Source organism: Rhizobium sp. S163, from assembly GCF_030380805.1.
GTDB lineage: Bacteria > Pseudomonadota > Alphaproteobacteria > Rhizobiales > Rhizobiaceae > Rhizobium.
The window spans coordinates 57,672-285,265 of the sequence record NZ_JAUDSA010000037.1; the positions used below are offsets into that span (position 1 = coordinate 57,672).

The 227,594-nt window shown below is 57.4% G+C and carries 215 protein-coding genes and 16 pseudogenes (1 of these 231 only partly in view); 118 read left to right on the forward strand and 113 right to left on the reverse strand.

Going from position 1 to position 227,594, the window contains the following annotated elements:
* Positions 1-58: 58 nt before the first annotated feature.
* From QTL96_RS27205 to QTL96_RS27220, 4 genes are all read right to left on the reverse strand, one after another.
* Complete coding sequence (locus QTL96_RS27205; protein WP_289729908.1) at positions 59-472, reverse strand: BLUF domain-containing protein; 414 nt, start codon at positions 470-472, stop codon at positions 59-61.
* Complete coding sequence (locus tag QTL96_RS27210; RefSeq protein ID WP_289729909.1) at positions 462-1,751, reverse strand: bifunctional diguanylate cyclase/phosphodiesterase; 1,290 nt, start codon at positions 1,749-1,751, stop codon at positions 462-464. Before QTL96_RS27210 ends, QTL96_RS27205 begins: the two co-directional genes overlap by 11 nt.
* A 295-nt stretch (positions 1,752-2,046) precedes the next feature.
* Positions 2,047-3,555: a mechanosensitive ion channel family protein gene (locus QTL96_RS27215; protein ID WP_289730162.1), complete on the reverse strand. Its 1,509-nt coding sequence runs from the start codon at positions 3,553-3,555 to the stop codon at positions 2,047-2,049.
* Positions 3,556-3,837: 282 nt separating this feature from the next.
* Positions 3,838-4,713, reverse strand: coding sequence for an alpha/beta hydrolase (locus tag QTL96_RS27220; RefSeq protein WP_289729910.1), 876 nt, complete (start codon positions 4,711-4,713; stop codon positions 3,838-3,840).
* Between the two features lie 466 nt (positions 4,714-5,179).
* Between QTL96_RS27220 and QTL96_RS27225 the strand changes: the two genes are divergently transcribed.
* Positions 5,180-5,653 (forward strand): NUDIX hydrolase, encoded by a 474-nt coding sequence (locus QTL96_RS27225; RefSeq protein WP_113199485.1) that lies wholly within the window; start codon positions 5,180-5,182, stop codon positions 5,651-5,653.
* Positions 5,654-5,855: 202 nt separating this feature from the next.
* Here QTL96_RS27225 and QTL96_RS27230 read toward each other — a convergent pair whose 3' ends face one another.
* The 4 genes from QTL96_RS27230 to QTL96_RS27245 all read right to left on the reverse strand — a co-directional run bounded on the left by QTL96_RS27230 (position 5,856) and on the right by QTL96_RS27245 (position 12,242).
* Positions 5,856-7,373 (reverse strand): HWE histidine kinase domain-containing protein, encoded by a 1,518-nt coding sequence (locus QTL96_RS27230; RefSeq protein WP_289729911.1) that lies wholly within the window; start codon positions 7,371-7,373, stop codon positions 5,856-5,858.
* Between the two features lie 114 nt (positions 7,374-7,487).
* Entirely contained in the window at positions 7,488-7,850 is a 363-nt protein-coding gene (locus QTL96_RS27235) for a response regulator (protein ID WP_289729912.1), read from the reverse strand.
* On the reverse strand, positions 7,851-9,209 hold the full coding sequence (locus QTL96_RS27240; protein ID WP_289729913.1) for a PAS domain-containing protein: 1,359 nt from the start codon (positions 9,207-9,209) through the stop codon (positions 7,851-7,853).
* A 1,560-nt stretch (positions 9,210-10,769) separates the two neighbouring features.
* Positions 10,770-12,242: a histidine kinase dimerization/phosphoacceptor domain -containing protein gene (locus QTL96_RS27245; protein WP_289729914.1), complete on the reverse strand. Its 1,473-nt coding sequence runs from the start codon at positions 12,240-12,242 to the stop codon at positions 10,770-10,772.
* 688 nt (positions 12,243-12,930) lie between these two features.
* Here QTL96_RS27245 and QTL96_RS27250 point away from each other — a divergent pair.
* Positions 12,931-13,215, forward strand: a complete 285-nt coding sequence (locus QTL96_RS27250) for a hypothetical protein (RefSeq protein ID WP_289729915.1) — start codon at positions 12,931-12,933, stop codon at positions 13,213-13,215.
* Between the two features lie 756 nt (positions 13,216-13,971).
* Here the strand turns inward: QTL96_RS27250 and QTL96_RS27255 are convergent.
* Both QTL96_RS27255 and QTL96_RS27260 read right to left on the reverse strand, forming a co-directional pair.
* On the reverse strand, positions 13,972-16,266 hold the full coding sequence (locus tag QTL96_RS27255; RefSeq protein WP_289729916.1) for an FdhF/YdeP family oxidoreductase: 2,295 nt from the start codon (positions 16,264-16,266) through the stop codon (positions 13,972-13,974).
* A gap of 81 nt (positions 16,267-16,347) precedes the next feature.
* A complete protein-coding gene (locus QTL96_RS27260) occupies positions 16,348-17,424 on the reverse strand; it encodes a catalase family protein (protein ID WP_289729917.1) in 1,077 nt (358 codons plus the stop codon).
* Positions 17,425-18,055: 631 nt separating this feature from the next.
* Here QTL96_RS27260 and QTL96_RS27265 point away from each other — a divergent pair.
* A pseudogene (locus QTL96_RS27265) lies at positions 18,056-20,578 on the forward strand (ATP-binding protein); the annotation flags it as partial.
* Positions 20,579-20,626: 48 nt separating this feature from the next.
* The gene (locus QTL96_RS27270; protein ID WP_289730163.1) at positions 20,627-23,341 is read left to right on the forward strand and encodes a GAF domain-containing protein; all 2,715 of its coding nucleotides are present in this window, start codon (positions 20,627-20,629) and stop codon (positions 23,339-23,341) included.
* A 439-nt stretch (positions 23,342-23,780) separates the two neighbouring features.
* On the opposite strand, the gene QTL96_RS27275 is transcribed toward QTL96_RS27270, so the two are convergent.
* Both QTL96_RS27275 and QTL96_RS27280 read right to left on the reverse strand, forming a co-directional pair.
* Complete coding sequence (locus QTL96_RS27275; RefSeq protein ID WP_289729918.1) at positions 23,781-24,197, reverse strand: hypothetical protein; 417 nt, start codon at positions 24,195-24,197, stop codon at positions 23,781-23,783.
* A gap of 598 nt (positions 24,198-24,795) precedes the next feature.
* On the reverse strand, positions 24,796-25,605 hold the full coding sequence (locus QTL96_RS27280; RefSeq protein WP_289729919.1) for an SDR family oxidoreductase: 810 nt from the start codon (positions 25,603-25,605) through the stop codon (positions 24,796-24,798).
* Between the two features lie 47 nt (positions 25,606-25,652).
* Between QTL96_RS27280 and QTL96_RS27285 the strand changes: the two genes are divergently transcribed.
* A complete protein-coding gene (locus QTL96_RS27285; RefSeq protein ID WP_289729920.1) occupies positions 25,653-26,036 on the forward strand; it encodes a helix-turn-helix domain-containing protein in 384 nt (127 codons plus the stop codon).
* A gap of 276 nt (positions 26,037-26,312) precedes the next feature.
* Here QTL96_RS27285 and QTL96_RS27290 read toward each other — a convergent pair whose 3' ends face one another.
* Positions 26,313-26,747, reverse strand: coding sequence for a hypothetical protein (locus QTL96_RS27290; RefSeq protein ID WP_289729921.1), 435 nt, complete (start codon positions 26,745-26,747; stop codon positions 26,313-26,315).
* 369 nt (positions 26,748-27,116) lie between these two features.
* On the opposite strand from QTL96_RS27290, the gene QTL96_RS27295 reads away from it, so the two are divergent.
* From QTL96_RS27295 to QTL96_RS27305, 3 genes are read left to right on the forward strand one after another with little or no spacing between them, the layout of a single operon-like run.
* Positions 27,117-27,413: a hypothetical protein gene (locus QTL96_RS27295; RefSeq protein WP_289729922.1), complete on the forward strand. Its 297-nt coding sequence runs from the start codon at positions 27,117-27,119 to the stop codon at positions 27,411-27,413.
* 32 nt (positions 27,414-27,445) lie between these two features.
* A complete protein-coding gene (locus QTL96_RS27300) occupies positions 27,446-27,919 on the forward strand; it encodes a DUF4112 domain-containing protein (protein ID WP_289729923.1) in 474 nt (157 codons plus the stop codon).
* Positions 27,920-27,923: 4 nt separating this feature from the next.
* The gene (locus QTL96_RS27305; RefSeq protein WP_289729924.1) at positions 27,924-28,535 is read left to right on the forward strand and encodes a flavodoxin family protein; all 612 of its coding nucleotides are present in this window, start codon (positions 27,924-27,926) and stop codon (positions 28,533-28,535) included.
* Positions 28,536-28,915: 380 nt separating this feature from the next.
* Here the strand turns inward: QTL96_RS27305 and QTL96_RS27310 are convergent, their stop codons facing one another.
* Positions 28,916-29,275 (reverse strand): VOC family protein, encoded by a 360-nt coding sequence (locus QTL96_RS27310; RefSeq protein ID WP_289729925.1) that lies wholly within the window; start codon positions 29,273-29,275, stop codon positions 28,916-28,918.
* A 123-nt stretch (positions 29,276-29,398) separates the two neighbouring features.
* On the opposite strand from QTL96_RS27310, the gene QTL96_RS27315 reads away from it, so the two are divergent.
* From QTL96_RS27315 to QTL96_RS27325, 3 genes are all read left to right on the forward strand, one after another.
* On the forward strand, positions 29,399-29,641 hold the full coding sequence (locus tag QTL96_RS27315) for a hypothetical protein (protein ID WP_289729926.1): 243 nt from the start codon (positions 29,399-29,401) through the stop codon (positions 29,639-29,641).
* A 158-nt stretch (positions 29,642-29,799) separates the two neighbouring features.
* Complete coding sequence (locus tag QTL96_RS27320; RefSeq protein WP_289730164.1) at positions 29,800-30,822, forward strand: YihY/virulence factor BrkB family protein; 1,023 nt, start codon at positions 29,800-29,802, stop codon at positions 30,820-30,822.
* 310 nt (positions 30,823-31,132) lie between these two features.
* Positions 31,133-31,522, forward strand: a complete 390-nt coding sequence (locus QTL96_RS27325) for a hypothetical protein (protein ID WP_289729927.1) — start codon at positions 31,133-31,135, stop codon at positions 31,520-31,522.
* A 63-nt stretch (positions 31,523-31,585) separates the two neighbouring features.
* Here QTL96_RS27325 and QTL96_RS27330 read toward each other — a convergent pair whose 3' ends face one another.
* From QTL96_RS27330 to QTL96_RS27335, 3 genes are read right to left on the reverse strand one after another with little or no spacing between them, the layout of a single operon-like run.
* Positions 31,586-32,014, reverse strand: coding sequence for a hypothetical protein (locus tag QTL96_RS27330; RefSeq protein WP_289729928.1), 429 nt, complete (start codon positions 32,012-32,014; stop codon positions 31,586-31,588).
* A 5-nt stretch (positions 32,015-32,019) separates the two neighbouring features.
* Positions 32,020-32,427, reverse strand: coding sequence for a helix-turn-helix transcriptional regulator (locus QTL96_RS31315; RefSeq protein ID WP_354669149.1), 408 nt, complete (start codon positions 32,425-32,427; stop codon positions 32,020-32,022).
* Positions 32,411-32,893, reverse strand: a complete 483-nt coding sequence (locus QTL96_RS27335) for a hypothetical protein (RefSeq protein WP_112945055.1) — start codon at positions 32,891-32,893, stop codon at positions 32,411-32,413. Before QTL96_RS27335 ends, QTL96_RS31315 begins: the two co-directional genes overlap by 17 nt.
* A gap of 309 nt (positions 32,894-33,202) precedes the next feature.
* Between QTL96_RS27335 and QTL96_RS27340 the strand changes: the two genes are divergently transcribed.
* The 7 genes from QTL96_RS27340 (at position 33,203) to QTL96_RS27370 (ending at position 40,603) form a co-directional block, all read left to right on the forward strand.
* Positions 33,203-34,696 carry a curlin gene (locus QTL96_RS27340; RefSeq protein ID WP_289729929.1) on the forward strand — a complete coding sequence of 498 codons (1,494 nt, stop codon included), beginning with the start codon at positions 33,203-33,205 and terminating at the stop codon, positions 34,694-34,696.
* A 336-nt stretch (positions 34,697-35,032) separates the two neighbouring features.
* Positions 35,033-35,545, forward strand: coding sequence for a hypothetical protein (locus tag QTL96_RS27345; RefSeq protein ID WP_289729930.1), 513 nt, complete (start codon positions 35,033-35,035; stop codon positions 35,543-35,545).
* Between the two features lie 32 nt (positions 35,546-35,577).
* Complete coding sequence (locus QTL96_RS27350; RefSeq protein ID WP_112945048.1) at positions 35,578-35,877, forward strand: curli assembly protein CsgF; 300 nt, start codon at positions 35,578-35,580, stop codon at positions 35,875-35,877.
* Positions 35,878-35,946: 69 nt separating this feature from the next.
* The gene (locus QTL96_RS27355; RefSeq protein ID WP_132669686.1) at positions 35,947-36,891 is read left to right on the forward strand and encodes a CsgG/HfaB family protein; all 945 of its coding nucleotides are present in this window, start codon (positions 35,947-35,949) and stop codon (positions 36,889-36,891) included.
* Positions 36,892-37,724: 833 nt separating this feature from the next.
* On the forward strand, positions 37,725-38,300 hold the full coding sequence (locus tag QTL96_RS27360; RefSeq protein ID WP_289729931.1) for an invasion associated locus B family protein: 576 nt from the start codon (positions 37,725-37,727) through the stop codon (positions 38,298-38,300).
* 356 nt (positions 38,301-38,656) lie between these two features.
* Entirely contained in the window at positions 38,657-39,118 is a 462-nt protein-coding gene (locus QTL96_RS27365) for a hypothetical protein (protein WP_113199511.1), read from the forward strand.
* 549 nt (positions 39,119-39,667) lie between these two features.
* A complete protein-coding gene (locus QTL96_RS27370; protein WP_289729932.1) occupies positions 39,668-40,603 on the forward strand; it encodes a zincin-like metallopeptidase domain-containing protein in 936 nt (311 codons plus the stop codon).
* 242 nt (positions 40,604-40,845) lie between these two features.
* Here the strand turns inward: QTL96_RS27370 and ugpC are convergent, their stop codons facing one another.
* From ugpC to QTL96_RS27415, 9 genes are all read right to left on the reverse strand, one after another.
* A complete protein-coding gene (gene ugpC / locus QTL96_RS27375; RefSeq protein WP_112822811.1) occupies positions 40,846-41,913 on the reverse strand; it encodes a sn-glycerol-3-phosphate ABC transporter ATP-binding protein UgpC in 1,068 nt (355 codons plus the stop codon).
* A gap of 65 nt (positions 41,914-41,978) precedes the next feature.
* Positions 41,979-43,274 carry a D-tagatose-bisphosphate aldolase, class II, non-catalytic subunit gene (locus QTL96_RS27380; RefSeq protein WP_289729933.1) on the reverse strand — a complete coding sequence of 432 codons (1,296 nt, stop codon included), beginning with the start codon at positions 43,272-43,274 and terminating at the stop codon, positions 41,979-41,981.
* The gene (locus QTL96_RS27385; RefSeq protein WP_289729934.1) at positions 43,271-44,224 is read right to left on the reverse strand and encodes an SIS domain-containing protein; all 954 of its coding nucleotides are present in this window, start codon (positions 44,222-44,224) and stop codon (positions 43,271-43,273) included. Before QTL96_RS27385 ends, QTL96_RS27380 begins: the two co-directional genes overlap by 4 nt.
* 11 nt (positions 44,225-44,235) lie before the next feature.
* A complete protein-coding gene (locus QTL96_RS27390; RefSeq protein ID WP_112822818.1) occupies positions 44,236-45,093 on the reverse strand; it encodes a carbohydrate ABC transporter permease in 858 nt (285 codons plus the stop codon).
* The gene (locus QTL96_RS27395) at positions 45,093-46,010 is read right to left on the reverse strand and encodes a sugar ABC transporter permease (protein WP_289729935.1); all 918 of its coding nucleotides are present in this window, start codon (positions 46,008-46,010) and stop codon (positions 45,093-45,095) included. Before QTL96_RS27395 ends, QTL96_RS27390 begins: the two co-directional genes overlap by 1 nt.
* Positions 46,007-47,260, reverse strand: a complete 1,254-nt coding sequence (locus QTL96_RS27400) for a sugar ABC transporter substrate-binding protein (protein WP_289729936.1) — start codon at positions 47,258-47,260, stop codon at positions 46,007-46,009. Before QTL96_RS27400 ends, QTL96_RS27395 begins: the two co-directional genes overlap by 4 nt.
* 38 nt (positions 47,261-47,298) lie before the next feature.
* On the reverse strand, positions 47,299-48,249 hold the full coding sequence (locus QTL96_RS27405) for a BadF/BadG/BcrA/BcrD ATPase family protein (RefSeq protein ID WP_289729937.1): 951 nt from the start codon (positions 48,247-48,249) through the stop codon (positions 47,299-47,301).
* A complete protein-coding gene (locus tag QTL96_RS27410; RefSeq protein ID WP_289730165.1) occupies positions 48,246-49,040 on the reverse strand; it encodes a DeoR/GlpR family DNA-binding transcription regulator in 795 nt (264 codons plus the stop codon). The genes QTL96_RS27405 and QTL96_RS27410 overlap by 4 nt, the downstream gene beginning before the upstream one ends.
* Before the next feature lie 151 nt (positions 49,041-49,191).
* Positions 49,192-50,508 (reverse strand): alpha-glucosidase/alpha-galactosidase, encoded by a 1,317-nt coding sequence (locus tag QTL96_RS27415; protein WP_289729938.1) that lies wholly within the window; start codon positions 50,506-50,508, stop codon positions 49,192-49,194.
* A gap of 98 nt (positions 50,509-50,606) precedes the next feature.
* On the opposite strand from QTL96_RS27415, the gene QTL96_RS27420 reads away from it, so the two are divergent.
* The 3 genes and pseudogenes from QTL96_RS27420 to QTL96_RS27430 all read left to right on the forward strand — a co-directional run.
* Positions 50,607-51,461 (forward strand): helix-turn-helix domain-containing protein, encoded by an 855-nt coding sequence (locus QTL96_RS27420; RefSeq protein ID WP_113199527.1) that lies wholly within the window; start codon positions 50,607-50,609, stop codon positions 51,459-51,461.
* 135 nt (positions 51,462-51,596) lie between these two features.
* On the forward strand, positions 51,597-51,875 hold the full coding sequence (locus tag QTL96_RS27425) for a BON domain-containing protein (protein ID WP_112943754.1): 279 nt from the start codon (positions 51,597-51,599) through the stop codon (positions 51,873-51,875).
* A 331-nt stretch (positions 51,876-52,206) separates the two neighbouring features.
* Positions 52,207-52,464 (forward strand): annotated as a pseudogene (locus QTL96_RS27430) (hypothetical protein); the annotation flags it as partial.
* 802 nt (positions 52,465-53,266) lie between these two features.
* Here the strand turns inward: QTL96_RS27430 and QTL96_RS31320 are convergent.
* The 3 genes from QTL96_RS31320 to QTL96_RS27440 form a co-directional block, all read right to left on the reverse strand.
* Complete coding sequence (locus QTL96_RS31320; RefSeq protein WP_354669150.1) at positions 53,267-53,593, reverse strand: DUF982 domain-containing protein; 327 nt, start codon at positions 53,591-53,593, stop codon at positions 53,267-53,269.
* Between the two features lie 150 nt (positions 53,594-53,743).
* Entirely contained in the window at positions 53,744-53,983 is a 240-nt protein-coding gene (locus QTL96_RS27435; protein WP_112822836.1) for a hypothetical protein, read from the reverse strand.
* A gap of 332 nt (positions 53,984-54,315) precedes the next feature.
* Positions 54,316-54,690, reverse strand: a complete 375-nt coding sequence (locus QTL96_RS27440) for a hypothetical protein (RefSeq protein ID WP_113199520.1) — start codon at positions 54,688-54,690, stop codon at positions 54,316-54,318.
* A gap of 259 nt (positions 54,691-54,949) precedes the next feature.
* Between QTL96_RS27440 and QTL96_RS27445 the strand changes: the two genes are divergently transcribed.
* The 4 genes from QTL96_RS27445 to QTL96_RS27460 all read left to right on the forward strand — a co-directional run bounded on the left by QTL96_RS27445 (position 54,950) and on the right by QTL96_RS27460 (position 57,926).
* Entirely contained in the window at positions 54,950-55,192 is a 243-nt protein-coding gene (locus tag QTL96_RS27445; RefSeq protein WP_113199528.1) for a helix-turn-helix transcriptional regulator, read from the forward strand.
* On the forward strand, positions 55,189-56,475 hold the full coding sequence (locus QTL96_RS27450; RefSeq protein WP_113199521.1) for a type II toxin-antitoxin system HipA family toxin: 1,287 nt from the start codon (positions 55,189-55,191) through the stop codon (positions 56,473-56,475). The genes QTL96_RS27445 and QTL96_RS27450 overlap by 4 nt, the downstream gene beginning before the upstream one ends.
* Before the next feature lie 301 nt (positions 56,476-56,776).
* The gene (locus QTL96_RS27455; protein WP_112943749.1) at positions 56,777-57,205 is read left to right on the forward strand and encodes a hypothetical protein; all 429 of its coding nucleotides are present in this window, start codon (positions 56,777-56,779) and stop codon (positions 57,203-57,205) included.
* 124 nt (positions 57,206-57,329) lie between these two features.
* Positions 57,330-57,926: a hypothetical protein gene (locus tag QTL96_RS27460; protein ID WP_162735168.1), complete on the forward strand. Its 597-nt coding sequence runs from the start codon at positions 57,330-57,332 to the stop codon at positions 57,924-57,926.
* A 394-nt stretch (positions 57,927-58,320) separates the two neighbouring features.
* On the opposite strand, the gene QTL96_RS27465 is transcribed toward QTL96_RS27460, so the two are convergent.
* Positions 58,321-59,694, reverse strand: coding sequence for an ISNCY family transposase (locus tag QTL96_RS27465; protein WP_289729939.1), 1,374 nt, complete (start codon positions 59,692-59,694; stop codon positions 58,321-58,323).
* Positions 59,695-59,925: 231 nt separating this feature from the next.
* On the opposite strand from QTL96_RS27465, the gene QTL96_RS27470 reads away from it, so the two are divergent.
* Together QTL96_RS27470 and QTL96_RS27475 are read left to right on the forward strand one after the other, a co-directional pair.
* Positions 59,926-60,321, forward strand: coding sequence for a hypothetical protein (locus QTL96_RS27470; RefSeq protein WP_289729940.1), 396 nt, complete (start codon positions 59,926-59,928; stop codon positions 60,319-60,321).
* A 466-nt stretch (positions 60,322-60,787) separates the two neighbouring features.
* Complete coding sequence (locus QTL96_RS27475) at positions 60,788-61,870, forward strand: 3-deoxy-7-phosphoheptulonate synthase (RefSeq protein ID WP_289729941.1); 1,083 nt, start codon at positions 60,788-60,790, stop codon at positions 61,868-61,870.
* A gap of 151 nt (positions 61,871-62,021) precedes the next feature.
* On the opposite strand, the gene serA is transcribed toward QTL96_RS27475, so the two are convergent.
* Positions 62,022-63,260 carry a phosphoglycerate dehydrogenase gene (serA, locus tag QTL96_RS27480; protein WP_289729942.1) on the reverse strand — a complete coding sequence of 413 codons (1,239 nt, stop codon included), beginning with the start codon at positions 63,258-63,260 and terminating at the stop codon, positions 62,022-62,024.
* A 686-nt stretch (positions 63,261-63,946) separates the two neighbouring features.
* Between serA and QTL96_RS27485 the strand changes: the two genes are divergently transcribed.
* From QTL96_RS27485 to fhuB, 5 genes are read left to right on the forward strand one after another with little or no spacing between them, the layout of a single operon-like run.
* On the forward strand, positions 63,947-65,977 hold the full coding sequence (locus QTL96_RS27485) for a TonB-dependent siderophore receptor (protein ID WP_289729943.1): 2,031 nt from the start codon (positions 63,947-63,949) through the stop codon (positions 65,975-65,977).
* A gap of 43 nt (positions 65,978-66,020) precedes the next feature.
* Entirely contained in the window at positions 66,021-66,917 is an 897-nt protein-coding gene (locus QTL96_RS27490; protein WP_289729944.1) for an alpha/beta hydrolase-fold protein, read from the forward strand.
* Positions 66,918-66,920: 3 nt separating this feature from the next.
* A complete protein-coding gene (locus QTL96_RS27495; protein WP_289729945.1) occupies positions 66,921-67,751 on the forward strand; it encodes an ATP-binding cassette domain-containing protein in 831 nt (276 codons plus the stop codon).
* A gap of 13 nt (positions 67,752-67,764) precedes the next feature.
* Positions 67,765-68,646, forward strand: a complete 882-nt coding sequence (locus QTL96_RS27500; protein WP_289729946.1) for an ABC transporter substrate-binding protein — start codon at positions 67,765-67,767, stop codon at positions 68,644-68,646.
* On the forward strand, positions 68,643-70,610 hold the full coding sequence (fhuB, locus tag QTL96_RS27505; protein WP_289729947.1) for a Fe(3+)-hydroxamate ABC transporter permease FhuB: 1,968 nt from the start codon (positions 68,643-68,645) through the stop codon (positions 70,608-70,610). The genes QTL96_RS27500 and fhuB overlap by 4 nt, the downstream gene beginning before the upstream one ends.
* A 92-nt stretch (positions 70,611-70,702) precedes the next feature.
* Here fhuB and QTL96_RS27510 read toward each other — a convergent pair whose 3' ends face one another.
* From QTL96_RS27510 to QTL96_RS27520, 3 genes are all read right to left on the reverse strand, one after another.
* Positions 70,703-71,767, reverse strand: a complete 1,065-nt coding sequence (locus tag QTL96_RS27510) for a GlxA family transcriptional regulator (RefSeq protein ID WP_289729948.1) — start codon at positions 71,765-71,767, stop codon at positions 70,703-70,705.
* A gap of 262 nt (positions 71,768-72,029) precedes the next feature.
* The gene (locus tag QTL96_RS27515; RefSeq protein WP_289729949.1) at positions 72,030-72,461 is read right to left on the reverse strand and encodes a hypothetical protein; all 432 of its coding nucleotides are present in this window, start codon (positions 72,459-72,461) and stop codon (positions 72,030-72,032) included.
* A gap of 458 nt (positions 72,462-72,919) precedes the next feature.
* The gene (locus QTL96_RS27520; RefSeq protein WP_289729950.1) at positions 72,920-73,312 is read right to left on the reverse strand and encodes a hypothetical protein; all 393 of its coding nucleotides are present in this window, start codon (positions 73,310-73,312) and stop codon (positions 72,920-72,922) included.
* A 463-nt stretch (positions 73,313-73,775) separates the two neighbouring features.
* Between QTL96_RS27520 and QTL96_RS27525 the strand changes: the two genes are divergently transcribed.
* Positions 73,776-73,997 carry a WGR domain-containing protein gene (locus QTL96_RS27525; RefSeq protein WP_354669159.1) on the forward strand — a complete coding sequence of 74 codons (222 nt, stop codon included), beginning with the start codon at positions 73,776-73,778 and terminating at the stop codon, positions 73,995-73,997.
* Between the two features lie 67 nt (positions 73,998-74,064).
* On the opposite strand, the gene QTL96_RS27530 is transcribed toward QTL96_RS27525, so the two are convergent.
* Positions 74,065-74,373: a DUF736 domain-containing protein gene (locus QTL96_RS27530; RefSeq protein ID WP_112821437.1), complete on the reverse strand. Its 309-nt coding sequence runs from the start codon at positions 74,371-74,373 to the stop codon at positions 74,065-74,067.
* 1,433 nt (positions 74,374-75,806) lie between these two features.
* Between QTL96_RS27530 and QTL96_RS27535 the strand changes: the two genes are divergently transcribed.
* From QTL96_RS27535 to QTL96_RS27585, 11 genes are all read left to right on the forward strand, one after another.
* Entirely contained in the window at positions 75,807-76,850 is a 1,044-nt protein-coding gene (locus QTL96_RS27535) for an ABC transporter substrate-binding protein (RefSeq protein WP_289729951.1), read from the forward strand.
* Between the two features lie 100 nt (positions 76,851-76,950).
* Positions 76,951-77,754: an ABC transporter permease gene (locus QTL96_RS27540; RefSeq protein ID WP_289730166.1), complete on the forward strand. Its 804-nt coding sequence runs from the start codon at positions 76,951-76,953 to the stop codon at positions 77,752-77,754.
* Position 77,755: 1 nt separating this feature from the next.
* Complete coding sequence (locus QTL96_RS27545; RefSeq protein ID WP_289729952.1) at positions 77,756-78,556, forward strand: ABC transporter permease; 801 nt, start codon at positions 77,756-77,758, stop codon at positions 78,554-78,556.
* Complete coding sequence (locus QTL96_RS27550) at positions 78,553-79,641, forward strand: ABC transporter ATP-binding protein (RefSeq protein ID WP_289729953.1); 1,089 nt, start codon at positions 78,553-78,555, stop codon at positions 79,639-79,641. The genes QTL96_RS27545 and QTL96_RS27550 overlap by 4 nt, the downstream gene beginning before the upstream one ends.
* 118 nt (positions 79,642-79,759) lie before the next feature.
* The gene (locus tag QTL96_RS27555; RefSeq protein WP_112944693.1) at positions 79,760-80,626 is read left to right on the forward strand and encodes a TauD/TfdA family dioxygenase; all 867 of its coding nucleotides are present in this window, start codon (positions 79,760-79,762) and stop codon (positions 80,624-80,626) included.
* Between the two features lie 25 nt (positions 80,627-80,651).
* Complete coding sequence (locus tag QTL96_RS27560) at positions 80,652-81,335, forward strand: RraA family protein (protein ID WP_289729954.1); 684 nt, start codon at positions 80,652-80,654, stop codon at positions 81,333-81,335.
* Entirely contained in the window at positions 81,298-82,152 is an 855-nt protein-coding gene (locus QTL96_RS27565) for a carbon-nitrogen hydrolase family protein (protein WP_113198274.1), read from the forward strand. The genes QTL96_RS27560 and QTL96_RS27565 overlap by 38 nt, the downstream gene beginning before the upstream one ends.
* A 93-nt stretch (positions 82,153-82,245) precedes the next feature.
* Positions 82,246-83,313: an ornithine cyclodeaminase gene (locus QTL96_RS27570; protein WP_289729955.1), complete on the forward strand. Its 1,068-nt coding sequence runs from the start codon at positions 82,246-82,248 to the stop codon at positions 83,311-83,313.
* Between the two features lie 6 nt (positions 83,314-83,319).
* Positions 83,320-84,678, forward strand: coding sequence for an MmgE/PrpD family protein (locus tag QTL96_RS27575; protein ID WP_113198272.1), 1,359 nt, complete (start codon positions 83,320-83,322; stop codon positions 84,676-84,678).
* Between the two features lie 461 nt (positions 84,679-85,139).
* Entirely contained in the window at positions 85,140-85,679 is a 540-nt protein-coding gene (locus tag QTL96_RS27580) for a hypothetical protein (protein WP_289729956.1), read from the forward strand.
* Positions 85,680-85,796: 117 nt separating this feature from the next.
* A complete protein-coding gene (locus QTL96_RS27585; protein WP_289730167.1) occupies positions 85,797-87,041 on the forward strand; it encodes an adenylate/guanylate cyclase domain-containing protein in 1,245 nt (414 codons plus the stop codon).
* Positions 87,042-87,247: 206 nt separating this feature from the next.
* On the opposite strand, the gene QTL96_RS27590 is transcribed toward QTL96_RS27585, so the two are convergent.
* The 6 genes from QTL96_RS27590 to QTL96_RS27615 are packed head-to-tail and all read right to left on the reverse strand — an operon-like array spanning position 87,248 to position 92,777.
* Positions 87,248-87,940: an amino acid ABC transporter permease gene (locus QTL96_RS27590; RefSeq protein WP_113198270.1), complete on the reverse strand. Its 693-nt coding sequence runs from the start codon at positions 87,938-87,940 to the stop codon at positions 87,248-87,250.
* A gap of 18 nt (positions 87,941-87,958) precedes the next feature.
* On the reverse strand, positions 87,959-88,666 hold the full coding sequence (locus tag QTL96_RS27595; protein WP_113198269.1) for an amino acid ABC transporter permease: 708 nt from the start codon (positions 88,664-88,666) through the stop codon (positions 87,959-87,961).
* Positions 88,667-88,723: 57 nt separating this feature from the next.
* Positions 88,724-89,542 carry a transporter substrate-binding domain-containing protein gene (locus tag QTL96_RS27600; RefSeq protein ID WP_112944685.1) on the reverse strand — a complete coding sequence of 273 codons (819 nt, stop codon included), beginning with the start codon at positions 89,540-89,542 and terminating at the stop codon, positions 88,724-88,726.
* A gap of 16 nt (positions 89,543-89,558) precedes the next feature.
* Positions 89,559-90,299 carry an amino acid ABC transporter ATP-binding protein gene (locus QTL96_RS27605; RefSeq protein WP_289729957.1) on the reverse strand — a complete coding sequence of 247 codons (741 nt, stop codon included), beginning with the start codon at positions 90,297-90,299 and terminating at the stop codon, positions 89,559-89,561.
* Positions 90,300-90,307: 8 nt separating this feature from the next.
* The gene (locus tag QTL96_RS27610) at positions 90,308-91,783 is read right to left on the reverse strand and encodes an NAD(P)/FAD-dependent oxidoreductase (RefSeq protein ID WP_289729958.1); all 1,476 of its coding nucleotides are present in this window, start codon (positions 91,781-91,783) and stop codon (positions 90,308-90,310) included.
* A 1-nt stretch (position 91,784) separates the two neighbouring features.
* On the reverse strand, positions 91,785-92,777 hold the full coding sequence (locus QTL96_RS27615; protein ID WP_289730168.1) for a LysR family transcriptional regulator: 993 nt from the start codon (positions 92,775-92,777) through the stop codon (positions 91,785-91,787).
* A gap of 156 nt (positions 92,778-92,933) precedes the next feature.
* Here QTL96_RS27615 and QTL96_RS27620 point away from each other — a divergent pair, with 156 nt between their 5' ends.
* Both QTL96_RS27620 and QTL96_RS27625 read left to right on the forward strand, forming a co-directional pair.
* Positions 92,934-93,416, forward strand: a complete 483-nt coding sequence (locus QTL96_RS27620) for a hypothetical protein (protein ID WP_289729959.1) — start codon at positions 92,934-92,936, stop codon at positions 93,414-93,416.
* On the forward strand, positions 93,413-93,988 hold the full coding sequence (locus tag QTL96_RS27625) for a peroxidase-related enzyme (RefSeq protein ID WP_289729960.1): 576 nt from the start codon (positions 93,413-93,415) through the stop codon (positions 93,986-93,988). Before QTL96_RS27620 ends, QTL96_RS27625 begins: the two co-directional genes overlap by 4 nt.
* Positions 93,989-94,266: 278 nt before the next feature.
* On the opposite strand, the gene QTL96_RS27630 is transcribed toward QTL96_RS27625, so the two are convergent.
* Together QTL96_RS27630 and QTL96_RS27635 are read right to left on the reverse strand one after the other, a co-directional pair.
* Positions 94,267-94,569, reverse strand: a complete 303-nt coding sequence (locus QTL96_RS27630) for an antibiotic biosynthesis monooxygenase (protein ID WP_289729961.1) — start codon at positions 94,567-94,569, stop codon at positions 94,267-94,269.
* A gap of 70 nt (positions 94,570-94,639) precedes the next feature.
* Positions 94,640-95,656: an NADP-dependent oxidoreductase gene (locus QTL96_RS27635; RefSeq protein ID WP_289729962.1), complete on the reverse strand. Its 1,017-nt coding sequence runs from the start codon at positions 95,654-95,656 to the stop codon at positions 94,640-94,642.
* A 90-nt stretch (positions 95,657-95,746) separates the two neighbouring features.
* Between QTL96_RS27635 and QTL96_RS27640 the strand changes: the two genes are divergently transcribed.
* The 4 genes from QTL96_RS27640 (at position 95,747) to QTL96_RS27655 (ending at position 98,758) form a co-directional block, all read left to right on the forward strand.
* Positions 95,747-96,649 carry a LysR family transcriptional regulator gene (locus QTL96_RS27640; protein WP_289730169.1) on the forward strand — a complete coding sequence of 301 codons (903 nt, stop codon included), beginning with the start codon at positions 95,747-95,749 and terminating at the stop codon, positions 96,647-96,649.
* A gap of 378 nt (positions 96,650-97,027) precedes the next feature.
* Complete coding sequence (locus QTL96_RS27645) at positions 97,028-97,540, forward strand: Rrf2 family transcriptional regulator (RefSeq protein ID WP_113198261.1); 513 nt, start codon at positions 97,028-97,030, stop codon at positions 97,538-97,540.
* Positions 97,541-97,550: 10 nt separating this feature from the next.
* A complete protein-coding gene (locus QTL96_RS27650; RefSeq protein WP_289729963.1) occupies positions 97,551-98,303 on the forward strand; it encodes an SDR family oxidoreductase in 753 nt (250 codons plus the stop codon).
* Between the two features lie 17 nt (positions 98,304-98,320).
* Positions 98,321-98,758, forward strand: coding sequence for a cupin domain-containing protein (locus QTL96_RS27655; RefSeq protein ID WP_113198259.1), 438 nt, complete (start codon positions 98,321-98,323; stop codon positions 98,756-98,758).
* A 264-nt stretch (positions 98,759-99,022) separates the two neighbouring features.
* Here QTL96_RS27655 and QTL96_RS27660 read toward each other — a convergent pair whose 3' ends face one another.
* Entirely contained in the window at positions 99,023-99,949 is a 927-nt protein-coding gene (locus tag QTL96_RS27660; protein ID WP_289729964.1) for an SDR family NAD(P)-dependent oxidoreductase, read from the reverse strand.
* Positions 99,950-100,011: 62 nt separating this feature from the next.
* Here QTL96_RS27660 and QTL96_RS27665 point away from each other — a divergent pair, with 62 nt between their 5' ends.
* Positions 100,012-100,962: a LysR family transcriptional regulator gene (locus tag QTL96_RS27665; RefSeq protein ID WP_289729965.1), complete on the forward strand. Its 951-nt coding sequence runs from the start codon at positions 100,012-100,014 to the stop codon at positions 100,960-100,962.
* A gap of 267 nt (positions 100,963-101,229) precedes the next feature.
* On the opposite strand, the pseudogene QTL96_RS27670 reads toward QTL96_RS27665, so the two are convergent.
* A pseudogene (locus QTL96_RS27670) lies at positions 101,230-101,424 on the reverse strand (alcohol dehydrogenase catalytic domain-containing protein); the annotation flags it as partial.
* Positions 101,425-102,114: 690 nt separating this feature from the next.
* Here QTL96_RS27670 and QTL96_RS27675 point away from each other — a divergent pair.
* The gene (locus QTL96_RS27675; protein ID WP_289729966.1) at positions 102,115-103,092 is read left to right on the forward strand and encodes a L,D-transpeptidase; all 978 of its coding nucleotides are present in this window, start codon (positions 102,115-102,117) and stop codon (positions 103,090-103,092) included.
* 65 nt (positions 103,093-103,157) lie between these two features.
* Here the strand turns inward: QTL96_RS27675 and QTL96_RS27680 are convergent, their stop codons facing one another.
* The 4 genes from QTL96_RS27680 to QTL96_RS31325 all read right to left on the reverse strand — a co-directional run bounded on the left by QTL96_RS27680 (position 103,158) and on the right by QTL96_RS31325 (position 105,370).
* Complete coding sequence (locus tag QTL96_RS27680) at positions 103,158-103,397, reverse strand: DUF2934 domain-containing protein (RefSeq protein WP_289729967.1); 240 nt, start codon at positions 103,395-103,397, stop codon at positions 103,158-103,160.
* 104 nt (positions 103,398-103,501) lie between these two features.
* Complete coding sequence (locus tag QTL96_RS27685) at positions 103,502-103,699, reverse strand: hypothetical protein (RefSeq protein WP_289729968.1); 198 nt, start codon at positions 103,697-103,699, stop codon at positions 103,502-103,504.
* A gap of 73 nt (positions 103,700-103,772) precedes the next feature.
* Positions 103,773-105,164: an amidohydrolase family protein gene (locus QTL96_RS27690; RefSeq protein WP_289729969.1), complete on the reverse strand. Its 1,392-nt coding sequence runs from the start codon at positions 105,162-105,164 to the stop codon at positions 103,773-103,775.
* Complete coding sequence (locus QTL96_RS31325) at positions 105,164-105,370, reverse strand: winged helix-turn-helix domain-containing protein (protein ID WP_354669160.1); 207 nt, start codon at positions 105,368-105,370, stop codon at positions 105,164-105,166. The genes QTL96_RS27690 and QTL96_RS31325 overlap by 1 nt, the downstream gene beginning before the upstream one ends.
* On the opposite strand from QTL96_RS31325, the gene QTL96_RS27695 reads away from it, so the two are divergent.
* The 3 genes from QTL96_RS27695 to QTL96_RS27705 all read left to right on the forward strand — a co-directional run bounded on the left by QTL96_RS27695 (position 105,275) and on the right by QTL96_RS27705 (position 108,441).
* Entirely contained in the window at positions 105,275-105,628 is a 354-nt protein-coding gene (locus QTL96_RS27695) for a hypothetical protein (protein ID WP_289729970.1), read from the forward strand. The genes QTL96_RS31325 and QTL96_RS27695 overlap by 96 nt on opposite strands.
* Positions 105,629-106,779: 1,151 nt before the next feature.
* Positions 106,780-107,517: a response regulator transcription factor gene (locus QTL96_RS27700; RefSeq protein WP_289729971.1), complete on the forward strand. Its 738-nt coding sequence runs from the start codon at positions 106,780-106,782 to the stop codon at positions 107,515-107,517.
* A gap of 207 nt (positions 107,518-107,724) precedes the next feature.
* Entirely contained in the window at positions 107,725-108,441 is a 717-nt protein-coding gene (locus tag QTL96_RS27705) for an autoinducer binding domain-containing protein (RefSeq protein ID WP_132669709.1), read from the forward strand.
* 66 nt (positions 108,442-108,507) lie between these two features.
* Here QTL96_RS27705 and QTL96_RS27710 read toward each other — a convergent pair whose 3' ends face one another.
* Together QTL96_RS27710 and QTL96_RS27715 are read right to left on the reverse strand one after the other, a co-directional pair.
* Complete coding sequence (locus tag QTL96_RS27710) at positions 108,508-109,131, reverse strand: acyl-homoserine-lactone synthase (protein ID WP_289729972.1); 624 nt, start codon at positions 109,129-109,131, stop codon at positions 108,508-108,510.
* Positions 109,132-109,504: 373 nt separating this feature from the next.
* Positions 109,505-109,891, reverse strand: coding sequence for a DUF1236 domain-containing protein (locus tag QTL96_RS27715; RefSeq protein WP_132669640.1), 387 nt, complete (start codon positions 109,889-109,891; stop codon positions 109,505-109,507).
* Positions 109,892-110,712: 821 nt separating this feature from the next.
* Here QTL96_RS27715 and QTL96_RS27720 point away from each other — a divergent pair.
* From QTL96_RS27720 to QTL96_RS27745, 6 genes and pseudogenes are all read left to right on the forward strand, one after another.
* Positions 110,713-110,985, forward strand: a complete 273-nt coding sequence (locus QTL96_RS27720; protein ID WP_037183757.1) for a BON domain-containing protein — start codon at positions 110,713-110,715, stop codon at positions 110,983-110,985.
* Positions 110,986-111,163: 178 nt separating this feature from the next.
* Positions 111,164-111,403 (forward strand): annotated as a pseudogene (locus tag QTL96_RS27725) (DUF1236 domain-containing protein); the annotation flags it as partial.
* Between the two features lie 127 nt (positions 111,404-111,530).
* Complete coding sequence (locus QTL96_RS27730) at positions 111,531-112,391, forward strand: DUF1236 domain-containing protein (protein WP_289729974.1); 861 nt, start codon at positions 111,531-111,533, stop codon at positions 112,389-112,391.
* A 700-nt stretch (positions 112,392-113,091) separates the two neighbouring features.
* Positions 113,092-114,144 (forward strand): FecR domain-containing protein, encoded by a 1,053-nt coding sequence (locus tag QTL96_RS27735; RefSeq protein WP_289729975.1) that lies wholly within the window; start codon positions 113,092-113,094, stop codon positions 114,142-114,144.
* An 80-nt stretch (positions 114,145-114,224) separates the two neighbouring features.
* Complete coding sequence (locus tag QTL96_RS27740; RefSeq protein ID WP_289729976.1) at positions 114,225-116,909, forward strand: EAL domain-containing protein; 2,685 nt, start codon at positions 114,225-114,227, stop codon at positions 116,907-116,909.
* Between the two features lie 517 nt (positions 116,910-117,426).
* Entirely contained in the window at positions 117,427-117,648 is a 222-nt protein-coding gene (locus tag QTL96_RS27745) for a hypothetical protein (protein WP_112821366.1), read from the forward strand.
* A gap of 129 nt (positions 117,649-117,777) precedes the next feature.
* Here the strand turns inward: QTL96_RS27745 and QTL96_RS27750 are convergent, their stop codons facing one another.
* From QTL96_RS27750 to trbB, 13 genes are all read right to left on the reverse strand, one after another.
* Entirely contained in the window at positions 117,778-120,009 is a 2,232-nt protein-coding gene (locus tag QTL96_RS27750) for a methyl-accepting chemotaxis protein (protein WP_289729977.1), read from the reverse strand.
* A gap of 67 nt (positions 120,010-120,076) precedes the next feature.
* Positions 120,077-120,262: a hypothetical protein gene (locus QTL96_RS27755; protein WP_289729978.1), complete on the reverse strand. Its 186-nt coding sequence runs from the start codon at positions 120,260-120,262 to the stop codon at positions 120,077-120,079.
* Positions 120,263-120,592: 330 nt separating this feature from the next.
* Complete coding sequence (locus QTL96_RS27760) at positions 120,593-120,763, reverse strand: hypothetical protein (protein ID WP_289729979.1); 171 nt, start codon at positions 120,761-120,763, stop codon at positions 120,593-120,595.
* A 273-nt stretch (positions 120,764-121,036) separates the two neighbouring features.
* Positions 121,037-122,335, reverse strand: a complete 1,299-nt coding sequence (gene trbI, locus QTL96_RS27765) for an IncP-type conjugal transfer protein TrbI (RefSeq protein WP_289729980.1) — start codon at positions 122,333-122,335, stop codon at positions 121,037-121,039.
* 15 nt (positions 122,336-122,350) lie between these two features.
* Entirely contained in the window at positions 122,351-122,797 is a 447-nt protein-coding gene (gene trbH, locus QTL96_RS27770) for a conjugal transfer protein TrbH (protein WP_132671331.1), read from the reverse strand.
* A gap of 3 nt (positions 122,798-122,800) precedes the next feature.
* Positions 122,801-123,631: a P-type conjugative transfer protein TrbG gene (gene trbG / locus QTL96_RS27775; RefSeq protein ID WP_289729981.1), complete on the reverse strand. Its 831-nt coding sequence runs from the start codon at positions 123,629-123,631 to the stop codon at positions 122,801-122,803.
* 14 nt (positions 123,632-123,645) lie between these two features.
* Entirely contained in the window at positions 123,646-124,308 is a 663-nt protein-coding gene (locus tag QTL96_RS27780; protein WP_289729982.1) for a conjugal transfer protein TrbF, read from the reverse strand.
* Positions 124,309-124,329: 21 nt separating this feature from the next.
* Positions 124,330-125,511 (reverse strand): P-type conjugative transfer protein TrbL, encoded by a 1,182-nt coding sequence (gene trbL, locus QTL96_RS27785; RefSeq protein ID WP_289729983.1) that lies wholly within the window; start codon positions 125,509-125,511, stop codon positions 124,330-124,332.
* Between the two features lie 182 nt (positions 125,512-125,693).
* Positions 125,694-126,503, reverse strand: a complete 810-nt coding sequence (gene trbJ / locus QTL96_RS27790; protein ID WP_112821344.1) for a P-type conjugative transfer protein TrbJ — start codon at positions 126,501-126,503, stop codon at positions 125,694-125,696.
* A complete protein-coding gene (locus QTL96_RS27795; RefSeq protein ID WP_289729984.1) occupies positions 126,496-128,931 on the reverse strand; it encodes a conjugal transfer protein TrbE in 2,436 nt (811 codons plus the stop codon). The genes trbJ and QTL96_RS27795 overlap by 8 nt, the downstream gene beginning before the upstream one ends.
* A gap of 10 nt (positions 128,932-128,941) precedes the next feature.
* Positions 128,942-129,241, reverse strand: a complete 300-nt coding sequence (locus QTL96_RS27800; protein ID WP_289729985.1) for a conjugal transfer protein TrbD — start codon at positions 129,239-129,241, stop codon at positions 128,942-128,944.
* Positions 129,234-129,614 (reverse strand): TrbC/VirB2 family protein, encoded by a 381-nt coding sequence (locus tag QTL96_RS27805; protein ID WP_289729986.1) that lies wholly within the window; start codon positions 129,612-129,614, stop codon positions 129,234-129,236. Before QTL96_RS27805 ends, QTL96_RS27800 begins: the two co-directional genes overlap by 8 nt.
* Positions 129,604-130,575 (reverse strand): P-type conjugative transfer ATPase TrbB, encoded by a 972-nt coding sequence (gene trbB / locus QTL96_RS27810; protein WP_289729987.1) that lies wholly within the window; start codon positions 130,573-130,575, stop codon positions 129,604-129,606. Before trbB ends, QTL96_RS27805 begins: the two co-directional genes overlap by 11 nt.
* Positions 130,576-131,315: 740 nt before the next feature.
* On the opposite strand from trbB, the gene repA reads away from it, so the two are divergent.
* The 4 genes from repA to QTL96_RS27830 all read left to right on the forward strand — a co-directional run bounded on the left by repA (position 131,316) and on the right by QTL96_RS27830 (position 136,078).
* Entirely contained in the window at positions 131,316-132,551 is a 1,236-nt protein-coding gene (repA, locus tag QTL96_RS27815) for a plasmid partitioning protein RepA (protein WP_289729988.1), read from the forward strand.
* On the forward strand, positions 132,548-133,537 hold the full coding sequence (repB, locus tag QTL96_RS27820; RefSeq protein ID WP_289729989.1) for a plasmid partitioning protein RepB: 990 nt from the start codon (positions 132,548-132,550) through the stop codon (positions 133,535-133,537). The genes repA and repB overlap by 4 nt, the downstream gene beginning before the upstream one ends.
* 154 nt (positions 133,538-133,691) lie before the next feature.
* Complete coding sequence (gene repC, locus QTL96_RS27825; RefSeq protein WP_289729990.1) at positions 133,692-134,915, forward strand: plasmid replication protein RepC; 1,224 nt, start codon at positions 133,692-133,694, stop codon at positions 134,913-134,915.
* Positions 134,916-135,907: 992 nt separating this feature from the next.
* Positions 135,908-136,078 (forward strand): hypothetical protein, encoded by a 171-nt coding sequence (locus QTL96_RS27830; RefSeq protein ID WP_165937023.1) that lies wholly within the window; start codon positions 135,908-135,910, stop codon positions 136,076-136,078.
* Positions 136,079-136,481: 403 nt separating this feature from the next.
* On the opposite strand, the gene QTL96_RS27835 is transcribed toward QTL96_RS27830, so the two are convergent.
* From QTL96_RS27835 to QTL96_RS27850, 4 genes are all read right to left on the reverse strand, one after another.
* Entirely contained in the window at positions 136,482-136,637 is a 156-nt protein-coding gene (locus QTL96_RS27835) for a hypothetical protein (RefSeq protein ID WP_289730181.1), read from the reverse strand.
* Positions 136,638-136,975: 338 nt separating this feature from the next.
* Positions 136,976-137,455, reverse strand: a complete 480-nt coding sequence (locus tag QTL96_RS27840) for a hypothetical protein (protein ID WP_289729991.1) — start codon at positions 137,453-137,455, stop codon at positions 136,976-136,978.
* A 2,432-nt stretch (positions 137,456-139,887) separates the two neighbouring features.
* The gene (locus tag QTL96_RS27845) at positions 139,888-140,802 is read right to left on the reverse strand and encodes a recombinase family protein (protein WP_289730170.1); all 915 of its coding nucleotides are present in this window, start codon (positions 140,800-140,802) and stop codon (positions 139,888-139,890) included.
* 329 nt (positions 140,803-141,131) lie between these two features.
* Entirely contained in the window at positions 141,132-141,401 is a 270-nt protein-coding gene (locus QTL96_RS27850; protein ID WP_289729992.1) for a helix-turn-helix transcriptional regulator, read from the reverse strand.
* Between the two features lie 97 nt (positions 141,402-141,498).
* Here QTL96_RS27850 and QTL96_RS27855 point away from each other — a divergent pair, with 97 nt between their 5' ends.
* The 3 genes from QTL96_RS27855 to QTL96_RS27865 all read left to right on the forward strand — a co-directional run bounded on the left by QTL96_RS27855 (position 141,499) and on the right by QTL96_RS27865 (position 144,903).
* Positions 141,499-142,386: a LysR family transcriptional regulator gene (locus QTL96_RS27855; RefSeq protein WP_289729993.1), complete on the forward strand. Its 888-nt coding sequence runs from the start codon at positions 141,499-141,501 to the stop codon at positions 142,384-142,386.
* Positions 142,387-142,629: 243 nt separating this feature from the next.
* On the forward strand, positions 142,630-143,787 hold the full coding sequence (locus tag QTL96_RS27860; RefSeq protein ID WP_289729994.1) for an RHE_PE00001 family protein: 1,158 nt from the start codon (positions 142,630-142,632) through the stop codon (positions 143,785-143,787).
* A gap of 57 nt (positions 143,788-143,844) precedes the next feature.
* Positions 143,845-144,903, forward strand: coding sequence for a hypothetical protein (locus QTL96_RS27865; protein WP_289729995.1), 1,059 nt, complete (start codon positions 143,845-143,847; stop codon positions 144,901-144,903).
* 110 nt (positions 144,904-145,013) lie between these two features.
* Here the strand turns inward: QTL96_RS27865 and QTL96_RS27870 are convergent, their stop codons facing one another.
* On the reverse strand, positions 145,014-145,937 hold the full coding sequence (locus QTL96_RS27870; RefSeq protein ID WP_289729996.1) for a DUF4238 domain-containing protein: 924 nt from the start codon (positions 145,935-145,937) through the stop codon (positions 145,014-145,016).
* Between the two features lie 82 nt (positions 145,938-146,019).
* Here QTL96_RS27870 and QTL96_RS27875 point away from each other — a divergent pair, with 82 nt between their 5' ends.
* From QTL96_RS27875 to QTL96_RS27885, 3 genes are all read left to right on the forward strand, one after another.
* Positions 146,020-147,600, forward strand: a complete 1,581-nt coding sequence (locus QTL96_RS27875) for an endonuclease NucS domain-containing protein (protein ID WP_289729997.1) — start codon at positions 146,020-146,022, stop codon at positions 147,598-147,600.
* A gap of 172 nt (positions 147,601-147,772) precedes the next feature.
* A complete protein-coding gene (locus QTL96_RS27880; protein ID WP_289729998.1) occupies positions 147,773-149,110 on the forward strand; it encodes a toll/interleukin-1 receptor domain-containing protein in 1,338 nt (445 codons plus the stop codon).
* A 140-nt stretch (positions 149,111-149,250) separates the two neighbouring features.
* Positions 149,251-152,847, forward strand: a complete 3,597-nt coding sequence (locus QTL96_RS27885; RefSeq protein WP_289729999.1) for an SIR2 family protein — start codon at positions 149,251-149,253, stop codon at positions 152,845-152,847.
* 158 nt (positions 152,848-153,005) lie between these two features.
* On the opposite strand, the gene QTL96_RS27890 is transcribed toward QTL96_RS27885, so the two are convergent.
* Genes QTL96_RS27890 through QTL96_RS27900 form a run of 3 tightly spaced genes read right to left on the reverse strand, consistent with a single transcriptional unit; the run spans position 153,006 to position 156,513 of the window.
* Entirely contained in the window at positions 153,006-154,838 is a 1,833-nt protein-coding gene (locus QTL96_RS27890; RefSeq protein WP_289730000.1) for a hypothetical protein, read from the reverse strand.
* A 2-nt stretch (positions 154,839-154,840) separates the two neighbouring features.
* Entirely contained in the window at positions 154,841-155,344 is a 504-nt protein-coding gene (locus QTL96_RS27895; RefSeq protein ID WP_289730001.1) for an ABC-three component system middle component 2, read from the reverse strand.
* Positions 155,341-156,513 (reverse strand): ABC-three component system protein, encoded by a 1,173-nt coding sequence (locus tag QTL96_RS27900; protein ID WP_289730002.1) that lies wholly within the window; start codon positions 156,511-156,513, stop codon positions 155,341-155,343. The genes QTL96_RS27895 and QTL96_RS27900 overlap by 4 nt, the downstream gene beginning before the upstream one ends.
* 388 nt (positions 156,514-156,901) lie before the next feature.
* Here QTL96_RS27900 and QTL96_RS27905 point away from each other — a divergent pair, with 388 nt between their 5' ends.
* Both QTL96_RS27905 and QTL96_RS27910 read left to right on the forward strand, forming a co-directional pair.
* Positions 156,902-157,849: a hypothetical protein gene (locus QTL96_RS27905; protein WP_289730003.1), complete on the forward strand. Its 948-nt coding sequence runs from the start codon at positions 156,902-156,904 to the stop codon at positions 157,847-157,849.
* A gap of 317 nt (positions 157,850-158,166) precedes the next feature.
* The gene (locus tag QTL96_RS27910; protein ID WP_289730004.1) at positions 158,167-158,685 is read left to right on the forward strand and encodes a DUF309 domain-containing protein; all 519 of its coding nucleotides are present in this window, start codon (positions 158,167-158,169) and stop codon (positions 158,683-158,685) included.
* A gap of 337 nt (positions 158,686-159,022) precedes the next feature.
* On the opposite strand, the gene QTL96_RS31330 is transcribed toward QTL96_RS27910, so the two are convergent.
* Positions 159,023-159,184, reverse strand: coding sequence for an NAD(P)-binding domain-containing protein (locus QTL96_RS31330; protein ID WP_354669151.1), 162 nt, complete (start codon positions 159,182-159,184; stop codon positions 159,023-159,025).
* Between the two features lie 70 nt (positions 159,185-159,254).
* A complete protein-coding gene (locus tag QTL96_RS27920; RefSeq protein WP_289730006.1) occupies positions 159,255-160,202 on the reverse strand; it encodes an NmrA/HSCARG family protein in 948 nt (315 codons plus the stop codon).
* A 129-nt stretch (positions 160,203-160,331) separates the two neighbouring features.
* Here QTL96_RS27920 and QTL96_RS27925 point away from each other — a divergent pair, with 129 nt between their 5' ends.
* The 6 genes from QTL96_RS27925 (at position 160,332) to QTL96_RS27950 (ending at position 165,644) form a co-directional block, all read left to right on the forward strand.
* Positions 160,332-160,958 carry a TetR/AcrR family transcriptional regulator gene (locus tag QTL96_RS27925; protein ID WP_289730007.1) on the forward strand — a complete coding sequence of 209 codons (627 nt, stop codon included), beginning with the start codon at positions 160,332-160,334 and terminating at the stop codon, positions 160,956-160,958.
* 417 nt (positions 160,959-161,375) lie between these two features.
* Positions 161,376-161,732, forward strand: a complete 357-nt coding sequence (locus QTL96_RS27930; RefSeq protein WP_289730171.1) for a MarR family transcriptional regulator — start codon at positions 161,376-161,378, stop codon at positions 161,730-161,732.
* A 15-nt stretch (positions 161,733-161,747) separates the two neighbouring features.
* On the forward strand, positions 161,748-162,482 hold the full coding sequence (locus tag QTL96_RS27935; protein ID WP_289730008.1) for an NAD(P)-binding domain-containing protein: 735 nt from the start codon (positions 161,748-161,750) through the stop codon (positions 162,480-162,482).
* A 66-nt stretch (positions 162,483-162,548) separates the two neighbouring features.
* Positions 162,549-164,030 (forward strand): DHA2 family efflux MFS transporter permease subunit, encoded by a 1,482-nt coding sequence (locus QTL96_RS27940; protein WP_289730009.1) that lies wholly within the window; start codon positions 162,549-162,551, stop codon positions 164,028-164,030.
* Positions 164,031-164,297: 267 nt separating this feature from the next.
* The gene (locus QTL96_RS27945) at positions 164,298-164,843 is read left to right on the forward strand and encodes a TetR/AcrR family transcriptional regulator (RefSeq protein ID WP_289730010.1); all 546 of its coding nucleotides are present in this window, start codon (positions 164,298-164,300) and stop codon (positions 164,841-164,843) included.
* Between the two features lie 69 nt (positions 164,844-164,912).
* Positions 164,913-165,644, forward strand: coding sequence for an SDR family oxidoreductase (locus tag QTL96_RS27950; RefSeq protein ID WP_289730011.1), 732 nt, complete (start codon positions 164,913-164,915; stop codon positions 165,642-165,644).
* Between the two features lie 378 nt (positions 165,645-166,022).
* Here QTL96_RS27950 and QTL96_RS27955 read toward each other — a convergent pair whose 3' ends face one another.
* The gene (locus QTL96_RS27955) at positions 166,023-166,259 is read right to left on the reverse strand and encodes a hypothetical protein (protein ID WP_289730012.1); all 237 of its coding nucleotides are present in this window, start codon (positions 166,257-166,259) and stop codon (positions 166,023-166,025) included.
* A gap of 317 nt (positions 166,260-166,576) precedes the next feature.
* Between QTL96_RS27955 and QTL96_RS31335 the strand changes: the two genes are divergently transcribed.
* The 5 genes from QTL96_RS31335 (at position 166,577) to QTL96_RS27975 (ending at position 170,070) form a co-directional block, all read left to right on the forward strand.
* Positions 166,577-167,602 carry a PAS domain S-box protein gene (locus QTL96_RS31335; RefSeq protein WP_354669152.1) on the forward strand — a complete coding sequence of 342 codons (1,026 nt, stop codon included), beginning with the start codon at positions 166,577-166,579 and terminating at the stop codon, positions 167,600-167,602.
* Between the two features lie 24 nt (positions 167,603-167,626).
* Positions 167,627-168,199 carry a sensor histidine kinase gene (locus tag QTL96_RS31340; protein WP_354669153.1) on the forward strand — a complete coding sequence of 191 codons (573 nt, stop codon included), beginning with the start codon at positions 167,627-167,629 and terminating at the stop codon, positions 168,197-168,199.
* A 62-nt stretch (positions 168,200-168,261) separates the two neighbouring features.
* Entirely contained in the window at positions 168,262-169,389 is a 1,128-nt protein-coding gene (locus QTL96_RS27965; protein WP_289730013.1) for a PAS domain-containing protein, read from the forward strand.
* Positions 169,386-169,811: a response regulator gene (locus tag QTL96_RS27970; RefSeq protein WP_289730014.1), complete on the forward strand. Its 426-nt coding sequence runs from the start codon at positions 169,386-169,388 to the stop codon at positions 169,809-169,811. The genes QTL96_RS27965 and QTL96_RS27970 overlap by 4 nt, the downstream gene beginning before the upstream one ends.
* Positions 169,812-169,860: 49 nt before the next feature.
* The gene (locus QTL96_RS27975; protein ID WP_148201164.1) at positions 169,861-170,070 is read left to right on the forward strand and encodes a hypothetical protein; all 210 of its coding nucleotides are present in this window, start codon (positions 169,861-169,863) and stop codon (positions 170,068-170,070) included.
* A gap of 121 nt (positions 170,071-170,191) precedes the next feature.
* Here QTL96_RS27975 and QTL96_RS27980 read toward each other — a convergent pair whose 3' ends face one another.
* From QTL96_RS27980 to QTL96_RS28005, 6 genes and pseudogenes are all read right to left on the reverse strand, one after another.
* Complete coding sequence (locus QTL96_RS27980; protein ID WP_289730015.1) at positions 170,192-170,554, reverse strand: response regulator; 363 nt, start codon at positions 170,552-170,554, stop codon at positions 170,192-170,194.
* A gap of 135 nt (positions 170,555-170,689) precedes the next feature.
* Positions 170,690-171,739, reverse strand: coding sequence for a sensor histidine kinase (locus tag QTL96_RS27985; RefSeq protein ID WP_289730016.1), 1,050 nt, complete (start codon positions 171,737-171,739; stop codon positions 170,690-170,692).
* Positions 171,736-173,179: pseudogene (locus QTL96_RS27990) on the reverse strand (ATPase domain-containing protein). Before QTL96_RS27990 ends, QTL96_RS27985 begins: the two are co-directional and overlap by 4 nt.
* A gap of 148 nt (positions 173,180-173,327) precedes the next feature.
* The gene (locus QTL96_RS27995) at positions 173,328-173,558 is read right to left on the reverse strand and encodes a hypothetical protein (RefSeq protein WP_289730017.1); all 231 of its coding nucleotides are present in this window, start codon (positions 173,556-173,558) and stop codon (positions 173,328-173,330) included.
* A gap of 54 nt (positions 173,559-173,612) precedes the next feature.
* Complete coding sequence (gene groL / locus QTL96_RS28000; protein WP_289730018.1) at positions 173,613-175,241, reverse strand: chaperonin GroEL; 1,629 nt, start codon at positions 175,239-175,241, stop codon at positions 173,613-173,615.
* A 52-nt stretch (positions 175,242-175,293) separates the two neighbouring features.
* Positions 175,294-175,608, reverse strand: a complete 315-nt coding sequence (locus QTL96_RS28005; protein ID WP_289730019.1) for a co-chaperone GroES — start codon at positions 175,606-175,608, stop codon at positions 175,294-175,296.
* A 276-nt stretch (positions 175,609-175,884) separates the two neighbouring features.
* Between QTL96_RS28005 and QTL96_RS28010 the strand changes: the two genes are divergently transcribed.
* The gene (locus QTL96_RS28010; RefSeq protein ID WP_289730020.1) at positions 175,885-176,154 is read left to right on the forward strand and encodes an usg protein; all 270 of its coding nucleotides are present in this window, start codon (positions 175,885-175,887) and stop codon (positions 176,152-176,154) included.
* Between the two features lie 148 nt (positions 176,155-176,302).
* Positions 176,303-176,539 (forward strand): hypothetical protein, encoded by a 237-nt coding sequence (locus tag QTL96_RS28015; protein ID WP_289730172.1) that lies wholly within the window; start codon positions 176,303-176,305, stop codon positions 176,537-176,539.
* A gap of 29 nt (positions 176,540-176,568) precedes the next feature.
* Here QTL96_RS28015 and QTL96_RS28020 read toward each other — a convergent pair whose 3' ends face one another.
* The gene (locus QTL96_RS28020) at positions 176,569-176,763 is read right to left on the reverse strand and encodes a hypothetical protein (protein ID WP_289730021.1); all 195 of its coding nucleotides are present in this window, start codon (positions 176,761-176,763) and stop codon (positions 176,569-176,571) included.
* A gap of 23 nt (positions 176,764-176,786) precedes the next feature.
* Here QTL96_RS28020 and QTL96_RS28025 point away from each other — a divergent pair, with 23 nt between their 5' ends.
* From QTL96_RS28025 to QTL96_RS28055, 7 genes are all read left to right on the forward strand, one after another.
* On the forward strand, positions 176,787-177,260 hold the full coding sequence (locus QTL96_RS28025) for an Hsp20 family protein (RefSeq protein WP_132669483.1): 474 nt from the start codon (positions 176,787-176,789) through the stop codon (positions 177,258-177,260).
* 78 nt (positions 177,261-177,338) lie between these two features.
* Positions 177,339-177,638 (forward strand): DUF982 domain-containing protein, encoded by a 300-nt coding sequence (locus QTL96_RS28030; protein WP_132669482.1) that lies wholly within the window; start codon positions 177,339-177,341, stop codon positions 177,636-177,638.
* 9 nt (positions 177,639-177,647) lie between these two features.
* Positions 177,648-177,926, forward strand: coding sequence for a hypothetical protein (locus QTL96_RS28035; protein ID WP_132669481.1), 279 nt, complete (start codon positions 177,648-177,650; stop codon positions 177,924-177,926).
* A gap of 356 nt (positions 177,927-178,282) precedes the next feature.
* The gene (locus QTL96_RS28040) at positions 178,283-178,492 is read left to right on the forward strand and encodes a cold-shock protein (RefSeq protein ID WP_003567907.1); all 210 of its coding nucleotides are present in this window, start codon (positions 178,283-178,285) and stop codon (positions 178,490-178,492) included.
* Between the two features lie 124 nt (positions 178,493-178,616).
* A complete protein-coding gene (locus QTL96_RS28045; RefSeq protein ID WP_289730022.1) occupies positions 178,617-178,841 on the forward strand; it encodes a hypothetical protein in 225 nt (74 codons plus the stop codon).
* 31 nt (positions 178,842-178,872) lie between these two features.
* Positions 178,873-179,253, forward strand: a complete 381-nt coding sequence (locus QTL96_RS28050) for a DUF6481 family protein (protein WP_289730023.1) — start codon at positions 178,873-178,875, stop codon at positions 179,251-179,253.
* Positions 179,254-179,348: 95 nt separating this feature from the next.
* Positions 179,349-179,624, forward strand: coding sequence for a hypothetical protein (locus QTL96_RS28055; RefSeq protein ID WP_112821140.1), 276 nt, complete (start codon positions 179,349-179,351; stop codon positions 179,622-179,624).
* On the opposite strand, the pseudogene QTL96_RS28060 reads toward QTL96_RS28055, so the two are convergent.
* Both QTL96_RS28060 and QTL96_RS28065 read right to left on the reverse strand, forming a co-directional pair.
* Positions 179,625-180,100 (reverse strand): annotated as a pseudogene (locus tag QTL96_RS28060) (transporter); the annotation flags it as partial.
* 322 nt (positions 180,101-180,422) lie between these two features.
* Positions 180,423-180,599, reverse strand: a complete 177-nt coding sequence (locus QTL96_RS28065; RefSeq protein ID WP_289730024.1) for a PAS domain-containing protein — start codon at positions 180,597-180,599, stop codon at positions 180,423-180,425.
* A 214-nt stretch (positions 180,600-180,813) separates the two neighbouring features.
* Between QTL96_RS28065 and QTL96_RS28070 the strand changes: the two genes are divergently transcribed.
* Positions 180,814-181,218 carry a response regulator gene (locus QTL96_RS28070; protein ID WP_289730173.1) on the forward strand — a complete coding sequence of 135 codons (405 nt, stop codon included), beginning with the start codon at positions 180,814-180,816 and terminating at the stop codon, positions 181,216-181,218.
* A gap of 88 nt (positions 181,219-181,306) precedes the next feature.
* A complete protein-coding gene (locus QTL96_RS28075; RefSeq protein ID WP_289730025.1) occupies positions 181,307-181,498 on the forward strand; it encodes a CsbD family protein in 192 nt (63 codons plus the stop codon).
* A gap of 331 nt (positions 181,499-181,829) precedes the next feature.
* On the opposite strand, the gene QTL96_RS28080 is transcribed toward QTL96_RS28075, so the two are convergent.
* Positions 181,830-182,951 (reverse strand): ATP-binding protein, encoded by a 1,122-nt coding sequence (locus QTL96_RS28080; RefSeq protein WP_289730026.1) that lies wholly within the window; start codon positions 182,949-182,951, stop codon positions 181,830-181,832.
* On the opposite strand from QTL96_RS28080, the pseudogene QTL96_RS28085 reads away from it, so the two are divergent.
* A pseudogene (locus QTL96_RS28085) lies at positions 182,886-183,152 on the forward strand (cytochrome b/b6 domain-containing protein); the annotation flags it as partial. The gene QTL96_RS28080 and the pseudogene QTL96_RS28085 overlap by 66 nt on opposite strands.
* An 83-nt stretch (positions 183,153-183,235) precedes the next feature.
* Here QTL96_RS28085 and QTL96_RS31345 read toward each other — a convergent pair.
* A pseudogene (locus QTL96_RS31345) lies at positions 183,236-183,489 on the reverse strand (leucine zipper domain-containing protein); the annotation flags it as partial.
* Positions 183,490-183,592: 103 nt separating this feature from the next.
* On the reverse strand, positions 183,593-184,498 hold the full coding sequence (locus QTL96_RS28090) for a LysR substrate-binding domain-containing protein (RefSeq protein WP_289730027.1): 906 nt from the start codon (positions 184,496-184,498) through the stop codon (positions 183,593-183,595).
* 146 nt (positions 184,499-184,644) lie between these two features.
* On the opposite strand from QTL96_RS28090, the gene QTL96_RS28095 reads away from it, so the two are divergent.
* Both QTL96_RS28095 and QTL96_RS28100 read left to right on the forward strand, forming a co-directional pair.
* Complete coding sequence (locus tag QTL96_RS28095; RefSeq protein WP_289730028.1) at positions 184,645-185,343, forward strand: type 1 glutamine amidotransferase domain-containing protein; 699 nt, start codon at positions 184,645-184,647, stop codon at positions 185,341-185,343.
* Positions 185,344-185,441: 98 nt separating this feature from the next.
* Positions 185,442-185,609, forward strand: a pseudogene (locus QTL96_RS28100) (gfo/Idh/MocA family oxidoreductase); the annotation flags it as partial.
* A gap of 706 nt (positions 185,610-186,315) precedes the next feature.
* Here QTL96_RS28100 and QTL96_RS28105 read toward each other — a convergent pair.
* Positions 186,316-186,501 (reverse strand): hypothetical protein, encoded by a 186-nt coding sequence (locus QTL96_RS28105; protein ID WP_289730029.1) that lies wholly within the window; start codon positions 186,499-186,501, stop codon positions 186,316-186,318.
* 938 nt (positions 186,502-187,439) lie between these two features.
* On the reverse strand, positions 187,440-187,616 hold the full coding sequence (locus QTL96_RS28115; protein WP_162704958.1) for a hypothetical protein: 177 nt from the start codon (positions 187,614-187,616) through the stop codon (positions 187,440-187,442).
* A gap of 258 nt (positions 187,617-187,874) precedes the next feature.
* Between QTL96_RS28115 and QTL96_RS28120 the strand changes: the two genes are divergently transcribed.
* Positions 187,875-188,162 (forward strand): hypothetical protein, encoded by a 288-nt coding sequence (locus tag QTL96_RS28120; protein ID WP_162735127.1) that lies wholly within the window; start codon positions 187,875-187,877, stop codon positions 188,160-188,162.
* A gap of 115 nt (positions 188,163-188,277) precedes the next feature.
* Positions 188,278-188,514, forward strand: a complete 237-nt coding sequence (locus QTL96_RS28125; RefSeq protein WP_289730030.1) for a hypothetical protein — start codon at positions 188,278-188,280, stop codon at positions 188,512-188,514.
* 208 nt (positions 188,515-188,722) lie between these two features.
* On the opposite strand, the gene QTL96_RS28130 is transcribed toward QTL96_RS28125, so the two are convergent.
* The 6 genes and pseudogenes from QTL96_RS28130 to QTL96_RS28155 all read right to left on the reverse strand — a co-directional run.
* Positions 188,723-190,309 (reverse strand): IS66 family transposase, encoded by a 1,587-nt coding sequence (locus tag QTL96_RS28130; RefSeq protein WP_289730031.1) that lies wholly within the window; start codon positions 190,307-190,309, stop codon positions 188,723-188,725.
* Between the two features lie 51 nt (positions 190,310-190,360).
* Positions 190,361-190,714, reverse strand: a pseudogene (gene tnpB / locus QTL96_RS28135) (IS66 family insertion sequence element accessory protein TnpB).
* Positions 190,715-190,914: 200 nt separating this feature from the next.
* A pseudogene (locus QTL96_RS28140) lies at positions 190,915-191,015 on the reverse strand (transposase); the annotation flags it as partial.
* A gap of 558 nt (positions 191,016-191,573) precedes the next feature.
* Positions 191,574-191,822, reverse strand: a complete 249-nt coding sequence (locus QTL96_RS28145) for a DUF1488 domain-containing protein (protein ID WP_289730032.1) — start codon at positions 191,820-191,822, stop codon at positions 191,574-191,576.
* Between the two features lie 170 nt (positions 191,823-191,992).
* Positions 191,993-192,286 carry a hypothetical protein gene (locus tag QTL96_RS28150; RefSeq protein WP_289730033.1) on the reverse strand — a complete coding sequence of 98 codons (294 nt, stop codon included), beginning with the start codon at positions 192,284-192,286 and terminating at the stop codon, positions 191,993-191,995.
* 1,783 nt (positions 192,287-194,069) lie between these two features.
* Positions 194,070-194,365: pseudogene (locus QTL96_RS28155) on the reverse strand (transposase); the annotation flags it as partial.
* A 451-nt stretch (positions 194,366-194,816) separates the two neighbouring features.
* Between QTL96_RS28155 and QTL96_RS28160 the strand changes: the two are divergent.
* A pseudogene (locus QTL96_RS28160) lies at positions 194,817-195,194 on the forward strand (OB-fold nucleic acid binding domain-containing protein); the annotation flags it as partial.
* Positions 195,195-195,234: 40 nt separating this feature from the next.
* On the opposite strand, the gene QTL96_RS28165 reads toward QTL96_RS28160, so the two are convergent.
* From QTL96_RS28165 to QTL96_RS28190, 6 genes are all read right to left on the reverse strand, one after another.
* Positions 195,235-196,176 (reverse strand): transglutaminase family protein, encoded by a 942-nt coding sequence (locus tag QTL96_RS28165; protein ID WP_289730034.1) that lies wholly within the window; start codon positions 196,174-196,176, stop codon positions 195,235-195,237.
* A 504-nt stretch (positions 196,177-196,680) separates the two neighbouring features.
* Positions 196,681-197,160, reverse strand: a complete 480-nt coding sequence (locus tag QTL96_RS28170) for a hypothetical protein (protein WP_289730035.1) — start codon at positions 197,158-197,160, stop codon at positions 196,681-196,683.
* A gap of 619 nt (positions 197,161-197,779) precedes the next feature.
* Complete coding sequence (locus QTL96_RS28175; protein WP_289730036.1) at positions 197,780-197,917, reverse strand: hypothetical protein; 138 nt, start codon at positions 197,915-197,917, stop codon at positions 197,780-197,782.
* A gap of 85 nt (positions 197,918-198,002) precedes the next feature.
* Positions 198,003-198,215 carry a hypothetical protein gene (locus tag QTL96_RS28180; protein ID WP_289730037.1) on the reverse strand — a complete coding sequence of 71 codons (213 nt, stop codon included), beginning with the start codon at positions 198,213-198,215 and terminating at the stop codon, positions 198,003-198,005.
* A 298-nt stretch (positions 198,216-198,513) separates the two neighbouring features.
* Positions 198,514-198,723, reverse strand: coding sequence for a cold-shock protein (locus tag QTL96_RS28185; RefSeq protein ID WP_289730038.1), 210 nt, complete (start codon positions 198,721-198,723; stop codon positions 198,514-198,516).
* A gap of 830 nt (positions 198,724-199,553) precedes the next feature.
* Complete coding sequence (locus tag QTL96_RS28190) at positions 199,554-200,465, reverse strand: fatty acid desaturase (RefSeq protein WP_289730039.1); 912 nt, start codon at positions 200,463-200,465, stop codon at positions 199,554-199,556.
* Between the two features lie 417 nt (positions 200,466-200,882).
* On the opposite strand from QTL96_RS28190, the pseudogene QTL96_RS28195 reads away from it, so the two are divergent.
* Positions 200,883-201,049: pseudogene (locus QTL96_RS28195) on the forward strand (Fic family protein); the annotation flags it as partial.
* Between the two features lie 11 nt (positions 201,050-201,060).
* Here the strand turns inward: QTL96_RS28195 and QTL96_RS28200 are convergent.
* Positions 201,061-201,495 carry a MarR family transcriptional regulator gene (locus tag QTL96_RS28200; RefSeq protein WP_289730040.1) on the reverse strand — a complete coding sequence of 145 codons (435 nt, stop codon included), beginning with the start codon at positions 201,493-201,495 and terminating at the stop codon, positions 201,061-201,063.
* 492 nt (positions 201,496-201,987) lie between these two features.
* On the reverse strand, positions 201,988-203,337 hold the full coding sequence (locus tag QTL96_RS28205; protein WP_289730041.1) for a chloride channel protein: 1,350 nt from the start codon (positions 203,335-203,337) through the stop codon (positions 201,988-201,990).
* An 834-nt stretch (positions 203,338-204,171) separates the two neighbouring features.
* Here QTL96_RS28205 and QTL96_RS28210 point away from each other — a divergent pair.
* The 3 genes and pseudogenes from QTL96_RS28210 to vapC form a co-directional block, all read left to right on the forward strand.
* Positions 204,172-204,425 (forward strand): annotated as a pseudogene (locus QTL96_RS28210) (Na+/H+ antiporter NhaA); the annotation flags it as partial.
* 283 nt (positions 204,426-204,708) lie between these two features.
* Positions 204,709-204,939, forward strand: coding sequence for a type II toxin-antitoxin system VapB family antitoxin (gene vapB, locus QTL96_RS28215; protein ID WP_289730042.1), 231 nt, complete (start codon positions 204,709-204,711; stop codon positions 204,937-204,939).
* Positions 204,939-205,340 (forward strand): tRNA(fMet)-specific endonuclease VapC, encoded by a 402-nt coding sequence (vapC, locus tag QTL96_RS28220; protein ID WP_289730043.1) that lies wholly within the window; start codon positions 204,939-204,941, stop codon positions 205,338-205,340. Before vapB ends, vapC begins: the two co-directional genes overlap by 1 nt.
* Positions 205,341-205,488: 148 nt before the next feature.
* Here the strand turns inward: vapC and QTL96_RS28225 are convergent, their stop codons facing one another.
* From QTL96_RS28225 to QTL96_RS28235, 3 genes and pseudogenes are all read right to left on the reverse strand, one after another.
* The gene (locus QTL96_RS28225; RefSeq protein ID WP_289730044.1) at positions 205,489-205,911 is read right to left on the reverse strand and encodes a hypothetical protein; all 423 of its coding nucleotides are present in this window, start codon (positions 205,909-205,911) and stop codon (positions 205,489-205,491) included.
* Positions 205,901-206,161, reverse strand: coding sequence for a type II toxin-antitoxin system prevent-host-death family antitoxin (locus tag QTL96_RS28230; RefSeq protein ID WP_289730045.1), 261 nt, complete (start codon positions 206,159-206,161; stop codon positions 205,901-205,903). The genes QTL96_RS28225 and QTL96_RS28230 overlap by 11 nt, the downstream gene beginning before the upstream one ends.
* 424 nt (positions 206,162-206,585) lie before the next feature.
* Positions 206,586-207,047, reverse strand: a pseudogene (locus QTL96_RS28235) (Fic family protein); the annotation flags it as partial.
* 930 nt (positions 207,048-207,977) lie between these two features.
* Between QTL96_RS28235 and QTL96_RS28240 the strand changes: the two are divergent.
* Positions 207,978-208,154 carry a hypothetical protein gene (locus QTL96_RS28240; protein WP_289730046.1) on the forward strand — a complete coding sequence of 59 codons (177 nt, stop codon included), beginning with the start codon at positions 207,978-207,980 and terminating at the stop codon, positions 208,152-208,154.
* 57 nt (positions 208,155-208,211) lie between these two features.
* Here QTL96_RS28240 and QTL96_RS28245 read toward each other — a convergent pair whose 3' ends face one another.
* From QTL96_RS28245 to QTL96_RS28255, 3 genes are all read right to left on the reverse strand, one after another.
* Entirely contained in the window at positions 208,212-209,003 is a 792-nt protein-coding gene (locus tag QTL96_RS28245) for an SDR family oxidoreductase (protein ID WP_289730047.1), read from the reverse strand.
* 833 nt (positions 209,004-209,836) lie between these two features.
* Positions 209,837-210,958 (reverse strand): MFS transporter, encoded by a 1,122-nt coding sequence (locus tag QTL96_RS28250; protein WP_289730048.1) that lies wholly within the window; start codon positions 210,956-210,958, stop codon positions 209,837-209,839.
* A gap of 125 nt (positions 210,959-211,083) precedes the next feature.
* Positions 211,084-211,740 (reverse strand): O-methyltransferase, encoded by a 657-nt coding sequence (locus QTL96_RS28255; RefSeq protein ID WP_289730049.1) that lies wholly within the window; start codon positions 211,738-211,740, stop codon positions 211,084-211,086.
* Positions 211,741-211,831: 91 nt separating this feature from the next.
* On the opposite strand from QTL96_RS28255, the gene QTL96_RS28260 reads away from it, so the two are divergent.
* From QTL96_RS28260 to QTL96_RS28275, 4 genes are all read left to right on the forward strand, one after another.
* On the forward strand, positions 211,832-212,467 hold the full coding sequence (locus tag QTL96_RS28260) for a TetR family transcriptional regulator (RefSeq protein ID WP_289730050.1): 636 nt from the start codon (positions 211,832-211,834) through the stop codon (positions 212,465-212,467).
* A gap of 491 nt (positions 212,468-212,958) precedes the next feature.
* Complete coding sequence (locus tag QTL96_RS28265) at positions 212,959-213,636, forward strand: GntR family transcriptional regulator (RefSeq protein WP_289730174.1); 678 nt, start codon at positions 212,959-212,961, stop codon at positions 213,634-213,636.
* A 314-nt stretch (positions 213,637-213,950) separates the two neighbouring features.
* Complete coding sequence (locus QTL96_RS28270) at positions 213,951-214,205, forward strand: type II toxin-antitoxin system ParD family antitoxin (RefSeq protein ID WP_289730051.1); 255 nt, start codon at positions 213,951-213,953, stop codon at positions 214,203-214,205.
* Positions 214,205-214,498: a type II toxin-antitoxin system RelE/ParE family toxin gene (locus QTL96_RS28275; RefSeq protein ID WP_289730052.1), complete on the forward strand. Its 294-nt coding sequence runs from the start codon at positions 214,205-214,207 to the stop codon at positions 214,496-214,498. The genes QTL96_RS28270 and QTL96_RS28275 overlap by 1 nt, the downstream gene beginning before the upstream one ends.
* 204 nt (positions 214,499-214,702) lie before the next feature.
* On the opposite strand, the gene QTL96_RS28280 is transcribed toward QTL96_RS28275, so the two are convergent.
* Positions 214,703-215,797, reverse strand: a complete 1,095-nt coding sequence (locus QTL96_RS28280; protein WP_289730053.1) for a GSU2403 family nucleotidyltransferase fold protein — start codon at positions 215,795-215,797, stop codon at positions 214,703-214,705.
* Positions 215,798-216,211: 414 nt separating this feature from the next.
* Here QTL96_RS28280 and QTL96_RS28285 point away from each other — a divergent pair, with 414 nt between their 5' ends.
* The 8 genes from QTL96_RS28285 to QTL96_RS28320 all read left to right on the forward strand — a co-directional run bounded on the left by QTL96_RS28285 (position 216,212) and on the right by QTL96_RS28320 (position 224,713).
* The gene (locus tag QTL96_RS28285) at positions 216,212-216,409 is read left to right on the forward strand and encodes a hypothetical protein (RefSeq protein ID WP_132669429.1); all 198 of its coding nucleotides are present in this window, start codon (positions 216,212-216,214) and stop codon (positions 216,407-216,409) included.
* A 490-nt stretch (positions 216,410-216,899) separates the two neighbouring features.
* Positions 216,900-218,033 carry a transporter substrate-binding protein gene (locus QTL96_RS28290; RefSeq protein ID WP_289730054.1) on the forward strand — a complete coding sequence of 378 codons (1,134 nt, stop codon included), beginning with the start codon at positions 216,900-216,902 and terminating at the stop codon, positions 218,031-218,033.
* Positions 218,030-218,623: an ANTAR domain-containing protein gene (locus QTL96_RS28295; RefSeq protein ID WP_289730055.1), complete on the forward strand. Its 594-nt coding sequence runs from the start codon at positions 218,030-218,032 to the stop codon at positions 218,621-218,623. The genes QTL96_RS28290 and QTL96_RS28295 overlap by 4 nt, the downstream gene beginning before the upstream one ends.
* Entirely contained in the window at positions 218,623-219,471 is an 849-nt protein-coding gene (locus QTL96_RS28300) for an ABC transporter permease (protein WP_289730056.1), read from the forward strand. The genes QTL96_RS28295 and QTL96_RS28300 overlap by 1 nt, the downstream gene beginning before the upstream one ends.
* A complete protein-coding gene (locus QTL96_RS28305; protein WP_113196946.1) occupies positions 219,471-220,391 on the forward strand; it encodes an ABC transporter permease in 921 nt (306 codons plus the stop codon). Before QTL96_RS28300 ends, QTL96_RS28305 begins: the two co-directional genes overlap by 1 nt.
* A 25-nt stretch (positions 220,392-220,416) precedes the next feature.
* Positions 220,417-222,018 (forward strand): ABC transporter substrate-binding protein, encoded by a 1,602-nt coding sequence (locus tag QTL96_RS28310; RefSeq protein ID WP_113196947.1) that lies wholly within the window; start codon positions 220,417-220,419, stop codon positions 222,016-222,018.
* Positions 222,019-222,080: 62 nt separating this feature from the next.
* On the forward strand, positions 222,081-223,025 hold the full coding sequence (locus QTL96_RS28315; protein WP_289730057.1) for an acetamidase/formamidase family protein: 945 nt from the start codon (positions 222,081-222,083) through the stop codon (positions 223,023-223,025).
* A complete protein-coding gene (locus QTL96_RS28320; RefSeq protein ID WP_289730058.1) occupies positions 223,022-224,713 on the forward strand; it encodes an ABC transporter ATP-binding protein in 1,692 nt (563 codons plus the stop codon). Before QTL96_RS28315 ends, QTL96_RS28320 begins: the two co-directional genes overlap by 4 nt.
* Before the next feature lie 66 nt (positions 224,714-224,779).
* Here QTL96_RS28320 and QTL96_RS28325 read toward each other — a convergent pair whose 3' ends face one another.
* The 3 genes from QTL96_RS28325 to QTL96_RS28335 form a co-directional block, all read right to left on the reverse strand.
* Positions 224,780-225,634, reverse strand: coding sequence for an aromatic ring-hydroxylating dioxygenase subunit alpha (locus QTL96_RS28325; RefSeq protein WP_289730059.1), 855 nt, complete (start codon positions 225,632-225,634; stop codon positions 224,780-224,782).
* Positions 225,635-225,728: 94 nt separating this feature from the next.
* Positions 225,729-226,664, reverse strand: coding sequence for an ABC transporter permease (locus QTL96_RS28330; RefSeq protein ID WP_289730060.1), 936 nt, complete (start codon positions 226,662-226,664; stop codon positions 225,729-225,731).
* A gap of 10 nt (positions 226,665-226,674) precedes the next feature.
* Positions 226,675-227,594, reverse strand: the 3' portion of a protein-coding gene (locus tag QTL96_RS28335) for an ABC transporter permease (RefSeq protein ID WP_289730061.1). 124 nt of this gene lie beyond the right edge of the window; the window shows 920 of its 1,044 coding nt (coding positions 125-1,044); its start codon lies off the right edge, out of view; the stop codon is at positions 226,675-226,677.

Consider the following 227,594-nt stretch of genomic DNA (forward strand, 5'->3'; position numbering starts at 1 on the left):
TGAGGTTACGCCGTGGCCGCACCGGTTTCGCGTTTCTTTTGCGCTTACACGGATATGGCTAGTCGCTGCGGCCGCCAAAAACTAAACTTGCAACTTTTTGGAAGAGTTCCTGACCGGAAAATGACCGCGGATTGAAACTGCTCGCGTCGACCACCGCGCTCGTCGACCTGGTGACATTGGACCCTACATAGGTCATTGCCCAACGAGCAAATGTCCTATTTAGCACTGGCGCGAAGTCGACAATCTGAACATCGCAATGTCTTGGATCCATCTGAATCCTCTCAAAAGTTTCTTCGACGGCAGCCTGCGAGCCCTCAAGCACCTGTGCAAAAAATCCTTCATCGAACATCAAGGCGCCCGTAACCCCAGCCTCCTCGTTGTTGCGCTGGCTGATGCGCAAAATGGCGTCGATCTCATTGTGACCGAGTTCGGATTCTGGATTCCGACTATAATAAACGAGTCTATAAATCATCTTCGGCCTCGCTGCTGTTTGCGATCCGTGTAGCATCCTCGGCAGCCATCGGACGTCCTGTTAGATATCCTTGAACTAGGGAGCAGCCGGCTTCGCGGACAAGCGCTAGCTGTTGCTCAGTCTCTACACCTTCGGCGATCGTTTCCATATCCAATGCTTGCGCGATACCAATCGCCGCCTTTAGGATGGCTTGGTTTGCTTTTGACGGCGCCGATCTCACGAATGCCTGATCGATCTTGAGTTTGTCAAACGAGAAACGCTGTAAATATGCCAGTGAGGAATAGCCCGTTCCGAAATCGTCCAGTGCGAGACGGACCCCAACTCGGCGTAGGCGATCGATCAGAGATATTACGGTGCTGTCATTCGGCAGGAGGACACCCTCCGTCACTTCGAGCTCCAGTCTTTCTGGTTTGATCTGCGCGGCCTCTAAAGCGCTTTTTACCACACCTTCAAAGTCGCCATCCTCGAGTTGTGCAGGAGACACGTTGACTGAGACGGACATACCTGAGGGCCATCCACTCGCAACAAGACAGGCTTGTCGAAGGACCCATGAGCCAATGCTTTGGATCAAGCCGAGATCCTCTGCGAGGGGAATGAACACCGCGGGCGACACTGGTCCACGCCTCTCGTGCACCCAACGAACCAATGCTTCGAAGCCAACCAGACGCCCGTTCGAAATATTGAATTGCGGCTGGAACACCACTTCAAATCCGTTCAAAGAAACTGCTCGACGCAGATCCACTTCCAGATCACGACGGGCCTCTACAACCTCGAGCATCGCGGAACTGAAGGTAGACACGCCGCCTCTCGATCCCTTGCCTGCTGCCATCAGGGCGATCCTTGCGTGTTGGATTGTGGTTTCGCCAGAAGTATCCACGTCAATAGAGGCAATCCCGACTGAGCTGCGCACATGAACTGCTTGTCCGCCAAGGAGCATTGGACGGTTGACGACCTCTACCAGGTGTTCAGCGGTTGATACTGCTGAGGCGTCGTCAGGTTCGTTCAGAAGAATGAGGAAGGTGTTTCGGGAACCGCGGTAAATCGCCTGACGATCAACGATACGGCGCAGCCTGGCCAGGATGGTAGACTCGACACGATCAACCATGTCGTCACTCAGCATATCCCACGACATGCCCTGGTCGAACGCGACCATCAGCACGTGACTGCCTGCGCTTCGTGTTTTGATTCTATCGAGCAAATCTGTCCTGGATGGCACCGCTTCACCATTCGCTGGCGATGCACGCATGGCCACGTGTCGGGTTAGCAAATCATCTGTCAAGGCGGTCTCCTTCACTGCGAACCCGGACAATGGCCCAGAGCAAGTTAACGAATGATGCGATCCGTTGGACTTGGTAAATTCGGCTGTCGCTGCACTGAGTGGTTAAAGGCGGCTTGCCCGGCAGTAATGACCTCAGCTTCGGCCCTCGATGAGGTGGCGGAAGAAGCGCGGAGATCGAGCGGGGCGAGCACACCATGTTCGAGGATCGAGGACCGGAAGCCTCCCATCAATGCGAGCGCTGCTCATGGGAGGGCAAATCGCATTATCCTGCGTGCCGTCCTGGGGCTTGCAGGGGTCAGTGGGCAGGCACGCTGAACAAGTGCCGTATCCGTGCCGCCAGAGAAACTGGGCGTGCCCCAGAAACGATTTGACTGTCGGCTCGCAGATGCTCTTCTGTCTCAACCCGTTTCGCCAAAAGCTGGCTGAGTTCCTCGACCAAGGCCGGGCGGTCATGCATCACGCTCGCCAAATGATCTTTGGATATCTCGTATACGACGACTAGAGTAAGCGCCCGCATCGCCGCCGGCTCTGGAGCTCCCATTAGGACGCCGCGTTCTCCGAAAAGATCCCCCGGTGCCAATCTGGTCAATTCCTTCCTTCCCGCACCGTCGTCCTTTTCGATGGCCACAACCCCACTTCGGATAATCATCAAAGACGTCATCGATGCGTCCTGAGGAGCGATCACGACACCCTCTTTGAAAGTCAGTCGTTTCATACTGTTGGCGACAGTTTCCATTTCGTCCTCTGTCAGTGCCGAAAACAGGGCAATTGAGGTAAGCAGCCGCCAGGGAGTTCCAGGATGCTTGCTTGTTGCGTCAGAAAAATATGGTTCCGCCAACGCGTTTGCAGGTGCTGAAAGCTGTATGCCAGCCGCCTTTGTGTGCCTGTAAACCAGATCGAAGATCTCGTTTTTCGCAGCTCCAGTCTGTCCGAGACTTGCGACCTTGAACGACAGTTCAATCTCGACCGAGGATCCGTCAAGGCCGGTGATCGATACAGATGGTGGAGGCGTCTTCAAAATGGAGTTCGCGCTCAATAGCACCGTCCGCATGGTCTCCTCTATAACGGCTGGCGACCGCGTCGGCATCGCTCGAATGACGATCTTGGATCCATGAACGGAGTCGGCACCTGTGAGGTTCGTCAACGTCGCCTTGGCGAGGGCGCTATTCGGTACGACGACGAGATCATTTGTGTCGCTGAGCAAGTGGGTCGACCGCCAATTCGTCTCTACAACCTGGCCGCGGACGCCACCCTCCACCTCAATCCAGTCTCCAACTGCGTACGGCCTGCCCAGGTTAAGCGCGATACCGGAGAAGACATCGTTGAGCGTGCTTTGAAGGGCCAGACCCAAAACGATCGCGAACACGCCGGATGTAGCGATCAACGTTCGCACCGGTAGATCAAACACGAAAGCCACGATCGAGAGCACGGCACCGAGATAGATCACCGCTACCAAAAGGTCCTGAAGCAGGCGGCCTTCGCGGGGCTTTCGCTCGAAAATGAGGTATACACGAACAGAACTCGCGAGCACCATCGCGCCCCCGGCCCACCATGTCGCCTTTGCAACGCCGATGAACATCCGATGCGTGAGGTCCTCATCGACGATGCCCGTCGTCCATGGGGCTACGTCGTGACCGACTAGCAGCACAGTGAGGACAGCAAAGAAGGCTATGTGAACCAGAAAGCGGTGCGTAGGTCTTCCGCGGACAAGAAATCTCGCGATAACAAGCAGGAAGACGATCATTGCGAACTGAGCGATCGGGTCCGCGATGAGATGGAAGATTAAACTTTGCTCTGAGCCCATTTGTCTGTCTTCAATGTTGTCGTCGCCGACAATTGACAGCGTGTGGGGCCGCTTCGTCAAGAACCCAGTCCCGCAGCGCTTGCAAATGCGTGGAGAGGCCGATTGATGACGGGTACCGCGTCGATACCGGGCTTTCGGTCAACCGTTGTATCAAAGGTGTCACGGCGATCCCACCCATCTATCACGACAGTAAGGCTGCCGACGACGTCGGTGGCCCATGCTGGCTCGCTATCATGCCCGCGGCAGTCGAACTGAGTTCTTACGTGAGGCGCGTGAGAACGGCTATCGGCCCAAGAACAGGGCAAGTTCCCTTGCCACCGTTTCAGGGTCCTCCCGCTGCGGAAAGTGCCCGACGTTCTGGAGGACGATCCTATCGAAGGGCCCGTCGAATTTCTTATACAAATCTTCGGACAGACCAGGTGGATTAACGCCGTCCTCCATGCCCTGGAAGTAGATCGTCGGCAAAGACAGCGACCGCGTGTCCCGGATGCGGTCTTCAAGCCAGACGCTTATGGGATCCGGTTCGGCCTCGCCCCACCGCACCTTGTAGCTGTGAAGCGTGACGGCAACCCAGTCCGGGTTGTCGAAGGAGTTCGAGACAGCGTCGAAGGTTGCTTCATCGAACCATCCGTCTGGCCCCCAGTTTTCCCACTGGATCCTAGCAAATCCCCGCGGATCCTTAGCGATCGCTTCGGCTCCACGCTTCGTCGCCATAAACCAGTGATACCAATAGCGCTGTGCTTGCTTAAACGACGGCGTCTTTAGGCCGCCCATACGCGGCAGCGAAGACAGGAGCGCCATACGCTCGACACGGGCCGGCCAGCCCATTGCCAACGCTTCTGCGATGTTCGAACCCCAGTCGTGACCGACGACGGAGAACCGCTCGATACCAAGACCATCCATGAGCGCTATCGCATCCAATGCCAGAATGGCCCCGTTGGCGGTGCGAAGTGCCTCCTTGTTCCGGAAAACGGACGCGCCAAAGCCGCGGAGACATGGTGCAATCAGACGCAGGCGCTGCCCTTGCAGTTTGGACGCGACGGCCTTCCACGTCGACGCGTCATCTGGCCATCCATGTAAAAGCAAAACCGGATGGCCGTGCTGCGATCCGCCTTCGTCGAAAGCGATGCGAATGTCCGGGGTGTCGAGGTGAGGCATGCGCGTCTCCGTCATCCAAGCTCATCGCGAATGGACCGCCGTTTGGAGGACCCAGAAGCTGCGATCATCGTTGGTGATCTAGCCGACAAAAGCGCAATCTCAAGTGGCTCACCACGACGCCCGCATCCATAAGCCTGACAAATGGTGTCCAGCGACACTTATTCAGTCGCTCTGGCGTTCGAGTGTGGCCGCTTTTTGCCTACCCCCGTGGAATTCGAGTTTGGCTCCATGACAGGAAATACGACCAATTGCGAGAGCTTCAGACAGGCATTCTCCGGTTCGACGGAACATCCTCGCTAAGCGAGTTCGTTTTTCGTTAACAAATCGGTAACCATCACCCCCGCATATTAGCGCCGTCGCAACTATCATGTCTTCGCGACGTTACGGCAGGCAGTGCATGTTTCTCCGGAACCCGCACAACACCCCAGCTCGTGCGGGTTCCACTACATCCACTATTGGAGATGGGATGTCCGGTCTTGCTCGACTGCTAAGTCAATCGTTGCCCTCACGTCCAAAACGCCGGTTAAAACAGGTTGGCGGACTATGCTACCGTATCAGTGACAAAGGCGAACCAGACGTTCTTCTTATCACCACCCGTGAGACAAAAAGGTGGACTATCCCTAAAGGCTGGCCGATGAATGGCCTTAGCAGCCATAAAGCGGCCAAACAGGAGGCCTGGGAAGAGGCGGGTGTGAAGGGTAGGGTTCGGATGAAACCTTTCGGCAACTTCGCGTACAGCAAGGTGCTTGCGAACGGCAATGCCGTCCCTGCTGATGTCCAGGTCCATCTCATCAAGGTACGGGAGACAAGATCGTTTTTCCCTGAGCGTGGTCAGAGAGAGCTGGCTTGGGTTAGCGCCTCAGAAGCGTCACATCGCGTGGACGAACCCGGATTGAAGAAGCTCTTCATAAAGCTCGCACGGCGGTATTCAGTTGGTTGATTATTCGGTCTCCACCACTCTTGCTGTCGCGATGGCCCCAGCCAAAGTTGATTGAATCAGTAGCCGGGCAACCAATAAAAATTGTAAGTATCTTTGCTTTCCTTGTCTTCTCGATCACGTGAAAAGACTCGGACCGCTTGTGTCGATCGCTCGGTTAAAAGAAACGGGTGTCCGTCGTTGTTCGCCCAGCTTTTCAAGCTGCTCAGACACCAGGCATCCCAACGGTGCCACGTAACGTGAAGCGGACGCCATCTGGATGGTATTCCAACGCAGCATTCCCGGCGAAATACGGCGCCACCATCTTGGTGATCAGCTGTGATCCAAACCCGGTTTTGACCGGTGTCTCAACGTGAGGCCCTCCGATCTCGGTCCAGACAATCTGGAAAGCTCCATCGCCGCCGATCGTCCAATTAACTTCAACCTTGCCATCGTCGGCCGACAGAGCTCCATACTTTGCGGCGTTGGTGGCGAGCTCATGCAAGGCAAGCGAAAGACCCAATGCCTGACGAGCTTCCAAGCGACTGGCCGGACCGCTGACAGAAAAGCGGTTGGTACCCGCATCGTGCGGCGCGAGCGCACTTGCGACAACATCGAATATGTCTGCAACCACGCCGTCCCCGGCCGTCAGGACATCTTGTGCCTTTGCCAATGCCGAGACCCGTTCCGAGATGACGACTTTAGCGTCTTCCAGAGTTGTCGCTCTCTTCAGCGATTGGGAAACGATGGCTTGAACGATCGAGAGAGTGTTCTTTATGCGGTGCGCTGCCTCGGCCATCATGCCGTCTCGGCGAGCGTCTTCCGCTTTAAGCTCGGTGAGGTCTTTGGTAACGACGCCATAGCCGATCAGTTCGCCCTCGTCATCGCGCATGGGAAACATTGTGTAAAGTGCCGGTACTACTTCCCCCGTTTCGAAGTGGCGTAGCCGGATTTCCTGTTCGTAACTCTGTCCGGACTTCACCGCTGGAACGACCTGCTCTTTGAATAACTGGTGATCCGCCTCGATAATGTAGTCCATCACGTCAGGGGGCAAAGGCTCGTCCTCCTGTAGTCCGACCAGATGACGCGCAGCGTCATTTAAAAAAAGCACCTTGCCCTGCGGATCGGCAATCCCGATGAAGTCGGAAGCCTGACGCACGACTCTTTCGAAGTTCGCGCGGTGGCGTTCAGCCGCTCTCGCCCGCAACAGCAATTTCTGCTGTGCCGCGACTGTTCGACGCAGTTCAAGCTGTGTCATCGCCTGACGCGCAAGAAACTTCAGCATCTCGATTTGGTCGTCGGAGAATTCTCGCACCCTGTAATCGAGAACGCAAACGGTACCAATCGGCTGCCCATCGGCCGTCTTCAAAAGCGCGCCGGCATAGGACCTGATATGCGGTTCACCGGTGACCAGCGGATTGCTGTTCAGACGGTGATCAATTGTCGCGTCCGGGATGACAAGGGTGTCCTGCTCGAGAAGCGCGTGGCGGCAGAATGCCGTTTCCAAAGGCGTCGATCGAGTACCCAGGCCTACCTCGGCTTTGAAGAACTGACGCTTGGTGTCGACGAGATTGACAACCGCGATTGGTGAACCGCAGATATGCGAAGCGATTTTTGCGATGTCGTCGAAGTCACGCTCGCGAGGCGTATCAAGAACATTAAAGGAGTGAAGCGCCGCTGAGCGGGCTTCCTCGTCCCACCCGGAAGGTTTCAGTTCGAAGTCGGTGCATTCATTTTCGAGCATCGCCCGTCTATCCCTCTTAGGCTCAATTACGCAGTCAAACTGCGTACAAAAAACGTTGCGACGCCGCGTTCCTCGATCTCGTTCTATACCTCGAAGCGGTCGCTGTCGCGAAGACTAGCCAAGGAGACCAAGAGTTTGCAGCGCTTTCGAAAGCGCGAGCTCGGACACCGGCTTAGACACAAAAAGGGCCGTGTCGGGCATTTTACCTTGCGTGGGATTATAGCGCCCCGAAATCACGGCGACTTTGCAATCGGGCCACCGGGCGGCGGCCTGGTGCGCAAGTTCGAGGCCGTTCATCGAACCGGGCATGTCAATGTCGGTCAACAGGGCGTTTATGTCAGGTTCTGCACCGAGAATCGTCATTGCCTCATCCGCGTTGGCCGCGTCGAGCACCAAAAAGTTCATGTCCTCAAGCATGTCGACTAGGTCCATCCTGATGAGACCGTCGTCTTCGACGACAAGGATGCGGTAGGCCATTCAATGCTCTTTCTGAAAGCTCTGGAGGTCGGCGGCAATACGACAGATAATCCCGCTCGTCGGATAGTCGATGGAGACGGTACTGTCGGACGTGCCGTTGAGCCCTGCTGAAATCAAACGCATGCCTGACCCCGTGGTCCCGGGTTTGACCGCAGCTGGACCTCCACTTTCAGTCCATGTCATCTCGAAACGGTCCCGCTGCTCGCCAGCCACCGCCCACCGCAGATCAACGCGGCCACCGTGAACGGAGAGGGCACCAAACTTCGCAGCGTTGGTGGCCAACTCATGGAGTATCAGGGAGAGGGATAATGACGGACGAGAGCCGATTTTCAGCGCCGGACCGTTAGTTGCAATTCTTGGACTTCCCAGATCGTCGTGGAGTGCCGCCATCTGGCCGACGATCTGCATTACCGTCGAGGCACCGCGACCTCCTTCAAGTATCGTGTCGTGCGCGTCACTGAGCACTCCTATGCGATCAGAGAGACGCTTTCTAGCGGTCGGTAGGTCAGGTGAGCTACGAAGTGTTTGCGATGCTATAGCTTGCACCATGGCAAGCTGGTTTTTGAGACGGTGGCCGAGTTCGTGGTAGAGCAGAGCCTGACGCTCTTCGTCAGCTCGCACTTGGGTTACGTCAAGTGCTTGCACCAAAATGCCGGTGACAGCTCCTCCTTCGTGACGCATCGGTTGATAGACCAAGTCGATTGCGCGCGTCTGCATTTCCCCAGATGGGCCTCGATTCAAATCGATCGAGAGGCCTTTCGCAACGAAAGGTTCGCCAGTTCGATAGACCTCATCGAGGATGGTGATGTACCCCTGTCGGACGACCTCGTTTACAGCTTCCGCCACGGTCTTGCCAATGATTTCGCGACCAGCGCCGATCATGGAACGATAAGCTTCATTAGCATAATCAAAGACGTGATCCGGACCAACGAGCATTGCGATGCCGCCCTGGCTCAACTCAAATACCTGGCGGAAGCGTTCGCGCTGCGTTCGCTCTTCTCGACTCAGCGCCACTCGGGCCGTGATTTCGGTGCAAGCACAAAACATGCCGAGCACTGTTCCCCAAGGATCGCGCACCGGCGTATAAGAGAACGCAAAATGGGTTTCCTCGGGGTAGCCGTTGCGGTGCATGGTGAACTCGATGTCGTCCATCGCAGTCCCTTCGCCGTTGTAAGCGGCGGTGATGATTGGTTCGACCTGATCCCAAATATCAAACCAGAGTTCATAAAACGGCTTGCCGAACGCTTCCGGGTGGCGCGCGCCACACATCTCTGCATAGCCGTCATTGTACAAGGTGATCTGTTCGGGCCCCCAAACGATCAACATGGGTTGGAGGGAGCCAAGCATGACATTGGTCAAGGTCTTGAGCTCGACGCTCCATTTGTCTCTTGGGCCAAGCTGAGTGCTTGCCCAGTCGCGGCTGCGAAATAGTCGTCCGCAGTCGGGGTTTGGTGAGGACATTCGGCGATACCTAAGGGATATTGGCGGGGTAATTAGAACTAGGAAAGGAATTTTCCAGTTCCGTCAAAAGAATAGCGGTTCTGGCTTGAGAAAGTCTAGCCTCCGTTGCGACAGGGCTGACGGAGCTACAGAGGTTCTGTGATGATCTTTCCTCTCGTGCCTTTCGACGTGTCTGCTTCGCGCCCCATAAGTTCCGTCCATAGCGGCGACCGGTGATCTTCACACAAGTGAAAATATCGTCGAGCCGGGCCGCAGAATTACTTGATGTTTCGTGGAGGCGTTTTCCGGATTAATGGACCGGGAGACATACGTCGTGGAAGCTTCCAAGACCAGAAAGCTCCTTAGGGAGTGGTTGGCCGGGGTGGAGACGCCCGTCAAGAAAGTCAAAATAGGCAGCGGCTCGCGAAAGCGGTACGAAAGGCACCAAGAACGGCTTGGGGGGCTCAGGCCTCAATGCTCTGTCGACATGTCGCTTGGGAGATTGGTTCCACATCGATCATTGAGGGGAACAACGACCAGCTGGCGTAGTTGAGCACTGTAGTCACTCAAAATGGAGCCAATCATGGTCTACAAACTGATCGCTGTATCTGTTCTTTCGCTCGGTCTCGCAACCTCGGCATTCGCCCAGTCGTCCGGCGGTTCTGGCGGCGGTACAGGAGGCTCTGCCGGAGGCTCATCTGCTGGGTCTGGCGCGAACGGCGGCACGAGCTCTGGTACCGGGACAGGAACAACCGGTGCTGGCTCTAGTACAGGGAGCGACAGCGGATCAAACGGAACGAATTCGACCACAGGCGACGGGCAGTCAAACGGTGGGAGCACGAACAACACAGACTGCAGCGCTGGAGCAGTGAACCGCGGGCCTGGCACCGCAGGCAGCTCATCGACTGCCACCGATGGCGCGGGGACTTCTACTTCGGGCAGCCAAGTGCCGACCAATTGCCCTTGAGGTCATCTTACATGGAGCCCCGTTAGTCTGGGCTCCATCACCTTCTTTCATCCATAGGTCAGCTATTGCTTATAACCTGCGCAAGCGAGACCGACGCAACGGTTTTGCCACCATCAGTCACATGGATGGCGTCGAACTCAAATCAGCTCAGATAGTTCAGGGCGATTTGCTAGTCGTATCGACCGAAGATGTCGCACTTCGTATCGGGTTGTCGGAGCTAGGACAACGTATGTCTCGCCGCCCATAAAGTCAGGCTATAACGCATACCGATCCCGACCTTGCAACAACAAATTGGCGCATCAGTAGGTTAGAACGGGTAAGTGAGGGATATCGATGTATGCGGTTCAGTTCCGTTTAGCACCTCGATATTTGTGTTGCCTTTCCTCGTGGCCGCGAACACAGCCGTTCAGCCGCCGCGTTGCAATGCACTTTTCAGCGCGGCTGCCGGCGTATGCACGGCCGCAACCGTGAGGGCTCGAGCATTTTATGCTCGGCGATCGTACCCGCCCATTTCAATCATTAAGTTTGAATGATCCAACAAATTTCGTGCCGTGGTCTTTCACGAAGCGAAATTCACCTCCCAACTGATGGACAAACGCCTTGATCAAACGTGTACCCATTCCAGGCCTATCCGTGTTGCCATCAAACCCAACTCCGTCGTCAACGACGGACAATTCTGCAACACCATCAGCAACGGATCGAAGACTGACATGGATAGCCCCCGCTTGTCGGCCTACGAAGGCATACTTCATGCTATTCGCGATCAGTTCGTTGACCAGGAGGGCAAACGGTGTAGCGCGATCGGGCGCAATGGTCAGATCCTCGATATCGAATGTGACACTTATGGGTCGACCATGGACACCGACGAGCGTCCTAACGAAAGACGGAATGAATTCGGAAGCCGATACACCGCTAAACTGATCGAAACCGTACATTTGCTCGTGGACAGCAGACATAGCTGTGATGCGCTCGTTTAATCTTTGCACCGCCCCGGCTTCGAATCCCTGCATTCGGAGCAGCGCCATAACCGTCTGCAGGTTGTTTTTCACCCGGTGATGGATTTCCCGCATCAGCGTCTGGTTGGCTGCTAAAGCTTCGGCGAGTTGGCGTGTATGCAGGGCGTCTTCTCTGATCAGCCTCTGAATCCAAAGTGCCGCTGCACATGCGCCAACCACCGCAAAAATCACTAACAAGGTGGCGATTTTTGCATCGTCCCAGAATTTCTGCATGAGGACGCCGACGTCGGCAGACGCGATGGCGACGAAAGGTGTGCGCTCGATGATGCGGTAACCAACAAGGCGGTCCTGGTTGTCGACAGGCGAATGCGAGCGATAGACGCCAGAAGTGGCCTTTCTCATATAGTCGGTGAACAGAACATACCCGCCCATATCGACTGGACCCGGCGGCTCTGGATGCCTTGCAATGATCTTACCGTCCCGCCTGATGAAGCTCACCGTCGAATTCGGTCCCATATCAACGGCGTCCCAAATTGGTTTCAGTACATCTGCGTTGAAGGCAATGGCGGCTACTCCCGCGAAGCTTCCGTTTCGTTCGAGCCGGCGGCTGACCACGAAAATCTGGCGTTTGGTCAAGCGGCTCACGATAAGAGCAGAAGTGTATTCGTCCGCGCCGTTCCTTAGGCGCGTAAAGTAGTCCCGATCGGAAACGTCCATTGCCTGAATTTTTGGGTCACTCGAGAAGCGAGTAAGACCATCAACACCGACAACGTAGGCTGTCACCTGAGGCGGAAGGTCGGCGACAGCCAAATTGAGATCGTGCACCCGCTGAGGATCGACGGACGGCACGTTTGTCCCAAGGGAGTCATCGATCCGGTGCAGAGTCTCGCGAGCAAGCGAGTTGAGCCACACGGCATTCGCTGCAACGATCTTGGTGGCGGCGCTGACCTGCGCGTCGGCTCTTTTTGCGGTTGCTTCATAGCTCGACACTAGCCACAAACCCAGCACGCACACCAATGCGAGGAACATTACGCCGATAACCGCGAGTGACGCTCGCCCAACCGAGCCCGGCTGCAGTCCAGTGGACCCGCTCATCAATCGTGCCATGTAGCTTTACGTGCCCTGAGGTGCAATGAGGAATCCATAGCTTGCTGCCGTTGACATCGCAACTGAGGGAGGGGCGAAACTTCCAACTTCGTTCGAGGAACTTTGGTTCTTGGGATGTCGAAGCGGAAAGTGCAGCCCGCGAAAATGGTCATTTCAGTCACGGTAATTGTCGTTGATCTCCTGAGGCTAGGAGCCGCAACTTCCACGGCTCCTGGTGAAAGATCGCGTCGTGGACTGTTGCGCCCCGCTTCTGGAACCTTGGGAGGGTCTCCTTTTGATCGCCGACCATATGTCTCGAGTGACCACCATTCGTACGCTCGCGTACCGCGACCTATCTGGCTTTCGTGCGGCTAGAATGCAGGCCAAAGAGCCTTTCAATGCAGTCTAAATCGAAGCTCGCGACCCACCTAGCAATTCCGGATCATGTCCTCTGCCGCTCTAGGCCGACGATCCTTGAAGCCGCAAGCCCTCGCGCTACATGCTCAGTTGCTGTTTCCAACCATCTCCGCGAAGGGCAGGTGATTGTTGTTGAGCCAAGAGGAAGGTCGGGTGCGAAAAGTCGGCCGGCAATTTATTTTGAAAACACGAGTGTCTCTGGAAAGCTGCAATTATGTCGGAAAAGCTGGAACCCTTCTCGATGACGCCCCAGCGAATCACCGCAGTCCTCGTCAAATTTGGCAGACAGCTCGAAAGTTTTGCTCTAAAGCTTTCCAGTGAAGAAGAGACGTTATCCAGGCTGGTCACCGACGCCGCAGCATCACTCAAAGAACTCGCTCAGGACGTTGGAGAGGGCGATCAGGATATCGCGGCCGAAATCGTCACATCGACAGCACGGTTAGTTGCCGCAATACGAGGACTGGTCAACGAAACTCCCTCACGCGCGACGCTCCATTGAATCAAACTTAGATTTTTTCGATCAAGTTGGCCGGCTGCTGCAATATGCGAGCAGGTCAATCAGCATCGATGAGAAGTTTTCCTGAAATACGGAGCTCGCAGCGATCGACGCCGTCTGCTGCATTCATGCGAGAGCACCCAAGCCCGATCCGACGTCGCAGAGTTCGCATCGGAGTGGACGCACCGTGACGTTTTACGACCGCGTTCCTAACCATCTCTTCAGTGAGGGCACATGCCTTGCAGGCAACCACAATGAGATCACCGCGAACGTGCCGAAGCAGGAGTTCTTTGTCCAAGGAATTTCTTCTTACTTTGTTCGCTGTGCTCAACTGTAAACGGACGATTACAAGCTCGCTGAAACTACTTCGTATCCGTCCTCTCATGACCGCTTTGGACAACACCGGCATTTCAGAGAGCTGCATACGAACGAAAGAAGAACATATTCGCTTTTGTATAAAATTGAAACCCCTTGAGAGAGAGCCACGCGCTGGCGTGCGTAGCAACAAATCCACTGGGTGGTCTCTGCACTCAGGGAACGTAACGTGTTATCGGTCAGCGTTTCCAGCCGAGGATGAACGACCAGGCGGAGGTCAAGCTTGGCGCACTCCACGCTTTTGCGCGTAGCGGCGGCCGCGCAACAGTTGGGGGATATGGCGCCGCGCTACTCAGGCCGGGATTTGCGCGCAGATGAGGATGCTTCGCGGCTCCGTGAAGACCCGCGATCTTCGTAAATACATTCCGCAAAATTTCAACCAGATCAGCCTTCGGTAGCGTCGCTGGGTTCGATACGGACGGGTATGGCCTTGGACGCCGGTGTCTTGGAAAGCTCATCGTGGTGATCGATCGAATTGAGCACATTGCATTCCGGATAATAGGCAGCGACCGTTCCACGTGGCAGATCATGCTTAATCACCGTGAGGCCTGCCAGTTCACGGCGCACTCCATCGTCGAAGTCGCTGACGAGCGTCACGTCCTGGCCCGCCGAAAGGCCTGCGGCACGGATATCCTCGTCGCACATCAGCAGGACGTCGCGTGTTCCTTCGATGCCCCGGAAACGGTCGGAATATCCGTAGATGGTGGTGTTGAACTGGTCGTTAGACCTGATCGTCACCAGTCTAAAGCGGCCGCTAACATTCGCAAACGAAAGCGCGTTAAGCCGATCTGGCGCCGTGAACACTGCTTTCTTCTCTGGCGTCTTCCACTGCCGCTCATGGGCGCTGTTTCCGCGATAGAATCCTCCAGGCTGGAACATGCGCGCGTTATAGTCTTTGAAATCCTTCGGATAGCTGTATTCAATCAGATCGCGGACGAGAGCATAGTCCCCGGTCCATTCGTCCCACTTCAGTGTCGGTCGAGGCGCAATGACGGCCTTGGCGATCCCTGTGACGATCGCGAGCTCGCTCTTCAATTCTTTCGACGCGGGTGTCCGCTTTCCAACGGTCCCGCTGATGTGGGAGAAACTGTCTTCGGTGGTGACGGCTTGATTGCCGGTTTCTTGCTTGTCGATCTCCGTGCGCGACAGGCAGGGAAGGATGTAAGCAGCCTTGGCGGGGAAGAGGTGGCTGCGATTAAGCTTAGTCGACACCATCACGACAAGTTCTTGCTCGGCCCAGACCCGTTCCATTTCTTTTTGATCAGGCACAGCACGAACGAGGTTACCACCCAGACTTATGAATCCCTTGACCTTGCCACTCATCAGTCCCTTGACGGCATCTACGATGGTCATTCCGTCTTTCGTGGGCGGATCGAAATCAAAGAGTTCCTTCAACTTGTCCATCGGCACAAGCTTCGTCTTCTCTGCGATTCCGACGGTTCGCTGGCCTTGGACGTTCGAATGCCCGCGAACCGGGCAGCATCCCGCACCCTCCCGGCCGATATTGCCTCTGAGCAGAAGAAGATTGACCACCATGGCGACATTGAGCGCGCCTTGGCTGTGCTGGGTGAGGCCCATCCCATAGACGCCAATGACGTTTTTTGCGCCGATATAGACCTCGCCCGCCTTGCGAAGATCAACCTCCGTCAAGCCACTCTCACGCTCGATTTCGACCCACGAAGAAGAACGGGCCATCTCGACGAACTTTTCAAAGCCGGTCGTGTGCTCTTCGATAAATGCGACGTCGAGCACACGTTCACCACCTTCGGCGAGAGCGCGATCGTCGGCCTCGATCACATGCTTGCAGATGCCTAGGATCGCCGCGATATCGCCGCCCGCCTGCACCTGATGATACTGATCGGAAATCTGCGTCTCGCGCCCCGTGAGCATGTCGGCAGGGCTCTGAGGGTTGATGAAAGAAATCAGACCTTGTTCAAGGATCGGGTTGAAGGTGACAATGCGCGCGCCGCGTTTCTTCGCATCCTGGAGCGGGTGAAGAAAACGTGGACTGTTTGACCCAGGGTTTTGACCGAAGAAGAAAAAGGCGTCCGCCTTTTCGAGATCTTCCCACACGATCGTTCCGACAGGCGAGCCTATGACCTTGTTCAGACCGACCGATGTCGTCTCATGGCACATGTTGGAGCTTTGTGGCAGGTTGTTGTTGCCATATAGCCGCGCAAGCAGCGCGTAGAGATAGGAGGCTTCGAGGCTGGCATGGCCGGAGGAGTAGAAGACGACACTTTCCTTCTCCAGCGACTTCAGCACTTTGGCGATACCATCGAAGGCTTCGTCCCACCCTACCTCGACATAGCGATCCGTTGCGGCCTCATAGCGAAGCGGGTGCGTCAGCCGACCTGTCATTTCGAGGTCGTGATCCTTCCAACCCCTTAGTTGGGACACAGTGTGGTCTCGCCAAAAATCGGGTGAGCAGCGGTGCGAAGTCAGCTCCCATAAGGTTGCCTTCGCGCCGTTCTCGCAAAATTCAAAGGGGTGGTAGTTGACGGGTTTAGGCCATGCACATGACACGCACATGAAACCGCCTGGCTTGTTTTGATGCGCCAACGTCTCGAGAGCCGCAGGGGTTGGCCAACTCTCTCCGTACACGCTGGCGATACCCTTTAACGATCCCCAGCCTCCCGACGGACCTTCGGCTTCTGGGTTTGGTATGGTGTCGGCCATGATTGAGGTCTTTCAATATCGAATAGTCAAAAGAAAAGGCGTCGCGCTCGAGCGACGCCTGACGTCGAAGAAGAAAGATTTTCAGGAGGATGGCTCGTGGATCGGGCAACGGTTGAATCTTTCGCGGAACTTTGCGGAATGCTCATAGGTCGCTTTGCGGGCGCGGTTGATGTTTCCGAGTGGTTCGTGAGCCGCCAGGCCCGTCCAGACACTGAAACGCATCTGCTCATCGACCTTCAGGACGTTCGCCTCCGACCAACTATCCTGCGGCTCCGCGCGGATCGTCGCAACCGCCACGAACGGCGCGTCCGTCTCATCCCATTGGGTCGTCGGATCTTCGATCGGCTGCTTTTTCAGGTCACGACAGAGCTGCACACAGAATTCCCATTCGCCGGTGAGATGCTGCATTTCGGCTCGGACCGTATCTCGGATCGCGTCAGGCTGATCCTTCGTGTCGATCTCCTTGCCAGTCAGTTCTGTCAGCTCCCTCGAGACGGGGCGGATGCTGAACTTGGCAATGTAGTCGCCGTAGCGAAAGGGTGTCACGCTGTAGTAGGTCTCACCGAGCGGATCTGAATCCGGCGCGCCGCCGAGCGACTGCACAGTCGGGCTCGACACGCCAACTGCTTCGAGCGCCGTATTCACACTTTGAAGCACGTCGGACAGAACCTCCTTGGTCCCCTCCATGCGGTCTGTCGTCTTGGCGAGCATCTTCAAACTTCCAAGAAACTTTTTGGATGTCTTCGCCTGGAAGACCGGTCCATTGACCATGACAAAATCCTGCGTCGTCCCGGCTGCGTCCGGCAGGCGGGCACCTGGAACGTCGATCACTTTGATGGCGAGCCCGCGAGGGAGAGATATCGCGTCCGGAAGGATATCGCCGGCATTCGTCGAGATCCGCATCAAGATCTTGTAGGTGCCTGGCTTTGCAAACAGCCCCTGAGAGAGTTCCGGAGGCAGCCCGCTTCGGACCGCCATTGTCCCTTCGAGGATGCCATGTGCCTTGGCATGCACTGAACGCACCGCATGTCCGTAGTCTTCCGCCGTCTTCGTCAGGATGACGTCGAACGTCTCGTTAAGTTCAGAAACCGTTTTCTGCTCGTCTTCTTCGAAGCTCTCGACCTGCGGGGTATAGAGGACTGGTGGGTTGACTGACATTGGAAGCTCCTTGCTGGGTACCACTCCTAAAGCTCTGATGTGCGCAGAAGTTCCTGAGCCCGCGCGCTCATTGATGGGACATGGTGAGCTCCCGAGCCTCGGCATCAGGGTGTTCACGGTCGGCTAGTTGAACGACATTTCGCGAGACAATCCTCCCGAAGCGCTCGATACACTCTTCGTGCACCGTCTCTCTGACGGGTTCACGCTCCCCTCCTTTTCCTGGAAATCGACGGCGAAGAGAATGGAGCTTCGTCTCCTCGACCCTCCGCTGCCGCCGGGAGCTACGTGCGTTTAGCCTCGTCTAGAGAAGACTGGCACCTGTGGAGAGTGACCTATGCAATTCGGGTAGCGGAAGGACTGACTGACGGGCGGGACGACATCGCTTGCGCGCACGGTACGGTATCGCACATTCTACAGGCCTTGAAACAAGGGCTTCCGATCGAATCTGAGACGACCCAAATTGCTGACAGCCCGCGATAAATTAGATAGAACTCGCACTTCCCGGACGAGGGAATAGAGATCTAGTTTATCCGCTACCGAGGCCGCCGTGAACGATCAGCAGTCCACAGACCTTTTGCCCGAGCATCACGCCGATGGCTTCTTTTCCGGAGGAGGAGAGGCTGGAGCGCTAATGCGTTCGCTTGACTGGTCTGCGACCCCCTTGGGGCTGCCTAGAACCTGGTCTCAGAGCCTGCGCTCAGCAGTCGGCATCTCGCTCGGAACAAATTTTCCCATCGCCATCTATTGGGGTCCCGAACTTGCGCTGCTCTATAACGACGCATGGAGCGAGATACCGGGGGAGAAGCACCCGTCGGCGCTCGGCCGACCGGGGCGTGAAGTGTGGCCGGAAATCTGGGATGCCATCGGTCCCCTGTTCGAAAACGTCCAGGCAACAGGAGAGGGCGTCTGGCAGGAGGACCAGCTTTTGCCGATGCACCGACACGGCTACACCGAGGAATGTTACTTCAACTTCACATTCAGCCCGATACGCGGCGACAACGGCAGCGTCGAAGGGATATTCAACGCCGTCGTCGAGACGACGTTTCGGGTGATCGGCGAGCGACGCGAGCGCACACTCAGGGAATTGGCGGAGCGCGTCGCGGGTAGGAGATCCGAGGAGGATGTGTTCTCCGCGGCCCTAGAGGTTCTTGCTCAGAACCCGCAGGACATTCCGTTCTGCCTGGTTTACCATCATCAGGTGGATCAACAAGAGCCTCAGTTGATCGGATCGACCGGTCATGACGTATCTTACCTCAAATGGCCGTTGGAACGGCTATCGGAGACTAAGGGCGCCTTGCTCGTTGAAAACCTTTCCCTTCAATTCGGCAAACCCATTCCAAGCGGCATTTGGCCCGAACCGGTCGAACGCGCGCTCATTGCCAGCTTTGGTGGAAATGGTCATGCCGGAACTCAGGCTGGCTTTTTCGTCGTCGGGATCAGTCCACGACGCGCATTCGACGCCGACTACGAAGCCTTCGTCGAACGTGTCGCTGCGCACGTCGGCAGTGCCATCGCCAACGTTCGCGCCTTCGAGGAAGAACGCCGCCGCGCCGAAACCCTGGCCGAGATCGATCGAGCGAAGACCGTCTTCTTTTCCAACGTCAGCCACGAATTTCGAACGCCGCTCACGCTTATGCTCGGCCCCGTCGAAGACGCCCTTGGAGATCCCGAGATTCTCCCGCGCGAACGTGAGCGAATCGAGGTGATCCACCGCAACGGCCTTCGTTTGCTTAAGCTGGTGAACTCACTCCTCGACTTCTCGCGCATCGAGGCGGGAAAGGCTCAAGCTAACGTCGAGCCTGTCGACCTCGCGAAGCTGACGATTGAGCTAGCGAGCAACTTCAGCTCCGCGATGGAGAAAGCGGGGCTATCCTACCACGTCGATTGCCGGCCGCTCCCAGGCCCGGCACTCATCGACCGCGACATGTGGGAGAAGATCGTCCTCAACCTACTGTCAAACGCCTTCAAATTCACTCTCGATGGCGAGATATCGGTAGAACTGCGCGAGCGGGATGGCGAGGCGGTCCTTACTGTAAAGGACACCGGTACTGGCATACCCGCTACGGAACTCCCCAAGCTGTTCGAGCGATTTCACCGTGTCGATGGAGCGCGCGGCCGATCCATCGAAGGAAGCGGGATCGGTCTGGCCCTGGTGCAGGAGCTGGTACGCTTCCACGATGGACGCGTCGAGGTCGAAAGCACAGAGGGCGAGGGGACATGTTTCACCGTCACCGTTCCCATCGACCGGTCCGGCATCGCACCTCGATCTGACGACCGAACTGTCTCAGCTACCGCAGTACGAGCTGAAGCGTACGTCGAGGAAGCTTTGCGCTGGCTACCGCAGGGCGGCTTGCCAGTGACTGGAAGGACTGCGGGCGGACTTCCCCAGGCGCCAGCCGATGCCCCACGAATCCTTTTGGCCGACGACAATGCCGATATGCGTGACTATGTCCGGCGCCTACTTTCCGGAAATTATCAGGTCGACGTCGTCGAAGACGGCGCAGCCGCGTTAAGGCGCATACGTGAGCAGCGGCCCGACGTTCTTCTGACGGACATTATGATGCCGCACCTGGATGGCTTCGGTCTCATCAAGGCAATACGCGCGGACGGGACGTTTGGGGACCTGCCGATCATCGCCCTCTCGGCAAGGGCAGGCGAGGAGGCTAAGGTCGACGGTCTCGACGTCGGAGCGGACGACTATCTCGTCAAACCGTTCTCGGCGCGCGAACTCGTCGCCACCATTCGCTCCAACCTCGAGTTGGCAAGGATCCGCCGCCAGGCGACCGCCAGCCTTAAGGAGAGCGAAGCCCGGTTCCGCAACATGGCCGATCACGCGCCCGTTATGATGTGGGTGACGGACGCCGATGGCCTCTGCACCTACCTGAACCGCGCCTGGTATGGCTTTACCGGCCAGACGGAAAGCGACGGCCTTGGACAGGGCTGGCTCGAAGCCACGCATCCCGACGATAGGACGAGAGCCGCCCATATTTTTCTGGCGGCAAACCAGAAGCAAGAACCCTTCAGGATCGAGTACAGGCTCCGTCGCGCCGATGGCGAATACCGTTGGGCGATCGACGCCGCCGCGCCGCGCTTTGCCGACGACGGTGCCTTTCTGGGGTATGTCGGCTCCGTCATCGACATCACCAACCGTAAGAGAACAGAGGCATTGCAGTCGGCGCAGGCGAAGTTGCTCGAAGCCGCCATGCAGGACGTCGCGCTCGAAACGATCTTGAACGATCTCGTCGGCATGGTCGAAAGCTTTTCATCCTCCGACATCGTTGCCTCTGTCCTGCTTGCAGAAGAGGATGGCAAGCGCCTCCGACATGGAGCCGGCCCCAACCTACCTGCCGAATACAACAATGCGATCGACGGTATCGAAATAGGCCCGGCCGTTGGCTCTTGCGGAACGGCGGCGTTTCGCAAGGAGCCAGTCTACGTTCACGACATCGCCACCGATCCGTTGTGGGTGGACTTCCGCGAACTCGCTCTCGCACACGGCCTTCGCGCTTGTTGGTCGGCACCTATATTATCTTCCGACGGCGCGGTACTTGGAACATTCGCCATCTACTACAAGCAGGCTCTCTCAGCGTCGTCTTCCGACCAGGAAATGCTTGGCTTCGTCGCCGGAACGGCCGCCCTTGTCATTGAGCGGAGGCGGGCACAGGAAGTCCTGCGGCGTCAGGCTGAGAGGTTGGAGGGGCTCAACAAGACGGCAGGTTTGCTCGCCGGAGAACTCGATCTTGACCAACTCGTTCAAACGGTCACGGACTCTGGCGTTGAGCTGGCCGGGGCGAAGTTCGGCGCATTCTTCTACAACGTGGAAGACGACAAAGGCGAGAGCTACATGCTCTACACCCTGTCAGGGGTCCCGCGCTCCGAGTTCTCGAAATTTCCGATGCCACGCAACACCCGTGTCTTCGCACCGACGTTCGAAGGCAAGGGCGTTGTCAGGTCCGACGATATCATGGCGGACGAGCGCTATGGGCACAATGAGCCACACAAGGGCATGCCCGCCGGACACCTTCCGGTACGCAGCTATCTCGCAGTCCCGGTCGTGGCGGCCAACGGTAGCGTCGTTGGCGGCCTGTTCTTCGGCCACCCCGAGACGCGTCGCTTCACCACCGATCACGAAGCCCTCGTCCAGGCTATCGCCCGACAGGCCGCAGTCGCTTTCGAGAATGCGCGGCTCTTCAAGACCGCACAAAAGGAGATCGAGCAGCGCAAGTTCGCAGAAGAGCAACTTAACAAATTGAACGGCCAGTTGCAGGAGATGATCGATGAGGCTGTGGAGCGGGCCGGCGTCGCTGAGCAAGCGCTGCGTCAATCGCAGAAGATGGAGGCTATCGGTCAGTTGACGGGTGGCATCGCTCACGACTTTAATAACCTCCTTCAGGTCGTGTCGGGCAATCTTCAGCTCCTCGGGCGCGATATCATCGAAAATCCGTCCGCGCAGAAGAAGGTGGCAAACGCCCTCGAGGGCGTCGCCCGTGGCTCCAAGCTGGCCAGTCAGCTCCTGTCGTTCGGCCGCAGGCAGGCGCTCGAGCCAAAGGTCGTGAACGTTGGCCGCTTCGTCGCCGGGATGGAAGACATGCTCCGGCGGACGCTCGGTGAAGCGATCGAGATTGAGATCGTTCGGAGCGGCGGCCTCTGGAACACTTTCGTCGACGTCGTCCAGGTTGAGAATGCCATCCTTAATCTCGCCATCAACGCTCGCGATGCGATGGAGGGCATGGGCAAACTCACCATTGAAGTCGGCAACGCTTTTCTCGATGACGTCTACGCGCTGCAGCATGATGAGGTCGAAGCTGGTCAGTACGTCATGCTTGCGCTGACAGATACCGGATCCGGGATGTCGCCCGAGATCATCGCCAAGGTCTTCGACCCGTTCTTCACAACGAAGCCGGTGGGCAAAGGGACTGGCCTCGGTTTGTCCATGGTGCACGGATTCGTCAAGCAGTCGGGTGGCCACGTCAAAATCTACAGCGAGATCGGAGAGGGCAGTTCCGTCAAACTTTATTTCCCACGCAGCCACCAGCATGAAGACGCAGTTGTCGCGGCAGATACTGGACCGGTGGTCGGCGGCACCGAGACGATCTTGGTGGCGGAAGACGACGAAAAGGTTCGAGAAACCGTCGTCGCCATGCTGACGGACCTTGGCTATAGGGTTCTAAAGGCGAAGGATGCAAGTGCGGCGCTCACCGTTGTCGAGAGCGGGATCCCGATCGATCTTCTATTCACCGACGTCGTCATGCCAGGTCCACTGAAGTCCTCGGAGATGGCGCGCCAGGCACGGGAACGAATGCCGGACCTCGGCGTACTGTTTACATCCGGATATACGGAAAACTCCATCGTTCACGGCGGCAAGCTTGATGTTGGGGTTGAGCTGCTTTCGAAGCCCTACACCCGCGAGGCGCTGGCCCGAAAGATCCGGCACGTCCTCAACAACTCGAAGCAGGTGAAGGCGGCCCGTGAACGTCAGGAGGCCATAGCCGAGTTGACCGTTGGGACGGATGGCCCAGATGAGGACACTGTTGCCCTGACTGCTATCTCACGCGAAACTGGTCATCAGCGCCGTGTCCTTGTCGTGGAGGACAATGAACTTATCCGGATGTCAGAAGCAGACATGCTAATAGAACTCGGCTGCGAGGTATCTGAAGCTGCTTCTGCAGAGGAGGCGTTCCCGCTACTTGAAGCCGGCGAAGTTGATATTCTGGTTTCGGATCTCGGCCTTCCAGGAATGTCGGGTGAAGACTTTTGCCGCGAAGTACGCCGTCGCTGGCCGAGGATTGGGATTGTCTTCGCTACCGGCAGGGACACCGGGCCGATTCTCGACGATCACGCTAGAACGGCTCTGCTCTCGAAACCGCACGGTCTTGAGGAGCTTGCGAGCGCCTTGGACAAAGTCGACACTCAGTAACCGGTTCGAAGTGAAGCCAAAGAGAGCTGTTAAGGTTCGCTGCCCCTGTCGGAAACATTCCATTAGACGGGGCGACGCCGTCTACCTTGCCGAGCGAAACTGGCCGCACGCGGCGCATGCGCGGTCCCGACGTCGCGCCGAAGTCAGAAACAAGGACGGCTTCAGGCCTTTGATCTTTGGCGAGACGGCTTCAGGTCACGGGAGCGGGCGCGCATGATTGAATTCATCGGGCGCTCCGCGATCACCGACGGGCACCAGTCCTGTACTTCCTGGCAGGCCGATCAGCTACTCCGCCTGACCTCGGTTCTCACGACCTTGGCGCGCTACCGTATTGGTCGCCAGGTACAGACGGCCCAGCTCATGTTTGCGGTAAAACTGATTGCAACTTTTAGGATGGCGCAAAATAAACACCTCTCGCAATCAAGAAGGCCAGAAAGTGCTAGTCTGGGGTTTTGTCGGAGCCCGACTTTGCATCGATGCGCCTTTTCAAATGCTCAAGATACTTCATCGCGCTTCGCTTCGACTTGATCGCCGCCACGCTAGTATCGACGACGGCATTTTCAACGAGGCGCCAGCAATGCTTGTGAAAGACAAGCGCGAGAATCAACGGGACGGCTATTGAGGCCAGCAAGACGAGGCTATCAACCATATGCTGAACCTGCCGGTGCTCTGTCTCGTACTGACGGAAAACGTTTCCTATGCAGCTCGCATACTGATTCCTGGATTGCTGCAAAGTCGCCGCATCTCCATCAACGTCCTTTTTCACCCGCGCTGCCTGAGCGACGCAGCGCTCTGCAATCTCACCCCTGGGTGGCAACGAAGACGTCCATGTTTCGATACCAGCCCAGTTCGACATCTTTTTCCCGATATGCCGTCCACCTTCGATTTGTACCCCAAGACGGTAGACCCTGTTAAGGGGCCCATTAGAGTTTCGGTACCGACCGTGGGCCTACCGACGAAGTTCAAGTCGCCGCAAGCATCCAACCCTGGCGCCCAATGTCGCCTGCGTGAAGGGCGCTTTTTTTGAAACTCCCGTAAATAGTACTATTTTTCTGGGAACCTTGTTGGCGGCGCACCGTTATAGGGCGGTTACACAAGAGGGTCGTGCCGAAATGCCGTATGAGGATGGAATGCAACTCGTGTTCGACCACGTCGAACGCACAATGGTTGTAAGTTTCCGCAACACGGTAAAGATGATTGGACCTTTTGAGAGCCAGAAGGCTGCCGTCCGAGCCGGTGAGCAATTCTGCCGAGATCGCGGATGGGACGATTCCGAGCTTGCTGCCAAGCCGCATTAGCAATGGAGTCGAGCCTCTGGCTCACCGGATTGTCACCTCGCCTCCATCTTAAATCCCCATAAGGAACGTCAGATCCGCGAGCTGACGCAGTGGAACTGTCGGAGCAAACAGACGGTTAAAGTCTGCTTCAGCGCGCAAAGCTTAAACCAAGCAGGTTTAAAGTCCGGGCCACATGCCGCCGTCGAGCCTTAGGTTTGCGCCGGTGATATAGCTGGCGCGCGGGCTTACTAGGAAAGCAATGGCATCGGCAACTTCCTCAAGCGTTCCAACCCTTCCCATTGGCACTTGGGCAAACATCGACAACACGGCTTTCTCGATGTCAGCCCATGGTGCTTCGAATGCAAGGCCCTGCCCAGCGGCAACCCTGCGGAAGCCTTCGTCCAGCCTGTCGCTATGGATAGTTCCAGGCGATACCGTGTTCGCGGTAATGCCGTCCAACGCAACTTCCTTCGCTAGTGAGGCGGTCATCGCAATCATTGCAGCCTTGGCGGCACTATAATCAGGCCGTTTCGCAGGAGCGATCAATGCCGCCATGCTGGAGATATTGATGATCCTTCCCCATTTGGCCGCTCGCATGCCTGGCAGCATCCGTGCAGTCACCCTTACCGCCGCAAGCACGTTCCGGTCGTAACCGGATGCCCACGTCTCCGGTCGCGTGTTCGTCCAATCTTCTGCTTCGCCGGAGCCGCCTGCGTTGTTGATCAAGATTTGGACTGGTTTGCCAAAGGTCTGCGCATCGTCAGTGAGCCTTTGCACCTCATCATCCTTGGTCAAGTCGCCAAAGACCGTGTAGGCACGCCCACCTTTGGTGACAATATCGTGGGCAACTTCCTCCGTATTCGTCTTGCTGCGGCCGTGGACAACGACGATCGCGCCTTCACGCGCCAAGCCTCTGGCTATTCCTTCGCCGATACCCCTACTGCTGCCTGTGACAAGCGCAATTTTATCATCAAGTTTCAAATCCACCTGGCAATTCCCATGTTAGTGCGATGCACCGATAAGGGGACAAGACGATGAACGACGCAATTACGCACTTTAAAGTGCCTGTCGACCGAGAACCAAGAGCGGCTTGTCTCGGCCCTAATGGATCGGTTGCACATGTTGCCAGAGTGCTTCGAATGGTCAGAGGTCGTTGGAAGCTACCCATTCTTTTCCGCCTCTTTGCCGACCCATCAATGAGGGCATCACAGTTTATGCGAGACATGCCTGGCATCTCCCAGAAAATGCTGACGCAGCATCTCCGAGAACTGGAAAATGACGGTCTGATTGTGAGACGCGACTTCGGCGAGCAGCCGCCCCGCGTCGAATATAGTCTTTCCGCTGCTGGTCGCGGTTTAATGCCGATCCTCATGGCTGCGCGTGAGTTTTCTCGTGACTACCCTGAAACCGCTGCGTGAGAGTTTTGCGCACCAAACTTACTCTTTGTCTGATCTCCGTGATTGAACCGGATCAGCAGACTGGTGGGAATGGGGAGTGCTAAATCATGCAAGCAATTGGAAGGGCCGATGTTGGCAAGGCTCTACACGCAACTGAACAGGAACTTGGAACGGCTGATCGTCCAAGCCAGCAACCGCGGCACATTCCCGATCTCCGAAAAACAACCGTATTCTTTCGCGCGCCGCCAAAGCGTTGCACGAGGGCAATCTGAAACGAGAAGTGGACTTTCATCGTGCTCAGTGACGCCCGCGCTTCAAAGCCTCCTGATAGATTTCAGTCAGTCGCATCCGCTCGGTTGCAGTCAAAAGAAAGCTGCACGCACACTTCCGCGCGAGAGAAGAGTTTGACGGCTGGCGCCGTGCGTCGGCGTAGATCGGCCTCACCTTGATGCGTTCACCCAGCCCCACATGATATTGGCTCAAGGTCAGTCCAGCCTTCACAAGCAATGCCCGAATATCAGGTCGGCACTCGGCAGCGATGACACGTGTGAATGCCTCTACCAAAATGGGTTTGGGAAGAGGAAGTTCGATCTCATCGATAAGATCGTTGCGGACGTCATTGTCACGAACGAACCGCACGTATTCGGATACCGCATCGTTGGCGGCCGCAAGCGCAATGGCATGAGCCCTGTCTGGCATTTCATTTGCGCGTAATGGTCGTTCGTATAGCATGACGTACTCCGTGTTTTTTCCCAAACGCCGGAGTCATGGATTGGTTCATCCGTTGCCAGCACTCATTTCGCCACATCTGCGGCTGCGAGCGATATGAGGTGTCTGTGATGTTTGACGTTGGAAAACGAAAAGAAAAAGGCCGGAACCTCCCCGTGCCGACCTTCCTTCATGCGTCTCAATAATCGATGCCAGTACATCCGTGGTCAAAGACTAGAGACGAATTCTGCTAGACAATGTGGTGACCGAATTAGATGCGTCAATAGCCAATCCGTCGCTGCCCGCTCACTGGCTTGACGGTTAAAAGCTCAAATCCTCGGAACCCGTTCGACGAATCCGCATTGTCCTTCGACACCAAGTGGAGGCAACGCAATGCAGGTTCTCGATACACACGTCATCAATTCCGCGAATGGAACGGTCACGGTAGAGTTCAAAGGCGAAGGCAGCGAGCTGGTCTCCGTCACGATGGCTGGCGGCAACGGAAGCCTTGACGGCGACCATGCAGTGCTTCGCGCGAAAGAGATCATGATTCAGCTCGCAGCGTTCGACAGCGCCGACCAGACGGTACAAACGGCGCTACAGGGTGACGGCTTGACACCGGGAGACATCCACTCGGACGCGGAGCCGATCCCCAATGCCACGCCTGGCTCGCATATACGCGCCGACTAAGCACTGGCAACCGCAGTAGGACGAGGTGCTCGATGGCAACAACCGCTCAGTTTCGAAACGGCCGGAGTTCGAAACGCTACCAAGAGACCCCCGAGCAGCCGAGGGTTGAGAAGGGCATAGGCGCCGATGATATCCGTCGTTTGAGGCGGCTTTCCTCGATTGCAGCGCTCATGGATACGGCTGTCGTCATCCCGCTGACGCGCTTTCGCCTCGGCGCGGACTCAGTGCTCGGCCTAGTCCCGGGAATAGGTGACGCTGCTGGCACGCTGGTCAGCCTCTATCTAGTCAACGAGGCCCGCCGCTTGGGGCTTCCGAAGGATAAGCTTGCAAGAATGCTGACAAATGTCGGCATCGACTTCGTGGGAGGCGCAGTTCCATTGCTGGGCGACCTTTTTGACGCGTACTTCAAATCCAACAAACGCAATGTCGACTTGGTGCTTGACCACTTCGGAGTGTCTCGCGACGACCTAGGGCGATCGGCTCGACGGAAACCACAGAGGGAATGATCCAATGATACTCAAGGCGATTGCACTGAACGGAACCCTGAAGTCCAGCGGCGGCCAGCCTTCATCCACGGACCGAATGCTCGATCTGATCATGGAAGGGCTTCGCGAAAAGCTTGTGGAAGTCGATACGATCCGGCTAGCGGACCATAATATCAAACCTGGCGTGACGTCTGACGAAGGGGCAGGGGATGCATGGCCAGACATTCGAAAGGCGGTTCTCGAAGCGAACATTCTCATTGTGGGAACTCCGATCTGGCTCGGACAACCATCTTCGGTCGCGAAACGCGCTCTGGAACGGATGGATGCCTTTCTGGAGGAAACCGACGAAGAAGGACGGATGGTATCTTATGGCAAAGTTGCAGCCGTAGCAGTCGTCGGAAACGAGGACGGCGCCCATCATGTTTCGGCGGAAATCTATCAGGCATTGAACGATGTCGGCTTCACCATCCCGGCCAACGCAGTTGCCTACTGGGTGGGAGAGGCAATGGGGAGCAAAGACTTTGTCGACCTCGAGGAGGTTCCGGAAGTTGTGACGAACGCCGTCGACATGCTTGTCCGAAACACTGTCCATCTCGCGCACCTGCTTCAAGCGAAGCAGTATCCAGGTGAGAAGTGATCGACGATTGAGGGCAGTCTTCACCGGTACGCACTACGTGGTCCAGCAGAGATGTTTCTGATCAGCTTTGGGGAAGAACCGTTCGGTCCTGGCAGCGCTCAAGCGAGACGTCTTTGTCACGGCGGTAAAGCATTAATCCTCGGCAGTCGCGCGGGTGATCTTGTTGTTTTCAGGAGGTCACCGCCGGCGTTGGCGCCGCGTAACTGACTACGCCCAGAGCTGTCTCAAGCCGGTCTCCGACGAGCGGTAAAAGGAAATCCCCGCGAGGGTGGCGCGAGGGTCTCTTACATGATCGCGGCCTGAAAGGGACAGGCGAAGTTGGCGTGCGATTAGACAGGAAACCTGCAGGTGCTGAAAAGGTTCCAACTCCAGACGTTCGCTTACGAGGGTTTGGTATGCGCCAATATGTTCACGATTTTGCCGAAGGGATCGTGGACAAAGAACCTGCGCACGCCCCATGGCTCATCCGTCAGTGAGTAGACGATGGAGTAGCCTGCCTCTTCCGCTCTGCGATATACGTCCTCAAGATTGTCGACCTCGATCGAGAGGTCTGGCACTTCGGCACCGGAACCTCCCTGGCTCGCGAAACTGAGCTGTGGCTCCATTGTCGCATGCGTCGAAAGCGTTCTTATCCAGCCGTGATCCATGGCGACGTGCAACCCGAGCAACTCTTCGTAGAACGGCCGAGCAAGTTGAGGGTCAGGCACTGCGATATTTGCAATGACACGCAAAACCGTCATTCCGACCAATCGTCTTCTCAGCAGGCAACGCGATTTACGATGAGCCATCAGGCTGCAAATAACATGAACGGCAGATGAACAAATCTCGATGAATGACGTTTCTATATTGCAAAGGAGATCGTCATGTTTCAGTCCCAATCAATCGACCTTGTAACCTCGCGCGCATTCCTCATCGGCTTATCGTCGAGCCTCTCCTCTGCACTGGCCTATGCGTCGGATTTGGCAGATGCCCGCATTACGGTCACCGATGACTGCGGAGTAATCGTGCTTGAAGGAGAGGCGCCAACGGCTAGCTTGGCGCGAATTTCCGAGATTGCTTCCAGCATTGTCGGCTTCAGGTTTTGTAACCTCATAAGGCCCACCTAACCGTCAGCAAGTTTCTTTTCCAAACCACCATCCATGCATCTTTTCTCGGTCTCCGGCGTTTTTTCCATTTGGTAGAGGCCGATCGGAGGGAAGAAATGCGGCGGCAAAGTATAGTGACAACAGCGATTTTTCTGACCGCTGTCGGCATTTCTCTCGTGATGAGCCAAAAGACCAAACCGATCGTGCGGACACTTCCGGCCGAAGACGATCCTCATGGTCGCAACGCCGAGGTGCCTGAGGCAATTCCGATCACAGGGCTAAAAGACGTTCTATGGCGTGTCCTTCATCAAATATCGGAGGATAGGGTGACGCTAATCGCTGCCGGCGTCACATTCTACCTTTTACTCGGTCTCTTCCCCGCGATATCAGCACTTGTTGCGCTCTACGGGCTGGTTGCCGATCCCTCGACAATGGCGGATCATCTGCGTCAGCTGGCAGGCGTGCTACCACCCGGAGCCTTTGATCTTATCGCCGAGCGGATTGGCACGTTAACGGCGAGCCGTAATTCCACGCTCGGGTTCACTTTCCTTTTCGGCTTGGCAGTTGCGCTCTGGAGCACCCATAGTGCGACCTTAGCGATATTCGATGCCATGAACGTTGCCTATGACGAAACAGAAAAGCGCGGCCTCATTCGATTGAACCTCATTGGTCTGGCATTCACGATCTGCGCAATGGCCTCTGCGACACTTGTGGTTGGTCTCGTCGCGATTATTCCTATCCTCCTCTCCTACATCTGGCTCGATAGGTTCGAAGAGCAGATGGCACTGATTATTCGCTGGCCGATCCTGTTCATAATTGTCGCAACCGCGACAACCGCCATTTATCGCTTTGGTCCCAGCCGCCAACCCGCGCGACTTCGGTGGATCAGCTGGGGCTCTGTTCTGGTCACGGCATGCTGGTTTGCGATGTCGCTGGGCTTCTCTTTCTATCTGACCCATTTTGCGAACTATGACGCGACCTACGGCACGCTCGGAGCGCTGATCGGGTTCTTGGTCTGGACCTGGTTATCGATCCTCATCCTGATCGTTGGAGGCGAGCTCAATGCTGAGCTTGAGCATCAAACGGGCCGGGACACAACGACGGGGCCACCGCTACCGATGGGCGTACGCGGTGCATATGTCGCAGACACGCTGGGTGAAGCAATCGGAAAGGAAAGCGTGGAGGAAACCTGCCCAAAATGAGTTAGAGGCAACGCCTTTGTCGCCGACACATCGGCGACGTGTGAAGACGGTGTCCGACCTCTTTACCTGGTTAAGGGCCGGGCCGTTCTGTCAGCAGCGCGGCGATCGGACAACCGGTAGGGTGACTATTTGCAGGTGCCGGCCACCTCATCGGACTTACCGTACTTACTTCAAAGAGCCAGAAACAAATTCGATTCAACCAGGGCTTGGTCGACATGTACTTTGGGCGCCCCGCGTTCCTTAAATATTTCTTGATAGTTTCAAACTAAAGAATCGTAAGAGGCATATTCTTCTTCATAAGGGAAACAGCATGCGACGTTACGCAGCGTGGGCACTGATATGGCCGGTTCTAGCTATCGCGCAAACGGCAGCCGCCGAAGATCTATTCTCGGCGATCTCCGTGCCGCAGGCGACAGGTTATAGCGACGTTGCTATGACGCTTGACGACACGATGCTGGCCGCAAAGCAACTTGCTTCAGGGCTGACCAAGACGACGTCCCGTAATGGCAACACCGCCCTCATTCTTCAGGTTGGAAGCTACAACACGGCTCAGGTCGATCAGGCAAGCGGACGGAACTTGGCCTTTGTAGCGCAGAGCGGCGCCTTCAACACTGCGTCTGTCCAACAGAAAGGCGTCAATAGTCAGTCGATTGTCGTCCAGCGCGGAACGGGGAATACGGCACTGACAACGCAGCGCTGATGCCTTTCCGGGCGTATTTATTCGGACGCATTTCGCAAGAGGGTAACTGAGCACCGGATCCGACTAGTGATCGTGGTGTTTGGCAATCCGAAGAGAAGAGATTTCGACAGGTTCGTCATCAATCACCGCCCGGATGGAAAGAAAACCCGGCCTGCGAATTCTCAATGGCGAGAACACCAGGCTCGCGCCAACCACCACATCAGGCGTCTGCTCACCAGGCACGACACTCATTTGCTCCTGCTCGTCCAGTTGGACAGTGTCGAGATTTTCCCTGAGCAGAGGCTGGTCCTCACCCGGAGCAAAGCACTCGAGCACGATGGATCGATAGGGCAGGTTCGTGGGGGTTACCAGATTGATTTGGGCGCATAGCTTCGGGAGTGTGTAGGGAAATTCGGGCAACAGCAGCACGCCATTGTAAACCCCCATAAAGCTAAGCTTTTCGCCGAGTTCGGTGCGGATGTCATCACAGAAAATACAATAGCCGTATCGCATGCGGATCAATCGTCCTGGTCTGCGGATGCAGAAGCTCGAAAGATTCTCATCGATCGAGAGGTGGTTCGCGTTACTGTCTCATACCGCTCCATCTTGCGGGCGGTGGGCACCAAGGAAGGCTCATCAAAGTAGTTCCCCTTCGATCCACTTTCCGGATCCCGCAGCTCGACCACGATTTCCTTATTCAGCGCGAACGCGATATCCGCCAGTGATCTTAAAGTGAGGTCCTTCTGCCCGCTTAGATAGGAGTTCAAGTCAGCGCGGCTAATTCCGATGCTCTCTGCCAGCCGCTGCTGGGAAACGTTTTCTGCGGTCCTGTGCCTTACAACTGCAGCGATTATATCGCTTCGAATATTGCCGATGAGACGGCTCGCGGAACGCGCACGCGCGCCCACGTCAAATCGAAATGACATCGTCCGGATCAACTCCCTCTACACACATGTCATCGCCGATACCGAGTTCGCGTCGAAGACGGCGTATCTCCAGTCGGTACCCACGGTACAAGTCGTGGTCCTTCACGTGATCGGCCCAATCTCCAAACACTGCAACGAAGCAGTCTCGTTTGACGAACCAGCCGAAGATCCTGAAGTCCACCGTCTTGAGCTCCCACACAGCATTGCGCTCTGCGCGGATGGCTCTGAACTGCCTGGAATGGACGAGTGGCTTACCCGAGACGAACGAGTAGAACAGGTAGTCCAACTGCTCGACTGGGCTTAAATCCGCCCCGACCGGTGACGGCTCATGCTGTGATAGTCTTGCCTCCAACCACTCGATAAAGTTTTGCGTACCGAAGAGCAGGCGTTTCGGAAGCTCCGACCCGCTTAAGATTACTTCAACCTTAACGATAACTCCCTCTGCCTGGAGACTGTCAAACGTCATCGTGCCTGTCAACTGGTTTATATTGTAATTAAACTTGCCATCGAAGCATTTCGTAAGCAAGTGCCCGATCGCCGCAATTAAAAGTACCCATCGAAAATGCTGCACCACGTATTTCGATACATATAGACCGCAATATTCTTTCGAACTGTTTCACGCGAGCGTAAAGAAAAAGTACTTCTAAGTTATGAGTTATATAAATTAACCTTCGATTAAGTACGACCTTGCCGGGAGAAAGTTAATCAACTATTAACATTCTCGAGGGCGGCGAATAGTCGCTTGCCCCACTATGGACGACCAGGGAGAAGAATAATGAAGACGGCTTCAACACTCGCCATCTTGCTGGCGAGCGCGTCTTTCGCGTTTGCAGCGGGTCCGAATGACTCGTTTATCGGCCAGTTTGGTGCTTTCAATGGCGCCATCGTCGGTCAGGTCGATGGACACAACACGCAGAACACGATCCAGGGCGGCGTTGGTAACGCAGCGATTACCAGCCAGTCGGGTGCGGGTACGACAGGATCCAACGGTTCTGACACGCTTCAGTTCGGTGGCGGCAACTCTGCATTTATCGCTCAGCAGACCGGCACGAACGCTCAGACTACTCTCCAGGTTGGCGCCGCCAACGCCGCGGTAGTCGGCCAGGTCAACGGCAAGAAGAACAACTCGTCGATCGCACAGTTCGGCGTTGCAAACGGTGCTGTCATCGGCCAGAACGCCGGTAGCAACAGCCAGGAGGTTTTGCAGGTTGGCGCTCTGAATTCCGCAATCGTGTCGCAGGCTAACGGTTCTCTGCCAGGCGGCAATGTCTCGACAACGCTTCAGTTTGGCATCGGCAACGGCGCGATCGTCGGTCAGGATGGCGGCAACAACAGCCAGACCACGCTCCAGACCGGCGTTGGCAACTTTGCACTTACCAGCCAGGCAGGTGCAAGGAGTGGCCGCACCAATGCGTCTGATACCGTACAGTTCGGCTTCGGAAACGTCTCCGTCGCTGGCCAGACCGGTGGCAACAACAGCCAGGGCACGTTCCAGTTCGGCGCCCGTAACGCTGCCTTGACAAGCCAGGCTTCTGACCGCTTTGGCAAGACAAATGGCTCGACCACCCTTCAATTCGGTCTCGACAACGGTTCGACCGTCCTTCAGAATTCCGCGGCTTCGGGTGGTGTCAACACCTCTGCTGTTCTGCAGGCTGGTAACAGAAATAACGCGCTGGTGGGTCAGAGCAGTGCCGGCGGCTTCCTCGTTGCTGGCGCCGACAACAACCAGACGACGCTGCAGTTCGGTAGCGACAACACTGCTATCACAGCGCAGTCGGGTGCCAGCCTTGCCAGCACACTCTTGGGTGGCGCTGCAGCCAACAACTCGTTCACTGTTCAGCTCGGAGAAGATAACTTCTCCGCTGCAAATCAGACGAACGGGTTGAACGAGCAGGCAACTCTGCAGGTCGGTAGCCGTAACACGTCCATCACAGGCCAGGCCAACGGTTCATTCTCTGCTAACCTGAACGGCGCCGCGACTGCCCAGTTCGGCGTTGAGAACGTTGCTCTCACCTCGCAGTCTATCGCCAACCCGCTGTCCGCCGGCGTGAATGCATCTGGTATCGTTCAGGCTGGCTACCAGAACGTCGCGGCCGCCTACCAGGTGACGGGACCGCAGTCGATGATCGGCTCGAACATCCAGGGCACGTTCCAGGTAGGTGCCGGCAACTATGCCGTCACATCCCAGGCGACTGGTGCAAACGTCTCCAACACCTCGGTGACCGCACAGTTCGGCTACCGCAACGTTGCGGTCACGAGCCAGCGTTAATCCACTGGGTTGAGGCGGGGACTTTCCCCGCCTCTTCCTTCGCACATTCTCGACCGGTGTTGTAGCGCCGAGGGTGAGGAAACAGGCAGACTGGTATCATCCGCATCGCTCATGATCGACCGCTCCCTCAGCGGCCAGATCGTAGGTTACGCGTAAGATGACAGTGGCACGGATCATCATAAACTCTCTCGTAGCAGCATAGTCGGGACGCCGTACGGTCATCGTCAGGCAATGAACGTCCCAGGTCTCTGGCCGGCTGAATTTGCCAACGATGATCGTCACGGTGCGAGACGCTACCGTGAGCATCAGGCTCATGGACGATCAAAAGGATTGGTTATGCGGTTTTCCAACATGAACGGTATCCGATGGTCTCGCGGAGTTCAGGCGCTATCGCTTGCTCTTGCTGTCACACTCGCCTCGGCACAAGCTTATGCCGACACCGCCTATGTCGCGCAGATCCCGGCCAATGTCGTCACGACAATGAATGTTGTCGGCGCTCATCAGCAGGCACCGTCATACGCTCCCGGTCCATCGGCAAGACCCCCGTCGATGTTCACTCCAGAAAGCGGGCAGGGAACAAGAACAAGTAATTTTGCATCCACGTTACAGATTGGTTCACGAAATAGCGTTTATACATTGCAGGCTGGGTCGGGCAATACTGCCCGGACCGGAGTAATCGGCAATGACAATAACGTAAACGTGTTGCAGGCCGGTAACAATCTTAAGTCTAATCTTGTGCTAATGAACGGCTCTAACATGAACGTTAGTGTCATCCAGCCAAAGGGGTCCGCCCCAGTCAATGTGTTTATTGCGCGCCTTCCAGGGGGCGGGCTGCTCATTAAACGCTAGTGAATGGTAAGATGAAACGGGGAGGTTTCGCGATGAAGCATATGTTTGTTCTGCCGCTGATCATGTCGACTTTGGTAGCGGTTCCGTCTTTTGCCAGCCAGTTGAACTTCTTTCCGAAGAACCCGACATTTGGAGGCAACCCGAATAATGGTCCCTTCCTCCTGTCGACGGCTCAAACCCAGGGCGCAGGGGTCAAGTCCGGCCAGCAGTCGGCAGCACCGGATCTCTCCGGCCTTGATAGTGCGCTCAGCAATCTTGGGTCGGGCACAGGTGGCACCGGCACAAGCCCGATCATCGTGATCGGCAACGGCACTATCCCGGCGACTCCGTAAGCCGAAATCGGCTCGCTGATTTCGTCGGACTACCCCACAAATTCCCAAATGGTTGAGTGTCGAGGATTCATGTTGCGTCCGAAATTCATTGCGGCTGCGTTGTTGGCCGGTATCACGCTTAGTAGCTGCGTTCCTGCTGGTAGCAAACTTGATCCGCTAACCGAGCCCGCGCGACTGACACCAGCCACCAAGACCGGAGTGGCGCTCGAAAGGCTTCCACCGCCGGTCCAGAAACTCGATGTCGCGGTCTACGCGTTCCCGGACCTGACCGGACAGAACAAGCCGAACGACAGCTTCGCGGAATATTCGCGCGCACTGACGCAGGGCGGAGCGCAAATGCTCACCGATGTACTGACCAAGGCAGGCGGCGGACATTGGTTCAGTGTTGTCGAGCGCACCGATCTGCAAACTCTGCTGCAAGAACGGCAAATCATCCAGAACACACGATCTGCTGTCTACGGCGCCAAGGGAGGCGGAATGCCGCCGCTGCGTTTCGCGGGCGTGCTCCTGGATGGCGGCATCATCGGATACGACAGCAATGAGACAACAGGTGGCCTCGGCGCCAACTATCTCGGCATAGGCGGCAACACCCAATACCGCAGAGACATTGTCACTGTTGCCCTGCGCGCGGTCAGCGTAACAACGGGACGGGTGCTTGCCTCCGTCACCACGTCAAAGACGATATACTCGGTTCAGCTTGAAGGTTCGGCGTTCCGGTTTGTCGGCGTCGATCAGCTTCTGCAGATCGAAGGTGGGGTGACCCGAAACGCGCCCGTGACCCTCGGTGTACAAGAGGGCATCGAGCTTGCGGTCTACTCGCTCATATTCGAAGGGACAAAGGCTGGTCTCTGGCAGTTCCAGGATGTGGCCGCCGGCCAACAGTTCATGAGCTACCTGCAGGAACACCAGCGCGCTATGCTCGTCCAGGATGCCAGCCAGAGGCCGCTGGCCCAGACCAATCCGCCAGCAAAAGCAAACCAGCCCGCCGCCGCCAAGAGTGCTGTTGGAAGCTGATAGCCTTACTTCGCCTTACATTCTTCGCTCTGTGCATTCTCCGGCCCGCACTGAACGGGCTGGTTGGGTGCAGGAGGACTGGACTTAACCTTTGGCGGCGTTCTTGCGTCTGCAGGAATGCTGCCAAACGGTATTGGTTGCTTCACTTGTGGAACCTCAATTTCCGAGAACCCCGAGCGGTCCTTCTTGCGAACGTCAGCAGCAAATCCATCCGCAACGCTGACCAGACTGATCATCGCAGCTGCAAGAAGCCCATATCGGTAAATATCTATCATCGACGATCCCGTTGAATGCTGCCGTTAAATTGAGACAGGCTTCTTTGTCCTGACAACTTCGCTTTCACAAAGATTGCGTTACCCCGTCGCCAACCGTTGGAAGCTGCACAGAAGGCTGGCCAGCATCGGCTCTTGCGTTTACGCCCGTTCCTACGTTTGGAAAGATGCTGTGATAAGCGACCGCTCGCTTCGGAGAGGGCAAACGCGGTTTGGCCGCTTTGGGAGGTTTCGGCGATGGCACGACCGTCCCTGGTACCGGCACAACCGCAGTCTCGGGTAGCTGTTCGACAAACGCCTGACTGGCCCCTTCAGACGGCATTTGGAATATAGTGCTTTCCCCGTCCTCAGCGATCGCGGCACCGGAGGCAAGAAAGAAAAAGAGCGCGAAGCTTGTCGAAGCTAACGAATTCATGTTTGGCTCGCCGAAATAGAAATTGCGCTGAAGAAATGCTGCCCACCAAAACTTTCACATTGTTATTTTCGCTCTGTCAATATTGAACTTGCAATTGCGTTTTTCTCGATATTGTTAGATCCTACGAGAATAATTGGGAAAGAGACATGCATCTTATCTCTCGCATCGCGCTCGTACTTTCAGGTCTGAGCGTTTCGCTTATCGGATTGCCGGCTAGCGCCGCAGGATCCGACAATGCCCCTCAAGCCGCAACGCCATCTGCCTCCGCTGTACAGCAACAAGGCGCACCTTCCAGCATCACCGAACAGAAGTTCGGCAAGTGGGCGGTTCAGTGCACCACTGATCGCGCAATGGATCCGCCCTGTCAGATCATCTATCGTCTTGCCTCTGATGATCAGAAGCAGATCGCGACTGTCATCAGCATGGCCAAAGCCAACGGCGGACCTGTCGGAATGCAGTTGGCACTCCCATTGGGCTTCGCAATACAGGGCGGCGTACAGATAAGTTTCGGTACCAAGTTTTCGATGTCCGCCGCAGTTTCACGCTGCACGATACAAGGGTGCCTCATTGAAGGTACAGCACCTGATAACCTGCTTTCGGCGATGCTAAAGGAAACGTCAGGTACGATCACCCTGCGCATGCTCCAGGGAAGCAACATTGTTCTTCCTGTTGATCTCGAAGGCTTTGCACAAGCCTATAAGACCATGTCGCAGAAAACCTGATTGGTCGACCGGCAACCAATTACATTTCCCGCCAAACCTGCATGGGCAGGCCATTGGCGATACCCAAATCACTGTGGTGCGAGAATGCCCGGGCTTTCCGGCAGCGCATTGCTCCATATGCTGCACGAGCAAGGGGCGTGGCTGCCGCTGCACGTTGCCTTCTGCCGTCAAGCTGAGGCTTTAGGATGCTCGAACATATCCTCCCTATGCGCAGCCACCAGCCATGCCGGATGATCCCGCCACCGTGAACGCGCACCCAAAATCGCTGTCTGGCCGGTTTGCGCAAAACTGCGGTGGATACATATTGCACAATCCGTGCGTTCCCCTTATGTTCACACCCATCAGGAAGGACCACGATGGGTTTCAACGTCGAATTGAACCGGGATCAGAAACGTTTGGCTGAGGCCAAAGCACGCGACCTGCCAAATGATCATCCTCTTCGAACCAAATACTTCGATTGGATCAACGAGCTTGATCGGCTCTTGAGGAGCCATCAGAATGAGAGTTACCTGCCTGAGGTCAGTTCACGCACTCCATCGAGCGAGAAGACCCTCGTTGTGGAAAGCGGGCAGGGCGACCGTCGTAAATTTACAGGCGCCGCGTTAAACGCTCACATCGCAAAGCCGCACCGGCTAAAGCAAGTGAGCAGCCATCGCCCGATGGCGGCTGCTCAATCGAAGGCTTCATCATCGGTCCGTTCCGGCACTAGAAAAGAAAGTCCGGTCGCATCCATGGCCCGCTCAGACAGGCATGAGCAACTCCTTAGAGAAAACCGGATCCTGCAGCAGATGCTCGCCCGATATTCCCAGCCAGATTAATTGGCGCATCGCGCATCAGAAGGCGCGAGGGGCTCGACGTCGATCGCTCGTGAACCGAGCTGACCGAGCGCGACCGTTAGTCTGGCCGCGACCGGACACGTTCCAGATCGACAGTGACTACGCCTATTTTGGCATTTGCCGAGGTCAAACGACGGTGTTCCCGTTGACCAAAACCCGCGGCATCGAAGTCCGCTCGTCGCGGATGCGTTCTCTGGATCATTTTCTCTTCTATGAAGGCGCTTTGAATGTGGATGCCGTCTGGAGCCCACTTCAGTGATTGCGATCCGAGATCGATCACGTCCGACAAGTGGTTCCGCCGCAGATTGGAGCTATCACGTTCTCGTCGTTTCTCCGCCTGTCACCGCCATTTTGACGTCAACACCACCGCGTCCTGCCCCGGCTTTTGGTCCTGCCAGGCTCGCGCCGGCTGCAACGGCTATGCCGTCCTGCTCTTCGTTTCGGCCCTGCGGGTGCCAGCCGCCACTCTTAGCCCGGCTTTCGGACCGCCGTAGCAGGTCGCGATGGTCGCGACCTCAAATGGAGGCCGACATGACAAGAGAGCACATCAACCAGCGATCCGATATCTACAGCCGTGTCACCGACAAGATCATCGCCGAACTCGACCGCGGCGTGCGCCCCTGGACCCAGCCATGGCAAAGCGCCTTGCCATCACAGACCGTTACCCGTCCACTTCGCCACAATGGCGAGCCATACTCCGGCATCAACGTCCTTCTCCTCTGGTCCGAGGCAATCGCCCGAGGCTTCTCCTCCTCGACCTGGATGACCTATCGTCAGGCACTGGAACTGGGAGCCGCCGTCCGCAAGGGCGAGACCGGCACGACCGTCGTCTTCGCCAGTTCGATCATCCGCACCGAGACAGCCGAAAAAGGCGATGATGTCGAACGAACCATCCCCTTCATCAAAGCCTACACCGTCTTCAATACCGACCAGATCAAAGGGCTCGACGGTAAGCATCAGGCAAATGTCGATCTATCCGATCCGTTTGATCGCATCGGGATGGCCGGACGTTTCTTTGCCAATACCGGAGCACTCATCCGCCATGGCGGGTCGTCTGCCTACTACGCTGCCGCCAAAGACTATATTCAGATGCCACTTCTCGACAGCTTCGTCGATGAGGCTAGCTATGTTGCCGTCCTCAGCCACGAAATGACGCACTGGACCTCGACACCCGCTCGTCTGGATCGCGATCTGTCCCGCTACGCCAAAGACCGCACGGAACGTGCCCGCGAAGAGCTCGTAGCCGAACTTGGCAGTGCATTCCTCTGCGCCGATCTCGGCATCACCCCGGAGCTTGAGCCGAGGCCCGATCATGCAAGTTACATCGACGGATGGCTGAACGTCCTTCGTGGCGACAAGCGCGCCATCTTTCAGGCCGCAGCCTGTGCACAGCGCGCAGCAGACTACCTTCATCACCTGCAGCCCCGCATCACCGGTGAGGATGACGACGAAGGGGAGGCGGCGTGAGCCGGCTTCCTCGCCTCTGTCCCCATCAGTCAACTATCCTTCCAGCCTCGCCGGTCCCATCAACTCCTTCGGTACCGGCTCGGCCAACGGCGCGCCGGCTGGAATTGAGACATCGATTGCAGCAACGGATCTTGACGTAACTCGTGTTTCGCTCGAGGGGACAATCCCCGCCGTTATGTAAGTATTGGCTAACCAAAAACTGGCGCCGACAAAACCGCTTTGGGTCCCGGAAAGACCGTCAATCACACGATCAGCGTCCTTCCGCTTACCACATCGAAGAGATGCACCTTTGACGGATCGGCTGCGATCGATATCGTATCGCCTGCACGCAACGCAAGCCGATCGCGAACTGTTGCAACGATCGTCGCGCCACCCATGTCAACAGATATCTGCGTCTCAGCGCCCGTCGGCTCTATCAGCATGACTTCGGCTTGCGCTCCGCCCTGATTGATCGTCAGGTGTTCGGGGCGAATGCCATAAACGACGTCCTGACCTCGTGCCACAGTGACGTCGGTTGGTATCGGCAATCTCGCCCCTCCGTGCGCGATGAACTCGATCGGCCCGTCGTTGCTGATTTTTCCTTCAATGAAATTCATGCCTGGTGAGCCAATAAAACCCGCAACAAACCGGTTTGCTGGACTGTCATACAGATCGAGCGGTGATCCGATCTGCTCGACGTAACCATCACGCATGACGACAATCTTGTCTGCCATCGTCATGGCCTCGATCTGGTCGTGCGTGACATAGATCGTCGTGGTCTTCAGGCGCTGATGCAGTTGCTTGATTTCTGATCGCATCTGGACGCGGAGCTTCGCATCCAGATTGGACAACGGTTCGTCAAACAGAAACACTTGCGGCTGACGAACGATCGCACGTCCCATGGCAACGCGCTGGCGCTGCCCCCCGGACAGGTTTCTCGGGTGACGGTCGAGGAGTTTTTCCAACCCCAGGATCTCGGCTGCCTCGCGAACCCTTGTCCTGATCTCCTCTTTCGGCGCCTTTGCCAGTCGCAGGGAAAAGCCCATGTTGGCTTCCACTGTCATATGCGGATAAAGTGCATACGACTGGAACACCATTGCGATGTCGCGTTCCTTCGGCGCAACATGATTGACCACGCGTCCACCAATCGAAATCCGCCCATCGGAGATTTCCTCTAGGCCCGCGATCATTCGCAACAAAGTGGACTTGCCACATCCCGAGGGGCCCACCAGAATGACGAATTCGCCATCCTTTATCTCGATGTCGACACCGTGAAGGATTTCCAGGTGACCATAGTTCTTGCGAGCATTCGCGACGCTGACTGACGCCATAATTTTCTCCAGCTGACAATTTGTGACAGGTGGTCGCGATGATGGCGACCAGCGGCATGTGAAATCTATTGGCTGGCCGTGGCCACACTGTATGGTGCCAGCGCGGCATCGATGGCCGCGAGGCAAAGATCGCGGGCCCGTGGCGCAACACGCCCGCTCACGACATCCGGATAAACCCGTCCCAGATACTGGCTTACAAGGGTCTCGGGAATCGGATCAGGCAATGCCGCGAACAATGCATCGACAGCATCGGTGGCCTGCTTGCCCGGCCAGTAATAGCGGATGCGGTCACTGTAGCTGAAATGGCGCTGAAAACGGACGTCATCTGCTGAACCGGCATAGTGGCCCACCCAATGGTGAGGCTCGGCCTGCATGATCGCCTCCATTTGCGCGTAGAGGCTGTCTCCCCCACAGTCGAGCACATGCCTGATGGCATCTAGCCCGTACAGCGCCTCGCGTAGCGCAAACGTCAGTCCGGGCCCGACCTTGAGGATGGCGAACCCGTCGTCGACGAGTGCCGAGAGCTCGTGAACCGTTTGATAGTCCGTTGAGTGTGCCTCGAAGAGAAGTCCCGGCATCCGACCAAGTGTCGATGCAAGTCCGTGTGCCCGACCGGGTTCGTAAAGGATGACGTTCGCATTCCCGAACTCGACACCCGGCTGGACGACGATGCCGATCACACGGTCCATGGCCGCTCCGGCGTCAGCCTTCTCGAATGCCGATGTGTGAATGTCGAGCGTTTTCAGGGCGGCGTCGGGAGAGGTGACCTCGAGTTCCTCGATTGCATGCGTCGCGCCGCCGGGAGGCGGGACCTCCGTGCCAATGATATACACCGGCGGACGTTGCCCGATGCGGCATGCCGTATCCTCCGCGACCTTCGCCAGACGTGCCGCCCTTTCGGCGGTCTCTTCATCGTCGAGCGCCGCCGGTTCCCCAGCGCATCCCATCGACGTGTCGAGATGGAGTTTCTCGAAACCCGCCTCGACATAGGCCGCAACCATGGCTTCGGCTCGCGCCATCGCTTCGTCCGCACCCAGCGTCTTCCAGGGGTTGGGGCCGAGATGATCGCCGCCGTAGATGATCGATCCCAGCGGCAAACCGACCTTTTTAGCGATCTCCTCGATGAACCGCCGGAATGCAACCGGCGTCATGCCGGTATATCCGCCTTCCTGGTTGACCTGGTTGCAAGTCGCCTCGATCAGAACAACAGCGCCTTCCCGCAATCCTCGCTGCAAGGCAGCTTCGATCACCAGCGGATGCGCCGAGCAGACCGAAGTGATACCACGAGGCAAGGCTTGTTGGCGTTCGCCGAAGAGCTTGGAAAAGGCGCTTTCGCGATTTCTGTCGAGAGCGTTGCTCATACCAGCGTTACAACCTTCGTCAGATGCCGCGGCGATACCGTATCGACGCCTCGCGATTGCGCGACACGTTCGCCGAGGATCTGCAAGGCGGGCAAGATGACGAGCGCTGCAAGCGAGAGGTCGACATCAACAGGAAGTTCGATATCACCGGGTCCGCCGAGGCCGATGACGATAGCACCCTTTTCCTGGAGCTCTGCGACAAGCTTTGCCTCGGCGTTCTTCTGATCGGTGCTGTAAAGCATGACCGCCGCTGTCTTCTCGTCCACAAGGCTGATTGGGCCATGGCGATATTCGAGCGGATGAAACGGCTGGGTCAGAGTCTGGCTCATTTCCATGAGCTTCAGCGCACCTTCGGCCGCAATGCCGAAAAGCGGTCCGCCGCCGAGAAAGACGAAATGACTACGATCGAGAACCTGGCTATGAAGAGAGGCGTCGAGGGCATCTGCGAGCTTCTTTGCTGATGCGACGGCCGATGCGGGGATCGTATGGCCGATCATCTGCAGACCGAGCAGCAGCATGAGGCTGGCCGAGACAGACATGACGATGCCTTCCTCGCTGTGGGTCTGCGAGGCAACGACATCGTCACTGCATTTCGCAAGAGAGCTCTGCGCCTCAACGGTCAGGGCGGTCACGAAGGCGCCGTTTTCGCGGCTCTTTTTTGCGGCCGCAACTGTTTCAGTGGTTTCGCCACTGCGCGAGATTGCCACCACATGCGTGTTTTTCCAGTCGGGCCAGAAAAATGTCGGGCGATTGAGCCATTCTGCACCGGGGACGGCGATTGCACGCCGCCCGGCATTGTTCGCATAAGCTGCCAACGACATGGCAAGGTAGTAGGACGTTCCGCAGCCGACATAGACAAGCACGTCGTCGCGCGTCGTTGCAGCGTTCGATCCCCGCGCCTTGTCCCAGAATGGAAACTGCTCGCGGATGACTTTTTCGGTCGTGTTCATGGTAGCTCCGATTACTTGACCGAACCGGCCAGCAGACCGCTGACGAGGTATCGGTTGAGGAAGATGACGACGAGGGCAGGGATGACGATCGCGATAGAGCCGCTGGCCGTGATCAGCCCGTAGTCGATGAAGTTCTTTGTGACGAACTCAGGAATGAGAACAGTCAATGGCTTGGTGGCCTGCGGCGAGAAGATGAGCGGGACGAGGTATTGCCCCCAGGCGCCGAGGAAGGTGAGGATCGCAGCGGCAGTAAGACCGGGACCGGCGAGCGGCAGCACGATGTTGAAGAAAATGAAAAGGCGACCTGCACCATCGAGCTGTGCGGCTTCCTCAAGCGCCAGAGGCAGAGCCTCGAAGACGCTGCGCAGCAGCCAGAGCGAGAGCGGCAGATAAGCCGAGACATAGATCAGGGCGACGCCGACATAGGTATCGACGAGATGCATCTTGATCATGATCTGGTAGAGCGGGATTAGCACCGCATAGGCCGGGATCGCCAGCGTCGCGACGACGAGACCAAACAGCGCGTTGCGGCCAGGAAAGCGCATGCGGGTGAAGGCGTAGGCGCCCAGTGCGGAAATGGCTACACAAAGGAGCGTCGCGGCCGCCGAGGTGACGACGCTGTTCAACAGCGCTGCGCGAAACTGCCGCCAGACTTCGACGCCGCCGATACGATCGACGTTGATGCCGAGCAGGCGCGAGTAGTGATCCAGCGTGAAATGTTGCGGGAAAAAGTGAATTGGCCGGACGGAGAAGTCGTCCGTCGGCGTGACCGAACTGGCGACCGTCCAGTAAATCGGGCCGAGCGACCAGATCAGAAGCACGGCAACGCCGATCCATATTATCAGGCGATAGAGGAGGGTGGGTTTCATCAGTCGAACCGTGTGTTGCGATAGACCCGAAGGACGTAGATGAGCGAGACGAGAAGCGACACGAAGGTGATGACGATAGAAAGCGCCATGCCGTAGGAAAACCGCAGGTTCTGGAAGGTCTCCAGATAGATCTGCACGAGGATCGGCCGCGTCTCGAGACTTGAGCCGGCAAGAACCCAGGCTTCATCGAAGAGGTTGAAAGCGTTGACTGTGGCGTTGGTCATAGCGACCGCGATCGCGCTGCGAACAAGTGGAAGCGTGACCAGCGCGAACATCTGTGGGCGCGTCGCGCCATCGATGCGTGCCGCTTCATAAAGATGTGAGGGAATGCTCTGCATCGCGGCGAGAACGATGACGATCGTTAGTGGCATCATACGCCAGACATGAACGACGGTGACGGCAATGATCGCGCTCGTCCGATCGTTGAACCAGACGTGGTTTTCGAAGGGGAGCCCGAGCGCGGTGAGGATGCCGTTGAGCAGGCCCGCGCCAGGTTGATAGATCCACAACCAGATCACGGAGTTGACCACACCGGGAAGCGCCCAGGGCAGGATGACCGCTGCAAGAACCCACTGCCGGCCGACCTTGAGCTGATTGATCAGCGAGGCGGCGAGCACGCCGAAGACCGTTTCCGCAAGCACTGCCAGCACGACATAGATCAGGGTATTGACCCAGGTCGTGCCGAGCTGCGCGTCGGATAGCATGCGTGTATAGTTTTCCAGGCCGACGAAGGGCGTGCCGGCCTGCATCGGATTGACCCGGTGAAGGCTATCCCAAAGCGTTCGCGCCATCGGATAGAAGACGAGCGCCGTCATGGTGATGAGAATGGGGGACACCAATAGCACGCCGAGAGTGATGTCGGCGTTTAAGCCGACACCCTTCTTGGCTGCGGTCTCCTTATAGGCGACAGCAGTCATTGCGCCATCGCCTGCTTGGCGGCATAGGCAATGCTTTCAACAGCCTGGTCAACGCTCATTTGACCCTTGGCAGCGCTGTTGATCGCGGTGTTCACGCCGCTGGAGAACTGCGGGTACCACGGGGGCGTGCCCTGCGGGAACAGCGCCTCGACCGTCTTCGATTGCGCGACGAGCGCATCGCCGCTGTTCAGCTTGCCTTCCGAGTTGAGCTCCGCCAGTGCCGACGTGCGGGTCGGAAGGAAGCCATTCGCCATGTTCTTCTTCTGGAACTCGCGGCTTGTGAACCACTTGACGAAGGCAACAGCCGCTTCCTTGTTGGGCGAGACGTTCGGGATCGCGAGCGCCTCCGGCAGGCCGAAACTGCGGGTCTCGCCGCTTTCGGTCGGAACCAGGATCGCCTCGACCTGACCGGCGACCTTGGACTGCTTGGGATCGTTCATCTGTCCGAGACGGCCGGGCTCGCCCGAGATCATGATGCTGGTCAGGCCCTGGGAGAACATTCCCTCGTTGATCTGGCTATCCTTGAGGCCGGTGGAAGCCGGATCGACCAGGCCTTCCTTCAGCAGCATCAGTTCGAAGGCCAGCGCCTTGTAACCGGCGGAATCGGGCTTGGTGAAGAGCGGGTTGAAGTCCTTGTCGAACAACTCGCCACCGAATGCCTTGGTCAGCAAGTACCAACTCGTCGAGGCACCCTCTGTCGCCGAGACCGGCAGGCCGATCGGATAGGTAGCTATGCCTTTATCCTTGATCTGTTTGGCAGCTTTCACCAACTGGTCGAGCGTCTTCGGTGTCTCGGTAATGCCGGCATCGGCGAAATGCTTCTTGTTTATGAGCATCACGCGAAAGTCGTTCGAATAGGGAACGCCAAGCAGCTTTCCGTCGACCGTAAAGATCTTGGCAACCCCTATGTCCTTGGTGGAGTCCGCGTCTATCACATCATTAAGCGGCATATACCAGTCGGCAGCTGCGAACTGGCCCGTCCAGGACCAGTCGAACTCGGTCACGTCGGCCGGTGCCGTACCGGCAACCAGCGCCGTCACAAGTTTAGGACGGATGTCGTCCCAAGAAAGCGTCTGCAGGTCGACATGGATGCCGGTTTCGGCTTCGAAGGCGGAAGCGATGTCAGGTCCCTGCGGTGATGGCATCAATACGGTGATCGATTGACCGGCAAGCGGCTTGTCTTGCGCGGCCGCCGGAAGAGCGACGACGAGGGCGGCTGAGGCGAGCAGTGATAAGATTGTTTTACGCATGTTCCCATCCTTCTTTGTTATCAAGAATTTACGTGATTTTATTGCGCAAACGCCGCATTTGCCGATGCGGCGACGTGCCCGATCCAGCCTTCGTCTATGGGCCAGTCGAGAAGTTGGGCGGCAGCGAAGAGCGCTCCGCCGATCGGGGGTAGTTTCGGAGTGACTGGCGGCTGGCCGATACGCCGCTCCAGCGCCTGAAGGAGCCCGGCGCTGCGCAGCGTGCCGCCCGCAAATGTCCAGTCGGCTCCCATCTCGCAGTGGCCGGCAACTGCACGGTGATGCTTGGCGAGTTCGTCGGCGGCAAGGTCGAGCAGGCCAATGGCCGCGGCATCGCCACTTATCGCTGCTCGATCAACCACTGCCGACAGGGCAGCGATGCTTGATCGTTTCGCGTCCGACGTCGCCCAGGCTCCGAGGCTATCCATCGCGTTAGCCTGATCAAGGCCCAGATGATCGAAAACGGCACTTGCCAGCGCGGTTGGCGCAACACGTCCGTCAAGGCTTTGACTGACAAGATTGAGAGCCAATCGGCCAATCCAGTAACTGCTGCCTTCGTCACCGATGATGTCGCCCCAGCCGCCGGTCCGTGCAGGTTCGCCCTCGGCATTGCGCGCCCAGGCCATGGATCCGGTTCCAGAGAGAACGAGGATGCCTGACTTGCCCGCAAGCGCCCCGAGATGAGCAGCATCGACGTCATTGAGAACGCGCGTTCGCGCATTCGGGAAGGCGTGCTCTATGGCTTCTTCGAGAAGGCGCGATAGATGGTCGACCTCGCCATATACAGGCAACGCAGCCGCGACGGCAGCCAGACGCGTCTCATTGCGAAAAGGCTCGATATGCATTTCGAGTTCAGTGCGCCAACCCGGATTGTCCATGGCGTTGACGCCGCCGCCAAGACCGGTGCGAAGGATACGCCCGCTACGATCGGCAAGTGCCACCATCATCTTGGTGCCGCCGCCGTCAATGCCCAGGATCAGATCGTCGTTCAAGACTTCGCTCCTTGATCGGAAAAAATTGTCTCGACGCCAAGTTCACCAAGCTGCGCGCGCCACTCCTTGGACAGATCGGCATCGGTGATGAGCTTGGCACTATTCAGTGGTGCCACCTTGTAGGTAGCCGTCGTGCCGAATTTCGAGGAATCGGCAAGTACGAAGCGATTGCTCGATCGCGTAAGCATCTTCCTGTTCAGGCTCGCCTCTGCACTATCCACGCTGTAAATCGCTCCATCGCTGCTCACCGCGCTTGCTCCGAGAAAAAGCTGGTCGAACCAGATCGTCTCCAGCATCGCTTCGGCCTGCGGACCCACCAGTGATGCATTTTCGCTGCGCAACTGCCCACCGAGAAGGACGACGTCGAGGTTCGGGACGTTCATGAACTCCTGCGCCACGATCAAGCCGTTTGTGAAGATGCGCAGCGGCATGGGATTGATGCGGATCAGCTTGGCCAGCTGTAACACTGTCGTGCCCGCATCCAGGAAAATCGCGGTCCGCGGAGAGAGACGCTCATAGGCGGCATTGGCAATGGCACGCTTGGCCGCCAGCTGGCGCTTCTCGCGCTCCTGGAATGCAAGCTCCACCGAAGAACCTTCGGCGATGCGCGCGCCGCCGTGAACACGATCGATTGCGCCCGCTTCCTGCAATAGCTGGAGATCGCGCCGAACGGTTGCGAGCGATGCGCCGACGGCATCCGCGATGTCCTGGATCGTGGAAAAGCCGTTCGCATACAGATGGCTACGGATGAGATCCTGCCGATCGGTCTTGAGGCCGCCGCTCTGGTTCAAGGCATGTTCCCTTTTTGGCTTTCTGATTTCAATCAAAATTCCACTTAGAAAGATCACTGTCAATCATATTTCTGATTTTTTTTGATCGTTTTATTATTGCGCAAACAAAACGGCGCCTCGAGAAAGGCGCCGCCGAAAGGGTAGGGGATGTTCAGTGGTACTTGGGGAGCAGATCACCGTGTTGCTCGATCAAATCGTCAACCATGCGCCAGATTTCGTCGGGCGACAGCTCGGCGGATGTGTGAGGATCGAGCAATGCAGCCTGATAGATCCGGTCTCGCTTGCCGGTCAGCGCTGCTTCCACGGTCAGCTCCTGGACGGAAATGCTCAACCTCATGACGGCCGCGAGCTGCGATGGAATCTTGCCGATCCGCGTCGGCTGGATGCCATTTCGGTCAACATGGCAGGGAACCTCGACGATGCATTCCGGGGGAAGATTGTCGATCAGTCCGTTGTTCGGAACATTGCCATAGATCAACGCGGGCTTTCCGGTCACCATCGCATGGATGATGCCGGCGGCATATTCGTTGCTGCGGCAAACGTCGATCGGCTTGCCGCCCTCGAGGTCCTTGCGCAACGCTTGCCATTCGGCAATCTGCACTTCGCATCGGCGGATATATTCGTCGAGCGGTATGTTGAGCTGTTCGACCAGTTCCGGCCGGCGATCCTTGATGTACCAGGACGTATATTCAGAGAAATGCTCGCTGGATTCGGTGACGAAATGGCCGAGCCGTTTCAGGGCGTCGAAACGGACACGGTCGTCCGCCGGAACATTGCCCTCGGCGGCAAGCGCCTTCAGTCTTGGATAGAGATCTTCGCGACGACCATTGGTAGCGATCTTTTCGTACTTAAGAAAAAAGGCAATGTGATTGATGCCAGCAGAGACGTAGTTGATGTCGTCGATATTCTCGCCAAGGCAGTTTGCCAGATGGCCGGCGGTGTGTTGCACGCTGTGGCACAGGCCTACATTGCGGATTGTCGGAGCGATCTCCTTGATTGCCCAGCAGTTGATCGCCATCGGATTGACGTATTGCATCAACAGCGCATTCGGACACACATCGACCATGTCGTGGCAAATGGCCTCCAGCACGGGAATGGTCCTGAGGCCGCGAAAGATGCCGCCGATGCCGAGCGTGTCGGCAATGGTCTGTCGCAGGCCATACCTCTTGGGAATGTCAAAGTCCGTGACAGTTGCGGGCTTGTAGCCGCCAACCTGCATCATCAGGACGACGAAATCCGATCCCTTCAAAGCTTCCCTGCGATCCAACGTTGCTTCGATACGCACGGAATTGAGGTTGAGCGCCTCGCATATGCGTCGTGCGACGATCTCGGATGTTTTCAGACGCTCCGGATCTATGTCGAAAAGGCTGATGACGTAATCATGGTCGGATGGGGTCGATAGCACATCACCTAGAATGTTCTGGGCAAACACCGTACTTCCGGCTCCGACGAGGCATATTTTCGGCATTCGGTTCTCCTTTGATTGTATAGGACCTTGATGCCTCTTTTAATCAGGAGATTCTTCTCGATAATGGCATATTGTCTCTTGGATCGGAGCACAAGACGATGCATGCGGAAGAAATAGACCCGGAGGGAAAGTGGCTCGCGTCGCCACGCAACTTTCTCGTCGAGGAGCATGTAGCCGATACGATGACATCGGCGCATTGGCATGATCACATTGAGATCAATTTGCTTCGCGAGGGATCGATGACCTACCTGTTCAATGGGAAGCAGGAGCATGTCGAGGCTGGGCGTCTCGTCTTATTCTGGGCGGCAATTCCCCATCAGACGGTTTTTGTGACCCCGAAATCACCGCTCGTCTGCGTCTATCTCCCGCTTCCTGATTTTCTCGCAATGCCGATTGAAGCAGCTGCCAGACAGTCCATCCTGCAAGGGGCATTTCTACACGAGCCCAACCCTGCCGACGGAGTATCGTCTTCCGGCATCCGATGGGTTCGCGAATGGAGCAATGGCGATCAGGCAAGGCGGCAATTGGTCATCGACGAGGTTGCTCTTCGCGTCCGCCGGCTTATTCTTGACCACGCAGACAGCGGTAACACTCGCCGCGAAGCGACGGCACTTGCGGGACCCGGCATCCGCTATACGCAGGCGCTCACAGAGATAATAAGCGAGCGCTACCGTGAGCCCTTGACACTTACCGCCATCGCAAAGCTGGCCCGGGTTCATCCCACAACCGCCAACAGGGCGTTTCGCGACATACTTGGGATATCGGTCATGGACTATCTCACGCGGTTTCGCTTGTCGCGTGCCATGCAACGACTGGCGGAGACTGACGATCCGATCCTTGAAATCGCGCTTGATTGTGGTTTCGGCTCGCCGGCGCGTTTCTACGCCATTTTCAAGCACCACACTCGAGATACACCTCGCCAATTTCGTATGACGATGCGGCTGAGATCGTAGCGCGCTTAATTGTCAGTAACACCGGACTCACTGCCAGGGAACAAACGCCGGTCCGCGCTTGTTCTTCAATCAGAGCGGCAGACAACGGATGCTCGCTGAACATCATGCACCTGAGATTGGTCAAGGAGAACAGAAATGGTGACGCAAGAACGGAACTTTCACGGACTTAAACCTGAGTCTGATGTCGAAACACCCAACAGCGCAAGCGTGGAGACGAGAGTTGCCAACGCTCTTGCAAACGATGGATCTCTTGATCCGTCCGACATCGTAGTGGTCGATGTAAACGGTCAGATCACCCTGCGCGGCGCGGTTTCGAGTTTGGCCGAAGCGAAACGCGCAACTGAAGTTGCCGGATCCATCGCCGGAGTAGTCTCCATCGTTAACGCCTTGGAGATCGTCGTTGGAAACGGGTAGCGGCGCGCAGCGGGCGTCGATTCCGAAGCTAATCAAGGCACTTGATCGGATTGCAAAGAGCCTGCGAGGGGGCCGGTGGTGACCGATAGCGCTGTCCTTTTAGAGAAGTCCCAGACTGCCAAGAGCTGTCGGTGTCTCCATCGCACATTGCGCTTGTCGACACTTTGAAAACCAACACGACCATTTGTGCGCCCTTGTGGGTTGGGAACAATCGAGCGGCTGTGCGGTTCTACACATGATGAGATTTGGAGGATGGAGAATGTACAGACTTACCAAGTACGCTTTTGCCGCGGTAATTATCGCTGCAGATTTGACGATGGTTTCGTTGCCTGCCGCCGCGCAAGGTCTGGAACTACGCGTCGGGCCCGGTGGTGTCGATGTACGCGATCGTGACCGATATCCCGATAACTATGAAAGAAGCAGACGCGGCTGCAGCCCAGACGAGGCTTTAGACGCCGCCCGTGACGAAGGTTTTAGACGTGCCAGAATTGCAAGCGCGAATTCGCGTAGAATTGTAATCGAAGGTATGACACGCCGCGGTCCGGATAGGATCGTTTTTGCAAATGCGCGAGGTTGCCCCGAGATCTGATCTGACACGAGAGGTGAGGGGGCGACTGGAGGGTCGCGCCCCTAAGATTTCCAACCTGATCCACCGTCCTCCGCTCTTATTCGTGATCGGCATGCGCGCCCATGCATTCCCCAGACCAGCTCTCGTTCATAAACGGCTGTTCGTTTGCAAGATGATCAGGATGAGTGTTGCGGACATGTGACGAACATCTCGCGAACGAAGATCGTCCTCAATCAAATGGAGGAGTGCGCTTCAGGTTCCCAGTCGCTAGGGTTTTCCTTGGATTGGCTTCGTGGCGTTAACATCCTTGGAACCCAATCCGCTAAAGCCCGTCGCGGCCTTGCTCGCGGCGGGTGAAACCTTTCTGGGTAAACCCATTCTGTTTTAAAAAGCGCAATGACAGCCTCTGAGGGGGTCTAAAGACCTTGTGTCGTTGATGTTGCAGGTTCTGCGCACGACACCAGGGCTCGACCCCAAGTCGGGGCCGGTATCCGGCAAGGTCAGTTTCATGCCGTCGTCGACATCGCGTCGCTGGTAGCCCCAAATCTGGCAACTAGCGTTCTATCGTTCAGAGTAGGCGCTGGCGATCCCCCCGAGATCTCATGACGATCCTGCGCCCTCGTGGTGCTTCCCACAACGCGAACTGTGGCAGTCACCGTTTGCACCCTCGACGGTTTTACCATCGGGTCGACCAATCAACAGCCGTCAAGGCTAAAGCGATTATCTGGGCGCAGATGCAACGGAAAAGTCAGCTAGGCATCTGCCCACTCGCACAAGCGCGACGCGATTTATGCATGGGGTCACAGTCGCCTTCAATCTGGAACTACAGTCGATCATGCACCGCTGAACGTAACGACTTCACGTTATGGCTCGGCCTTGGGCTGTAACGAACCACGCGCTCGTTGCAAATCTCAAACCCAACTTCGGCACAGGCAATCACGAAAAGCCTTCGGGCATGCTCGGGTGACTGAGCCTTCATCAACGCAGCCTCACAGCATCTGGCAGCCTCGTGGCAGCTCGACCCTCCCCTGACAGGCCACTCATTTTGCAGAAAATCGAGCGTGTCGTGCACGCTCCTGAAATATCGGTTGGAACCACCGAGCAACCGAACAACGACGGGCTCCGCCCAAAATACATCCGACCGCAACACGTTCGCCCCCCCATTTCAGCAGAAACATAACGTATCGCTAATATTGCCGGGTGTAAGCTCACCCTTCGCCGGATACTAAGCCTTCTGTAGGACTGGGCACGTTGCTGGCTACGCCGATCGGCCAGTCCTGCTTTCAGTGACGAGCCCGATCTAGCCGAACATGTCGGTTGCCGCGGAGCGTTCAGGCGTGGACATACTACCGGCGTCGGCGAGTTGATTTCTAGCAACAGCGACCAGATGATCTGTATCGAGCGGACAGCCCTCCTTCACTAATCGAATCAAGAGCGTAGCAATCTGAAAAACCGACTTTCGGTCACGCTCGATCCCAAGTTCCCGGCAAATGGCCTTCAAGGCGCTATTGATCGCCGAAATCTCAGACAGCTCTTCCATCACATCTTTCTGCTTTCAACTGTATGTAGCTCACTGGCAGTCGCGCCCCCAAGTACTCAATGCCGTAGACCAGAATCGCAACGCGCGACAAGTTCGCATTCAAACCGCCGACTGTCGAGGCAGCACGCTCAGACTTTTATGGGCGCAACAACGTGGGAACATCCCACGACAGCCTCATGAGCGACGAGTGACCCCACCTAAGTGGCTTAAGACATCGAGAGGGAAGCTCCCTCTAGAGGGCAGACGTTCCAGCAAGGCACACTACCGAAACTGGGGAGGGCAGGGGAATGAGCCTCGTCACTATCGACTTGCACTCTTCTCCAAGTTCGCACTTAACCCTCGCGCCTCAACCAAGCGAGCTTCCTTGCACGGGAGCTGAACATGCACGAATACATCCGCGGCATATTATCCGATAACACCGAGCCGAGAGCTTTTATCGTTGTCACGACGACATTGCCATCTGCGATGCACTTCGAACGCATCAAGGCATCGGTTATTGCGCAATTGAGTAGCGAGCAACACCAGGTCTGAACAAAATCGCCGCATGGGATCGCCGCGATCTTTTGGAGTGGTAATGTATTATGGTTGTTGCAGATGATTTGAAGCGGAAGCGTGCCGAGGTCGGCACCGAGATCGAAGTGCTGCGCGCGCAGCTCGAGACGTTGGAGCCTGAACTTGCCGCCTTCAGTGTCTTCATCGAACGCCACGATCCGAGATACTCGTCCAACCTTGCACTGCGGAAGGCAAACCGATGTCAAAAGCGAATTAGGACGCCTCGATCGCAGAGATGCTGAAAGACTTCGATTTGCGAGAGTCAATCAAGAATGTCCGTCGAAATCACGCACTTGCGAATTTTTGAAATGCTACTATATTCGCACTAAACACTATTTTTCGATGTTAGGCGTTATTATGTTCGCATTTAACATGTCTTCCCCAGCCGAAGTTATTCGAGGTTTGGCGGAAAGAATGAAGCGCCGAAGAATTCAGTACGGACTGACCCAGCGTGACCTAGCGGAAAGATCGAATGTCTCATACGGATCACTAAGGCTCTTTGAGAAAAGTGGGAAAATCTCGCTCGAGAGTCTCGTGAAAATTGCCTTCGTCCTAGAGACCGAGGCTCAATTCGACCAATTGTTTCCAGGTCGGCAGCCGCAGAACATCGATGATGTCGTTGATCGTCCTCTGAAGCAGAGGGTACGCCGAAAATGAAGTTCAAAACAATCCAGCAGATGAGCGTTTATCTGAACCTCGAAGGGGGCGAGAAGAAACTCGGTAGGCTCGCTTGGAGTGGCAAGGAACGAAGGGCCTACTTCGAGTACTCGGCAGAGTTTCTCGCAGCGCCGCTTTTGATTTCGCCATTCCATATGAAGGCATCCACTGGCCTGATTGCTGCGCCACGCGATCCATTTGACGGGCTCCATGGCCTGTTCAACGACAGCCTGCCTGATGGCTGGGGCCGCCTATTGCTGGATCGCCGTCTCCAGCGATCGGGCATCGACTACACTCAACTCACTCCCATTGACCGTCTTTCCGCGGTAGGCAGAACAGGCATGGGCGCGCTGACATACGTTCCTGACTTGCCGGACGATCAAAGACAGCCAACCGACGCTGACCTAGACTGGTTTGCGGATCAGGTGGAGTTGGTGCAGACGGAAATGGACGTCGCTGACATCGATAGTTTGCAGGGGGCGCAAGGTGGGTCCGCAGGCGCACGGCCAAAAATTATGATCGGCTTTAACAAGATCGAGAACGCCTGTGTTATAGACTACGGCCAGCAGTTGGATCCGGAGTTTGAAAGATGGATGGTCAAGGCCCCAAGTTCTGACGACCCGCGGGAAATGGGCGCCGAGGAAAAGGCCTATGCCCTCATGGCGGTAGCTGCGGGGCTGGAAATGGCCGAGACCCGCCTATTTGACACCCGGAAAGGAAGACGTCTTTTCGCGACAAAACGTTTTGATAGGACAGGTGCCGGCAGGCTCCACATGCACACGGCAAGCGGCCTGTTAAATGCCAGCCATCGCGAGGCCTCTGTGAACTACGAGCAACTGCACAAGCTTACACAGATGATGACCCGTGACGCTGTGGAAGTCCTCAAGATGTTCCGAAACATGGTGTTCAATGTTTACGCCAAGAATCGCGACGACCATGCGAAGAACCACGCATTCCTAATGCAAAGGAATGGCCATTGGTCCTTGGCGCCCGCATACGACCTTACCTTTTCGTCCGGACCAGGCGGAGAGCACAGCGCGGCGATCGCTGGGGAAGGTAGGACCCCTGGCATGCCTCACCTCTTGGCGGTCGCCAGAGGGGCTTCAATCTCGGATCAGGATGCCAAGAATGTTATAAAGCAGGTGCGAACAGCCGTCGACCGATGGCCGGAGTTTGCTGAAGAAGTCAGCCTATCTAGATCGCGCACCGTTGAACTCGACAAATTCTTGAACGGCGATCGCTCGGCCCAGAGACTTCGCGTGTCTTTTGATCGGAATGATTAGATCATTTCCAGGCCAACCCGAGCAGCCAAAGCCCCAAGCGATCATTATACGAGTGGTTTCAGCCCGAAGCGCTAAATCCCGCCTAGGAGTTGGTGGAGCTGTTACCCAATTGCGGGAAACTACAATATCGGAACACGAGTCGCGCGGCCAAAACGATTATGATGTCCATGCCAATCCGCGGGCTAACAGCGCAAGACAGACGGCGAATTCATTGTCAACAAGTTGTAAACTACATTCAGTGCATACTGTCCCAGACTAAGTACTGTCGCAAATGGTTATATAGTTCTCAAGGATTGAAACGATGGCTGACGAAACCAACATTGCGCCTGCAGCGGATATCGCATCTGTGGATGCATCTGCAAAGGCAAAGGAAAAGAAGACCCGTGCGCCCCGCAAACCAAAAGCTGCACCGGAAGCCATCTCTGGCTCGTCGGTAAGCGCGCCAGCTAAAAAGACCCGCGCACCTCGCAAAAAGGCAGCTTCTGCGAGCGAGGCGGTTGTCGCTGCACCGGCGGCCAAAACGCCCGCCTCTGCAAAGAAGGCAGCACCAGTTGCAAAGAGCCAGCCGGCTAAGCGCGCCCCGCGCAGCACAGTGGCTGCAGCTTCCAACGCCGACGGCTTTTCGGACCTGCTGAAGCTGGAAGAAGAAAACCAGAAGCTTCGCAAGTCCCTGTCGGAAAAGCTTCGCGCCGAGAACGCGGACCTTCGTAAAAAGCTCGGTCTGTCCTGATAACAGGCGGCGCCTGGGTTCAACAACGAAGTTCACCCACACCTAAAGACCGGGCTTGCATTGCAAGTCCGGTCTTTGCCTTAGTACAATGCGCCCGACAATAACGAGTCGGGGAGTATTATCCATGCGATCGCCATGGCAGGTATTGAAAGGCTTTGCCTCGCGCAGCAAGGCAGATGGGACCTCCGAGCATCCGGACGAGGCTGAGGACGTCCTTGGCCTCGTACCTGAGGAGCCCCAAGCAGACGAGAGCACACATCCACAACATTTACCCGACCTGACGCACTCGGATACGGATACAGTTTCGATCCGTGTCAGCATCGCAGCAGAAGAACCAACAGCGCTGGCACAAGAGCAGCGGGCGACGGACGAAAGTTCAAAGCCTCCTTTGCGAACCGAAGTCTCATTTGCGCACGAGGATGCACAGATGCCGGAGTTGGTCGAGGCGAAGGCACCACCGACGACAAGTGCGCCACCCCCTGCAAAAGTCGATGGACCCTTAGGCAACCAGGCGCATGGAAAGCAGACTGCGCGGGCAGAAAGAAAGTCCAGCAGGGCCACTTCACTTGATCATGATGCCCGCCAGTCCAATGAGATCGGCGTCGTCGATCAAGCTATGGCGCTCGAAACGGAGATAAACGCGCTTCGGGAGCAGCTTTCGGAGAAGCTTCTTGCGCAAAACACTCATTTGCGCATGCTCCTCGAACGATACGATCCATGACTGGCCACTGGCTCGCATTTTGAGTTCAATCTTCGCTGATGAACAGGCCTCCCAATGCAATCAGCGAATCGTAAGGTCACTGCATGGCGTTCTCAGCGGCCTCGCGGAAAGTAGCAATCGGCGAGGGTGATCTGCGTATAGCATCGGGACATGCCAAAATCTCCAAAGTGAAGCCATTGAAATCATTGGCATGTCGCACTTGGAAATAGAATGTACCGGCTACAATTAAATGTGGCAGCGATGTTGGAATGTCCGCCGGTTTGCAAAGTAGAAATGTCCGACTGGTCGCTACACGGCACATCGACCAGCCCCGATCTGACCGGCTGATACCGGTTGCAAGATCAGATCGGGGCGGGTGGTAAACACACCCCTTCGGCTTTAGCTTTGAAACACGTCATTCCGCAGCCTGCTGCCGCAACAGTGCCTTCTGGCGCTGTGCGATCACTGCCGGATCATTCATGGTATCCGTGCGTCTTCCAGGCTTGCGACCTCTCGGCTTATAGCCATTCTTGTCGCTGTTACTCTTCACCTTCGGCTTGTCCTGCTGCTCCTGGCGCTCCTTGATATAAGCTAGAACATCACCCAACCGCTTGTTCTCAGTGATCGCCGCATGCGTCACCCGCTGGTCCTTGTCAAACACCGTGTAGGGCAGGGAGTGGCCTTTCCACCGTACATCGAGGCGACCGTCGGCATAGGCATAGGTCTCGACATAGCGCCCCACCAGCCCACGCGTCACATCGGTCTCCTCCAGCATGATCCGCTTGCGCTCGAACGAAAACGTCAGCTGCGATCCAACATAGCGCTGCTCGCGTTTGCACAGGATCTCCGTCAACCGATCCGGCGCCAGATTCATCGGCCGATGCAGATCATCAGACCGGGCAGGGGTAACCGCAAAACGCGCATTGTAGTCCTCCATGAAACCAGGCAAAAACGTGTTGCCGGCCTCCATGCTGTCGATGCCGCAAAGCCTGAGCTCCTTGACCAAGCGGTCCTGCAGCGTCCGGTTCATGCGCTCGACACGACCCTTGGCCTGGCTCGAATTTGCGCATAGAATCTCGATGTTTAACTCGCAAAGTGCACGCCCGAACTGGGTCATGCCCTGGCCACCTTTGGTATCCTTCTTCGCCACCCGGAACACCGAATGCTTGTCCGAATAAAAGGCAATCGGCGCGCCGTGACGGTGGAGATAGAGCTCCAGCGCCTCGAAGTAGGTGAAGGCACTTTCCGAGCGCACGAAACGCAACTGCATCAGCCTGCCGGTCGCATCGTCGACAAACACCAGCAGCGAGCAAGGCGGCCCGCGATCCTCGAACCAGCGATGCTCCGATCCGTCGATCTGCACCAACTCGCCACAAGCCTCGCGTCGAAGCCGCGGCTGATGAAACGTCCGGCGCTGCTTGCGCGACAGCCACAGTCCGGCCTCGGACATCCAACCGCGCACCGTCTCGCGTGACACCCGCAAGCCATCGCGCTCAGCTAACTTCTCCGTCGCCAACGTCGGACCGAAATCCGCATAACGTTCGCGAACCAGCGTCATCGCATAATCGCGAACCCCATCGCTGATCCGATTGTTCGATGGTCGGCCGATCGCCTTGTGCCGGACCGACGCCGCGCCGCCAGTTCGCATCCGTTCCAGCAACCGACGCACCTGGCGCTCGCTCAGATCAAGCACATGCGCCGCCGACACCGTCGTCATCCGTCCGCCGACGACCTTCGATAAAACTTCGATCCGCTGCAGATCGCGCTCGCTCATCGCTATCAATCCCATCTGCAAACTCCCAGGCATCATTCAGACCCGGGGAGTGTGACATTCCAACTTTGCAGAAACAGGACATTCTAACTTTGCGGCTACATTAAAAAGTTGGGTAATAAACATTATGGAACTTATGCCCATTCACTAGGAGCTTGCCAAGCAAATCAGAATAGACGCCGGGACAGTATATGTTCTCACGTCACCCATACGAGGGATGCCAACCGACAAGAAGCTCGTAAGACTAGTATGGTCAACCCCATTAAACTGTCGGGAGATTTCATGTTAAATCGCAGAGCTTTGATTGTTGCCATCGCCGCGTCGGGAGTGCTCGGTGTAGCCAGTCCCATCTTCGCAAAAGACGCTGCGTCTTGGGATGGCACTTGGTCAGGGACGAGTAGCGGAGGCGGGAGAAAAACGACCGTTAAGATCAGCAACGGAAAGGTCGTATCCTGGACCAACAATGGCTTCGCGAGACCCAAGGTGACGGGTTCGGTCAGTGGCAGCACGGTCAAGTTGGACGACAACAATGGCTGGACAGCCACAATGACCATACAGAGTGCTGACAAAGCGAAAATCTCCGCCAGTGGCATAGGCAACAACGGCAAGCCCGCAAAAAATGGCGCGGTTCTCACCAGGCGATAAAGCGCCGAACAGCGCGGTAGGGCGATGTTAGACCTTGCGCTACCGCCTCACGGCAAGTGGCAAAGGCAATGGGAAAGCGACGTCATTTGTCATCGGTGCCTCGATGGCGACCGCCTGGCTGCTGTCGGAGGAACGCTCTGACAGTGCCGAAGCGGTGATCGCGACGTCGACGCCCCTGCCCGTCCTATCGCCGCATTCCCGTAAGCACCTAGCAGGCTAATTCCGCCGACCTTGCTCCAGCTCGTGAGCGAAGAATGGAGATCGTAAGTGACAAGTCGCTCGGCTTGTTGTAGCAAGGTGGCATGTCTATCGCACGCGCCTATGTTTCCCGATTTTATTATTACCGTACCTCGGTGCGGAAGCGGGAGCGTGCGTAGCTAAGAAAGACGCAATTTCACCCGACCAACCGCTAGTCAACCTGGCGGTTTTTTTATGCGCCCGGTATGACCTCCTGGAGACCAATACCGTGACCAACCCGACTGACGACCTGCGCATCACCAATATCGTCGAACTCTCCTCCCCTGCACTCATTGTCAATGAGCTGCCGCGTGACGAGGCAGTCAGCAATACGGTGCTGGGCGCACGCAGCGCCATCCATGATATCCTGACCAAGAAGGACGACAGGCTTCTCGTCGTTGTCGGCCCCTGTTCCATCCATGATCCGGTCGCGGCGATCGACTATGCCAAGCGGCTCAAAGAACAGCGCGACCGGCTGAAAAGCGACCTGGAGATCGTCATGCGCGTCTACTTCGAAAAGCCGCGGACGACGGTCGGGTGGAAGGGCCTGATCAACGATCCCGGCCTCGACGGTAGCTTTCGGATCGAGGATGGTCTGCGTATTGCCCGCAAGCTGCTGCTCGATGTGAATGAACTTGGTCTGCCGGCGGGCTGCGAATTCCTCGATACCATCACACCACAGTACATCGCCGACCTCGTCAGCTGGGGTGCGATCGGAGCGCGCACGACTGAAAGCCAGGTCCACAGGGAGCTCGCCTCCGGCCTCTCCTCGGCAATCGGCTTCAAGAACGGCACCACCGGCGATGTCCGTGTCGCCCTCGACGCCATCATGGCCGCCTCGCAGCCGCATCATTTTCCGGCGGTGACGAAGGACGGCCGAGCAGCGATTGCGTCAACGAGCGGCAACGAGGATTGCCACGTCATCCTGCGCGGCGGCAAGCAACCTAACTATGATCGCGAAAGCGTTGCAGCAGCAATAGCCGCGTCCGGCGACGCGAAGCTCGACCCGCGTGTCATGATCGATGCAAGCCACGCCAACAGCCGCAAGGATCCGGAGAACCAGCCCGCCGTCCTGCAGGATGTCGCTCAGCAGCTCGCAGACGGCAATGATGCTATCATCGGCTCAATGCTCGAGAGCAACATCGTAGGCGGCCGGCAGGACCTGATCCCCGGTAAAGAGCTCGTCTACGGCCAAAGCATTACGGACGGCTGCATCGACTGGACGACGACAGTTCAGACCCTGGAGACACTGGCTTCTGGCGTGAAGGCGCGCCGGGCGGCATCATTTAGACGCGTCCCACTGCAACAATAGACCGCAGCCCTCACAACGCCACAGGTGGTAGCATCTATGATGCAAATCATTCCCCCTGGCGCCCGTTTGAAACTAACCCATGCAAAGGGGCGCAAACTCGTCCCTTTGCATATCCGATATCAACCTCGACCTTGCGTAGAAGGATGCACCGTCAATAGAGCAATCGCGTTCTGATCGTGCCCGGTATCACGCGCAGCGCCTGTAGAATTTCATCGGAGGCCTCGTAAACGCCCTCAACCTCGATCACTACATAGCCCGTGTCGCCATGGGTCTGCAGAAACTCTGCAATGATATTGAGCCCACGCGAGGAGAAGATCTCGTTGAGTTTGATAAGTGTGCCGGGACGGTTTTCGTGGACGTGGATAAAACGCGTGCCGTTCGGACGCTCGGGCAGTTGCACCTGGGGGAAATTGACCGCGCCCATCGTTGAGCCAATGTCGGAGTACTCGACTAACTTCCTTGAAACTTCACCGCCAATGCGCTCCTGAGCTTCTTCAGTGGAACCGCCGATATGCGGTGTCAATATGACGTTGCTCAAACCCTGCAACGGCGTTTCGAAACGATCCCTATTCGACGCCGGCTCCACAGGAAACACGTCGACGGCAGCCCCGGACAGATGTCCTTCTTTCAACACCTTCGCGAGCGCATCGAGATCAACGACAGTGCCGCGCGAATTGTTGATGAAAATGGCGCCCTTCTTCATGCGACGTAGTTCGGTTTCACCGATCATGTTCCGGGTCGATGTCGTCTCAGGTACATGCATCGTCACATAATCGGAAATCTCGAGAAGTTCTCCGAGCGACGCCATCGATTCCGAATTGCCGCGGCGCAGCCGATCGGAAAGATCAAAGTAGCGCACAACCATGCCCATACTTTCTGCAAGCGCACTGAGCTGTGAACCGATATTGCCATAGCCGACTATGCCGAGCGTTTTGCCACGCACCTCGCGGCTGCCAACGGCAGATTTTTCCCAGCCGCCCAGATGCGCTGAAGCAGAGCGCGGGAAGATCTGTCGTGTGAGCATGATGATCTCGCCGATCACAAGCTCCGCCACCGAACGGGTGTTCGAATAGGGCGCATTGAAGACTGGTATTCCGCGGCGCCGCGCCGCGCCCAGATCGACCTGGTTCGTGCCGACGGAGAAACAGCCGACGGCAATCAGCTTTTTGGCAGATTCGAAGATCTCGTCTGTCAGCTGCGTTCTTGAACGAATACCAATGATATGCGCGTCCGCAATGTGGCTCTTGAGATCCCTGTCGTCGAGTGCCTTGGGCAAATGAGTGAGATTTGTGTATCCAGACGCTGCAAAGTAATCCACGGCGCTTTGGCTGATGCCTTCGAGCAGAAGCACAGAGATCCGGTCGCGAGAAAGAGAAAGCTGGCGAGTCATGATAGACCTTTGGTATCCGATAAAATCTGCCGACATCTCAAAGAGACAGCTGCGGCGCGCTCAACATGGCTTTGCGACCATTCGATAAGCATTGCAAGCGCAAAACCCCCATCACTTTCCCGCCTCACCCCGAAGGCATTTGGAGGTGAAGCCAACGACGCGAGGATGCGGCAACGCTTCCAATTGCCTAAAACTCTGTTTCAACAGAGAAAAGACCGGCAAAAACGGCCGTCGAGCTTTGCTGCACGCTCCTCGGTCGGACTGGTCACAAGAATGTCTTTAGCCAGTCGGCATCTTCCAATTCCGTGTACCTTCAATCGCTCATCTGCGGCGCCGTCCCCGGCCCGGCCCCTGGGCCGGTTTGGCTGAAATCTACGCGGATACTCGATCCCGCTTCTGAGCAGCCTGTGTGGATCGACAAAAAACGCTGACAAATGCCGGTAAAATTCCGCTCTATATCTTGACTCATTTAGTTATGTTTTTATTGATGCGCTCGAAGGCAATGCGCCTTTCAGCGGCAAAAACTGCCGCGTCGAGAATTTCAGTCTTGCGTCAGCGACATGCCGGCGCCGCTGCTTGCCGGGAAGGGTCGCGCAATGGCATATTCTTTCGAACGAACTCGCACCGGTCGAGGTCTTGTCAGTTCCACAATGCTCGTGGGAATGGTCGCTGCAACCGCTCTGAATATGAGCTCGGCCCTCGCACAGGACAGCAACAGCACCGAACTCGAGAAGATAACCGTCACGGGCAACGGCGCCAATCCTCAGTCCATCAAGGAAGACAATGCGACGGTCGTGCCCAAACGCACGATATCGGCCACGAAGACAGACACCCCACTTGTCGAGACGCCGCGTTCGGTATCGGTTGTCACCCGCGCAGAAATGGACGAGCGCGCCGTGACCGACATGATCCAGGCGGCTCGCTATGCTTCAGGCGTCACCACCGGTGCCTTCGGCTACGACCCGCGGTTCGATCAGATCTACATCCGAGGTATCGAGACAACAACTACCGGCGACTTCCGTGATGGCCTGCGCCAGCCGATCATGAACTACGGCTCGTTCATGACGGAGGTTTACACATTGGATCGCATCGAGGTCCTCAAGGGGCCAGTATCGGTGATGTACGGCGCGGCAAGTGCCGCTGGCATTGTCAACCGCATCTCAAAGCTGCCACTGGATGAAGCTCATCACGAGGTCGAGCTGCAGTACGGTACGTTCGGCCGCAAGCAGGCAGCCTTTGATTTTGGTGGCCCTGTCAACGACGAGATCGATTACCGTCTGGTCGGGCTGGCCCGCGCAGGCGAAGGAAGCTACGACATCGATGATGATCGTTATCTCCTGCAGCCATCCGCAACCTGGAAGCCAAGCGACGATACGACCTTCACCATTTACGGACTGGCGCAAAAAAGCGAGACAGGCGCAAGCGCATGGAGCTACCTGCAGGACAAGGACGTCTTCCTTTACACCGATCCCGACTTCAACAGCCAGAAGGTCGAACAGTATCAGCTGGGGTACCAGCTGGAGCATGAGTTCGAAAACGGTCTGACATTCCGCCAGAATGCTCGCGCAGGCGACGTGGATCTGAAGGCTCACTATCTAAACCGTATCCTGGTCGACAATGACGGCAACTGGCCGACCACGGCAGTGACCGAAGACATGCGCAGCTACCAGATCGACAACCAGCTCGAAGCCAAATTCGATACTGGCGAAATTTCCCACACACTGCTTGGCGGCCTCGACTACACGTGGGTCTCGTCCGACTTCGCGATGGGCAGCGATAGTGTCGCACCAAACACTCCCGGCGCCATCGTCCCGGTCCCGGCGCTCAACTACTTCACCGGCAGCAGCCTCAATCAGACTGGCGTGTATGCGCAGGATCAGATCGAATTCGGCAACTGGCGCGCCGTGGCAGGTCTTCGCTATGATTGGGCACACCAGGAATCAACGGTGAAAGGCGCCGGCGGCTCGACGGATGAAAAGGACGATGGCGTGCTTTCCGGCCAGGTGGGACTGCTCTACCTGTTCGACAATGGCATCGCCCCTTATGTCAGCTACGGAACATCGTTTGTCCCATCGACCGCCTTGTCGGAAGATGGCTCGGTTTTGGACCCCACAAAAGGGCGGCAGATCGAAGTTGGCGTGAAGTACCAGCCAGAAGGCGAAAACTACTCACTGAGCGGCGCCGTTTATCGCTTGGTCGAGACGAACAAGCCCCAATATGCCTCAAGCTTCCTGTTCTCAGAGAACTCAGGGGAGAACACCTATACGGGTTTCGAACTTGAAGGCCGCACCCAGTTCGATAACGGCATCAGCCTGATTGCCGCCTACACCTACTCCCACGCAGAGATCACCGGCAATAACGATGCGACCTTGATCGGCAATGCCCCTTCAACGGTGCCGCGCCACGTGGCTTCGTTGTGGGTGAACTACGCGATGCCGGAGACCTCCGCCATACCTGGGCTGACCATCGGGGCCGGCATTCGCGCGATGAGCGACTCCTTTACGAGCGACGCCAACACAGCCAAGAACGCCGGCGTCGGCTATCTGGATGCCGTCGTTTCCTATGACTTCGGCGTGAGCTCTCCAGAACTAAAGGGACTATCCCTTTCGGTAAGCGCCACAAACCTCGCCGATCGTCGCGAGCAGGTCTGCACCGATGGCTACTGCTACACTGGCCAGGGTCGTACGGTCATGGGATCACTGAAATTCAAGTGGTGACGAGCATTGCAGCCACTTATCGATCGACCAGGCGATAAAAGGGATGAATATGACTGATCAAGCATACGCCTTGCCCGGAACCGTTCATTTCGACCTTGAGCCAACCGACGGTGGTGACCCATACCGCATCTTCCTGTTCATACCAAAAGGCGAGCCGCCTGTGGGCGGCTGGCCTCTTTTGGTCACGACCGACGGGAATGCGACATTCCCTTTCGCTTTCGCCAGTTTGGTGACGCAAGCGCCCTATCCAACTGGAACTAACGTCGATTGGGGGGTTGTTGCCGCGATCGGCTACCCCTGCGAGGAGCCCTATGACGCCTTGCGAAGGGCTTGGGATCTCGGCCCTCCGCCAGTCAAATCCTATCCGCCATATTTCGAGGGCGGACCACCCGTCCGTATTGGCGGGACCGGTCAACTCGTCGATTTTATCGAACACCGACTTTTCCCACGCCTTGACGCAGTGACGCGCATCGATGCAACGCGCAGGTCGCTCTTCGGCCATTCGTTCGGTGGGCTCTTCACGCTTTATGCTCTCTTCGAACGTCCAAGCCTATTCACCAACTGGATTGCTGCAAGTCCGACGATCTATTGGGAGGAAAGCGAGATCCTGAACAACGAGGCAGCGCGACAGCCCGTAATTGGCCCGCCGGTTCTTCTTCACCTGTCGGCTGGCGAGTATGAAGGCGATGAGCTTGCTCCCTTCCAATATCGCAACGGCGACGCTGCGTCCCGTGCGGAGAAACGCAAGGTTGAACGTACGGTGACACTTGCGCGGGAAATGGCGGATCGGCTGCATGATCCCGCCACCGGCATTCAGACGCAGTTCGAGCTCTTCGCCGGACAAACACACATGTCGGTGCTCGGACCAGCCGTAAATCGAGCCGTTGGTATCGCTTTCGAAAGCGCTCGCGCCGACGGCCATCAATCGCTGACACGATAGTCAATGGAAAGGGCGAACACTTTGACCTCGCTAGAGCCTGACCAAGCATCCTCCCAGGTGCTAACGGCGTTCGACGTCAGCCAGATTGGGCTTTCCATCCAGGGCAACACCATCCTGTCAAACGTCAGCCTCAAGTTTCCCGTTGGGGAAGTCGTCGCTCTGGTCGGGCACAATGGATCGGGCAAGTCCAGCCTTTTGAAGATTCTAGGGCGTCAGCTGGTGCCCACATCAGGAACTGTTGCGTGTGGCGGCTATGAGCTTGGTCACTACGGCGATCGCGACTTCGCCCGAGCGGTCGCCTATTTGCCGCAAGATCTCAGCACTGGACTTGAGATGACGGTTCGCGAGCTTGTTGGCTGCGGACGCTATCCTTGGCACGGCCCTCTCGGTCGGTTTTCCGAGGTCGACAAGAGTAAGGTCGATGCCGCTCTTGGAGCAACACACATCGAGATGCTTGCCGAGCGCTTGGTCGGCACCCTGTCCGGCGGCGAACGGCAACGCGCCTGGATCGCAATGCTGGTCGCTCAGGATGCGCGCTGTCTGCTCCTGGATGAACCGACTGCGGCACTCGATGTGGCCCATCAGATCGAGGTTCTTTCGCTCGTTCGTCGCCTTGCCCATGAGGGCGGCAGGAGCGTGGTGATCGTCCTTCACGATATTAACATGGCAGCGCGTTTTTGCGATCGCATTCATGCACTGAACAAGGGGCATGTCGTTGCCAGTGGAACACCGGCCGAAATTCTCGTGCCCGACACCCTGCACGACATCTATGGAATCGACATGAACGTTATCGCCGCGCCCAATCTGGATCACCCACTTGCCTACGCGTGCTGAACCCGGTGATTTAATGCCCATCTCGCGAAGGACCTTTCTGCAGCATGCGATTGCCTTGACGGCTACTCCAGGCATGGCCTTCGCTCAGGCACCTGGCCAAAGAATTGTCAGTCTGGATTACGGGCTGTCATCGACGCTTCTCTCCCTCGGCCTGCCGCCGGTCGGCATCTCCGATCTGGCGGACTGGGGTCGCTGGGTGGTCGAGCCGGTCATGCCAGCGTCTGTCGTCGATATCGGCAGCTCGTTTGAGGTGAACTTCGAAACTCTACTCCAGCTGAAGCCGGACATTATCCTGACGACACCCTATCTCGACGAGCTTCTGCCGAAGTTGACGTCCTACGGCCGGGTTGTCCGCCTGGAGATATTCACACCTGATAGTGGACCTGTTCTTCAGTCGGCAATCGCGGCGACACGCAAGCTAGCGGTTAAAATAGGGCGGCAGACGCAAGCGGAGGCATTTCTTCTTAGATCCGATGCATTCTTCGAACACTGCCGACAGCGACTGGCAGGAAAAAACACTCCGCCAATCGCATTAGTCAACTTCATGGATGCGCGTCACGTCCGCATCTATTCCAATCCTGGACTGTTCCACGGTGTTTTTGAGCGGATCGGGGTTGAAAACGCATGGTCGGGGACATCCAACTATTGGGGGTTCGAAACCATCGGCATCGAAGACCTTTCCAGGATCACGGACCCGGATGCGCGCCTCGTGGCCTTTGATCCCGTCCCGCCAGACGTGCTTCCCAAACTTGCAGAAAGCCCTTTGTGGAACCAGCTTCCATTTTCTCGTTCGGGGCACCTATCGATCCTTCCCGCAGCACTGATGTTCGGCATGGTGAACGAAGCCATCCGATTTGCAGGTCTCCTGACCGATCTCTTGGAGCGCGACGCATGACTATTTCTCGTCGAGACGTCCTCGGGCCGGCGCTCGTCGTTGCCGTGTTTGTCATCCTCGGAGGCTGTGCGTCTCTGTTGCTCGTCACCCCCTCCTTGAGGGCACCTTCTGAGGCGAGCTACGATGCAACGCGGCTCGTACTCTATTACTCGACCCTGCCTCGACTTGCGACCGCAATCCTTGCAGGCGCAGCACTTGCTTTAGCGGGTGCTTTGTTTCAGCAGGTCTTGCGCAATCCGCTCGCGGATCCGACAACGCTTGGTGTCTCGGCAGGCGCGAACCTCGCACTGGTCGTGGCAACGCTCTTCATCCCTGGGCTGCTTGGGGCCAATCGCGACCTCGTCGCTCTGACCGGAAGCGCGGCTGCAGCAGCGATTGTTCTTGGTCTTGGCGCGAGACGCGGGTTTTCGCCCTATTCGCTCGTGATGTCCGGGCTGGTACTCAGCCTTTGGTGCGGCGGCCTCGCGGCTATTCTAACCTATCTCAATCAGCGCTATCTAGCGAGCCTGTTCATCTGGGGAAGCGGATCCCTGTCTCAACAGAGCTGGGTCATACCAACGTCCTTGCTTTGGAAGATCACGTTAGTGGCCGTCGTTTGCTCTTTGATCATGCGCCCCCTGTCACTGCTCGATCTCGGCGACAACAGCTCAGCATCCCTCGGTGTCAAGGTGGGCCGACTTCGTGTCATCGCAATCGCCTGCGCTGTCGCCCTTTCCGCCTTCGTAACAAGTGCTGTCGGGGTGATCAGCTTTATCGGTCTAGTGGCACCGACGCTCGCGCGGCTTTCAGGCGCGCGGCGTCCCGGACAATTGATCTTTTGGTCTTCTCTCATCGGAGCCAGCCTCCTCTTCTGCGCCGACGCGGTACTCCAGCTGGTTGCTGGTGGGCTTGGGGACTTTCTGCCGACGGGCGCGGTTACGGCGATCTTCGGATCTCCTCTTTTGCTGGCACTTTTACCCCGGCTGAGAATTCGTCATCGGATCCAACAGTCTGCCGTTTGGAACAGGCCTCGGCAATCGCGGGCATCAATAGGTCTCGTCTACGCAACGGTCGGATTGCTTTTGGTCATCGGCCTGAGCATGTTCGTGGGACGCAGCGTCGACGGCAGGCTGGCAATTCTATCTGGCGAGATGGCGCCAGACATTCTGGCAATTCGCGCACCGAAGGTGTTCGCCGCTTTGGCGTCGGGAGCGATGCTTGCGGTCGCAGGGTCGATCTTGCAGCGGCTTACCGGAAATGAGATGTCGAGCCCCGAGGTTCTGGGTATCAGCGCAGGATCGACATTCGGCGTTGCAGTGGGCCTGTTTGCAGTCGCGCCTGGCCTGTTTGGCCAGTTTGCCTTTGCGGTCTCCGGCGCAATCGCAGTCCTCGCCGTCATTTTCTTTAGCTCGCGCCGATCCGGCTTTTCTCCTGAACGCGTGCTGCTTGCCGGGATCGCACTGAGCGCGATGGTCGATGCAGTCGTGGGCGTGTTAAGCTCGACAGGAGACCCAAGGGCCGCTCTTCTCATGCGGTGGATGAGTGGCTCAACTTATCTGGTCGACGGATCGACAGCCCTAACAGAGATAGGCGTTGGTGCAGTTCTTGTCGCTCTTGCGTTCGCAGCCCGACATTGGTTGGACATCCTCCCACTTGGGCCATCGCCGGCGTCAGCGGTTGGCTTGTCGTTGACGAAGACGAGACTTAGCCTCTTCGGCCTGGCCGGTCTAATGACCGGGGCGGCTACACTTACCGTCGGCCCCCTGTCGTTCGTCGGCCTGATGGGCCCGCATCTGGCGCGAGAGGCCGGTCTGACGCGCGCATTGCCGCAGATGATCGGGTCGGCGGCAATCGGTGGCGCTCTCATGGTGCTGGCCGACTTCCTGGGACGTACGATCGCAGCCCCCTATCAAATCCCGGCCGGACTGGTTTCCGCCATGATCGGCGCGCCGTTCCTGATGTTCATGATGCGGAAGAGAGCCTAACCCTGTACCGACAAGTCAATTTCGGCGCTACGGTCAGATGGGAACCAGGCTGGACAAACGTACGCCATCCAGATGCGATTGCGTTAGAATTATCAATAATCATCTTCCGCACTGGTCAGCGCACTCACCGGCTGCTGGATTGCTTGATTTCCCAGTTTCAACATCTTCCGGACCGTCGCTGGAGGACTGCCGAAACGTTCTCGAAACTTGCGGATGAAGTGCGAGGAATTCTCGAAGCCCGTCATAACAGCAACTTCCGACAGGCTCACGGAGGTCGTACGAACGAGACGGTTGGCACTATCGAGACGCATCGTTAGGTACGCTGCGGAGGGAGAAACTCCCAATCTCGCTCGGAACGAGCGTTCAAGCTGCCGTCGTGACAGGCCTGTCTGCGCAGCAATGTCCTCGATCTCCAGCAGGTCCTCGACATGTTGCTCCATGATCAAGAGCGCCAATTCGACCCGCTTGTCATCGGCGGCCCGTCCAAGCGGGTTGCGCGTCTGCATTTCCTTGGCATCTCGTCGTCTGCTGATCTGCAGTATCTCCAAAGCATTTCTTTCCGCATACTCACCAATATGCCGGTTCAACAGGAACGCGGCCAGATCGGCTGCGCTGCTTCCTCCAGCGCAAGTGATCACGTTGCCATCCTCAACAAACAGTTCGTGTGACGAGACTGAGATTTCAGGAAACTTCTCGCGAAATTCTCTATGATGCAGCCAGCTGACACACGCTCGCTTGCCCCTTAACACACCTGCCGACGCCAGGACAAAGCTACCCGTGCAAAGACCGATGATAGGCACGTTGCTTTCAAATGCCGTTTTGAGATACCGGAGGACTTCACCATCCAAGACCTCGTCTTCGTTGAGACGCCCTCCCACGACCACGAGATAGGTGAAATCAGTAGCGGGCTTCAGCAACGTCGTTGGAACGACCTGAACACCCGAGCTTGACGTAATAAAATGGTTCGTCGAGCTCATCACGGACCAATCGCACGCGATCCGGCCGGAATTGTCTCCTTGGTCGCTACCGAGACGTAAAGTATCAACGAACAGGGAAAAGGCATTCAACGTGAAGTTCTTAGCCAACAAGAAGCCGATCTTTAGCTTGACCGGCGGCTTGCTACTCATTTGGTTCTGGGCGGCTCTATGGCGGATCATGACGCGCCCAACCTATCACGCAAATCTTCTGATTTGAACGTGGCACAGCACTTTCCTGCTTCATTTCAATGCGAGCCGATTACCCCACCAGCCATCAAAGCTCGCTCGGCTGCGAGTTCGTGGCTCGGCCTTCCGAGCATCTCAATATGTGCTCGCTTACCAGATGGAAGCCTTTGAGTGGACTCGGAAAACCGAGTTGATCTATGTGCGCCGATCCAAGCCATTCGCACGGGTGTCGGATAATCTCGATAGCCGACAGAAGCTAGCCGATGGCAGCTATCTCCTGCTCGAATTCGCGCATCCCTGCATAGCCTTCCTGGGCAGGTATCCGACCCGAGCTGATCATTTTCTCGGTACATACTTTGAACAGCTTCAGATATGCGTTACCCTTGTCGTTGAGTATGCCTCGGTAGCTGTGCAATTTCCCAGACAGGATCTCAGCAGAAACATGTTCGGCAATCATCATACGCGTGGCGTCGGCTATTGACCATCCCCGCTTGATGATCAGATCTGCTGCAAAACTGCCTTGAGCAATTAGGGTCGCAAAAATTTCCTCAGCGGCATCATCGAAGGCCCTCTCATTGGACCTCCCGCTCCCTCGGTAACGGACACGGAATTTCTCAACCTCGGACCAGAGCACTTGAACTTCAGGTGAAAACGAAGCGTTCCTCTTCCGCTTAAAGAAACCAAACATGTCACCTCCCGAATTCCCATGGAAGCGATCGCCTCCATCAATCCTCCAAGACCTAAGCTGATTCACCGGTGCCGTCCACTTGGACGCTAAACCTCGACATTCTGCGAGCCGTGAGTGCGGCATCCGCGTCGTCGCACCGTGAGAACGCAAGAAGCTTCAAAGCCCGTGCTTTTCGCGATCGACGTCGTCGATATCGGAAACCCATCATGGCGGTGACCGTCGAGTGGTGATCACATACACTAGGTCACACGCTAACCGTCAGGTCAAACTTGTTTGAGGGCGGGCCAAAAGCATCTTGATGAAATGCTCCCAGTGGCCCTCCCGTAATGCGTTTCGCTCGGTTCAATAGGCGTCCGAAGTGGAAGTCCTTGACCTTCTGCGGATCACACTTATCCAGTCTCGCCCGGCAATCGTTCTCCCGGTCAAAGAAAGAGCCGCCCGGAAAGGAACGTTTGGTATCAATCCAGGCCGAGCTTCTTGCGTAGGTCTGCGTTCTCGGAACGGAGCTTCTCCGCCAGCGACTTACGCAGCTTCTGATTCTCAGCTTCAAGCGCAATCAGATCAACAACACCGTCAGCGCCAGCATGAGTAGAAGATGGGCGCTTTGTCTCCGCCCGCTTAGCCTTCAGTGGTTCTGCTTTTGCTGCAACCTTTTGAGTTGCTTTTGCCGCGGCACTCACAGATGATCCCGCAGATACGGATTTGGTCTTCGATGCGCGTTTGGCATTCTTTGCCGCAAGTGCAGCGGCCATCTCTTCCTTGCTTCGGCGGCGCGCACGCGTTTTCTTAGGTTGCACCTGCGCCACTGCCGGCTCTGCGTTTATCGAATTCTCGGAAATTTCGTCGGCCATGAACGTCTCCTAAATGATTAGCAGCCTTGTCTTGTACCGTACAAAGCAGAGTGTCAACATTGTCGTCCCTCCTGCGAAGGTCTCTGTCAAACGAAGTGCATGAAGGCAGGCGCGAGAATTCGTCGCATGAAGAACGGCTTTAGTCCCCCATTAAGCTCAGCTGCGTCACGCTGATGCTTGCCATCTTCGGCGCGCTTTGAGTTGGAACTGATCACCTTAGAACAGCCGCCGACTAGGATGAGGTAAGAATAACGATACCACCAGGTGAGGTCCTAAGATGCCTCAGCGACAGAGCACCATTGGTTAAACGGCGACGGCCAGGGAATGCTTCACAGTTATGAATCGATGACACGTAATCGATTCATAACTCTCGTTGGACGACGAGTGCCCACCGCGCGATTCTTGTATCATGATCGCTTTGTCCTACCACCTTTACATCGAACGCAGGGATGCCAACAGGAACATGGCACGTTTCTACGCGCTCTCAATCGAGCCAACCCTGTTCGGCGACGCATGCCTCACCCGACGGTGGGGACGCATTGGGAGCAGAGGTCAGGCCATGACCCACCAGTTTGAACACGAACAGGATGCAGTGCGCCTCTTTCTCGATCTACTCAGGCACAAGCGTCGTCGCGGATATCGCACATTGGCTCCTTCCGATGTCCACGAAGCGGCGTTCCCTTGAATGTGCGACTACCCCGAAGTGTCAGTTGCAACGCTCCGGAGTAGCTGGCCGCAAAGGCGATCTCAGATCAGTCTCGGTTCGGGCGGGACCAGATGAGCTTGAAATCGTCCTCTCCCTCTACGTCTGCAAGCGTTGCGTAAATTGGAGCGGCGAAACTAGGATCATCAAGCTTGATCGACAGATAGTCTCGGCCTTGGTCCGATGTCTTTTTCCATGCTGCTCCAAACTCAACGCCGCCTGAGTAAACCCTGTATTGGGGTCCTTTTTCAGAGGGGCTTTCAACTCGGTCGATGCGTGCCTTGATATTCATTGCCAGCGTACGAATAGAGCCGGTATAGCCGCTCTCGGTAGCGGCAAAAGTCCCAATCGTTGCCATTCTTCGTTCCTTTCAATTTTGGTGCTCCGGACTTTGCGCCGGGAGCTGTTGGAAAGGACCAGCGACAGCCAGCCCACCGATATAAAGGCGCAAGGGCGCTAAGAACGGCAAGTCGCAGATCTGCGAGTGGCGTCCTGATTGAACGTACGACATGAGCGGGATCCGCGTTGGTAGCAACTGATTTGTCAGGAGACATACTTGGATCCGCGTAAAGCAAACCAACTCATCTCCTGCAGATGGCGGAGACGTCCCACGTTCCCAACGCCAAAAATTCGGGAAGGTTTCTCGGGACGAATTTCAATCTGAGTAAGCGAGGAGATCGCAGACCAACGAGTTTGGCGCGATCGGTGGTGTCGATTTTTTCTTAGGTCGCGGTGCTGTGATCAGGATGAGCAACACCGTAATCGTTGCCAGGCACTATGAAGCGGTCTACGCTTTTTCCTTCACACGAGAGAAGAAATTCTGTTTTCGCCAAGGCGTCAGCTCTTGGCGACTGGTCCCGCCGATCCGAAGGTTCGGGTCCAAGGGCGCAATTATACGTCGCTGACGCAACGCAGGGCTTGCGACCGTACTCATGGTCCCGGGCTTTCACTTGTCTCTTGGTTTCACTCTTGGGAAGGCGCAGATCTTAGAATGGCCCACGCCGTTGCCCTCGACACCAAGGTGGGCTGGTCATTCGCCAGCGCAGTCTGGACACCTTGAAAGCGTCCCTCGTGACCGGTGCGATTTTGACGAGATGGATCGGTGACCGCACGGGCTATAGCTTTTGCCTTCATCCGCTCCGACGCCGCTGCGCATCAGGCCTCCTCGACCCTATCGCGAGACTGTCGCCGATCGTCTTTTCTCCAGTATCTGGTTCCCCTGCCCCATGGATGAACGCATGACGGGAACCGGGCGTATTTGCCTTGGGCGGCCAATTTACCGGGGAAAATTGACGGCTAGCCTCAGATGCACGGGCCAAACAATGGAAGGACCACCTGGGATGTCGTCCGAAAACACTCGCGAATGCCTGATCGCTTGACGCTGGAACAGCAAGCAGTCTTCCGCTGAAAAGCGCTTTAGAGGAGGACACCGCCAGTCGCTTCTCCTCGGCACGCTAGCCGAGCAAGCGATCAGCTTGGCGGCGCAACAAGCCGAGGTTTGACATTTAACTCACACGCGATGACCTCATTAGGCAGCATTTTGACGTGTGTGACAAAGGGTCGAAATCAATGTGCAACGGCATGGATCGAGCGCCCCGCCATCAGGTAAACGCCGGCTATCGCATCCAGGGATGCTACGCTCTCGGGATCTGCCGCGACGACAGAACGACGCTCGTTAGCCTCGCTTTCACTTATAGGATCAGCGAATGAATCGTCGCAATACGCTATTGGACCCTCGTCGCGCAGATGACGACCTTTCGTGCGGGAACAACGTCAATAGCGAGATCAACCATGGGAAAAATTCTGGCCGCCACTACAGTCGCGATATCGAGCCTCTGCCTGGCTCCGGCACTTCGCGCTGAGACCCTAATCGTCAATAGCTATGGGGGTCCTTACGAAGCCATCATCCGGCGCGCGATCATTGAACCGTTCGAACAACAGACAGGTATAGATGTCGTCTACGATGCTGTCGGTGCAGCGTCACAGGACTATGCAAAGATCAAGGCAACCAAGGGGCGCCCCGGTTTTGACGTTGCGGTGATGACAGCCTCTCAATCGTTACAGGGCTGTCAAGATGGTGTCTTAGAACGGCTTGATCCCGCAGCCATTCCAAACCTTCGCTATGTGGCATCCAAACTTGCCAAGTCGGCGGGCCCGTGCGGCGCTGTTCATGAGCTGCAGTACATGTCGCTCCTGTACCGGACCGATAAGATGGAGTCGCCTCCCCGATCGTGGTCTGCGCTTGCATCACCAGAACTCAACGGCAGGATCGTGTTGCCGACATTCCAGAATATCATGGCGCTATATCTGGTCGAGATCTTCGCGACGATGAACGGCGGTGATTTGACGGGGAACCTCGATCCGGGCTTCAAGGCGATGTCAGACGTGGCAAGGCAGTCAATCGGATTTGAGCAGAGCTCGGCAATATTAGAAAGCTATATCAAGGACGGTACGGTCTGGGCCATGCCGTTCTGGAACGGACGCGCTCAGTTGCTGGTCGACAGTGGTTTGCCGGTCGACTACGTCCGACCGATTGAAGGGACCATTCCCCTGATCGCGACGCTCAACATTCCCGTCGCAGCCGAACACAAGGCGTCTGCGAGAAAATTTATCGACTTCTTCCTTGAGAAGACCAGTCAGGAGGCGTGGGTTAGCGCCTATAAGGTTGGCAGTGCCCGCACAGATATCAACGTTCCAGACGATGTGAGAGCACGCCAGATCACGACTGAAGCTGACCTCGAAAGCCTACTCTTGCCTGATCTCTCCGTCGTTGCCGCACGCTTACGAGAGTGGGGAGAGCAATGGGAGCGTGAAGTTGTCGCGCGTCAGGAGTGAGGAAGCGAACATGACCATACTCGCACTAGATCTCCCCGGCCCGCGACGCAGCCCACGCCAGGGCCTTGTACCGGCTTTCGGGCTATCGCCCGCCGGCCTGATGCTTGTCTTCTTCTTTGCTCTGCCCATGGGGATGATGATCGGGACAAGCTTTCACGATCCGTCCTCCGGCGCCCTAAGCTTCCAAGCTTATGAACGGTTTTTGAATGACGGTTTGACACTGAAAGGCTTCTGGCGAACCGCCATTATGTCGTGTCTCGTGGCCGTGGCGGCGACTGCGCTCGCCTATCCACTTGCCTACTTTCTTGCACGTTCGAAAAGCAGATTTCGCATCATCGTTTTTGCGCTTGCACTTGCTCCGGAACTCGCAGGGGTCGTGTTGCGAACCTATGGATGGCTAATTATCCTGGAAGATCGCGGCTTCATCAACGACATCCTTCTGCACTGGGGTCTTATCGATGAGCCGTTACGTTTATCAAAGAACCTCTTTGCCGTGGTTGTGGGTCTCACTCATGTTGTGCTGCCATTTGCAATTCTGTCGCTGACAACAAGCATTCAAGGGATAGATGAAAATCTCGAACGTGCGGCTCAGATGCTTGGGGCAAACCGGCTGTCGGTCATCAGAATGATCCTCGTGCCATTGTCAGTGCCCGGCATTGTCAGCGCGCTCCTGTTGTCGTTTACGATGGCAGCAAGCGCCTATGCGACCCCTGCGCTTCTTGGAGGGGCTGGGTTCAAGGTCCTGGCGACCATGATATCCGAACAGGTGCTCTTCTACGTAGACTGGTCGTTCGCGGCAGTCATGGCAAACGCATTGCTCGTCCTAATGCTTGTTGTCTCCTACGCCGGATTGAACTTCGAGACACGACTGCGCGACAGGCGCGGTGTAAAGCGGGAAGGTTGAAATGAATCGCTTGATCTCCTTTTCTTTTTGGTTTGCCCTCGTGTTCGTTCTGGCATTCATCACGCTACCATTGCTGGTGGTCGTCGCTGCATCGCTAAGCCCGACTGCCGATGTCACCTTCAGGCCTTCAGCATGGACGCTTCGCTGGTATCAGGACCTCATTTCACAACGATGGCTAGCGCCGTTCGCACTGAGTGTGAAAATCGCAATAGCCGTGTCGCTGATAAGTGGCATCATCGGCACACTTGCCGCCTACAGGGCCTTCGAGCGCATACCAGGAGGCAGCGCAGTCATGGCGGCGCTTTTGTCGCCGCTTTCAGTTCCACAGATTGTCAAAGGGGTCGCGATCGTTCTGTTCCTCTCAGTCCTTGGCCTGCAGCCTCTGCTGGGAACACCGTCCTTGATCGCCGCCCATTGTGTGCTCGCACTTCCATTCGTGATCAGGATGGCCGCCACTGCGATCGCGAATTTCGACGGCAACCTTGATCGGGCGGGTCAAGTCCTTGGTGCCAGTCGCTGGCAGCGCGCACGATATATTCTCCTTCCGGCGATCAAGCCGGGCGTTCTGTCCGGCATGACATTCGCGTTTATCATCTCCTTCAACAACATCCCATTGTCTGTGTTTCTCGTACGTCCTGGAGACACGACGCTTCCCATAACCGTGATCAATTACCTCGAATACAGTCTCGATCCGGTCCTGGCCGCAGTCAATGTAGCGTCGATGATCTTCATTCTCTTCGTCATCCTCGCATTCGAAAAATTTGGTGGGTTCTCCGCCCAGCTTCATGGAGGCAGCAAATGAGCGAACTTGATATCGAACTGGTTTGTGTAACCAAGTCATTTGGGGCGATTTCGGTTGTGAGGGACATCGACCTTCAGATCCCGAAGGGCGAGTTCGTCAGCATCCTCGGACCGTCCGGCTGTGGCAAGACCACGACACTCAACATGATTGCCGGCTTCAATCAGCCAAGCCGGGGAGACATCCGAATACGTGGTCGAAGTCAGGTAAATGTCCCACCAGAAGGGCGAAATATCGGGCTTGTGTTCCAGAACTATGCGCTCTTTCCTCATATGACCGTGGCTGAGAATGTTGCATTCGGCCTCAAGATGAAACGTACCCCCAAGATCGAAATCGCATCAATCGTGCAAAGCAGCCTGCGTAGTGTGCATCTTGAACAACTGGCTGACCGCTACCCGAAGGAACTGTCTGGTGGACAACAGCAGCGTGTTGCTCTCGCCCGCGCTTTGGCACCCAGACCGTCCGTTCTTCTTCTGGACGAGCCACTGTCGAACCTCGACCTGAAACTGCGAGAATCAATGCGCGGCGAACTGAAGGACATACAGCGCGAGCTCAACATGACGTTTGTCTATGTCACCCACGATCAGGAAGAAGCGATGGCGATGTCAGACCGCATCGTGGTCATGTCGAACGGCGTCATCGCCCAGCAGGGAAAGCCGGAGGCACTCTACCGACATCCAGTTTCAACCTTCGTGGCGGACTTTATCGGCCGGTCAAACATCATCAGTGTTGAAAGGATGGTGAAGCGATCGGGAGGTTACGAGGTGTTGGTCACCGGCAGCGAAATTACATTGCGGGCAGCAGTTGCGCCTGCTCAGGCAACGCCACAGTACGGTGTCATCCGCCTCGAGGATGTCCTAGTGTTGGGCGACACACCATTGGCGGCTCAAGACAACCTCAACGTTCTGGAAGGTCGACTTGATCGCGTCACAAATCTCGGTGCATCCCTGGAGTTGTCAATCCAGATTTCCTCGGGCCTTTCTCTCTGCGCAGCCATCCGATCGGCTGAGGCAGGCATTCTGCCGGCAACAGGCAAACCGATACGGCTTGGGATTGATCCTTCGGCTGTCACGCTCCTGAAAGAGTAGCGATCAGTCGATAACGCTCGGTTATCAATGCAACCGCTTCCTTATTGGAGCAGGCCTTACCCTCCGAAATAGGATCAGGACGGCCTCGCAACGAGGCTCATCCGCAGGAGATACGAGAATGCTGACAAGAGAAAAAATCACCGCAATCCAGCATGACAGCAATGTCTGCGCCGACATCGTCGGTTTCGACTTCGATCGCTACGACGAGCAAGATATCAAGGAGATCCGCAGATACTGGCTCCAGTACGGGGTCATTCGCTTTAAGCATACCCGCATCACCGACGATCAGCAGGTCAAGTTCTCGCGACACTTCGGTGAGTTCGTTATTCATCCAAAGCAGCTGCAGGAGGGGGGCCACCCGTCCCACCCGGAAATCCTGGTAATCAGCAACGCGATGAAGGATGGCAAACCAAGCGGCGCGATGGGCAACAGCGAAGCGACTTGGCACACCGATACCTGGTTCTATGAGAAGCCGCCTGCAGGTGCCATTCTACGCGCCGTAACAATCCCCCCTTCGGGCGGAGATACGTACTTCCTGTCCACCTACATTGCCTATGAGACCCTGCCAGCGGCGCTGAAAACAGCGATCGATGGCCGACAGATTTTCTTCCAGAACGTTTATGACAAGACCGGGAAGATCAGACTTGGGAAAGCGGAGCCAACCAGCAAAGACTTTCGAGAATGGAGCGGCATTGTCCACCCTCTCGTACGCACACACGGCGAGACCGGAAGAAAGGCGCTTTACTTGGGTGGCACATCGGACGGCGCATGGATTGTCGGCATGAGCATCGATGAAAGCAATGCCATACTCGCAGAGCTGTGGGACCATACGACGAACGGAAGGCATGTTTTCGTTCAGAGCTGGGACGAAGGAGACATCATGATGTGGGATAATCGGTGCACCATGCACCGACGCGATTCATTCGATCCGTCCTTTGTTCGCGTTATGCACCGCACGACGACATCCGGCGAACGCCCGATCTAAGCCAAACAAGAAGAGGTTCTCGGCCATGGCTGGACTTTATCGGCTCGTTGAGCGACATCCACCCCTGCCATCAGAGTTGGTTGAGCTCTTGTCTCTGGTCGAGACGGCTACGATCGGCCACACCGAGCATCTCGGGTTCGTTGGAGCCGGTATCGTTCCGCTATTACCGGCTCGTATTGCCGGGGTGGCGGTGACCGTCGCGGCACCTGGCCGCGACGGGGCCATCATCTACCGCGCGGTCGACCAACTTTTGCCAGGGGATGTTTTGGTTATTTCTCGCGTCGACAGCGACGACATCGCCTGTGTTGGTGGAGGTGTCGCCACGGCCGTCAAGGCCAAGGGAGCAGCAGGAATCATAATCGATGGGCCTTGTACCGACCCTGAAGAGATCATTGGTACGGGGCTGCCGGTGTGGTGCAGAGGCACGTCTTCAAAAACCACCAACCGTCAGTTCAGTATCGGGGGATCGCTCAATGTCCCGGTTGCTTGCGGCCGAACCGCAATCCTACCGGGCTATGCCGTCCTTGCGGACTGCTGCGGTGTCTTCGCAACTGAGCGTCAGTCTATGCGGTCAATTGCTGAGGACGCTCTCGCTCGCCAGAAACGCTCCACGCTGATCCGCGCCCACCTCGCCGCGGGTCATTCAATATTCGATTTCAAGGAACCAGCACGTGAAAATCGCATTGATTCAGATGAGCTCTCAGCCTGATCTTCGCCGCAACTTGGCAGAGGTCGAACGCTTGATGACCGAAGCAGTTGCCGGTCGTCCCGACCTCATCGTTCTTCCTGAGCATTTTGATTGGATGGGAGGATCTTCCGACGATAAACGCGCCGCGGCCGATTTCGTACCGGGGGGTAAGGCATATGATTGTGTCCAGGATATCGCGCGGCGACACCGCGTCTTTGTTCACGCCGGCAGCCTCATGGAGCGATGCGTCCAAAGCGGCAAAGTGTTCAACACGACTGTCATTTTCGATGCTGAAGGAAGTCAAGTCGGAGCATATCGCAAGATCCATCTCTTCGACATTACCACACCAAATGGAGCTCGGTATGCTGAGTCCTCGGTCGTCACAGCAGGAGATAATCTTCTGATCTATGAGCTGAACGGGTGGAAGATCGGATGCGCGATCTGCTACGATTTGCGCTTCTCAAGCCTCTTCGATCGGCTGGTACAAGAGACCGTGGACATCTTCATTCTCCCTGCCGCGTTCACACGACAGACCGGGGAGGCTCATTGGGAGGTCTTGTGCCGCGCAAGAGCGATCGAGTATCAGGCTTTCTTTGTGGCGTGCGGCCAATGTGGCAGCTACCCTTCTTTGAATGGTGAACCTCGAGAAACATTTGGAACATCGCTGGTCGTTGATCCCTGGGGCGAGGTCATCGCAAATGCGGGTCAAAAGCCATGCGTCCTTCATGTCACTCTTGACCGAAAGCGACTTGATCACGTGAGAGAGCTAATCCCCATGACAAGCCAGCGTGTCGACATGAACACGATGCGGATGCATGTCCGCCCCTCCAGCGGATAACACTATCCGCCGGCCCAAAAACTTCATCAAGATTTACTCCTACCTTATCCCGGCTCGTCCTAACCTTCCCGTCCAAACGAGGAGGTACCGGAGATGCAAGCAACTTATGCTCTAAACACGGGCGCACCGTTCCTTTCTGCAGCCGCACTTCGCGATGCTGGCGCCGAGTTGGATACAGGTGAGATGCTCGCAGCCATGGACAACGCTTGGGCGGATATTCGCTCCGGCATAGCATTCGGATCAAAGGCGGTCCTGTCCCTCCCGGAGGAAGACTTCTGGCGCGATGGCGCCGTTGCACACCGCAAGGAGGAGTTTGCGAACGAAAGATTGGGTTGGAAGCTTTCATGCCTCTACAGTGTCAATGAGCGCTACGGGGGAGTGAAAATAATTGGCGCCAACGCGTTTAATCGACAGCTGGGACTACCACGCTCGACCTCAACGATCGTTCTGATGGAAAAGAAGACGTTACGGGTAGTTACGGTGATGGATGGGACCGGTATTTCTGCTCGCCGCACAGGCAGCTATGCCACGATGGTGATGGATGCTTTTTGCCGCCAAGATAGACCTGTATCGGTTCTGCTTTTCGGAACGGGCCCGACGGCCCGTGCTGTCGTGGAATGTCTCGGTTTCCGTTGTGCCGACCGCATCGGCAAACTCGCAATCCAGGGCCGATCAATTGATCGGGTGTTACAGTTTATCGAAGCGATCGATTTTCCAAATAGGCTGGACATTCAACCAGCCGAAGAAACATCGCTCGCGGAAAGTGATTTCATTATCACTGCGACAAACGCTCGTGCCCCGATTTTTGCCGGAGATGCATTGGCGCGTGACGCAGTCAGTCTGCATCTTGGCGGGGACGAAGTCCCGGAGAGTTACCTGCAACGGGTGTTGCGGACCGGCTTGGTCGTCTGCGACGATCTCCGCACTGTATCTCATCGGAACTCGCAGAGCATTGCGCTGCATTTTTCCCGGCGTGGTCTTTCCCTGGACGAGGTGGGGCCGCTCCTCGGGCTACATGATCTGACAATGGCGGGAGCCCCCCCTGCCCGGCACAAGGGACCTGTTTGCGTCACGTGTGTCGGACTACCAATGCTCGATCTCTACGCGGCCCAGGCTACCTACGAAAAGTATTGCCGGCGCACCGCATTGGATCAAAGGTGACCGGCCATGTTGATATCGCAGCTGCTTGCCAGGCACATAGCGGACGTCGCCCAACAAGGACCGCCGCCAGAAACGACCGACACCGCACTTCGTCTCGTGCTGGACGTGGTGGGAGCAGGAGCGGCCGGCGCGATCTGCAATGGTCCACGTGCTGCGCGCCGTTCCGTTGGGGCGGTTTTCGGTGCAGGCGACGCGCCGATCTGGTTTTGCGGCACCGGCTCGACCGTGTCCGGGGCCGTGCTTTGCAACGTGGCCGCGAGTTGTGCACTTGATGTCGACGATGGCCACAGAGCTGCACGCGGGCACCCAGGAGCAGCGGTTGTTGCGACAGCTCTCGCTCTTGCACAATTGCATGATCATCCCGCCGGTCGGTTCTTGGCTGCGATTGTCGCGGGCTACGACGTTGGGGTTAGGATTGCAGCGGCACAAAATCCGGCCGGGATTGCAACACGGCAGTCAGGTCGATGGGCAGGGCTCGCGTGCGTCGCAACGGCTGCGGCATTCTTGGGACACGGCCCAGGGGTGATTTCGCAGGCTCTTTCGATCGCCGGCGTACTTGCACCCAACCAGCAAGCCAATGGCAGTTCCGGATACGCGTTGCTTACCGGAAACGATGTAAAAGAAGGCATAGCGTGGAGCAGCGTCACAGGCTTGATGGCGCTGGAATTGGCCTCGAATGGACATACTGGCCCTGAAGATTTCCTCGACCATCCAAGCTTCTACAACGGCGAGAGCATTCTATCTGAGCTGGGAAATCGGTGGGAAGTGAACGGCCTCTATTTGAAACCTTACGCCTGTTGTCGCTACATTCATCCTGCTCTCGACCGGCTTTGCGACCTGGTCAACCAACACGATATCGCCGTTGATGACGTCTGTAAGATTGAGGTCGAAACCTTCGCCTGGGCAACCAAACTCGGCAACCGAACCAATCCTGACAATCTGATCGAGGTGCAGTACAGCCTCCCTTATTGCCTGGCAGTGGCGATCGTCGACGGCCCCAAGGCGCTCCTCCCTCCCCGTCTGGATTGTCTGGGCCGCCCCGACATCGAAGCAGTCGCAGAGAAGGTCACGATATCGGTACGCGACGATATCGACGCCCTGTTCCCCTCTGAAACACTGGCGATCGTCAGTGTCGAGACCAGCACCACGCGCGTGACATCGACGATTGGAGCTCCCTTCGGCGATCCACGCTGTCCTATGCTTTGGCCAGATGTCGAAGAGAAATTTCGTATGTTAACGAGAGGCGTCCTTGCTACCCAGCAACAGCAACAGATTGTCGACGCCGTGCTTGCGCTTGCATCCGGAGATGTGTCACCGCTGCTCATTGCACTGAAGTCGACAACTTTCGATGCACACTCTCAATGAGAATTAACTCGTCTCGCGCAGCCTTAACTGGCAGCTCGCAGGCGAGAATTTGGTCAGCTGTCGACGATTGCGGAACCAACAATTGAGATAATTTCTCCGCCCAGCTCGGCGTTGCGTTGTTTTGTCTGTAAGAATACGGCGCGGCAACGTGAATGACCGGCGGCGATATAGGCGCCTGATGGCCGGAGTGAGCTATGGATAGGGAGAGTGGCACACCGCGCGGACGCCGCGCAAGGCAGGGCGCGGCTTCATTTCGCAAGAGATAGCCATCGCGCGCGGGATTGAAGCGCCGGACTGGATGCTGTAGAGCACTCTTCGTGCGTTTCGTGAAAAAGTTCTACGGTCGCCGCGGGCTGTTGATGTCAACGATCCATCATCGCAGTGACAAACTCTGGCTTTAAGTCGAGCTGAGAGAATGCTGCATACTGTATTTATCCATTGCTGAAGCGGAGCATCCTGCGTTGAGAAGACCAACACGCCAGTTCACCGTCGAGGTCAGGTCGTCAAATCGTCGATCGTCCCTCAAGCCAACCTCGATATGGGGTGATATTGACCTGAAGGCACTCGCGCGTGAAGCCGAAGCTGAAATTCCAAGTGATCGGCGCCCGGTACCGCCGCCAGTTCATCCCGTCGGAGAAGTGGTCCTGAATGAGACGGTGGCGCCTGCGCCTACTCCCCCCGCAGATGACAATCAGGCCGCAGTGCAAAACGCGGCTGGAGCTGGCGTTTCAAGTGTAGCGATTGCTAGCGAGACCGACGTCGCTTTGCCCGTCCAGGTCGCAGTCGTCAGCGAAGAGCCGACGGCACAGGTGGCTCGGCCCCGCAAGACCAAGCCTCGGCGACGTCCGGCTCAAACGCTAGAAGCTGTGCCCGCTGTTGAGGCTGTCGACCAAACTGATGTTGACTGGCTGCTAGCCGAAAATCAAAAGCTCAAATTGCTGCTCCGCCAGAAGCTGATGCAAGACAACGCATTACTGCGAGACATGTTGAAACGGAATTGAGCCTGACACGAGCGCGCTCGTTCTTCGGCGGGACGACCCTATCACCTGTCGACGTGGCGGGGGTCGGCTGGCGTTCGTCTAAACCGTTACTGGACGATCGGGTTAGCGCAGTTGAGTGTGACGGTGCAAAGGCTCTCCGTCGCATTTCCTTTTGACGAAGAAGGGATGACCGTGGAAGGCTTGCAGAATGTCATCGACTGGCTGATCGCAGAGGGCATCTCCAGCCGAAGCATCGACCAGATCATGGAGGGACTTGGGCCGCGCTTACTTGCTTTGGGATATCCCATTGCCCGGGCTTCAATCGCAATGCCATCCATTGACCCGATGCACAGAGGATACTCGGTCGTGTGGTCGCCGGGCTCCGCAATATCGATTGATACCCAAGGCCATGATGATGCTGGCCAGGCGATGTTTGAGCGATCGCCGATCTATCACCTTCTGACGAATGATCTTCTGCAAGGTCGGTGGCAATTACCGACGAATGGCCCTGGAACCTTTCCGTTGTTCGACGACCTGGCGGCACTCGGCGCCACTGACTATGTCATCAGGCTTGCGGAATTTCCCGGGGATATCGCACTTGGAGGTGTCGCGTTTTCTCTCGCCGCGAACGCTGTGGGAGGGTTCTCGGACGAACAGATAACAGGGATCGCCCGATTGCTGCCCGCTCTCGCGCTTGCCTGCTATCGGGTTGCGACAACCCGGATCGCCACCGACATGCTGGCAGTCTACACCGGCACACGAACGAGCGGCCGCATCTTGAGTGGCCAGACCCGCCGAGGGGATGGCACCTCCATCTACGCGGCAATTTTATTTGCTGATCTCAAGGACTTCACTTCACTGAATGAGCGTTGGCCGCCTGAAAGAATCGTGGGGTGGCTTAACGAACATTTCGAGGCAATTGCGGGTCCCGTGGAAGACAATAGCGGCGAGATCCTGAAATTCATGGGCGATAGCTTGCTGGCGATTTTTCCGAGCGAGCTTGAGGACCCATCTATCGCCTGTGGTCACGCTCTCGCATCGGCTTTAGAGGCAGTGAAGGCCAATCAACGGCTAAACGCAAGCCGTGCTGCGCGAGGTGAACCCATGCTGCACGTCGATATCGTCTTGCACGTTGGCGAGGTTTTCTACGGCAATATCGGCGCCTCTCGCCGTCTCGATTTCACGGCAATTGGCCGGGCCGTCAACGAGGCAGCCCGGATGGAGAAGATTGCTGATGTCGTGGAACGCAACGTTCTTGCGTCAGCGCCGTTTGTCGCCAAGCAATCGGCGGCACGCTTTGAAAGCGCGGGTTTCTTCGCCCTAAAGGGCGTCGCAAAACCAATGGAGGTCTTTGCCTGGATGGAGGAGGCCGAAGATCATTGATCATCGGCCGGTCGGGACGACAAAGCCCCAACCCTATCGACTTGCAAGGGCCACCGACAGACTGCTGCGACCGTGCCTTGCAAATTCAAAGCTGTTGCTGCTTCCTGATCGACGCGCCGAAGCGTCGGCCGCGATGTCCGTCGATCGATGACGAATTATCTTTAAATTCGTAAGGGCGCACGATGCAACAAATGCCAAAGCCCTATCTACGTACGCACCCTCAAAGCCCGCTCTGTCCTGTCGGCGATCTGGGTGACAGCGTAGGCGATCGCCATGTAGATCACGACGGCGACCAGGAAGGCTTCGAGGTAGTAGAAATTCAGGGCCGCTGTCAGCTGGGACTGCGCGAAAATGTCCACGACTTCGATCGCGAACCCAAGTGACAGCGCCTTCATGATCACCATGAACGAATTTGCAAGATCAGGGATCGCGGCGACGATGACCTGGGGTAGCATGACGCGGCGGAAGAGTTGGAACTTCCTGTAGCCCAGCGAATAGGCTGCATCCGCCTGGCCAGTATCGAACGAGTTCAATGCTCCCTTAACGACTTCCGCCTGGAAGGCCGCAACACACGCTGTTAGCGCCACGATCAGCGTCACCCAATTTGGGGTAGAGTGGCCGTTGTAATCGATGCCGGCGAGCGCGGCGAGCGTGTGCAAGGTCGATGGAAGGCCGTAATAGGCGAGGAAGATAACGATCACCATCGGCACGCCCTTGAAGACGACCTTGTAGGCTACGACGAATTGGCGAAGCACCGGAATCTTCCGGTATTCGACCATAGCGAACAGGCTACCGACGATCGTGGATAGCACGAAGATGGCAAGCGCCATGGCAAGCGTGAGCGGCACTGCACCCAGGATTTCATAGAAATCAGGAAGAAGAACTTCACTGTCGAACATGATGGCTCCCTTCCCTGATCAGATACTCGCCATCAGCGGCGTGGCGACGGTCTTGTCGTTTGAGGCATACTTTCCAGAGCGGCGTTCGAAGAAGCGTACGATCGCCCAGGCGACGAGACACAGCACCGAATAAAGCACAGCAAGCACGAGGTAGGTCTCGAACTGGTACTGGTTGTAATCGCGTTCCATCACAAGATGGGCCGTCGCCATCACGTCGGCCGCTCCGATATACATGACGAGCGCTACGTTATGGATGAGGTAGATGATCGCGTTGCCGTAGCCGGGAAGCGCTATATGGAGCGCTTGCGGCGCGATAACGCGTACCAGCTTGCGTCGGAATGTATAACCAAGGCTGTCGGCTGCATCGTGTTGCCCGCGATCGACAGCGAGATATGCGGGACGCATCACCTCGGAGAGGTAGCCGCCGTGGTAGAGGCTGAGGCCGAGCATGGCGGCGATCGTCGGCGAAACGAAGTCTTCGACGCCGAAACCGTCGACCAGCACTGGAAGGCCGTAGAAGGCGACGAAGAGCTGAAGGACAACGGGAACGCTGCGGGCGTAGGAAACGTAGAGATCAGCCAGTTGGCTGATCACAGGCACTCTGCGCACTCGAAAAGTCGTTGTGATCAATGCCAGTATGAAGCCGGCGGCCATGGCCGTGAACGTGATCGCAAGCGTCAGCGGCAATGCCGAGAGCAGCTCAGGGATCATTATGGAAAGGTCCACTTCGGAACACTCCTTCTTTCAGTCTGGGGCCTGGTCGCCGGCTTCGGTTGCCCGGCGTTACTTCATGTACGTGGTGATGTCCTCGCCGAACCACTTTTGCGAAAGCTTGGCGAGCGTGCCGTCGGCCTTGAGTTCCTTGAGGGCCTTGTCGATACCATCAGATAGCGCCTTGTTCTCCTCGGAACGGTGGATCAGGACGAAGGTCTCGTTGATCGCGACGGGTTCGCTTGCCTGTACCGCGAGCTTCTGCTCGTTGATGACAGTCTGTTCGCCGAGGTTTGACGGCAAAACCAGCGCGTCGTACTTGCCGTTCTCGACTTCCTTCAAGCGATCTGGGTAGGGAATGCCGGCACTCGAAGCGGTGACCTCGATCTTGTAGTCAGGGTTCTTTTCCTGCCATGCGGTGGCGAACTTGTAGATGCCGCCGCCGGCAGTTACCGGCACGATCTTCTTGCCGACCAAGTCCTTCATTTCCTTGATGCCGCTATCTTTGCGGCTGTAGATCTTGATCAGGCTGGCCCCGATCGGTGCTTCGGGAATGAGGAACTGCTTTTCGCGTGCCGGAGCGCGGTAGTAGCCGCCGGTGGCGATGTCGTACTTGCCGGTTGCAAGGCCTGTCTCCTGTGCGATGTCGGCAGCCCCTTCCATCACGAACTTGTACTGCGGCAGCTTGGCGTTGATGGCCTTCAAGACGTCCGGCTCATAACCCTGCGGCTCGACGCCGATCGCGCCCCAGGACAGCGGCTTGGATTCCGCTGACGTGGCGATTTTGATAGTGCGGACATCTTCGGCATACGACGCCGTTGCGAATGCGATCGCGACGCCTGCGACGGCGAGACCGAGACCACGGCGCGAGATTGAACTCATGGAAGACATTTCAGGCATCCTTTCTTTACTGGATCGCGCGTTCGGAATTCAGGAACTGTGCGAGACGGGGGTTGGAAGGCGTATCGAAGATTTCGGATGGGCTGCCATCGGCGGCAACGACGCCCCCATCCATGAAGACGATGCGGTTCGAGATATTCTTGGCGAACTGCATCTCGTGGGTAACGAGAAGCGAGGTAATGCCAGACGACGTGACGTCCTTGATCACCTTCAGCACTTCGTTGACGAGTTCGGGATCTAGCGAGGAGGTCGGCTCGTCGAAGAGCATGACATCGGGCTTGACCGCGAGCGCTCGGGCAATGCCCGTTCTCTGCAACTGGCCGCCGGAAAGCTGCGACGGATAATTGTCGAGCTTGTTCGAGAGGCCGACCCGCTCCAACTCCTGCAAGGCGATCGCACGGGCTTCGTCCTTCGACTTGCCCTGCACGACGACCAGCGGATCCATGACGTTCTGGATGACCGTCATGTTCTTGAAGACATTGAATTGCTGGAACACCATCGCCGTGCGCAGGCGGATCGCCTGGACGGCGGCCTTGTCGGGTCGCGCGAAATCCATCTGGATATTATCAAAGTCGATGGTTCCTGATGCCGGCTTGGCGAGATGATTGATACACTTCAGCAGTGTCGTCTTGCCGGTCCCGCTAGGCCCGATGATCGAAACGACATCGCCTCGTTTCACGGAGAGATCGACGCCGTTCAGGATCTGGGTGCTCCCATAGGATAGCTTCAGGTTCTTGATCTCGAGCATGGCGGGTCTCAGTTCCTTTGGGAAGTTAGTTCGGAAAGCGCTCCGGTATCGTCGTCGGCCCACTCGTCGCCGAGGAGTTCCGGTGTGTCGAAGGCCTGGAGGTTGGCGAAGTGGGCTTCACGGTCCTCAACAAAGAGCGACCTAGCGATGCCACGCGCCAGGCGGTCAGCACCTTCACTGATTGCTGGAATGTCGCCTGTTAGCTTGCCGTGGCTCAGGGTCGCCGGGAAGTTGAAGCAGTGGATCTTGGATAACGTCGGACACGACCCCGGTGCCTTTTCGAGAAACTCAAAAGCCTCTCCCAGATCAGGTGAACCCTCAAGCTCACCGTTTGCCATGCCCGGCGGCGTCGCGAAGCGGTCGCGCCAAAGCCGGATGTGCGGTTCGAAGCTTGCAAGTTCCGGCCGGTTGGCCAGATCGATCTTGAAACCCGTTCCAAAGATCAGGAAGTCGATGGAATAGCTGCCGCGCGGCGTGGTGGCGACGATATGGTCACCTTCCTGGCGCAGGACGTTGATCGGGCTGTCGAGGTGAAGGTGGGCGTGTTCGAAGGCGCTGACGCGAAGAACACTTGGGCGCGGCGGCGGCGTCTGCTGACCCATGGCGTAGTTCAGAAAGCGCCACTTCCATTCGTCCGGTAGGCCCGCGAAACCATGAACGACGCCCTGGCTGCCGATGCCAGTGAACTTGTTGATGGCTGGAAGCGTCTTGCGGCGCACGAACATGTCGAGGCGGGCGGCACCCGCTTCCAGCGCGCTTGCCGCGTTGTCCATGGCCGAGGCACCTGCCCCGATCACGCCCACTCGCTTGCCGCGCAGCGATCCAAAGTCGATTTCATCAGCCGTGTGAGCCCAGAACCGGCGGTCAATGCTTTTTGCAATCTCTGGAACGAACGGACCGCCAAGACCATCGCGCCCGGTTGCGAGGACCACGTGGCGGGCAACAATGATTTCCTCGTCACCGCCCTCATGGCAGGTGATATCGAGCATACCATCTTCGCGCGGGATGATTCTGTCGACGGAAACGCCGTTGCGCACCGGCAATTCGAGCACTTTCCGGTACCAGATTAGATAATCCATCCAGATCTCGCGCGGCGCACGGTCGAGCACGAGCCAGGCCTCGCGGCCAAAGCGCGCTTCGTAGTATGCGCGAAATGTGAGCGCGGGTAGACCCATTGCAGGACCGGTGAGCTGTTTGGGCGAACGCAAGGTTCGCATGCGGGCGAAGGTCACCCACGGCCCCTCCTGCCCCGCCACCGCCTTGTCGAGGACGAGATGATTGGCGACGCCGAGACGCTTCAGCATTCCCGAGGCGACGAGACCAGCCATCCCTCCCCCGATGACAACGACATCGACAACCCGCCGGCCATTGACGTCGCGCATGGGAACCCAGGATTTGGCCGGCAGCTCCAGCCAGGAGAGATCCTGGCGCAGGCGCTCTTCCAACCCAGCGAGATTGTCAGGATGTGCGGAAAGATCGCTCATGTCAGCGTTCCCTCTGAAATGGTGGCTTGCCGTAGACACTGTCGGCCAGCGCATCGCTGCCGTTTACTTCCAGCAGACGGCAGCCGGGCATCGTGAGCGACTGTACCCGCGCGGCGTCTATGACGGCAGAAACCGTCGGTGTAAGCGGCAGTGCGGCGGCAGAAATCGCTCCGAACAAAAACGAAATCTGTTGGTCGAGCCTGCGCATGACGACGCCCTCCAAGGGCACGCCGCAGACGGTGGCTGGCTCGACGATTGCGACACCTAAACCTGCGCGGACGAGCGACATCGCCGTCAGCGATGCGTTGACGTCGATGATCCGATCGGGGGCAACGCCGGCGCGCTCCAGCGCCTCGTCGACGCGGTGGCGCAGACGGTATGGGTTGGCGAGCGTAATCACCCGGTGAGCGGCAATATCCGTTAGGCGAACGATGTCCTCTCTTGCAAGCGGATCGTCGGCTCGGATGGCCACGACACAAGGCGCTTCGGCAATCCAGTGGATCTCAAGGCCTGGATGTTCGAGCGGTAAGCTCGATATGCCGAGATCCGCCGAACGCGCGATCACCGCCTGGACCACGTTCTCGGCTGCCAGCGATTGGACATGCAGATGGCGGGGGATGAGATCGGCGGGGAGCGCTGCCAAAGCCTGCGGGAGGATGCCCGCTGCCAGCGATGGGGTCGCCGCGACCGTCAGTGTCGACGGCTCGTCACGTCCAATCGCCTCGGCCCGCTCGCGGATGTGAATAAGGCTTGCAAGATGCCGTTCGACCTCCGCATGAAAACGCAGGCCCCTCGCTGTCGGCTGAATGCGTCCACTGCTTCGATGCAGCAGCGCGTAGCCGAGTTCCGCCTCCAGGTCCTGAATAAGCCTGCTGACGGCCGGTTGCGACCGACCGAGCAGGCGCGCAGCTCCGGTGACGGAGCCCGCGGACATCACAGCCGCGAAGGCCTCAAGTTGGCGAATGTCAAATGAGCTACTATGCATATCACACATCAACCATTGTCCATCATGCATTTAAAGCATGAGATTTCTATAAATGCACTTGAGAATAGATAATTATTTCGCATGAGGTTGAGAACCTCATGTTAATTTGACATGGATTCTGCGAGACCTGTTGGTTTATCTCCAGCGAAAGCAAAGGAGCCTCTTTTGACACTCATAGAAACGCTTGCCGATGTGAGACCTGGTTCGGCGCTGGCCGAAGCGATGGAGAAGCGCACGGAGATTTTGCGCCTCAGTGAGGCTGCGCATGACGCCGTACTGCTGCCTCGCGATCCCGGCGGGCTATCGCATGGATTGCGCGCAGCACTTGCGGCGCGCATGGCGCGGCACAATCGCAATGAGGCGCTCGCCGATCACTATGACGCATTGGTCGAGCGCGCCGCGGAAAAAGAGACGGCATTGCTGGCGCAACCGGGCACCAACGTCGACGATCCACGCACTTTGGAGATCGTCCGCCACGCAGACCGCCTTACCGTGGCGCCGCGTGAAGCCACGCGCGGTCACATTGAAGCGCTGCGAAGCGCGGGTATCACCGACGCCGACATCGTCCGTCTGTCGGAGCTTGCCGCCTTCGTAAACTATCAGGTGCGCGTCATTGCCGGCCTGACACTGATTGGAGCAGGAAAATGAGCGAGACAGTCCACAGCTTCACCACAACTGTTCCTCGCTGGCAGCCTTATGTCGTTCCTGTCGATATTGAGACTGCGACCGAAGAGCAGCGCGAGGCCATGCAGGTCACGCCTTCCAACAAGGGCATCTCAACTTACGTGCTGACACTTGCGCACGATCCTGAATCGCTTGCGGTTCGCTCGCCTCTGTTTAACCTCATCATGTACGGCAAAGACGGACTTTCGCTTGGCGAGCGCGAACTCGGCGCCACAGCGGCGTCGGTCGTCAACCGTTGCGTCTACTGTGCCGCCGTCCACGCGTCGCGGTTCATCAACTATACCAAACGCACCGACGTTATCGACGCGATCTTTAAGGACGAACTCGACGCGGAGCTTGACGAGCACCTGCAGGCGATCTTCGACTTTTCGGCGCATCTGTCAGCGACGCCTCCAGAAGCCACACAGGAAGACGCCCAGGATCTCGCTGACGTAGGGCTTTCTGAGCTCGAATCGCTGGATCTTGTCCTGTCGTCAGCGATCTTCGGCTGGGCGAACAGACTGATGCATACACTGGGCGAGCCGGTAAAGGACTAGGTTAGTTGCCAGGGTCCACCCCTCGAACGCGGATCCGCGCATGGCATGGACTGCTTGCTGTATTTGCAGCAGCCATGTGCGGTCGGCCCCGCCGGCGCCGGTGCCGTGCGTCGCAACCTTTTCGTGTTTATATCGAAGGTCGTTTCCATCCGGCTGTCGTCGACAGCACCAAAGATTTGCCGTCGCAGCCGGTTTCAAGACAACCGATGGCGTGCGTTCGAAGTTGCCTGCGGTTCGGTGATCACTACGATGCACGCTGGCACTCCCGGAAATACACCCTAGAGCTCCGTCAGAGCGCGTTCGTTGGATGCGTCGTAGATGCGGATATCGCTCCTCATCCGGCCGCTCCAGCGATCGACGAAGGAGATCGTATCAGCCGCTTCAAGATGCGCGCGTAGCGCGCGTTCATCTGCCCAGCGCTCCAAAACCAAGAGCCGCCCGGCTCCCGGTTCATCGATTGCTGCGCTATATGAAATGTTCCCGATACGCTTCCTCGTTGCGACGGACAGCGCATTCAAGTCGTCGTGAAACTGGTTGAGATCAGCCGGATCCACGTAAATGTAACCCGCTACGATGAGCACGAGGCACCTCTTTGTCGGCGGCCTGATCGCGGGAGCTGGCAGATCAGGCGGCTGTATGCATGGATGAACATCAAGAGACAAGCAGTACGATCTTGCCTTGGATGCTGCCGCTTGAGGCACGCTGATGTGCGGCTGATGCCTCGGCCAACGGATAGGTACTGTCGATCACCACCCGGATAGTTCCGTCGTCAAGCAGGCGGCCGGCCTCCGCCAACTGAGCGCCGTTCGAGCGAACCTGTGTCGTTGACACGGTAATCTTCCGCTCGACTGCCTTTGTATGGCCGGCAAAGCCCAACGGGTTCACGAGAAACAGGGCGCCGCCCGGCCTGATGACATCGAGAAAGCGTTCCATGTTCGCACCGCCAACGGCGTCGAGCACGAGGTCGACGTCGTTCACCACGGTTTCTGCGGCGACCTTTGAGTAATCGACAAAGACGTCAGCGCCCAAATCCCTCAAAAGAGCGTCGTGCTTATCGGAGGCGACGGCAATGACCTTTGCGCCTTTCCATTTGGCGATCTGGACGGCAAGATGTCCAACTCCGCCCCCGGCCCCGTTGACCAGAACCGTCTTGCCATCAAGCGAGACTGGGGTGTGCCTGAAGGTCTGGAACGGATTGGGCGCATCGTGACCGAGATCAACGAGGAATTGCCATGCTGTCAGAAGCGACATCGGCGCACCAGCCGCCTGAATATGGTCGATACCGAGAGGCTTGAGCGCCAACTGCGACGCGGGAACGCTCACATATTGCGCGTATGCGCTGCTCCCGTGCATCAGGTCTTCAGGAAAGCGAACCATCGCGTAGGCCTCGTCTCCTGCGCGAAATCCTGACACGCGTTCCCCAACCGCTGCCACGACGCCAGACATATCGGTGCCGAGGATGAGGGGAAATGTTGAGCTCGGTCGCCACTCCGGCGGAAGGGCTCGGTAGCCGTCCCGCAGATAGAGATCCGGCGGATTGAGACTTGCAGCGTGGACACGGACGAGGACCTCGTCTGACGATATCGTCGGGCGGGACGCATCTTCATATTGTAAAACGTCGGGACCGCCGAACCTGTGCAGTCGTACGGCTTTCATTATCTCGGTCATCTATTGCCTCGCTTCAAAATCGTCTTCGAGACAAAGATATGGCCGTTTCCCTTAGTTGATAATGCGGGGATAATTCGCTTTAATAGTGCCATGACGGAACAAATCGGCTTTGATCGACTGACAGGCCTCATTGCGTTTGCGCGCGCCGGCTCGCTTGGAAGTTACACGGCCGCTGCACGCTCGCTCTCCATCTCGCCATCGGCGATCAGCAAGAGCATTCAGCGTCTCGAGCGGCAGTTGGGCGTGTCACTGTTTGCCCGCACCACGCGATCAATTACGCTGACGGCTGAAGGACGCGACCTGCATGAGCGCGCGCTTCGGCTTCTTCAGGACGCCGAGGATATCGAACAGGCGGCGAAAGCCGCTCGTAGCGACCCCGCAGGCCCGCTGCGTATCGCCGCCTCTTTGCCAATTGGCCTGCACGTGATCGCTCCGGCGCTTGCGCAATTTCGCAAGCGGCATCCAAAAGTAACCGTCGATCTGCGGCTGAGCGATCACATGGTCGATCTCATCGAGGATGGCATTGACGTAGCGGTCCGTATAGGAGATCTGCCAGACTCACGCCTTCTTTCACGCCGTCTCGCTCCACACCGACTGTGCTGTTACGCCTCGCCCAGCTATTTGGAAGAGCGTGGTGCGCCGTCTCATCCCGACACGTTGCACGAACACGAAACGGTAAGTCTTCGCTACCAGAGCACTGGTCAGATGTTCCGTTGGGCATTCCGCATCGGCGACAAGGAAATCGAGGTTGCTCCAAGGTCTGGTATTGTTGTCGATGCCAGCGAAGCGGTGCTCGCAACGATTGCCGCAGGCGCCGGTATCGGAATGGCAACCAGCTTCATGGCGGACGCCTGGGTCAGGCGCGGAGCGCTTGTCCCAGTTCTTTCGCAATACGCGGTAGACCGAAACAACATCACAGCGGTTTGGCCCCAAAGCCGGCGATCCAACCCCGCGGTCCGCGCCCTTCTGGAAACCTTAACCCACCTGCCTTGAATATCGCTGGTAGGAATGCGCATCGTCCTAAGATGCCGGACGAAACAGTCGCCAAGGCGCAGCTACATCGCCGGTTAGCCGCTTGGCTGAACCGTCGTACCCGCAGGTACTTGCCGATCAGAAAGGGACGCGGAGGGTCCTGAACGGCCAAGCGGCGTTATCATGCCTGACCACGCATGAAGGCGCGTGTTGGTAGGGTTCTCGCATGGCCGGCCTTCCTGGTCGAACCATCATTTCATGTTTCCGCTACATGCCAGCGTCGGGGTTGGTGCGAGGAGCTGGATTACTGAAATTTGGATTGTCGAACCGTCCCCGAGATCTGGGATTGACATCGATCACATTCATGGACATTTTATATCCACGATTAGGAGATGCAAAATGAAACTGAGCGAAGGCGTCGAGCAGGCGATCCACTGCACCGCATTCCTGGCAGGCCTATCGGAAGACGGCGTGCTGTCGGCGGCGGCCCTTGCGGAACTGCACGGCGTTTCGACGAGCTATCTTCTCAAGCACTTGCAGGCGCTATCTGGTGCGGGGATCGTTGCAACCACGCCAGGCCCAAAGGGTGGATATCGGCTGGCCAAGGCGTCAAAGGACATCAGCCTCCTCGACATCGTCCTCGCGGTCGAAGGACCGGCGCCCGCTTTCCGCTGCGCGGAGATCCGCCAACGGGGGCCAAACCCTTTGCCGCAGCGCTACTTCAACAAACCCTGCCAGATCAACGCCGCGATGCTGAAGGCCGAAAAAGCCTATCGCGAAGAACTCGCCAAGGTGTCCGTCGCGGACCTTTTGGCGGACCTCGGTGCACACGACGACGGCAGTATCGCCGCCCGCGGATGCGCTTTCCTCGAACTCCACGAACGCAAGACGGGCAATCGCGCTACGTCATAGGAGAAGTCACATGACACAGATGAAGAAGGTCGTCGTCATCGGCGGCACAGGCTTGATCGGCTCAAAGGCCGTGAAGATGTTGCAGGATGCCGGCCACGAGGCCGTCGTCGCAAGTTCGCGCAACGGCATCAACGCGTATACGGGGGAAGGGCTTGAAGACACTGTGACAGGCGCAGACGCCGTCATCGACGTATCGAACATGATGTCCTTCGATAAAGACGCACTTGTCGATTTCTTTGCAACGTCGAGCCGCAACCTGACGGGAGCCGAACAGACCGCTGGCGTCCGTCATCACGTCGTCCTCTCCATCGTCAACGCCGACGGACTTGCTGCTAACCCATACATGGCCGGCAAGCTGGCACAGGAAGAGACCGTCGCCGCGTCTTCCCAGGCCTACACTATCGTCCGCGCTACGCAGTTCCACGAGTTCCTCGAAACGCTCGCTGGTGCCTACGCCACCGACGGTAAGGTCAAAGTGCCAGACATAGACTTTCAGCCAATCGCCGCCGCCGACGTCGCGGGCGCTCTCGTCGCAGTCGCGCTGGGTGAGCCGAAGAACGGAACAATCGATCTTGCCGGACCCGGACGCGGCTCGTTCGAATCCTTCGTCCGGACCTACCTCGAGGCCAAGGGCGATCACAGCCCGGTCAGCTCCGACGCCGCCGTCGATTATTTCGGCGCTCCAGTGGTGACCGGTTCGCTGGTGCCCGGCGGAGACTACATCGAGGGACGGATCACGATCGCCGAATGGCTTCAGGCATAAGGAGACGGAGAAATACCATGAGAACCATCCTCCACACGGCTATGGCGCTTGCGGTTTCGTTGACGGCAGCCTCCGCTCATGACGTCACGAAGCCAGGTCTTGCATACGATACGAAAGACGCAAAAGTGACCCTGGTTTACGAACATCCCCTCCCCGATGTTCCAGGCAAGAGCGTCAAGGGCGTCCTCGTCGAGTACGGCCCCGGTGGCTACAGTTCCGCTCATACTCATGCGAAGTCCGCCCTGATTTATGCGACCGTGCTTGAAGGCGCGATTCTCAGTGCGGTGAACGGCGGTGAGGCAACAACGTTCGTCGCCGGCCAGAACTTCACCGAGATGCCGGGCGACCACCACGACGTCAGCGCCAATGCCAGCAAGACCGAGCCTGCCAAACTACTCGCCGTCTTCGTCGTCGACACCGACGACACCGTCTTGACGACTGCTCGCAAGCCCTAAGCCTACGATGAGTGCGAGTACCAGTCCTGATCACCTGAACCTCGATCGAGAGGGTAACGAACGTCGACCAGACCAAGGCATCTAACGAGGCGCGCGTTCGCTGCGGCCGCTTTCGAGCCGACGGACCTCGTTGATCTGATTGCGATCGCCGCGATGAGTGCTCTCAACCGGCTCGGCGCGAGGTTAGCCTACCGGCAAAGACAACGACCATCACAGGCAGCCTTTGACGCCCTGTCGCCCAACATGGCGACGGGGCATTGAGCGTCAACTCCTAACGGCTAACATTCGCTGCGTAGCCATCATCCACAGGCGGGCTGCATTCTCCTCGTCAACGGCATACCGCGCCACACCGCTGAAGGGTGCCGATCCGCGCTCGTCGACCACCGGGGGCTCCTGGCAATCGTCGAAGTATCTGCCGGAAACGGCCTCCAAAAGCGGCGAGCCCGCTAGAAGTGCTGACGTCGCCGCCCCCTGCGCAACAGTCTTACGCAGATGCTCGGGTGTCCTCAGACCACCGGTGTGCTTCTGTAGTCCGGTAGCGATCGCTCCGGGATTGAGAGCGTTCGACGTGATGCCGTCGCTGGCCCACTGCCTCGCGAAACCGACCGACATAAGGATACAAGCCGTTTTCGACTGTGCATAGGCAAGCAGCGGATCGTAGGGAATGAAGTGGAAATCCGGGTCGTCCCAAAACACCGGCGCGAACAGGTTGCCGGTCGATGCGACATTAACGATGCGGCTCCCGTTGGCCTTCGCGAGGTGAGCTCGTAGGCCGAGCGAGAGCGCGAAGTGGCCCAGATAATTCGTTGCGAACTGCATCTCCCGCCCTTCCGCAGTCCGTCGCAGTTCGGGAATGGCCATGACGCCCGCGTTGTTGACGAGGATGTGCAGTGGCTCGTTCCAGCTTTCGACGAATGCTTGGACGGACGACAGATCCGCAAGGTCGAGGTGGCGAACCCGCAGGCGAGCCTTGGGCATTGCTTGGTTCAACTCTGCGGCGGTCCTCTCCGCATCGTACGGGCGGCGTGTCGCGATCGTAACGGCTGCCCCAGCTGCGGCAAGCACACGGCTTGTCTCAAGCCCGATACCTCCTGCTCCTCCTGTCACGATGACGTTCCGCCCGGTAAGATCGACTCCGTTTAGTACTTCCACGGCGGTCGACGAGGCTCCAAACGGGATAGGTGATGTCATTGTCATGGTCCTTCAGACATTTGGCTTGTCCAGAAGATAAGCACGTGGCATTTGTGAACTAGATGACGAATACCACACGCACTGATGAGATAATTCGTACAGTGAGTTCGCTACCGCCCGGCGAGCTGGCGGCGTTCCTTGCCGTCGCTGAACACGGAGGTTTCCGCGCTGCCGCGAGGACGCTGGACCAGACAGCGTCCGCATTGAGCCACGCGGTCGCTGCGCTAGAGAGACGTTTGAGAGTGAGGCTCTTCCACCGGTCGACGCGCAACGTCTCGCTAACCGATCTGGGTCGACGGCTCGCTGAGCGACTCTTGCCCGCGATCGGAGAGATAGGCCTGGCGGTCGAGGAGCTTCACGAACAGGCCGCATCGCCGTCAGGACTCGTGCGGATCAATTGCGAAGCAAATGCGGCCGAACAAGTGCTGATGCCTTTGTTGACCCGCTTCATGAGAATTCAGCCGGCAATGCGCTTCGAACTCCGTTCGGAGGGAAGACTGGTCGACATTGCGGAAGAAGGGTTCGACTGCGGCGTCCGGCCGGCCGAACTCGTCCCCGGCGACATGATCGCAGTCCCGATCGGCTCGGACCAGCAGCACATCGTGGTGGGGTCGCCAGGTTATCTAGGAAGTTCGCCGGTTATCGACACCCCGTCGGACCTCGCACTCCATCAATGTATTCAGCTTCGCATGGCGGGCGGGACCATCTATCGTTGGGAATTCCAGCGTCGCGGCGAGGACTTCGTCGTGGCGACGACTGGCAATCTTGTGGTCGATCAATCTAGACTACTTCTGGCCGCAGCTCTGGACGGCTGCGGCCTAGCCTACGTCACGCGATGGATGGCCGAGGACGCGTTAGCCGATGGACGGCTCACGCAGGTATTGGCGGACTGGACGCCGCCCTACCCGGGCCTGTGCCTCTACTATCCGCGGCATCGCCACCTTGGAGCAGGAATGCGCGGTTTCGTCGACTTCCTTAGGCGTGAAGGGTCGAGCGTTCGTCCGGTGGCTTGACGACGGCCGGAGGCACCATTTTTCGGCAAGAAACCGTCGCGCTCACTCCCCGTTCAAACATGCTCTCATAACGGCGTCGCATACCTCCGCTGCTTCTCTCCAGCAGCCACCGGGTTGGGAAGGAACCGCGCCAGATGGTCACGCCTCCGCGCTGCAGCCATCGCTCATGTCATGGTCCATCGTGCTGCCGGTCGTAGTCGATCCATAGCCATGGGCTTCTTCATAACAGATTTCACGCCGCCGCTGGTGGCCGACCTCCTTGACCTATTCCGCACCGTTCGGGTTGGATCGCTCGCAGAGTGAAAGCTGGCCCCACTTGTACTGCCGGCATTCGCCGCAGGACATCGTGAACGGGACCACGATGCGGTCGCCTACCGTGAGCTTCAAATTACCTCGGCCAGCCTCGACGACTTGGCCCATGGTTTCACGGCCCATGACGGCGCCGGCATGCATGCCCGGCACGAAACGCAAGCGTCATATTGGGGTCCAGCCTCATCGTATTTTACCTTCAATGTTCCGAACCCGAGTGGAACCAGTTCGGTCGTGGCGGGTTGAACATCATAGGCTGCACCCCACAGAATCCAATTGAGAGTTAGCAGAAAACTCTGCGAGCACTTAGCTGAGGTTCAGCCCTATCCAAAAACGCGTTCACCAAGCTCACGCGTGTGACGCGAGCTCGATCGGCAATGCCATGGAAAATAAGACACGCGTCCTTCTCTTGGAAAACGACCTCCTGATAGCGCACGAAGTCGAACACTGTCTTCGCCAGGCTGGGTTCATCGACGTCCACGTTGGCGGAAACTGCACGTACGCGATGACATGGCTTGCCACACATACTCCGGCACTTGCGATCGTCGATCCTCAGTTGGCCGACGGACGCTGTCGGGAAGTATTCGAGCTTCTGCGATCGAAAAGCGTACCGTTCATCGTCTACGCCCACGACTATGTGACGACGATCGAGCGACATGATGCTCGAGGAGGTCAGTGGGTACTGAAACCAGCATCCCGCGAGGTTCTTCTCAGGGCCGTGGACACCGCGTTTTCTTCACTTGGTCTCATAACTGGCGTTAGTGAAAGATCGTCCTAGTACGCCATACCAGCTCGGCTCCGAGCTCGCAGGGAACAAAACGCCTATCTCGTGCTTTCACTGGCATGAAAAAAATGCTTGCACTCAGCTACTTAGCCATCCTTCCGTTCTTCAACAGCGCTAATGCGCAGGAGCTGACCCCGGACATCATCAATAGTTCGGACGTCAGTCTATTGGAGACCGGTCGTCCGGCGGAGGCCGACCCACTACCAAACCCTGCGATAATCCGCATTCAGGTTCTGTTTGACCGAGCAGGCGCGTCCCCCGGTGTCATCGATGGTCTGGACGGCGGCAACATGAAAAAAGCAATCGCGGCTTTCGAAAGCATGCAGGGACTGCCGGTAGACGGCAAGCTCGACAAAGAGGTGGTCATGCGCCTGGATGACCGCCAGCAGGTCATCGGTCCATACACAATCGAGCCAGACGATCTCGCAAATCTGGTCGAGACCATCCCAGAGGATTATGCTCAACAAGCTAAGATGCAACATCTCGGCTACACCAGCGTCGAGGAGAAGCTTGCAGAGCGGTTTCACATGGATATCGACCTGCTGCGGACGCTGAACCCAGGATCGAGATTCGCATCCGGTGAAACGATTGCCGTTGCTATCATAGGTGCACCGCGGGCGGGTGCGGTGAAGCGAATTGAGGCGCGCAGAGGCTCGGGCGAAGTTATCGCATTTGCCGAGGACGGATCAATCATTGCTGCATACCCGGCGACGATTGGCAGCGAAGACAACCCGTCCCCTGAAGGCCGCCACAAGATAAATGGTGTCGCTCGCAGCCCGAAGTACGAATACAACCCCAAAGTCAATTTTCAGCAAGGCAAGAACAACCGAAAGCTCACTCTCCCGAGCGGACCGAACAATCCAGTCGGTAGTGTGTGGATCGATCTGTCAGAGCCTACCTATGGCATCCACGGAACGCCAGAACCCAACAAGATCGACAAGGCTGGATCGCATGGTTGCGTCAGGTTGACGAACTGGGACGTCGAAGAACTCGCGAGCATGGTCAAACCAGGCGTCGAAGTCGATTTTGTGAAATAGCGTGTCGATCGAGATGACAACTCGGTGCAAGTTCGTCAAAGAGCCTGCACCGAGATTCTGTCCCATCAGTCAGCGCTCGATATCGATGGCGGGCGCATGTCGGGCTCCGCTCGGCCACCCTTTTGGCCATTGAACGCATCGTTTGCGTCCTGATTGGCTTGGGTGACGTCCGCGGCCTCGCTGTCGTTGTCTTGGCCTTGTTCTGCTGCGCGATGCCAATGATCGAGATCCCGGCCTTCCTGCCGGCCTTCTTCCTCCCAAATCCTGTACGCTCGTTCGCGCTGTTGCTGCTCACGATCTTCCATTTTCAGTCCTCCTTCTGTTGGCAAGTGGAAACGTTGGTCCACCCCTCGTGTTCCATCACGTAATCTGGAGGACGGCTGCTGCGTTGGCATGTCGAAAGGAGTGTCTAGGCAAAGCTCATGAGATTGTTGACGCTTTTTTGCGCTAGTTTGTCTAGGAAACTGCGGGCACCGCCTTCGATCAACGGAAAACTCATCATGACGTTGGTTGCCGAAGTCGCATCGCCGGCGAACCTCGGGTGTGAAGCAAGCTCCGCCTCGTAATCGAGATGGAAATTGAAACCCGAGGACAGGAAATTCATCACGGCTGAAATTCAGTTGTGATCGTCGACAGGATCGTCGGCGGCAATTTCCAGGCTGAATTTCGTTACCGCGCGTTCATATCGATCGACGCTGCTGGCGCCGTTGAAAACGGTCGCAGATGGCGCCGTTGCATACGACGACCCTGCCTTTCTTGATCACATGTCTTACCCTTGACAGATTGTGCCCTTCAACGATCGCGATATCGGCAAGCCGTCCAGACGCAATCAGTCCTCTGTCCGAGGCTAGTTCCGGCAGGGCGCTAGCGACGTTGCCGGTGGCGAGGGCAACGGCCTGGGCGAGGCTCGATTGGCCGAGCCGGACCATTCGATTGATTGCTTCCAGGATTGAGTCCCAGTCTCCGCCGGCAAAATCCGTTGATAATGTATCGACAAGTCCTTCTGAGACGAGACGATCGAGGTTCGTCGGCTGATTGCGCCAGCGCGTGGAAATGCAATCAAGTGTCGACACGTCGATGGTTACCCCACTTGAGCGCAGCGCTCGCGCGACAGAGACACATTCTTCAGGCTCGAATGACGGATGATTGCTGTGAGCCGCAATCATTCGCGCCTTAGGATGAGTGACAGTCAGGCTCATCAGCGTATCTGCCGTCGGCGTCGCATTGTGGAATATCGCCGGCAACCCAAAGCGACTGGAGGCTTCAGCGATCTCTACGAGACCCTGCAACGAAAGCGATACGGGTGGCATGACCGTGGCGCGCACGAGATCAGCTAGCGCTGGAGCGTCGATCACAGAACGAAGCACCGAACCCTGCAAGAGATGGTCGACCGCCGTGAGGTCCGCAATGGGATGGTCGAGCTTGCGGCCAACAACTGCCTCTTTCAGCGCGCGTGCAAGATTTGGATGGATGCGGATGGCCGTGGCTTCGTGGATAGCGTCAGGAATGAAGCGGTAATCCTGAGCGCCACCACCCAGCGTCTGGCCACCCCCTGCCTCGCCCAGAGCCTTAGCACCGGCCTTGATCATGGCTTCGATCGTCATCTTGTGGTGGCGTCCACCCAGGCCGGCACCATCAATCGCGATTGCGGCTGCGAGATTGGCGGGGGTATGAGCTGTCGAGACCGCCACCTCGAGCGGATGATCATTGGGTGTCATCGCGATCTCATCCATCAGTGCAAGCCCGCACACATTGAGAAGGGTAGTCGTGCCCGAGAGGAGATGGCGGTTGAGATGGTATTCGATATCACTTGGCGCAAAAGGCCGGGACCCGCTTGGCATGGTAGGTCCGACGGCACATCCATGGGCATGACCGTTCATGATACCCGGCAGGATCGTACAACCCGTGGCGTCGATGACCTGCGCATTCGTGGGACGATCGATCACGCCCGCGATAACGTCCACGATCGCTTGGCCGCCGATCAGAACGTTTCCGGTCTCAATCTCGGTTACACCGTCTCCCGTGACGATACGCCCGTTGACGATCACCGTGTCCAGCCTTTGCTTGATCATCACGCTTCACCTCCATCTTGGGAACCGGCCAGCCCGTAACCGAGACTACGCACCGAGCGGATCGGATTGCCGTGAAACCCCGGTCCGAGCAGCCTGCGCAGTGTAGCGATGTGAACATTGACAGTTCGCGGGTCCACGAAGACATCGCTTGGCCAGCATCTGGCGATGATCTCACGCCTCGAAAACACACGGCCTGGATGACGCAAGAAAAGATCCAAGATAAGGAATTCGATGCGAGGAAGCTCAATCATTGCGCCGTCGTGCCAGACGCGCCAAAGAGCGGGATCGAGCGAAATTCCGCCATAGGAAAGCTGCACCTGTCGCCGTTCTGGAGCCAACGAAAACGCGATCTGGCGCGCAGCACTGGACGCGGCAAACACGCGGTTGGCACCGGCGTTTTGATAGGTTCGACGCTGGCTGCTGCCCAGCCGCGAGACTACGACAACCAGCTGAAGGCGGCTTGAGGTTCGGCTGTCGCGAATTTCCCTGCAGGCCGTCACAGAAGCAGGTAGTCGCGCGTCTATCAGCACGCCGTCGACATCAAGCCGTCTCACGGCGGCTACGGTTTCTGGCGCGGTTCGACGAAAGACCGTGGCTAGGCCCGATCGCTCGAGAACCTGGACGACTGCTGAAAATACGCCAGGGTCCCGCGATCCGATAATTATTGTCGGTCGCATGGTTGGTATGGGCTCACGTGTTGAACAGATGGCCGGACGATCTCACGACGTCGAATGCGGTTCAATCGCTCTCTGCAACCGGAGGATTAAGAATTGTATCGATGCCACGAAAGGCGGTCGGCGCAACTAGACGCTTTCCTGCGCGTCGCCCCGGACCAGTTCCAGATGTCGTGCACCTGTGAAGACACAAACTGTCGGAATACGGGATGTCATCGCCTGCTTCCTGTCCGTTTGGGACCAGGCCAAAGAGCCCCTTTGGGCGAACTGACCACATTGAGTTGGGCACAGGTATTCGAGATCAGTTCGGGTTTGGGGGCTTTCTCCCGACGATGGTTGTCGGGTGGATGTCCCGGTAGCATTGGCGTCCGATCGGACAACCAGCAACAATCAAGAAGGTCCTCCGATTAGGCTGGCCGTCGTTGCCGACCGATTGCGTCCAGGTCAGTGGTGAAAAAGGCAGTGCCGAGATGATGAGTGACGATCGCGGCCCATCGCCTCGCTCTCAGTCGTGAGAACCTCGAACGACGCGGCCGTCAGACTGATAGCGTGCCCAGATGAATACACGCCTATCTCGATTGGTGTTCGAGCACCGGTCGGCGCACTTTCCGTTTGCAGACCAGATGACGGAGAGATCAACGATGTGCAAAAGCTCAGACCCAACCGAACTCCTCTTCTCGCACGATGTCTCAGGCACCGAGAATGGAAAATTCAGGCCCTCTTCATGTGCCGGGTGCCGCCTGTCGAAGCTAGGCTGCCCAGGTAGCCGGCAAGCCAAGATACTGGCACTCGAAGAACGTGAGGGCGGCGTGCGCCACAGATAGGCAGGCAATGCCGCTCCATTACTATCAAATCTGAGAGTTGGCGCCAGTCGCCATGAGTGCAACTATAGGTACAGCGCCGATCGCTGTGACCGGCGCGTGCACCGACTGGAAGCCATATTGGATGACGCCTCTTCAAGCGCCGGCCCGCAGGTCGGTGTCGCCCTGCTATCCGCGGAAAGCTCAGCACCAGATGACGTTCTGGCCTCGGCCATTCGAGCCATGGCACTGGATGCTATCCAGGTGTCCTCACTCCTCAAGCTCAGACGCCTGCTGATCTCGGCGCGTGTTGACCTCGTCATCATCGTTGCGTCAGGCGACGCCGAGGCCGGCCTTCAACTGTGCGAGCAAGTTCGCGCAACGAGCGACATTCCACTGATCGTCATTCTTCCAGGCGACCGGGACGATATGATCGAAACGGCATTCGATATTGGAGTTGACGACTGTTTTTCCGCCTCTCTGGCCGTGTCGCAATGTCAGGCACGGATCAGGGCGCTGTTGCGCCGCGCCGCCTATGCGCTCAGTCATCGTGTGGACCCGAGGGTCATTCGTTTTGGCACCTTTGTCCTTCACCCTCGAGAGCGGGTCCTGCGAGACCTGAAGGGAACAACCATCGATCTCACCTCAGCGGAGTTCGATCTGATGTTGACCTTCTGTCGAAACCCTGGCCGCGTCATGACGCGTGAAGAGCTCCTTTCGCTCACGCACACCGGGCTTGCAGGCCCGGTCACCCGCACGATCGATGTACATGTCAGCCGGTTGAGGCAAAAGCTCGAACCGCACAGTGATAGTCCGACACTGCTCAAGACGGTCCGGCTTGGCGGATACATACTGGTCGTCGACGTCATATCAGACTAGGCAGACTTCGACCCTGAATTTGTTAAGTTTTGTTGCGGCCTTGCGCGCGTGTTGAAGCTCCTGCTAGGCGACGATATTCATATCAAAATTAATATATTTAGCCGGGGAAGTTATCAATGGCATGGTCGAACTGCGTTCGCTGGCAATGTCTTTCCAGCTCGCTCGACGGTGTCCTGTCACCGTGTCCTAACTTGGGAGAGAGATGGGATGAGTTCACGGACCCTACTTGCAAGTGTTATCGACTGCGCCTTCTCGATCGGGTCTGAGCCCGCACTTCAAAAGGCCATCGGGCGCGTCGCCAAGCGCAACGGATATGATAGTTTTGCCTATCTCAGCCTGCGCGCGGCAACCGCTCAAAATTTTGCGATCTCGAACTACGCACCCGAATGGCAGTCACTCTACTTCGATCGCTCGTACATGATCGTTGATCCTATAGTCACCATGGGAAAGCGCTTGATGCAGATATTCAGATGGTCTGTCGATTCCGAACGAAAAATCGCGAACGCCGACCAGCGAGGTTTCTGGGACCAGGCGTCGGACTTTGGGATCCGGAACGGCCTGACAATCCCGATCACAACAGGATACGGCCAGGTCGCCATGCTGACATTTGCGACGTCATCGAAAGGACCGCTACATGATGTCGTGGCCTCCGACATTGCCCTGGCTGCGACTGCGGTGGCCTTCCTGCATCACCGCTTTAGAAATTCCTCGCACCCGACCATGATGCGCAAACCCGGTCTGACCGATCGCGAAGCACTCTGTGTGCGGTGGGCGTCGACTGGAATGCCAATGCATGAAATCTCGTCGATCACCGGGCATTCTTACCATACTGTCAGGTTCGACCTCGATAATGTCAGAGCAAAGTTGGGCGTCAGGAACCTGCAGGAGGCACTGTGCGTCGCGACGTCAATGCGTCTGGTCTGATTTCGCGTGTGCCCTGTTCTCGGCTCTTGATGGCTCGCCACAACGTGGGCGAACCATCTATCTAGGCTATGCAGCTTTGCGGGTGGTTGGCGAGAGTCTTGAACGGTAAGACATTGGCCGCAACAGGTCGAACGTATCGCGGTTGATCGCAAGGCGACCGGCTACGCTGTTTGTCTCGTTTATCAGACAGGGTTCTCCCAGTCTTGTGATCGGCCAACCACGCTGCCGCAGCAGGCGCTCCATGCGAACGTCGGTGGCCGTCACCAGGTCCGTCCAGCCGTTTCGTAGACACCATTCAATAATGCCGGCAAGCAGGCAAAATGTAGCCTCGTGCGTTGCTCCACGCTGGCTCGATTGCGTGGACGTGTCGACACAGAATCTTGAGCTTTCGATCATCGTCGGATTGGTGGCAAGCTGCCCCTCCTCCAGCAATTGACGAAACGCGCCCATCAACATGTTCGGACCACTCATTGGAAGCAGGCGGACCGACCCAACGACCCCTGCCCGTTCGTCGAGGACCAGGATATAGGTCGGTCCGCAGTCGTCGAACTGATCGAACTCGCGGCCATCCTGACACGCGACATCCCAGCCGAGCCGTCCCTGGAAAACCTTCGCCCGCAACCGGTGCATTTCGTCGAGCAGTGCTGCTTCGGTCGATGTCTCCGGCATGCAAATGTCTATGACTTCCATCTCATCACTCTCCCTTGTTGAACCGTGACAGAGTGATGGTCTTTGATTCTGGCTTCTAGTCACAGATCTGCGGGTCGCACCCTCTCTCAGTTTCCGCGAAAGGCACCAGGAAAAACGATGTCCCCATCGCCGAGACGTTTGAAATTGAAGTTGTACCCCAGTCGGATCCTGATCGGGCCGGAGCGCTACCAGCGACCGTGCGAGGCGCTCCTTCGCCTGGCGGGCATCCACCCCCAGGTGAGAGCATCAACAACAAGCGCTCCGCATAGCAGCGGCGTTGGATGACGGCATCTGTAAAAAAGGTAACAGGCGCCGGGGTAAACCGGCGCCTGCGATCATTCGGCCAGAGGTACTGCTTCCGGGCCGAATGCCACTACTGAATGACCTGGACCACCTTGCGGGTCTGTGGTTCGACGATGACGCGCTCCTGACCCATTATGACGTAACCATACTGCGGATTTTCAGGAACCGGCGTCACGACGACATCAGAGGGCAGCACTACGCCGACCTTGACCCGCTCCTGAACAACTACCGGCTGTTCCGGGACCGGCGCCTGCTGTACGTAGGTAACGACTTCGGCCGGCGGAGGATCAATCGCGGCTCCAGCAACGCCACCGACGATCGCGCCGACACCGGCCCCGACGGGACCACCAACGATCGCACCCGTCGCAGCGCCGCCAACGGCTCCGGTGACCGCGCCATCGGCATATGCCGAAGCAGCCATGCAGGTCATTGCTGCCGCAAGGATAATGCGTTTCATTTCAATTCTCCTTCTCTCATTTGGTGGATGGAAAAGGCGATTGCGCTCTGTTTGTTCCGCATATCGGACTTAGGTCCGGGGACGGCCGGTCTCTGGCGTGTCGTACGCATTAATCGCCTAGTTCACGTCGGCTAGATGGTGTTCGTTTGCCGGCCTGAGACCGAAGCTGTCTCTGAGCGATTTGCGAAAGGCTACCTTCGCGCAAACTTTGCCCAGGCGGCTTTGGCCCGCTCATTAAGACCGGGGCGGCAGTTGGCGGTCAGCGCATGAAAATTGCCGGCGGGCTCACGATTGATAGGCAGCCGATCGAAAGCTCGACCCTCGAGCCTCGAAACGGCCAAGGAGCGGGCTCTACGCCCTTATGTTGGAGGGACGCTTCCGGCCGGCTTCCTGTTCCTACACTCACCGTTTCCCCCGTCTCATTACTCACCACCCTTGGGGCCGGTCCCTGCGTCCAGTGTCCTTGGTTTTGCAAAGCAGGGATGGGGATCCGGTCTTGCGGCAGTGACAGCCGGTCTCGCGATCATGACGACGCGATACCGGCCGGCTGTGGCCATGAACTCGTAGGTTTCTGGCCCTGGTCCGCCGCATTCTGGACCGCCCCCCATAGGGCGTGCGCGGCAGGGCGTCGACCTGCAGCTCGGAAATAGTTTCTTAAGGCCCAGCCGATCTACGATCCGACCGTCGGAAAGACTGTACGCCTGTCGGCGTCGACAAGGAGGGACCTAAGTCTTACCAGCGGAACCAAAGGGGCTGCAGCGAGATTAGTTTTGCATTCACCGATTGGTTCGCCACAGCGAGGACCGGGAAGGAGTGCCGTTATGAAGTTTGGTTCCGATAGCTTCACACACGAAGAATGCTGCTCGCAAGGCCATAGTTCTGCTTCCACGATCGCAACGATCCAAGCAGCACTGTCCGCCGACCCTGATATGGACAGTAGTGCGATTACGGTCCAGATGATTGGTCCTGTCGCGGTATTGGAGGGTTACATATCGCATGCGACCCATCGTGACAAAGCGATAGCGATTGCTGCGATGGTCGTCGGGTTCGAGAACGTCCACGATCGAATGTTGAGCCGTTTTTCGGGTCATTAGGACCGGCGTTTTCGCTGCCTGCGACTTAGGTCCGGCGGTGTCCTCGACTGAAGTCCAGGGTATGGAACAGAGGCCTCAATTGGCGGTTTGATCCACAGAGGAATACGCCGCTTCAAAAGGAGGAAACGTCATGGAACTCAGAACAGCAGGCATTGTAGCCCCGGTAGTGATGGCCGCGAGTGGAGCCTTCGCACAGTCTGCGATGGCACCGGAGAAGGTCATAACTTTCGTCCAGAAAGCTCCGGCGCCGACAACCCAGGTTGTTGTCAAGGAGAAGATTGTGGTTGGTGAGGCGCTCCCCGAAACCGTCGTCGTCACACCAATCCCGGATAAAACTGGCTTCGCCTATGCGATCGTCAACGACGAGCGGGTCATCGTTGAACCCTCGACCCGTAAGGTAATCCAGGTCGTCCAGTAACGACCGTAAGGTCTGAACCTTGGACGGCAATCGCCGTCAATCATTAATGATGGGCCGACATCCACCGCATCGCTATGCGGGATGTCATGTCGCGCCCAGATGTTGGAGTCAGATGTTGGAGACTATGATGAAGAAGCACCACATTGCCGCTCTCCTAGCTGCACTCTCTCTCAGCGTTTCGCCGCTCGCGACCATGCCTGCCGGCGCTCAAAGTGACACGAAGCCAAAATCGGGATCACAGACCGAAACACAATTTGGAACAAGCCCGACCGGTACCGGGTCGAGTTCGCAGGCTGACCAGTCACAGTCCGGCTCCAGCACCTCTGGCACCGATTGCACCCATGATGCTACGGGCGCTTGCCCGCGGGGGAAGGCCCAGAAGCAGCGGACGGACGGTGAAGGCTCAGGCATGCAGAAGAAATCCATGCGGCCGTCGAGCGATGGCTCAGCATCCGATGGAAGCGACTCCGGCAAGACATCGACGGAGATGAAAGCCAGGTCCGGATCGCAGGATACCTCTGGCGGTGCGAGCACTGAACAGAAACCCGAGCCCGGGACGGGCGACGCAGCCGCAGGCTCAAAGAGCGGCATGCAGGGTTCCAACCCATCCGAGACCCAAACCAAAGTCGGCGGCACGTCGAGGCAATCGACGGATCAGAACGCAGCGACAACCAACAAGAATTCAACCGACGCGACCGTAAGCAACACGACCACCAACAACAAGACCAACGTCAATGTCACGGTGGAGCAGCGGACCGAGATCCACCAGGTCATCAAGGAAGTTCACGTCGCCCCGGTCAGGGAGGTAAACTTCACCATTTCCGTCGGCACGAGGATCCCGAAGAAGGTTCACCTCGAGCAGCTGCCGCCGAGAATTGTAAAGATTGTGCCGGCGTACGAAGGCTACCGTTTCTTCCTGCTTGCGGATGGCCGGATCGTCATTGTCGATCCGCATGCGCTGACCATCGTCTACATCATTGATGCCTAGCAGGCAGTGCCCGACGGCGTTGGATCACGCCGTCGGGACCCGCCGGAGACGAGCCAATAAGTACCTGTTACTCGCAGCGGCATTATCGGCTGTGACTATTTTGCGGGCGCTGGCATCATCATCGCCGCGCTCATTTATGAGACTGTCTAATGCCAGTTTTCCCGGGGTTCGTCTTGAGACGATATCATGTTGGCCAACGAGTCCGGCGGCACCTGACCGCTCCTGTCTTCGCCGGTTGGCAATCGGGAAACTCCAACTCGCGTTATCGATTGTTTTCACCAATTACGAGAGAGTTTGACGAAGCAGTGCCCGTATGGTCGTGACAAACACTGTGAGAACATTTCTTAGTCTGAAACCACATCAATTGCATTTTCACTATGTGTATGGATAATGTCTCAGCTGGCTGATCATCGCGCTTTGGACCTCGAACCTGGGGCGCGCCTTCATGGAAGAAGGATCAGTCAGCACCGGCCTATTACTCACGGCTTGGTCGGCAGCGCAGAATTTGAATTGTCCGCCCACGGTCTGGTTTTTCATCCTCACTAAGCCGCTTTTGGAGCATTTAGCCACGCTGTTACAAAAACGCGGATAATCGACGCCTGTGTACGCTGGCGCACCAGACTTAGGTCCGGAGCTCACTTTAAAATCATTCTTAACTGAAGCGTGCCTTTATATCCCTATCAATTTAGGGGGCAGGGCAATGTCATTCGTTTTTAGGCTTCTTTTCCTGGTATTTGTGTGTGTTTCCAGTGGTGCACAAGCTGCCGACGACGACTGGCATGTCGCGAAAACGACAAATCAGGTCAAGTTGACCCTCGATCGGAAGATTTGGTCCGATGTCCATGTTGGGGATGTGATTCCAAACAAAGCATGGCTGGCGACTGGACCTCGGGGGCGGGTGCAGCTTACGAGAGACGCCGAAATGATCTCGTTGCAACCGAGCACACTCGCTTCCATCACAACGTCTGGCTTTTTTTCCCGCAAGACCGAGATTCTTCAGCAGGTCGGCTCCATTGACCTCGAGATTGAAAAGAGAAGTCAGCCCCACACGACTGTTCAGACACCTTTTCTAGCTGCCGTAGTTAAGGGAACAATCTTTCACGTCACGGTCGGCAAGACTAAGGCGTCTGTTTCGGTGGATCGGGGACTCGTTGAAGTCACCTCATTCGCGAGCGGTCAACGCTCTAACGTTGGCCCGCGCCAGCGTGCGACTGTCGATCGCAAGCAAGGAATGTCTGTGTCAGGGCAAGTCGAACCATCCATTGTCAGTGTGCCGCGTTCGGCTGCGCGCATACCCGCAATAGGGCAAGTGAACCTCAGCGAAGGGCCCGCGACCGATGCCCGCGCTTCTGCAGGTGAGGCTGCGTCTAATAGCGAAAGCCACAACGCAAGTGGAAAAGGCAGCAATGGAAACGCTAACGGTTCTAGCGGCAAAGGCAGTGGCAATGGCAATGGCAACAATGGTGGTGGAAACGGCAACGGGAATAACGGGAACGGAAACGGAAACGGCGGTGCAAGCGGGAACGGCAGTGGCGGCGGCAACGGTAGTGGTGGCAACGGCAACAGCGGCGGCGGCAACGGGAATGGCAACAGTGGCGGCGGCAAGGGGAACGGGAACGGTGGGAACGGCGGCAACGGCAACAACGGTGGTGGAAATGGTAACGGGAATAACGGGAACGGAAATGGTAACGGGGGCGCAAGCGGGAATGGAAATAATGGCAATGGGAACGGCGGCAGGGGCAACAACAAGTGATTGCCAAATCCAAGGCACTTTGGAGGTCGCTAGGTAGTAGATCTGGGTCTGTTGTCCTTCGACTTGCTCTGATTGCCACCATGATAGCATTGCCGTTGGTCGCGCCCGGTATCTTTATGGTGCAGAATTGGAACGACAACTTCGTCGCGAAGCGATTTCAAATGGCTACCCGCAGTGCCTCCCGGACGATCGCGTTCATAGCCATTGATAAAAAGAGCTTGGACGCTATAGGTATCTGGCCTTGGCCACGTCGCGTATACGCCGAACTAATCGACCGGATTTCCGCTGCTGGCGCTGGTGACATTTTCATCGACGTTGACTTCAGCACACCTTCACAGAAGTCGGAGGATGACAAGCTTGCTGCAGGTCTCGACCGAGCTGGTGGAAGTGTGCTTCTCCCAGTTTTTCGCCAGCAAGTCACGGCTAAGGGTTCTGAAACCGCTATCACCAAACCGATTGGCTTGCTTGCCGAGAAGTCATGGCCAGTGTTTGCGAATGTTGCATTGGATCCGGATGGCAATGTTCGTCGCTTCTCGCTCGGAGAGGAATCCGATGCTGTCTCTACGCAATCTGCTGCGGCTACTTTGGCGAAATCAGACAGGCATACCGGGACGTCTTTGATTGATTTTTCGATACGTCCGGACACCGTCCCAACGTTCTCTTTGTCCGACGTGCTCAACGGCCATGTGGGCGCCGATGCGCTAAGAAGGCGGTCGATTGTAGTCGGAGCCTCAGCCACTGAACTGAAGGACATCTTCCCTGTTCCGATTTATGGCGCATTGGCTGGTCCAATGATCCATATTCTTGCAGCGGAAACCTTGTTGCAGCATAGAGACCTCCGCACTTTCAACCAAATGCCCCTTGAGTTGCTTTTTTCCGCGGTGCTGATTGTAGTCGCACTGACCTGGCGCTCGATCGGCATCGCAAGCTTGGCAATTCTAACGGGAGCGTCAGGGGTTGCGATCGAGATCGGCGCATTTCTTCTTCAAGCGGAATTCGGTTTCATCATTGGAACCGCCGTACCCTGGCTGATCTTGCTCCTTTCATTTCTGATGTTCCTCAATGAACGGCTCGATTTCGGGCAAATGCTCATCGTCGTCGCAAACGTCGAGAGGAGAAATACCCGTCGGTTGATGGAACGAGTCATTCAAGATAGTTCCGACGGTGTCATCGCGTTTGACAGTCGTCTCAAAATTATGGAAGCCAGCCATTCCGCCAGGCAGTTATTCAATACAACGGTCGGTAAAGATCTTTCCGCCGATGCCGATCCCCACATTGTTGAAGCTGTACAAGTCCTCATAGCCAGACAGTGCGCCGATCCTTCGAAAATTCATTCGACGACTATGGAGTTCTCGACGCAGGTCGGCGAAAAGATTGTTCATTTCGAGGCAGTCATAACGATCTCGCCTAACGAGCGAACTGACGCTATCCAGCGTGATGCCGGCTTTGCTGGCTGCCTGATCTTAAGAGACGTTACAGCTCGTAGACTTTACCATGATCGGCTGCGATACCTAGCGGAGCACGATGAGCTCACTGGCCTTCTCAATCGTCGCGAGTTCGCAGCCCGCCTTGATGTGTCCAAGGAGACCGACCGAATTGCGGTGCTTGACGTCGAGCGATTTTCTGGCGTCTGCGCGACCCTCGGCCGGGACACAGGCGACGATGTACTGAGGGCTATAGCCACCCGCCTGCGTTCAGAGTTCGGCGAGAGCCCCATCGCCCGATTGGCGGGAGATGTTTTTGCAGTCGCGTTGAGTTCCCTGGACCTCCAAGAGGCGGAAGTTGTCGCTTTGAGGCTCCTTGATCTGTTTGAGGCTCCAATTGCCGTCGGGTTCACCTCGGTCCCGGTCGGTATTCGGGTTGGTGTTGCGCAGGCCGCTGATGACAGTGCTGAAAACCGCGTCAGGGAGGCCGAGTCCGCGCTGGATTTGGTTCGCTCTGTGCCTGGCCGCCGATGGGCTCAATATGATCCCGCTTCGGCCGTCCGCCAAGCGCGAGCGAGGCGTCTGGAAACTGACATGAGAGAGGCACTCTTACAAAGCCAATTCTTCTTGCTGTACCAGCCACAAATCGAGCTTGCCAGTGGCCGGCTGATCGGCGCTGAGGCTCTCATCAGGTGGCAGCATCCGGAGTTTGGTTTGATCTCGCCAGTCGAATTCATCCCGATCGCGGAGTCCACAGGGCTTATATGCGAAATGGGCCGCTGGGCACTGATCGAAGCATGCAAAACGGCAGCCGATTGGCCAGGGGACACCACGGTGGCCGTTAACGTATCCCCTATTCAGTTCGCTCAGTCCGACGTTGAGGAGATTGTTCACGAAGCTCTAGCCGTTTCCGGTTTGGCTGCGTCGCGTCTTTGCCTTGAGTTGACCGAGTCCACGTTTTTGGAGCAAGGCGGACCAACTATCGAGAAAATGCGCAGGTTGAGAGAGGCAGGAATTTCCATAGCACTTGACGATTTCGGCACGGGCTACTCGTCAATGAGCTACCTGGCCTCCCTTCCTCTGGATAAGTTGAAAATCGACCAGTCTTTCGTGCGGATCATGAACGCCGATGATGGAGTTCTGGAGATTGTCAAAGCTGTCGTTTCGCTGGCGCATGGACTGAAGCTTGGTGTCGTGGCGGAAGGAGTGGAGGGCAAGCCTGAGGTCGAAACCCTGCAACGGCTCGGATGCGAAACGGGGCAAGGCTATTTCTTCGGGAAGCCGCAGCAGGCAGAAGAGTTATTTAGGCCGAAAGTTACCCATCTGGCTTTTGGTAAGTAATCAATCAGGACGCAGCGATCGTGTTCAATTCTGCTAGCTATACATGGCGGCCGCCACGACGTCCGCCATTAGGCCCGCGCCTACAACAGCAGGCTCGTTCGCCTCTCCGTTGGTGTTTGGGCTGTCGAACACGACGAACTGGGCGTCGTATTTCTTCCTTAGCTCCACGGTTTCCCACGTTCAAGTCGCGATGAAGACGGTCGCTCCAGCATGCTCGAGAGCCGCCTCAAGCCGCGGGGCGACCTTCGACTTGCGTTGGATTATGGCGACCAATCTTTCAAGATGCGGCGCGGGAGGCTCAACTCGTCACTCTTCTTTGGCTCTCTATGAAGAACTCGTGTCTGTGGGAGGATTACTGGTTTTTCCGGAAGCCATTTGAAACTCGCTTGGTTCCCAAACGACAGACAATGGCAGGGGTGTCCTAACTCGGCGCCCCGCTAGTCGCCAACCGAAGCTAGCTTTTCTCCCCCCGTACTCCATCTATCGAAAAATGGAGAACCTCTGAGACAAGGACCGCATGCAGGACATACCAACCGACGAAGCCGACATCAGTGCGGTGATTACCGAAATTGAAGCCGTCGAATTTGATCCAGCACTACCGGGATGGGCTGCTTTGTGCGCCCGGCTTGCCGGCGGCAGTTCAATTCGGCTGGAGTTTGACGCCAAGGCGTTTGTTACGCTCGAGACCGCGATAAGTGCAGCGCAACGGCAAATGACTCAAGATCAAGGGGTTCAGTGACTCCGGAAGAGATGGCGGCCTGAACGAAGGGGCAAGACCAGACCGCTTCGAACGAAGACAGGAATGTTCATGCGTTATGCCAGCCATCAAAACGACGACTGGCACAAGGCCTTAGGGGCTAGACTCTCCTCAGAACTCCTCCCAGTGGTCTGCTGATGTCGCCTGAAGGGCGGAGGATTGTCTTCCGCCAGAGAACACACGCGTGAGCTTGCTGGCCAACGCCCGGGCGGGCGAAGGTACTGAATTTTCGTTGTGGGCAAGTGCCCTCACCGCAGGTCCGGCGCTCACATTGTTCAAGCGAAACCGCTCTACGAGTTCATTGAGTTTCGCGGATTCTGCCGCCAGCGTCGCGCCGGCCGCGTTGGCCTCTTCGACCATAGCAGCATTCTGCTGTGTCACTTGATCCATCTGATTGACGGCCGTATTCACTTCGGCCAAGCCGATGGACTGCTCACGGGCAGAAGTGGCAATCGAATCCATATGGTGATTCATGGTCACTATTTGAGCTTCAATCGTTCTAAGAGATTCGCCAGTCTGGCTTACAAGCCGAACCCCGTTCTGAACTTCGTCGTTCGAATTCTGGATGAGATCCTTGATCTCCTTAGCGGCCTTAGCCGATCGCTGAGCAAGTTCACGAACTTCCTGGGCAACGACAGCGAAACCCTTACCCGCATCCCCTGCCCGCGCAGCTTCGACGCCCGCATTGAGGGCAAGGAGGTTGGTCTGGAACGCGATCTCGTCGATGACTCCGATGATGTTCGATATCTCGTTGGAAGATCGCTCGATCCTACTCATCGCGTCCACGGCACTCTGTACGACCTCACCAGATTGGCGGGCACTCTGGTTAGCCTGAACCGCGACAGTGCGGGCTTCCTCAGCCCGCTTCGACGAGTTCGAAACATTTGCCGTGATCTCGTCAAGCGCAGCGGCGGTCTCCTCCAACGAGGCGGCCTGCTGCTCGGTACGCTTCGAAAGGTCATCAGCGCTCTGGCTGATCTCACGCGAGCCGCTCTCGATTGAGCTCGTTGCTCCCGCCACCGACGTGAGTGTCGACCGTAGCTGTTCGACCGCCTGATTGAAATCTGCTCGGAGTGTCTCAAAATCGTCTGCGAAACGCGTCGTGAGTTGGAAGCTGAGATCGCCCGACGCAAGGTGTTTGAGACCATCCGCAAGGCCGCTCGTTGCTTGCGCCATTTCCTCAGCGCGAACCCGATCGCGCTCGCTGTTTGCGCGACGTTCGTCTTCCGTCAGAGCCCGCTGCTGCGCAGCGTCCTTTTCAAGTTGTCCGGTGCGCACTGCATTGTCTTTGAAAACCTGCACCGCGCGCGCCATCGCGCCGATCTCGTCCGGGCGGGTGTTCCCCTCGACTGTGGGGCTGAGATCGCCCGATGCAAGCTTCGCCATCGTCATCGTGATCCGTGAGATCACTCCGCCGAGAGCTCGGGCGAAGAAGAAGAAGCCCAAGAGCGACAGCAATGATACGATGATAATGCCGATCGCAGTCATCCTGATTGAGGCCGATGCTTCCTGAGCTACTTCGCTGACATTCGATGCAACTTCCAGGACGCCGATTGTCTGGCCGGAGAAATTCTTGAATGGGACGGCGTTGACCACGAGGCTCTTGCCATTTTCTTCGATCTCAAAGTCGACTGCCTCTCCGTTAAACGCCGAGGTCAGCTCTTGCTCGGAGGTAAATGGTTTGACTGCTGTGGAGGCTTGCACCGCAAACTTCCCGTCGGTCGCAATGTAGACCGTGATGTCACCATCCAGCTTGGCGGCGATAGGTTCGAAATAGGCGTTTGTCAGCCCGGTTCCGACATCAACAACACCAATCGTTTTACCATCGGCAATAATGGGTGCCGACGCAAACATGGAGACTGCTGACTTGCCCGGCTCGATACCCGCAACAAGTTTTCCGGACGCTAGCGCTGCCACGACGGTCTTGCGACGTCCCGTCATGTCGTCTCCGAATTTATCCGGTGTGTGAATGCGAGCCAGTGCCACACCCTTGGCGTCGGTGAACGTTATGTTCTGTAATCCGCCGTTCTCCTTTATGGCCGGCATGGCATTGAGGTGTCGCGTGATTAGCTCATCGCGAGCGTTCGCGGAAACCAGCCGTGCGACATCCGGCTCACCTGCAAGTGCAATCGCAAGCGCTGACGCCGCCTTCTGTTGCGCATCCATGTCTGTTTGGATTAGGGCAAGGTCACCAGCAGCTTCGCGTGTCAGGGCCTGATGCTCGGCTATGGTCTGCCTATACAGAACCGTAGTGCCGATGGCGACGCTGGAGAACAAGACAGCGGCAAAGCCGCATGCGGTTATGGTGACCCAAAGAGGTCTTTTGACTGCGACGTCTGGCATTTGATTCCACCCCAACAAAAATGTTGGATATCAATGCTCTCGCAACCTCAAATATTTTATTAAACGTTTAACCAGTTTTCACTAGGTGGGTCTCTCGGCCGTTCACCATCGCGACGGCCGCCGTAAGGTTGCGATCGGCAGACACAATGCCGGCGTCCATCAGATGACGGCGTGCGTCTTCTGGAGACTTGGCGGCGTCCTCCATCCTCTTTTCCATGGGCGCGATGAGCGCCTCCACTTGGATGTCTGTCATCTTTGAGGCCCTCCTGAGGTGCTTGCCAAAATTTCGTTACAGGGATTCCAGCAAAAGCGCGAACGTCTACCAGGTGCGTCGTGGGGATCAAGTGCCTAACGCGAAGTCGCTGCAAACGTTTATTTCATCGAGACTTTGGTGAGCCGCGAGGCTTTGGTTCGCCAGGCTCGCAGTGACGGCGGGCGAAATTCGGTGCTCAACCCCCCGCAATAAGTGCTCGCTTTGCTAGATTACCGCAGTAATTTACAACTTACAAGAGCGCGATGCGAGAGGAATCAACTCAAAAACTACGAGGTCTGCAGGGTGGAACATTCAAGCGGGGTCACATGTTTAAGCGGCGATGTCCACCGCCCGCTGAGTGTTCATCGATGCACAAAATGGGGAAACGTGTTCATTGCAATCGGCATAGCGCTTTTGGCCGCAGGCGCGGCCGATGCCTTCGACGTTAAAGGAAAGGGCGGGCACGACAGCTTGCTTGGAGCTGACGCGAACGTATGCCATCGTGAACCCTGGCGCTGTACCAAACACCCTGAGCGCGCCGAGCGGCGCTATTACCGCGACCGAGATCTTAGAGAAAGCAATCGCCACTATGAGCAACGTGATCGCGACTGGCGACGTCGCTATGACAGCGACTGGTAGCACCAGTAGTGTGAGGGTGCAGGCGCAATAGCGCCGAGCTGTTGCATTACACGGTCGAGATCGACCTTCGCGCGCTCTGACATTCTATCGACCATCGAACTTCTTGTCCTTATGAACCCGGGGGCGTGTCACACTTTAACCCCTGTAGTTCCCCGGGAAAATGATGTCTTGATCAACGAGCACATTGAACCTGTAACCGGGCCTGATCTTTATCGTCGGCTGGACATTGAGGTTTTTCAAGATTGTCTGTTCCGCGACCCTTCCGAAAGTCTCGGCGAAATTCCGACGTGCCGCATCTGAGGCTGTGTCCTGCGTGGCAAGAGTCGAGCTCTCAGGCATCGACATGTCGATCCCCGTCCCGATCAGCGCGACCAGCGCGGCCGACCCGAACGTCCTGATATAGTGGTTATCGACCTTGTCGTTGAAACCGCCATAGCCTTCAGCGTCGGTCCCAGCCATGCCGCCGATCTGCAGGGTCGAACCATTCGGAAAGATAATGTCGGTCCAGACCACGAGAACGCGGTTTTGCCCGAACGACACCTTGCTATCGTATCGGCCAAGAAACTTCGTGCCCTGTGGCACAAGCGTGTAGTGGCCAGTCGCGCTGTCATAAACGTTGTGGCTGATTTGGGCCGTGATGCGGCCCGGCAAGTCGGAATTGATGCCCGTGATTAGCGTCGCGGGAATTACTGATCCACGTTTGAGCTCGTATGGTGACTGCTGTGGCACGACCTGATTGGGCAGGTACCCGAGATCCTTGATATCAGCGTTGAAGAAATCTTCCTTGGACGCTTGTCCATTCTGATCGACTTGACCGGCCGCGCCCGCTCTCAACGCTGCGGCATAGAGATCTTGCGCGCCGCTCGACGCGGTGTTCGATTGACGCGCTCCAGCAGATTGAGCGACCGGCGATTGTGCCGAAACATCTGACATGTCGACCTTCAGCGGCGAGTCGAAGGCCGCCCCCCTCGCCTGCAGGCTTGCCATGCGCTGGCGCTGCTGTTCGCGGAAGATCTGTTCTCGCTGTTCGCGAAGCATCCTGGCATTCCACTCCTCGTCCGATTCCATACGGGACCTACCAGGCTGCCGGGGTTCGGCCTTGGGTGTTGCCTCTATCGGACGAGCGGCTTCCTGCTGCTGCGAAACAGGGGGTGGCTGAAACACTGGCTGCTGTTCCTCCCGGTCACCGATAATGCCATCTTTGACACCCCGCTTAAGCTGATCGGCGAAGGTCGAAGCTGGTGTTCCGGATTCGCCATCGTTTGGATCGTGCTGACCAAACCTCAGCCCACGCGAGGAAAGGCCGTAGACCAGAACGGCGAGGAACAGCACCAGTATCCCGATGCCGACAAACAGAGGCACGCGGTTGAGGCGCTTCATCCCTTTCTCGTCAGCCGATTGATTTGACGTTCCCAGTTGCAGCGATTGGACCATGATCGTCTCCGCCTGTCAGTTTCGCTTCATGAGGGAAAGGGGGCTTGCCGGCGTCGCAATACCATTGCTGACTGAATATGCCCGGCCGAGCGACATGGTGTCCGTCGACAGGCGCGCGAGGACCTGCCCGTCTACCGCAGCAATCGAATAGGCCAGCTCTACCGGCTTGGTTGAATCCTTCGCGCCCGCGCTCTTGCCATCGGTAACAACTGCAAAGCCCCACCCCCTCAACGCCGCCTCGAGCGCAACGGAGAATTCCGACCTGTCGTCGCGCAGTTTGATGGGAGTGGTCGTCGATCCGGCTTGCTCGGCGAAGCGTCCTGCCATGTCGCCGGCAATAGCGCCCGCTGTGGGTCCGGTGATTTCCGCAGGTGCAGCAGTTGTAGAGAGCCCGTCGGTTGCCGTCTGGCATCCAGTTAGGCCGAGAGCGATTACAATCGAAATGAGGCAATGAAGCTGCATGAATTATCCTCCCCGCCGGATGGTGATCTTCTGCTGTTTCCAGCCGACGCCGGATATCAGTACCGCCTTGTCGATATTGTAGTCGACAATCATCATGTCGTTCTTCATCCGGTAATTGACGATGCGGTTCTGGCCGCCCGAGACGACGAACAGGACTGGCGCATCCTGACTGGAGATTGCGCGAGGGAACTGAATGTAGGTCTTTTGCCCATCGGAATAGACGCGCTTGGGGCGCCAGGGAGCGCTTCCGCTCAAGGCATAGGAGAAAGCCAGCTGTTCGGGAGCGACACCGCCCTCCGGTCCAGTCATGGCCTGGAGGCGGGCGTTGATGTCGGAGAGCTTTGTGGCGGCATCTTCGGGATATTCGAACCCGATGCGGGCCATGTACTGCGAGGGATGCGACTTCAGCTGCATATGATAGGTGCGACGCGAGGTCGTCACCACCATCGACGTGACGAGCCCCGGCTCGGACGGCTTGACGATGAGGTGGATCGCCTGACCACCGGCGGCGCCAGAGGTTGCCGGTTCGACCTTCCATCGAACGGTGTCGCCGACCAGAACGTCGCGAACGATTTCGCCGCCCTGGAGCTCGATATCGCAGACCTGCAAGGGCGAGCAGACGACAGACGGCTGCGTCTCACCGAAGAGAAAGATCACCTTACCGTCCGGTCCACGTGTCACCAGCCCGGCCTGTCCCCGCCATTTTCCGGAAAGGTTCGTCCCCTTCACCTCATTGCCCGTCAGACTTTGAGCAATAGCCGTCGTCGAGACCGCGGCTGATAAGGCAAGCGCCAGCATGCAGCGAAGAGCGGCGTGTTTGTGTTTGATCCTCATTGCAGATCCTGCCCTCAAAGTTGCGCGGTCCAGTCGAAATCGGTCACATAGACGCCGATCGGATTGAGCCGGATTGTTGCTTCGTCTTGTGGTGAGGTCATCGACACGGTCGCGATCCCTCGAAAGCGACGGGTTGCGACCTCCTTGCCTTTGCGATCGCGCTCGTACTCGGTCCAGTCGATCTGATAGGTCTGGTTCGAAAGCGCGACGATGTTGTTCACCTCAATCGCCACCGTTGCGTTGACCGCCTTTTCGAACGGCGAGTTGCCTCGAAACCAAGCGTTGACCTTTTGCGTCGAAGCGTCACTCGTTCGCAGCAGGGCATAAGTGCGGTCGATATATTGCTTCTGGACCACCGCATCCGGCGTGATCGAACGGAAGCTGGTCACAAAATTCCCAAGGGTCGCGCGAACAACCCGCGTATCGGCGTATTCGATCTTCTGCGGGAAGCCGCCGGAAACCGTATTTCCGAGTTTGTCGACCTCGACGATGTAAGGAACGAGCTTGACCTGCGTGCTTAGATAGAGCGCGTAGCTGACGCCGATAACGGCCAATCCCAGGCTCAGGATGCCAACGGTCCGCCAGGCGGAGGCCGCCTTGACGTAGGAGCCGTAACGTTCTGACCATTCCTGCCTTGCGGCAAGATACGGGTTCTCAGGTGCGGGATGCCCTGCCATGTGTGCGATCCTGTCCGTGAACTATGGTTTGTCCGGTCTTTCCGGAGGAGGTGGCGGAGCTGAAGGATTGCCCCTTGCCTGATCGAGTTTCGCGTTGGCCAAGCCAAGAAGCGAGCCGGCATAGGCGCCGGGCGACCCGATCGCCTTTTCCTTGGCGGCCGATCCGGCAGCCATGGCGCCGGAGCTGAAACTTGCGCCCATGCCTTTGAGCACCGAGCCTGCGGCCGACGATCCACCGGCGCGCGCTGCCTGCGCGGCCGCAAAACCAGCGCCAACCGCGCCGGCGCCAAGAAACGCGCCACCCGCTGCAAACGAGGCCGTCTGTCCGCCGTGGCGAATTGTCTCCATGCCGCCGGAGACCGAAGCCCCCTGCACGACGCCCTGGATGATGTTGGGGACATACATCGCGATGATGAAGACGACGACGGAGATGCCGGCGATCGCGAGCGTGGTGATGAACTGGTCGCTTTCGGCTGTCGGCGCCTGTGCAAGGCCGAGCAGGACGTTGGATCCGATCTTGGCGATCATGACCAAGGCCATCAGCTTCATCCCGACGCCAAAGGCATAGACGAGATAGCGGATCGCAAAGTCCTTGGTGAAGGATGAGCCGCCGAGCCCGAGCATGATCATGCCTGCCAGAAGTCCGACATACATCTCGACCATCACCGAGACGAAGATTGCCGCAACGAGCGAGAAACAGATGACAACGATGCCCATGGCAAGCACTGCGGCGATCGCCAAGGCATTGTCTTCAAAAACACCAAACTTCGCCTGTTGCGACATCTGGGAGGCAACGCGAATGCCGGCGTCGAAAATGTCTGCTGGCGAAGCTGAGCCTCCGCCGGAGCCGATCTGAAACAGACTATCGACGACCGCCTTGGCGAACGTCGGACCTTGCGTGAGCACGAACGCGAAGAAGCCGATGAACATGATGCGCCGGACGAGCTCGGCAAACCAACTGTCCAGCGACGCTGCCTGGATCGCGAGCCACACGGCTGCAATGCCGACCTCGATGCCCGCAAGGATCCAGAACAGCGATTTCGCCGCATCCATGACGGTGGTTTCCCACCCTTTGGTGGCCATCGAGACCTGATTTTCCAACTCCGTCAGGACTTGGCCTTGTTGAGCGAGAGCCGGCCCCGCCAAAGCCATGAAGGCGATACCGACAACCAGGATGGGGCTTCTGCGACCGTGTTTCACCATTTTGGTCGCATTTCCTGACCCTTTTCGCTTGGGGGCGGCGTCAGAGGACTTCTCGCGTGTTGCTCGTTGGGCGTAAGTCATCCGCGGCGCGGCGGCGCTCTCTCCGTGACTCAGAACGACGGGGGTGATCGCGGCAATCCCTGATGTCACGATGCATACAGAGGCGATCAATGCGGGGCGGGTCACCATCGAGGCTCCATTTTCTGCCCGGAGGGAATGGATTGGACGTCGGCATTGAAGAATTTCTCGCGACGCGCCTGTGCGAGATCCTTGTCTGTCTGTTCGCTCTGCAGCCAGGTCCCCATCATCGTGGTCTGCTGGGAGACAATGCCGCGGAGCTTTTGCATCTGGGCAACCTGCTGGGCGGCAATCTGGTGGCCGACCTGAAGCGCCTTCATCTGGCCGTCCGCCGATTGCGACATCGATCGTAGCTGGCCCATCGTATCCTCTTCACTGTCGAACTGATCGGCAGTGAGGCTTGCCGCCTTGAGCGTGCTGGAAATCGTGTCGCGGTTGGTATTCGACCACGTCTGATAGGTAGACGAAAAGCTCTCGGCGTTGGGCAAGCTCGTCTTCAGGTCCGAGTAGCTTTTGAACCGTTGCTTCAGTAGATCGTCGGCATTGCCCATGGAAAAGGCGATGCCCTGACCTTGATTGACGACGTCGCGGAGCTGATTGAGATCGCCTTCGACCTGGCCCCAAATGTGGCTCGGAAGCTGGGCCGTGTTCTGCAGCATGTTCTGGTAGATGTTGAGCTGGTTTTGGATCTGCTCGGCAAGCTGGGTGATTTGTTTGATCTGATTGTTGATCTGCTCGGTCGACTGGCCAACAAGGTGGATAAGCTCACCATTGTTGAGCATCTGCGTCATCTCGGTCGCGCCGGTAACCGCGCCTCCTGCGTTGGTCGCACTGGGCGTTGCGATAAGCCCGGCGGCGACCAGCCCCGCCGCCAACGATTTGCCGAGTTTCAAGAACTGGACTTCTTCACTCATAGCGGTTGATCCCCCTTTCGATGAGCCACTGCCCCGGCCATTCATGGCCATGCGTCGACGAGAGTTCCCTGATGCGGGCCAGATCGGCGTTGCCAGAGGCGCCGACGAAGGAAAGTGTGACCGGACCGAGAGACATGTCGAAGAGCCTGCGGCCGTCGGGCGACGTCACGTAGTATTCGCGTTTCGGGATGGCGTTCGCGACGATCTCAATCTGCCGCTCGTTGAAGCCGATCCGCTCGTAGAAATCGCGGGTGCCGGTTTCCCGGGCTGCACCATTCGGAAGGCAAATCTTGGTTGGGCAAGATTCCTTCAGCACGTCGATGATGCCCGAGCGCTCAGCATCGGAGATGGACTGCGTCGCGAGGATTACGGCGCAGTTCGCCTTGCGCAGCACCTTGAGCCATTCCCGGATTTTGCCGCGAAACACAGGATGGCCGAGCATCAGCCATGCCTCGTCCAGAACGATGAGGCTCGGCGAGCCGTCGAGCCGCCTCTCGATGCGTCGGAAAAGATAGGTCAGGACCGGCACGAGATTGCGCTCGCCCATATTCATCAACTGCTCGATCTCAAAACACTGGAAGCGCCCTAGCGTCAGGCCATCCTCTTCCGCGTCGAGGAGCTGACCCATCGGGCCGTCGACCGTATAGTGATGAAGGGCATCCTTGATCTCGCGCATCTGAACGCCACTGACGAAATCCGACAGCGAACGCCCGGGTGCCGAGGCCATCAATCCGATCTGCCTCGAGATCGCGTTCCGATGGTCCGGCGCAACCGTCACACCCTGAAGCGAAACGAGAGTTTCGATCCATTCGGAGGCCCAAGCCCGATCTGCGTCGGTCGAAAGCTCCGACAATGGGCAGAAGGCAAGACCGGCCCCCTCCCCGCTCTCGCCGCCGATCTCATAGTGGTCACCGCCGACGCCGAGCGTCAGTGGGAGCATCGAATCGCCTTTGTCGAAGGCGAAGACTTGCGCCTTCTCGTATCGGCAAAATTGCGCGGCGATCAGAGCGAGGAGCGTCGACTTGCCGGAACCGGTTGGTCCGAAAATCAAAGTATGGCCGACGTCATCGACATGCAGGTTCAGTCGGAACGGAGTCGAGCCGGACGCCACCTGCATCAGTGGCGGCGCATCGGGTGAATAGAACGGGCATGGCGCGGACGGCTGTCCTGACCAGACAGAGTTCAGCGGAACGAGATCTGCCAGATTGCGCGTATTGATCAGCGGTTCGCGGATATTGCAGTACCAGTTTCCCGGCAGGCTGCCGAGAAAGGCATCGGTTGCATTCAGCGTCTCGATGCGGGCTCCAAAGCCCTCCGCCTGGATAAGGCGACGAACCGCCTCGGCCTTCTCCTGCAGCGCCGACCGGCTTTCGTCGAAGAGAATGATAACAGGGGTGTAATAACCGTAGGCCACCAATTGCGACGAGGCTTCAGCGATCGCATCCTCGGTCTCGGCGACCATCGCCATCGCGTCCTGATCGACCGACCAGGACTGCGTCTGGAACAGCTGGTCGAAAAACGGCCGAACCTTCTGCTGCCACTTCTTGCGGGTCCGCTCCAGACGCTGCTTGGCCTCCTCAGCATCGAGGAAGATGAAGCGCGACGACCACCGATAGGTCAGTGGCATTAGATTCAGGCTGTTCAAAATCCCCGGCCAACTCTCGGCCGGAAGCCCATCGATTGCAATCACGCCGAGAAATCGGCCTTCGACCCGCGGCGTCAGACCGTGTTCCAGCTCCGCCGTCGCCAGCCAGTCCAGATACATGGGAATCTCTGGCAGGCGGACGGGGTGGTTCTCGCCGGTTATGGCAAATCGAATGAACTGGAAGAGCTCGTCGTAGCGTGCAAGGCGAGCTCCATCCCGGTCGGAAACCTCTCGAGTCTGCATGCGCTGTATCGAGAGAACATTGCCGAGATATTGTTCAATCTCACGGATCGAGCGACGGAAGGCATCGAGAGCGGTATCGGCATATTTTGCTGAGCGACTTTCGGTATCCGAGTAGATATATCGGGTCAGGCCGGATCGGCGTCGTTCTGGCGGCCGATACGTTAAAATGAGCGCGTGCCTGCTTTCGAAATGCCCGCGTTCCTGTTCAAAATGCCGCCGACGCTCGTTATCGATCAACGACGTGACAGTATCGGGGAAATAGCTGCGCTCAGCCGACGGGTATTCCATCGTCGGCACCCGCACGGCCTCGACCTGGATCATCCAGCCCGTACCGAGCCGGGAAAGGATCGCGTTGATCTGACGAGAAAGCTCGTTGCGCTCGAAATCAGTCGCGCTTTCGGAATCCGGACCGGCAAAATACCACCCAGCCATCAGACTGCCGTCCTTCAGCAAAAGGATCCCGTTGTTGACAAGGCCCGCATAGGGAACCAGGTCAGCGAATGATGGACCTGTCGATCGAAATGTGCGCAATGCGACCATCGCAAGATCCTTAATAACGGCGCCAGGGCGCGGAGGTCGGAAGGTAATGCGCCCGATAGCGCATATGGCGGGCGTAGACTTTGCGCATCATGGGATCGGATTTCGCCATCATGCGGAGCGCGCCGACGACCACGATCCAAATCGCAACGCCAAACAGGGCCGAGTAGACGGTCAGAACGACGAAGATGAGAATGATCGCGGCGAGCCCGGTCAGCAGCACAAGCTCACGGTCCGCTCCCATCAAGAGGTTCGGTCGCGACAAGGCGCGATGGATCCGGTTACGATGAAGCCTGGCGCCAGCGTCAGCCATGACGCCCCTCCCCTCGCCCGACCCGATTGGAGTTCGTGACCGCGGTTTGCTTGACGACAAACGAGCCGCCGATTGAAGCGCCGGTCGAGCCGAAGAGGCCGACGATCGTCGTCGCGCCAAGCAGGATCCCTGCGACCAGCACCACGTAGACCAACCGCCGCGCGAAATCGTTGAGCTCACCGCCGAAGATCAGCATGCCGCCGGCAATTGCCACGGCGGCAAGCGCTATATAGCCGGCTACCGGTCCGGTGATGGATTGCTGGATCTGCTCCAGCGGCCCCTCCCAAGGAAGCGATCCGCCCGAGCTTGCGAGGACGGGTGAGGCCACAAACAGAGCTGCCGCGAGGATACATAGCGTTTTTCTAAGCCGCATGACGGGCCTCCTTCTCGCGAGCCTCGATGTGATAATGGCCGTCGCTGAAACCGGCGACGTGCAGAATTTCGGTGACCTGCCGCCCTTTCGGTGTTCGCTGAATGGCGATGATGAGATCAACTGCCTCACCAATGACCGCCTGCATCGGTTGCAGGCTTGCTTCCGCAGTCAGTTGCTCAAGGCGCTGTAGCGCCATGCGGGCCGAATTTGCGTGAACGGTCGCGATGCCGCCTGGATGCCCGGTGTTCCAGGCTTTCAGGAGGGTCAGCGCTGCGCCATCACGCACTTCTCCGACGATGATGCGGTCAGGGCGAAGCCGCATCGTGGTCTTCAGGAGCCGCGACATGTCGATCGCCTCACTGGTATGCAGGCAGACGGCATTGTCGGCCTCGCAGCAGATCTCAGCAGTGTCTTCGAGAATGATCAGGCGGTCTTCGGGGGAAAAGGCAACCATCTCCCCAAGAATGGCGTTTGCCAGCGTCGTCTTTCCCGATCCGGTACCGCCTGCAATGACGATGTTCGACCGCTTCGCGACCGCCTTACGGATAACATCGGCCTGCCAGTTGGTGATGTTGCGCGAGCGGACATACTCGTCGAGCGGAACAAGCCGCGATGCACGTCTGCGGATCGAAAAGGTCGGTGCGGTAACGACAGGGGGCAGTAGACCTTCGAAACGATGTCCACCCATCGGCAACTCACCGGAAATAATCGGCCGGCCTTTGTCGACTTCTACGCCAAGGACATGCGCCACACAGCCAATCACCGTTTCGGCCGCCGAAGCCGCCATCTGACCGAGTGTATTGATCGACCCGCCCAGACGCTCGATGAATAGCTTGCCATCGGGGTTCAGCATGACTTCGATGACATCGGGCTCGTCGATTGCGCGACAAAGTTCCGGGCCGAGAGCATGTTCGAGTTTGTTGAGCAGGCGTGACATCGAATGGCGGCTGCTGTCGGTCATTTTGAGGTTCCGTCGCAGGTTCGGGTTTGCGGGTTGTCCACCGTCAACTTGCAAAGCCATTGGCTTGGAAAGGCGGTAACAGGTTGGTAGCGGGCCGACGCCTCCCGCGTCCACTCGCAGATCTGCGGGTAATGCGAGCGCGCAGATTGGTGTTATGTAGTTGGGCGGCATGTCATTGGATGTCGTGTTTAGTATCCGACCGATGCACGAGGGCCTGTCCGCTCTGCGACTGGGCGGACGGTCGTCATCATTCTGCGCAATCGAAGGAGACGTTACGAGAAGGCCGATGGATGGATCACCGTAGGGGAGCGCGGAATGCCGGCAATACTTTACGACTTGCCAGTCGCGAGTAGCGCGAAACGAGCACTGCCGGAAATGACTGCCGAGACACCGGTGACGCCATCAAGCTTGTTTTTGCCACCCGCGGCGGGACGACGATTCGCACAAGCCGAGGCTTTGGGGGCTGTGACCTCGTAGCCGGCTTGCATGATGGGGCCGCTCTTGGTCTCCCAATGGCGACAGCGCTGCTAATGCCGGGATTACGCCATCAAGGCGATAACCCACTGAATTTTCGATGAAATGCTCATTCGGGCCATGGAAAGCTGTGTACGCCATGGGTTGAGCAAGATTTCGTTAACTTTAAAAGGCTTGCAAGGGTCAGAGAATCGATGCACTCCTCAGATGCGTATTTTTCACGTTTTTCGGGCGTTTTCCGCATACGTGCCCTGATGGACGAAATGATGACCAAGACCACAAACAATGGCGACAGCCGCTCTTCACCACTCCGATCGAAGATCGCGAGCCATTCGGCGTCTCTTTCGGCCAAGCTTCAAGAGCACCAATCGAATATCTTTACGCCGCATGCGCGCAAGACCATTCGGTCGTTTTCTCCATCGGAAGCCGCAAAGCTGCTCGGGGTGGCCGAAGGGTACCTTCGCACAAGTGCGGTTGAATTGGAAAAGAAAGCGTCCGACGGCACGGAGCGCGACTTCAGTCCGGCGCTCGCCGGCGGAAGGCGTATGTATTCGGTGCAGGACATCGCTTCAATGCGCGCCCATCTCGACAAGCCTGCGCGCTCGAATGGTCGATATCTGCCGCATCGCCGCGAGGGCGAGGAGTTGCAGGTCATCTCGGTCATGAACTTCAAGGGAGGCTCGGGGAAAACCACTACCGCGGCCCATCTTGCCCAGTACCTGGCGCTGCGCGGTTACCGCGTTCTTGCCATCGATCTCGACCCTCAGGCCAGCCTGTCAGCCCTGTTCGGCAATCAGCCAGAACTCGATGTCGGTGAAAACGAAACCGTATATGGCGCCATCCGCTACGACGAAGAACGCCGCCCTATCCAGGAAATCATTCGCGGAACCTATATTCCTGATCTTCATGTCATCCCAGGCAATCTGGAACTCATGGAGTTCGAACACGATACTCCGAAGGCTTTGCTGCAACGCAAACCCGACGATATCCTGTTTTTTGCCCGCCTACAGGCCGCTATCAAGGACGTCGAGGACGCCTACGACGTCGTTGTGATCGACTGCCCCCCGCAGTTGGGCTTTCTTACGCTGTCTGCACTGACGGCCGCAACGTCGGTGCTGATCACCATCCATCCGCAGATGCTTGACGTCATGTCCATGAACCAGTTTCTCGCCATGACAAGTGCCCTTTTGGATGAAATCGCCGAAGCTGGCGCCGAGGATCGCAACAACTGGATGCGTTACCTCATTACCCGGTTTGAGCCGACCGACGGCCCGCAGAATCAGATGGTTGCCTTCCTTCGCTCGATGTTCGGCGAAAACGTGCTGGTCAATCCGATGCTGAAGAGCACAGCCGTATCCGATGCAGGCATCACCAACCAGACACTATTCGAGGTGGAACGCGCCCAGTTCACCCGATCCACATACGACCGGGCACTGGAATCGATGAACAACGTCAACGCCGAGATCGAATCTCTGATTAAGGCGACATGGGGTAGATCATGAGCCGGAAAAACCTTCTCCCGATGCTCCACAGCGAGCCAAAGGACGGGCAGCAAGCTGCTCCGCCGCCATCGCGGCCACTTCTTGACGCACCGAGATCAAAGCCACTGGCCGCAATCAGCAAATCGTTGGGTGATCTCAACGATCGCAGCCGTCGAGCAAACGAAATCGAGCGGAAATTGGCTGAAGGCCAGGCCGTCGTCGAGCTCGACGCCGCTTCCATCGAACCTTCTTTCGTGCAGGATCGAATGGAAGGAGACCTCGATGGTCTGATCACATCCATTCGCGAGCAAGGCCAACAGGTTCCGATCCTTGTTCGCCCTCATCCAGAGCAATCGGGCCGTTATCAGGTCGCTTTCGGCCATCGTCGTCTGCGGGCACTCATCGAACTGGGCCTTCAGGTCAAGGCGATTGTTCGAGAACTAAGCGACGAACAGCTCGTCATTGCTCAAGGTCAGGAAAACAACGAACGTGAAGACCTGACCTTCATAGAAAAGGCCCGCTTTGCCGCGCGGCTCAAGGAGCGTTTTGCCCGCGATGTGATCACGGCGGCCATGTCTGTCGATAAGAGCGATCTCACGCGCATGTTTAACATCGTTGACGCCCTTCCCGCGGATCTGATCGATGCGATCGGTCGGGCACCGGGTGTCGGGCGTCGCAGCTGGATCGAATTGACCGAGCTGCTGGAAAAGGCTTCTTCACCGGAGGATGCCACCCGCTATGCGCATACGCTCAAAAGCCTGCCGTCGCAGGATCGTTTCAAAAGCATGATTGCCCATCTGAAGCCGCGTCGAATCACACGCGGAGCTCCAGACGTCCTTTCAGGGCCTGACGGGCAGCGCCTTGCTCAAGTTAAACAGAACAAGACCAAGGTTGAACTGACGATCGACAGGAAGGCAATGCCAGATTTTGCCGCCTTCGTATTGGAGCAGTTGCCTTCGATCTACGCAGAATACCGCACAAAACAGCAGCCAAAAAAGGAAGCGTAACCCGCAAAAGAAAAGAGCCCCCAAAACGTCGCCGTCCTGGAAGCCCCTATCTGTCTAAGCACCAGTAGAATCGCATTTCCGGGATTCATCGTCAAGAGTCTTTGGCATCGTTTTGATGAGCGAATTGCTTTTGCCTGAAGAAAGGTAAAGGACGATGCATACGGAAAGTGTGGCGACGCCGTTCGGGCGGCGGCCGATGACGCTTGCCTTGATCAGGCGGCAACAATCGGTTGCCGAGCTGAAAGCGGGTAAGACCTGTGACAAGTGGAAGGTTAAACGAGACGCCTCTGCTGCCATGGAGCAGTTGGGCCTTCAGTCGAACAGCCTTGCAGTGCTCGACGCTCTGTTGAGCTTTCACCCCGAGAACGAACTGCGTCAGGATGGCCAGCTCGTGGTCTATCCCTCCAATCTCCAGCTCTCCCTTAGAGCCAACGGCATGCCTTGTTCTACGTTGCGACGTCACCTCGCCCTCCTAGTCGAGGCGGGTTTGATCGTGCGCAAGGACAGTGCCAACGGCAAACGTTACGCCCGCAAGGACGGCGCCGGCGACGTTGAACGCGCGTTCGGTTTCGACCTATCTCCGCTCCTCGCACGAGCAGAAGAGCTCGCCGGGATGGCCCAGGAAGTGATCACCGCGCGCGCCGCCTTGCGTAAGTCTAAGGAAGATCTCACCATCTGCAGACGTGATGTGCGGAAGTTGATCTCGGCTGCCATCGAAGAAGATGTCGAAGGTGGTGACTGGCATGCCATGGAAGCAGCTTATGCAGCCATCGTTGGACGCCTGCCGCGCGTAGCATCACTAGATGATGTCACCCGCGCTTTGGATGGAATGCTCGTTTTGCGGACAGAGATCCTCAATCGATTGGAAAAGCACGATAAATCGGTTTTTTCGGGCACCAATGATGCTCATATTGAGCGGCACATACATAATTCGAATCCCGAATCTCCTAATGAATTTGAACAAAGCTCTGAAAGCGAGCTGGAAGCGAAATCGGTGGAAGATACTCGGGCGGAGAAACAATCACGAGAACCTCTCAAGGTTTTCGCGCTGGGTACCGTGTTGAGAGCATGCCCGCAGATTGTCGGCTACGGGCCTGGTGGGAGCATCACGTCGTGGCGTGACTTCATGTCAGCCGGCGTGGTCGTCCGATCGATGTTGGGGATCACGCCCTCGGCGTATCAACAAGCTTGTGATGTCATGGGGCAAGAGAACGCAGCGGTGTCAGTCGCCTGCATGCTCGAGCGAGCCAACATGATCAATTCGCCTGGTGGATACCTGAGAGATTTGACCGGCCGGGCACAGAGAGGTGCGTTTTCCCTTGGTCCAATGCTCATGGCTCTCTTGAAGGCGAATGCCGATCCCGAGCGGAGGGTTTGAGTTAGAGCGAAGAGACCTTATCGGCAGAAAGACACGTGGTGCGGGGGATTGATATCCCTGCAGGCCCTACGATTGATTCGGTTCATGTTCAAGTTGGACGCAAAATGCGGTACCGCGCTGAACGTGTGGAGCGGTTGAGCCGTCCGATAGGAAGGGTTCGCCGGGAATACGAGTGAGGTTGGAGGCTCTGACCGCTTGTCGTTGCAGCAAGGAAAGTGATTTTTTTCTGCGAATTCCGCGCAGGATGGAAGAGATCAAGGTAACGCTTGCCTCGGTCATTCGACCGCAAGGACGGAGTTCCGTTACCGCAGATTGTTCGAGACTCACACCCTTGGAAAGCGTTTGGTAAGGGTCGTCAGACTTTTCGGCGGTCGCTGCTCGATCGGGGATATAAGCGTGGGAGCTTCATTGGTTTCGCTTGACGTCTTCCAGGCGGGATCATCATCATGACATGATCGGGAAAACCTCGACCTGCCGCCAGACCGTGTTCTTCGAGTTCCGTCGTGGTGAGTTAGCTATCACTAAGCCTCTGGAAAAATGAGATAATTCTTGGTTGCGAGGGAAAGGAAGGTCAGCGACGGAGGCCGCAGCCGCGGGCGGTCTGAGTGCCATTGCCGTCCTCGCAACCGTTCGCATGACTAATCCCGCGACTGGTGTTGGCACCAGCGTTCCAATGGTTTGATCAATGCTTTCGGCGGGACGGGCGGGCTCCGGGTTCAGTTTTACCTAGGGTTACCGCAAAACGACATAACGATCGTCAAGCGATCGTCTGGAATGGCGTCGGGTGGCGCTTGTCCAAGCTGAGAATTGAAGGTCGACGGGAACAAGCCTGCCTTGCATCGTGTACGAGACTTTGTTTAGCGACCTAGTTGCAGGAAGAACAGGATTTTGCACTCAGTCGGATTAGATCTCGAGCGGAGATTGGTCAGATCCGTCATTCTTCGAGGCGAGAGTGATCATACTCCGGGCTAAAACATTCACCGGTAATCCTGATGACGATCGAGGTCTTTCAGGCGAAGCGAGAAACTGATCCCCTTGGTGAGGCCAAGGTTTCGCAAGCGCCTTCGCTCAACTTCGACCCCCGGACTACTGACAAGAGAGCGCGCGTTGGCCGCGATGCTTTCGTCACGGTTTCGAACCTGGTGCTGAACTGGATCGTGTGAAGTGATCGTGAAATGACGCCGCCATCCCCCGTAGTGATAAGAATGTGCAGGATGGGGGGTCTCAATACCGGGCTTCTTTTCAATGCTTCCAAAACTTTAGGAGCTCTTTTGCCTGCGTCGCTTGCACAGCGGCGATTGAGATCCTTTGCCCATCTCGAAGCGGGGATCGGAAAGTGGAGCCGTCATCGCAGTATCATCGTCGGAAATCCTTCAATTGCAGTGACGTTCGGCGCTCGAGTGAATGAAGATAACCTACGGCTCAATCAGGCTGCGATCAGTGCAGCAGCCGCGACCTCGGTGGAAATCCGCCCTGGGTTACTTTCTATGATTCCTCTACAGCTTGCTTGGGTTCGAAATAGAGTTTACGTCGGGCATGACGTTCAATCGCAATCGGGCGGTTTGGTTATGCAGGTGGCCGCTTAGCCAGTTTGGGAAGAGCCGACTGGAATGAGATGCTTACGCGCAGTTGATCAGCAGCAAAACCGATCACGTCGCGCAGAATATCCGCGTCCGGGGTCTTCTCCACAAGCTCGAGTAGGTCCATTATGTCGTTGGTCATCGATGTATCCTTCGTATCTGGTTGAGTGTCAGCAACCCAACCATACCGGAGATTATCGATGACCGCCCGCAAAGTCGCTCACTCGTTACAGCGCGCTAAGGGCGCGCTCGCGAGCGGCATTGCTACCGCCGATCTACACCACGCTACGGGGCATGATCACGCGTCGTCTTTCTGCCAATTCCAAATGTCGTTCGAAACCGCCGGGCTCCTTAGGTCTTTTCTTGAGTCTTGGAGACAAGAGATCTTCTTACGCTACCGACACGGACCTTATAGACTCTCGGTCTTGCTGAGATCGCGCTCGAATAGGTCGCGGTTCAGGGAGCTCGCCTCCCCTCCTCTTACTGCAATCGGCATAACCTCGTGGCATGTGATTGAGCCCAGCTACGCGCCAAGTCGTCGGTATCGGTTAAATCAGACAGGAGACCTCCAAGACCATCATCGATATTGAGGTGAGCTTCTGTAATCCCGCAAGTTGACGGCTCCAGGGTAATATCAACAGTCACTCTTCCCTCCACGGCATCGACCTGGAACAGCGAACTGCCGTCAGTCTCGCATGTCAGATTGGCCTGCGCCCGCACCGTTGTCAGCCCGCCTGACTGCGCACAGACTTCAGCAGAGGCTACTTCGAAACTCCTGGTCTTGGTGGGTCCGACCGGCAGCTGTTCGCAGAGCCGGACATTCGAGATTGCGCGTGCAATAGCTGGCCAGTTTTCGTTTTGGATAACCGACACGCAGTTCGCCGAGGCCGAGGCGTGCCCCAGTCCAATGAGTCCGGCCGCTGCCCAGATGATTGTCCTTCTCGCCCGCCCCGCTTCCATGATCATCTCCCGTGAGCTTCCGCCGACGGCTCAGTAGAAACGTCATTCCCGAGTTTTTGATGACGACGTCGACGTTCATCCGACCCTCTCGGTATGAATGGATCGCTGAGAGATCGCGTGACCTCGACCAAATATCCAGTTACCCCGTTCCCCGCTGACCGTTCTTCTGATGAGCGAGATGCAGCCTTCCAAGCGGTGCGAATGCGCGCGGGCCCTGTTCGACTTGCCGCAGCGACGGATGTTCTCGGTGGTGGCTGGCGATAGGTAGGTGTCCGATTGTTCGCGGGTTTTTAGTGACGTCATCGATTCTATATATGAATGAGGCTGGTGGATCTTGCTGTTTGGCCAGCGCTGCGCCCCTCCCCTCGCCGCTCGCTTGTTGGAATACGCATGTGACTAGAACGCCGACGGGGCTTCGACACGCCGGTTCAGCTTACGCGGACCCTCACACGGCTCGTGGCTTTGAAGGTGCCAGGAGGTGAGTGGGAGATTCTCGTTTGGTTGGTGTGACCGCGAGCAGCCAATAATGGCCGCACGGCTGGGGCGCAGGATGCGGGGTGTCAATTTTCGATCGACTTCATAAAATGACCTTATTTCAATGAGTTGGGATCGTGGGCCGCGGCCCACAGAGGCGGGCTGGGACTTTAGCGACGTTTGGCTATTCTGGAATTTATAGTAAATTCAATTAGTTAGTGCTGTGGGCCGCGGCCCACTCCTGTCCGATCGATTTCACCAAACATGCTGCGGGGAAGTGTCGCTGTATTGAGCGACGCCCAGCCGGATCAATGAACTAGTCGACGCACGGTCGCCTGCTCGGTTGATTGCCGTTCCGCGGCGACCCTCCTCTCAGTTAGTGGATCTTTGCGAGAGGTACATGCAGCACCTGCGACCGACCGACCGGCGCGGCGGCGTCTCAGCGGGCGTCAGGCATTGCTTCCCTCCGCAAAGACTTGGCAGAACATGTGTCATCGTCTATGCGCTCGCGAGGCCTTCCATTGGGGAGGGCTAGGTCTGTTTGACGCCACCGGCCAAGTTTTGCATCGCGCCTGACGCCTGCTTTCTGCTCCTACGCAGATGGTCATTCCGCACCTAGGCGCTGCTCTAAGGAGTCGTCCACTGCAAGTCTCTGCCGTTCAGGCTGAGAGGCATACTCGCTTTGAGGCGACGCAGAAAGGCCACCAACATCATTGCAACGCAAGCAATCCTGGATGTGGACAATGGGGTCGCGGGAGTTGGCGCATCCCATGAACGATGACCTTTGCGGCTGTGGCGCCCAACAAAATCCGGTGCTAGCCTGCCGGACGCTCGCCGGAGGGGTGTGTCCGGTGACGAAGCTCTCGTTGAGAATACGGCTTGGCGCGAGCTAACGGCGAGAAATTGTAGGCCAATAGATAGCGCAGGCGAAGGGTGGTTCGGTGCGCCAAACTTCTGACGTTGGCAGCGTCGGTGCGCGCCGGTTTATTTGCGCCGACCAAAGGTCCTGTTCCAGGCCAAAAGGAGTGCCTCGCTTACCGCTGGCATATGCGCTTCTTCTTGGACGGCAATGACACCCCCCTGGTTTTGCGTGTGGTTTACCGGCGCGCTGTGCCAATTGAAGCTGCCAATGCCACCAGCGAGGCGGCACGCCAAACCCTCGCATACCGTCGCGAGCGAGACATCGCAAAAGAGGCGATTGGATTCGCAACCTGGCAATGGCGTCGAACGTAACCGTGTCACGAAATCTGCAGCGTCGATCCTGAGAGGCATCCAATATGGAGCCACATGGCTTGAACGCATGGTGCTGGCTACGAGTGCCGGACCATGATGCCTCGGTACTGGTCAGTCTTTAATCAGGAGCCGTCTGCCCTAAGCTAAGCTATTCCATGGCATCTGGGATGGTAGGGCTCGCCAGTGGCGCTTATCGGCTAGCGATTGCTGCGTCCGGCGATTGGTATCGGCACTCGTAAAAGTCCTGGCGCGGGGACCATTCGAAGAGCGGCTCGTGCCTGTCGGGAGGCTTTCGCTTCTCTTCCGGCACGCCTTGGCGATCTTGGGTCTGCCACAACAAGCTGTGCGCTTTTCGACCTGACGTCTCGTCGCGGTAGGCAAGGCTGGATTCCGATCAGCAAGGTCTATTGTTCGGAGCAGCGCGGAGAAGAGTTCCCAGTCTGGATAGGCGACGTTGCTCGGTTGGTGCGCCAACCGCCGGCAATGGTCATCCTCGAAAGCTATCGGATCTGCGTGAGCGCCGTGGCGTGTCGAACTTCAAGAGATGTCAGCGAGGGACGTGACGATTGATCAGGTCGACTGCGACTGCGAGGAGGTCAATTCTCCGCTTCGCTCGATCGAATTTGCAGCGCTCGAAGACACGCGCGAGGATCAAAAGTGGAGACCCTCGTTTAATCATTCTGTCGGACAGAATGAGGTAGACGCAGGCGCCGGGTACCCAGATCCTAACGGCGGATGAGACCAAATCGGTGGGCTTTGTCGAGCAGATCTCGGACAGATGAGGGCTGAAATTTCTTCCCGCCACGTGCAGGTCTTTCTCCCATCTTCTCAAGCTCACTTGCAATGCCGCGAAGCGATAAGCTCGGGTCGGCGATAGTGATTGCCGCTACCTTTTTCATCAGATGGTCTTCGGGAGCGCGGCGAGGGGAGCGGTCGAGAAGTTCCTTTTCTGCAAGCTGCTCGCGCACCAGACGGTGTACCGCTCGACGAAGGCGCTCTACCGTCCAATCTTGGCCGCGTCGGTTGAGGACGTCGACAACGTTATCCCAGCTGTGCTTTGGGCGCAGTTGCCTGACGACTGGAAGCCAGGTTTCCGACGACGCGTTGAGGCCATCGATGTAAAGCTTCTCGCGTGCCTTGGACGCAGCTTCAATCGCTTCCGGGCGCTTTTCCCGAAGACCGGGGTTGCCAGGAAGTCGTCCTTGAGCTTTTGCTGCCTTGATACTTTCTCTCGCGCGCTCGGCGCTTTGCGCCTTTTCGAGATCTACGATTGCACCAAGAACCTGGATGGAAAAGGCCCCCAGCGGCCCGGTCGTGTCGATCGGATCACCTAGGGAGCGGAAGCCGATCTGCCTATCTTTGAGTTTTTCAATCAGGGCCAAGAGGTCGCTTGCAGAGCGCGCTACTCGATCTAAGCGGGCGACTACCAGAGCATCCCCAGCGTTCAGATCCTGAAGTAGCCGGACCAAGATCGGCCTCGCTTGTGATGAGCTGAATCCGTGTTCCAGATAGATGCGGTCGCAACCGGCGGCTCGAAGATCATCCACTTGCCGATCGTTAGCCTGATGATCGGCGGGGGAGAAGCGTGCATATCCTGCGAGACGGGTAGGCGTCTTTTGATTGTTAGCCTTTTCTTGCATCGCGGCGATGGTCCCGATCTTCGAACTCGCAATAGATTGTACAAATATAAAGTGTGTCAATAACACTATTTTTGCAAGCGTATATGAAGGTTCCAATAGCGGGCCATACAGCGCGATTTGCTTGATAGCGCTCATGGATCCCCATTCCAAGCTAACTTCGTCATCTGGTGGCGATCTACGGCGGAGAAATTGCTTGCGAACTGGAGGAAACTCACGCGCTGCCACTTACCTTCCATCTGTCAGGTGTAGCTGGTCGGTTAGCCGGCGCTAGTGGAGCTGTAATCGACGATCCATATTTGGAATCTTTGAAACGGGAACCTGAACTCTTCCTACTTAGCGTTCTTTGGTTTGCGCCCTGACCGGAGAGGTTCAGGTCTGCCGCTCGTAGGGTCAACTTCCGCAAAAAGCGCCACGACCCCAACCGACAGGACATTGGCGAAAGCTTCAAGTGTGGCAACAGTAACGTTTTCTTCACCGCGCTCCACCCTGCCAACGTAAGACCGATCGATGCCTGCCTCAAGGGCGAGCCTCTCTTGTGACAGTCCACGCTCGACGCGTAGGCTTCTCAAATTCCATCCAATGGTGTGCTTCGTGTCCATTGGCGCACAACACATTTAAACGGCTTGACAATCGACGGACTGTAGGTCCCATATTAATCCTCTGGTTGTTCATATGCACGATGCCGAGGACTGCAGCATGGAACTGCGCCAACTATCTCTTTTCCGAGCGGTCGCCGAGGAGCTCCACTTCGGTCGAGCTGCGATCAAGATGAATATCGCCCAGCCGGCGCTCAGCAATCATGTCATGGCGCTAGAGAGGGAGCTTGGCTGTCCGTTGTTCATCCGCTCGACACGTCGGGTCGAGCTGACGAGGGCAGGGGAGACCTTCTACGATCGTGCTGTCCGCATCCTCAGCGAGATGGAGTTGACGACCGAGCTGACACGGGCCGCAGGTGGCAGTCGCATTCGCCAGATCAAAATCGGTACCGTGTATCCCGCCACCATGGGGATGCTGCCCCAGTTCCTTGGCAAGATCGCCCGCAAGTTTCCTGATGTCCGCATCCACATCGCATCAGGCAACACCGGAGACATCATTCGCGGGCTGGAGACCGGACAGCTCAACCTTGGCTTTATCAGGCCGGTCGAAAACATCGGATCGCTGCGCTTCTTCTCCGTTGCCCATGAACGCTATCTTCTGGCGGTAGCCGAGAGCAATCCGCTGGCTTCGCTCAATGAGATTTCGATTGAGGACCTACGCGATCAGAAGATCATTGCCTTCAACCGGCAGAACCTCTCTTTCACCGAACGGTACTTCAATGAGAAGTTCGAGGAATACGATCTGACGAAGAACGTTGCCTATAGCTGCGACGACACCTATTCTTTGGTCTCTCTCGTCTCTGCCGGTCTTGGCGTCGGCTTTGCACCGGAGTGGACGACCGATATCCCGAACCGCAGCTTCGTGCTGAAAAAGGTGAGGGGGATCGACTTCAAGATCGGGCTCGGCATTGCCTGGTCGAAGGAGGATCCGACGGCGTCGCGGGATGATATCGTCGAGATCGCGAAATCGATGGTGCGGCGCGGGTGATGCGGCGATGACGGGGGCGTAAGCAATTCCGAAGGATTGACCGGAGGTTTGTAAAAGGCGATTCTCAACCGTGAGAATCGTTATGCAGTGACGCGACATCGGTGCACGCGTTGAGAGATGGCGCTGGACTGGATCCATACCATCGATAACCTATAATTATCGATAGCCAAGCGTTGCCTGGACAATCATATGAAGTGACGAACAGTAATATGCATATAGCATTCGTTTAACGAATGATTTACCATGAATTCAATGCGTTACGATCTTGCCAAATTGCCGATCCAGAGCCTCCTGCGGCCGATTGCGGACGCCAGCGCGGCGCTGACCCGGCTGGACGAGCGCATCGCCCGCTCGAACGTTGGCGCCGGCCTTCTCGAACGGCAGAATTTTGCCGATGCCTGCGCCTCGCTGTGGCTCGACGGCGAGCTCGTGCATCTCGAGGACCTCGTCCTGCACGACGCCGGCGCCGACGTCCGCGCCCCAACCCACGAACTGACCATCGCCCGCGACGTTCTGCGCACTCGCCGCCGCATCGCCAGTCAACCGCCGGCCTGGGTCCTCAGTCCCGACGGCCTGCGCACCCTCCGGCAGGCGGGGCCTGCAGCCCGGGCGTGGCCCGGACCATCAGAGGACGACAGCGATGCGATTGACGGCGGACCGATCGGGGGAGGGGAGAGCGAGCGCGACGACGGGGCTGACGCGAATGCGTCCGATCTGGACAGGAGTGTCTTCGCGGAAATCGATGCGGTGCTGGCCCGTTCGGCCGCTGCAATCGAGGAGGCTAAGCGGCCGAACAAGGTGGCAAGCCACCGCGCCGCTGACACCAAGGCGCTGGTCTACGATCTCGACTGGGATGAGGATGCGCGGCTCGATGAATGGCGCGACGTCGTTCGCCAGGCGCGGGAGCTGCCACCGGTGTTGGCGGCGATCGTCGCCCTCGATGCCTGGAATGAATTGGCGGTGTCGCAGCACGCCCCTTGGCTCGGCCGGCTGCTGGCCGCGGCGCTGCTGCGCCAGGCTGGCGTTGCCACTGGCGGCCACCTGGTGGCGGTCAATGTTGGCCTGAAAACCATCCCGGTCGATCGGCGACGGCATCGCGACCGCGGCACCAGGCTGCTGGCGCTTGCGCAGGGATTGCTGGCGGCCGCCGAGATTGGCTTGAAGGAGCACGACCGGCTGGCGCTGGCGCGCACCATGATGGAGCGGAAGATTGCCGGCCGGCGAGCGTCGTCGAAACTGCCGGAGCTGGTCGAGCTGGTAATGGCGAAGCCATTGGTGTCGGCCGGGATGGTGGCCAAGACGCTTGGCGTTACGCAGCAGGCAGCGCGGCGGATCGTGCTGGAGCTCGGGCTTCGCGAGATGACCGGGCGGGGGAGGTTTCGGGCGTGGGGGATCGTCTAGCTACTCGAGATGAACTTCGACATAGATTGTGGAGATGATCGAAGACGGGAGCCGAACTTGGGGAAAATGAAGGAACTGCAACTCGGGACCCAGAACCTTGCTCGCGACTGGGAAGGTTTGGTCGAAGACATTCTCAGTCAACCGGCGGTCGGTAGCGCGGTAGCGCTGAAGCCGGACGAGATGCCGGCCACTGAGGACGAGTACGAGCAGTTTCGCCTTGTACCGGACCTGAGGTTTCAACCGCTCGGGTTAGATCACTCGGTAGCTATTGAAATAAGGATGTTTCGTTGGCATCGCGATTGGCATCAACGCATATCGGACTCGATCGCCCATATGCACGAGATCCTCAGCTCGGACGAATTTGATCGCGGGATTATTGTGACGACGGTGGACCTGCCAGATAACCTACGAACTCAATTATATTCCCCTGAGGACAGGAAAGTGGAAGTTTGGGGCGTCGAGAAGTTACGGGAGCTTGCTGAAGGTAATGACGCTCTGTCGAGTATTCTTGACGAATTGCTTTCAGAGACAATTCTCGACGATGATCTGCGGCGTCCTCTCAAAATGGATCCAGAGTTGCGGCAAGGCCGTATGCTGGCAGATAAATTGCGACAGACGCCGGCCGGACTAAAGGGATGGAGAGATTTCGAGTTGCTAACCGAGGAGGCCATCCGCTTGCTGTTTGGACGCGACCTCTCAAATTTCAATGCCCAGCAACGAACTGATGACGGTCTCAATCGGATGGACCTAATTGGCCGGATCAAGATGGAGGGTGGTTCCTTCTGGGCCATGGTCGCTTCGGATTTTTCGACTAGATACGTCGTCTTCGACGCGAAGAATTTACATGATCCTATCACGCAGCAAGAGATTCAGATCACCGAGAAGTATCTCTTCGCGAGAGGACTCAGAACGTTCGCAGTCGTCATTGCAAGAAACGGCGCCGATCAGGGTGCATCAAAGCTCGTGGAAACCCAGCTCCGGGAGAACGGAAAATTTATTCTGGTCATCACTCTGGCAGATCTTTGCGCAATGCTCGAGGGAGCTGACGTCGGCGAAGCTCCTGAAAACTTACTTTTCGAAAGGATGGATTACGTTTTGATGAGGATGGGCCGCTAGCTCGTAACAGTCTTAGACAGCACTGGTTGCTGCACTAGATAGCGGTGTCCATATGTGGAGGGCGGGCACGCGGGCGGTCAGGGATGGAGCGTCGTCAGTGCGGGGACTATTCAGTCTGAATTTTTTTGACGTCGATATCGTACCAGATACTGAAATAGCGTTGTGCGCGGCTTCGAGCCAAAAGCCTCCTCGATCAGCGGTCTCATCTCGTCATCTCGAGCGAAGGCGAACCTGACTGCAGCGCCGGCAATTAACCTATTGAGCCCGCCCACCCATCTCTCGGCATCATAAGCCTCGATTCTTCGCTGCGTCGCGACGTTGTTGACGGCGACAAATGCTGAGTTAGGGCCGATCGGCAAAATGATATACGAGTCCTCGGCCGCGAACTCGTACAGGGTTATGATCGGCCGATCACTGGTCAAAAACTGAGCAGGGCCGTCAATCTGGCGTACGAACCAACGCATATTGTTGATCATTGCGCCGACTTGTGAATGATCGATCAGCGTTCGCAGGACCCTGAACATCCAGCTACGAATTTCATGGGGCGAACGACCGTCCAAGTATTCTGTGAGGGTTGCCGGATCGGTCGGTCCTTTCCCTACTTCGTAAGCCGCTTCCAGCTCTGGCATAGCTCTTGCCCACTCCTCCATGAGACCGCCTGATAGCGTTTCAAGGTGGTCGGGCATACGCATCATCAACGACATCAGGAAGCGGGACCATGCGCTGCGTAGGCGAGAGTCGCGACGGAGTACTGGATCGTTGGCTTCGAGGGCGACAAGAGCTTGGCTTGCCAGTGAATCGAGGGGCGACATGAAGCCCGACTCCAGCGCCTGTGCGGTGTCGGCGGGCGCTGCGTGATCGGTGTATAGTAGATCCTCGCCGCCCGACACCTCCGGGGAGACCCATTTCGCTACGATCTTGTTTTCAATAGGCTTGCTAAACCGGCGCAGCTTCCCGTCTTCTCCGGCCCATCGTGCTTGATAGAATGATGGTAGGTAGTGATGGTACAGCGGCTGTGGTGTCGTGTTGTTCACTTTTCCGGTGCTTTGCGAGTAGTGTAATTGTCGGCATTCACTCTTTAATTGCATAGCCGGGAGCTGCAAACGGGCGAAATCAATGATCGACAGCCTAGATGGTATTCCAAGTAAGAAGGTTCTCGATCTCTTCGCCAACGAAGCGGAATTTCGAGATTTCCTCGTGGCTAACCTCGATCTCATTGAACCTGGCCTTGAGTTCCTTGAGAAAGAACACATTATCCTGAATCCGAATGGTTCTGGTGGCAGGGTCGATATCTTGGCGCGCGATCCGTACGGCCATATCCTCTGCATCGAAATCAAGCGTAGCGATAGCAGTGCTCGTTCTACCCTGAACGAACTCAGCAAATACGTTGCTCTGCTGGTGGATCGAGACCAGCTCCCGCAACACAACATCCGATGCGTAGTCGTATCGACTCATTGGAGCGAGCTGCTGCTCCCGCTGTCGTACTTTGCCCACTTCGTGAATGTTCAAGTTACGGCGCTGCAAGCGGTTCGCGATGGTGACCAGGTTTTGCTGCAGCCACTTACGATGACTGACATCAGGTTCCTCCCACAGCTTAGCCCTGATATGGACTTGATCTGGTTTGAGGCCGAGGAGCCACGCTTACGCTACGTTGATTTTCTCAAGGCTCGCTCCGCAAGACTTCCTTTTGTTCGGCTAGCGTTGCTACTTTTTCAGCGGCGCCCAGAGGCAAGCAAATCCCTCGATCCCTTTTCGATGATGATTTGCGTCTGGCGGATTAAAGATGGCCTTCACGACAAGATCGAAGAGGTGATCGGCAAGCCAATTGGTCAAGATTGGCCGTATGCTGCCCGAGGATGGGAGCCGGAGGCTGACGCCAAGAACTGGATTGATGACGCGCCCTTTACCGATTTCCCTGAAGTCGCCAAAGGTTGGACGCACGGCACGCCGGAGAAACTCTCCTCGCTGTTGCCGAACTACGGTCTTCAAGAGGTTGTGCGCCTGGGCGGGTGGCCGAAGAATGATCTTATCAACGACGATAAGAGAATTTTGGAGATGGCTCAGGCCATGTCGCCTTTGCTTGGCGCCGGTCGGCCCAGCCGCCATCGATTTCATGCGACGGTGACACCCCGGATAGTTCCCTCCTGGCAAACAGCGACCGCTTCCTTTTTGGATTTCATATCCTTTGAGGAGCTTTGGAAAGCGCAAGCAGCGGCATATTTAAACCAGATCGTTGAGAGCGACGTAAGCGTGGAGCTGCATGCTTGGGACAAGAAGCACCTCGTTTATGCCATCCATCAGGCACGTTTCCATGAGGTAGCGATGTACAGCTTTTTCCAGATCGCGATCAGCAGAAATGGAACCCTCCTGCGCGCAATGCGGGGAATGTACGTCTGGGACGGTGTGACCTGCCCGCCTTCCGCCTCTGAACTAATTCACACTGTCTACGGTGGGGTAATGCATGCGCGAGTGGCGATAGGCAGCGCCATTGATGACGCCCGTCACGAGGTGGCGAACGAATTGCATGGATTTGTTGCGGCCCTGGATTGGCTAGATGAGGATGGCTCAGTACGCAGCACTCACTCTACAGCACGCTATTCGCTTCGGGATTTCGTGGCTAGCAATCCCGACTACAGCGCCGCTATATCCGAGACATTGGAACAGGCAGGACCACTCCCGACCGGTCCATCATCGTAGGCCATGACCCAGATCAAACACGCGCATAGGTGTACCTGGAGCGGCTCAACCGGCGAGATGGTAAGGCCTCGGTACATTTCACGCGATAGAGTTGTTGGTAACTGCTCTGCAACTGAGAAGAGACCCACTGACAACTTGACGCCTAGTATTGGTGCAACCCATCATTCGGCGAATGAAGTATGAATTTGCAACACTTTCACCGGAAGACTTCGAGAACCTGAGCCGAGATCTCGTCGGCGCCGAAATCGGCGTTCGGTTTGAGGCGTTCACGGCTGGCGCAGACGACGGGATGGATGGGCGCAGCAACAATGCCGATGGTTCTATCATCCTCCAGGCAAAGCACTACTTCCGATCAGGCTTTTCGAAACTCAAGTCCAAGATGCGGGAAGAACGTGCTTCGATTGATGAGCTAGCGCCGCAACGGTACGTCCTGACGACGTCCGTTGCACTGACGCCGGCGAACAAAGCGGCACTATCGGAGATTATTGGCCCGAGCCTATTAGGCACTGGTGATATATTTGGCGCTGACGATCTCAATGCCCTGCTCCGGTCCCATCCTGATATCGTCAAGGCTCATGAAGGGCTCTGGGCGCACAGCACACCGGTGCTGGAACAGGTCGTCACGAATGCTGGCCGCAAGGCTATGGCGCCGACAGAGGTTCCTCAACCGCTCGCTCGATTGCTGCCGCCAACCAAGGCTGCGATCGATGCGACGCTCGAGCCTGCAAACCGCGATACTGTTTTTATCATCAAGTCCTCACCTGTCGACGACGAGTTCACGCTCTGGCTCGCTCCAAAACTTGAAGCGGAGGGCTATCAGGTCTTTGCAGACGTGCTGACCCTCATGCCGGGCGAACGTTGGCGGCGAGAGATAACCCGGGCACTGCGCCACCGCGCGGTGAAGGTCCTGCTTCTTTGCCGCGATTCCAGTCTGGAGGATACCGGCATTCACGACGACCTAGACATTGCCCTGGAAGTCGGAAAGGAAATCGGCGATCAGAGGTTCGTCATCCCGCTTCGCATGGAGACGTTTCGGAAGATAAAAGGTCTCGGCGACACTGTTCCGGTCGATTTCGTTCGAAACTGGGGAGAGGGTCTGCTCAAGCTTGTCGACACCCTGCAAAGGCAAAAAGTGCCGCGAAGCACGGACGTGCCGATCAATCCAAACTGGGAAATTTTTCGCCGACTCGGGGCCGTACCGATCATCGACATTCCCGAGCGCTTGACCTCAAACTGGCTTCGAGTCGCCGAGGCACCCGACTTCATCAGATATTTCGAATGTTCGGGAGTGATTAACAAAGCGCGCATTCAGGGAGCAATCGACAGCTATGGACTACATCTGGACGACAGGATACGTCCCGCAGCTCGACACCTATATTGGTCCGGAAACACCAAATCCACTCCATGTGACCGTAACGCGGAGCAAAGACGCAAAACCGGATATTCGCGACGTACTCTCAGACATCATGGGTCTGACAAAGATCAACTACAATTCTTGCAACTTCAATGATGGTCTTCCCGTCACGGTTCGGTTTGCTCGCATGGTGGGGGACGTCCTTACAATGGGATCGGCGATCAAAGGCGAGAAGAAGCAGCCCTTTAAGTTTTACATATAGCCTCAATTCACCTTGAACGGTCAGCCAGAATATCATGAGACTTAATCCACTCGGTCCCGATTTCCCCGAAACGCTCGTCGATGAATTGCTCGAAGGCAATGTCGTATTTCTTTGCGGCGCAGGGGTGAGCTCTCCGCAGCTGCCAAACTTTCGTGACCTTGTGACGAATGTCTATAACCGGCTGGGCGAGCAACGCACCCCAGCCGAAGACCATGCTTTCCAGGCCTCTCGCTATGAAGAGGTTTTGGGCGCCCTTTCGCGGCGCCTTGTTCGCTCGGATGACGTTATTGACGCGGCCGCCGCAGAACTGCAGGTGCCCGCAAACCCTGATACCGGCCATCACGACGTTATCTTGCGGCTGTCGCGAGATCAGGTGGGAAGGCCTACAATTGTCACCACAAACTTTGACACGCTGTTTGAGAGATCGCTTGTTGTCTCACATTCGGCGGAGTATGCAGCACAGGAGAGCGCGGCGGGCCAGGATATCCCGGCTCCGGGGAGTGCTAGGTTCACCGGTGTGGTCCACATCCATGGCCGTTTGGCAGATCACGATCTCGATCTTGCCAAGACAGAGCTTGTACTGACAAGCGCCCAGTACGGGGAAGCTTATTTGCGCGCCGGCTGGGCGGCCCGGTTCCTTTTTGACCTCATGCGTTGCCGCACCCTGGTTCTTGTGGGCTACACCGCCAATGACGCTCCAGTACGCTACATCCTCAACGTCCTTGAAGGAGATAGGGAACGGTTTACCGACCTGCGACGCGTATATGCCTTCAGCTCATCGAACGGTAACCTGGAAACTGCGGCCGCGCCTTGGCAAGCGCTGGCGGTGGAGCCGCTTCTGTTCGAGCTGGAGAACGGCAATTCCTATGCCCCACTATGGTCAAGTCTTGAAGAACTGGCCAACCTTGTGGAAAATCCGGATGTTCGTCGTCGAGAGATGATAGCTTCCATAGTCTCGCGCGCCGTAGCTGATGCTTCGGACCACGATGTTCGAGCGCTCAAGTGGGCGCTAGGCGCACGAGCAGACCTCTTCGAGCACTTCGTTACGCGATGCGAGGATGCCGAGTGGTTCGATATTCTCGGTTCAGAGATGCGAGCTTTCGGCGAACAGGCGCGAGCCTGGATGCTCGCCCGCTGGTCCGCGCGAGAATGGGATGACCGGACAAGATTCCTGACAGCAATCAAATATCTTGCGAGGGGATCGAAGGAACTTTCCCAAGCCCTGTTCCGTGAACTGGATCACAACCGTCCCGAGCAGGCAACGTGGGAGAAAGCCTGGCGCTTGCTCGCCGAAGCGGCGGCCACAGTGGTGGAACACGACACTCTCCTCGATTACCAGCTGCGTCACCGGCTGGACCGCGGCCCGGTCGTGGAATCCGACCTCGGACGCTTGGTCGCTTCTATCGGACCGCGCCTTACAATCGAGGCGCCGTTCCGCGAGGAAGATCCCACCGAACCGCCGAACCAACTTTCTGAGATTGCTCGATTCTCGATGGAAAGCCAGCATCAGGAACATTTCCGTGACATTCTGACATCCCCCGTCGGCAATGCAGAAAATATTCTGAGGTTGCTCGAACGAGCTTCCGAGCAACTGTCGAGGCAACTACGGACTGCGCGTGACGCTGAGTTGATCGGGCCGGGACGAGATATAACAGATTTCGGCGTACCGTCAGTCGTCAGGCATCAACAAAATCAGCATCGACGCGGGTTCGTTCCGCTCACTGTTTTGATTTCATCCGCTTTGCCCATAGCCACCGCAGCGAATTTGCAGGGGACAAGGAGGGTCGCCGAAGGATGGCGGTTGGAACCGTTCAACCTGACCGCGCGGCTTTGGATGCACGCACTCACGATTCAAGCTCTTTTCACTGCGGAGGAGGCGATTGATGCGCTTACAAACAGCAGCGAGACGAGCTTTTGGTCCTTCGCACTGGAGTTTGTCGCCATTGTTCGCGCCCACGTTGCTCAAGCGAGTGGGGAGGCCGTTCAACGTCTGATGCAGCGCCTCGTCGCCGAGGGACCGCAACGATATGCCGACCGAGAGCGGAGTGCCGACGGTATCGACTGGCAGGATCGTGCTCGGGACCGCGATATCTGGGTGCGGTTGACCGCCATCGGTGAACTGGTCCCTCTGGCGCCAGAGGCAGAAGCGCTGCTGCGCGAAATTCGTGAGCGGCGAACATATCTATCGCGTGAAATTGACGAGCGGGATCTGTTCCGCACTTGGAGCTCCGGGGTGAGGGCTGTACGCGGGCGAACGACACAAATCGTGTCGGCCCCGCCAAGCGAACGCCTCACGATCGCTGATAGGCTTGAAGAAAGCAGCAACATCGAAGATCAACAGGGCTGGGGAGAATATTGTCGAGAGGATCCGGTTGGGGCGTACGCTGCGCTCCGATCTCGCCCCCTCGAAGCCGGCGTGGTCGCACGTTGGTCAACGTGGCTCGAGACCATCCCAAGTCGCGCAAATATGGCAAGCCCCGAATGGCTTGAGGTCATTCAAGAAGCGCTCGGTCTTCTCGGTGAGGCTGATATCGAGATCATCAGCGCCCTTGTTGGTCCCCTGGCCCGTATCACAGAGCATGCCCGGCGGCTTGGGCTCGCTCTCCCGCAAGACTGGTGGGATCGTCTATGGCAAGCTGCCGAGGGCGAGCCCGAGGTGGACTGGAGTGACGATGTCGAGACCTACGATCGCGTCATCAATTCGCCGGCCGGATCCCTTGCCGAAGCGCTGCTTCAAGGGATCAGCTCTCAAAGAGAGCATGGCGGCGATGTGAACGTTGCGGACCTCCAACGCATGCAGCGGATGATTGCGTCCGCGACCTATTCGGGCGAAATGGCGCGTGCAGCTTGCGTCCGATACCTGTCTTTCGTTTTTAGCGTTTCGCAGGATATTGCAATCGCTGAGTTGAGACCTGCCATTGCCGCAGACAATGATGAGGGCAGGCGGCTGCGAGGGGTATTGGTCGAATACGATAGCTTCCGTGCGGATGCCGAGCTCTGTTTCGGCGATCTCATTTTGCAGGGGATCCGAGAATGCCGCCAGAAAGATGTGTCGGCCGCCAATGCCGCCTCGCATCTCATCCGAGCGGTGGTGGCTTCCTTTGACGAACCCAATCTAGTCAGGGGCATCTCGCCGCTGCAGGCGAAGCAGACGCTTCGAGAGGCTACAGCGGACATACGTGTCGGAGCATTGAAAATTATGACTAGTTGGCTTGAGGAAGCACCTGCCGACGACCGAGCCGCGGCATGGACAAATCTTTACGGCCCAACATTCCAGGCGATCTGGCCGCGCGATCGCAGCTTTCGTTCGAATGATGTGAGTAAAGAGGTGTTTTCGTTGGCTACCGCGGCCGGCGCGGCGTTTGAAGCAGCGGTCGAAACTCTTCTACCATATGTCTCGCCGTTCAATGATGATTGGATCAGCCTTCATGATCTCGAACGCGATAACGCGGCCCTCGCCAGGCTCTTCCCAGTCGCCGCTCTCAACCTACTGTGGGCAGTGTGCGGGCCGCCCTGTAAGGGCCGTACATCGGATATCGACGTTATTTTAAATGCTATAGCTGCTGCGAACCCGGCTCTTGCTGTCGATCGCAGAGTGCATAAACTCCGGCTATTGGCCGTGAGTCATTAACCCATCGTTTCTGGCTCAAAGAGGGCTTCTGGCTGGAAGAACCTGAGCATCTCCCCCAGGCTTAATTTGACGGAGGCGACATGAAGATTGGCAGAGGTGTTACGGCTTCGGAATGCCGTACCTCCTCGCACCCGCCTGTTGCACGTCGCGTTTCTCCATTAGGAGGGGATGAATGCCTTTCGCTCGCCAGGTTTTGCGTCGTCACCGGCGAACCATACATATGAGATCGTGTCAGCCACCTCTTTGGGCGGCTCCTTGTTTTCGATCACGATGACTTGAACCCCCGAACTGATGTCTGCCAAAGCCTTCCAGAATCCGACCTCAATCCTTGGGGGAATTGGCCCGTCTCCGTTGTTGACCGATGGTGATTTACGATAACTCGTTAAGGGTGAGTCGAGCACGACGAAACCGGGGTGAGGCTTCTCGTATTGGGAGCTGTAGCGCAGAAGCCCTATCACAAATGCGGAATGGAGAATTGAGCGCACACCCTTACCGTGTGACTGGCGCGACTGGCCGTCTACAACGATATCGAAATCCGCCTGATCAAACTCAACGCGAGGTTCGGCACTCCATTGCCATTCGATCAAGACTGTTTCGATGCATTTGCAAAGGTTTCGTAGTGCAACTGATGGAAGCGGCTCCCACTTCGACGTGCCGGTCTTGCCAGTGCTCGTTCTTTCGATTTCAGCCTTCATCAACTGGAGATTTTCGAGTTGATCTTTGTCGTTTCGCGCACCTTCTAGTTCAACTCGCCGGCGGATTAGCTTCTCAAGCTGGGAGTTCAAGTCTGAAAGCGCCGGCGCCAGCTGGCGATCGAGGAGTTCCCGGAAATCCTTGATGTTTTTTTGCGATGTAGCCTCGCCTTCGCGCCAGTCAGCGAGCCGTTCCTCGAGGGTGGTGATCGCTTGGGAAAGGTCCTTATTCAGTGCCTTGATCTTGGCGGCTTCTGCTCTTGCGCCCGCATAAACATCTGCACTTCGTTCCTGTGCGACGTGCGAATGGTCTCGGCTCATTGGCTGGTCGCATAATGGGCAGTGTACTTCTTGAAGACCATCGAAGTAGTGTGCGCCCTCCGCGATAAAGTCGAGCCGCCCCAGGTCAGATTTGTATCGCGCCGACAGGAGTTTGTACCGGCCGAGTACTTCGCTTATTGCTATGATCTGTGTCTCAGCGCGCTGTAGTTCCGCTATTTCTGTCTGAAGGTTACGCAGAATTGCGGTGTGGGTCTCGGTGGTCGCATTTAGCTCGGCCGTTATCGATCCGATCGTATTGTCGACTTTCTCGATCGTATCGTTAGGGTCATCCGAGAAGGATTTGACCTTGCGTTCAAGAGGTTCAAGCAGGTCCGCGATCAGCCCAAGCTTTGCTTGATCCCGCGCACGGATGATATCACGGCGTTCGGCTGCAATGATCCCTGTATCGTCCTTGCCGGACAACAGATAAGCGAACATGCGTTTGCGAGCGGTGGCATCAAAGGTTCCATCGGCGACGATTGGCGATTTCTCATCGATCATTGCGATTTCGTTGACCAGGAAAATTGGCAAAATGGTCCTGACAGTCAGGCGCTGCGTTTCTCCGCGGTCGTTCTTCCGAAGCTTCGCTTCACCAGCCATTTCAGCAAATGGAAGCAAAACCGATGTCAGATCTTTGGCCTGACTGCTTCCAGATCTGCTCCGGATGACCCTCTCGCCCTCATCGACGATATCATCCATCCTGCATCTGTGGGCAGCGAGTTCGCCTCCTGACAGGTTTCGCTCTAGCGTGAGGTAATCGCCAAGGGGCTCCTGAAATTCGACGTGGAGCTGTGAATAGGGTTCAGCTTCTGGTATGCGTTTCCTTAGTTCATCAGCTCCGAGGATGTAGTCCAAGCAATGGAGAAGGTAGCTCTTGCCTGTGTCCGACTGGCCGGCAAGAACATTTGCGCCCGCATTGAACTCGATTTCGGCTTTGGGTACATCTGGCCCAGACAGGCGTATCTTGCGAAGCTGCATATTTACGGTTCCAGATCTCGCGCCGCGGTGAAGCGCTCGAATTCAGCTCCCCACTTACCAACATTAGCGCTTATGAATGTCTCAAGCTCGTGATCCGGCATGTCACCAAAACGCTTCGCGAGCCACTGCGAACGTGAACGCAAGTCGTCTGCGTAGGCTGAGCGAAGGAGCTTTGTAAACGCAAAAGTCAGCTCATTGGCGCGATACATGATGCCCATGATCGTAAAGGATTTTTCTATCAGCTCTCTCGAGAACATTGCATTCAACCCGGCGTGCACAAAGTCACGCTTAACCAGCAACTCATTCCCGCGGAACGGCACATCCGGGTGGAGGCTTTTAGGCCCGCCGGAGACATCTCCAGAGTGCACTAGTAAATAATCGTAGTTCACAAGCCTTTGCAGGTCTGCGGACCGCTCGGCTTGAGCAGTGAGAATGAAGAGCATCCGCAGCCCGCACTCGAGTGGCGAGTTGAATGGCCGAGATTTGCGGCGAAGGTCAGAACTCATGTTTTACACCACCGGACGCGATCATTGTTCGCCATGTGGTGGCAGATTCCCTCGCGATCGTTTGCTACGACGTGCTGGGAAAGAGCATGCCCTCCAAGTTGGAAGCTTTGAGCTGCTTGAATTGTCGCCTTTAGGTTTTTGAGACCGGTTCCGGCATCGTCCGTATGCACATGGTAAAGTCCATCATGAAATTCATCGACCAGGGTTTCAAAAAACCCGGCGTCTGCCATTTGGTCGCGAGCGAGCTCCTTAAGGTTCTCTGCGCAGTAGAAGGTGATACGGGATCTCTCGAAAAGCCGTCGATGGGGGTCGCTATGCGCAAAGTCCGTCACTTGCCCCACCGAAATGCCCAGGTTTTCACCGATCACGTCAAACAGCTGGGACACATATCCCATTTCACCGGGGCTAACCGTTGACGGAGGGGCTGGAGGTTTCGGCCGATCGATCAGCGGTAAACCGAAGACTGGGAGGTGATAGCGGGTTTTCGCGTGCTCGTTGATGAGGTCAAGCGGCTGCTTGGCCTTGAAGATGGAGAAATCGAAGGCCTGGATATGCTTGGTTAGTTCCGCTGACAGCAGAACGCTTTCCTTCATTATCTTGTCTGCACAATGATCTGACCAGTTCGCCAGGATGTGCGCCTTCAGCTTGGAAGGTTCATCGAGGAGGTCTTGCAGTGTTCCGACGACACCTAGATGTGTAACGAACCAATATTCTTCCGGCGGACTGTAGTCACCGATGTGGGTGTAGTACAGAACCTTGCCAATTTCGCTCGAAGCAGTAGCCGTGCCCAGACGGGAGGCGTAGTGCTTGCACTGATAAAGACGCCAGCGCCGAGGGCTGATGTCAGAGGAATCGAGCCAGACGATTACGTCGCGACCCTTGTCACCGGCACCCCCACGCTGCTGAACTTCCACGACATCCTCAATACTCGAAAGATAGTCCGTCGCCCATTCGAGAGTGAATCGTTCGAATTCCAGAGGACTGAACTGGGCGAGCCGGTCGAGCGGTTTAACTGGTAAGCCAACGCCCAACCCCAAAAGGCGCGCGTTGGCGTTTGGCCAAGGCGTCGGGCTCGGGACCGGCTCAGCCGCTGCAATTTTGAGCTGCGTTTTGGAATTGTTGCCCAGCGTCTCCCCCGAAACGGCTAGCGATTTCAATGTTACTGACAAGTTTCCCTCATCGATTAGTTGTCTTTGAGCGGAAATGCAAGATTTGTATGTGGGAGATTTTTCACAGATCGCTGTCTTTTCAGCTACTTGGTGTGCAACCAAAGCAAAACAGTAAAAGGGCCAGCGGTCCATGTCCCATCAAGACCTTTTTGAGGAGCGCGTAGCGCCAGGGCAGCTTTGCGCCGCAAAGCTGCCGTCCGAGAGCCCCATCGAACTCCGAAAGCGGACATTGCCGAAGCGAGTTACAAGTGACATACGACGGCTGGGTAATAGACTTACCTTGGTCTTTGCTCTCGCAGAGATTGTCGTGAACCAGTGCATGCGCATGGTCTTTATTGGGAGCACCTTCGGTAACTTCAGAGGTCGAGGCCTCGTGCGGAGATAAATGATGCTAAGAGCAACGAAAGAAGAAGAGGACAACGTTCGCGGGTACTTCGAATGGCAAGCTTCCGAGCTTGAGATCACCTTCCTGCAGAAGGTTTACGTCGAGACGATCCTTGGTACGCCACACGCAGTTTGGGACATCCATACAACCAAGGACCGATGGTGGGTGATAACAAATCCGCATAACCTCTATTCCCAAGAGCAGTTTCCAAACATGGATCTCTGCTTCACTTTCCACATGGGATTGCTCATCAGGACACCGAAGGAACGACCTCAAGATCAAGTTCCTGAAGCCGTGCGGCTGCTCCCTTTCGGAACAACGTTCGCGAAACTCCGTGATGCCCATGACTCGCTTCCCAGCGCGATGCGGCTCTCTGATTTTCAGACAATTGGAGTTAGGTCTCGGGAAGTGATGCTGGACTTCATCGGCGCTGCCCAAGACTCTGTGCGATGGACCGCGGATCCTCCGAAAAGAGAAAACTTCAGGGGTTGGATCGAGATCATTATCAACGACCTCTATCCAGGAAACACGAACAAGGAACGGCGCGGGTTACTGAAAGGTGCTGCAGAGTCAGCATGGACCTTTGCAAACTGGCTTGCGCACTCCAAGTCATCGACTTGGCGAGACGCCGAGCTGGCTCTCTCAATGATGGATTTTGCTGTCGGAAACATCAGCTCCATCATTCTCCACGAAATCCGTGGCGTTCCATCGGCCTGCCCCGAGTGCGGCTCGTCCCATCTACATCCGGAGGTCGGAGAATACGAAAACGATGCCGGCCGACTTTGGGAGCGACCGATATGTATGGGATGCGGGTGGCAAGGTCGGGCGATTCCTATTCTCAGCGCCCTTGAACTAAAGGATCTGGTCACCCGCCAAGGCGGGTATAGCTCTGACGAGCACTCTATCATGACACAGCCATTGAGATCCATGAGAAGGCCGGACGACATGTAAGTGTCGAATACAGCATAACGGAATTAGTGGTCACCGGTGCGGCGTGAGCTGCCAATCTGCAACGCCCTTATTTCTGTGATTGAGGCTTTTCCGCGTAGAGTCTCCTTCCGCCCCATATCAGCTGTTCCCGAGAGCAAGTAGCTGCCATTACAGGGCAATTCGGCGCGATCCTATAGGCGAGACGAGGTGGCCGGCGGTTCGAGTCCGTTCAAGGCGGCTCATGCCTTTGGCTCTCAAGCCAGGTAACGCGGGGGCGGGTTGTCCATCCAGCAAGCTAAGAGCATGCTGTCTCATGGTTTTGCAAAGGACTCAGGGCTATGGGACGTGTTCGGTTACTTCCAAATAGATCATTCCCCCGCTACGCCTACTTGCCCGGTGAGGGTCCACATCCAGTCCGTGATCCTGGAGGACACAGCTACGGTGTCCCGCCGGTTTTAGTTAGTGCGTCTCTCGCTTCTGAGGAATTCGCCTGGGGCCAGGACCTCTTCAATCATGGGTACTATTGGGAAGCTCACGAGGCGTGGGAGGGACTTTGGCAGGCTGCAGAGAGAGGAAGCCAGTTGCGGGCCTTCCTGAAGGGATTGATCTTGCTATCCGCAGCCGGGATAAAGATCCGGGAGGGCAAACGGACGCCAGCGATGCGTCATGCTGGACGCGCCGGCGCGCTGTTGCGAAACCTCACCCCGGCGCCGAATGGCCATTTCTCGAGCGCCATAGGCATATCGCCTCGACAACTTGCTGATCTCGCCGAAGCGACAGCTGAGGCCATGCCGGCATCGCGGACGACAACCAAGGCACAGCCTGAACCAGTCTTCGACTTCGTTCTGGGTACGTAGATATTTGTCGATGAGTCACCGAGTTCTCGGCGCTCAACGGCTGGCACGTTATCGCTCGATCGTGGTGACCTGCTTCATGTTGCGTGGGATAGGTGGTCACAATCACCTTGGCGGCGGAATCGTCACCCCCAATCGGCAAGGGGCACTTGGCTCTGTTTGGAAGTGCGACAGGATCGAGAAGGTCTTTCTCCAGAATGGCGTTGAACGCCTTGATGATCGTCGCCCCTTGGAAATGGTCTGCGATCATTTGCGACGTTGTCGTCTCGCGTCGGTCGAGCGCATTGATACTGCCATCCCGATCCTGGTATTAGTTGTTCGTATGGATACGATCTTGCCATCAAGGAACTACGGTGCAAGCTGCGAACGCAGCCGCGAACGGCACGGTGAGAACCACCACATCGCTGGACGAGGGCACGTCGGTTACAATAGCGGCCTGACAACCAATTTCGGCCGCTGACTCGCGCAGGGTCTCTGGTCCGCGCGAATTGCTGAGCGTCACCGTATGTCCGTTCGCGACTGCAAGCCGGGTCAGGCCTTGCCGATGTGCCCGGCCCCGATGAAGCCAATCCTCATGCCTTGTCTTCCTGCGGTGCTCCGATGACAAATTTTTCGCGGTTCTGCTCGATGAATTGGTCGAGCGTGGTCAAAGGAATTCCCCAACTGCGAACGGCGTCCAGATCGACCCTGTAACCTTCGACGTTGTTCCAAGTCTCGTGCCGGTAGCCCAGCTCGCCATAGGGTTTCGCGAGCGCCTCCTCCTTAGACAGGGTGACGGCTGAAACCTGCTTTCCCGTTGCCTTGGTGATCTTGGCCGCAACTTCGGGCAACGTGAAGGTTTCTGTGGCGAGGTCGATCTCGTGGCCGCGGAAACGTTCTGGGTCAGCGAAAGCCGCCGCAGCGAACGTGCCGACATCCTGCACTGCGATCCAGTCGATACCAGTGTCCGCCTCGATTGCGGTCTCGAACCGACCGCGTTCCCGGATCGAGGGCCACATGGACTCCACCATCGGTGGGATAAGATCTTCCATAATCATGGCAGGCTTCAGGATCACCCAGTAAGGGAACCCTGCCGCCTTGACCATTTCGTTCACAGCGGACTTGTTGTTCCAGTACAGCGGTTCCCACCTTCCATCATCCCAGCCGACGAAGTTCTTCTGGTCACCCGCACGGGCGACAGATGTGTGGACGAGGACACGCACGCCAGCGCGGCTCGCAGCCTTCAACAATGCTCTGCCCGTAACGATTTCGGTTTCGGGGTCGCCGGGGTGTGAACCCATTTGCATCGAGAATACACCGTCCACACCGACCAGCGCCGCGTCAAGGCTGACGGGATCATTGAAATCGCCCCTCACGACCTCGACACCCTGTGCCGATAGCGCCGTCCCCGCAGAAGACTGAGGATCACGCGTCATTGCGCGAACAGAACGGCCAGCGTGCAGAAGCGCGGCGACGACAGCGCCACCTTGTTTGCCCGTGGCACCAGTAACGAGGATAGGGGAGTTGTTTGTAGTGGACATAAAATGCCTTTCTTGAGTGGTCAGCGCGTTGTGCGCCACGGACGTTCTGACCCAAGATAGGAGTTACAATACGAAACTCAATAGTTTCGGAAACATTGTGTTTCGATTTTTATGTTCTATATGATGGCCATGAGCACACAACCGAACGATCATCAGCGGCGCCTGCCTCCGGCAGAGCGAGGACGCACTCAGGACAAAAGCCGTGACGACGCCATCATCGAGGCGGCGCTCGAACTGCTTGCAGAAAAGGGTTACAACGGCCTGACGATGACCGATGTGGCTGCTCGAGCGGGGGTATCGAAAGCGACATTGTATCGACGATGGACTGCCAAAGCGGATGTCGTTGCCGATGCTGTCGCGACGCTCAGTCCGATGAAACCGCCTCGTTATCCCGGCACGTCACTCCGGAATGACATGGTGGCGCTGATGGAACAGGCAGCTAACTGCGACGATCGGCCTGAGATCGTGACCGCGACGTTCGAGATGGCTCGGTCGCACCCGGACCTGTACCGAACACTGTCCGACCGCTTCAGCATGTTTGTTCGGAGAGAACTCGACGACCTCGCCAAGCGAGCTGCCGAAGAGGGACACCCGCCATTGTCGGAGGAAGCGGTTGACGCCCTCAGTGATACAGTGATCGCGCTCCTTGCCCACAATGCTGGACCAACTGGTACGTCAATACCGCGAAACCGTCTTATCACGCTGGTCGATCAAGTGCTGATGGTCCTGATCGCAGGGAGACGTGCTACGGAATAGACGATCTTGGCAGCAGTTTTCCAGAATGATGCGATTCCGATTAAGGCCTCTGGCGCAGGGGATACCACTGGCTTTCGTCGATGGCCTTCAGCGTATGGCTCAATCTGCTCCGCAATTCTAAGGCCGTCGTCAAACTCCACGCCAAGGTAACGGACCGTGCTTTCCATCTTGGTATGATCGAGCAGCGAGATTAACGCGGACCTGAGTACGACGCCACGTCTGTGGGGACTCGTCTTCTCTCAATTTCAAAGCTCGGCCATCGTCCCTCAACGCGCCCGATCACCGTCTAATTTCCCTAGCGCACTAGATAATGGCATGCTAGACGTCTGCATACTCTGTTTCGGGGAAGTCATGTCACATCGTGTGGGAACCCAGCTTTCATTTGCAATCTACGGCGTTGCAGGCCGCATGCAGCGCATGCACAAGCCTTTTCTGGAGCCGCTGGGCCTGACGTTCCCTCAGTACCTGGTGATGCTGGAGCTTTATACGGGGACGCCGCGCTACGTCGGCGACCTGGGCAATAGCCTCGGAATGGACACTGGTACGATCACGCCGCTGCTCAAGCGTCTTGAATCCTCCGGAATGATCACGCGCATGCGAGATCCCGCCGACGAACGCTGCGTGCTGATCAACCTCACGCCAGCGGGAGAAGCGATCAAGGACGAGGTCTGGAGCGTCGCCGGCAAGATCAGGAGTGCCTGCAAGCTCGATGAGGCAGGCATGATCGCGCTGCGCGATACGCTCAACGACTTCGCACGGCCAGCAGAAGATTAGGAAAGGACGACGCACATGAACATTGCGATTATCGGCTCCGGCAACATCGGCGCGGAGCTGGCACGGAAGCTGTCGGCGGCCGGACATACGGTCAGACTGGCAAACTCCAGAGGCCCAGAAAGCCTGAAGGAAGTCGTGGAAGGGACTACGATCCTGGCGGTTGCGAAGGAAGACGTGACCAGAGATACGAACGTCATCATCCTGTCCATCCCGTTTGCTCGCAACCCGGAAGCTGCCGCGCTGGTCGCTCAGGCTCCCGTCGGTGCGATTCTCGTGGACACCTCGAACTACTATCCTGCCCGTGATGGACGGATCTCCGAGGTCGAACATGGCAAGCCGGAAACGGTGTGGGCGAGCAACCAGGTCGGCCGGCCGCTGGTAAAGGCGTGGAACGCCGTTCTTTCGCAGACCCTTGTCGATGCGGGCTCCGCTCCTGGGACGCCGAACCGGATCGCCATTCCGATCGCCGGCGACGACCTCACGGCGAAATGTGTGGTCGCCGATCTCGTGAGCGCGACCGGGTTTGATACGGTGGATGCCGGAATCCTTGAAGAGTCCTGGCGGTTCCAGCCCGGCTCACCGGCCTATTGCACCGAGTTGACGGTGGAAGAACTTGAGGTCGCCCTGCAGAAAGCCAACAAAGAGCGCTCACCGGTCAATCGAGACGCCATCATGAAAACGATCTCGGCCGGAAAGGTTCCTATGACGCGCGCCGCCATGGCTGCCAACAACCGTCTACTATCGAATTAGGCAGAGCGGCACCTGCTGCCAACTGCGCCAGATTATCTCGTGCACTAGAAAATAGAAAGCTAGATTATGTCAGCCATCGCCGCGCCTCTTGAGGCGGACACGCAAAACACGACGGTTAGTGAAAAGCTGAACCCGGAATCTAAAATAGCGCTCAGCGTGCTGTTTGCGTCCACCTTCACGGTCATTCTCAATGAAATGCTCATGGGGGTCGCCCTGCCGACCGTGATGGCCGACCTCGGCATCACCGCCTCCCTCGGCCAGTGGCTCACCACCGGCTACATGCTGACGATGGCCGTGGTCATCCCTGCGACAGGCTTTCTGACCGAGCGGTTTCGCATGCGAACGGTTTACACGCTCGCCATGTCGCTGTTTACCGTCGGAACCCTGGTTGCCGTCGTCGCGCCCGGCTTTGAGGCTCTGCTGATTGGTCGCGTCATCCAGGCCGTTGGCACGGCGATCGCGACCCCATTGGCGTTCACGGCCGTCACAGCCTTGGTTCCACCCTCCAGAGCCGGCCGGATGATGGCGCTGTTGACGGTTGCAGTATCCACCGCCCCGGCATTTGGTCCGGCCATGGCAGGAGGCATTCTTTCAGTCGCCGGCTGGCGCTGGCTGTTCGTGTTCATCCTGCCGATCGCCGTGATCTCCCTTGTTATCGGCACCATGATGATCCGCGTGCCCAGCACACCACGCAAGACCAAGGTGGACGGGCTGTCCGTAGTGCTTTCGGCCATTGGCTTTGCCAGCCTGGTTTACGGACTGGCCTCGTTCGGCGAGGCCTCCGGGGGCCATACGGTCGTCTCGCCCTGGACGGCCCTTGTCGTCGGGATCGTCGTGGTGGCCCTGTTCGCCTTGCGGCAACTGTCCCTGCAGAAATCCGACCGCGCCTTGCTGGATATGCGTCCGTTCGCGGTGCGCAGCTTTGCCGTGCCGGCTGTGCTTGCGGTGTTCTTCATGACCGCTGCAACTGGAATGATGACGCTGATGCCTGTCATCCTTCAGGCGTCTTACGGGTTGACCCCGCTGCAGACCGGCCTGTTTATGCTGCCCGGCGGACTGACCATCACGGTCATTTCCGTTGTCGTCGGCCGCGTTTACGATCGCCTCGGCGCACGTCCACTGATGGTAACGGGCGCCATCTTCGACGGTGCAGGCCTCTGGTTCCTGGCTAGTCTCGCGCCCGGAACGCCAGTCTGGCTCCTGCTCGCCACCTACATGTTCATCATCGTAGGGCAGGCCTTCTTGTGGACTCCCACTTACGCCGCCTCGCTGGGCGCTCTTGACAAGCACCTGCTGCCCCATGGCAGCGCAATCATGAACACGATCCAGCAGCTTTCGGGTGCGGCGGGCATCGCCATCGCGTTCTCGGTTATGACCGCGACCTCTGCCGCGCTTGTTTCTGGCGGGGAAGCCGTGGGACCGGCAATGGCAAAGGGTGCCCAGCATTCCCATCTGGTGGCTTTCGGCATGGTTGTTCTTGGTCTGGTGGTGGCGTTGATGATGCCAAAGACGAAGGTGGTCGCGAAAGCGTCAGTTCAGGTTCACTAGAGATTTTGCCTGCAGGTGCGCATCCGCCCTGCAACCAGGGTTCCGGCTTTCTCGAAGCCACTGGTCAGCGCATGGCAATGCACCTGCGCTGGCATCCCGCATGACCGCAATTGGCGCTTTGCAACCGAAATCGCCGCTCGACATCAGGTCGGCGGGTCGTCACTCGCCTAAAGCCGTAGGTGAAAGAATTTTGTTATTGACTGATCAGTCCATAATAGTTAGACCGTCCGTATGGCAAGACCGAGAGAATTCGACCGAGAGGCAGCGTTGGAGAAAGCACTCAGAGTATTCTGGGCAAAGGGATTTGCCGCGACCTCTACCGACGATTTGCGTGAGGCAATGGGTATCGGACGTCAGAGTCTCTATGGAGCTTTCGGGGACAAGCGGACATTGTATCTGGAAGCGCTGGATACCTATCAGCAGCGGACAAACACTGGACATGTCAGGAGGCTGAGCGACTCGCCATCGCCAGTAAAAGGCATCGAAGACCTGCTTTCTGGTCTTGTGTCGGAAGACGATTGCGAGCGGGCGCTGGGATGCATGGGTGTTGGATCAGTCGGAGAGTTTGGCGTGACCGATCCGGACCTTAATGCGCGCCGAGCCTCTGCCAGTGCGGTTTTGGGCCGACGGATCATGGAAAGGGTCTCGGAGGGCCAGCAAGCGGGGGAGATAAACGCTGGACTCGATCCTGATGAGACCGCCGCATTCATTCAGATGACGATGACGGGGCTACAAGTGGCCGCGCGCGGCGGAGCAAAAGCTGCCGATCTGAGAGCGATGGCGCGCTTCGCAACAAATCGCCTGAAGCCTTAACGCGCCTCCGCAAACAGGGTTTTTTATTTACCTAATTATGGACTGATCTATCAAAAAAAGGAAAACAGCATGACAATCGAAGAACGGAAGACCGCCCTCGTATTTGGAGGCGCCCGTGGCATTGGCGCCGCCGCGGTCGGGAGACTGGCAGAAGACGGCTACGATGTGGCCTTCACATATGTTTCGCGACCGGATAGCGCGCAGGCACTTGTTGCCGAGATCGAGAAGAGCGGGCGCCGCGCGGTGGCCATCCAGGCCGACAGCGCAGATGCTGACGCTATCCGTGGCGCGGTGGCGAAGACTGTCGATATCTTCGGGCCGATCGATGCTGTCGTTGTCAACGCAGGGATTTTGCGGCTCAACACGGTGGATGCGGTCAGTCTCGAAGAACTCGATCTGATGATCGACATCAATATCCGGGGCGTCTTTCTGTCTATCCAGTCCGCAGTGCCGCACATGAAGGATGGCGGCCGCATCATCACGATCGGGTCGAACACGGCTGAAAGAACTGCAATGGCTGGAGCAAGCGTTTACCAGTTCTCCAAGGCCGCAGTCGCAGCAATGGTAAAAGGCTTGGCGCTTGACCTCGCTCCACGGCGCATTACCGTCAACAACATCCAGCCAGGTCCAACGGATACGGACATGAATGCCGGCGCAATTGAGATGCTGTCTGACCGCAGCCCATTGAAGCGCGTTGCCGACCCCAGGGAGATTGCCGGAATGGTATCCTATCTGGTCGGTCCCGACACGTCCTTCATGACTGGTTCGAGCCTGACAATCGACGGGGGTTGGACGCTGTAGATCCACGGCCGACTATCGGTTGAAAGTCTGAGTGCCTCGAAAGCCTTACTCGCGCTTGCATCTCGAGGCAGGGGTGGGCGCGGCTGAATACCTAGCTCTCTCTGCGTATCCCCGCCGGTCCCGCCGCGATGAGCGTGTCTATCCTGGAGAGGAATGTCGCCAGGATCGGCGAAGGGTTATCGCGGCGATATCCCACCGCCAGATCGATAGTCGGTGGTTGTCCGGCAAGAGGGCGGCTGATCACCGACCAGGGGAGCAGCGGCTCGACATAGGCCGGAAGCAGCGCAATTCCCCTCGTTGAGGCGACGAGCGAGATCCCCCATCAGATCAAGAGGATGAGATTGCTGCAAAGTGTATAGGCCGACGGTTCGTATCCGCTCAAGAGCGCGATGCCAACTCGCCAAGATCGGCAAGACCGCGATGCAGGGACATGGCAGTGTCCAATTCCTGCCTGGTGTCATGTCCCTCGCGATACAGGTTTATGATGATCGCAGCGGCAAGCTCAGCCTCTGCGCTGTTCTTGGTCACATGGTGAGCTTCCAGCCAGTCGTTGTATGATTGGTCGATAACCGAGAGTTCGTTCGGACCAAATGACGTTTCTAAGAATGCGCACATACACTTCCCCTTCACGCGGCGCTCATATGGGAAATCGGCCGAGAAGGGTCAAGGCTGCTAGGCTTGTTGAGCGAGCAAAATCAGTAGCGGTCTGTCCGATTTGAAGCTGATTTCATTGCGAAAAGACCTTGCTGCGACCATCTTACGCTATACATTGAGCACTGGGACGAACGTTTGCGACGTCGCAACGATTTAGAGTGGGCGCCGATGCAGGACGAAACGGGGGAAATTTTCCCGGGGCAAGACGAGATTTCTCGAATGCTTGAGCGGGGAGACTGGGACCAGTCCATGCTTGGTCCGCCTTCGGTTTGGCCTCCGTGCCTGAGATCCGCTGTCGACATTATGCTGCCTTCTATGGCGCAGATCGTTTTGTTCTGGGGCCGGACTTCGTCGCCCTATACAACGCACCCTATGCACCGTCGATCGGACAACGGCACCCGAAGGCTTTCGGTCGCCCGGCACGAGAAAACTGGAGCGAGTTATGGGACGACCTCGAACCGCTCCTGCGTCAAGTCCTGGACAAAGGCGAGACGGTCGCCGCCAAGGACCGCCCATTTTATATCGAGCGGCACGGCTACCCGGAAACTGTCTATTTTGACATTTCTTATTCCCCGGTCCGCGATGAAAACGGGACCGTTCGCGGCGTGTTCTGCATTGTCAACGAGACGACGGATCGCGTTCGCGCCGATCGGGCGCTTCAGGCAAGCGAAGAACGGCTGCGCGCTGTAATATCGCAGTCCGCGGCCGGGATCGGTCAAGCAAGCCTCAATGGCGAGATCCTGCACGTCAACAAGCGGTTTTGCGAGATTGTTGGCTTTGAGGAACAGGAGCTGCTCGGCAAGAACATCCGCGACATCACCTATGCCGACGATATGCCCGAGCAAACCCGATTGTACCAGCGGCTTGCACAGACCGGCGAGAGCTTCGATCTCGAAAAGCGCTACGTCCGAAAAGATGGCAGTCTCGTCTGGGTGAACAACACCGTCTCACCGCTTCGAGACGATAGCGGCAGAATTCGCCAAGTCTCTGTTGTCTCGATCGATATAAGCGAACGCAAAAAAGGGCAGGAGGTCGAGCGCCAGCTGGCGTCCATCATCGCATCTTCCAATGATGCCATCCTAGGCATCGATCTCGATATGACTATCACGTCCTGGAACGCCTCGGCGGAGAGGCTCTACGGTTACAAGGCGGACGAGATCATCGGTCAGTCCGTACTCATCCTTGTGCCTGCTGATCGGATCGACGAGGAGCCGACGCTGTTGAACCGTGTCAGGGGCCGGATCGACGGTGGAGCCTTACGAAACCAGACGCCGTCACAAAGATGGCCATCTCGTCGATGTTAGAAGGAAGCGGATCGGCTCCAGGCGGTGCTGATCGGCGAGTTGCACCACCGGGTGAAGAATGTCTTTGCTACGGTCATGGCGATTGCCCGTCAGACCCTGGCAAAAGATGCTGAGGCCAGCGGTGCGGTGACCGCTTTCGAGGCTCGCCTTTCGGCCATGGCGCATGCCCACGACCTTCTTGCCGAGGGGCATTGGCAGAGTGCCGATCTCAAGGCTGTGGTAGAGCAGGCTATCGCTCCATATCCTTCAGAGCGGTTTGATGTTTCTGGCGATCCGGTCTTGCTGCCGCAAAAAATCGTTGCGTCACTCTCGCTTGCTCTCCATGAACTCGGCACAAATGCTGCCAAATATGGTGCACTCTCCAATGCGACAGGCAGAATTGCCATCAGCTGGAGCTTCGCTAAAGAGACCGGAGATCTTCGCCTCGTTTGGAGGGAGATGGACGGACCGGAGGTTCTCCCTCCGACCCGCAAGGGCTTCGGGTCCCGCCTCGTCGAGCGCTTGTTGGCCGCGGAGCTGAACGGCAAATCGACAATCGCCTACGATCCGTCCGGTGTGATTTGCGAGATCGAGGCGACGATAACGTCTTTGCCCTGACAAAAACCGGAACCAATTCCCCAGCCGCGGCATTTGTTGCGGACAATACGATCAGGACCCCCATGCAAGAAAAGGATCAATATCGGACCGATGCCCGCAACGCCGGCGACCGTCTCGTCGCCGGACATGTAAGCGAGGATCCGTTTGCGGCCGCGTTCAAGGCGACCCGGATGCCAATGATTGTCACCGATCCGAACCAGTCCGACAATCCGGTCATCTTCTGCAACGAAGCCTTCCGAAGGCTCACGGGCTACAGAGACGACGAGATAATCGGGCGCAATTGCCGTTTCCTGCAGGGTCCAGAGACTGACAATGCAACGATCGCGAAGATCCGGGAAGGCATCGCGGCCGGCCACGATGTTGCTGTCGATATTCTTAATTACCGAAAAGACGGCACCACGTTTTGGAATGCGGTATTCATCAGCCCCGTCCGGGACGAGGCCGGGACAATCATCTATTTCTTTGCGTCACAGCTCGATTTCACAACGGTCAAAAGCCGGGAAGCAGACCTGGCGGCTGCGCGCCATGAGGCAGAGGCGGAGGTGGCAAAAAACACCGCCAACCTTAAGGCAGCACTGGAGGCGCGCACACTCCTGGTCCACGAGGTGGACCATCGGGTGAAAAACAACCTGCTGACGATGGCTTCCATCGTAAAAATGCAGGCACGCATCACCACCGATTATCGGCAAAGGCAGACACTCATGTCGGTCCTCAACCGAATCGAGGCCCTCAGTACAGTTCAGCGAAAGCTGTTCACGCTTGACGACGTGTCGAAGTTCGATATCTCAGAGTTCACAAAGGAATTGGTGACAGATCTTGTCGATGCCACTGGCCGCAACGACATCCGTCTGTCTTTGGATCTTTCGCCGCTGCTCGTGCCCGCTGTCAAAGCCACGCCTTTGTCGCTGATCCTCAATGAGTTGGTCGGCGATGCAGTTCGACGCGGCCTCATGGACGGCGGCGGCGACATCCATGTGGTGGTCAAACGCCTCAACGGTCACTTTTTGATCCGTGTCGAGGACACATCCGAACCAGTTGAGCCTGATATTGAAAGCACCGAGCTTGGACGCATGTTGATCGAGGCGTCTGCTTTGCAGCTCGGCGCCGAAATCGAACGGAAACAGGACGGCCGCAAGACGGTTGTCGACGTGGTGCTACTTGTCGGCGACAAACAGGAGAATACGCATTGAAAGTGATGATCGTCGAAGACGAAATGCTGCTCGCCATGGAGCTTGAAAGTGAGGTGGAGATGGCGGGCCATCAGGTCACAGGACTTGCCATGAGCAGCAGCCAGGCGCGTGAGCAGATCTGCACTTCGAAGCCGGATTTCGCATTCGTCGATATCCATCTCATGGATGGCCCGACCGGGATCGACGTGGGTCGCGAACTAGCAGCTGCGGGCATCCCCTATGTCTTCGTGAGCGGCAATATCAAGAAGATCCCGGAAGGGTTTGCCGGCGCACTCGGTGCAATCGAAAAGCCCTATACCATGAACGGAATGAAAAATGCCCTGACTTACATTTCCGCAATCGTCGGAGGCGACGAAAGTGAGTCACCGCCCGCAAGTCTGGTTTTGGCAGAAGACGCGAATGCAAGGAAGCGGTTGGGCTAAGGCCCAAGGAGGAGCGTCGGCCAACACGGAGCAAAAATGGGAGGAATTGATGAGTGACAACCAAAACATTTTGAAAGAGGTCAAACCGAGGCTGCACGCGTTGATCGATGAGCTCGTCGCTAAAGGTGCCGAGAGATCCGCGGTGATCTACATGATCGAGAAAGAATCTGCCCAGCTTCGTGATACGATGGACGAGATCCCAGATCATCAGATCGACGAGCCCTCAAACGATCGGCCGTGGGCGACCAAAGCCCACTGAGTCTTGTCTTGCTTGCCTTCAAGGTAATGATCGCATCGGGCATCATGGTGGGCGGTTTGCGATTACGGAGTTTCGAGCATCCTCGGCTTGACGGTCTGGCTCAGCGTAGGACGTCATCGTGTTAGATCATTTCGCGTATCGCGTGAATCACGCGTGACGGATCATAGGGCTTACTGAAAAAGCGGCCGACGATCGGAAGGGTATCATCGCTCATGTGGCGATGACCCGATGTCACGATGATCTTGACTGGTGGCCATCGATCTCGAACCGCGGCCGCAAGTTTCAAGCCATCCATGCTGCCAGGCATATCGATATCGGTGAACATCAGACGAACCTCCGGATGTGCGTCGAGAAGGCTGATGGCGTCGTCGGCGTTCGATGCTTCCAGCACATGAAAACCTTCGTCCTCCAGCAAGAGCGCAATATCCATACGAACGAGAGCCTCGTCCTCCACCACAAGGACCGTTATACCGTTGCCACCCATCCCCAACGCTCCATCATGATTTACAGGCAGATAAAATGGTCCAAGAGTATGACAACGTCTCTCGTACGAATATGATCCGCCAGGTTCGGGAATGTCTTCAGTAAGGTGTTTAAGCCTCCGATATCGGACACGGTATCAAACAGCTTCCGCCGGCTGCCGCACAAGTCTTGCTAGCGGACCAGCGGCGTGGCAGCGAAACCCATTACGATCGAACGTGATCGTCGGCGCTGCCCCCAACAGCGAGGCGAGAGCCGAGCGAACATATTTTGTGCCGTAGCCCTGCCGCGTCGGTTGAACGACTTTGGGGCCGCCCGATTCGATCCAGTTCATTGAAAACATGGGTGGATCTTTCTCCGAAACGGACCAGGCAATGTTGATGCTGCCGTCGCCTTGAGATAGTGCGCCGTACTTGATGGCATTCGTCGTCAGTTCATGGAGGCAAAGGGCGATGGTTGTCGCAGCGATCCGTCCGACAAGAAGGTCCGGGCCGGCAATATTGATCCGAGTCAAGCTCTCACCGTTATAGGGTGCGACGGTTACCGCGATCACGGATAACAGTGAGATTTCGTCTCCGCCTGCTTCGAACACTGCGGTGTGGACGTCGGACAGAGCACGAAGCCGGCCTGTGAAATCTGCCGCAAGCTCATCAACCGTAGACGCGCCGCGTCGCGTCATTTGAAAGATTGAGGTGACGCTGGCAAGAATGTTCTTGATGCGATGATTGAGCTCCAGCCGCAACTCGACTTCGCGCTCAATGGCATCGCGCACCTGCTTCTGGCGCAATCGGACGAGCAGATTGGTCTGAATGCTATTGGCCAGCTCAAGTCGCGCGATTGGGCGTGTATAGAACAAGAGGCGGGCGCTCGGCCAGGCGCTTTGAAGCCGAGTGCGGATCTGTGCAACGGGAGCCGCGCGCTCAAGCAGGACCACGATTGGCACTTCGGACCAATCAGGCTGGCCGGCGAGATGATAGCCGATCGTTGCGACGACGGGCGGGCTTAGCGCCTCATGGGTGATGAGGATGACGCCCGGCAAAAGCGCTAAATTTTCAGCTAGGTCCTCGCCAGCCTGGCCGTGCCGGACCTCGACGTTCTGCTCCTGCAAGGACGCCGCGATGTAGTCGGCGTCTTTGCGAAACGGGGCAAGTATGAGCACCCAATCCAGTTCACTCGGTGTTTCATTCATTTCGGGTCAGGAAGAGGGTTATAGGAAACGACGCTGACGCTGCCGCTCTCGATCAGCAGTTCCTGGATGTTGAGGTCATGTGAACCGTGGCGCTTTTTGACAACGGTGATGTTGCGGCGTAGCCGACCCTCATGCTCCATGATCCGCAGCAGGAGCACGGTATCGCCCAGAAAGCTGACATCTACGTCGATGCCGACATTCTGACCAATCAGGCCGTGCTGAGCGACAATCAGCATCGTCAGCACGCCCGAACGAGCCAGGAATTTAAGAAGGGATTGAATGTCGCGGACCGCCTTTTCCCGATGCGGTAGCGAGTTCAGATAGCCGGTCAGGCTATCGATGACGACGACGCGGACTTTGTTTTGCGTCACCGCGTCCTGGACGATTTGACCAAATTCACCCGGTGAGATTTCGTTCGGATTGAAATCCCGCAGGATGAGCTTTCCATCCTTATGAAACTGCCGAAGCTGCATCCCCAGGCCTTCCGACCGGCGGAAGAACGTTTCCAGCCGCTCTTCGAACAAAAACAGGGCAACGTTCTCGCCGCGGTCGAGCGCTGCCGTCGCATAGAGTGACGACATAGTCGACTTGCCAGTCCCCGACTGGCCGATGACCAGCGTCGTGGTTCCAGCCTCCTGGCCGCCGCCAAACATGTCGTCGAGCGCTGCAACACCTGACTTGATCAGTTCCGGCTTGGTGGCCTCAGATGCAGTGTTGGGCATAATGCGAGGAAAAACGATGACCCCTTCACCTTCCCGGATTGCCATGTCGTGATAACCATCGGCAACGGGGACACCGCGCATCTTGGAAACTTCGACCCGACGTCGCACGGCACCGTACTCTTCCAGTGACTTGTCGAAACGGATGACCCCATGAGCAAGCCCCTCTACTTCCTCGCCACTGCGGTCATAGCCGGTTGTCTGGGTGTCAAGGAGAAGTGCGACAACATCGCGCTTGGCCAGAAAGGACTTGAAACCGATCAGTTCACGACGAAACCTTGGGGAGTCACCGGTGATCAGGCGGATTTCTAGGAGGGAGTCGTAAACAAGGCGCCGCGGCTTGTGTTCTTCGATCGCTGCCTCGATCGCCTTTCGCGTCTCGTCGAGCCTGAGGTCTGCGGTCAGAAATATGCTCTGGTCATCGGCTTCGCTGACCGAACCGGATGTCGACAGTTCTTCGACCCGAATGCCATCGAGTGTCCAGCCGTGTGAAACAGCAATGGCTTCAAGCTCTGCCGCCGTCTGCGACAGTGTCACGTAGATGCAACTCTCTCCTACTTCCACCCCGGCGCGAAGGAACTGCAGCGCGGCTGTCGTCTTACCGGAGCCCGGAGCGCCTTTGCAGCATATAGAGATTGGATGCTGGTAGACCACCACGCAGGATTTCGTTCAATCCTGTGATGCCTGTGCTGACAACTGCTGGCGCTTTTCGTTTCGGCATAACTCATCTTTCAGAACTGTTAGCGTGATCCGGACCGGAGCGCGCGCATCATCGTCGTTGAAAGATGCTTTTCCGTTATATTTGGGTTTCTCAAAACATCAATGACACGCTGGAGGTGTTGAAGCCGCAGGCCTGGCGAAAGGGAGTGTCACAGCTCTACGGCCGGGTCGGTCCCATCGCCAAAGAGTTCCGCGTCAGCAGCACGGTGTGCTTCAGCCAAAAGAACCTGCCGTTCGCGAATGCCCTTATTAAATAGCTTCGCGACCATGATGGTCAGCGTCGCAATCGCTTGGTGATTGCCCCTCAGCTGTCGCTGTTCAACGATCTCCCTGATCACGCTCGCGCACAGGCGCGCATCTTCTTTCGACGGCAAGCTCATAGTTTTCCTCAAGAAAGGCTCGCCTCTGGCGGTGAGGCGAGCCCGCATTATCATTTAGAAGTCCATCCCGGCGCCGGCAGGAAGGGCGGGGGCGGCGTCCTTTTTGGGCTTCTCGGCGATCATGGCTTCCGTGGTGACCAGGAGGCCGGCAACAGATGCCGCATCCTGGAGCGCGGTACGCACGACCTTGGCAGGATCGATGACCCCCTGGGCATAGAGATCGCCATACTCGCCGGTCTGGGCGTTCCAGCCGTAGGAGAAGTCGGTCTTTTCGCGAAGCTTGCCGACGATGATCGAGCCTTCCGCGCCGGCATTCTCAGCGATCTGACGCACAGGTGCCTCGATCGCCCGGCGGACGATTTCGATGCCGACTCGCTGATCGTCATTTGCAGTCGGGAGACCGTCCAACGCCTTTACAGCCCGCAACAACGCAACACCACCGCCCGGCAGGATGCCTTCCTCGACGGCGGCACGCGTTGCATGAAGCGCGTCGTCGACGCGATCCTTCTTCTCCTTGACCTCGACTTCCGTGGAGCCACCGACACGGATCACCGCAACGCCGCCTGCCAGCTTGGCCAAACGTTCCTGCAGCTTCTCTCGATCGTAGTCGGACGTGGTCTCTTCGATCTGCGCCCGGATCTGGGCGACGCGGCCGTCGATCTCGGACTTTGAACCGACGCCATCGATGATCGTGGTGCTTTCTTTCTCGATCGCCACCTTCTTGGCTCGACCGAGCATGTTGAGCGTTACGTTCTCAAGCTTGATGCCGAGATCTTCGGAGATGACAGTGCCGCCGGTCAGGATGGCGATATCTTCGAGCATCGCCTTGCGGCGATCGCCGAAGCCCGGCGCCTTGACGGCAGCAATCTTCAGACCACCGCGCAGCTTATTGACGACCAGCGTAGCAAGAGCTTCGCCCTCGACGTCTTCCGCGATAATCAGCAGCGGTTTGGAGGACTGCACGACGGCTTCGAGCACCGGCAGCAAGGACTGCAGGTTCGACAGCTTCTTTTCGTGAATGAGGATATAGGGGTCCTCGAACTCAACCCGCATCTTGTCCTGGTTGGTCACGAAGTAGGGCGAGAGGTAACCGCGGTCGAACTGCATACCTTCGACGACTTCGAGCTCGGTCTCGGCGGTCTTGGCTTCCTCGACCGTGATGACGCCTTCGTTGCCGACCTTTTCCATCGCCTCTGCTAGATACTTGCCGATCTCCTCGTCGCCATTGGCCGAGATGGTGCCGACCTGGGCGATTTCGGAATTGCTGGTGATCTTGCGTGCGCGGTCTTTGAGCTCATTGATGACGGCATCGACGCCAAGATCGATGCCCCGCTTCAAGTCCATGGGGTTCATGCCTGACGCCACCGCCTTGGCGCCTTCCTTGACGATCGCCTGGGCAAGAACGGTAGCAGTCGTTGTGCCGTCGCCGGCGAGATCATTGGTCTTCGATGCCACTTCGCGCAGCATCTGTGCGCCCATGTTCTCGAACTTGTCTTCGAGTTCGATTTCCTTGGCGACCGAAACGCCGTCCTTGGTGATGCGGGGCGCGCCGAACGACTTATCGATGACGACGTTGCGCCCCTTCGGGCCGAGCGTGACCTTCACGGCGTTGGCAAGGACATCGACCCCACGCAGCATGCGTTCGCGGGCATCGGTGTTGAATTTGACTTCTTTCGCAGCCATTTGTTCACTCCTTCAATAGGCAGCTTTTTGACTGATGAGTGGCTCTGCGTGATTACGCGGCCTGCTTCTGCTCGTCCTGGGCTTCGACAATGCCCAGTACGTCGCTTTCCTTCATGATCAACAGGTCTTCGCCGTTGATCTTGATTTCGGTGCCCGACCATTTGCCGAACAGGATGCGATCGCCAGACTTGACATCGAGCGTCTGGATCTGACCTGCTTCGTTGCGAGCGCCAGGCCCGACGGCGACGACCTCGCCCTCGGAAGGCTTTTCCTTGACTGTATCAGGGATGATGATACCGCCTTTGGTCTTTTCTTGGAACTCGACCCGACGGACGAGAATACGATCATGAAGTGGTCGGAACGACATGTTTTCCTCCATTGGACAAAAAAGATGACGCAAAACCCCTACCGGACCGGGTGACCAATCCGGACGGGTGCGAACCTCACTCAAGCGTTCGCGGGCAAAATTTATTTTCGAGATTTTTTGATTTCAAGAGGGGCGAGAGAAAAAATTAGCACTCGATGTATCTAGCTGCTAACATGCTGGAAAGGAACAATAAACGCCTTTGAAGGTTTAAGAAAACTGTTGATGGATGCAAGATGTTGCGCCACCTTTGGCAGTGTCATCAAACGGAGATGAAGCATGCAATTCTCATCGGACCTGGAGCGTCAGCTCAATGGCTATGGATTGACTACCGCGCATATCCTCTACCGCATTCCCGATTTCGAATCCGTCCTGCAAACCTATGTCTGGCAGGATTATGATCTCGCACCAGACTTTCCAGAAATGCGCAAATTTCTGGACTTCTGGCGCGACAGCCTCGACGGACCGCTGCACTCCGTCCGCTATACACACCAGCGTCTGATTGGACCGAACGAATGGCGCCGTGTCGAGGGCGAGTTCAAGCTTTAATGAACTCTTGAATTTGATTTTTCCGCTTCCTAGCTCATCGACCGCCCGAGGCGTTGAACTCGGTGTGAGCGCAGATTGCGTTTGGAGTGACGCCTGCTTGGAGAATATCGACAACATCAAGAGCGTTGGTATCGATGAACGGTAAGAGATCATCGTGGATTTCGCCCGTTGGCTTGAAACAGCGTCGCAGGAGGCACTGGCTAATGGCGAAGGTCGCTTTGCCATGATGTCGGCCAGCATGGCGGAAGCAATGCGGGTCAATGCCGACGAGCTTGCTCGCAATAATCCTGAAAAGACAGAGCGTGTGCTGCAGCAGGCCAGCCCGATGATGGCGCAATTCAAGGCTGCGTATCCCCATCGGGTTATCAGTCGGTCTGTTCACTAAGGATGATGAGGCAGACGGCGTCTCAGGCCTTAGTCGAAGCCGGGGAATTCGGCGGCGAGAATGCGAGCGAAAAGATCTAAATCAGCTGAGCCTACTTGAGGCAAAATTTTTCGCGCCGCGGATCTTGAATCCAGAATTCTCAAAAACCAAATCGTTTGCCGCCAGCTGCTGAACATAGAGCTGGCCTTGCTGGAAGCGCCGTCTTTCGGCGCTTCTGTACCCATGTTGCTTCAAGGAGGATATGGCTATGGCAACATCTTACGACTATGCACCGCTGTTCCGCTCGAGCGTTGGCTTCGATCGGGTCTTCAATCTTCTCGAAAACGCCCAGCGCGCCCGCTCGACCAGCGACTGGCCGCCCTATGACATCGTCAAGACAGGCGATGACAGCTACCGAATCTCGATTGCGGTCGCAGGGTTTGCCCAGGAGGATCTCGACATCACTTTCCAGTCCAACCTGCTGACTGTCACCGGCAAGAAGCAGGAGACGCCTGCGGATGCCTACCTGCATCGCGGCATCGCCGGACGCCCGTTCGAACACCGGTTCGAGCTTGCCGACCATGTGCGCGTGAACGGCGCGGATCTCAGCAATGGCCTTCTGTCGATCGATCTCGTTCGCGAAATCCCGGAAGCCCTGAAGCCGAGGAAGATTTCGATCCAGAGCACGCCCGCCTTAACGTCGGTCGCTCCCGCGCAGATCGAAGCGCAGAAGGCGGCTTGATCGTTAAGTTCATCCAATAGTTCAGGGGCGCCATTGCGGTGGCGCCCGTCAACATTCCGGGTTGGAAAGGAGAGAGCGATGAAACCCGATATGTTCAGACAGCCAGTTTCCATTCTTGTCGGCCTCGGCTTTCCGGCAGAGGTTCGCGGCGTGATGGACGCCTACCGACACCTGGTCGAATGGCCGGTATCGTTCAGAGACGCGGCGCATTCGGTTGCCCTGAAAGCGTGTCATGCGGCGCTTCACGGGGAAATCGAAGCAGAGACGGCACGCGGATTCTTCGCAGCATTTGCGGCGAAGCATGATCTGCTAGCTCCTGAGACGCCAGCGATTGCTGCCTCTCACATGCGGCGCGACCGCGATCCCCACGTGCAATGAGGCCATGCCATGGAAAACGCCATCTTGCAGCAGGCAATCGACTGTGCAGTCACCATAGGCCCTGCAGTATTGATGCCAGGCATGCAACTCCGGCGACCGATCGATGTCTTGAGATCCCCATCTCTGTCGGTCGATGACAAGCGCGCCATCCTTGCTGCGTGGGCATCCGACTTCTATGCGGTCGATTCAAAGCCGGCTTTTCGACAATTGCCAGGGATGAATGAGCCTGTCTCAATCGACGAGATTCAGTCTGCGCTCAAAGAACTGGACGGGCGGTATCAGTCGTAGGGGTTTTCCCCTCCAGTGGGTCGGGTCTAGGAGGTGTCAGGTGATGCCAAGCGACCCGCCCCGTTCTTCCGAGTGGTGGTTTAAACAACGTTCGATGAATCGGGCACATTGGCTGTTACCGTTCTTCTACGCTATCGCGCAACTCTTGCGCGCGGTCGATGGCTATCAAAAAACTAATCGTTGACGGAACGTTACAATTCGCATATTGGTGCGTCATCGATCTTTTGCTTGCCGAGCTTTGTCTACCGCGCGATTGGCACCGCGCTCTAAGCGAACTTCTCTTTCAAAAATAGTCGGTTTTCATCCGCGTGGCGCTTGCTTCGCGGTTCCTCACTCTATGCTTGAAAGGGTTCATCATGACCACTGGCACAGTAAAATGGTTCAATTCCACTAAAGGCTTCGGCTTTATCCAGCCTGACAACGGCGGCGCCGACGCCTTCGTTCACATCTCTGCCGTCGAACGCGCCGGAATGCGCGAAATCGTCGAAGGCCAGAAGATTGGTTACGATCTCGAGCGCGACATGAAGTCGGGCAAGATGTCGGCCTGCAATCTGCAGTCCGCTTAATCGATATCTGCTTCCCTTTGACCACGGATGTACTGGCATCGCCGGAAGCAATTATCAGTTTAAGGCCAGGCAGTTCGCCTGGCCTTTTTTCGTTTGGCCTCACAGCCAAGATTCAGGACATTCGATGACAGAGACATATAGTAAATCTCGCCAGCAGGCCGAGACCGCCTTCGGCAATCTTCAGACGGAGTTCTTCTCCAAGAACAATGCGGCGGAAGAGCTCGAATCCGTGGCCCAGGCGCGCGATGCCAAGACGTTCAGGCTGCGCGAAGCTCGCCTCGCCAAGGAGCAAGCCGACCGGATGTCTGCAACATCTGCGCTGCTTGCCAAACGATCGAAATCCAGCTGACCAACCCAAATGCAAAAGTCAGGATAAAAATTTGAGACACGCCAGAAACAACGAACTTACCGACCGACGCTCTGCTGCTGCGGACGCCAAGACAGCTCTTCTTATGGCCTACAGAGCTGCAAAGATGGCGGCCGAGCCTGCACAGGCCGCAAGACAGGCCGAGCGCAGCTCACTTATTGAAGCTCGGGAGGCGCGCCGTGCGAAACGCGAGCGACTGAAGGTCGAGGAGCGCACCCGAGCTGAGACCGTTGCCGCTCAAGAACACGCGGCCATCGAGGCAGCAGCCGCGGCCGAGATCGAGGCGCGACAGTCGGCCGAAAATGCCCGGATATCTGGCCTTGTTCAAGATGAGGCCGCTCGCAAGACTGAACGCGACAGACGTTATGCCGCCCGCAAGGCCCGGCAAGCTTAGTATCCAGGGACCCACCCTCTATTGGATGGGTCCGTGGAATAGATCAGGGCGTGACGCCGTCATGCCCGAATTTGATCAGTCTCGAGGAGACAACCATGGCACCGAATACGAACGAGCTTCAGGCGATCAATACGGCCTGGCAAATCGCGATCCAGGAAATCCTGCGCATGGTCATTAGAGACATGTATCATGCCGGCGGTGAGGCGTCATTTAACATGCATATCAAGCGGATCGAAGAAGCTGCAGTCGATAGTATCTACACGGATTTGAGGCTTCGCGCCACTGACGAGTGGACTGAAGTGCTGGTCAAGGAGAGGGCTAGCAATTTTGTGACGACGTTGCTGACCTCGTTTACGTACGACCGTGCCTGATCACGATAGGTAGTCATCCGAGCCGCTAATCTCAGTTCGCGGTGTCGCGCCCAACCCATTCGGGCCGTTGTCCGGCGCGTCACCCCAATACCGGATACCAGCCGTCAGGCTGATCGGCTGTTTTTCGAAACCAGCTTTGCGACTGTAAAATTGATCGGAACGGACCAAGCCTCCGTTTCCCAGTTGTAGGTGGATTCCGTGTTTAGGGCCTATGTCCACGCGTCCTTCGTCGTGTAGGAGATGAATGGCTGGAGGAACGTCGAGTTCACGTCGGCCCGGTCGCTCTGTACGGCGAAAGACCAGACGTGGTTTGCCAGCATGCCGAATGTCCACGGACCGTCCTGTTTGAGCACGACCGCCATCGGACCGGCACCCAACTTGCCGCTTCCCAGGAACTCATCAGTAGCGGAGGGCAAGAGAATAACCGGACCAGCGCCCCAGATGATACCGCTTTCGGTCGGCTTCGACGGCGAGAAGATCGAACGGCTGCTCGTCGGCGAGAGACGATCGACGATGTGACGGTCGAAGTAAAAGCTTTGCGTAATGTCGCCCAAGGCCGGGTGCAGGATTGGCGTTGAATGAGCGTTCAAATCTTTCCTCGGCTTCAAAGCGCGGCGTTTCATCACGCATGATCAGCGCAAAGACATCTGGTTTGTCACCGGCGTAGACTATGATCATGCTTCGCACGGTCTGAACCCAGACCAGGTCGAGATTATCGGCGGGTGACAACCGGATATTGTCCCTCTTCAAGCGGGTGGTTGTTTCGATACCGTAACGTGAATCGACGTCGGTAGCCTGCTATGTCTCCTCACCGAGGTCGTTAATCGCATTTGCACGGTGCATGATAATCGCCGCGTCATTGGCCCAAACAATCGCGCCGGCCTGATCGAGGAGAATGATACCGTCGCTGAGCCCGCCTATGACCTCCTGCAGGCTGCCGCGGTTGAGACGTGCGGGCTCTGGTCTGTCGTTCATTGCAGGATCCTCGGATGTTCCGCAGCCTACCGTGAAACCTATTTCGCCGCAGCCAATTCGTCTTCTCGGTCGAGTGATGTGGATCGTGCGTCACTTGACAGGACCGCGCGGTTGAGTTGCTCGGCATCGTAGGGCTTGCATAACATTTAACATACAACCTGGAACTGTTTCCAACCGAACTTGTTTTAGGGTCCAGGCGTCGGTGAGGCCTCACCTGCAGCTTGATAGGCATAACGATGGGGCATTATTTTCCGAAAGCAAAGGCGTAATTCTCGTTGTTGAAGACGAGCCGTTGCTGCGCCTTCTGGCGGTCGATTTCATGGAGGAAGACGGCTTCGAGGTCGTTGACGTTGGAAGTGCCGATGAAGCCGTTTCCATCTTGGAGACACGCAGCGATATCCGCATTGTCTTCACCGACATTGACATGCCGGGCAGCATGGATGGTATGAAACTCGCGGCCGCGGTGCGCGACCGCTGGCCACCAGTCGAGATCGTCGTCGTGTCGGGCCATAAGCGCCAAAACGACATCATTCTGCCGGAGCGTGCAGTATTTTTCCCCAAGCCTTATAACATTGAGGCGGTAACCGCGACACTGAACCGAATGGCGTCGGCGATCTGACTTTGGGGCTGCCAGGCATTCAGGGAACGAAACTGCGAACGGCGCATTATCAGGCTGGAAAACAACATTATTCCGTAGGGAGACTTCTATGGGTAGCACCGCTGATAAGATTTCCGGCATAGCAAACGAAGTCGTTGGCAAGGCTAAGCAGGGCCTCGGCCACGCGATCGATAACAAGGAAATGCAGGCAGAAGGCCTGGTCCAGGAAAGCACGGGCGAAGCCCAGCAGGCCAAGGGCAAGGCCAAGGACGCGGTCAAGACTATTGTCGACCGGGCCTAACCCTTTTAACATTCACATTGCGAGCCTGCCGCTTTAACGCGGCGGGCTTTAGTTTGTTTTATAACTACGCACGATATTGAAGCGCTTCGGACAGTGGCATGGGCAAAGCCTCAAGCGCCGGCCGGCCATCAGATATCCTCTGCATCAGACAGACGCCAAGGCCCCTGAGGGTCTGGAGCTTTCCGCCCGTCTCAATCCCCTGGCACAGCGGCAACACTCCCATGTTGTATAGCATCGCCGCCGTGTGGTGAGGGAAGCGGTCGCGCGCAATATCCTTACGCGAAACAGGATCAACGATGCCAGCCGAGCGCGGCCTTAAGCGTTATCACTATCAGAGATCCAATACTTGCCGCACCTTCTCACCGAGCTGGTCAAGGCTGAACGGCTTTTGAAGAAGCTGCGTCTCTTTGTCGAGAACACCATTGTGGACCACCGCGTTGCGGGTGTAGCCGGTTGTGTAAAGAATCTTAAGACCGGCGATCAGCTTACTCGCAGCATCGGCAAGTTCACGACCAGTCATTCCAGGCATGACGACATCAGTGAACAGCAGGTTTGGTATAAGCCCGGCATTGATTAGAGTGAGGGCTTTGGCGCCGGAGCTAGCTTCAACGACCGTGTAGCCTAATTCTCGAAGAGCCTCCGTCGAGAAAGCTCGAACCCGTTGGTCATCCTCCACGACGAGGATAGTTTCGGAAGGACTGCCACGACCTGACGGCATCACGTTTAGAGGATTATCTCTCGGCCCGCTGTCGCCATCATATCTCGGAAGATAGATTTTAACCGACGATCCAACTCCCACCTCGGAATAGATTTTCACATGTCCACTAGACTGACGAACGAAACCGAAGATCTGACTAAGGCCGAGGCCCGATCCCTTGCCAACCTCCTTTGTCGTGAAGAAGGGATCGAACGCCTTCGCCATAACTTCCGGGCTCATGCCTGCACCAGTGTCAGATACGGCGATCATCACATATTGGCCGGCGGCAACCGCATTGTCGTGGGCGTATTCATCGGACAGGTACGAGTTGGCAGTCTCAACAGTCAGTTTCCCACCAGCCGGCATGGCGTCGCGGCCGTTGACCGCGAGGTTAAGGATTGCATTTTCAAGCTGACTGTTATCGGCATGTACTTTCCATAGGCCGGCGGCGAGAACCGTTTCTACGGAAACGAGCTCGCCGAGTGTGCGCGTCAGCAGCTCTGACATTCCGGCAATCATCCGATTTGCGTCAATCACCTCCGGCTGGAGCGGCTGCCGTCTGGAAAAAGCGAGCAGGCGTTGTGTCAGGGAGGCAGCACGATTTGCGCCATCCTTGGCGGCTTCTATGTAGCGACCAACGTCCGTTTCGCCGCGCGCCAGCCGCTTTTCAAGAAGATTGACCGAGCCTTCCGCGGCGTTCCGGCACCCCCGCCACATGAGCCGGCAATTTTCCGCTTGGCTGCCAAACTTGCCCATGCAGCGCTCTACATATTGGTTCTCTCAATGCCTTTGACCGGCATGGCCGCATATTACCTGGGATACGGCGTCGCAGGGAATCTGCATGCCGATGTTCTGAAAGTCGTTTTCTGGGTGTTGATTGCCGGTCACGTTCTGGGCGCGCTTGTTCACCAGTTCTATTGGAAGACAAACGTGCTGAGGAGGATGACGATCGGTTAAGCGGATCGTGGAGGAGATCACTGTCGGCGCCACTCGCGCAGCCAGGCGGCGAACGAGAAGTTCGCGGATTTGCGCGCCCCCTAATGCGGCTTCTCCTGCTTGCGGCGCATGATCATCGCCTCGACTGGCTCAGGCGGCTGGTTGGCATAGCCACCTGCCGCCGCGACCGGTCCGTCAGGGCTTCAAGCCCGTCCGCCTTACAGCGATTGAAGATCTAGTAGCCGGTCTTGCGCGAGATCCCGAAATCCCGGGAAACCTCGCTCACCCCTTCGCCCTCCAGCTGTCGGGCGACAAATCGAAGACGCTCATCCATGAACGAAGTCTCTCTCCACGGCATCCACACCGACTGATCAAAATCGAAAGTGTACCTCAGGTCTCCGGTCACAAAGTCACCTATCTCTCGGGTCGGGGACCTGTTTAGTGAAACGCAGCGCCGTTTTCTATGACGCTACCAGTTCTTTGGCGAGTTCGCTCACCACAACCCTGAGCCAGCGATGAGCGGGATCGTGACGATATCGCACATGCCAGGCCATCTCGACTGGGAATGTTCCAAGATCGACAGGTGCTTCTACGACCTTAAGCCGCGGGTCACGCTCGAGGCTGCGGCAGATCAGGCGCGGCAATGTTGCGCAATAATCGGTCACCGCGACCATCTCGGGAACTGACAGGAAATGTGTGACGGAGACAGCAACCTCACGCTTTAAGTTCTGCTGTCCCAACGCCTGGAATACGCCCGCACGAATGCGACCCGGCGGCAACACGTTGACATGCTTCAGGCTCTCGTAGAGATCTCGCGTCAGTCTGCCTTTGACATCCGGATGGTCGTTGCGGACGATGCAGGCCAGTCCGTCGTCCATGAGATGTTGGACGACGAGGTTGTCAGGGGGATCTATGACCCGCCCAAGCACCATCGCCGTCGTCCCCGAAATCACTCCGGTATCGGCCAGATCGTTGCCGAAAGGCGTCATGCGAAGTTTGATGCCGGGCGCCTGCTTGCGCAGCCTGGCCACCAACGCTGGCATCAGGACCAGTTCTACGTAACTGTTCGGCGCGATCAGGAACAGGCGCTCCGCGCTGGCCGGATCGAATTCCTGCTGATGGACTATCAAATCGTCCAACTGTGCCAGCGCCGCCTCGATTGTCGGCGCAATTTCCTCGGCAAGCTGTGTCGGCCTGATGCCGTAGCGCTCCCGGATAAACAGCGGATCGTTCAGCATGTCGCGGAGCCGATTCAGTGAATTCGATAGCGCAGGCTGCGTGATGCCGAGACGGCTGGCAGCGCGCGTGACGCTCCGCTCCTCCATGAGAGCCAGGAAGACGGGCAGAAGATTGAGATCGTATTTCATCCAGATGTAATTGCACGTGAATATCTAAAATCCAACAAGTAAATTTCTCAAATATCTCTCCACATGACATGATTACTTCATCGACAGGCCAGCAGCGCTGATCGACAATCCAGGCCGCCCCGGCCGCGACATCAAAGGATACAACGATGAAAGTTCTCATGGTACTGACTTCGCACGATACGCTCGGCGATACCGGCCGAAAGACCGGGTTCTGGCTTGAGGAGCTGGCAGCTCCCTATTACGTCTTCAAGGACGCCGGCGCCGAGATCACGCTTGCTTCGCCCAAGGGCGGCCAGCCGCCGCTCGACCCGAAGAGCGACGAACCGATGTTTCAGACCGAGATCACGGCTCGTTTCAAGGCCGACGCCGACGCTAACGCTCAGCTCGCCCAAACAGTACGCCTCGACAGCGTCGACCAGAACGATTTCGACACGGTGTTTTATCCAGGTGGTCACGGCCCGATGTGGGATCTCGCTGGAGACAAGAATTCCATCGCGCTCATCGAATCCTTTATCGCCGCCGGCAAGACCATCGCGTTAGTTTGCCACGCTCCGGGCGTGTTGCGCCATGTCAAGAATGCCGACGGCTCGCCATTTGCTCAGGGTCGCTACCTCACAGGTTTCACCAACACCGAAGAAGAAGGCGTTGGCCTGACCAAGGTCGTGCCCTTCCTGGTCGAGGAAGTGCTCATCGCCCAAGGAGCCGTGTTCTCCAAGGTGAAGGACTGGGGTGTTCATACGGTCGTCGATGGCCAACTTATAACTGGGCAGAACCCGGGATCTTCCGGTGAGGCCGCCGAAGCTCTGATTACCGCCCTGCGCCAGACCCGTATCGGGGCAGCCTGATCATCAGCATCGTGGACGACCGCCACAGACGGCGGTCTGCCACCCGAAAATCGGATATCGAAATGATCAGCCTCAAACCAACGCTCTCGGCTGCACATCACGGCCTGGGCTTCAACGACCTGAAGATCATCGAGTGCCGCGAACTCATCCGCGCGATCTCAGGTGAACCCTCGTCCATCGTGACGTTCCAGGACGGTCTGCGGATCGAAAAATCCGTGCACGCCATGGCCGCGTCCCATCGGGAACGCCGCTGGGTCGACGTCTAGCCGCACAGCACTAAAAGCTTCGACCTGAATGCCCGCGACGACTGCCCGTCGCGGGCATTCGCGTTGTGGGAAACCGTGCCGCCGCGTCCCGCTTGACGCCGATACAAATTCCGCGGTGATGATGGTTTTTGATCATCGAGGCTTTCGCTTCCCGCAGGCGGCCCTGCTATTTTGACGTCGGGAGGAGAGGCGCCGACGCTAGGGTATAATCCCGGATATCGTGGCACCTCTCCGGATACTTAACGAGAGAGGGCAAGCCGGCTTGGCCTGCCGGAAGGAACGATCATGGACGATCAAAAGTTCGGGGCGCGCAACTAACGTGGCGATTGGGAGGCGCGCATTGAAGTGCTGCCAAGAGGCAGTATTCGTCAGGCAGTACCTGAATATTTCCGTTTCGACTTTCGAACGGAGCCGCCCTCGTTCTCCCAAGCTGCAACGGCAGCAACGTCCGGATTTAGCCTTTGTCGTCTCGAGGCTGGATAGTTCACAGTAGGGATGGTCGCTCCTTCAATGCGACGGATGACTGCAAGTTCTGCCAGGTGGCTCTCACCTTCAGTTGCTTCCATTTCGGACGTCGCGTAGTCGGCACGCTTAAGGATGCGTCTCAGCGTTGCACGTTCCTCCTGCGTGGGGCACATTGGTTCGCTCCTTGAGTTTGGGGACGGATAGCTCTGCTTTTTAAAGAGGGTCTCTTCCAGTTCCTATTTCAACCGCCCGCCGGCTTGAACGGCTTCCGGCCAGCATTCATAAGAAGTTGGCGTTCTGTCGCTGTGGGGCCCAACAACTTCAGCAATCGCTTCTCTTCAAGCGGGCCAAGCCGGAAGCGCTTGGCAAAGTCACCAATTGTCCAGATCTTTCCCAATCTAACTGCACGACATTCTTGAGCGTTCATGGCCGATCTCCAAATCGTTTGCAGTGTTCCAGTTCAGAAGCGACCCTGCCGACATCGGCGAGCGAGCGTCGGCTGCATTACCTGTTCGCCCATGCGCATCATGGGGGACTGCTCAATGCATAAAGGATCGCGAGAACGATACCGATCGCCAAGGCGCCGACCATTATTCGCCTACCGATGCGGGTACCCATAGCGTTTTGATCCTTAAGGCGGAGCGAATTTAGACAACAGCCGGATTGCGCCCTACCTGGCGCCCTCGGCGTCCCTTCTAATCGCTGACTCCAAGTCCGCGTGGTCAATTTTGAGAAACTGCCTGGAAGCAATACGCACGCCTACGGCCGGTATTTCAAGATACGTTGCAGTTCTTCTATAGGCTGGAAACGACAGTCCTTCGATCAACTGTTCGTCTACGACAACGGAATAGGTGCCTGCGTCGAGGGGCGCCACCAATGGGCTCAGGACGAAGCGGTTGTGGAAGGTCACTTCGGATCTTGTCGTGCGTTCTGACATGGGGGCACCTCTTATCGGTCGATGGGCTATCTCCCCATAACCCCTGAATGATACGATTGAGAACCGCGTGGTCGAGCGCTACCAGAAAGTGCCTTGTAGTATGATGTAAAGGATGAATGCCACGGCTATCAGCGGTATCGATGCGACAAAAACATCTCCGTAACTTAACCCGCCAATATAACGTAGTATTCTTTGTCGCCTGGAAGAACTTACGGTGGAAGACATTTCTTCCTCCTGCCTGGGGCTAGGGTTGTCGCGACCCTAAAAGCAGCGCCCGTTCCATGGCTGCCACTACCATGAATATGGGAAGGCGGGGCGCAATTTGCAAGGTGGTCGATAGCTGAGCTTGCGTTCTCTCAGGAAGGCTCAAGACACAGTCTGTGGGCAGGCTCCCCACAGATAGCGGGTAGAAAGGTGGCGTGTGAGGCCTATCGTGACGTCAGCACGTCACGTTCAGCGGTTAGGCGCCGGTAAATGATATTGAGCTCGGCATGTCTGGTTTCCTTGATGTTCGGGGATGCCATCTCGGCGTCCAGTTTTTTAAGCTGCAGCGCAATTTCCGCTGATCTTGCTTCATTTCCATCCGATGGTTTGAATTCGATCATGTTGATCTCCCTTAAGGGATCACCAACTGCTCCTTTTGGCGCAATAGCAAGCAGTAAATGCGTGCTCATTGAATATAGACCGCGCCAACACATCCAATAAACCATACCGACGGCAAATATGGTTTTGCGTTTGTGCAGATATTCTCCGATTGCGGAACAGCTATATTCGGTGCAGAGTCTATTCTTCAGGAAGCAATTTTCACGGGCGCTTCCGCTTAAGGGCCTCCACACCCTAGCCCCAACCGAAAGGTTGACGAAATGTCTTCCAACGGATTTGCCGCGAGACTGAATTCCGACGAACTAGCCATCATTCAACGTGTCCTATCGGATGCAGGATACACCGGCGATGTCATGGTGACAGCGCCAGCGGACTTCAACGCCGCGGCCAAGTTGTTGATCGGTCTTTTCAAACGGGGACTGAGAGGTCATGCCGATCTCGCCGCAGAGCTCAAAACGGAATTTGGTCACCACAGATACGTCGCCCAGGTCGAGGCCAAGGCGCTTCATCGCCATGCAATTCGAGGATTGTTGACCAAGCGGCCCTAAACGAAAACTCATAGCGGTTGGTCATTGTAAGATGTCACGGCACAATAAGCCGTGCGTATGTCTCGGCTCCCCGAGCGCCGGATTTCCCTGACACCAGAAAATTGGAGAGATTTGCATGAGAGAGTCACCAAAAAACAAAGTCAGTTTTGATATCTCCGGACGGTATCTACGCGAACTGAAAATCGTCCTTCAAAGCGAAGACGTTCGGGAGGACGAAGACTATCTTGACAGCAAGTTCGATGAGAAGCGGCTAGCGGAAGAACGCCATATCCTCATATTTTTCAAAGCCGACAAAGCCAGCCAGGCAGAACGAATCTGGACGCAGCACGTCGTCAAGCGCCTTTACACATAATCGCGGTTCCTCAGTTTCGACCGCCTTCTCGCCGCATGCAATGGAAATTTATTCGCGTCCGTGATCGGCCGTGCTGGAGTTGAACAAACAGCGACCATGATGATCGTCTTCTACACGAAATGCATTTACACAGTAAGCGCGATTTTCCATGCGCGTTGACGGCTGTTTCAGGGCCAGGTCGTCTACAATGAGAGCGACATGCGGCTAATTAGGCGGCTGAGTTTCTGGAGAAGTTGAACGGCAGCAGGTCGCCAATGCCAGCAGTTTCTTTGCGCTGAGGCAACTCAGTGAGCACATGGCGCAGCCAGGCGAGCGGATCAACGCCGCAGGCGCGGCAGGTCAGCATGAGACTGTAAATCACGGCGCTGGCCTTAGCTCCGTCGACGGTATCGCTGAACAGCCACGATTTTCTTCCCGTGGCAAAAACTCTAATCTCGCGTTCTAGAATGTTGTTATCGATCGGCATCCTGCCGTCGCTGGTGTAACGCGTCAGGTAATCCCATTGGTTCAGGGTGTAGGACACCGCATCGCCGAGCTTGGTATCCGGCACGATCTTTGGCGCGATATTGTCGAGCCACGCCTTTAGGGCGTTCAGGACAGGCAGGCTGTGTTGCTGGCGGAAACGGCGAATGCAATCGGCCTTTGTCTCCCCTGGATCTGGGGTCCTGTCTCTTGCCTGCTTTTCGATCCGGTAGAGCTGCTCGAAGAACCGGAGTGCCTGCTCCGGCGGTCCGCCTCCATTCTTCCGGGCTTTGAGGGCCTCAACGAAGCGCCGCCGTGAATGGGCCATGCATCCGACGTGGGTTGCGCCATTCAATGTGCGCCATGCGGTGTAGCCGTCGGTCACCAATATGCCGCGGTAGTCACCGAGAAAGGTCTGTGGGTGGATTTGACCGCGGCCGGGCTGGTAGTCGAGAAGCACGATTGGTTCGTCACTGTCCTCGCTGCTGCGATAGGCCCACATGTACGACGTGCTGGTCGCTTCCTTGTCTTTTTCCTTCAACACCTGAACCGTCGTCTCATCGCCATGGATGAGAGACTGCGATCGTAGTCGCAGCTTCAAAGCATCATAGATGCGGTATAGATGCTTCTCGCTCGAGCCGATGACCCAATGCGCAAGAGCGCCACGGCTGATCGGAACGCCAGCGCGCTCGAATGTCTGAGCTACGCGGTAGAGCGGCGTGCCATCTACGTATTTGTGGACGAGAGCAAAGGCAAGCGTCGACGCAGTGGCGATGCTGCCTGGCAGGGGTTGCGTAGGCATAGGCGCAATTACGACAGGCGTGTTGATTTCTGTGCGGTCGCACTGGCGGCAGGCGTATTTGAACCGCACGTTCTGCAGGACCTTTGCCTTGACCTCGATATGGAGCTGCTCGCTAACGGCTTCGCCCATGCGATGCATTTGGCTTTTGCAGCAGGGACAAGCCTTCTGATCATCGGCAAGGTCGTATTCAACACGCTCGCGCGGCAGGTCTGCCGGCAGAGGCCTGCGTCCCCGCTTTTTGCCCGTAACGCCCTCGGCCGCAGGCAAGCCAGTATCCGGAAGCTCGACAACATCGTCTTCCTCGCTACCACCTTCGACCGCAGCCTCTTCGGCCTCGTTGAAGAGACGATCAATGTGCTTCTCGCTGCGGGGTGCAAAGCGATGGAGCTTTGCCAGTGCCAGTTCTTCTTCCAGCTTGACGACCCGCTGCGAGAGCGCTTCCTTCTCGGCTTTGAGCGCAGCGATTTCGGCAGCGTTGGCTGCTAATTGCGCCATCAGTTCTGCAATGCTCGGTTCGCCGGTGCGCGTCATCAGATTCTTGAATCTGAACCGCCCCTGCGCGTCAATCTCAATTCGCCATCCTCAGCCCGCAATCTGATACTGCCGCACGGGATGGCGGATCATCGCATCGATATCGATGCCATCGAGGATCCAGTGGAGTTGCTCTGTCGTCAGCGTCACCACCGCAGTTTCCCGGCGGGGCCACCTGAACCGGTCTTCCGTTAGTTTCTTCAGGACCATAACAAACCCGGACCGGTCAAAGAACTAGAGCTTCACCCGGTCACGCCTGCGATTGCAGAAGGCAAACACTGATGGAGCAAACGGGTCTAGCTCCATCACCTCTTGCACAAGGACCGCTAGGCTGTTGATGCCCGCGCGGAAGTCGATGGGTTCCCGATGGAGGTAGACCTTCAGATCAGCGCCCAGTCTGAACATGGCTCAACGCTCCTATGATTGCGATCAGGCCACTCTCATCGTCGCACTCAACGGTAAGGCTGATCCCATTGGGCAAGAGTGCACTCACCTTCGACGCAGGACACGGCCTGCCCAATCGCACACTCTTGCTTGGTAAACCGCCGCCATCTGAGTTCAATTCCGGTGCAATCTGAACCGGGACAAACGCGGGAACCAAAGGCAACGGCCGCTCCGCTTTGGCCTTCTTTATCCACTTGTGAACAAGATTGGCATTCACGTCGTGTTCCCGCGCCAGTCGAGAGACCGAAACGCCAGGCTCTAAGCACGCTGCGATTAGTTGATCCCGAGAAGCCGGGTCATATCGACGGCGGCCGTCGCGACCAACAAGCCGCACTTGCAGTTTAGGAGTGTCGTCCATGATTAGGTGCCCACTGTTTTTTGGTGGACACTTCATGCATCAGAGCACCGCTTTTCAGAAGGTGTGCAGAAATTCGCGCTTACTTTACACACGTCCCTTGAGCCAGTTGAGTTGCCAAGAAGACGGGAGCTCGCCGAAAAATCGACAAGGTTATCACGCAGACGTATTTTGTTAAGCGCCGCACAGAGCAACCCGCCTCAACGAGGCCGCAAAAGGCGGTTTAAAATCCAAGGCGAGATCACCTGGTCCTCATTCGGGCAGAGAATATTTGCGATGATTTTTCGACGTCCGAGTATCAACGTGATGTACGCGATAGGTAAGGCTAAGCGCTAGCGCAGATTTGATCAAAAACTCAATGTAGCGAAAATGGCTGATATAGACCGCGGCGTTCTTTCAGCGGTGGCGGCGTGAACGATTAGCATTCGTATCTTTCAAAAGCTGAGCTCTTCAAGCCCGACAGGATTAATCCAGATCCTGCGCGCTCAGCGTCAGGCTATTGCTACGGCGGCGCTCATAGAGCTTCGTCGCTGCTTTTTGAACCGCGGCCCGCGTACTATCGAAAGCGTTGAGACATTGCGCCTCCGTCGTCTGCTTCAAAGCGGAAGCCTCAATAAGGAATTTGACTTCGAACATGCCATCGTAGCCGCTGAAGCGAACGCCGTTTTTCGTTTCGTCGAAGCTTCTGCTTCTGTTGGGAAAAATAAGTGCCATTCTGATCCTATCTTTGCATCTGCTGAGAATGGAGCTGATGCATAGAAGATGCCTCTCTCTCTCTCTTAGTGGTTGGGTCGCATCCAAGTATCTTGAGATCGACAACCGCAAGAGCAGATCGCTCGGTCTGGTGAGCGCCGCTCTCGTTCGTGGTGCTTCCAGATCAGCGGTTACTGCAAGATTGTATCCGTGCTGCGCGGCAGTCCGCGGATTGCGAGCGGATGTAGCGTGTTGCTTGCGAAGCTGGCTTTCTGTTCCGACCGTCCGAAGCGGCTATCGAGTTCGGTCTGAAGCTCGACAGGGTCCGTCATGCCAGACTGAAACAAGCTGATCAGAACTTTCGCGGCGGTTCCTGTGGAAGTGCCGGTCAGCACATCACTCGAATAGCCCGCATCGGTCAGCACTTTTCGAAGGACGTTCAAATCGGAAGCGGTAAGCAATCGGGAAGAAGGTGTGGAAGACATGTCGTCCTCCTTTCAGTCGGGGCTAGGGCATGAGGACCCTAAAGCAGCAGCGCCCTGAACGTGGCTTACTGAAGATATAAGCTTGCGCCTTTGAATCGGCGAAAGCAATCGAATAGCGTAGATACGCGACCTGCAACGCCCCAATGGCCAATGGACATCGGGTCGGGTCGATGAAGCCGCCGTGGCCGTGGCCGTGGCCTGGGCCTAGGCAACGGTCGCCGCACTCACGCCTCACGAGGGGCTGCGCACAGTACATCACGAAAAAATGCAGCGGTTCGCTTGTCATTTTTTATTGCAGAGCTGTCGCACTTACGCAAAATATTTGCCGGATAAGCGACATTTGGAGGAGGAAAATGAGCGAGCGCAAAGATTTTTTTCAGACGTCGTACTCTGGGCAATGCCCGTGTTTGTTTCTTCGCACGTGGCCAAGCCGTTGAGGAGTTTCAGACCGAATAACAGGCGCGGCAGGGTGAGAACGGACGACTTCGAGAAGCACAGCTCGCTCGTGATAAGGCAAGGCACCAAACTACCTGAGGGTGGTTCACCTGCGATTTAGCTTCACTCGCCTTCCCCATGGGGGGAGCTATTTTGTCAAGCCCCTGCGGCTGATCCCAACTTCTGGCGCGAAGCGGAGGCGGCAACCTGCCGGAAGCGGGCACCAGTCCATGCCAAGAACCAGATCACTGCCTTAGAAGAGCAGAGCGGCCCCTCATGTCTTGCCGTCACCCTTTCCCGGTGCGCCCGGCTTTCCAACGGCGCCGCTTGATCCGCCTTTTCCAGGGTTTGCCCCGTTACCCGGTTTGCCCGGCCGCCCTGGCGCGCCAGGCACTCCAGTCTTTGGAACTTCCGTCATATTCATGCTCCTTTTGCTGCGGAAAGAACCGATGGATGAGCATTTGGCGGCGAAGGGCGTCTGGCTTTGGGGAACAATCGCCGTTTGCGGCCACACTGATCTACCATCCCAAAGACCAGTTTCGCGGCTTGACCGCTAACTAGTGAGTCGTGCGTTCAGGTCTACGCAACGCGAATTCACTGAGCAACCTAAGGGCTTTTTCAATAACGTCGTTGCCACGCTTTGGGTCTGCAGCCACCTCCTCGCAGCTTCCTGCTAGCCGAACACTGAGTGCCAGCAGCGACCGGCAAATTGGATCGCTACCACGCTCGGCAATACGTGCGGAAATCTGAAGCCTATGAGCAAGTGCCTTGAGGATGGCCTTCCTCTCTTCGGCGGAGGTCTTTTCGAACGGTGGTGGGGTAGTCATGGATTTCTCCCACACGCATTTTCGGGGACTGATCAAGCAGCTTGCTTTTCCGGCTAACGCCGCAAATCACTCATCGAGTAAACTTTGGTGTGGACACGCTCACCTGCGGGAGCGAATTGATAACTTATGCAGCGTGCTTGGTGCCGGTGGAGGGTTGGGGATCTTCGCGTACGTCACGACGGCTTGAAGACCAGGAACCGTCGGCGCAAGATCGTTGCTCGTACTGTGACCCATCAATCTACTCCTACTTTCAGGCAAGAGCACATGAAATCTCTCAATCGGCTCTGCCCGGAAGAATAGGCCGACAGCGAAGCTTACGCTCTCTTATGCTAATCCCCTAATCCTTAATGAATATTTCACTTGATGACTTCCAGGTGTCCCGGTAGCGGGTGTGAAAAGCAATTGAAACGTACGGTTCCGTTGCATTCGGGGGACGACAGAGACCGTCGGGGGGTTGGGCATTGAGGGACGCAGTGCCGGGTGAAGAAATGGGCAGCGAACCGAGCCTACAGCCGTTCCAGGATAACTGTGGCGTCGATGGACAGGCATTCCATATCTGGGTCCGCACCGACAGCTTCGAAAATCTGGTCGAATGTGCCTTGTTCAATCCAGCGATAGCAGCGCCGCTTAATCGTCTGATAGGGACCGAACCGATCCCCGGGCATATCGCGCCAACGTGCTCCAGAACGAGCGAGCCACATAGTGCGTCGAAGAAACGCCGCCCATTACTGCGCGGGCCGCGCCTACCTTTACGACCACCAGGAACAAACGGCTTCAGCAACTCCCATTGCGCGTCTCGAAGTATCTCGCCATCCATCGCCAACCTCCAAAAGTCAGCTTTGAATCTGATTTGGCTGCGAAGGGAATCCCAGATCGTCGATTTGTCACCACAGCCTTGAGCGATGCGCGGTGGACCTAAAGCGCGCCACACGTCTTTGTCCGCTGTCGGACATTTCAACCATAGGGTGGCTTAAGCTGTAAAGTAATGGCCGGGCATGACTGGCCGCGCGCCATTCCGGGATTGTCATTCCAGTCGCAGACATCGAAGATCAGGGCCTGCTTCGGCACTAACCTTTGCAAAAGAGTTGCTCTTGGCCACAACGGCAGGGAGCGCCGCCGTGGGGGACAACATGCGCACCGCGATCGACAAGATCGGCCGTGGCAAGGAGCGCGACGTCAATGTCCGCTTCCTGGCGATGGCCAGCCACTATGTGTTCGAGCCCGAGTTCTGCAATCCAGCTTCAGGCTGGGAGAAAGGACAGGTCGAGTCGGCCAAGGGCGTGATGTTCATCACCATCGAGGACGAGACCGGGCCGGCCAACATCGTCGTCTGGCCGACGCTGTTTGAGAAACGTCGCCGCGTCGTGCTTGGATCCTCGATGATGGCGATCAATGGGAGGATTCAGCAGGAAGGGGAGGTGGTGCACCTGATGGCCCAACAGCTGTTCGATCTATCGGCCGATCTTTCGGGGCTCGCCGATCGCGATACCGAGTTTAGGCTCCCAACGGGCAGGGGCGACGAGTTTGCACATGGCGGTGGTCCTGATCCACGCGATACTCCGAAGCCTGTCGTTCAAGCGCGGGATATGTTTGTGCGTGACCTTCACATCGACACGCTGAAGGTAAAGGCACGGAATTTTCAATGAAATTCAGCAATGAAATCGCGGGTCCTCGGTTCGTATCGCTTCAAGAGCACGCGGAACTTAGAGCGAGCATTGAGCGCCCGATTCGACGAGCGTTAAAGCCGCGCTGCTTGTCCGGGTCGACCGTTTTGACTTCTACGGTCACGTCCATCGACAGGAAGGCTTCCGCCGCGCCGATGAAACTACCTGAAATCGGAACGGCCTGGGCGATGTCGCGGGTCACGGCGACCGGGACAAGGTTGACACCGCCTATGCTGCGGTTTGTCGGATCGAATGTGATCCAGCCGGCGCCCGGAACGAAGACCTCTGCCCAGGCATGCGTCGATCCATAGTCCGTCGATCCAGTGAGTAAACTGTCCGGGTTGAACAGATAGCCTGAGACGATTCGGGCGCCGAAGCCTAGGCTGCGCACCGCCTCCACGAACAATACGGCATAGTCCCTACAAGAGCCCAACCCCCGATCGACGGTGCTAAGCGGCGTCTGCGTGCCTTCCTCGTCCCGGCTTTGATAGGAGATAGAGGATGCGATGCCTAGACTGATATCCTTTAGGAGGGAAAGCGTATCCGTCGGCCTGCCGGCGACAAAGGCGCGGGCCCAGGTCACAAGCCGCTGCTCCATATCGTCATACTGCTGAACGGTCAGCGCTCCGAGGTCAGTCCAGTCGTTGTCGGAGTAGAGGAATGGATAGTTGATCGCCGACGCCTCAATTTCGAAGACGGGCCATGCAGACGCCGTCAAATCCACGGTCGCCGAACTGTCCACAACAAGGCTGTAGCTGGGTGTCTGGAATGTCGCTGAAGCGATCGCATTGTCGAATACGTCGTGTGACCAACTCAGCTCAGCCTCGGGGGAAATGGAAATCTCATGGCTCAGCAGCCCGAGCTCGCGGCCTTCACGTGGCCTAAGCATAAGGCGGTGCGGCGACAGCGACACCTTCTGTCGAAAAGTGTAAGTCGTACGATGATGAATTTTGAGCATCGGCATAGCAACAGACCCTAAAAGCTGATGGTCAGGCCGCTGCCCCTGAGACAGGGCAAAGGCGAATGTTCCGCGCGCCGCACCGGCTCATCAACGAATCAGTCCGGCAGCCCTGAGCGCACCTTTGGTAACCGTGCCGACGCCTCGATCGTCCCGATCGCCGGCCCTGTGCACCGCGCTCGGCTCTGCACAATCGATTGCATTTCTGAAGACGTCCTCGCCCAGCCTACCTGGCCCTCCTGTGAAAACGCGATGTCGTGAGTGTAGAGTAGGAGTTCCAGGCTCTCGCGAGGACGTAACACCAGACGATTGGGGGAAGCTGAACCGGGAAGCGATAGCTTTAAGTCGTGCGGCGTCGTATGGAAAGCTTCGGCATGCCCTCTCCTTGTCAGCGCGTCGCGAGTGCAAACCAATCCACTCTATCAGCCCTGAGCTGGCGAAACGCCCGCGGCTCTGCGTCGTCCGTTGCCGAGCTCCGGGATTCATCACAAGACCCGAGTGCCCTCCGGATCAGTCGTCGCTGATCGATGGGAGATGCAGCTTGACCTCGCGGCGCTGCTTTTCGTCCAGAGGCTCGATATGCTCCTTCCAGAAGGATGATGCCATGGTTGGTTCATCGTCCCACTTTCGCGTTCTGACGATGTTGTCGTCGACTTTCACTCGCCGACGCCCGCCGAGGCGCAGGTACTCTTCCGCCAGCCGCAGGGATGGCGTCTCAGCATCTTCGCGAATGCCGGTATCTTCCCTGTTTCTATTCTTCTCCAGGAACGCTACCAGTGCTTCACGCTCGGGACCGAACGGCTGCTGGTTCAAGAAAACATCGACAGACGAACTTGTCTCGTGGCCGCCAGAGGATGCGTTCCCTCGGTGGAGGACGAAAAGCCTGCTGGTCGCAGCGTCTTTTCCAAAAAACCACTTGTCTCCATTCGAACTCGAAGCAAATCCTTGCAAATCGGTCATATCGTAGTCCTCTTTCTCAGCTTGGTTCATGGGACACTGAAAGCCACGGCCTATCGGATCAGGCTGGTCGCGACGGTGATCCTGGATCTTTGAGTGTCGCAGATCGAGGCCTATGCTGGCGTCCCGCGCGGACTTGTCGCCAATCAGCCGAGCCGGCGTGAAAGTGGGTAGCCTGGCGCGTCATAGAGCGCGCGGATCTGATTCTGATCGAAACGCGTCTCGTCAAACTCCAACATAGAGCCACGCTGCTGATTGTTTGACATGTCTTCTACGGCGAAACGGAGGGCTTCGGCAGCTGTCTCGAACCGATAGCGAGGGCCGCTTGTTCCAGCTTTCGACTCGCCGGCGTAAAGTCCAGCTCCGCCCGTATAATCGAGCCGGGTTACATTTGCGCCCTCGCGGTTGCGAGAGGATGACGAAGGCACGGGCGGCATCTCGGACGGTTCGTTCGCTATCAAACAGTCCGCGCTTCCGCAGTTGCATCCACTTCAAAGGTTCAAGAGCTTTTCGGCAGTGGAACCGGCTTCGGCCCCAAGTAAAAGAAATAGCGCCTCTGCGGATTTTCGGGTGGTGTAGCTCGTCATTTTGTCCTCGAAGAACGAGCGCGTTAACGCGCCCTTTGCGATGATATTGGCGTGACAACGACGAGCTATTTCTTGCTGAAACTCGCCGTGTGGCCGCCCGTGAGCTTGGCCAGTGAGCCAGAGGGCGCGGGTGTCACTGTTGCGGTCTTGTCTTTTTTCGGTTTACGGATTTCGCGGTTGCTACGCGTTTGGCCCTTGGCCATGGGTTTATCCTTCGGCGCCTGGATAAATGTTGGCGCTGTTTGAGTTGAAGTGATTTGGGACGTCGCTTGTCTCGAAGCGGCTCTTCTAGAGCGGGAGGAGCGTCGTCCGCATGCGGGTTTTTCCGTCGACGCCGAAATTTGGAAAGGCAATCATCGCCGCCAGGGGCAGGTTTCGCCGAGCGGCTCGGGTAACCACGGTTTCGAGAAGTGCGCGAAGGGTCGCTTGTTCATGATATCCGAATGGACTCGAACGAGCCAGATTCTGTGAAACGTAGCCGGAATACTCGTTGGAAGACATCGCGTCCTCCTCTCGTTTGGGTAAGGCCGTCGGAAAGACAGCGATACCTATGACACGGCGACTACGTCTGCCACACGCCTGCCTCGCCGTTTGAGCAGGCTATTGTCATTTCTGCCTGCGATGCCGCTCCGGCCGGATGGGGCAGCGGTCGAAACCGGACCCGTCCCTGCGGACGCTTCGGAGATTAAAATTGCCAATCTCTGTGGCGAGAAAATCAAAGGCCAGGTATGAACCCGACCTCTCACAGTCATTCAGCTTTGCTGCCAGTACATCCGTCGTCAGCGGTCGAATGACCTTATTACGCCGCTTGAAGGTTGTCGGCAGAGCTCTTGCCGGACTTGTGGTCATGGACGAGGTCAAAAGTGATCTTCTGGCCATCCGAGAGCGAACGCATGCCAGAGCGCTCGACGGCAGACGCGTGCAAGAAGACATCCATGCTGCCATTGTCAGGCTGAATGAAGCCGAAGCCTTTGGTGGAATTAAACCACTTTACAGTACCAGTGGTCATAACGATTTCCTTTCAAAGCGATCGTTGTTGTTCCCGCGATGCCTGGCGGGATAAGGTCGATTATTTGAGAGGAAATCCAACGGGAGCATAAAGCTCTGGAACGACGTCACAAGCATTGGTCGATAATCAACATATAAGCTCAATTTTTGGTTTTGCAATATCTATCTCGTTTTTGTTCTAAGCTCCTGCTGTCTTGTCCGTATTGAACCTGTGTCGCACAACCAGCCCCTCGTGCGGTCGACAAAATTCCGGCCTCCGGCTCCGATAAAGGAGCTTTCGCTGTCAACGGTAATGGTACACCGTGGGCCATGCCATTGATGAGATTGATCTCGATGACGGGTTTGGCGCTCTCATTGGGCCAGATCTTACGACTATCGCCACTGATGGCTCGATCACATCCGGTGCGTCGGAGATCTGGTGCACGGTGGCCCACTGATGGACGATCTGCTCGGCATCTCGAAAGCCTGCCCTACGCCTGAGGCGGTTCCATAAGGAAGCCCTCCGATGATCGCGTCGGCAGCAAACAATTCGGAATAGGTCGCCAGCATGACGTTCGCGATCGCGCCTCAGGATCCAACCGTGCGACTCGCATCCGTGCAGGACCACGACGAGCGAAGTTTTGGCAGCGAGGATGGTCGTCATGTAAACCCGGCACTTCAGCAAGCAGGGGTTCGAACCAAAGTTTCTCAGCTCGATCAGCTGGCGCGTATTTATGTGCTCTGGCACATCGGTCTCCTTTGCGCGCCATGGGCACAAGTTCCAATATGAGTAAGAAGGCTGCGGCGCATAATTTCCTTTGCAACGATATACTGATCGCCGCAGGGATGATCTCAGTGAGCTCGAGTGACCGGCGCGATAGCGGCCGCTTTACGAAACGAGACCAAGCGCTGGCTTCCTCCGTCCCACAGGACCAGCTTTACACATTGCAGGCTCTGCCACAGCGTGATCCTGCCGATTTCGCCGAGTTCCGGATGGTTTCGAAGGACCTCCGGAAGGCGATAGTAGGGAACCTTGCTGGAGAGGTGGTGCACGTGGTGAATGCCGATGTTACCGGTTAGCCAGCGCAGAGGACGCGGCAGATCATAATGAGAGGCGCCGTGCAGGGCGGCCTTTGGAAACTGCCATTCCGGCTCTTTCGACCAGTGCGTCTCCTCGAATTGATGCTGCACATAGAAAAGCCAGACGCCGATCGAACCCGCGAGAAGGACAATCGGTAGGTGGACGACTAGAGAGGATGTCGGGCCGACCGCCCAGCTCAGGGGCGCAGCGATCACCATCACCACAATGTTGGTGGCCATCGTCGATATCCAGGGAAGCACGCCATCGCGCATCATCCCTATCGGCAGGCGTTGCTGGAAGAGAAAAAGCCAGGCCGGGCCGACGCCAAACATCACCAGCGGATGCCGATAGAGGCGATATCCAATCCGTCCCCAACGCGATCGTCCATAATATTCCGTAACGGTGAGGGTGGTAATATCTCCGACGCCGCGCTCATCGAGATTGCCGGCCGAAGCGTGATGCGTGGCATGCGCCCTGCGCCAATAGTCATACGGAGTCAACGTGAGGACACCGAGAACGCATCCTGTCCAGTCATCGAAGCGCCGCCGGGCAAAGAAAGAGCCGTGGCCGCAATCGTGTTGGGTCATGAACAGCCGAAGCAGAAAGCCTGCTGCCGGGACGATCAGTATCAAGCCCCACCAGAAGTCGAAATGAACCGCCAACCAGAGGCCGTCTAGGCGCATCGAAAATCGCGCTTACCCTCTACCCATGATCAGGATCGCTCCACAAGCTGACCAGGTAGGACCGAATATTCTCGAGTAGCCACTTGGACGCAATCGGCGAGATAGTCAGCTTGCAGAATTCGGATATTTTTCTCTGAAAATGAGGTGATGAAAAGCCGTTCTTCGGCATGCTCTTTCCGGTTCTCTCGGCGTTAATGCTGAGGGCGAGCGGGAATAGGAGGCGAGCTTTAAGAAAGAATGTCTCGGGTCTGACTTGAATACTGTTTGATCATGGCATTATCGTTTTACTCAGGTCATTATGGATCAGTGTTCCGGACCTCAATGTCTCCGCGTTAATTAAGCGCGCTTACCTAAATCTGTCGCTTAAATAGGTGAAAAGAGTCTAGCCTAAATAACGAGCGAGTCTGATAGTGGGTTATGTCAGCTTCCCAATCCGGAAATCGCTTGGGTCGCTTCGTAGAGACGGCCGCTGCCAGTGAAACAGGTCGGCGTTCGTACCCCCATCATTGCCGCCCGAACCGGCGATCGATGTGCTTTCATTGCTGGAGCGTCTCAGCTTGGCTGAGCGCGCGCTAGGCCGCCTGGTGAAGTGGCTTCAGGTAAGTTCGGTGACCTGGCGCAGGCGCGCGAGGGACTCCGCAAGGAGTGGCTCGTTTTCCAGCATGCCGTCGACGTGAACGCGCGCGAGGGCCTCGAGGACGTCACGACCTTTAGACGTCATGCTGATCATGACGCTTCGCTTATCGTCTTCAGCAGGAATTCGCTCCGTCAGACCCGCGGAACACATCCGATCGACAAGCTGAACGGCGCCGTTGTGTTGCATGAGCATCTGCTCAGCCAGATCCCGCAGTCTTACCTGCCGGCCGGGCGAAGAGCGCACGATAAGCAGCGCCTGATACTGCGCCGAGGTCACGCCCGCCTCCGCTAGCGCTGCCTCGCTGAACGCCAGGAAACGCCGCATGGCAAGCCGGAAGCCGGCCAGTCCTTCGTAAACCTGATCGCTGAGAGCCGCTGATTTTGAACGGGGCATCTGAAAAAAACCTTGTATGCGTCATGTTGTGATATAAATTCGCGTGGCCACGCTAAGGGAACGGTCCGCCGGTAGGTTGCCCGATGCACGAGACGCTGCCAGGCAGCTGCATTGACTTGATGCTCGCGGACCGTAATCTCATTAAATTGGCGTGAGGACTGTGCCAAATTCGTGACGGCCGCTAATTTTCGGTGCGAGGTGGTCATTTGACGGTGCCAGTTGAGATCAATCGATATGCTCCCCGGTTGGAGCGAGACGGAGCCTTCACGATTTACGACATCTGTACCGGCTGGCCAGCAGAATACCTCGGCCGGCCGGTCGAAGGACTTCTTGAGGCGGAAGCTCGAAGACTATGCGTCGTCATGAACGCCATCTATCGTCATCGAATGCGGACGATCGATCAGGAGATCAAGTGATAGGGTTTGTCTAAGGGTAACATCGCGCGCTGATCACACAACGTATAGCCTCGTTCTGTCACGGGCTGTTTCGTTCTCACTTTTCATCTGAATCGCTATCGGATCTGCGGCGTGCCCGGATGGCCGCGGCGATGAACACCCGCGACAGGCCGTGATAAAGCGGTTCGCGGGAGAGAATGCGCGAGGTCACGTAGCCAATCATCGAGACGGCCATGATCGGGATGACGGCTTGGTGGTCGCCGGTCATTTCCAGGATGATGACGAAGGCGGTCATCGGCGCCTGTACGACGCCGGAGAAGTATCCGGCCATACCAAGGATGGCCGCGAGCGCTATGCTCGTACCTAGCAGTGATCCGACGGTGCTGCCGAAACCGGCGCCGACGGCGAGCGATGGCGCAAATATGCCACCCGGAATGCCCGAGAGCATAGACAGGAAGCTGGCGGCCAGTTTCTCGACGAAGAACAAGAGAGGCAGCGCATGGCCCTCAACGGCGCCGCGCGCCTGTTCATAGCCGGTTCCGAAGGTCGTGCCGCCGGAGAAGATGCCGATGGCGGCGATCGCCAGTCCGCAAATCCCGGCCAGCATAAGCATGCGTCTCAAGGGTTGCGGCTGCGCCCAGCGACGGATCTTCTGGCCGAAATGCAGGGCAAAGCCGCTAAAGGCGGCGCCGAGCGCTCCTCCGCCGATGCCGCAGGTCAGCACGAGGCCCCAGTCACGCAATTGCGTCGGCGCCACCGAAGCTTCGCCGAAGTAGTTGTAGCTGCCCGAAAGCCCCAGTGCCGCAAGACCGGAGAGAATGACGGCTGTGAGCACAAGCCCGTTCGCCCGCGCCTCGTAGGTGCGGCTCATCTCCTCGACGGCAAAGACAATGCCGGCAAGCGGCGTGTTGAAGGCCGCGGCGATCCCCGCTGCGGATCCAGCAAGGATCAGCCCGCGTGCCTGCGCCATGCCTCCAAAGCGGGCAACCGCAAGCATGATAGAGGCGCCGACCTGAACCGTCGGCCCTTCGCGGCCGATGGAGGCGCCGGAGAAGAGCCCGAGCACCGTCAGGACGATTTTCCCGAAGGCGATCCTGAGCGACAGGAGTTTCGTCCGTTCCACTTCCTCGCGCAGATGCCGGGCGGCGATTGCCTGCGGAATGCCGCTGCCCTGCGAATTCGGGAACAGCGTCGCCGCCAGATAGGCCGACAGCATGAAGATGCTGGGCGTCAGGATCAGCGGCAGCAGGAAGGCCCATTCACTCGAGGATGTTAGGGCGTCGAAGGCCCTCTGAGCGAGATCGGCGAGCTTGGCAAAGCCGACGCTGATCACCCCAATCGCCAAAGCCCCGCACCAGAACACCAGCCGCGGCCGCCAGAGAGAAAAGGATCCCCAGAACACACGGGAACGGCGGAGCAGCTTGGAATTGCGATAGGAGGCGGGCATACGGGGCTCGTGGACGTCAGCGCGACCCGCTCGGGGCGGGCCCTAATGTGATTAGGCTCAAACGGGTAAAAATCGTCTCTACACCGTCAAGGAGAAGAGAAGCCGGCAGACGGGGAAAACTGCATTCCGCATATGCTTTCATCGGTTTGGATCACTCGCTCGCGTGTAGATCTGATGGAAACTCCCAACTCGATCTGTAGGGCTCGTGCCATATCCAAAGGACGAAGCATACGGCGCAAACCAGGACGCTGCCGATCACCGTTGCCAGAACAATCCGCGTGTCGCTCTGCACGTGCGAATTCCTAATTATATCATTACGTGATATATTATTCGATCTGCTTTTCGTCAACATTCGAGCGAGAGGTTTCGGCGCCCGCCTGTCGGGCGAACGAAGCTCTGTCCGATGCTCTTGCAAGCTGGGACACCGTCGCGCTCGGCCGTCACGACATGAAGTGGGCAAGAATAACCGCTGACGTATCAGGAAGTTCCGTCCAAAATTCTCGCAGCGACTAGCCCGGCGGCGGCGCCACGGTGTGTCCGATAGTCAGCAGAACCGAGACAAGAAGGACGAGGAGAATGAAACCCATCAGAGCGAGCAGTAACGTGGTTTTGTTGGGCATGGCCCGAGTATAACCCATTGGCGGTGGCGATGGGTTCACGCTTGCGCTGTCTCTACCACTTGGCGTGTGCTGCGTGCGCCGCGGGCTTCCCGAAATTGACGGAGACTACGATCAACCCTCCTAAAGGAGTGCCCACCTATGTCCTCGTCAATCTCACCCTGGCCAAGTCCAATCTACCCTCCGACGGTTCCTCGACAATGAAGCTTCCGGTGGCATGGTTCTCATGGCAGCGGCGCCCTGGCACTCGCGGTTGCAAACTCACCGGTTTCCTCGGCCTATTTCCACGCGCTGCACGTCTACATCGGTCCACTCAGCCTGCTGCACTGAATCAATGACGCCTTGATGGCCGCTTTCTTCCTCCTTGTGGGGCTTGAGATCAAGCGCGAGATGCTCGACGGCCAGCTATCAACATGGAGCCGCGGCATCCTTCCGGGGGCAGCGGCGGCAGGCGGCATGATTGTGCCGGCTCATCTATGTGGCTTTCAATATCGCAATCCTGCGAGCCTGCGAACGAGCCCTCGTTCCGGCAGGTGTTCACGAACGCCGGCGCCCACAATTTCTGAGATGGCATCAGGAGAATACCTTCAAACAATAGCGCGCCGTCGGTTCGTGTCCTTTCATGGCGAACGACAAAAGATATAATTCAGTTTGAGTGATCGCGGTGTGCCTCACAATGTATATCCCATTGACATATCCCATCGAAAACTATAGGTATGCGATGTAATCGTTGGTCCCTCGTGAAAGGATAGAGATGGAGCAGGGTGCGGTGTTCCAGAGTAATCGAAGCCAAGCTATCCGGCTTCCAAAAGCAGTCGCTTTGCCTGATGACGTAAAGCGCGTTGATATCGTCGTGGTGGGGCGCACGCGCATTATCGCGCCTGTTGGCGAGGTCTGGGACAGCTGGTTTGAAGGAGCGGCGGCAACATCCGACTTCATGGTCGAACGTGATCAGCCCACCTCGCAGGAGCGCGAGACGTTTTGATGCTGAAGTACATGCTAGACACCAACATCTGCATTTTCACGATAAAAAATCGACCACAGCAGGTGCGAGAGGCATTCAACCGCTTCCATGATCAATTGTGCATCAGCTCCGTCAGCCTAATGGAATTGATTTACGGCGCGGAAAAGTCAGCCAGTCCTGAAAAGAACCTGCCTGTAGTGGAAGGCTTTGCAGCGCGTCTTGAGGTGCTGCCGTATGATGAACCGGCAGCAAGTCATACAGGGCAATTGAGGGCGGAATTGGCCCGAAGTGGAACGCCGATCGGCCCATATGATCAATTGATCGCGGGCCATGCTCGCTCGCGTGGACTAATTGTAGTCACAAACAATCTTAGGGAATTTGATCGCGTTCCCGGCTTAAGGGTCGAAGACTGGACAAATTAGTCTCAAGCGGTTGCTAGGCGTGCGCATTTGGAGCCTAACCTAACGCTCCGCAGCAGGTACAATTGCCGGATCGAAGGTTCGATCCCTTTCACGGCGATAAATCTGCATGAGTTGAGCGCACCTACGTGCCGAGGCCTTGTCGTGTAGATCAATCAAGTCGGCTAATTCGGCGACCCGTCTTTCTGGAAGCTTCGCCGAACGACGCTGCGATCTTCATCATGAACGCCTTGCTGAAGCGGCCGAGAACGTTTTCATCGGGCTCTATATACCAAGATCGCTCAGCGATATCGTAATTGTACTCGTCGATCATTACCCAAGAGCGCTTCACGTCGCTCAAGCCGGCTCGGCGTGCTTCCGTATCAGGAACGTCAATGGCCATTCGATCCGAAAGCGGTGGCTTCGTCGTGACAGCGAGAAGAGCAAGGTGCGTGAGGCCGTCCTTGGCGCTACGGACCGCTACGACTACGCAAGTCGGGCGCGATTTCCGCCCTTCTGTCTCTCCGTGGTCGTTCTGCCAAGCCCAGAAATACGGATAGGCGATTATCTGGCCGGGGAGAAATTCACGGCTCATCGCCGTAGCCCTCGCCACGCGCCAGACGATCGATTTCCGCCTCAAACAGTTCCATATGATCAGCGGGCATTTCCGACGCACGATGAACTTTGCGACTATCGCCGCCGATGCGCAGCCGCTCGTAGTGATCGTAACTCATAAGGACAAAGCGTGGCTTCCTGTGCTTTGTCAGGACGACCGGCTCGCGGCTGGCAGCATCGGTGACGTCGCCAACCTGTTTATTGAGGTCACCTGTCGTGAACTGGCGCATAAAATGTACTCCGGTTAAAGTCTGAAGAATATCCATATTTTCTAGATTTGCAAGAAAAGCACTTAAGTTGAGTGTCAATCGTACCAGACTGCGATGCGGATCTCGACGGCTCTGTCAGGGAGACTTTCGGGTCGAGAAGTCGGGATCGGTCTAACTCAGTCGTGGTTCTCAGCGGGTCTCAGGGTTTCAGGTACGCTACGCTTTGCTGCAGGTTTTTTGTCCGATCACTTGCGAGACGAGCTGCAAGGTCGACAGTTCACATACTATCAGAGCTAGACCCATTCGGATGGGCCTGCCATCCGATTCATCAGGAAAGGCCGAGGCTCCGCGACCCGCACGGTGCAGGACAAGGTGCCCTTGATACACGAGGGCCTTCAGGTGGTCCTTGATAGTGTGTCGGCTTGCGTCGGTGATGCGGGCAGCCTCAGAGACGGATCCGCCCATGTTCGCGCGCCAACTCAAGCAGTGTGACGGACAATTCCGGCATGTCGGCGAGAACGATGCGCTCCCGTTCCATTTTCTTCTCGAGCCGGGTCTTCTGACGATGGAGTGCCCTCAAAAAGAACTCGATCCATGGGTTCCAGTCAGGCTCGGCGCTCCGGATCGTTACCTGCGTGCGCCGCAGGGAGATGTAGTAGCTCTCCTTGCTTTGCTCGATAATGCTTTCGAGCGAGCTGTAGGGGACATAAGCGTAACCGGCGCGCAGGAGCAACAAGATGGTCAGAACACGCGATAGTCGGCCGTTGCCATCCTGGAAAGGATGGACTTCGAGGAACACAACAACGAAGATCGCGACGACTAGAAGTGGATGGAGCCGCCTTTCTCGCGCCTGCTCATCCGCCCAGGCGATCAGCTCTCCCATTCGCTGTGGCAGGTCAGCGTGTCGAAAGGCGAAGCTGTTTCGAAGACGATGCCGAGGCTCTCGCCCTGCTCGTTGAAAGCTTCCACGCCGTTGGAGAGGGTTATATAGGCGCCGCGGTGCCGCTCCTTTTTATCGAATGGGCTCGGAGGTCGCGATGGCGGATATGGTTTCCGGTGAACGATATCGCTTCATAAGCGCTGAAGATCGTCTCCATCACCTTTGCATAGCCGGCCACCTCCTGCTCGTCGCGGGTCGTGAATGATCCCAAGCGTATGTTTGTCAGCAGTTTCTCGACTTCCCGGTCTGTAAGGCGTGCCCCGTCCATAGGGGTGGAAGACCCGACACTTTCATTCGTCGGACACGCCGCAGGCTGGACAACCGCTCAGGTGCAATCCGGCCGATCGCGCGCCTGGCACCCTTAAATTCATCGATCTCAGCGATCAGCGAAAGGCTTTCGGGCGTGATCCGGACTGTCGCCGTATTTAGATCCATTTGCCCATCCATTTCCATCCAATTTTGATGGGTTAGTTTGCATGATCAACCGGTGGGATCGCTGGCTAGTTTTTTTCAAGAGCAAGGATGACAGCGCTCTTCTGAAGAAGGATACGAAACGAGTTTGAAAATTGAACACGGCAAGGTCCTCGATCCGACCTCTGTAGCTGACAATCGAGTGTGCACGTTCAGTGATAACGAGCGACTGGACACGATTGGTTTCGTTTCACACGAGGCCTGATCCCACGACATCCTGAGCAGCGATCCGCACCGTGAGGGAGCAGCAGGAGACAGCCCAGAACACTGCGGCCATAAAACTTTTATGACCGGTGCGACAGCCGTCTGGGGCGGAGGGGTTCCCGCATCTACTTCCGCTTCGAAGCGAACCTAAGAGGATCGCCGACGCAGGAAACATTCGCTTATGAAACGAACATCCGCACAGAGGACGAAAGCGATCCCGTGATGGAGAAGCTGATCAAGATCACTGGAGAGTCGGCAAACACCACCTGGATGATCGATCTCCAGCATCGGGAAACTCTCGAGGATGGCCGCCGGTTCGTCGTCGTGAGATCGCCTCACAAAAAGCGGGCGAAGGAATTCCGCGAAGAATTCCATGGTAATGCCATCGCGGTCGCTTGAAGCGATCAAGGCTCCGTTTTCGACGAAGCCTTGTTTCAGTTCGCAGTAGGACCTCGATCAGAGAGTATCGATCAGGCCGCCATCAACGCGCATGGAAGCGCCGGTCGTGGCAGATGCCAGAGGTGACGCCAGATACGTCACGATGTTCGCGATCTCCTCGACGCTGGCGGCGCGCTGAATGAGCGAGCTGCTCCGGTGCTGCTTGACGAAGTCGGCGGCAACCTCCTCAATCGACTTTCCGGTCTTATCGCGCTCATCTGCAAGCATGGCCTCGACGCCTTCGGACAGAGTGGGACCCGGAAGCACGGAGTTCACAGTCACACCAGTACCTGCCATGCGTTTCGCAAGTCCGCGGGCGACAGCGATGTCGGCCGTCTTGCTGACGCCGTAGTGGATCATCTCGACAGGAATGTTAAAACCAGATTCCGAAGCAATGAAGATGACGCGGCCCCAGTTCGCCTTCTGCATCCCCGGCAGATAAGCGCGCGACAGGCGAACCGCAGACATGACGTTCACCTGCCAGTGACGGTCCCACACCTCGTCGGGGGTGTCGAAGAAATCAGCCGGCTGGAATATGCCGGCGTTGTTGATGAGGATGTCCACATGCGGCAGCTTCGCCACAAGCGACGCGCAGCCTTCGGCAGTGGCGAGATCGGCTGCCACTGCCGTGATCGTGCCCTCGACACCTTCGCTCTTAAGCCGTTCGGCGGCCTTGGCGGTCTTTTCTTCTGACCGGCCGTTGACGATGACGTCCGCGCCCGCTCTGGCAAGCTGCCGGGCAATCGCGTAGCCGATGCCCTCTGTGGATCCGGTCACCAGCGCTGTCTTGCCCTTGAGATCGATTTGCATGTTCTGCTCCTATGAAGTGGGTTGCCGATTAGTGATCGCTCGTGTCGTCGACGATATAGGGCACCTGTTCTGATTTGAGTGGTGTCCTTCATCGAGCGGCGCCAATGGCAATGATTTACAGTCGGAGAGCTCATCGGATTAGTAGGCCAAACGCAATTCTTCTGTTCGGCTTCGCCGAACAACGACAATCGCTACATCGAGTTCCCCGCCAGCGGCGTGGCGTGACGAGTCCGTTGAATACCCTGTCCCCGAGCTGCCGTCGCCCTCGCGCATCGTCCGTGTGGAGGCTCCCCTATCGCCACCGCCGTTGCTACACCGCAGCCCGTCGTTCAAGCGCGGGATATTTTTGCGCCTGATGTCCATATCGACACGCTGAAGGTGAAGGCTCGGAATTTTCACTGAAATTCAACGATGGAATCGTGGCTCCTCGTTTCACGCTTCCTCAAGAGTGAGATGGATAGGCTTTGGCAGAAAGCACACGCAACGACGTCTATCTTTATTGAAGTGTGCCATGCAGGACCATCAGCGACCAAGTCGACAGGCGCCGACGGAGAGCAGGGCAGGCCGTTCCTGTTAGTGGTTACGATCGCGGCGATCCTCTTGATTGTGGTCACCTTCCTACAATGAATCGATCATCTGTCGCGGCTCGGCCGTGTTACTGAAACGACCCGGCGGGTCGAGGAGACGACGCTGCGTGCGGTCGAGGCCCGGCAGACAGCACCCAACTTCGGTGGATATCCACTTCAGGAAAAGGACAAGACGCCAGGTCAAGACAATGCTGCATTCGTCAGCGACCGCGTTGGCTACGTCCAGCGGTCACGAGGGCGGCCTGTTCACGCTGCGTTGGGGTGCCGGCCTATCGAGTTCACCGCGGCAAGTCCGATAACCGCGCAAACGCCACCGACAAGAAACACCGAATCGTAGCCCGTGCAGTCGGCGAGTATCCCCACGATCGGTCCGGTGGCCCCGTATGCTAGGTCCTGGAAGGCCGCAAACCCACCCATCGCCGTCCCGCGCTGGTGGGCGGGCACTTGCTTGACGACTTCCGAGCCCATCGAGGGGAACACGAGCGAGCAGCCCAGCCCCGTTAGCAATGCTCCGACGAGCGCAAGATAGGGATTGGGGGCAATCCAGAGCAGCGCCTGGCCGCAGGCTTCGGCCGCCAGTGCCGCCAGGGCGACATTGCGTCCGCCGAACCTGTCCGGCAGGTGGCCGCAGATGAGGCGCATAAGCACGAAACCGACTCCGAAGAAGGTCAACCCGAGGCCGGCGAACGGCCAACCGCGGCTGAGGAAATAGAGCGAAAAGAACGCCCCGAGCCCGGCAAAGCCTACGCCCTGCAGTGCGACCGCAGCACCGGGCCGCCAGATCTTGCCGATGATCCGCCAGAACGGTTCCCGGTGACCAGCCTGCGGTTCGACCGCCGGCAATGCCTGGATGACAGCCAGTCCAAGGAGCGGCAGTGCCATGCTGACCGCCATCAGGCTCTCGAAACCGATACGATCGAGAAGCAGAAGGCCGAGTGGCCCGCCGGCGGCGAAGGCGCCATACATACCGATCCCGACCAGTGAAATCACGGCGCCGGAGCGAGCCGGTCCCATCAGGCCGATGGCCCAGCTGATCATGCCGACCATCGCGATACTTTCGCCCAGCCCGAGCACCAGCCGGCCGCAGATCAGCGCCGCCGCAGAATAGACAAGTAGGCCACGCTGCATGGCCACCTTGCCGCCGAGCCTGTCGGCGTAGGCTCCGGCATAGCCGCGCGTCAGGATCGTCGACAGGAATGCTATGCCGACGACTAGGCCGGCCCAGGCGTTGCCGAGACCGAGATCGCGGACCACGCGGACCGGAACGGCTGGCAGCGACATCGCCACGGTGAGGTACGAGAGAAACAGGGCTGCCGTCATCACGACCACGTGACGGTAGGTTCTGTCCGTTGAAATATCCTGGTGCATGTCGCACTCCATCATCTTGCCTTCGGATCACCGAAGGACGGTGAGTGCGTTGAATGACGTGAACGCTTACGATCCGAGATCAGGCTCGGCACCACTTTCTCGGGCGTTTGCGCGCCAGACCGCTGTCAGACGGAACGCATGGAGAGTTCGATATCATCTGCGAAGGGCGTCGAGAGATAGCCGCTCGCGGGCGAGCGGACATGGGCGAGATAGTCCGGGCAGAAGTCGGCATTGTCGGCGACCACAAGCGCGCCCGGACGGAGGCGGGGTTCGATCAGCGCGAGAACGTCGGAATAGAGTGACTTGGCACCATCGAGCAGCACCAAGTCGATGCTGTCAGGGAGGTCGGCCGCGAGGGTCATCAGGGCATCGCCTTCACGGATCTCGACAAGATCCAACAATCCGCCTTCGACCAGATGCTGGCGTGATCGCTCCACCTTCGATGGCTCGAATTCGGTGGTGACCAAGCGACCGCCGCCATTGTCCCGCAGTGCCGCCGCGATATGCAGCGTCGAGATGCCAAAGGACGTGCCGAACTCGACGACGGTCTTCGCCCGGATGCTTCGTGTCAGCATGTAGAGAAGATTGCCCGTCTCGCGCGACACGGGGAGCCAGAGATCCTTGAGGCAGGTATAGAGGTCGAGATACTCGGTCTTGCTGTTCATGAGGCGCGCCCGCTCTTCGCGGGACACGCTCGCCATGGCCGGGCTGGTCGCCGAAGCGGCCTCGCCAAACAGGCGATCAAGCAGCGGGGCGACCGGTGCTGATGTCAGTGTTGTCATTTTCCAAATCCTTGTTGCCAACGCATCTTGCGTCGCGGTGCAAAATACGAATAATTCGTCGCATTTTCTAATCGCATTGCGGCTGACATCCATGGCAAAGGGCACAAGTCCACGTGTTTCCACGAGAAAATCCCCGAGGCAGGCGCGCTCGAACGACCTGGTTGGCGCGATCCTTCAGGCTGCTGTTCGCGTTTTGGCGGAAGAAGGTGCACATCGTTTCACGACGGCGCGGGTGGCCGAACGCGCGGGTGTCGGCGTTGGCTCGCTTTACCAATACTTCCCGAACAAAGCGTCGATCCTGTTTCGGCTACAAAGCGAGGAATGGCTGCAGACGACCAATCTCCTCGCAGGCATTCTCAGTGACCGTTCACGCCCGCCTTTCGAGCGGCTGCTTTCCGCAGTCCATGCCTTCATCCGGTCCGAATGCGAGGAGGCGGCAGTGCGGACCGCGCTGAGCGATGCCGCGCCGCTTTACCGGGACGCGCCCGAGGCGGAGGCAGCCAAAAATGCGACCCAGCCGGTGATGGCGCAGTTCATGCTGGAGGTTCTACCTCGCGCGCCCAAGGCCGTCCGCGACGTCGCCCATGACCTGATCATGACCACGCTCGGCACCGTCGGCCAGGATTTCTCGGCGACGCCACGCACAGAGGACGAGATGAACACCTATGCCGCTGCCATGGGCGACATGTTCTGTTCCTATCTGCTGGCCCTTCAGCAAAAGTGCTGATGCGAGAGAAATGCAAACTAGACAGCGATCGCGGCCAAACATCGATAGGCTGGCCCACTGGAGGAAATTGAGAGGTCTTCAGTTCCACTCTAATCAAGGCGAAGGACACCGCTTTGTGGCACGAGATTGCGGCGCCGCTTTTTCAAACTTGGCCATACGACCTCATCAACGGGGATAAGAGTAAGCGGCGGAGTTATCCCAGATTCTGCCGGTCATCAAAACTTCGTCTGACCCCATCGTCTGAAGCTTCATGCTAGGCCGTGCATTTCAAAGGAGGGGAGACGGGAGCGCGTAAACTGTATGCAGATTACGCGCTGAGTGTGATTAAAAAGCATCCGTGTCTGGAAAATCGGCATATGTGGCCGATAATAACGAAGAAATGCCGCCCATAGACATTCATATAAGTTCATAAGACACTGCAAATATGAAATTATTTGACTTTGTTTGTTTCGCCGTTCATCTGTATGCAATGTGAAATGCAAAGTTCTGACGTGAAGCAGATCAGGCGCAGACAGGTCATACGCACAGGCACCACCGTCGAGCAGATGGTGCGCGCCATCGCGGATATGATCGTCACCGGCGTTATGCATCCCGGCGAACGGCTGGATGAACTCTCGCTCGCCGTCCGTTTCGACGTGTCGAGAACTCCGGTGCGCGAGGCCTTGCGCGAACTGGGCGCCATGGGTCTCGTCGATCGCGAACCCAACCGCAGCGCTGTGGTCGCCAATGTCACGGAAGCCTATCTGCACTCCATGTTCGAGGCGATGTCGGAGCTTGAAGCCATCTGCGCGCGGCTGGCGGCGGAGCGCATGACTGTCGATGAGCGCCATGCGCTCGAACTCGAACATCGCTCGTCGGCGAGATTGGTTCACGCCAACGCCCAGGAAGACTACGCCGCCCACAACACGGAGTTCCACACCCGACTCTATCGCGGCGCCCATAACGACCACATCTACGAAGTGGTGACGCAGACCCGTGCACGTCTGGCGCCGTTCCGCCGGGCGCAATTCCGGCTCCCGGGACGCCTTGCCAAGTCTTACGACGAGCATGACGTCATTGTCACGTCAATCATGCGCGGCGATAGCGCTGCAGCCAGCGAGGCAGCTTATTCCCATGTTGCTATCGTCAGTGACACCAGCATCGTTTTCGCGTCCGACAAGGCTGATTGATCTTCCTGTCGGATATGAGGCCACAAGGCTTTGCGAAAAATGGGTTTTCATTCAGCGTAATGTCGATCCGCCATACTCCTCGAAGGGGGTGCCAACCAGCTGAAACCCAATTGATGGCCATCGGATAAAATAACGCTATCGCGCAATGTGGTGGCATGCTTGTGCGGCGCGATCTGATGTAATCCATTAGGCCAAGAAATCGAAATCCGAGTTGAAGGCCCGATCCCATCACCAGCGTTAATCAGGCAGTCAAAGTCAGAGGTTTGACAAACTTTGCCATTGCGGATTATCTTGAGACACCTAAGGAGACTCGAATGGCGACGATGAATGTATCCCTGCCAGATCCGATGAAAGACTGGGTCGAAGCGCAGGCCAAGACGGGCCGCTACTCGAATGCGAGCGATTATGTCAGGGACCTGATCCGGAGAGACCAAGTCCGTGCGGACAAAATTGCCGAGATGCAGCGGTTTGTCGACGACGGGATTAAAAGCGGAGTAGGAAACCGTTCGAGGGACGAGTTATTTGCTACAGCCACCGCAAGGGCCGAGATAAATCGCGGGCGCACTTGATGCCATTCAGGCTTTCCGCTGAAGCGGAAGAGGATATCGTTTCCATTGCGGAAGAAGGCATACGCATCTTCGGAGCACTGGTTGCCAGACAATATCACGATGAGCTTTTTGCCTTGCTCGAAATCATCGCCAGCAATCCAAGAATCGCGCGGGAACGCCATGAGATCTCTCCTCCTGTCAGGATACATCCCTTCAAGGCTCACCTGGTAGTGTACCGCGTCGATGTAGATGGGAGCATATTTGTAATCCGCATACGGCACGGCCATGAAGATTGGGCTGGAGGCGCTTTGTAATCAATGCTTTCGCCGAATTCATGACGTGATTGTTGCCAGTGCGAGTCCATTCAAGAACCACGATATGTCTTAAGCGAGATAGCGCGCGTTGTCGTATTCATTCGCTCCTAGCCGCAGGCGATCGACGGTCGTTGCACGAAGAGGCCGAGCAGGGTCCCGCCGAAGACCCTCGTCTGAGCTGCCGTGCTGTCCATAGCCTTGTCCCTATTCCCCGAACGGAAGCTCAATCTCTTCTCGGTTTCGTTGCGCGCCCTCGAGCAAGCCCTTCGAGAACTGGACAGCCTCTTCGACCGATAGCATGGCTGCCCCTGCCCTGATGCCCTCTTGCCATGCGGCCCCCCGCTCCCAAGCCTCGTTGTAAGCTAAGGCAAGGTCGGACGTCCGCCGTGTCTGCTGCAGGGCTTCGAATAGCAGCGCAGCCTGCCGGACATCCTTCTCGCGTTTCGCTGGCCCCTGTCCGTCAGTGTGCCGGCGGCTGGCGACGATGAGCTTATGAATTGCGTACCGAGACGGGTCTGGGACGACTACCGGGACACCGCTGCGATGAAGCAGCATGGTTCTAACAGGCTCTCGGATGAGGAAGTCGAGGAAGCGGAGCGGATCAGCACTGGCGCCGCCCAGTGCAGGCATCTTTGCCGGCTGGTCAATGTAGTCGTCGGAGCCGCGATTGGACGTCAGGAATTCGACCCGGTAACCGTCTGCGTTCTGAAACGCGGAAGAAGCCGCTCCTCCCGATCGATGCGGGACCGGCCGGAAGCTGGGGTCGACGCCTTGGAGAAGGTCGAGGATCGGTGGCAGGCTGTCTTCGACTTCGCGTGATATCGCGTAGTCCTGGGCGATGTCCGCATCACCAGTCAGGATCGCCGCCATAGGCAGACGAACCCCGAGCAGGCCGGAGTAGCATTGGAAAGCGACCGTGCCGATGAGAACGCCGCGGAGCCGGAACAGGCCACCTTCGGCAAGAGCCTCGACGATGTCCCCGGACATGGCATCGGGAGTGATCATCCCGCCTTCGCGGGTGAGGCTGTTGACCATGCGCCTGCGGGCGCGGAGGTCATCCTTCTCCCGCTTGTGGTCGGCAACCCGCTGCGCAATGTCCGGATCCTCCGCAGGACCGACATAGCGACGTGTCGTACCCCCATGTCCATCCGGGATGTCGAAGTACCAGTACCGCTTGCCTTTGATCGTGGCAGGTGTGAATCTGCCGATGGGAGGGAAATCGGCTGTCCATGCGGCGTCGAGCGAGCGCTGGCCCAGCTCGGCGAGCATGGTTTGGTACATGAGGTCGATGGATTTCATCGCCAGCTCCGGAGTTAAACTGTTTTACAAAAACAGTATAACCAACGAGGGACTAGAGAACAAGATGAGGTGTCCGGAACGGTATGAAGACAAGCCGGCCACTGCGACTTCGTTGTAACGTTTCTGCAAAGCGCCGCCTGGACGCTCTCGGCTTTCCACAGCTCGGTGTCGCCAACACGACCAGCTCGCGACTGGCCGCGTCACTGACGTCCCCAACCTTATAATTGAAAGGTAACCTATCGTGCGGCCATTCATCGGCGGCGAAATATCAAACCCTTGGGCGAGTTTTCCTTCGGGCGGAAAGCGAGTGCCCATGGCGTTGCCGCTTTCTCGGGGTTCTGCTCTCACTGAAACTCATGCTAAATGCGGGGTGACACCGGTCGATCGATCGCGTGCGCATTGAAGGGACGGGGAATGGGCTGGAAGACACCGAAATTCGAATATGTGAATGGTTACAAAGTCGTCGAAACCGATGGGCCGACGTTCAAGGTCTATGATGGATCCGACCAGGTGGGTGAGGATTTCCCATACCCTGGCGAGGCTGCTGCTTATGCCAGATCTCTTCCCGCGCGTGATGTGCCGATAGCAAGAAATCCTGTTTCAGGGTCCTGACTCTCCCGGCATAGCTCTGCGTAAATTGACATTCGTTTCAAAGCGTCGAAACAGCATCAATCATAAAGACGCTGCATGACAAGCCGATCTGGGTTGGTCACGAGCGAAAGGACCCACTTACAATTGATGGGCTAGGGCGTACCAGACTTCGTCATCGATCAGGCTCCCCTACGCCAAGGGAGATGGGCGCTATCCACTTGCACCGCCCCACGGCGAGCCCGCATTGGAACACCGTGTCGGCACATCAGCGTCATTGCAGCATTCTGCAAAGGTGCTTGCTGACGAATTCAACGTGACACACCTCCGAAACGTCACTTATTATGTCCTGCCGCTTGACTTGCGGTTGATGTCTGTATTTTAATCAGGCCTGCGAATTAGGCAGGTTCTGATCCGCGTCTCACATGACTTTGATGTCGCTGGGCAGTTTCGCCCCATGACGCCCCGCTAACGAGCGGGGGCTACGTCATGGGGTTTTTTGTATTGGGCTATTATGAACGACGCGCTGAAGATCGGCATTCTCTATTCAACCACCGGACCTTATGGCGCGATGGGCGTGGACGCGCGTGATGGTGCGATGCTCGCTGTCGAGGATAATGCCAAGAGAACGGGACGCGTTATCGAGCCTCTGCTGCACGATCCGAAGGCCAACCTGCAGGGTTATCTCGACGGCGCCCAGAAGATGCTGCGCGCCGATTGTCGTCATATCGTCGGCACGATCACGTCCGCCGCCCGCAAGGAAGTCATTCCGCTGGTTGAAAAGCATGACGGCCTCTTGTGGTACATGTGTCCCTATGAGGGGTTCGAGGCCAATGAGAGCGTCATCTATCTCGGCGGCTGCCCGAACCAGCACCTGATCCCTGCCTTCGAATATCTCATCCCCCGATTTGGCGCGCGGCCCTATCTTACAGGCGCCAATTATGTCTGGGGCTGGGAGATGAACCGTCTGGCACGTGAGCTGATCGCCAATGCCGGGGGCGAGATATTGGGCGAGCGCTATCTGCCGCTGGAGGAAACGGTTGTGGAGCGCATCATCGCCGAGATTGAAGAGCGGCGGCCTAGCTTCATCCTCAACAACCTGATCGGGCCGTCCAGCTATGCTTTCCTCGAAGCGATGAAGGCGCTGGGCGATAGCGACCCCTTTTTCCGGCCGGAAAGCTGCCCGGTCGTCAGCTGCGACCTGATGGAATGCGAGCTTGAGCTGATCGCCAAGGGGGCGGCAGCCGGCCAGCTCTGCGCGGCCTCCTATTTCGACACGCTGGACACGCCGGAAAACCGCGATTTCAAATCCCGCGCCACATTGCGCTACGGTCATGAGCGGCGCATTTCGAGCGTCTTTGCCAGCGCCTATGCCGCCGTCGACCTTTGCATCGGCGCGATAGTCGCGGCCGGCACGGACGAGCCGGGGGCGGTGCGCCACGAAGTGCATGGCCGCAAGTGGCCGTCGCTCCTGGGAACACTCGAGATCGACGCCCGGACCAATCATGCCGCCCTGCCGTTTCACCTTGGCCACATCAACGACGACAACGGCTTCGATATCATTGCTTCGCGCCCGGCGCTCGTCGCCGATCCCTATCTCACCGCGCGTGGCACCGCCATGCCCGCCAAGCTGAGGGTCGTGTCATGAGCAGGACACCGAATTTCACCGGTTGGCGGGCCGTGATACTGCATCGCGAGGACACCAATACGGAAAGGCTGGAGCGCCAGTTCGGGCTGCTCGGTATCCTCTCGACCCGCCGCTGGGAGCCGATGGCGAGCTGGGCCGACACCGATCTGGTGCTGGTCGATGCAGATCAGGGCTGGGACGACATTCTGCCGCCGGCCGATGGCCCGACTGGTGGCCCCTCGAGCAAGCCGCTGGTAGCGCTGCTCGGGTCGGAAGCGCCCGGCCGTATTGCCTGGGCGATGGGCAGGGGTGCGAGCGCCATCATTGCAAAACCGGTTTCCGCCTCCGCTATTTTCCCGGCGCTTGTCATGGCGGTATCGATCCATCGCGAACGCCTGGCGGTTGCCGAAGAGCTACGGTATTTGGAAGAACGGGTGCGTCTGCGGCCTCTCGTCCATGCGGCGGTCGAGAAGTTGCGCGCTGCGCGCGGGCTCGATGAAGACCAAGCTTATGCGACGCTACGCGGTTTGGCCATGCAACGCCGCCTGACGATGGAGCAGATCGCCGCCATTGTGCTCGGTGGGGCGGAACCCCTGCCGGAGGTCGGCTGATGGGCATATTTCGTTCGCTCCTGCGCCAGCCAACGGCGGTTTTCGGGCTGATCATCGTCTTGGCAGTGGTGGTACTGGCCGTTGCCGCACCGCTGATCGCACCGTTCAATCCCGACGAGCAGATGTTCGATGGCCTGACGCTGGAAGGCGCGCCCATGCCGCCGGGCGGACCTTTCCTGCTCGGCACTGACACGCTCGGCCGCGACCTGTTTTCACGCCTGCTCTACGGAGCGCGCACCTCGCTGATCATCGGCCTCGTCGCCAATGGCATCGCGGTCGCCATCGGCCTGTTCATCGGAATCGTGGCCGGCTATCTGCGCGGCCTGCCGAGCAATATCCTGATGCGCTTCACCGACTTGATGATGGCTTTTCCCGCCTTGCTGCTCGCCATCGTGTTGGCGGCGCTCCTGAAGCCCAGCCTCTGGATCGTCGCGATGGTGATCGCGCTGGTCAACTGGGTGCAGGTCGCGCGCATCGTCTATACCGAAACACGCGGCCTGGTGGAGCGCGACTTCATCATGGCGCAGCGGTCGCTCGGCGCCGGCCATGGCCGCATCCTGTTCATTCATATCCTGCCGCATCTGGTGCCGACGGCGATCGTCTGGGGCACACTCGGCATCGCCACGACGGTGCTGCTCGAAGCGACCCTTTCGTTTCTGGGTATCGGCGTGCAGCCGCCGGAGCCCTCCTGGGGCAATATTATTTTCGAAAGCCAGAGCTATTTTCAGGCCGCTCCCTGGCTGGTGTTCTTCCCCGGCCTGGTCATTCTCATGACCGCGCTTGCCTTCAACCTCGTCGGCGATGCCCTGCGCGATATTCTCGATCCGACGCAGCGGGGGAGGGGATGATGGCATTCATGCTGCTCCGCCGCCTCGCCCAGGCGCTTCTCATCCTGATCGGCGTCGCCGCCATCACCTTTGTCCTGCTCTACGCGCTGCCGGCGGACCCGGCGCGAATGATCGCCGGCCGCAGCGCAACGGCCCAGACCGTTGCCTCCATCCGCCACGAACTCGGCCTTGACCAGCCGCTGCTCGTTCAGTTCTTCACCTATCTCACCGGGCTGGCGCAGGGCGATCTCGGCCGCTCCTACGCGCAGAAGACCGAGGTCTGGACGCTGATCGTCGCGCGCCTGCCGGCGACGCTGACGCTGATGGTGGCCGGCATTCTCGTCGAAGTCGTTCTCGGCATCACTTTCGGCACGATCGCGGCGGTGAAGCGCGGCGGTCTCGTCGACCGGCTGGTGATGATGGCCTCTTTCGTCGGTGTATCCGCACCGCAATTCGTCGTCGCCCTGCTGCTTCTCTATGTCTTTGCCGTCACGCTCGGCTGGTTTCCCATGAGCGGCTATGGAAGCTTTGCCCATGTGGTGCTCCCAGCCGCGACGCTCGGCGTGCTGGGGGCCGGCTGGTACGCGCGCATGGTGCGCTCGGCGATGATCGACGTGTTGAACCAGGACTATGTGCGCACCGCTCGCGCCAAGGGGCTGTCGTCGCGTCGGATCATCTTCCGCCATGCCCTGCCCAACGCCATCCTGCCGATCGTCGCGATGATCGGCATCGATATCGGCCAGTTCATGGGCGGCGTCGTGGTGGTCGAGGCAGTCTACGGCTGGCCCGGCATCGGCCAGCTCGCCTGGCAGGCGATCCAGCAGGTCGACATCCCGATCATCATGGGCGTGACGCTCACATCGGCGCTTGCCATCGTCGCCGGCAACCTGCTTGCCGATATCATCGCGCCCTTCATCGACCCACGCATCAGAACATCCTGACCAGAGCCAAAAAGGGGAACTTACAATGCTCAAGAGCTGGTTACTTGGAACGACCACCGCCGCGGCGATCATGATTGCACCTTTCGCCGCGATGGCAGAGGGCAAGGATATCGTCGTCACCTACAAGGACGATATCGTCACGCTCGATCCCGCCATCGGCTACGACTGGGTCAACTGGTCGATGATCAAGAGCCTCTATTCTCGATTGATGGACTATGAGCCGGGCACCGCCAAGCTGGTCCCCTCGCTCGCCGAAAGCTTCGAGGTCGCGCCCGACGGGCTCACCTATACATTCAAGCTGCGCAAGGGCGTGAAATTCTCCAATGGCCGCGATTTGATCGCCTCCGACGTTAAATACTCGATCGAGCGGGCCGTCGATCCGAAGACCCAAGGGCCGGGTGCCGGCTTCTTTGGCGCGATCAACGGCTTCGAGGACCTGACCGGTGGCAAGGCGACCGGCCTTTCAGGCATCGAGACCCCGGATGATGGCACGGTCATCTTCAAGCTTTCCCGCCCCGATGCGACCTTCCTGCACGTGCTGGCGATCAATTTCGCCTCGGTCGTGCCGAAGGAGGCCGTCGAAGCGGCTGCCGGTGATTTCGGCAAGCACCCGGTTGGCTCCGGCACCTTCACGTTGAAGGATTGGGTGATTGGCCAGAAACTCGTGTTCGAAAAGAACCCCGCCTACTATGTCAAGGACACGCCGAAGATCGACAGCTTCACCGTCGAGGTCGGCCAGGAGCCGCTGGTAGCGCTGTTGCGTCTACAGAAGGGCGAGGTCGACATCGCCGGCGACGGCATTCCGCCGGCAAAGTTCCTGGAAATCAAGAACTCGGCCGATGGCGCGCAGATGATCGTCGATGGCGAGCAGCTTCATACCGGCTACGTAACGCTCAACACCAAGGTTAAGCCTTTCGACGACCTGAAGGTTCGCCAGGCGGTCAATCACGCGATCAACAAGGAGCGCATCGTGCGCATCCTCAACGGTCGCGCCACGCCTGCCAAGGAAGTGCTGCCGCCGCTGATGCCGGGCTACGACAAGGATTACTCCGGCTACGCCTATGACGTCGCCAAGGCGAAGTCGCTTCTGGCGGAGGCCGGTATGGCCGATGGCTTCTCGACCGTGCTCTACGCCACCAATACCGACCCGCAACCACGCATCGCCCAGGCAATCCAGCAGGATCTCGCGGCAATTGGCGTCAAGGCTGAAATCCGCGCGCTGGCACAGGGCAACGTGATTGCCGCCGGCGGCACCGAAGGCGAGGCGCCGATGATCTGGTCGGGCGGCATGGCCTGGATTGCCGACTTCCCGGATCCGTCCAACTTCTATGGCCCGATCCTCGGTTGCGCCGGTGCCGTGCAGGGTGGCTGGAACTGGTCGTGGTATTGCAATGCCGATCTCGACAAGCGTGCGACCGCCGCAGACTCCATGTCGGATCCGGCGAAGGCGGGAGAACGCGAGGAAGCATGGAAGAAGATCTTCACCGATGCGATGAACGACGCTCCATGGATCCCTGTCACCAACGAGCGCCGCGTCGTTGCCAAGTCGCTGCGTATGGGCGGTGAAGACAACATCTATATCGATCCGACCCGCGTCATCAACTACGACGCGATCTTCGTGAAATAGCACCAAGGAACTCGCCTTCCCGGCACTCCGCCGGGAAGGCCCATATCTTGCGGAGAATTCCCATGTGCAGCATCTGCAACCACACCATTCACAGCGCACAGCATAATTTCGGCTGGAACCGCGACTTTCCTCCGGCGCTGACGGCAAAGCCGGGCGAGACCATCCTGTTTGAATGCATGGATTCGTCCGGCGGACAAATCGGCGCCGACGCGACACTTGCGACACTCGCCAATCTCGATTTTGGCAAGATCAATCCGGTATCCGGTCCCGTCTATATCGAAGGCGCCAAGCCCGGCGATGCGCTGAAGGTGACGATCCGCAAGTTCCACCCGTCGGGCGTCGGCTGGACGGCAAATATTCCGGGCTTCGGCCTGCTGGCCGATCAGTTCAAGGATCCGGCACTGCATGTGTGGAAGTATGATAGCGTTTCCATGGCGCCGTCCGCTTTTGGTCCAGGCGGCAAGGTGCCGTTGAAGCCCTTTACCGGCACGATCGGCGTCGCGCCGGCCGAACCCGGCCTGCATTCCGTCGTGCCGCCTCGCCAAGTCGGCGGCAATATGGACATCCGCGATCTCTCCACCGGCGTGACGCTGTATCTGCCGATCGAGGTGGAAGGTGCGCTGTTTTCCGTCGGCGATACGCATGCAGCCCAGGGCGACGGCGAGGTTTGCGGCACGGCGATCGAGAGCCAGATGAATGTCGAACTGACGCTCGATCTGGTCAAGGGCGCCAATCTGAAGACGCCGCGCTTTACCGTCACTGAACCGGTCACACGTCATCTCGACGGCATGGGCTATGAGGTGACGACCGGTATCGGTCCGGACCTGATGACGGGCGCCCGCGACGCCGTGATGCGGATGATCGATCTTTTGACCGCCGAACACGGCTATAGCGCGGTCGACGCCTACATGCTCTGCTCGGTCTGCGGGGACCTGCGTATCAGCGAGATCGTCGACATGCCGAACTGGGTGGTCTCCTTCTACTTCCCGCGGGTCGTTCTTTCGTGACGGAGGCGAATGGCAGCGAAAACCCCGTCCTGCGGGTCGAGAACCTTTGCGTCGACGCGCGAACGCCGGAAGGGCTGAAGCGCGTCCTCGACGATATCAGCTTCGACATCAAGCCCGGCGAAACGCTTTGCCTTGCCGGCGAGAGCGGCTCCGGCAAGTCGGTGACTTCGCTTTCGATTATGGGGCTTTTGCCGAAAGCTTCGCTGCGCGTCGCGTCCGGCAATATCATCCTTGGTGATCAGGACCTGACACGGCTTTCCAACAGCCAGATGCGGCATATCCGCGGCGGCGAGATCGCCATGATCTTCCAGGAGCCGATGACCTCGCTCAATCCGGTGATGAGCATCGGCGCCCAACTGACCGAGGCGATCCGAGAGCATCAGCAGTCCGACAACGCAGATACGATCGCCAGGCAGATGCTGGAGGCAGTCCAGATCGCCGATCCGGCGAGGCGTCTGACGCAATATCCGCACGAATTGTCCGGCGGCATGCGCCAGCGCGTGATGATCGCCATGGCGCTGTCATGCAGACCCAAGGTGCTGATCGCCGACGAACCGACCACGGCGCTTGACGTCACCGTGCAGGCGCAGATCCTTAAACTGATGCGGGAACTCAAGGGTGAATTCGGCACATCGATCGTGATGATTACCCATGACATGGGCGTGGTCGCCGAGATGGCCGATCGCGTCGCGATCATGCAGCATGGCCGTATCGTCGAGCAGCGCGCTTCGCTGGATCTGTTTGCCAATCCGTCTGAACCCTACACTCGCACGCTCTTGTCGGCCGTGCCGCGGCTCGGCGCTTTCGCCGGAACCGATGGCCCGCCACGGGTTTCGACGAATGCGCCGCAGACGAAGGAACAAGCGACGGCGCCGATCCTCAATGTGCAGGATATGAGCGTCAGCTATGGCAAAGGCTCCGGCATGCTGTTTCGCCGGCAGGCACCATCAGCGACGGTCCGCAATATTTCCTTTCAGATCATGCCGGGAGAGACGATGGGGCTCGTCGGCGAAAGCGGCTCGGGCAAGTCGACGACCGGAAAGGCGGTTCTCGGCCTGATACCATTCTCCGGATCAGTAGAGCTCGACGGCTATGACATATCGCGGCTGTCGCATCACGAGATGCGACCCGTACGCCGCTCGGCGCAGATGATCTTCCAGGACCCTTATGCTTCACTGGACCCACGCATGTCGGTCGGCAAGGCCATTGCGGAACCGATGACCATTCACGGCATCGGCACGGCCGCAGAGCGGCGCGAACGGGTCGCGGACCTGTTGCGGCGGGTCGGGCTGACTCCGGATGCGGCGACGCGTTACCCGCACGAATTCTCCGGCGGTCAGCGCCAACGTATCTGCATCGCCCGCGCGCTGGCGCTCGAACCGAAGCTGATCGTCGCCGACGAAAGCGTGGCGGCTCTCGATGTCTCGGTGCGCGCCCAGGTTCTGGACCTGATGCTGGAACTGCAGGAGACGATGGGGCTCGCCTATCTGTTCATCTCTCATGACATGGCGGTCATCGAGCGCATGTCGCACAAGGTTGCGGTCATGCGTGGCGGCGAGATCGTGGAAGCTGGAACGCGTCGGGAGATATTCGAAAATCCCCGCGACGACTATACGAAGGCCCTCATGCAGGCCGTGCCTGTTCCTGATCCGACGGTCTACCGTAGGTCTGCTGGCAGCCTGGGGTAGGCCTCTGCAAACAATGCCCTGCTAGCGGTCAGGCAGACGACATGAGTCGACGGCACGCGCCCTTTATCAGGCCGCCGTGGCGGTGGTGCCGTAGGTGATACCCTTCTCCTTCAGCCAGCGGCGATAGGCGATCGAACTTGCGTCGGCACGGGTTGGGATTTCGGCGCGAGCTTCCATCGGGAGTAGCGAAGGGCGCTGGTTTTCCAGGATGATGCGGTCCTGCAGGAAGATCAGCTGCTGGAAATGAACCAGTTCGGTGGTGGTCGAGACGTCGTCGATCAAGAACATCACTGGATGGGCGATGCAACGGTCTGGATCTAGCGGCTGGACGAACAGGCAAATCACGTCCCAGCGATTGGCGGAGTTCGGGCAGGTCTTGTAGAGCAGCGTGGTGAATGGCGTCATGACCCGGTAGATATAGTCGGTCATGATCCCATTGGTTGCCGAAAGCGCTGCCTGCGGCTGGAAGAATTGGCAGTTGGTTGCCCAGACCTCGTCGACGTCGCGACGAATCTCGGCATTGTAGTGCATGACCTCCGTATGCGGCTCCGCACCCAGAATATCCGTGTGCACGAACGGGAAATGCGCCATGTCGAGGAAGTTCTCGATGATGCGAAGCCCCGACGCGCGCACCATGACCGCACCGCAATTGACCACGCGGCGGTCGTCTTCATCGGCTTCCGGTAGCGCGAACAGTCCGCCCTTGGGTTCCCCAAGTGTTGCCCAGACAAGGCCGAAGCGGCGGATGATGGGCAACGGTTCATCGGCATCATCGGCCATGACGACAAGAGTGCCATCAACGGCGCGGTCGATCAGCAATTCTGTGCCTAGCAGGCGCGTGTTCATGCGGCCGAAGGCGATCTCTTTTTCTGTACCAAGCGGATACCACTGATCGAGGGCCGCCTTGTCGGAACATCTCATGACATGCTCTCTTTCATTGCAATGGATATCATCTTTCGCAGTTCATTGGTCTATCGGCAATGGCCTGCCGGCCGAGCAGCCGACGCATCAAGCATCATCGGACGTCACGGTAGTAGGGTATGCCGATCGCTGAGGGAGCGGCCATGATCCGACGCATGCGCTGCCAGGCAAGGACGGGCACGATGATGAAGGCCATGGTGCCGAGATAGGGCAGCATCGACAGGAAGGCCGGCGCGACCGGCCAGCCGCGGGCTTGCCCGACGAAGCCGAGTGCGGTGATGAAGCCGAAAAGCAGGCCTGAAAGCACGGCCGGGATCGGCCGGTATCCGGCGAAGATGACGAGCGCAACGGCGATCCAGCCGCGCCCCGCGACGACACCATCCGACCACGACGGCACGAAGGTGAGCGTGAGGTAGGCGCCGGCACCGGCCGCCAACGCCGAGCCGGCTGTCACATAAACGAAGCGGATTAGGTTGACCGGAATGCCGGCGGCATCGGCGGCAGCGGGGTTTTCGCCCACGGCTCGAAGGTTGAGACCATGGCGGGTGCGGAACATGAGATAGCTTAGGCCGACCGGCAGGATGAGAAAGATCAGATAGAGCAGGATATTCTGCGAGAAGAAGGCAGGGCCGATGACCGGGATCTTGCTCAGGATGGGGACTTCGATCGGCGCAAAGGTTGCACGAGCCGGCATGCCGGAATAGGCACGGCCGATGGTGGAGGCGATGCCGCTGCCCATCAAGGTCAGCGCCAGTCCGCAAAGCACCTGATTGGCACGCAGGATGACGGTCGCGAAGGCGAACAGCGCGCCAAACAGCGCGCCGACCGCGAGAGCGGAGAGGAAGCCGACGGTGGGCGAGGGTATCGCGGCAACGGTTGCGATCGCTGTCAGCGCACCCATCGCCATCAAGCCCTCGACGCCCAGATTGACGACGCCAACGCGTTCGGCAAGCACCTCGCCAAGTGCTGCAAGCGCCAGTACGCCGCCTGCCAGGAAGGCCGTTGTGAAGAGGCCGGTCAAAAGATCCATGTCGCTCTCCTCAAGCCTTGTCACGCGCGATGCGATAATGGGCGAGCTCGTCGCCGATTGCCGTCAGAAACAGAATGAGGCCGGTGATCGCCAGAACCGTCGATGTGGTCAGGCCCTGGGTTTGCAGGATGATGCCGGAGTTCAGGATAAAGGCCATGAGTGCTGCCGAGAAGATAACGCCGACGGCGGAGCCTCTTGCGAGAACAGCCACCATTATACCGAGGTAACCGTAGTTGTTTGAGATGCCGCCCTGCAGACGGTGCACCGTGCCGGCAATCTCCAGCATGCCGGCAAGACCGGCAATCGCGCCAGATAGCAGCATGACGGTAATCAGGTGGCGGCGCACCGGCATGCCGGCGTATTTGGCAGCCGTAGGATTGGAACCGACAAGCCTCACCTCATAACCCCAGCGGGAGAAGGCAAGCAGGCCGGCGACAAGCAGAGCCACAAGAATTGCGATCGGCAGACCCCAATGGATCGAACCCCAGAACTCCGGGATTTCGGCGGAAAGGCGCGGCGTTGCCGAATTCGCCATCCTGTCGCGCCAGGCGTTGGTGGAGACGAAATAGACGAGCAGGATGGCCACGAAGTTCAACAGCAGCGTGGTGATCAGCTCGTTGACGTTGGCATAGGCGCGCGCAAGCGTCGGCACGAGGATCCAGACGGCGCCTCCAACCAGGCCGGCGATGAACATCAGCACAAGAATGAGGGCCGGCGGGCCCGGCACGAACAGGCCAACGGCGGCAGCCGCGAAGGCGCCGGCATAGAACTGCCCTTCCGCGCCAATGTTCCATGCACCGATCTGCTGGGCGACTGCGACCGACAGGCCGGTCAGGATCAGCGGGATAACGAGAACACCCAGGTCCTCCATGCCGAAGCTAGAGCCAAAACTGGCGTCGACGACCTCGGAGGCAAGTTCGATCGGATTGG

What these genes read in the sequence shown, in the direction of transcription:
- QTL96_RS27205 (WP_289729908.1), bottom strand. Translation starts at nt 472, where the DNA reads ATGATTTATAGACTCGTTTATTATAGTCGGAATCCAGAATCCGAACTC.
- QTL96_RS27215 (WP_289730162.1), bottom strand. Translation starts at nt 3,555, where the DNA reads ATGGGCTCAGAGCAAAGTTTAATCTTCCATCTCATCGCGGACCCGATC.
- QTL96_RS27220 (WP_289729910.1), bottom strand. Translation starts at nt 4,713, where the DNA reads ATGCCTCACCTCGACACCCCGGACATTCGCATCGCTTTCGACGAAGGC.
- QTL96_RS27225 (WP_113199485.1), top strand. Translation starts at nt 5,180, where the DNA reads ATGTCCGGTCTTGCTCGACTGCTAAGTCAATCGTTGCCCTCACGTCCA.
- QTL96_RS27230 (WP_289729911.1), bottom strand. Translation starts at nt 7,373, where the DNA reads ATGCTCGAAAATGAATGCACCGACTTCGAACTGAAACCTTCCGGGTGG.
- QTL96_RS27235 (WP_289729912.1), bottom strand. Translation starts at nt 7,850, where the DNA reads ATGGCCTACCGCATCCTTGTCGTCGAAGACGACGGTCTCATCAGGATG.
- QTL96_RS27245 (WP_289729914.1), bottom strand. Translation starts at nt 12,242, where the DNA reads ATGTTCCTCGCATTGGTGTGCGTGCTGGGTTTGTGGCTAGTGTCGAGC.
- QTL96_RS27250 (WP_289729915.1), top strand. Translation starts at nt 12,931, where the DNA reads ATGTCGGAAAAGCTGGAACCCTTCTCGATGACGCCCCAGCGAATCACC.
- QTL96_RS27255 (WP_289729916.1), bottom strand. Translation starts at nt 16,266, where the DNA reads ATGGCCGACACCATACCAAACCCAGAAGCCGAAGGTCCGTCGGGAGGC.
- QTL96_RS27260 (WP_289729917.1), bottom strand. Translation starts at nt 17,424, where the DNA reads ATGTCAGTCAACCCACCAGTCCTCTATACCCCGCAGGTCGAGAGCTTC.
- QTL96_RS27270 (WP_289730163.1), top strand. Translation starts at nt 20,627, where the DNA reads ATGCAGGACGTCGCGCTCGAAACGATCTTGAACGATCTCGTCGGCATG.
- QTL96_RS27275 (WP_289729918.1), bottom strand. Translation starts at nt 24,197, where the DNA reads ATGTCGAACTGGGCTGGTATCGAAACATGGACGTCTTCGTTGCCACCC.
- QTL96_RS27285 (WP_289729920.1), top strand. Translation starts at nt 25,653, where the DNA reads ATGAACGACGCAATTACGCACTTTAAAGTGCCTGTCGACCGAGAACCA.
- QTL96_RS27290 (WP_289729921.1), bottom strand. Translation starts at nt 26,747, where the DNA reads ATGCTATACGAACGACCATTACGCGCAAATGAAATGCCAGACAGGGCT.
- QTL96_RS27295 (WP_289729922.1), top strand. Translation starts at nt 27,117, where the DNA reads ATGCAGGTTCTCGATACACACGTCATCAATTCCGCGAATGGAACGGTC.
- QTL96_RS27300 (WP_289729923.1), top strand. Translation starts at nt 27,446, where the DNA reads ATGGCAACAACCGCTCAGTTTCGAAACGGCCGGAGTTCGAAACGCTAC.
- QTL96_RS27305 (WP_289729924.1), top strand. Translation starts at nt 27,924, where the DNA reads ATGATACTCAAGGCGATTGCACTGAACGGAACCCTGAAGTCCAGCGGC.
- QTL96_RS27310 (WP_289729925.1), bottom strand. Translation starts at nt 29,275, where the DNA reads ATGACGGTTTTGCGTGTCATTGCAAATATCGCAGTGCCTGACCCTCAA.
- QTL96_RS27315 (WP_289729926.1), top strand. Translation starts at nt 29,399, where the DNA reads ATGTTTCAGTCCCAATCAATCGACCTTGTAACCTCGCGCGCATTCCTC.
- QTL96_RS27320 (WP_289730164.1), top strand. Translation starts at nt 29,800, where the DNA reads ATGAGCCAAAAGACCAAACCGATCGTGCGGACACTTCCGGCCGAAGAC.
- QTL96_RS27325 (WP_289729927.1), top strand. Translation starts at nt 31,133, where the DNA reads ATGCGACGTTACGCAGCGTGGGCACTGATATGGCCGGTTCTAGCTATC.
- QTL96_RS27330 (WP_289729928.1), bottom strand. Translation starts at nt 32,014, where the DNA reads ATGCGATACGGCTATTGTATTTTCTGTGATGACATCCGCACCGAACTC.
- QTL96_RS31315 (WP_354669149.1), bottom strand. Translation starts at nt 32,427, where the DNA reads ATGTCATTTCGATTTGACGTGGGCGCGCGTGCGCGTTCCGCGAGCCGT.
- QTL96_RS27335 (WP_112945055.1), bottom strand. Translation starts at nt 32,893, where the DNA reads ATGACGTTTGACAGTCTCCAGGCAGAGGGAGTTATCGTTAAGGTTGAA.
- QTL96_RS27340 (WP_289729929.1), top strand. Translation starts at nt 33,203, where the DNA reads ATGAAGACGGCTTCAACACTCGCCATCTTGCTGGCGAGCGCGTCTTTC.
- QTL96_RS27345 (WP_289729930.1), top strand. Translation starts at nt 35,033, where the DNA reads ATGCGGTTTTCCAACATGAACGGTATCCGATGGTCTCGCGGAGTTCAG.
- QTL96_RS27350 (WP_112945048.1), top strand. Translation starts at nt 35,578, where the DNA reads ATGAAGCATATGTTTGTTCTGCCGCTGATCATGTCGACTTTGGTAGCG.
- QTL96_RS27355 (WP_132669686.1), top strand. Translation starts at nt 35,947, where the DNA reads ATGTTGCGTCCGAAATTCATTGCGGCTGCGTTGTTGGCCGGTATCACG.
- QTL96_RS27360 (WP_289729931.1), top strand. Translation starts at nt 37,725, where the DNA reads ATGCATCTTATCTCTCGCATCGCGCTCGTACTTTCAGGTCTGAGCGTT.
- QTL96_RS27365 (WP_113199511.1), top strand. Translation starts at nt 38,657, where the DNA reads ATGGGTTTCAACGTCGAATTGAACCGGGATCAGAAACGTTTGGCTGAG.
- QTL96_RS27370 (WP_289729932.1), top strand. Translation starts at nt 39,668, where the DNA reads ATGACAAGAGAGCACATCAACCAGCGATCCGATATCTACAGCCGTGTC.
- ugpC (WP_112822811.1), bottom strand. Translation starts at nt 41,913, where the DNA reads ATGGCGTCAGTCAGCGTCGCGAATGCTCGCAAGAACTATGGTCACCTG.
- QTL96_RS27380 (WP_289729933.1), bottom strand. Translation starts at nt 43,274, where the DNA reads ATGAGCAACGCTCTCGACAGAAATCGCGAAAGCGCCTTTTCCAAGCTC.
- QTL96_RS27385 (WP_289729934.1), bottom strand. Translation starts at nt 44,224, where the DNA reads ATGAACACGACCGAAAAAGTCATCCGCGAGCAGTTTCCATTCTGGGAC.
- QTL96_RS27390 (WP_112822818.1), bottom strand. Translation starts at nt 45,093, where the DNA reads ATGAAACCCACCCTCCTCTATCGCCTGATAATATGGATCGGCGTTGCC.
- QTL96_RS27395 (WP_289729935.1), bottom strand. Translation starts at nt 46,010, where the DNA reads ATGACTGCTGTCGCCTATAAGGAGACCGCAGCCAAGAAGGGTGTCGGC.
- QTL96_RS27400 (WP_289729936.1), bottom strand. Translation starts at nt 47,260, where the DNA reads ATGCGTAAAACAATCTTATCACTGCTCGCCTCAGCCGCCCTCGTCGTC.
- QTL96_RS27415 (WP_289729938.1), bottom strand. Translation starts at nt 50,508, where the DNA reads ATGCCGAAAATATGCCTCGTCGGAGCCGGAAGTACGGTGTTTGCCCAG.
- QTL96_RS27420 (WP_113199527.1), top strand. Translation starts at nt 50,607, where the DNA reads ATGCATGCGGAAGAAATAGACCCGGAGGGAAAGTGGCTCGCGTCGCCA.
- QTL96_RS27425 (WP_112943754.1), top strand. Translation starts at nt 51,597, where the DNA reads ATGGTGACGCAAGAACGGAACTTTCACGGACTTAAACCTGAGTCTGAT.
- QTL96_RS27435 (WP_112822836.1), bottom strand. Translation starts at nt 53,983, where the DNA reads ATGGAAGAGCTGTCTGAGATTTCGGCGATCAATAGCGCCTTGAAGGCC.
- QTL96_RS27445 (WP_113199528.1), top strand. Translation starts at nt 54,950, where the DNA reads ATGAAGCGCCGAAGAATTCAGTACGGACTGACCCAGCGTGACCTAGCG.
- QTL96_RS27450 (WP_113199521.1), top strand. Translation starts at nt 55,189, where the DNA reads ATGAAGTTCAAAACAATCCAGCAGATGAGCGTTTATCTGAACCTCGAA.
- QTL96_RS27455 (WP_112943749.1), top strand. Translation starts at nt 56,777, where the DNA reads ATGGCTGACGAAACCAACATTGCGCCTGCAGCGGATATCGCATCTGTG.
- QTL96_RS27460 (WP_162735168.1), top strand. Translation starts at nt 57,330, where the DNA reads ATGCGATCGCCATGGCAGGTATTGAAAGGCTTTGCCTCGCGCAGCAAG.
- QTL96_RS27465 (WP_289729939.1), bottom strand. Translation starts at nt 59,694, where the DNA reads ATGGGATTGATAGCGATGAGCGAGCGCGATCTGCAGCGGATCGAAGTT.
- QTL96_RS27470 (WP_289729940.1), top strand. Translation starts at nt 59,926, where the DNA reads ATGGTCAACCCCATTAAACTGTCGGGAGATTTCATGTTAAATCGCAGA.
- serA (WP_289729942.1), bottom strand. Translation starts at nt 63,260, where the DNA reads ATGACTCGCCAGCTTTCTCTTTCTCGCGACCGGATCTCTGTGCTTCTG.
- QTL96_RS27485 (WP_289729943.1), top strand. Translation starts at nt 63,947, where the DNA reads ATGAGCTCGGCCCTCGCACAGGACAGCAACAGCACCGAACTCGAGAAG.
- QTL96_RS27490 (WP_289729944.1), top strand. Translation starts at nt 66,021, where the DNA reads ATGAATATGACTGATCAAGCATACGCCTTGCCCGGAACCGTTCATTTC.
- QTL96_RS27495 (WP_289729945.1), top strand. Translation starts at nt 66,921, where the DNA reads ATGGAAAGGGCGAACACTTTGACCTCGCTAGAGCCTGACCAAGCATCC.
- QTL96_RS27500 (WP_289729946.1), top strand. Translation starts at nt 67,765, where the DNA reads ATGCCCATCTCGCGAAGGACCTTTCTGCAGCATGCGATTGCCTTGACG.
- fhuB (WP_289729947.1), top strand. Translation starts at nt 68,643, where the DNA reads ATGACTATTTCTCGTCGAGACGTCCTCGGGCCGGCGCTCGTCGTTGCC.
- QTL96_RS27510 (WP_289729948.1), bottom strand. Translation starts at nt 71,767, where the DNA reads ATGATCCGCCATAGAGCCGCCCAGAACCAAATGAGTAGCAAGCCGCCG.
- QTL96_RS27515 (WP_289729949.1), bottom strand. Translation starts at nt 72,461, where the DNA reads ATGTTTGGTTTCTTTAAGCGGAAGAGGAACGCTTCGTTTTCACCTGAA.
- QTL96_RS27520 (WP_289729950.1), bottom strand. Translation starts at nt 73,312, where the DNA reads ATGGCCGACGAAATTTCCGAGAATTCGATAAACGCAGAGCCGGCAGTG.
- QTL96_RS27525 (WP_354669159.1), top strand. Translation starts at nt 73,776, where the DNA reads ATGGCACGTTTCTACGCGCTCTCAATCGAGCCAACCCTGTTCGGCGAC.
- QTL96_RS27530 (WP_112821437.1), bottom strand. Translation starts at nt 74,373, where the DNA reads ATGGCAACGATTGGGACTTTTGCCGCTACCGAGAGCGGCTATACCGGC.
- QTL96_RS27535 (WP_289729951.1), top strand. Translation starts at nt 75,807, where the DNA reads ATGGGAAAAATTCTGGCCGCCACTACAGTCGCGATATCGAGCCTCTGC.
- QTL96_RS27540 (WP_289730166.1), top strand. Translation starts at nt 76,951, where the DNA reads ATGCTTGTCTTCTTCTTTGCTCTGCCCATGGGGATGATGATCGGGACA.
- QTL96_RS27545 (WP_289729952.1), top strand. Translation starts at nt 77,756, where the DNA reads ATGAATCGCTTGATCTCCTTTTCTTTTTGGTTTGCCCTCGTGTTCGTT.
- QTL96_RS27550 (WP_289729953.1), top strand. Translation starts at nt 78,553, where the DNA reads ATGAGCGAACTTGATATCGAACTGGTTTGTGTAACCAAGTCATTTGGG.
- QTL96_RS27555 (WP_112944693.1), top strand. Translation starts at nt 79,760, where the DNA reads ATGCTGACAAGAGAAAAAATCACCGCAATCCAGCATGACAGCAATGTC.
- QTL96_RS27560 (WP_289729954.1), top strand. Translation starts at nt 80,652, where the DNA reads ATGGCTGGACTTTATCGGCTCGTTGAGCGACATCCACCCCTGCCATCA.
- QTL96_RS27570 (WP_289729955.1), top strand. Translation starts at nt 82,246, where the DNA reads ATGCAAGCAACTTATGCTCTAAACACGGGCGCACCGTTCCTTTCTGCA.
- QTL96_RS27575 (WP_113198272.1), top strand. Translation starts at nt 83,320, where the DNA reads ATGTTGATATCGCAGCTGCTTGCCAGGCACATAGCGGACGTCGCCCAA.
- QTL96_RS27590 (WP_113198270.1), bottom strand. Translation starts at nt 87,940, where the DNA reads ATGTTCGACAGTGAAGTTCTTCTTCCTGATTTCTATGAAATCCTGGGT.
- QTL96_RS27600 (WP_112944685.1), bottom strand. Translation starts at nt 89,542, where the DNA reads ATGTCTTCCATGAGTTCAATCTCGCGCCGTGGTCTCGGTCTCGCCGTC.
- QTL96_RS27605 (WP_289729957.1), bottom strand. Translation starts at nt 90,299, where the DNA reads ATGCTCGAGATCAAGAACCTGAAGCTATCCTATGGGAGCACCCAGATC.
- QTL96_RS27610 (WP_289729958.1), bottom strand. Translation starts at nt 91,783, where the DNA reads ATGAGCGATCTTTCCGCACATCCTGACAATCTCGCTGGGTTGGAAGAG.
- QTL96_RS27615 (WP_289730168.1), bottom strand. Translation starts at nt 92,777, where the DNA reads ATGTGTGATATGCATAGTAGCTCATTTGACATTCGCCAACTTGAGGCC.
- QTL96_RS27625 (WP_289729960.1), top strand. Translation starts at nt 93,413, where the DNA reads ATGAGCGAGACAGTCCACAGCTTCACCACAACTGTTCCTCGCTGGCAG.
- QTL96_RS27635 (WP_289729962.1), bottom strand. Translation starts at nt 95,656, where the DNA reads ATGACCGAGATAATGAAAGCCGTACGACTGCACAGGTTCGGCGGTCCC.
- QTL96_RS27640 (WP_289730169.1), top strand. Translation starts at nt 95,747, where the DNA reads ATGACGGAACAAATCGGCTTTGATCGACTGACAGGCCTCATTGCGTTT.
- QTL96_RS27645 (WP_113198261.1), top strand. Translation starts at nt 97,028, where the DNA reads ATGAAACTGAGCGAAGGCGTCGAGCAGGCGATCCACTGCACCGCATTC.
- QTL96_RS27650 (WP_289729963.1), top strand. Translation starts at nt 97,551, where the DNA reads ATGACACAGATGAAGAAGGTCGTCGTCATCGGCGGCACAGGCTTGATC.
- QTL96_RS27655 (WP_113198259.1), top strand. Translation starts at nt 98,321, where the DNA reads ATGAGAACCATCCTCCACACGGCTATGGCGCTTGCGGTTTCGTTGACG.
- QTL96_RS27660 (WP_289729964.1), bottom strand. Translation starts at nt 99,949, where the DNA reads ATGACATCACCTATCCCGTTTGGAGCCTCGTCGACCGCCGTGGAAGTA.
- QTL96_RS27665 (WP_289729965.1), top strand. Translation starts at nt 100,012, where the DNA reads ATGACGAATACCACACGCACTGATGAGATAATTCGTACAGTGAGTTCG.
- QTL96_RS27675 (WP_289729966.1), top strand. Translation starts at nt 102,115, where the DNA reads ATGAAAAAAATGCTTGCACTCAGCTACTTAGCCATCCTTCCGTTCTTC.
- QTL96_RS27680 (WP_289729967.1), bottom strand. Translation starts at nt 103,397, where the DNA reads ATGGAAGATCGTGAGCAGCAACAGCGCGAACGAGCGTACAGGATTTGG.
- QTL96_RS27690 (WP_289729969.1), bottom strand. Translation starts at nt 105,164, where the DNA reads ATGATCAAGCAAAGGCTGGACACGGTGATCGTCAACGGGCGTATCGTC.
- QTL96_RS27705 (WP_132669709.1), top strand. Translation starts at nt 107,725, where the DNA reads ATGAGTTCACGGACCCTACTTGCAAGTGTTATCGACTGCGCCTTCTCG.
- QTL96_RS27710 (WP_289729972.1), bottom strand. Translation starts at nt 109,131, where the DNA reads ATGGAAGTCATAGACATTTGCATGCCGGAGACATCGACCGAAGCAGCA.
- QTL96_RS27715 (WP_132669640.1), bottom strand. Translation starts at nt 109,891, where the DNA reads ATGAAACGCATTATCCTTGCGGCAGCAATGACCTGCATGGCTGCTTCG.
- QTL96_RS27720 (WP_037183757.1), top strand. Translation starts at nt 110,713, where the DNA reads ATGAAGTTTGGTTCCGATAGCTTCACACACGAAGAATGCTGCTCGCAA.
- QTL96_RS27730 (WP_289729974.1), top strand. Translation starts at nt 111,531, where the DNA reads ATGAAGAAGCACCACATTGCCGCTCTCCTAGCTGCACTCTCTCTCAGC.
- QTL96_RS27735 (WP_289729975.1), top strand. Translation starts at nt 113,092, where the DNA reads ATGTCATTCGTTTTTAGGCTTCTTTTCCTGGTATTTGTGTGTGTTTCC.
- QTL96_RS27740 (WP_289729976.1), top strand. Translation starts at nt 114,225, where the DNA reads ATGATAGCATTGCCGTTGGTCGCGCCCGGTATCTTTATGGTGCAGAAT.
- QTL96_RS27745 (WP_112821366.1), top strand. Translation starts at nt 117,427, where the DNA reads ATGCAGGACATACCAACCGACGAAGCCGACATCAGTGCGGTGATTACC.
- QTL96_RS27750 (WP_289729977.1), bottom strand. Translation starts at nt 120,009, where the DNA reads ATGCCAGACGTCGCAGTCAAAAGACCTCTTTGGGTCACCATAACCGCA.
- QTL96_RS27755 (WP_289729978.1), bottom strand. Translation starts at nt 120,262, where the DNA reads ATGACAGACATCCAAGTGGAGGCGCTCATCGCGCCCATGGAAAAGAGG.
- QTL96_RS27760 (WP_289729979.1), bottom strand. Translation starts at nt 120,763, where the DNA reads ATGGCATACGTTCGCGTCAGCTCCAAGCAAGCTGTCGTGCCCGCCCTT.
- trbI (WP_289729980.1), bottom strand. Translation starts at nt 122,335, where the DNA reads ATGGTCCAATCGCTGCAACTGGGAACGTCAAATCAATCGGCTGACGAG.
- trbH (WP_132671331.1), bottom strand. Translation starts at nt 122,797, where the DNA reads ATGCAGCTTCATTGCCTCATTTCGATTGTAATCGCTCTCGGCCTAACT.
- trbG (WP_289729981.1), bottom strand. Translation starts at nt 123,631, where the DNA reads ATGAGGATCAAACACAAACACGCCGCTCTTCGCTGCATGCTGGCGCTT.
- QTL96_RS27780 (WP_289729982.1), bottom strand. Translation starts at nt 124,308, where the DNA reads ATGGCAGGGCATCCCGCACCTGAGAACCCGTATCTTGCCGCAAGGCAG.
- trbL (WP_289729983.1), bottom strand. Translation starts at nt 125,511, where the DNA reads ATGGTGAAACACGGTCGCAGAAGCCCCATCCTGGTTGTCGGTATCGCC.
- trbJ (WP_112821344.1), bottom strand. Translation starts at nt 126,503, where the DNA reads ATGAGTGAAGAAGTCCAGTTCTTGAAACTCGGCAAATCGTTGGCGGCG.
- QTL96_RS27795 (WP_289729984.1), bottom strand. Translation starts at nt 128,931, where the DNA reads ATGGTCGCATTGCGCACATTTCGATCGACAGGTCCATCATTCGCTGAC.
- QTL96_RS27800 (WP_289729985.1), bottom strand. Translation starts at nt 129,241, where the DNA reads ATGGCTGACGCTGGCGCCAGGCTTCATCGTAACCGGATCCATCGCGCC.
- QTL96_RS27805 (WP_289729986.1), bottom strand. Translation starts at nt 129,614, where the DNA reads ATGCGGCTTAGAAAAACGCTATGTATCCTCGCGGCAGCTCTGTTTGTG.
- trbB (WP_289729987.1), bottom strand. Translation starts at nt 130,575, where the DNA reads ATGACCGACAGCAGCCGCCATTCGATGTCACGCCTGCTCAACAAACTC.
- repA (WP_289729988.1), top strand. Translation starts at nt 131,316, where the DNA reads ATGACCAAGACCACAAACAATGGCGACAGCCGCTCTTCACCACTCCGA.
- repB (WP_289729989.1), top strand. Translation starts at nt 132,548, where the DNA reads ATGAGCCGGAAAAACCTTCTCCCGATGCTCCACAGCGAGCCAAAGGAC.
- repC (WP_289729990.1), top strand. Translation starts at nt 133,692, where the DNA reads ATGCATACGGAAAGTGTGGCGACGCCGTTCGGGCGGCGGCCGATGACG.
- QTL96_RS27830 (WP_165937023.1), top strand. Translation starts at nt 135,908, where the DNA reads ATGACGATCGAGGTCTTTCAGGCGAAGCGAGAAACTGATCCCCTTGGT.
- QTL96_RS27835 (WP_289730181.1), bottom strand. Translation starts at nt 136,637, where the DNA reads ATGACCAACGACATAATGGACCTACTCGAGCTTGTGGAGAAGACCCCG.
- QTL96_RS27840 (WP_289729991.1), bottom strand. Translation starts at nt 137,455, where the DNA reads ATGGAAGCGGGGCGGGCGAGAAGGACAATCATCTGGGCAGCGGCCGGA.
- QTL96_RS27845 (WP_289730170.1), bottom strand. Translation starts at nt 140,802, where the DNA reads ATGCAAGAAAAGGCTAACAATCAAAAGACGCCTACCCGTCTCGCAGGA.
- QTL96_RS27850 (WP_289729992.1), bottom strand. Translation starts at nt 141,401, where the DNA reads ATGGACACGAAGCACACCATTGGATGGAATTTGAGAAGCCTACGCGTC.
- QTL96_RS27855 (WP_289729993.1), top strand. Translation starts at nt 141,499, where the DNA reads ATGGAACTGCGCCAACTATCTCTTTTCCGAGCGGTCGCCGAGGAGCTC.
- QTL96_RS27860 (WP_289729994.1), top strand. Translation starts at nt 142,630, where the DNA reads ATGAATTCAATGCGTTACGATCTTGCCAAATTGCCGATCCAGAGCCTC.
- QTL96_RS27875 (WP_289729997.1), top strand. Translation starts at nt 146,020, where the DNA reads ATGATCGACAGCCTAGATGGTATTCCAAGTAAGAAGGTTCTCGATCTC.
- QTL96_RS27880 (WP_289729998.1), top strand. Translation starts at nt 147,773, where the DNA reads ATGAAGTATGAATTTGCAACACTTTCACCGGAAGACTTCGAGAACCTG.
- QTL96_RS27885 (WP_289729999.1), top strand. Translation starts at nt 149,251, where the DNA reads ATGAGACTTAATCCACTCGGTCCCGATTTCCCCGAAACGCTCGTCGAT.
- QTL96_RS27890 (WP_289730000.1), bottom strand. Translation starts at nt 154,838, where the DNA reads ATGCAGCTTCGCAAGATACGCCTGTCTGGGCCAGATGTACCCAAAGCC.
- QTL96_RS27895 (WP_289730001.1), bottom strand. Translation starts at nt 155,344, where the DNA reads ATGAGTTCTGACCTTCGCCGCAAATCTCGGCCATTCAACTCGCCACTC.
- QTL96_RS27905 (WP_289730003.1), top strand. Translation starts at nt 156,902, where the DNA reads ATGCTAAGAGCAACGAAAGAAGAAGAGGACAACGTTCGCGGGTACTTC.
- QTL96_RS27910 (WP_289730004.1), top strand. Translation starts at nt 158,167, where the DNA reads ATGGGACGTGTTCGGTTACTTCCAAATAGATCATTCCCCCGCTACGCC.
- QTL96_RS27920 (WP_289730006.1), bottom strand. Translation starts at nt 160,202, where the DNA reads ATGTCCACTACAAACAACTCCCCTATCCTCGTTACTGGTGCCACGGGC.
- QTL96_RS27925 (WP_289730007.1), top strand. Translation starts at nt 160,332, where the DNA reads ATGAGCACACAACCGAACGATCATCAGCGGCGCCTGCCTCCGGCAGAG.
- QTL96_RS27930 (WP_289730171.1), top strand. Translation starts at nt 161,376, where the DNA reads ATGCACAAGCCTTTTCTGGAGCCGCTGGGCCTGACGTTCCCTCAGTAC.
- QTL96_RS27935 (WP_289730008.1), top strand. Translation starts at nt 161,748, where the DNA reads ATGAACATTGCGATTATCGGCTCCGGCAACATCGGCGCGGAGCTGGCA.
- QTL96_RS27940 (WP_289730009.1), top strand. Translation starts at nt 162,549, where the DNA reads ATGTCAGCCATCGCCGCGCCTCTTGAGGCGGACACGCAAAACACGACG.
- QTL96_RS27950 (WP_289730011.1), top strand. Translation starts at nt 164,913, where the DNA reads ATGACAATCGAAGAACGGAAGACCGCCCTCGTATTTGGAGGCGCCCGT.
- QTL96_RS27955 (WP_289730012.1), bottom strand. Translation starts at nt 166,259, where the DNA reads ATGTGCGCATTCTTAGAAACGTCATTTGGTCCGAACGAACTCTCGGTT.
- QTL96_RS27965 (WP_289730013.1), top strand. Translation starts at nt 168,262, where the DNA reads ATGCAAGAAAAGGATCAATATCGGACCGATGCCCGCAACGCCGGCGAC.
- QTL96_RS27975 (WP_148201164.1), top strand. Translation starts at nt 169,861, where the DNA reads ATGAGTGACAACCAAAACATTTTGAAAGAGGTCAAACCGAGGCTGCAC.
- QTL96_RS27980 (WP_289730015.1), bottom strand. Translation starts at nt 170,554, where the DNA reads ATGGGTGGCAACGGTATAACGGTCCTTGTGGTGGAGGACGAGGCTCTC.
- QTL96_RS27985 (WP_289730016.1), bottom strand. Translation starts at nt 171,739, where the DNA reads ATGAATGAAACACCGAGTGAACTGGATTGGGTGCTCATACTTGCCCCG.
- QTL96_RS27995 (WP_289730017.1), bottom strand. Translation starts at nt 173,558, where the DNA reads ATGAGCTTGCCGTCGAAAGAAGATGCGCGCCTGTGCGCGAGCGTGATC.
- groL (WP_289730018.1), bottom strand. Translation starts at nt 175,241, where the DNA reads ATGGCTGCGAAAGAAGTCAAATTCAACACCGATGCCCGCGAACGCATG.
- QTL96_RS28005 (WP_289730019.1), bottom strand. Translation starts at nt 175,608, where the DNA reads ATGTCGTTCCGACCACTTCATGATCGTATTCTCGTCCGTCGGGTCGAG.
- QTL96_RS28010 (WP_289730020.1), top strand. Translation starts at nt 175,885, where the DNA reads ATGCAATTCTCATCGGACCTGGAGCGTCAGCTCAATGGCTATGGATTG.
- QTL96_RS28020 (WP_289730021.1), bottom strand. Translation starts at nt 176,763, where the DNA reads ATGGGTACAGAAGCGCCGAAAGACGGCGCTTCCAGCAAGGCCAGCTCT.
- QTL96_RS28025 (WP_132669483.1), top strand. Translation starts at nt 176,787, where the DNA reads ATGGCAACATCTTACGACTATGCACCGCTGTTCCGCTCGAGCGTTGGC.
- QTL96_RS28030 (WP_132669482.1), top strand. Translation starts at nt 177,339, where the DNA reads ATGAAACCCGATATGTTCAGACAGCCAGTTTCCATTCTTGTCGGCCTC.
- QTL96_RS28035 (WP_132669481.1), top strand. Translation starts at nt 177,648, where the DNA reads ATGGAAAACGCCATCTTGCAGCAGGCAATCGACTGTGCAGTCACCATA.
- QTL96_RS28040 (WP_003567907.1), top strand. Translation starts at nt 178,283, where the DNA reads ATGACCACTGGCACAGTAAAATGGTTCAATTCCACTAAAGGCTTCGGC.
- QTL96_RS28045 (WP_289730022.1), top strand. Translation starts at nt 178,617, where the DNA reads ATGACAGAGACATATAGTAAATCTCGCCAGCAGGCCGAGACCGCCTTC.
- QTL96_RS28055 (WP_112821140.1), top strand. Translation starts at nt 179,349, where the DNA reads ATGGCACCGAATACGAACGAGCTTCAGGCGATCAATACGGCCTGGCAA.
- QTL96_RS28065 (WP_289730024.1), bottom strand. Translation starts at nt 180,599, where the DNA reads ATGAACGACAGACCAGAGCCCGCACGTCTCAACCGCGGCAGCCTGCAG.
- QTL96_RS28075 (WP_289730025.1), top strand. Translation starts at nt 181,307, where the DNA reads ATGGGTAGCACCGCTGATAAGATTTCCGGCATAGCAAACGAAGTCGTT.
- QTL96_RS28080 (WP_289730026.1), bottom strand. Translation starts at nt 182,951, where the DNA reads ATGGGCAAGTTTGGCAGCCAAGCGGAAAATTGCCGGCTCATGTGGCGG.
- QTL96_RS28090 (WP_289730027.1), bottom strand. Translation starts at nt 184,498, where the DNA reads ATGAAATACGATCTCAATCTTCTGCCCGTCTTCCTGGCTCTCATGGAG.
- QTL96_RS28095 (WP_289730028.1), top strand. Translation starts at nt 184,645, where the DNA reads ATGAAAGTTCTCATGGTACTGACTTCGCACGATACGCTCGGCGATACC.
- QTL96_RS28105 (WP_289730029.1), bottom strand. Translation starts at nt 186,501, where the DNA reads ATGAACGCTCAAGAATGTCGTGCAGTTAGATTGGGAAAGATCTGGACA.
- QTL96_RS28115 (WP_162704958.1), bottom strand. Translation starts at nt 187,616, where the DNA reads ATGATCGAATTCAAACCATCGGATGGAAATGAAGCAAGATCAGCGGAA.
- QTL96_RS28120 (WP_162735127.1), top strand. Translation starts at nt 187,875, where the DNA reads ATGTCTTCCAACGGATTTGCCGCGAGACTGAATTCCGACGAACTAGCC.
- QTL96_RS28125 (WP_289730030.1), top strand. Translation starts at nt 188,278, where the DNA reads ATGAGAGAGTCACCAAAAAACAAAGTCAGTTTTGATATCTCCGGACGG.
- QTL96_RS28130 (WP_289730031.1), bottom strand. Translation starts at nt 190,309, where the DNA reads ATGACGCGCACCGGCGAACCGAGCATTGCAGAACTGATGGCGCAATTA.
- QTL96_RS28145 (WP_289730032.1), bottom strand. Translation starts at nt 191,822, where the DNA reads ATGGCACTTATTTTTCCCAACAGAAGCAGAAGCTTCGACGAAACGAAA.
- QTL96_RS28150 (WP_289730033.1), bottom strand. Translation starts at nt 192,286, where the DNA reads ATGTCTTCCACACCTTCTTCCCGATTGCTTACCGCTTCCGATTTGAAC.
- QTL96_RS28165 (WP_289730034.1), bottom strand. Translation starts at nt 196,176, where the DNA reads ATGCCGATGCTCAAAATTCATCATCGTACGACTTACACTTTTCGACAG.
- QTL96_RS28170 (WP_289730035.1), bottom strand. Translation starts at nt 197,160, where the DNA reads ATGAACCAAGCTGAGAAAGAGGACTACGATATGACCGATTTGCAAGGA.
- QTL96_RS28175 (WP_289730036.1), bottom strand. Translation starts at nt 197,917, where the DNA reads ATGGCCAAGGGCCAAACGCGTAGCAACCGCGAAATCCGTAAACCGAAA.
- QTL96_RS28180 (WP_289730037.1), bottom strand. Translation starts at nt 198,215, where the DNA reads ATGTCTTCCAACGAGTATTCCGGCTACGTTTCACAGAATCTGGCTCGT.
- QTL96_RS28185 (WP_289730038.1), bottom strand. Translation starts at nt 198,723, where the DNA reads ATGACCACTGGTACTGTAAAGTGGTTTAATTCCACCAAAGGCTTCGGC.
- QTL96_RS28190 (WP_289730039.1), bottom strand. Translation starts at nt 200,465, where the DNA reads ATGCGCCTAGACGGCCTCTGGTTGGCGGTTCATTTCGACTTCTGGTGG.
- QTL96_RS28200 (WP_289730040.1), bottom strand. Translation starts at nt 201,495, where the DNA reads ATGCCCCGTTCAAAATCAGCGGCTCTCAGCGATCAGGTTTACGAAGGA.
- QTL96_RS28205 (WP_289730041.1), bottom strand. Translation starts at nt 203,337, where the DNA reads ATGCCCGCCTCCTATCGCAATTCCAAGCTGCTCCGCCGTTCCCGTGTG.
- vapB (WP_289730042.1), top strand. Translation starts at nt 204,709, where the DNA reads ATGGAGCAGGGTGCGGTGTTCCAGAGTAATCGAAGCCAAGCTATCCGG.
- vapC (WP_289730043.1), top strand. Translation starts at nt 204,939, where the DNA reads ATGCTGAAGTACATGCTAGACACCAACATCTGCATTTTCACGATAAAA.
- QTL96_RS28225 (WP_289730044.1), bottom strand. Translation starts at nt 205,911, where the DNA reads ATGAGCCGTGAATTTCTCCCCGGCCAGATAATCGCCTATCCGTATTTC.
- QTL96_RS28230 (WP_289730045.1), bottom strand. Translation starts at nt 206,161, where the DNA reads ATGCGCCAGTTCACGACAGGTGACCTCAATAAACAGGTTGGCGACGTC.
- QTL96_RS28240 (WP_289730046.1), top strand. Translation starts at nt 207,978, where the DNA reads ATGGAGAAGCTGATCAAGATCACTGGAGAGTCGGCAAACACCACCTGG.
- QTL96_RS28245 (WP_289730047.1), bottom strand. Translation starts at nt 209,003, where the DNA reads ATGCAAATCGATCTCAAGGGCAAGACAGCGCTGGTGACCGGATCCACA.
- QTL96_RS28250 (WP_289730048.1), bottom strand. Translation starts at nt 210,958, where the DNA reads ATGCACCAGGATATTTCAACGGACAGAACCTACCGTCACGTGGTCGTG.
- QTL96_RS28255 (WP_289730049.1), bottom strand. Translation starts at nt 211,740, where the DNA reads ATGACAACACTGACATCAGCACCGGTCGCCCCGCTGCTTGATCGCCTG.
- QTL96_RS28260 (WP_289730050.1), top strand. Translation starts at nt 211,832, where the DNA reads ATGGCAAAGGGCACAAGTCCACGTGTTTCCACGAGAAAATCCCCGAGG.
- QTL96_RS28270 (WP_289730051.1), top strand. Translation starts at nt 213,951, where the DNA reads ATGGCGACGATGAATGTATCCCTGCCAGATCCGATGAAAGACTGGGTC.
- QTL96_RS28275 (WP_289730052.1), top strand. Translation starts at nt 214,205, where the DNA reads ATGCCATTCAGGCTTTCCGCTGAAGCGGAAGAGGATATCGTTTCCATT.
- QTL96_RS28280 (WP_289730053.1), bottom strand. Translation starts at nt 215,797, where the DNA reads ATGAAATCCATCGACCTCATGTACCAAACCATGCTCGCCGAGCTGGGC.
- QTL96_RS28285 (WP_132669429.1), top strand. Translation starts at nt 216,212, where the DNA reads ATGGGCTGGAAGACACCGAAATTCGAATATGTGAATGGTTACAAAGTC.
- QTL96_RS28290 (WP_289730054.1), top strand. Translation starts at nt 216,900, where the DNA reads ATGAACGACGCGCTGAAGATCGGCATTCTCTATTCAACCACCGGACCT.
- QTL96_RS28295 (WP_289730055.1), top strand. Translation starts at nt 218,030, where the DNA reads ATGAGCAGGACACCGAATTTCACCGGTTGGCGGGCCGTGATACTGCAT.
- QTL96_RS28300 (WP_289730056.1), top strand. Translation starts at nt 218,623, where the DNA reads ATGGGCATATTTCGTTCGCTCCTGCGCCAGCCAACGGCGGTTTTCGGG.
- QTL96_RS28305 (WP_113196946.1), top strand. Translation starts at nt 219,471, where the DNA reads ATGGCATTCATGCTGCTCCGCCGCCTCGCCCAGGCGCTTCTCATCCTG.
- QTL96_RS28310 (WP_113196947.1), top strand. Translation starts at nt 220,417, where the DNA reads ATGCTCAAGAGCTGGTTACTTGGAACGACCACCGCCGCGGCGATCATG.
- QTL96_RS28315 (WP_289730057.1), top strand. Translation starts at nt 222,081, where the DNA reads ATGTGCAGCATCTGCAACCACACCATTCACAGCGCACAGCATAATTTC.
- QTL96_RS28325 (WP_289730059.1), bottom strand. Translation starts at nt 225,634, where the DNA reads ATGAGATGTTCCGACAAGGCGGCCCTCGATCAGTGGTATCCGCTTGGT.
- QTL96_RS28330 (WP_289730060.1), bottom strand. Translation starts at nt 226,664, where the DNA reads ATGGATCTTTTGACCGGCCTCTTCACAACGGCCTTCCTGGCAGGCGGC.